The 226751-nt window shown below is 72.1% G+C and carries 204 protein-coding genes, 3 pseudogenes and 2 riboswitches (2 of these 209 running past the window's edge); of the genes and pseudogenes, 103 read left to right on the forward strand and 104 right to left on the reverse strand.

Annotation, left to right across the window (positions count from 1 at the left end; all coding sequences use genetic code 11):
• The 5 genes from ACLHRZ_RS13980 to ACLHRZ_RS14000 form a co-directional block, all read left to right on the forward strand.
• A protein-coding gene (locus tag ACLHRZ_RS13980; protein WP_490418711.1) for an ALF repeat-containing protein crosses the window boundary here: on the forward strand, window positions 1-1222 show its final stretch. It extends 2036 nt beyond the left edge of the window; the window shows 1222 of its 3258 coding nt (coding positions 2037-3258); its start codon lies beyond the left edge, outside the window; its stop codon occupies window positions 1220-1222.
• Between the two features lie 73 nt (window positions 1223-1295).
• On the forward strand, window positions 1296-1685 hold the full coding sequence (locus tag ACLHRZ_RS13985) for a hypothetical protein (RefSeq protein ID WP_490418712.1): 390 nt from the start codon (window positions 1296-1298) through the stop codon (window positions 1683-1685).
• Window positions 1686-1968: 283 nt separating this feature from the next.
• Entirely contained in the window at window positions 1969-2274 is a 306-nt protein-coding gene (locus ACLHRZ_RS13990; RefSeq protein ID WP_490418713.1) for a hypothetical protein, read from the forward strand.
• Window positions 2275-2326: 52 nt separating this feature from the next.
• Entirely contained in the window at window positions 2327-3592 is a 1266-nt protein-coding gene (locus ACLHRZ_RS13995) for a multidrug effflux MFS transporter (RefSeq protein WP_490418714.1), read from the forward strand.
• A gap of 10 nt (window positions 3593-3602) precedes the next feature.
• Complete coding sequence (locus ACLHRZ_RS14000; protein ID WP_490418715.1) at window positions 3603-4616, forward strand: small ribosomal subunit Rsm22 family protein; 1014 nt, start codon at window positions 3603-3605, stop codon at window positions 4614-4616.
• Here ACLHRZ_RS14000 and ddaH read toward each other — a convergent pair.
• On the reverse strand, window positions 4553-5434 hold the full coding sequence (ddaH, locus tag ACLHRZ_RS14005; RefSeq protein ID WP_490418716.1) for a dimethylargininase: 882 nt from the start codon (window positions 5432-5434) through the stop codon (window positions 4553-4555). The genes ACLHRZ_RS14000 and ddaH overlap by 64 nt on opposite strands.
• Before the next feature lie 179 nt (window positions 5435-5613).
• On the opposite strand from ddaH, the gene ACLHRZ_RS14010 reads away from it, so the two are divergent.
• Together ACLHRZ_RS14010 and ACLHRZ_RS14015 are read left to right on the forward strand one after the other, a co-directional pair.
• Window positions 5614-6207: a TetR/AcrR family transcriptional regulator gene (locus ACLHRZ_RS14010; RefSeq protein WP_490418717.1), complete on the forward strand. Its 594-nt coding sequence runs from the start codon at window positions 5614-5616 to the stop codon at window positions 6205-6207.
• Between the two features lie 121 nt (window positions 6208-6328).
• Window positions 6329-7051, forward strand: coding sequence for a bifunctional DNA primase/polymerase (locus ACLHRZ_RS14015; RefSeq protein WP_490418718.1), 723 nt, complete (start codon window positions 6329-6331; stop codon window positions 7049-7051).
• Between the two features lie 35 nt (window positions 7052-7086).
• On the opposite strand, the gene ACLHRZ_RS14020 is transcribed toward ACLHRZ_RS14015, so the two are convergent.
• From ACLHRZ_RS14020 to ACLHRZ_RS14050, 7 genes are all read right to left on the reverse strand, one after another.
• Window positions 7087-7980, reverse strand: coding sequence for an SCO2278 family lipoprotein (locus ACLHRZ_RS14020; protein WP_490418719.1), 894 nt, complete (start codon window positions 7978-7980; stop codon window positions 7087-7089).
• Entirely contained in the window at window positions 7931-8995 is a 1065-nt protein-coding gene (gene efeU / locus ACLHRZ_RS14025) for an iron uptake transporter permease EfeU (protein ID WP_490418720.1), read from the reverse strand. The genes ACLHRZ_RS14020 and efeU overlap by 50 nt, the downstream gene beginning before the upstream one ends.
• A 34-nt stretch (window positions 8996-9029) precedes the next feature.
• The gene (efeB, locus tag ACLHRZ_RS14030) at window positions 9030-10280 is read right to left on the reverse strand and encodes an iron uptake transporter deferrochelatase/peroxidase subunit (protein WP_490418721.1); all 1251 of its coding nucleotides are present in this window, start codon (window positions 10278-10280) and stop codon (window positions 9030-9032) included.
• Between the two features lie 12 nt (window positions 10281-10292).
• Window positions 10293-11423 (reverse strand): iron uptake system protein EfeO, encoded by a 1131-nt coding sequence (gene efeO / locus ACLHRZ_RS14035; RefSeq protein ID WP_490418722.1) that lies wholly within the window; start codon window positions 11421-11423, stop codon window positions 10293-10295.
• A gap of 109 nt (window positions 11424-11532) precedes the next feature.
• The gene (locus ACLHRZ_RS14040; protein WP_490418723.1) at window positions 11533-12315 is read right to left on the reverse strand and encodes a heme ABC transporter ATP-binding protein; all 783 of its coding nucleotides are present in this window, start codon (window positions 12313-12315) and stop codon (window positions 11533-11535) included.
• A gap of 206 nt (window positions 12316-12521) precedes the next feature.
• A complete protein-coding gene (locus ACLHRZ_RS14045) occupies window positions 12522-13544 on the reverse strand; it encodes a FecCD family ABC transporter permease (protein WP_490418724.1) in 1023 nt (340 codons plus the stop codon).
• 1 nt (window position 13545) lies between these two features.
• On the reverse strand, window positions 13546-14571 hold the full coding sequence (locus ACLHRZ_RS14050; RefSeq protein ID WP_490418725.1) for a heme/hemin ABC transporter substrate-binding protein: 1026 nt from the start codon (window positions 14569-14571) through the stop codon (window positions 13546-13548).
• A gap of 123 nt (window positions 14572-14694) precedes the next feature.
• Between ACLHRZ_RS14050 and ACLHRZ_RS14055 the strand changes: the two genes are divergently transcribed.
• The gene (locus ACLHRZ_RS14055; RefSeq protein WP_490418726.1) at window positions 14695-16026 is read left to right on the forward strand and encodes an HtaA domain-containing protein; all 1332 of its coding nucleotides are present in this window, start codon (window positions 14695-14697) and stop codon (window positions 16024-16026) included.
• A gap of 1 nt (window position 16027) precedes the next feature.
• Entirely contained in the window at window positions 16028-17527 is a 1500-nt protein-coding gene (locus ACLHRZ_RS14060) for an HtaA domain-containing protein (RefSeq protein ID WP_490418727.1), read from the forward strand.
• A 179-nt stretch (window positions 17528-17706) separates the two neighbouring features.
• Here the strand turns inward: ACLHRZ_RS14060 and ACLHRZ_RS14065 are convergent, their stop codons facing one another.
• Window positions 17707-18357 (reverse strand): biliverdin-producing heme oxygenase, encoded by a 651-nt coding sequence (locus ACLHRZ_RS14065; protein WP_490418728.1) that lies wholly within the window; start codon window positions 18355-18357, stop codon window positions 17707-17709.
• A gap of 122 nt (window positions 18358-18479) precedes the next feature.
• Window positions 18480-19337, reverse strand: coding sequence for a type I methionyl aminopeptidase (gene map, locus ACLHRZ_RS14070; RefSeq protein WP_490418729.1), 858 nt, complete (start codon window positions 19335-19337; stop codon window positions 18480-18482).
• A 37-nt stretch (window positions 19338-19374) separates the two neighbouring features.
• On the opposite strand from map, the gene ACLHRZ_RS14075 reads away from it, so the two are divergent.
• On the forward strand, window positions 19375-19587 hold the full coding sequence (locus ACLHRZ_RS14075; RefSeq protein ID WP_490418730.1) for a hypothetical protein: 213 nt from the start codon (window positions 19375-19377) through the stop codon (window positions 19585-19587).
• A 207-nt stretch (window positions 19588-19794) separates the two neighbouring features.
• Here ACLHRZ_RS14075 and ACLHRZ_RS14080 read toward each other — a convergent pair whose 3' ends face one another.
• Window positions 19795-21093, reverse strand: a complete 1299-nt coding sequence (locus ACLHRZ_RS14080) for an MFS transporter (RefSeq protein WP_490418731.1) — start codon at window positions 21091-21093, stop codon at window positions 19795-19797.
• 61 nt (window positions 21094-21154) lie between these two features.
• On the reverse strand, window positions 21155-21766 hold the full coding sequence (locus ACLHRZ_RS14085) for a hypothetical protein (protein WP_490418732.1): 612 nt from the start codon (window positions 21764-21766) through the stop codon (window positions 21155-21157).
• Between the two features lie 79 nt (window positions 21767-21845).
• On the opposite strand from ACLHRZ_RS14085, the gene npdG reads away from it, so the two are divergent.
• On the forward strand, window positions 21846-22580 hold the full coding sequence (gene npdG / locus ACLHRZ_RS14090; RefSeq protein ID WP_490418733.1) for an NADPH-dependent F420 reductase: 735 nt from the start codon (window positions 21846-21848) through the stop codon (window positions 22578-22580).
• A gap of 84 nt (window positions 22581-22664) precedes the next feature.
• Window positions 22665-22859 (forward strand): hypothetical protein, encoded by a 195-nt coding sequence (locus ACLHRZ_RS14095; RefSeq protein ID WP_490418734.1) that lies wholly within the window; start codon window positions 22665-22667, stop codon window positions 22857-22859.
• Between the two features lie 525 nt (window positions 22860-23384).
• Here the strand turns inward: ACLHRZ_RS14095 and ACLHRZ_RS14100 are convergent.
• Window positions 23385-24206 carry a site-2 protease family protein gene (locus ACLHRZ_RS14100; protein ID WP_490418735.1) on the reverse strand — a complete coding sequence of 274 codons (822 nt, stop codon included), beginning with the start codon at window positions 24204-24206 and terminating at the stop codon, window positions 23385-23387.
• Window positions 24207-24314: 108 nt separating this feature from the next.
• On the opposite strand from ACLHRZ_RS14100, the gene ACLHRZ_RS14105 reads away from it, so the two are divergent.
• A complete protein-coding gene (locus ACLHRZ_RS14105; RefSeq protein WP_490418736.1) occupies window positions 24315-27680 on the forward strand; it encodes an AfsR/SARP family transcriptional regulator in 3366 nt (1121 codons plus the stop codon).
• A 25-nt stretch (window positions 27681-27705) separates the two neighbouring features.
• Here ACLHRZ_RS14105 and ACLHRZ_RS14110 read toward each other — a convergent pair whose 3' ends face one another.
• The 4 genes and pseudogenes from ACLHRZ_RS14110 to panB all read right to left on the reverse strand — a co-directional run bounded on the left by ACLHRZ_RS14110 (window position 27706) and on the right by panB (window position 31254).
• Entirely contained in the window at window positions 27706-28530 is an 825-nt protein-coding gene (locus ACLHRZ_RS14110; RefSeq protein WP_490418737.1) for an ABC transporter permease, read from the reverse strand.
• Window positions 28527-29534: an ATP-binding cassette domain-containing protein gene (locus tag ACLHRZ_RS14115; RefSeq protein ID WP_490418738.1), complete on the reverse strand. Its 1008-nt coding sequence runs from the start codon at window positions 29532-29534 to the stop codon at window positions 28527-28529. The genes ACLHRZ_RS14110 and ACLHRZ_RS14115 overlap by 4 nt, the downstream gene beginning before the upstream one ends.
• 707 nt (window positions 29535-30241) lie before the next feature.
• Window positions 30242-30343: pseudogene (locus tag ACLHRZ_RS14120) on the reverse strand (IS5/IS1182 family transposase); the annotation flags it as partial.
• Between the two features lie 53 nt (window positions 30344-30396).
• Window positions 30397-31254, reverse strand: a complete 858-nt coding sequence (panB, locus tag ACLHRZ_RS14125) for a 3-methyl-2-oxobutanoate hydroxymethyltransferase (protein ID WP_490418739.1) — start codon at window positions 31252-31254, stop codon at window positions 30397-30399.
• A 172-nt stretch (window positions 31255-31426) separates the two neighbouring features.
• Here panB and ACLHRZ_RS14130 point away from each other — a divergent pair, with 172 nt between their 5' ends.
• The 4 genes from ACLHRZ_RS14130 (at window position 31427) to ACLHRZ_RS14145 (ending at window position 34970) form a co-directional block, all read left to right on the forward strand.
• Window positions 31427-33049 carry an MFS transporter gene (locus tag ACLHRZ_RS14130; RefSeq protein WP_490418740.1) on the forward strand — a complete coding sequence of 541 codons (1623 nt, stop codon included), beginning with the start codon at window positions 31427-31429 and terminating at the stop codon, window positions 33047-33049.
• Window positions 33046-33642, forward strand: a complete 597-nt coding sequence (locus ACLHRZ_RS14135) for a TetR/AcrR family transcriptional regulator (protein ID WP_490418741.1) — start codon at window positions 33046-33048, stop codon at window positions 33640-33642. The genes ACLHRZ_RS14130 and ACLHRZ_RS14135 overlap by 4 nt, the downstream gene beginning before the upstream one ends.
• Window positions 33643-33730: 88 nt before the next feature.
• Window positions 33731-34726, forward strand: coding sequence for an endonuclease/exonuclease/phosphatase family protein (locus ACLHRZ_RS14140; protein WP_490418742.1), 996 nt, complete (start codon window positions 33731-33733; stop codon window positions 34724-34726).
• 25 nt (window positions 34727-34751) lie between these two features.
• Window positions 34752-34970 (forward strand): DUF2277 domain-containing protein, encoded by a 219-nt coding sequence (locus ACLHRZ_RS14145; RefSeq protein ID WP_490418743.1) that lies wholly within the window; start codon window positions 34752-34754, stop codon window positions 34968-34970.
• An 81-nt stretch (window positions 34971-35051) separates the two neighbouring features.
• Here the strand turns inward: ACLHRZ_RS14145 and ACLHRZ_RS14150 are convergent, their stop codons facing one another.
• The gene (locus tag ACLHRZ_RS14150) at window positions 35052-36803 is read right to left on the reverse strand and encodes an NAD+ synthase (RefSeq protein ID WP_490418744.1); all 1752 of its coding nucleotides are present in this window, start codon (window positions 36801-36803) and stop codon (window positions 35052-35054) included.
• Between the two features lie 188 nt (window positions 36804-36991).
• Here ACLHRZ_RS14150 and ACLHRZ_RS14155 point away from each other — a divergent pair, with 188 nt between their 5' ends.
• Window positions 36992-37450 carry a DUF4234 domain-containing protein gene (locus tag ACLHRZ_RS14155; RefSeq protein ID WP_490418914.1) on the forward strand — a complete coding sequence of 153 codons (459 nt, stop codon included), beginning with the start codon at window positions 36992-36994 and terminating at the stop codon, window positions 37448-37450.
• 41 nt (window positions 37451-37491) lie between these two features.
• Here ACLHRZ_RS14155 and ACLHRZ_RS14160 read toward each other — a convergent pair whose 3' ends face one another.
• On the reverse strand, window positions 37492-39054 hold the full coding sequence (locus tag ACLHRZ_RS14160; RefSeq protein WP_490418745.1) for a multicopper oxidase family protein: 1563 nt from the start codon (window positions 39052-39054) through the stop codon (window positions 37492-37494).
• A gap of 62 nt (window positions 39055-39116) precedes the next feature.
• A complete protein-coding gene (locus tag ACLHRZ_RS14165) occupies window positions 39117-39515 on the reverse strand; it encodes a hypothetical protein (RefSeq protein ID WP_490418746.1) in 399 nt (132 codons plus the stop codon).
• Window positions 39516-39667: 152 nt separating this feature from the next.
• Between ACLHRZ_RS14165 and gadC the strand changes: the two genes are divergently transcribed.
• Window positions 39668-41128, forward strand: coding sequence for a glutamate/gamma-aminobutyrate antiporter GadC (gene gadC / locus ACLHRZ_RS14170; RefSeq protein ID WP_490418747.1), 1461 nt, complete (start codon window positions 39668-39670; stop codon window positions 41126-41128).
• A gap of 61 nt (window positions 41129-41189) precedes the next feature.
• Entirely contained in the window at window positions 41190-42062 is an 873-nt protein-coding gene (locus ACLHRZ_RS14175) for an alpha/beta fold hydrolase (protein WP_490418748.1), read from the forward strand.
• Window positions 42063-42099: 37 nt separating this feature from the next.
• Here ACLHRZ_RS14175 and bla read toward each other — a convergent pair whose 3' ends face one another.
• Window positions 42100-43035 (reverse strand): class A beta-lactamase, encoded by a 936-nt coding sequence (gene bla, locus ACLHRZ_RS14180; RefSeq protein WP_490418749.1) that lies wholly within the window; start codon window positions 43033-43035, stop codon window positions 42100-42102.
• A gap of 299 nt (window positions 43036-43334) precedes the next feature.
• Between bla and glnA (ACLHRZ_RS14185) the strand changes: the two genes are divergently transcribed.
• A complete protein-coding gene (gene glnA / locus ACLHRZ_RS14185; protein WP_490418750.1) occupies window positions 43335-44696 on the forward strand; it encodes a type I glutamate--ammonia ligase in 1362 nt (453 codons plus the stop codon).
• Window positions 44697-44810: 114 nt separating this feature from the next.
• Here glnA (ACLHRZ_RS14185) and ACLHRZ_RS14190 read toward each other — a convergent pair whose 3' ends face one another.
• Window positions 44811-46577, reverse strand: coding sequence for a hypothetical protein (locus ACLHRZ_RS14190; RefSeq protein WP_490418751.1), 1767 nt, complete (start codon window positions 46575-46577; stop codon window positions 44811-44813).
• A 146-nt stretch (window positions 46578-46723) separates the two neighbouring features.
• On the opposite strand from ACLHRZ_RS14190, the gene ACLHRZ_RS14195 reads away from it, so the two are divergent.
• A complete protein-coding gene (locus ACLHRZ_RS14195; RefSeq protein ID WP_490418752.1) occupies window positions 46724-47422 on the forward strand; it encodes a 3-keto-5-aminohexanoate cleavage protein in 699 nt (232 codons plus the stop codon).
• A 167-nt stretch (window positions 47423-47589) separates the two neighbouring features.
• Window positions 47590-50640, forward strand: coding sequence for a bifunctional [glutamine synthetase] adenylyltransferase/[glutamine synthetase]-adenylyl-L-tyrosine phosphorylase (locus ACLHRZ_RS14200; RefSeq protein ID WP_490418753.1), 3051 nt, complete (start codon window positions 47590-47592; stop codon window positions 50638-50640).
• Window positions 50641-50669: 29 nt separating this feature from the next.
• On the opposite strand, the gene ACLHRZ_RS14205 is transcribed toward ACLHRZ_RS14200, so the two are convergent.
• From ACLHRZ_RS14205 to ACLHRZ_RS14230, 6 genes are all read right to left on the reverse strand, one after another.
• A complete protein-coding gene (locus tag ACLHRZ_RS14205) occupies window positions 50670-51527 on the reverse strand; it encodes a phosphatase PAP2 family protein (RefSeq protein ID WP_490418754.1) in 858 nt (285 codons plus the stop codon).
• A gap of 36 nt (window positions 51528-51563) precedes the next feature.
• The gene (locus ACLHRZ_RS14210) at window positions 51564-52670 is read right to left on the reverse strand and encodes a LacI family DNA-binding transcriptional regulator (RefSeq protein WP_490418755.1); all 1107 of its coding nucleotides are present in this window, start codon (window positions 52668-52670) and stop codon (window positions 51564-51566) included.
• Between the two features lie 25 nt (window positions 52671-52695).
• Window positions 52696-54333: a glycoside hydrolase family 13 protein gene (locus tag ACLHRZ_RS14215; RefSeq protein WP_490418756.1), complete on the reverse strand. Its 1638-nt coding sequence runs from the start codon at window positions 54331-54333 to the stop codon at window positions 52696-52698.
• Window positions 54334-54436: 103 nt separating this feature from the next.
• Window positions 54437-55297 carry a sugar ABC transporter permease gene (locus ACLHRZ_RS14220; protein WP_490418757.1) on the reverse strand — a complete coding sequence of 287 codons (861 nt, stop codon included), beginning with the start codon at window positions 55295-55297 and terminating at the stop codon, window positions 54437-54439.
• Window positions 55294-56223 carry a carbohydrate ABC transporter permease gene (locus ACLHRZ_RS14225; RefSeq protein WP_490418758.1) on the reverse strand — a complete coding sequence of 310 codons (930 nt, stop codon included), beginning with the start codon at window positions 56221-56223 and terminating at the stop codon, window positions 55294-55296. Before ACLHRZ_RS14225 ends, ACLHRZ_RS14220 begins: the two co-directional genes overlap by 4 nt.
• The gene (locus tag ACLHRZ_RS14230; RefSeq protein WP_490418759.1) at window positions 56223-57524 is read right to left on the reverse strand and encodes an extracellular solute-binding protein; all 1302 of its coding nucleotides are present in this window, start codon (window positions 57522-57524) and stop codon (window positions 56223-56225) included. Before ACLHRZ_RS14230 ends, ACLHRZ_RS14225 begins: the two co-directional genes overlap by 1 nt.
• A 183-nt stretch (window positions 57525-57707) precedes the next feature.
• Between ACLHRZ_RS14230 and ACLHRZ_RS14235 the strand changes: the two genes are divergently transcribed.
• Both ACLHRZ_RS14235 and pulA read left to right on the forward strand, forming a co-directional pair.
• Entirely contained in the window at window positions 57708-59120 is a 1413-nt protein-coding gene (locus ACLHRZ_RS14235; protein ID WP_490418760.1) for an alpha-amylase, read from the forward strand.
• Complete coding sequence (pulA, locus tag ACLHRZ_RS14240) at window positions 59114-61750, forward strand: pullulanase-type alpha-1,6-glucosidase (RefSeq protein ID WP_490418761.1); 2637 nt, start codon at window positions 59114-59116, stop codon at window positions 61748-61750. The genes ACLHRZ_RS14235 and pulA overlap by 7 nt, the downstream gene beginning before the upstream one ends.
• On the opposite strand, the gene ACLHRZ_RS14245 is transcribed toward pulA, so the two are convergent.
• The 6 genes from ACLHRZ_RS14245 to sph all read right to left on the reverse strand — a co-directional run bounded on the left by ACLHRZ_RS14245 (window position 61744) and on the right by sph (window position 68251).
• Window positions 61744-63672: a hypothetical protein gene (locus ACLHRZ_RS14245; RefSeq protein WP_490418762.1), complete on the reverse strand. Its 1929-nt coding sequence runs from the start codon at window positions 63670-63672 to the stop codon at window positions 61744-61746. The two genes, pulA and ACLHRZ_RS14245, sit on opposite strands and share 7 nt — an antisense overlap.
• Window positions 63673-63810: 138 nt before the next feature.
• The gene (locus ACLHRZ_RS14250) at window positions 63811-64614 is read right to left on the reverse strand and encodes a tyrosine-protein phosphatase (RefSeq protein WP_490418763.1); all 804 of its coding nucleotides are present in this window, start codon (window positions 64612-64614) and stop codon (window positions 63811-63813) included.
• Window positions 64615-64818: 204 nt separating this feature from the next.
• The gene (locus ACLHRZ_RS14255; RefSeq protein ID WP_490418764.1) at window positions 64819-65271 is read right to left on the reverse strand and encodes a cupin domain-containing protein; all 453 of its coding nucleotides are present in this window, start codon (window positions 65269-65271) and stop codon (window positions 64819-64821) included.
• Window positions 65272-65316: 45 nt separating this feature from the next.
• Complete coding sequence (locus ACLHRZ_RS14260; RefSeq protein ID WP_490418765.1) at window positions 65317-65916, reverse strand: winged helix-turn-helix domain-containing protein; 600 nt, start codon at window positions 65914-65916, stop codon at window positions 65317-65319.
• A 338-nt stretch (window positions 65917-66254) separates the two neighbouring features.
• Entirely contained in the window at window positions 66255-67184 is a 930-nt protein-coding gene (locus ACLHRZ_RS14265; RefSeq protein ID WP_490418766.1) for a DUF6891 domain-containing protein, read from the reverse strand.
• A gap of 83 nt (window positions 67185-67267) precedes the next feature.
• Window positions 67268-68251, reverse strand: coding sequence for a sphingomyelin phosphodiesterase (gene sph, locus ACLHRZ_RS14270; protein WP_490418767.1), 984 nt, complete (start codon window positions 68249-68251; stop codon window positions 67268-67270).
• Window positions 68252-68424: 173 nt separating this feature from the next.
• Between sph and ACLHRZ_RS14275 the strand changes: the two genes are divergently transcribed.
• The gene (locus ACLHRZ_RS14275) at window positions 68425-69858 is read left to right on the forward strand and encodes an ATP-binding protein (RefSeq protein WP_490418768.1); all 1434 of its coding nucleotides are present in this window, start codon (window positions 68425-68427) and stop codon (window positions 69856-69858) included.
• A 281-nt stretch (window positions 69859-70139) separates the two neighbouring features.
• On the forward strand, window positions 70140-70634 hold the full coding sequence (locus tag ACLHRZ_RS14280) for a hypothetical protein (protein ID WP_490418769.1): 495 nt from the start codon (window positions 70140-70142) through the stop codon (window positions 70632-70634).
• A gap of 4 nt (window positions 70635-70638) precedes the next feature.
• On the opposite strand, the gene ACLHRZ_RS14285 is transcribed toward ACLHRZ_RS14280, so the two are convergent.
• Window positions 70639-72513 carry a glycoside hydrolase family 15 protein gene (locus tag ACLHRZ_RS14285; RefSeq protein WP_490418770.1) on the reverse strand — a complete coding sequence of 625 codons (1875 nt, stop codon included), beginning with the start codon at window positions 72511-72513 and terminating at the stop codon, window positions 70639-70641.
• Window positions 72514-72591: 78 nt separating this feature from the next.
• Entirely contained in the window at window positions 72592-72960 is a 369-nt protein-coding gene (locus tag ACLHRZ_RS14290) for an arsenate reductase family protein (protein WP_490418771.1), read from the reverse strand.
• Window positions 72961-73091: 131 nt separating this feature from the next.
• Here ACLHRZ_RS14290 and ACLHRZ_RS14295 point away from each other — a divergent pair, with 131 nt between their 5' ends.
• On the forward strand, window positions 73092-73346 hold the full coding sequence (locus tag ACLHRZ_RS14295; RefSeq protein ID WP_490418772.1) for a hypothetical protein: 255 nt from the start codon (window positions 73092-73094) through the stop codon (window positions 73344-73346).
• Window positions 73347-73393: 47 nt separating this feature from the next.
• Here the strand turns inward: ACLHRZ_RS14295 and ACLHRZ_RS14300 are convergent, their stop codons facing one another.
• Window positions 73394-74527, reverse strand: coding sequence for an acyltransferase family protein (locus ACLHRZ_RS14300; protein ID WP_490418773.1), 1134 nt, complete (start codon window positions 74525-74527; stop codon window positions 73394-73396).
• Window positions 74528-74819: 292 nt separating this feature from the next.
• Between ACLHRZ_RS14300 and ACLHRZ_RS14305 the strand changes: the two genes are divergently transcribed.
• A complete protein-coding gene (locus tag ACLHRZ_RS14305; RefSeq protein ID WP_490418774.1) occupies window positions 74820-75782 on the forward strand; it encodes a GNAT family N-acetyltransferase in 963 nt (320 codons plus the stop codon).
• Here ACLHRZ_RS14305 and ACLHRZ_RS14310 read toward each other — a convergent pair.
• From ACLHRZ_RS14310 to ACLHRZ_RS14335, 6 genes are all read right to left on the reverse strand, one after another.
• Window positions 75779-76594 carry a lipase family protein gene (locus ACLHRZ_RS14310; RefSeq protein WP_490418775.1) on the reverse strand — a complete coding sequence of 272 codons (816 nt, stop codon included), beginning with the start codon at window positions 76592-76594 and terminating at the stop codon, window positions 75779-75781. The genes ACLHRZ_RS14305 and ACLHRZ_RS14310 overlap by 4 nt on opposite strands.
• A gap of 144 nt (window positions 76595-76738) precedes the next feature.
• Window positions 76739-77590 carry a geranyl diphosphate 2-C-methyltransferase gene (locus ACLHRZ_RS14315; protein WP_490418776.1) on the reverse strand — a complete coding sequence of 284 codons (852 nt, stop codon included), beginning with the start codon at window positions 77588-77590 and terminating at the stop codon, window positions 76739-76741.
• A gap of 27 nt (window positions 77591-77617) precedes the next feature.
• The gene (locus ACLHRZ_RS14320) at window positions 77618-78763 is read right to left on the reverse strand and encodes a family 2 encapsulin nanocompartment cargo protein terpene cyclase (protein ID WP_490418777.1); all 1146 of its coding nucleotides are present in this window, start codon (window positions 78761-78763) and stop codon (window positions 77618-77620) included.
• An 18-nt stretch (window positions 78764-78781) separates the two neighbouring features.
• Window positions 78782-80185, reverse strand: a complete 1404-nt coding sequence (locus ACLHRZ_RS14325) for a family 2B encapsulin nanocompartment shell protein (protein WP_490418778.1) — start codon at window positions 80183-80185, stop codon at window positions 78782-78784.
• Window positions 80186-80533: 348 nt separating this feature from the next.
• A complete protein-coding gene (locus ACLHRZ_RS14330; RefSeq protein WP_490418779.1) occupies window positions 80534-81703 on the reverse strand; it encodes a TFIIB-type zinc ribbon-containing protein in 1170 nt (389 codons plus the stop codon).
• A gap of 25 nt (window positions 81704-81728) precedes the next feature.
• The gene (locus ACLHRZ_RS14335) at window positions 81729-82853 is read right to left on the reverse strand and encodes an SPFH domain-containing protein (RefSeq protein WP_490418780.1); all 1125 of its coding nucleotides are present in this window, start codon (window positions 82851-82853) and stop codon (window positions 81729-81731) included.
• A gap of 270 nt (window positions 82854-83123) precedes the next feature.
• Here ACLHRZ_RS14335 and ACLHRZ_RS14340 point away from each other — a divergent pair, with 270 nt between their 5' ends.
• The 3 genes and pseudogenes from ACLHRZ_RS14340 to ACLHRZ_RS14350 all read left to right on the forward strand — a co-directional run.
• Window positions 83124-83336, forward strand: a complete 213-nt coding sequence (locus ACLHRZ_RS14340) for a hypothetical protein (RefSeq protein WP_490418781.1) — start codon at window positions 83124-83126, stop codon at window positions 83334-83336.
• A 69-nt stretch (window positions 83337-83405) separates the two neighbouring features.
• On the forward strand, window positions 83406-84035 hold the full coding sequence (locus ACLHRZ_RS14345) for a hypothetical protein (RefSeq protein ID WP_490418782.1): 630 nt from the start codon (window positions 83406-83408) through the stop codon (window positions 84033-84035).
• Window positions 84036-84149: 114 nt separating this feature from the next.
• Window positions 84150-84485, forward strand: a pseudogene (locus ACLHRZ_RS14350) (ATP-binding protein); the annotation flags it as partial.
• Between the two features lie 266 nt (window positions 84486-84751).
• Here ACLHRZ_RS14350 and glnA (ACLHRZ_RS14355) read toward each other — a convergent pair.
• Window positions 84752-86161: a type I glutamate--ammonia ligase gene (gene glnA, locus ACLHRZ_RS14355; protein WP_490418783.1), complete on the reverse strand. Its 1410-nt coding sequence runs from the start codon at window positions 86159-86161 to the stop codon at window positions 84752-84754.
• 259 nt (window positions 86162-86420) lie between these two features.
• On the opposite strand from glnA (ACLHRZ_RS14355), the gene ACLHRZ_RS14360 reads away from it, so the two are divergent.
• Entirely contained in the window at window positions 86421-86888 is a 468-nt protein-coding gene (locus ACLHRZ_RS14360; RefSeq protein WP_490418784.1) for an RDD family protein, read from the forward strand.
• Window positions 86889-86966: 78 nt separating this feature from the next.
• Here the strand turns inward: ACLHRZ_RS14360 and ACLHRZ_RS14365 are convergent, their stop codons facing one another.
• From ACLHRZ_RS14365 to lipB, 4 genes are all read right to left on the reverse strand, one after another.
• Window positions 86967-87653, reverse strand: coding sequence for a DUF4191 domain-containing protein (locus ACLHRZ_RS14365; RefSeq protein ID WP_490418785.1), 687 nt, complete (start codon window positions 87651-87653; stop codon window positions 86967-86969).
• 10 nt (window positions 87654-87663) lie between these two features.
• Window positions 87664-87921: an SCO2195 family GlnR-regulated protein gene (locus ACLHRZ_RS14370; protein ID WP_490418786.1), complete on the reverse strand. Its 258-nt coding sequence runs from the start codon at window positions 87919-87921 to the stop codon at window positions 87664-87666.
• Window positions 87922-88101: 180 nt separating this feature from the next.
• Window positions 88102-89052 (reverse strand): lipoyl synthase, encoded by a 951-nt coding sequence (gene lipA, locus ACLHRZ_RS14375; protein ID WP_490418787.1) that lies wholly within the window; start codon window positions 89050-89052, stop codon window positions 88102-88104.
• Window positions 89053-89188: 136 nt separating this feature from the next.
• Complete coding sequence (gene lipB, locus ACLHRZ_RS14380) at window positions 89189-89992, reverse strand: lipoyl(octanoyl) transferase LipB (RefSeq protein WP_490418788.1); 804 nt, start codon at window positions 89990-89992, stop codon at window positions 89189-89191.
• 266 nt (window positions 89993-90258) lie between these two features.
• On the opposite strand from lipB, the gene ACLHRZ_RS14385 reads away from it, so the two are divergent.
• Window positions 90259-91725, forward strand: coding sequence for an NsdA family TPR-like regulatory protein (locus ACLHRZ_RS14385; protein WP_490418789.1), 1467 nt, complete (start codon window positions 90259-90261; stop codon window positions 91723-91725).
• Window positions 91726-91753: 28 nt separating this feature from the next.
• Here ACLHRZ_RS14385 and ACLHRZ_RS14390 read toward each other — a convergent pair whose 3' ends face one another.
• The 3 genes from ACLHRZ_RS14390 to ACLHRZ_RS14400 form a co-directional block, all read right to left on the reverse strand.
• On the reverse strand, window positions 91754-93064 hold the full coding sequence (locus ACLHRZ_RS14390) for an NAD(P)/FAD-dependent oxidoreductase (RefSeq protein ID WP_490418790.1): 1311 nt from the start codon (window positions 93062-93064) through the stop codon (window positions 91754-91756).
• 178 nt (window positions 93065-93242) lie between these two features.
• Window positions 93243-94139 (reverse strand): TIGR01777 family oxidoreductase, encoded by an 897-nt coding sequence (locus ACLHRZ_RS14395; RefSeq protein ID WP_490418791.1) that lies wholly within the window; start codon window positions 94137-94139, stop codon window positions 93243-93245.
• A 23-nt stretch (window positions 94140-94162) separates the two neighbouring features.
• The gene (locus ACLHRZ_RS14400) at window positions 94163-94681 is read right to left on the reverse strand and encodes a DUF4240 domain-containing protein (RefSeq protein WP_490418915.1); all 519 of its coding nucleotides are present in this window, start codon (window positions 94679-94681) and stop codon (window positions 94163-94165) included.
• Between the two features lie 138 nt (window positions 94682-94819).
• On the opposite strand from ACLHRZ_RS14400, the gene ACLHRZ_RS14405 reads away from it, so the two are divergent.
• Window positions 94820-95734 carry an SDR family oxidoreductase gene (locus ACLHRZ_RS14405; protein WP_490418792.1) on the forward strand — a complete coding sequence of 305 codons (915 nt, stop codon included), beginning with the start codon at window positions 94820-94822 and terminating at the stop codon, window positions 95732-95734.
• Here ACLHRZ_RS14405 and ACLHRZ_RS14410 read toward each other — a convergent pair.
• From ACLHRZ_RS14410 to ACLHRZ_RS14435, 6 genes are all read right to left on the reverse strand, one after another.
• Entirely contained in the window at window positions 95725-96690 is a 966-nt protein-coding gene (locus tag ACLHRZ_RS14410; protein WP_490418793.1) for a helix-turn-helix transcriptional regulator, read from the reverse strand. The genes ACLHRZ_RS14405 and ACLHRZ_RS14410 overlap by 10 nt on opposite strands.
• Before the next feature lie 229 nt (window positions 96691-96919).
• Complete coding sequence (locus ACLHRZ_RS14415) at window positions 96920-97543, reverse strand: GntR family transcriptional regulator (protein WP_490418794.1); 624 nt, start codon at window positions 97541-97543, stop codon at window positions 96920-96922.
• A gap of 125 nt (window positions 97544-97668) precedes the next feature.
• Window positions 97669-99435 carry a 2-oxoglutarate dehydrogenase, E2 component, dihydrolipoamide succinyltransferase gene (sucB, locus tag ACLHRZ_RS14420; RefSeq protein ID WP_490418795.1) on the reverse strand — a complete coding sequence of 589 codons (1767 nt, stop codon included), beginning with the start codon at window positions 99433-99435 and terminating at the stop codon, window positions 97669-97671.
• Between the two features lie 48 nt (window positions 99436-99483).
• Complete coding sequence (gene lpdA / locus ACLHRZ_RS14425; RefSeq protein ID WP_490418796.1) at window positions 99484-100872, reverse strand: dihydrolipoyl dehydrogenase; 1389 nt, start codon at window positions 100870-100872, stop codon at window positions 99484-99486.
• A 279-nt stretch (window positions 100873-101151) separates the two neighbouring features.
• The gene (locus tag ACLHRZ_RS14430; RefSeq protein ID WP_490418797.1) at window positions 101152-102678 is read right to left on the reverse strand and encodes a leucyl aminopeptidase; all 1527 of its coding nucleotides are present in this window, start codon (window positions 102676-102678) and stop codon (window positions 101152-101154) included.
• Between the two features lie 171 nt (window positions 102679-102849).
• Window positions 102850-103656, reverse strand: a complete 807-nt coding sequence (locus tag ACLHRZ_RS14435) for an adenosylcobinamide-GDP ribazoletransferase (protein ID WP_490418798.1) — start codon at window positions 103654-103656, stop codon at window positions 102850-102852.
• 68 nt (window positions 103657-103724) lie between these two features.
• Here ACLHRZ_RS14435 and ACLHRZ_RS14440 point away from each other — a divergent pair, with 68 nt between their 5' ends.
• Window positions 103725-104462, forward strand: coding sequence for a hypothetical protein (locus ACLHRZ_RS14440; RefSeq protein ID WP_490418799.1), 738 nt, complete (start codon window positions 103725-103727; stop codon window positions 104460-104462).
• On the opposite strand, the gene ACLHRZ_RS14445 is transcribed toward ACLHRZ_RS14440, so the two are convergent.
• The 4 genes from ACLHRZ_RS14445 to ACLHRZ_RS14460 all read right to left on the reverse strand — a co-directional run bounded on the left by ACLHRZ_RS14445 (window position 104429) and on the right by ACLHRZ_RS14460 (window position 109423).
• Window positions 104429-105145, reverse strand: a complete 717-nt coding sequence (locus tag ACLHRZ_RS14445) for a hypothetical protein (protein ID WP_490418916.1) — start codon at window positions 105143-105145, stop codon at window positions 104429-104431. The two genes, ACLHRZ_RS14440 and ACLHRZ_RS14445, sit on opposite strands and share 34 nt — an antisense overlap.
• A gap of 2 nt (window positions 105146-105147) precedes the next feature.
• Window positions 105148-106914 carry a phosphatidylglycerol lysyltransferase domain-containing protein gene (locus ACLHRZ_RS14450; RefSeq protein WP_490418800.1) on the reverse strand — a complete coding sequence of 589 codons (1767 nt, stop codon included), beginning with the start codon at window positions 106912-106914 and terminating at the stop codon, window positions 105148-105150.
• A gap of 48 nt (window positions 106915-106962) precedes the next feature.
• A complete protein-coding gene (locus ACLHRZ_RS14455) occupies window positions 106963-108009 on the reverse strand; it encodes a nicotinate-nucleotide--dimethylbenzimidazole phosphoribosyltransferase (RefSeq protein ID WP_490418801.1) in 1047 nt (348 codons plus the stop codon).
• A 211-nt stretch (window positions 108010-108220) separates the two neighbouring features.
• The gene (locus ACLHRZ_RS14460) at window positions 108221-109423 is read right to left on the reverse strand and encodes a bifunctional adenosylcobinamide kinase/adenosylcobinamide-phosphate guanylyltransferase (RefSeq protein WP_490418802.1); all 1203 of its coding nucleotides are present in this window, start codon (window positions 109421-109423) and stop codon (window positions 108221-108223) included.
• 127 nt (window positions 109424-109550) lie between these two features.
• Here ACLHRZ_RS14460 and ACLHRZ_RS14465 point away from each other — a divergent pair, with 127 nt between their 5' ends.
• Window positions 109551-109766: a hypothetical protein gene (locus ACLHRZ_RS14465; RefSeq protein WP_490418803.1), complete on the forward strand. Its 216-nt coding sequence runs from the start codon at window positions 109551-109553 to the stop codon at window positions 109764-109766.
• A 71-nt stretch (window positions 109767-109837) separates the two neighbouring features.
• Here ACLHRZ_RS14465 and ACLHRZ_RS14470 read toward each other — a convergent pair whose 3' ends face one another.
• The 3 genes from ACLHRZ_RS14470 to ACLHRZ_RS14480 form a co-directional block, all read right to left on the reverse strand.
• On the reverse strand, window positions 109838-110908 hold the full coding sequence (locus ACLHRZ_RS14470) for a S1C family serine protease (RefSeq protein WP_490418804.1): 1071 nt from the start codon (window positions 110906-110908) through the stop codon (window positions 109838-109840).
• A 26-nt stretch (window positions 110909-110934) separates the two neighbouring features.
• Window positions 110935-111669, reverse strand: coding sequence for a class I SAM-dependent methyltransferase (locus tag ACLHRZ_RS14475; protein WP_490418917.1), 735 nt, complete (start codon window positions 111667-111669; stop codon window positions 110935-110937).
• A 62-nt stretch (window positions 111670-111731) separates the two neighbouring features.
• Window positions 111732-112346, reverse strand: a complete 615-nt coding sequence (locus tag ACLHRZ_RS14480; RefSeq protein WP_490418805.1) for a DUF3043 domain-containing protein — start codon at window positions 112344-112346, stop codon at window positions 111732-111734.
• Window positions 112347-112607: 261 nt separating this feature from the next.
• On the opposite strand from ACLHRZ_RS14480, the gene ACLHRZ_RS14485 reads away from it, so the two are divergent.
• The 4 genes and pseudogenes from ACLHRZ_RS14485 to ACLHRZ_RS14500 all read left to right on the forward strand — a co-directional run bounded on the left by ACLHRZ_RS14485 (window position 112608) and on the right by ACLHRZ_RS14500 (window position 115818).
• The gene (locus ACLHRZ_RS14485) at window positions 112608-113402 is read left to right on the forward strand and encodes a PspA/IM30 family protein (RefSeq protein WP_490418806.1); all 795 of its coding nucleotides are present in this window, start codon (window positions 112608-112610) and stop codon (window positions 113400-113402) included.
• 10 nt (window positions 113403-113412) lie between these two features.
• Window positions 113413-113691: a PspA-associated protein PspAA gene (gene pspAA, locus ACLHRZ_RS14490; protein ID WP_490418807.1), complete on the forward strand. Its 279-nt coding sequence runs from the start codon at window positions 113413-113415 to the stop codon at window positions 113689-113691.
• A gap of 61 nt (window positions 113692-113752) precedes the next feature.
• Window positions 113753-115119, forward strand: a pseudogene (locus ACLHRZ_RS14495) (sensor histidine kinase).
• A gap of 9 nt (window positions 115120-115128) precedes the next feature.
• Window positions 115129-115818: a response regulator gene (locus ACLHRZ_RS14500; RefSeq protein ID WP_490418808.1), complete on the forward strand. Its 690-nt coding sequence runs from the start codon at window positions 115129-115131 to the stop codon at window positions 115816-115818.
• A gap of 195 nt (window positions 115819-116013) precedes the next feature.
• On the opposite strand, the gene nadA is transcribed toward ACLHRZ_RS14500, so the two are convergent.
• A complete protein-coding gene (nadA, locus tag ACLHRZ_RS14505; protein ID WP_490418809.1) occupies window positions 116014-117192 on the reverse strand; it encodes a quinolinate synthase NadA in 1179 nt (392 codons plus the stop codon).
• Between the two features lie 261 nt (window positions 117193-117453).
• On the opposite strand from nadA, the gene erpA reads away from it, so the two are divergent.
• The gene (gene erpA, locus ACLHRZ_RS14510; RefSeq protein ID WP_490418810.1) at window positions 117454-117810 is read left to right on the forward strand and encodes an iron-sulfur cluster insertion protein ErpA; all 357 of its coding nucleotides are present in this window, start codon (window positions 117454-117456) and stop codon (window positions 117808-117810) included.
• Between the two features lie 64 nt (window positions 117811-117874).
• Here the strand turns inward: erpA and ACLHRZ_RS14515 are convergent, their stop codons facing one another.
• Window positions 117875-119395 (reverse strand): hypothetical protein, encoded by a 1521-nt coding sequence (locus tag ACLHRZ_RS14515; RefSeq protein WP_490418811.1) that lies wholly within the window; start codon window positions 119393-119395, stop codon window positions 117875-117877.
• A 99-nt stretch (window positions 119396-119494) separates the two neighbouring features.
• A complete protein-coding gene (locus tag ACLHRZ_RS14520; protein ID WP_490418812.1) occupies window positions 119495-119716 on the reverse strand; it encodes a hypothetical protein in 222 nt (73 codons plus the stop codon).
• A gap of 174 nt (window positions 119717-119890) precedes the next feature.
• Between ACLHRZ_RS14520 and ACLHRZ_RS14525 the strand changes: the two genes are divergently transcribed.
• Complete coding sequence (locus ACLHRZ_RS14525) at window positions 119891-120865, forward strand: carbohydrate kinase family protein (protein WP_490418813.1); 975 nt, start codon at window positions 119891-119893, stop codon at window positions 120863-120865.
• Between the two features lie 14 nt (window positions 120866-120879).
• Here the strand turns inward: ACLHRZ_RS14525 and ACLHRZ_RS14530 are convergent, their stop codons facing one another.
• Window positions 120880-122262, reverse strand: a complete 1383-nt coding sequence (locus ACLHRZ_RS14530) for a cysteine desulfurase/sulfurtransferase TusA family protein (protein WP_490418814.1) — start codon at window positions 122260-122262, stop codon at window positions 120880-120882.
• Window positions 122263-122519: 257 nt separating this feature from the next.
• On the opposite strand from ACLHRZ_RS14530, the gene ctaC reads away from it, so the two are divergent.
• The 4 genes from ctaC to ACLHRZ_RS14550 all read left to right on the forward strand — a co-directional run bounded on the left by ctaC (window position 122520) and on the right by ACLHRZ_RS14550 (window position 126979).
• Window positions 122520-123485: an aa3-type cytochrome oxidase subunit II gene (gene ctaC / locus ACLHRZ_RS14535; protein WP_490418815.1), complete on the forward strand. Its 966-nt coding sequence runs from the start codon at window positions 122520-122522 to the stop codon at window positions 123483-123485.
• Window positions 123482-125203 (forward strand): aa3-type cytochrome oxidase subunit I, encoded by a 1722-nt coding sequence (gene ctaD, locus ACLHRZ_RS14540; RefSeq protein WP_490418816.1) that lies wholly within the window; start codon window positions 123482-123484, stop codon window positions 125201-125203. The genes ctaC and ctaD overlap by 4 nt, the downstream gene beginning before the upstream one ends.
• Window positions 125200-125598: a cytochrome c oxidase subunit 4 gene (locus ACLHRZ_RS14545; protein WP_490418817.1), complete on the forward strand. Its 399-nt coding sequence runs from the start codon at window positions 125200-125202 to the stop codon at window positions 125596-125598. Before ctaD ends, ACLHRZ_RS14545 begins: the two co-directional genes overlap by 4 nt.
• A gap of 136 nt (window positions 125599-125734) precedes the next feature.
• Window positions 125735-126979, forward strand: coding sequence for a L,D-transpeptidase (locus tag ACLHRZ_RS14550; protein ID WP_490418818.1), 1245 nt, complete (start codon window positions 125735-125737; stop codon window positions 126977-126979).
• Window positions 126980-127103: 124 nt separating this feature from the next.
• On the opposite strand, the gene ACLHRZ_RS14555 is transcribed toward ACLHRZ_RS14550, so the two are convergent.
• On the reverse strand, window positions 127104-127511 hold the full coding sequence (locus ACLHRZ_RS14555) for a hypothetical protein (protein WP_390777662.1): 408 nt from the start codon (window positions 127509-127511) through the stop codon (window positions 127104-127106).
• 238 nt (window positions 127512-127749) lie between these two features.
• Here ACLHRZ_RS14555 and ctaE point away from each other — a divergent pair, with 238 nt between their 5' ends.
• The 7 genes from ctaE (at window position 127750) to idi (ending at window position 135264) form a co-directional block, all read left to right on the forward strand.
• Entirely contained in the window at window positions 127750-128370 is a 621-nt protein-coding gene (ctaE, locus tag ACLHRZ_RS14560; RefSeq protein WP_336412624.1) for an aa3-type cytochrome oxidase subunit III, read from the forward strand.
• Window positions 128371-128437: 67 nt separating this feature from the next.
• Window positions 128438-129247 carry a cytochrome bc1 complex diheme cytochrome c subunit gene (qcrC, locus tag ACLHRZ_RS14565; protein ID WP_490418819.1) on the forward strand — a complete coding sequence of 270 codons (810 nt, stop codon included), beginning with the start codon at window positions 128438-128440 and terminating at the stop codon, window positions 129245-129247.
• Complete coding sequence (gene qcrA, locus ACLHRZ_RS14570; protein WP_490418820.1) at window positions 129244-130296, forward strand: cytochrome bc1 complex Rieske iron-sulfur subunit; 1053 nt, start codon at window positions 129244-129246, stop codon at window positions 130294-130296. The genes qcrC and qcrA overlap by 4 nt, the downstream gene beginning before the upstream one ends.
• Window positions 130293-131918 (forward strand): cytochrome bc1 complex cytochrome b subunit, encoded by a 1626-nt coding sequence (gene qcrB / locus ACLHRZ_RS14575; protein WP_490418821.1) that lies wholly within the window; start codon window positions 130293-130295, stop codon window positions 131916-131918. Before qcrA ends, qcrB begins: the two co-directional genes overlap by 4 nt.
• A 261-nt stretch (window positions 131919-132179) precedes the next feature.
• A complete protein-coding gene (locus tag ACLHRZ_RS14580) occupies window positions 132180-133361 on the forward strand; it encodes a cytochrome P450 (RefSeq protein WP_490418822.1) in 1182 nt (393 codons plus the stop codon).
• A 91-nt stretch (window positions 133362-133452) separates the two neighbouring features.
• Window positions 133453-134520, forward strand: a complete 1068-nt coding sequence (trpD, locus tag ACLHRZ_RS14585; RefSeq protein ID WP_490418823.1) for an anthranilate phosphoribosyltransferase — start codon at window positions 133453-133455, stop codon at window positions 134518-134520.
• A 186-nt stretch (window positions 134521-134706) separates the two neighbouring features.
• A complete protein-coding gene (gene idi, locus ACLHRZ_RS14590) occupies window positions 134707-135264 on the forward strand; it encodes an isopentenyl-diphosphate Delta-isomerase (protein ID WP_490418824.1) in 558 nt (185 codons plus the stop codon).
• A 78-nt stretch (window positions 135265-135342) separates the two neighbouring features.
• Here idi and ACLHRZ_RS14595 read toward each other — a convergent pair whose 3' ends face one another.
• The 7 genes from ACLHRZ_RS14595 to ACLHRZ_RS14625 form a co-directional block, all read right to left on the reverse strand.
• Window positions 135343-136320, reverse strand: a complete 978-nt coding sequence (locus tag ACLHRZ_RS14595) for an aminotransferase class I/II-fold pyridoxal phosphate-dependent enzyme (RefSeq protein WP_490418825.1) — start codon at window positions 136318-136320, stop codon at window positions 135343-135345.
• Window positions 136321-136421: 101 nt separating this feature from the next.
• Window positions 136422-136664 carry an acyl carrier protein gene (locus tag ACLHRZ_RS14600; RefSeq protein WP_490418826.1) on the reverse strand — a complete coding sequence of 81 codons (243 nt, stop codon included), beginning with the start codon at window positions 136662-136664 and terminating at the stop codon, window positions 136422-136424.
• Window positions 136665-136678: 14 nt separating this feature from the next.
• A complete protein-coding gene (locus tag ACLHRZ_RS14605; RefSeq protein ID WP_490418827.1) occupies window positions 136679-137692 on the reverse strand; it encodes a beta-ketoacyl-ACP synthase III in 1014 nt (337 codons plus the stop codon).
• The gene (locus ACLHRZ_RS14610; RefSeq protein ID WP_490418828.1) at window positions 137689-138693 is read right to left on the reverse strand and encodes a phytoene/squalene synthase family protein; all 1005 of its coding nucleotides are present in this window, start codon (window positions 138691-138693) and stop codon (window positions 137689-137691) included. The genes ACLHRZ_RS14605 and ACLHRZ_RS14610 overlap by 4 nt, the downstream gene beginning before the upstream one ends.
• Window positions 138694-138755: 62 nt before the next feature.
• On the reverse strand, window positions 138756-140537 hold the full coding sequence (locus tag ACLHRZ_RS14615; protein WP_490418829.1) for a thiamine pyrophosphate-binding protein: 1782 nt from the start codon (window positions 140535-140537) through the stop codon (window positions 138756-138758).
• A gap of 23 nt (window positions 140538-140560) precedes the next feature.
• Window positions 140561-141247: a hypothetical protein gene (locus ACLHRZ_RS14620; protein ID WP_490418830.1), complete on the reverse strand. Its 687-nt coding sequence runs from the start codon at window positions 141245-141247 to the stop codon at window positions 140561-140563.
• A 79-nt stretch (window positions 141248-141326) separates the two neighbouring features.
• Window positions 141327-142322, reverse strand: coding sequence for a 3-oxoacyl-ACP synthase III family protein (locus tag ACLHRZ_RS14625; protein ID WP_490418831.1), 996 nt, complete (start codon window positions 142320-142322; stop codon window positions 141327-141329).
• A gap of 420 nt (window positions 142323-142742) precedes the next feature.
• Window positions 142743-142860: riboswitch (SAM riboswitch) on the forward strand.
• 198 nt (window positions 142861-143058) lie between these two features.
• Between ACLHRZ_RS14625 and ACLHRZ_RS14630 the strand changes: the two genes are divergently transcribed.
• Window positions 143059-144366 (forward strand): aminotransferase class V-fold PLP-dependent enzyme, encoded by a 1308-nt coding sequence (locus ACLHRZ_RS14630; protein ID WP_490418832.1) that lies wholly within the window; start codon window positions 143059-143061, stop codon window positions 144364-144366.
• A 72-nt stretch (window positions 144367-144438) separates the two neighbouring features.
• Here the strand turns inward: ACLHRZ_RS14630 and ACLHRZ_RS14635 are convergent, their stop codons facing one another.
• Complete coding sequence (locus tag ACLHRZ_RS14635) at window positions 144439-144720, reverse strand: Lrp/AsnC family transcriptional regulator (RefSeq protein ID WP_171082927.1); 282 nt, start codon at window positions 144718-144720, stop codon at window positions 144439-144441.
• Window positions 144717-145457 (reverse strand): rhomboid family intramembrane serine protease, encoded by a 741-nt coding sequence (locus ACLHRZ_RS14640; RefSeq protein ID WP_490418833.1) that lies wholly within the window; start codon window positions 145455-145457, stop codon window positions 144717-144719. Before ACLHRZ_RS14640 ends, ACLHRZ_RS14635 begins: the two co-directional genes overlap by 4 nt.
• A 137-nt stretch (window positions 145458-145594) precedes the next feature.
• Between ACLHRZ_RS14640 and ACLHRZ_RS14645 the strand changes: the two genes are divergently transcribed.
• The 5 genes from ACLHRZ_RS14645 (at window position 145595) to ACLHRZ_RS14665 (ending at window position 151049) form a co-directional block, all read left to right on the forward strand.
• A complete protein-coding gene (locus ACLHRZ_RS14645) occupies window positions 145595-145834 on the forward strand; it encodes a hypothetical protein (protein ID WP_490418834.1) in 240 nt (79 codons plus the stop codon).
• 24 nt (window positions 145835-145858) lie between these two features.
• Window positions 145859-147232 carry an NYN domain-containing protein gene (locus ACLHRZ_RS14650; protein ID WP_490418918.1) on the forward strand — a complete coding sequence of 458 codons (1374 nt, stop codon included), beginning with the start codon at window positions 145859-145861 and terminating at the stop codon, window positions 147230-147232.
• 187 nt (window positions 147233-147419) lie between these two features.
• Window positions 147420-148478, forward strand: coding sequence for a C40 family peptidase (locus ACLHRZ_RS14655; RefSeq protein ID WP_490418835.1), 1059 nt, complete (start codon window positions 147420-147422; stop codon window positions 148476-148478).
• Between the two features lie 222 nt (window positions 148479-148700).
• A complete protein-coding gene (locus ACLHRZ_RS14660; protein ID WP_490418836.1) occupies window positions 148701-149765 on the forward strand; it encodes a C40 family peptidase in 1065 nt (354 codons plus the stop codon).
• 48 nt (window positions 149766-149813) lie between these two features.
• Window positions 149814-151049 carry a hypothetical protein gene (locus tag ACLHRZ_RS14665; RefSeq protein ID WP_490418837.1) on the forward strand — a complete coding sequence of 412 codons (1236 nt, stop codon included), beginning with the start codon at window positions 149814-149816 and terminating at the stop codon, window positions 151047-151049.
• A gap of 15 nt (window positions 151050-151064) precedes the next feature.
• Here ACLHRZ_RS14665 and ACLHRZ_RS14670 read toward each other — a convergent pair whose 3' ends face one another.
• Complete coding sequence (locus ACLHRZ_RS14670; RefSeq protein ID WP_490418838.1) at window positions 151065-152309, reverse strand: glycosyltransferase 87 family protein; 1245 nt, start codon at window positions 152307-152309, stop codon at window positions 151065-151067.
• Window positions 152310-152431: 122 nt separating this feature from the next.
• Here ACLHRZ_RS14670 and ACLHRZ_RS14675 point away from each other — a divergent pair, with 122 nt between their 5' ends.
• The gene (locus tag ACLHRZ_RS14675) at window positions 152432-153574 is read left to right on the forward strand and encodes a glycosyltransferase family 4 protein (protein ID WP_490418839.1); all 1143 of its coding nucleotides are present in this window, start codon (window positions 152432-152434) and stop codon (window positions 153572-153574) included.
• A 54-nt stretch (window positions 153575-153628) separates the two neighbouring features.
• On the opposite strand, the gene ACLHRZ_RS14680 is transcribed toward ACLHRZ_RS14675, so the two are convergent.
• Window positions 153629-155425 carry an AMP-dependent synthetase/ligase gene (locus tag ACLHRZ_RS14680; RefSeq protein ID WP_490418840.1) on the reverse strand — a complete coding sequence of 599 codons (1797 nt, stop codon included), beginning with the start codon at window positions 155423-155425 and terminating at the stop codon, window positions 153629-153631.
• 270 nt (window positions 155426-155695) lie between these two features.
• On the opposite strand from ACLHRZ_RS14680, the gene ACLHRZ_RS14685 reads away from it, so the two are divergent.
• The 6 genes from ACLHRZ_RS14685 to ACLHRZ_RS14710 all read left to right on the forward strand — a co-directional run bounded on the left by ACLHRZ_RS14685 (window position 155696) and on the right by ACLHRZ_RS14710 (window position 160661).
• Window positions 155696-156457, forward strand: coding sequence for a metallophosphoesterase family protein (locus tag ACLHRZ_RS14685; RefSeq protein ID WP_490418841.1), 762 nt, complete (start codon window positions 155696-155698; stop codon window positions 156455-156457).
• A 71-nt stretch (window positions 156458-156528) separates the two neighbouring features.
• On the forward strand, window positions 156529-156978 hold the full coding sequence (locus tag ACLHRZ_RS14690; RefSeq protein ID WP_490418842.1) for an SRPBCC family protein: 450 nt from the start codon (window positions 156529-156531) through the stop codon (window positions 156976-156978).
• A 35-nt stretch (window positions 156979-157013) separates the two neighbouring features.
• Window positions 157014-158426, forward strand: coding sequence for an ArsA family ATPase (locus ACLHRZ_RS14695; RefSeq protein WP_490418843.1), 1413 nt, complete (start codon window positions 157014-157016; stop codon window positions 158424-158426).
• A 56-nt stretch (window positions 158427-158482) separates the two neighbouring features.
• Complete coding sequence (locus ACLHRZ_RS14700; RefSeq protein ID WP_490418844.1) at window positions 158483-158899, forward strand: DUF5304 family protein; 417 nt, start codon at window positions 158483-158485, stop codon at window positions 158897-158899.
• Between the two features lie 56 nt (window positions 158900-158955).
• Window positions 158956-159897, forward strand: coding sequence for an ROK family glucokinase (locus tag ACLHRZ_RS14705; protein WP_490418845.1), 942 nt, complete (start codon window positions 158956-158958; stop codon window positions 159895-159897).
• Between the two features lie 8 nt (window positions 159898-159905).
• Complete coding sequence (locus ACLHRZ_RS14710; RefSeq protein WP_490418846.1) at window positions 159906-160661, forward strand: endonuclease/exonuclease/phosphatase family protein; 756 nt, start codon at window positions 159906-159908, stop codon at window positions 160659-160661.
• A gap of 82 nt (window positions 160662-160743) precedes the next feature.
• Here the strand turns inward: ACLHRZ_RS14710 and ACLHRZ_RS14715 are convergent, their stop codons facing one another.
• Both ACLHRZ_RS14715 and ACLHRZ_RS14720 read right to left on the reverse strand, forming a co-directional pair.
• Window positions 160744-161274 (reverse strand): hypothetical protein, encoded by a 531-nt coding sequence (locus tag ACLHRZ_RS14715; RefSeq protein WP_490418847.1) that lies wholly within the window; start codon window positions 161272-161274, stop codon window positions 160744-160746.
• Window positions 161267-162049: an alpha/beta hydrolase gene (locus ACLHRZ_RS14720; RefSeq protein WP_490418848.1), complete on the reverse strand. Its 783-nt coding sequence runs from the start codon at window positions 162047-162049 to the stop codon at window positions 161267-161269. Before ACLHRZ_RS14720 ends, ACLHRZ_RS14715 begins: the two co-directional genes overlap by 8 nt.
• A 134-nt stretch (window positions 162050-162183) precedes the next feature.
• Between ACLHRZ_RS14720 and ACLHRZ_RS14725 the strand changes: the two genes are divergently transcribed.
• Genes ACLHRZ_RS14725 through ACLHRZ_RS14740 form a run of 4 tightly spaced genes read left to right on the forward strand, consistent with a single transcriptional unit; the run spans window position 162184 to window position 165927 of the window.
• Window positions 162184-162933, forward strand: a complete 750-nt coding sequence (locus tag ACLHRZ_RS14725) for a 1-acyl-sn-glycerol-3-phosphate acyltransferase (RefSeq protein ID WP_336412596.1) — start codon at window positions 162184-162186, stop codon at window positions 162931-162933.
• Between the two features lie 21 nt (window positions 162934-162954).
• Window positions 162955-164178: a MacS family sensor histidine kinase gene (gene macS, locus ACLHRZ_RS14730; protein WP_490418849.1), complete on the forward strand. Its 1224-nt coding sequence runs from the start codon at window positions 162955-162957 to the stop codon at window positions 164176-164178.
• Entirely contained in the window at window positions 164175-164846 is a 672-nt protein-coding gene (locus tag ACLHRZ_RS14735; RefSeq protein ID WP_490418850.1) for a response regulator, read from the forward strand. The genes macS and ACLHRZ_RS14735 overlap by 4 nt, the downstream gene beginning before the upstream one ends.
• 49 nt (window positions 164847-164895) lie before the next feature.
• Window positions 164896-165927, forward strand: coding sequence for a 6-phosphofructokinase (locus ACLHRZ_RS14740; protein WP_490418851.1), 1032 nt, complete (start codon window positions 164896-164898; stop codon window positions 165925-165927).
• 50 nt (window positions 165928-165977) lie between these two features.
• Here the strand turns inward: ACLHRZ_RS14740 and ACLHRZ_RS14745 are convergent, their stop codons facing one another.
• Window positions 165978-167876 (reverse strand): anthranilate synthase family protein, encoded by a 1899-nt coding sequence (locus ACLHRZ_RS14745; protein WP_490418852.1) that lies wholly within the window; start codon window positions 167874-167876, stop codon window positions 165978-165980.
• A 297-nt stretch (window positions 167877-168173) separates the two neighbouring features.
• Here ACLHRZ_RS14745 and ACLHRZ_RS14750 point away from each other — a divergent pair, with 297 nt between their 5' ends.
• Both ACLHRZ_RS14750 and ACLHRZ_RS14755 read left to right on the forward strand, forming a co-directional pair.
• Window positions 168174-169523 carry a class II 3-deoxy-7-phosphoheptulonate synthase gene (locus ACLHRZ_RS14750; protein WP_490418853.1) on the forward strand — a complete coding sequence of 450 codons (1350 nt, stop codon included), beginning with the start codon at window positions 168174-168176 and terminating at the stop codon, window positions 169521-169523.
• 129 nt (window positions 169524-169652) lie between these two features.
• The gene (locus ACLHRZ_RS14755) at window positions 169653-169907 is read left to right on the forward strand and encodes a (2Fe-2S)-binding protein (protein ID WP_490418919.1); all 255 of its coding nucleotides are present in this window, start codon (window positions 169653-169655) and stop codon (window positions 169905-169907) included.
• Window positions 169908-169923: 16 nt separating this feature from the next.
• On the opposite strand, the gene bfr is transcribed toward ACLHRZ_RS14755, so the two are convergent.
• Window positions 169924-170412 carry a bacterioferritin gene (gene bfr, locus ACLHRZ_RS14760; RefSeq protein WP_490418854.1) on the reverse strand — a complete coding sequence of 163 codons (489 nt, stop codon included), beginning with the start codon at window positions 170410-170412 and terminating at the stop codon, window positions 169924-169926.
• 153 nt (window positions 170413-170565) lie between these two features.
• On the opposite strand from bfr, the gene ACLHRZ_RS14765 reads away from it, so the two are divergent.
• On the forward strand, window positions 170566-171186 hold the full coding sequence (locus ACLHRZ_RS14765; protein WP_490418855.1) for a sulfite oxidase-like oxidoreductase: 621 nt from the start codon (window positions 170566-170568) through the stop codon (window positions 171184-171186).
• Between the two features lie 88 nt (window positions 171187-171274).
• On the opposite strand, the gene ACLHRZ_RS14770 is transcribed toward ACLHRZ_RS14765, so the two are convergent.
• The 5 genes from ACLHRZ_RS14770 to thiO form a co-directional block, all read right to left on the reverse strand.
• Window positions 171275-172150 carry a deoxyribonuclease IV gene (locus ACLHRZ_RS14770; RefSeq protein WP_490418856.1) on the reverse strand — a complete coding sequence of 292 codons (876 nt, stop codon included), beginning with the start codon at window positions 172148-172150 and terminating at the stop codon, window positions 171275-171277.
• Between the two features lie 23 nt (window positions 172151-172173).
• Window positions 172174-174126 carry a Stk1 family PASTA domain-containing Ser/Thr kinase gene (gene pknB, locus ACLHRZ_RS14775; protein WP_490418857.1) on the reverse strand — a complete coding sequence of 651 codons (1953 nt, stop codon included), beginning with the start codon at window positions 174124-174126 and terminating at the stop codon, window positions 172174-172176.
• A 105-nt stretch (window positions 174127-174231) separates the two neighbouring features.
• Window positions 174232-175035 (reverse strand): thiazole synthase, encoded by an 804-nt coding sequence (locus ACLHRZ_RS14780; RefSeq protein WP_490418858.1) that lies wholly within the window; start codon window positions 175033-175035, stop codon window positions 174232-174234.
• A gap of 9 nt (window positions 175036-175044) precedes the next feature.
• Window positions 175045-175281, reverse strand: a complete 237-nt coding sequence (thiS, locus tag ACLHRZ_RS14785) for a sulfur carrier protein ThiS (RefSeq protein WP_490418859.1) — start codon at window positions 175279-175281, stop codon at window positions 175045-175047.
• Complete coding sequence (gene thiO, locus ACLHRZ_RS14790; protein WP_490418860.1) at window positions 175278-176474, reverse strand: glycine oxidase ThiO; 1197 nt, start codon at window positions 176472-176474, stop codon at window positions 175278-175280. Before thiO ends, thiS begins: the two co-directional genes overlap by 4 nt.
• A riboswitch (TPP riboswitch) is annotated at window positions 176466-176578 on the reverse strand. Its footprint overlaps the gene before it by 9 nt.
• Window positions 176579-176740: 162 nt before the next feature.
• On the opposite strand from thiO, the gene ACLHRZ_RS14795 reads away from it, so the two are divergent.
• From ACLHRZ_RS14795 to ACLHRZ_RS14815, 5 genes are all read left to right on the forward strand, one after another.
• On the forward strand, window positions 176741-177991 hold the full coding sequence (locus ACLHRZ_RS14795) for an NAD(P)/FAD-dependent oxidoreductase (RefSeq protein WP_490418861.1): 1251 nt from the start codon (window positions 176741-176743) through the stop codon (window positions 177989-177991).
• Between the two features lie 262 nt (window positions 177992-178253).
• Complete coding sequence (locus tag ACLHRZ_RS14800; protein ID WP_490418862.1) at window positions 178254-178619, forward strand: Rv2175c family DNA-binding protein; 366 nt, start codon at window positions 178254-178256, stop codon at window positions 178617-178619.
• An 86-nt stretch (window positions 178620-178705) separates the two neighbouring features.
• Window positions 178706-179359: a thiamine phosphate synthase gene (thiE, locus tag ACLHRZ_RS14805; protein WP_490418863.1), complete on the forward strand. Its 654-nt coding sequence runs from the start codon at window positions 178706-178708 to the stop codon at window positions 179357-179359.
• 106 nt (window positions 179360-179465) lie between these two features.
• Complete coding sequence (metF, locus tag ACLHRZ_RS14810) at window positions 179466-180383, forward strand: methylenetetrahydrofolate reductase [NAD(P)H] (RefSeq protein ID WP_490418864.1); 918 nt, start codon at window positions 179466-179468, stop codon at window positions 180381-180383.
• 38 nt (window positions 180384-180421) lie between these two features.
• Window positions 180422-181249 carry a hypothetical protein gene (locus ACLHRZ_RS14815; protein WP_490418865.1) on the forward strand — a complete coding sequence of 276 codons (828 nt, stop codon included), beginning with the start codon at window positions 180422-180424 and terminating at the stop codon, window positions 181247-181249.
• Between the two features lie 10 nt (window positions 181250-181259).
• Here the strand turns inward: ACLHRZ_RS14815 and ACLHRZ_RS14820 are convergent, their stop codons facing one another.
• The 5 genes from ACLHRZ_RS14820 to ACLHRZ_RS14840 form a co-directional block, all read right to left on the reverse strand.
• Window positions 181260-182753, reverse strand: a complete 1494-nt coding sequence (locus ACLHRZ_RS14820) for a phytoene desaturase family protein (protein ID WP_490418866.1) — start codon at window positions 182751-182753, stop codon at window positions 181260-181262.
• A 45-nt stretch (window positions 182754-182798) separates the two neighbouring features.
• The gene (locus tag ACLHRZ_RS14825; RefSeq protein WP_490418867.1) at window positions 182799-183443 is read right to left on the reverse strand and encodes a DUF4126 domain-containing protein; all 645 of its coding nucleotides are present in this window, start codon (window positions 183441-183443) and stop codon (window positions 182799-182801) included.
• A gap of 414 nt (window positions 183444-183857) precedes the next feature.
• Window positions 183858-184478 (reverse strand): TetR/AcrR family transcriptional regulator, encoded by a 621-nt coding sequence (locus ACLHRZ_RS14830; protein WP_490418868.1) that lies wholly within the window; start codon window positions 184476-184478, stop codon window positions 183858-183860.
• 35 nt (window positions 184479-184513) lie between these two features.
• Window positions 184514-186736, reverse strand: coding sequence for a YhgE/Pip family protein (locus ACLHRZ_RS14835; protein ID WP_490418869.1), 2223 nt, complete (start codon window positions 186734-186736; stop codon window positions 184514-184516).
• Complete coding sequence (locus ACLHRZ_RS14840; protein WP_490418870.1) at window positions 186708-187472, reverse strand: ATP-binding cassette domain-containing protein; 765 nt, start codon at window positions 187470-187472, stop codon at window positions 186708-186710. The genes ACLHRZ_RS14835 and ACLHRZ_RS14840 overlap by 29 nt, the downstream gene beginning before the upstream one ends.
• A gap of 210 nt (window positions 187473-187682) precedes the next feature.
• Here ACLHRZ_RS14840 and ACLHRZ_RS14845 point away from each other — a divergent pair, with 210 nt between their 5' ends.
• The 3 genes from ACLHRZ_RS14845 (at window position 187683) to ACLHRZ_RS14855 (ending at window position 189656) form a co-directional block, all read left to right on the forward strand.
• Window positions 187683-188231, forward strand: a complete 549-nt coding sequence (locus ACLHRZ_RS14845; RefSeq protein ID WP_490418871.1) for an SAV_6107 family HEPN domain-containing protein — start codon at window positions 187683-187685, stop codon at window positions 188229-188231.
• A 40-nt stretch (window positions 188232-188271) separates the two neighbouring features.
• A complete protein-coding gene (locus tag ACLHRZ_RS14850; protein ID WP_490418872.1) occupies window positions 188272-189027 on the forward strand; it encodes a methyltransferase domain-containing protein in 756 nt (251 codons plus the stop codon).
• 239 nt (window positions 189028-189266) lie between these two features.
• Window positions 189267-189656: an SCO2097 family morphological protein gene (locus ACLHRZ_RS14855; RefSeq protein ID WP_490418873.1), complete on the forward strand. Its 390-nt coding sequence runs from the start codon at window positions 189267-189269 to the stop codon at window positions 189654-189656.
• 115 nt (window positions 189657-189771) lie between these two features.
• Here ACLHRZ_RS14855 and ACLHRZ_RS14860 read toward each other — a convergent pair whose 3' ends face one another.
• The 4 genes from ACLHRZ_RS14860 to ACLHRZ_RS14875 all read right to left on the reverse strand — a co-directional run bounded on the left by ACLHRZ_RS14860 (window position 189772) and on the right by ACLHRZ_RS14875 (window position 195155).
• A complete protein-coding gene (locus tag ACLHRZ_RS14860) occupies window positions 189772-192114 on the reverse strand; it encodes a transglutaminase TgpA family protein (protein ID WP_490418874.1) in 2343 nt (780 codons plus the stop codon).
• Entirely contained in the window at window positions 192111-193427 is a 1317-nt protein-coding gene (locus ACLHRZ_RS14865) for a DUF58 domain-containing protein (protein ID WP_490418875.1), read from the reverse strand. Before ACLHRZ_RS14865 ends, ACLHRZ_RS14860 begins: the two co-directional genes overlap by 4 nt.
• Window positions 193427-194425: an AAA family ATPase gene (locus ACLHRZ_RS14870; protein WP_490418876.1), complete on the reverse strand. Its 999-nt coding sequence runs from the start codon at window positions 194423-194425 to the stop codon at window positions 193427-193429. Before ACLHRZ_RS14870 ends, ACLHRZ_RS14865 begins: the two co-directional genes overlap by 1 nt.
• A 169-nt stretch (window positions 194426-194594) precedes the next feature.
• Window positions 194595-195155: a beta-class carbonic anhydrase gene (locus ACLHRZ_RS14875; RefSeq protein WP_490418877.1), complete on the reverse strand. Its 561-nt coding sequence runs from the start codon at window positions 195153-195155 to the stop codon at window positions 194595-194597.
• 297 nt (window positions 195156-195452) lie between these two features.
• Here ACLHRZ_RS14875 and rsmH point away from each other — a divergent pair, with 297 nt between their 5' ends.
• From rsmH to ACLHRZ_RS14955, 16 genes are all read left to right on the forward strand, one after another.
• The gene (gene rsmH, locus ACLHRZ_RS14880) at window positions 195453-196412 is read left to right on the forward strand and encodes a 16S rRNA (cytosine(1402)-N(4))-methyltransferase RsmH (protein WP_490418878.1); all 960 of its coding nucleotides are present in this window, start codon (window positions 195453-195455) and stop codon (window positions 196410-196412) included.
• Entirely contained in the window at window positions 196409-196903 is a 495-nt protein-coding gene (gene ftsL / locus ACLHRZ_RS14885; protein ID WP_490418879.1) for a cell division protein FtsL, read from the forward strand. The genes rsmH and ftsL overlap by 4 nt, the downstream gene beginning before the upstream one ends.
• Before the next feature lie 8 nt (window positions 196904-196911).
• On the forward strand, window positions 196912-198831 hold the full coding sequence (locus tag ACLHRZ_RS14890) for a peptidoglycan D,D-transpeptidase FtsI family protein (RefSeq protein WP_490418880.1): 1920 nt from the start codon (window positions 196912-196914) through the stop codon (window positions 198829-198831).
• A 12-nt stretch (window positions 198832-198843) separates the two neighbouring features.
• A complete protein-coding gene (locus ACLHRZ_RS14895; RefSeq protein WP_490418881.1) occupies window positions 198844-200547 on the forward strand; it encodes a UDP-N-acetylmuramoyl-L-alanyl-D-glutamate--2,6-diaminopimelate ligase in 1704 nt (567 codons plus the stop codon).
• Between the two features lie 65 nt (window positions 200548-200612).
• Window positions 200613-202025 carry a UDP-N-acetylmuramoyl-tripeptide--D-alanyl-D-alanine ligase gene (locus ACLHRZ_RS14900; protein ID WP_490418882.1) on the forward strand — a complete coding sequence of 471 codons (1413 nt, stop codon included), beginning with the start codon at window positions 200613-200615 and terminating at the stop codon, window positions 202023-202025.
• Window positions 202025-203089, forward strand: a complete 1065-nt coding sequence (gene mraY, locus ACLHRZ_RS14905) for a phospho-N-acetylmuramoyl-pentapeptide-transferase (RefSeq protein ID WP_490418883.1) — start codon at window positions 202025-202027, stop codon at window positions 203087-203089. Before ACLHRZ_RS14900 ends, mraY begins: the two co-directional genes overlap by 1 nt.
• Complete coding sequence (gene murD / locus ACLHRZ_RS14910) at window positions 203071-204525, forward strand: UDP-N-acetylmuramoyl-L-alanine--D-glutamate ligase (RefSeq protein ID WP_490418884.1); 1455 nt, start codon at window positions 203071-203073, stop codon at window positions 204523-204525. Before mraY ends, murD begins: the two co-directional genes overlap by 19 nt.
• Window positions 204526-204627: 102 nt before the next feature.
• The gene (ftsW, locus tag ACLHRZ_RS14915; protein WP_490418920.1) at window positions 204628-205956 is read left to right on the forward strand and encodes a putative lipid II flippase FtsW; all 1329 of its coding nucleotides are present in this window, start codon (window positions 204628-204630) and stop codon (window positions 205954-205956) included.
• Window positions 205957-205962: 6 nt separating this feature from the next.
• A complete protein-coding gene (gene murG / locus ACLHRZ_RS14920; protein WP_490418885.1) occupies window positions 205963-207057 on the forward strand; it encodes an undecaprenyldiphospho-muramoylpentapeptide beta-N-acetylglucosaminyltransferase in 1095 nt (364 codons plus the stop codon).
• A 28-nt stretch (window positions 207058-207085) separates the two neighbouring features.
• On the forward strand, window positions 207086-207946 hold the full coding sequence (locus ACLHRZ_RS14925; protein WP_490418886.1) for a cell division protein FtsQ/DivIB: 861 nt from the start codon (window positions 207086-207088) through the stop codon (window positions 207944-207946).
• 240 nt (window positions 207947-208186) lie between these two features.
• Window positions 208187-209431, forward strand: coding sequence for a cell division protein FtsZ (gene ftsZ / locus ACLHRZ_RS14930; protein ID WP_490418887.1), 1245 nt, complete (start codon window positions 208187-208189; stop codon window positions 209429-209431).
• Between the two features lie 28 nt (window positions 209432-209459).
• Window positions 209460-210221: a peptidoglycan editing factor PgeF gene (gene pgeF / locus ACLHRZ_RS14935; protein ID WP_490418888.1), complete on the forward strand. Its 762-nt coding sequence runs from the start codon at window positions 209460-209462 to the stop codon at window positions 210219-210221.
• Window positions 210218-210937 (forward strand): YggS family pyridoxal phosphate-dependent enzyme, encoded by a 720-nt coding sequence (locus tag ACLHRZ_RS14940; protein ID WP_490418889.1) that lies wholly within the window; start codon window positions 210218-210220, stop codon window positions 210935-210937. Before pgeF ends, ACLHRZ_RS14940 begins: the two co-directional genes overlap by 4 nt.
• A 120-nt stretch (window positions 210938-211057) precedes the next feature.
• Window positions 211058-211666 (forward strand): cell division protein SepF, encoded by a 609-nt coding sequence (locus ACLHRZ_RS14945; RefSeq protein ID WP_336412554.1) that lies wholly within the window; start codon window positions 211058-211060, stop codon window positions 211664-211666.
• 72 nt (window positions 211667-211738) lie between these two features.
• Window positions 211739-212023: a YggT family protein gene (locus ACLHRZ_RS14950; protein ID WP_086567466.1), complete on the forward strand. Its 285-nt coding sequence runs from the start codon at window positions 211739-211741 to the stop codon at window positions 212021-212023.
• Between the two features lie 61 nt (window positions 212024-212084).
• On the forward strand, window positions 212085-213239 hold the full coding sequence (locus tag ACLHRZ_RS14955) for a DivIVA domain-containing protein (protein ID WP_490418890.1): 1155 nt from the start codon (window positions 212085-212087) through the stop codon (window positions 213237-213239).
• A gap of 131 nt (window positions 213240-213370) precedes the next feature.
• On the opposite strand, the gene ileS is transcribed toward ACLHRZ_RS14955, so the two are convergent.
• Window positions 213371-216505: an isoleucine--tRNA ligase gene (gene ileS / locus ACLHRZ_RS14960; RefSeq protein WP_490418891.1), complete on the reverse strand. Its 3135-nt coding sequence runs from the start codon at window positions 216503-216505 to the stop codon at window positions 213371-213373.
• A 468-nt stretch (window positions 216506-216973) separates the two neighbouring features.
• Between ileS and ACLHRZ_RS14965 the strand changes: the two genes are divergently transcribed.
• From ACLHRZ_RS14965 to ACLHRZ_RS14980, 4 genes are all read left to right on the forward strand, one after another.
• Complete coding sequence (locus ACLHRZ_RS14965; RefSeq protein WP_490418892.1) at window positions 216974-217978, forward strand: TraR/DksA family transcriptional regulator; 1005 nt, start codon at window positions 216974-216976, stop codon at window positions 217976-217978.
• 66 nt (window positions 217979-218044) lie between these two features.
• Window positions 218045-218602, forward strand: coding sequence for a signal peptidase II (gene lspA, locus ACLHRZ_RS14970; protein WP_490418893.1), 558 nt, complete (start codon window positions 218045-218047; stop codon window positions 218600-218602).
• 37 nt (window positions 218603-218639) lie between these two features.
• The gene (locus ACLHRZ_RS14975; protein WP_490418894.1) at window positions 218640-219581 is read left to right on the forward strand and encodes an RluA family pseudouridine synthase; all 942 of its coding nucleotides are present in this window, start codon (window positions 218640-218642) and stop codon (window positions 219579-219581) included.
• Between the two features lie 53 nt (window positions 219582-219634).
• Complete coding sequence (locus ACLHRZ_RS14980; RefSeq protein WP_490418895.1) at window positions 219635-221224, forward strand: Na+/H+ antiporter; 1590 nt, start codon at window positions 219635-219637, stop codon at window positions 221222-221224.
• A gap of 4 nt (window positions 221225-221228) precedes the next feature.
• Here the strand turns inward: ACLHRZ_RS14980 and ACLHRZ_RS14985 are convergent, their stop codons facing one another.
• On the reverse strand, window positions 221229-222335 hold the full coding sequence (locus ACLHRZ_RS14985) for a mechanosensitive ion channel family protein (protein ID WP_490418921.1): 1107 nt from the start codon (window positions 222333-222335) through the stop codon (window positions 221229-221231).
• Window positions 222336-222398: 63 nt separating this feature from the next.
• Between ACLHRZ_RS14985 and ACLHRZ_RS14990 the strand changes: the two genes are divergently transcribed.
• Window positions 222399-223022 carry a dienelactone hydrolase family protein gene (locus tag ACLHRZ_RS14990; RefSeq protein WP_490418896.1) on the forward strand — a complete coding sequence of 208 codons (624 nt, stop codon included), beginning with the start codon at window positions 222399-222401 and terminating at the stop codon, window positions 223020-223022.
• Window positions 223023-223062: 40 nt separating this feature from the next.
• Here ACLHRZ_RS14990 and ACLHRZ_RS14995 read toward each other — a convergent pair whose 3' ends face one another.
• The 4 genes from ACLHRZ_RS14995 to ACLHRZ_RS15010 all read right to left on the reverse strand — a co-directional run.
• Window positions 223063-224724, reverse strand: a complete 1662-nt coding sequence (locus tag ACLHRZ_RS14995) for an alkaline phosphatase D family protein (protein ID WP_490418897.1) — start codon at window positions 224722-224724, stop codon at window positions 223063-223065.
• Between the two features lie 52 nt (window positions 224725-224776).
• Window positions 224777-225628: a thioredoxin domain-containing protein gene (locus ACLHRZ_RS15000; RefSeq protein WP_490418898.1), complete on the reverse strand. Its 852-nt coding sequence runs from the start codon at window positions 225626-225628 to the stop codon at window positions 224777-224779.
• Window positions 225629-225684: 56 nt separating this feature from the next.
• Entirely contained in the window at window positions 225685-226335 is a 651-nt protein-coding gene (locus ACLHRZ_RS15005; RefSeq protein WP_490418899.1) for a hypothetical protein, read from the reverse strand.
• Window positions 226336-226423: 88 nt separating this feature from the next.
• On the reverse strand, window positions 226424-226751 hold the 3' end of the coding sequence (locus ACLHRZ_RS15010) for a thioredoxin domain-containing protein (RefSeq protein ID WP_490418900.1). It continues 521 nt past the right edge of the window; the window shows 328 of its 849 coding nt (coding positions 522-849); its start codon lies beyond the right edge, outside the window — the gene reads right to left on this strand; its stop codon occupies window positions 226424-226426.

Genomic DNA, 226751 nt, shown 5'->3' on the forward strand with positions numbered 1-226751 from the left:
GCTGATGAACGGCGCCGGTCCGGCTGTCAAGAAGGCGGCCGGCGCGGCCATGGACGACGGCAGCGTCAAGGCTCTCGCCACCTTCCTGGCCAATGGCTATCGCCAGGCTCAGCAGGAGGACGACCAGGTCGAGACGCTCCGGACCATGAACGGCGCGGGCGACAACGTGAAGGCCGCAGCCCAGGTGGCGATGAACGGGCCGGCGTGGATGCAGCACGACTTCGTCACCCGTGTCCGGTACAAGGCCGCCCGGCTGGACCAGGACACCGCCACACACATCGCCTCCGTCCAGGCGCTGATCGCCAATGCCGCCCGCGCCGCGGCCACCGCGAACCAGAACGCCTACGAGGCCTACGAGGTGGCCGCGCACGCCCGTGACAAGGCCACGGAGGCCGGCGAGTGGGCGGCCAAGGCCCGCGCCTCGGCCAAGGACGCCGGCGACTACGCCGCCCAGGCGAACGCCAAGGCCAAGGAGGCCGACGCCTCGGCTGCTGCCGCGGCCGATTCCGCCAGGAAGGCCAAGGACGCGGCAGCCACGGCCCAGACGGCCAGCCGCCAGGCCAATTACTCGGCCAATCAGGCCGCTTCCTCCGCGCAGGATGCCTCGGCATCGGCTGCCTCCGCCCAGGCCTCGGCCGCCAACGCCGCCCAGTCGGCCAGCGCCGCGGGCAAGGACGCCGCTGCGGCCTCCCAGGCTGCCAGCGAGGCCAACAGCATCGCCATCCAGAAGCGTCAGCAGGAGGAGGCGGCTGCTGCGGCCAAGGCCGCGGAGCAGGCTCGGCAGAACAAGCAGAACAACACCAACCCCGCCGACAACCCGGGCAATGACACCGTCAACGTTCCCGGCAAGGGCTCCGGCTCGGGCGGCGGCGGAGACGGCAAGGCCGGCGCCCGCGAGTGGGCCAAGAACCTGAGTACGGCATCCTCCTGGGTGGGCATCGTGGGAGCGGCATCGCTGGCCATTCCCGTGGTCGGTGAGTTCTCCGCACCCATCCTGGGAGGCATCTCGGTCGGCCTCGGCGTGATCAGCACCGGGCTGTACGCTTACGCGGACGGGTTCAGCAGCTCGGGCTTCATCTCCGGTGTCGCTTCGCTCGCGCTCGGCGGCATCGGTTCGGGCGTCAGCGCGGTGATCAAGTCGGCCGCATCGCGGACGGTCGTCACGACCGGCTCGCGGATCGCGCACGAAGCCATTTCCGGGATCGTGGGCCTCTTCAGCTAGCCGTGGGAACCGGCACAGAACGATGACCGTGGGGGCCCGCCGCGCGGGCTCCCACGGGGTGAAGGAAAACGACGTGCATGCTCCTGAAGTCCCCCTGTACGCCTGGTGGATCGTCTCCATCGCCGCCACGCTGGTCTACCTGGTCTTCTTCGTCTGGCTCATGCCGGTCCGGAAGTACAAGGTCCAGGTTTGCTTCGGGCCCGTGTTCATGGCGGTGTTCGGCGTGACATCGGCGCTGCTGAAGGGCCTGACGCTGGAGATGCTGCTGCCGATGTATTCCACTGCCGCCCTGGTCCTCCCCGCCGGGCTGGCGGGACATCACCGGGAACTGCGTCAGATGATCCTGGACCACGCGGAACACGGGGAGAGCGCGGAGCACAAGCCCTCCCGTGGAATGCTCGTCCAGTTGACCTTTGCGGTGATCGTCCTGGGTGCGCTCATGGCGTGGTTCACCTTCGTGTGACCTTTGCAGTCGGCGGATCCGGCGGAACCCGGTGAGGCCCTGCAGCCGACGCCGGCTTCAGGGCCTCACTGCCGGAAGGCGTCACCATCCGTCCGTGTATTTCAAGCCGCGGGTCGGCGCCTTGGGGTCGGGAACAAGGCCGACCCCACTGCTGCCGGGTCCGCTCAGGGCGGCCCAGCCGTCCGAGGAGAATGACGTGCATCCTCCGGATCTTCCCTTGTATGTCTGGTGGGTGACGGCCATCGCGGCAACGTTTACGTTTCTTGCCTTTTTCGTCCCTGGCATGCCGAATCGGCGCTACAAGGTGCAGCTCTCCCTCGCGCCTTTTGCCGCCGTGCTGCTCGTGGCGGTCAGCGCCGTAGTGAAGCACCACAATGCCGAGGTGTCCCTCCCGCTGTACGTGTCGGTGCTCCTCGGAGTCCCGCTCGGGCTCGCGGGGCGCCGGAAGGAACTCCGGGGCAAGGCACTGGACATCGCGGCGAACGGATACAACCGGGACAACGCGCTGTCCAAGGCGGCCCAGGTGCAGGCCTTCGTGGCGATCCTCATCGTGGGCGGGGCCGGCGCCTGGTTCTCGATGGCGGGGTAGCCGCCCGGTCCCGCGAACGGCGAAAGAACACGACCGCGGCATCATGGACCCCATGCCCACCGACGCCCCCACCACCCCGACCCCCGCCCGCCCCCGCATATCCACCCCCGGCCCCGCCCCCGCGGGGCTCGTCGTCACGCTTGTGCTCGGGGCGCTCACCGCGCTCCCGCCGCTGTCCATGGACATGTACCTCCCGGCCCTGCCGGAGGTCACCGGGGCCCTGCACAGTCCCGCCGCCACCGTGCAACTCACGCTCACCGCCTGCCTCATGGGGATGGCGCTCGGGCAGCTCGTCGTGGGGCCCATGAGTGACAAGTGGGGGCGGCGGCGGCCGTTGCTCGCCGGGATGGTGGTCTATGTGATCGCCACGGCCGCGTGTGCGCTCGCGCCCGGGGCCGGGGTGCTCATCGGGTGCCGGCTCGTGCAGGGACTGGCCGGGGCCGCCGGGATCGTCATCGCGCGGGCCGTCGTGCGCGATCTCTACGACGGCGTGGCCATGGCCCGGTTCTTCTCCACCCTGATGCTGATCTCCGGGGTGGCCCCCGTCGTCGCGCCGCTCATCGGCGGCCAGGTGCTGCGGCTGACGGACTGGCGCGGGGTGTTCGTCGTCCTCACGGTGGTCGGCGCGCTGCTCTGCCTGGTCGTCTGGCGGGGGATCCCGGAGACGCTGCCGCCGGAGCGGCGGCACGACGGCGGTGTGGTGCAGGCCCTGCAGACCATGCGCGGGCTGCTCGCCGACCGCGTGTTCACCGGCTACGTGCTCGCGGGCGGGTTCAGCTTCGCCGCGCTCTTCGCCTACATCTCCGCGTCGCCCTTCGTCATCCAGGACATCTACCACGCCTCCCCGCAGACCTTCAGTCTGCTCTTCGGGCTCAACTCCGTCGGGCTCGTGCTCGTCGGCCAGATCAACGGCAAGGTCCTGGCCGGGCGCTTCTCCCTCGACGTGGTCCTCGGCATCGGCCTCGCCGTGGTCACCCTCTCCGCCGTCGCGCTGCTGCTCATGACCTCGGGGGTGTTCGGCCGGCCCGGGCTCGTGCCCGTCGCCGCCGGACTGTTCGTCCTGATGTCCGCCATGGGGCTCGCCATGCCCAACACCAGCGCCCAGGCGCTGATGCGCTCCCGCAACGCCGCGGGCTCCGCCTCGGCGCTGCTCGGCACGTCCACCTTCCTGCTCGGCGCGGTCGCCTCGCCGCTGGTCGGCATCGCGGGCGAGCACACGGCCGTGCCGATGGCGGTGGTGCAGCTGGGCTGCGCGCTGGCGGCCGTCGCCTGTTTCGTGGGGCTGTGCCGGCCGTGGCAGCGCAGGGACGCCGCATAGAATGCGGCAAATGCACGCCCCCGCACATGCACCGACCGGCGAAACCCTGCGCACCGCCCTCGCCGGCCTCCTCGACGGGCTGCCGCCCAGGCAGGCCGCCCGGGCCGTCGAGCGGCTGATCACCAACTACCGGGGGCGCACCCCGACCCACGCCCCGGTGCTGCGCGACCGGTCCGACGTCGCCGCGTACGCGGCCTACCGGATGCCCGCCACCTTCGAGGCCGTGTGCTCGGCCCTGGAGGCGTTCCGGGACCGGCTGCCGGACTTCGTCCCCGCCTCGCACGTGGACGTCGGCGGCGGGACCGGCGCCGCCACCTGGGCCGTCGCGGCGGCCTGGCCCGAGGGCGCGCACCGCACCACGGTCCTGGACTGGGCCGAGCCGGCCCTGGCGCTGGGCGCCGAACTCGCGGGCGGCGCCGCCTCCGAGCCCCTGCGCACCGCGCAGTGGAAGCGGCAGGCGATCGACGCCTCGCTCGCCCTCCCCGACGCCGACCTGGTCACCGTCTCCTACGTCCTCGGCGAACTCACCGAGGACGGGCGGCGCGCGGTGACCGAGGAGGCGGCCCGGGCCGCCTCGGCCGTCGTCATGATCGAACCGGGCACCCCGGACGGCTACCTGCGGATCATCGAGGCCCGCGACCGGCTGATCGCCGCGGGCTTCCGCGTGGTCGCCCCCTGCCCGCACAGCGCGGCCTGCCCCATCGAGCGGGGCACCGACTGGTGCCACTTCTCCGCCCGCGTGAGCCGTTCCTCGCTGCACCGGCAGGTCAAGGGCGGTTCGCTGGCGTACGAGGACGAGAAGTTCTCGTACGTGGCCGCCGTGCGCACCGGCGAGCTGCCGGACGCCCCGGCCCGCGTGGTGCGCAAGCCGCAGATCCGCAAGGGCCAGGTCCTCCTGGAGCTGTGCACGCCGGAGGAGGGCCTGACCCGGGAGACCGTGACCAAGCGCCACGGTCCCCTCTACAGGGCTGCGCGCGACACCGGCTGGGGCGACAGCTGGCCTCCGGAGGAGGACGGGGCCTGACGCAGCTCCTGCGTGCAGCACTTCACACTGCCGCCGCCCTTGAGCAGCTCGCCCAGATCGATCCCGAGCGGTTCGTAGCCTCTCTCCCGCAGCGGCCCGAACAGGCCCACCGCCGCCTGCGGGAGCAGCACGTGGCGCCCGTCGGAGACGGCGTTCAGGCCGAGGGCCGCGGCGTCCTCCTCGGCGGCGATCAGCGCGTCGGGGAACAGCCGCCGCAGCACGGCTCTGCTGCCCGCCGAGAAGGCGCCGGGGTAGTACATGACCTCGTCGCCCGCCTCGTCGAGGACGCACAGCGCCGTGTCCAGGTGGTAGTAGCGGGGGTCGACGAGGTCGAGTCCGACGACGGGGCGGCCGAAGAACTCCTGGGCCTCGGCGTGCGAGAGCGGGCTGCTGCGGAAGCCCCGCCCGGCCAGCAGCCAGGAGGCGGTGACGGCGAAGTCGCCCTCGCCCTCGTTGATGTGCGCCGGTTCGTACACCTCGGTGTACCCGTGCGTGCGGAACCACTCCAGGTGCACCTCCGCCTCGGCCCAGCGCTCGGGGTGGGCGAAGCGGGCGCCCAGCACCCGGCCGTCGACGACCGTGGCGCCGTTGGCCGCGTAGACCATGTCGGGCAGGCCGGGGCGGGGGGCCAGCTCCTCGACGGTGTGGCCGAGGGCGCGGTAGCGGTCGCGGAGTTCTTCCCACTGGGCGAGCGCGAGCGGCAGATCGACCGGTTTGCCCGGGTCCATCCACGGGTTGATCGAGTACGTCACCCGGAAGTGCACCGGCGGGCACATCAAGTAGCGACGCGGGGTGAAAGCACGCTGGGTCGTACGCAAGTCGCGCTCCTCACAGTGGGGTTGGGCACGTGCGAGAGCTCGCACGTGCCCAAATGGTCCACGTTCGGCGACCTGCGCGCATGAACCGTACGGGTGGTTTACCGGTGGCTCTCCCGTGCCTTTTTCCACGCCCGGAAGGCGAAACGGTCCGTCTCACCGGCTCGGTACACTCGCACGTCATGACTGCCAAGACGCCCGACTCCACCCGCCGCAGCGAGCGTTCCCGCCGCGCGATCCTCGACGCCGCCCTCGAACTGGTCGGTGAGAGCGGATACCAGCGCCTCACCATCGAGGCCATCGCCGCCCGCGCGGGCGTCGGCAAGCAGACGATCTACCGCTGGTGGCCCTCCAAGGCCGCCGTCCTCTTCGAGGCGTGCCTGCCCGAGGGCACCGACGCCGAGAGCGTGGAACTGCCGGACACCGGCGACCTCGAGGCCGACCTCAGGACCGTCCTGCGGGCCACGGTGGACGAGCTCAACGACCCCCGCCTCGACGCCCCCACCCGCGCGCTGACCGCCGAGGCGCAGAACGACCTGCAGCTGGCCGGGGCGCTCACCGAGAAGGTCCTCGAACCCCAGCTCCAGGCCTACGTGCGCCGGTTCCGCACGGCCCAGGAGGCCGGGCAGATCGACGCCCGCGTCGACCCGCGCATCGCCGTCGAACTCCTGGTGGGCCCCCTCTACCACCGCTGGCAGACCCGCACCCTCCCGCTTACCCACGAGTACGCCGACGCCGTCGTCGACCTCGCACTCCGCGGCATCGCCCCCCGCTGAACCCGTCCCGGGACCCGTCCCGAGCGGCCGGTCTCACACCCCCCGGATGCGTCCGGCGGTCACACCGGGCGCAGGATGGTGGCAGCATTGACCGGAGACCGCGGTCGAAGTGAGGGGATAGATGGAACGCAAGAGCAGATTCTCCCAGTGGCTGCGCCGCCCCAGGAGCGGAGCGGGCGGCGATACGGGCACGGGGGCGGCGCCGGCCGCCCGCGAGGAGCTGCTCCTGGCCGCGGCCGCCGCGGGCTTCCCCCTGGCCCCGGCCGCGCACCCCTCGGGCTACGGCTGTTCCTGCGAGCGCATCGGCTGTCCCACGCCCGGCCGGCACCCCGTCTCCTTCGCCTGGTCCACCCTCGCCACCACGGACGCCGAGAAGGTGACCAAGTGGCTGCGCTCCCAGCCGGAGGCCAACTTCGTCACCGCGACGGGCATCGCCCACGACGTCCTCGACGTGCCCGCCGAGGCGGGCCGCCAGGCGCTGGACCGGCTCCTCGCGGCCGGCGTCGAGGTCGGCCCGGTGGCCACCGTCGACCCCGACCGCATGCTCTTCTTCACCGCGACCCGCGGCACCCCGGACGACGAGGACGAGTGGTGGCCCTGCGAGCTGGACTGCCACCCCGAGACGATGGACGAGCACCCCGGCCTGCGCTGGCACTGCCGCGGCAGCTACGTCCTGCTCCCGCCCTCGCAGCTGCCGGGTGACGGCCGCGTGCAGTGGCTGCACGGCGCCGAGCGCCCGCTGCCGGACCCGCTGACGCTGCTGGAGACCCTGACCGACGCCTGCGCCCAGTACGCGGACGGCCGTTCGGACCACGAGCACGCCCCCTGGCCCATCGGCCACTGAGGATCCGGGAACCCGGTGACCCGGGGATCCGCGGGCTACTCGCCCCTGGCGGCGGTCAGCGACTCGATCCGGTTGAGGAAGACGGCCCGGCCGCTCGCCGGCACCTGCACCGCCGACTCCGAGACCCGCGTGAACGTCACCGCGGTCCTCAGGTCGCCCGTCAGCAGCGCCTTCGTGCGCGCGTCGGAGATCGTGGGGGTCACGCCCTGCGCCATGGTGCGCTTCTCCCGGTGGTGCGCGGTGACGAACACCAGCGCGCCGCCGTCCTTGGTGCGCAGCGCCGGGGACGGGAAGCCGGGGGCCGCGTCGGGCGTGTCGATGAACTCGGTCCAGAAGTTGGGCGTACGGGCCAGCGGCGCGCGGTCCGCGCGCAGCCCCGAGGTGGCCGGGCCGTCGGCGAGGACCGCGCTCCTTCCGGTGCGCAGGTAGTCCGCGTACGCCTGGCTCAGTGCACCGGGGGCGGCGGCGAGCCCGTCCGCGTCGCGGGCCGGCACGGCCTGCGCGTACCCGTCGGCGTCCGTCGCGAAGGCCGGCACCTTGCCGTCGGCGAGCAGCGACAGGTACGCCGCCTTCCAGGGCTTGCCGGCGTGGGAGCGGGTGAAGACCACGAGCCAGCGGTTGCCGTCGCGGTTGCTGCGGGTGTCGGCGACGAAGAACTTCGGCCAGCCCGCCATCTTGGGAATCGTGAACCGGGCGTCGTCCAGCACGAGCGCCGGGTAGCCCGGGTTGCCGCCGGGCGTCGCCGCCCGCTGGACGGCCAGGTCGGCCCGGCCTATCTCGGCCAGCGCACCGGTCTCGACCCGGTCCACGAGGGCCGGGTCGAGCCTGCGGTACGCGTCGGTGTAGCCGTCGGTGAAGTGCTTGAGGGCCTCGGCGGCCTCAGCCTTGGACGCCGCCGGGATGACCGCCCGCTCGCCGTGCACCGTCATGCACCCGGTCGCTGTCGTCACGAGCACCGTCAGCGACAGCAGGGCTCCGAACACCCGACGTGGCGGCCGGCGTCTCATGGTGCGTGGACTCCTCGGTTGCGGCAGGGGACGGCTGCGCTACCTTACCGGCGTTGTCGGCGCCGTGACCGTCCGGGGAGCCCTCTTGGCCTGCAGTTCCGGCCGGGGGTCCGGGGGTCGCCCCCCGGGAGAATGCAGCAGCCCGGGGCGGTGCGAAGAACACCACGAGGGTCGGCACCAGGTACAGCGCCCACACCGCGACCTGCAGCCAGGTCGGGTCCGGCTGGAAGTTGAAGACGCCCTTCAGCAGCGTGCCGTACCAGCTGTCGGCGGGCACCTGCTCGCTGACGTCGAAGGCCTTGCTGCCCAGGCCCGGCAGGATGCCGGCCTCCTGCAGGTCGTGGAAGCCGTAGGCGAGCACGCCCGCGGCGACCACGACGAGCATGCCGCCGGTCCAGGTGAAGAACTTCGCCAGGTTGATCCTCAGCGCGCCGCGGTAGAACAACCAGCCCAGCACCACGGCCGTCAGCAGCCCCAACAGGGCGCCGACGAGCGGCCGTACACCGTCGTCCGTGGCCTGCACGGCCGTCCAGATGAACAGCGCCGTCTCCAGGCCCTCCCGGCCGACGGCGAGGAAGGCCGTGACGACGAGCGCGGTGGTGCCCATCGCCAGCGCCGCGTCCAGCTTGCCGTGCAGCTCCTTCTTCAGGTGCCGCGCGGTGCGCCGCATCCAGAAGACCATCCACGTCACCAGGCCGACCGCGATCACCGACAGCGAGCCGCCGAGCGCCTCCTGGGCCTCGAACGTCATGGTCCGCGAGCCGTACTGGAGCACCGCGCCGAAGCCCATGCTGAGCAGCACCGCGGCGGCGATGCCGGTCCAGACCGGCGGCAGGGCGTCCTTGCGCCCGGTCTTGACCAGGTAGGCGACGAGGATGCAGACGACCAGGCTGGCCTCCAGGCCCTCGCGCAGGCCGATCAGGTAGTTGCCGAACACGCGGCGTCCCCTTCCGTGCAGTTGCCGTCGTCGGTCACGCGAACAGGGCCCTGCCCCACCAGTCGTCCTCGTCCCGGACGCCCGGCGGGACGGCGAAGACCGCCGAACCCACGTGCTGGATGTACTCGTTGAGGGCGTCCTTCGCCGCGAGCCGGCGCTGCAGCGGGACGAACCCGTCCCGGACGTCGCGCTGGTACGCGATGAAGAACAGGCCCGCGTCCAGGCGGCCCAGGCCGTCCGTGCCGTCGGTGAAGGAGTAGCCGCGGCGCAGGATCGTCACGCCGCCGTTGCTGTCCGGGTGGGCCAGCCGCACGTGGGCGTCGGCCTTCATGGCCCTGAGGTCGGGCTCGTCGTGCTCGCGCTGCTTCCCCTGCGGGGCGCCCTCGCCCTTGGTGCGGCCGAAGGTGTCCTCCTGGTCCTTCAGCGAGGCGCGGTCCCAGGTCTCGACGTGCATCCGGATACGGCGCGCGACGAGGTAGGAGCCGCCGGACAGCCAGTCCGGGCCGTCCTTCCCGCTCACCCACACGTGCTTGTCGAGGCGCGCGGTCTCGGTGCCCGCGATGTTCCGGGTGCCGTCCTTGAACCCCATCATGTTGCGCGGGGTCTGGGCGTCCGGGGTCGTGGACGAGGTCTTGCCGAAGCCGAGTTGGGACCAGCGGATGGCGACGCGGCCCATGCCGATGCGGGCCAGGTTGCGGATCGCGTGCACCGCGACCTGCGGGTCGTCCGCGCAGGCCTGGACGCACAGGTCGCCGCCGCTGCGGGCCGCGTCGAGATTGTCGCCGGGGAAGGCGGGCAGGTCGATCAGGGCCTGCGGGCGGCGGGACTTGAGCCCGAAGCGGTCCTTGCCGTCCTTCTCGAACAGCCCCGGGCCCACGCCGAAGGTCAGCGTCAGCCGGGACGGCTTGAGGCCGAGGGCCTCGCCGGTGTCGTCCGGCGGCAGCTCCTCGTTGTCACTGATCGCTCCGTCGCCGACCTCGCGCCCGGCGGTCATCGCCGCGGCCGCGGCCGTCCACTCCTTCAACAGGGCGACGAGCGCGGCCCGGTCGGTGGTGGTCACGTCGAAGGCCGCGAAGTGCAGCCGGTCCTGGACGGGCGTGGCGATGCCGGCCTGGTGGGCGCCGTGGAAGGGCACGGCGTCACCGGCGGAGGCGGCGGGCTGCGAGCCGTCGCCCAGCCGCAGGGCGGCGGCGGTGCCGCCCGCGGCGGCCGCGCCGAGGGCGAGGCCGGCGCCGCCCCAGCCGAGCAGGGCGCGGCGGGAAGGAGAAGCGGTGCTGTCGGTCATGGTGCGCAGGCCCTACTTCGCGACGGCCGCGGCGAGCTTGGACAGCGGCTCGGAAAGCGCGTTGACCACGTCCGAGAGCTTCTTGCGGTCGTCCTGACCGACGGTGTCGTAGGACTTGAAGCCGTCACCCTCGCGGTAGTCGCCGAGGGCCTTCTTCACGGCCTCGAACTGCTTGTCCAACTCCTGCGTGAGCGCGGCGTCGTGCTTGGCGGCGACGGGCTTGAGGAGCCCGTAGGCCTTCTCGGCACCCTCCACGTTGGCCGCGAAGTCGTCGAGGTCGGTGTGGCTGTAGCGCTCCTCCTCGCCGGTGATCTTGTTGCGGTAGACCTCGTCGAGGAGCTCCTTGGCGCCGTTGGCCATGCCGGTCGGGGTGAGCTCGGCGGTGCCGACGCGCTTGCGCCAGTCCTCGAGGTCCTTCATCAGCTGGTCGGCGAGGGCCTTGTCCTCGTCAGTGATCTTCCCGTCCTGCCAGAGGGACTTCTCCAGCCGGTGCCAGCCGGTCCACTTCTGGTCCTTCTCCAGGCCGTCCTCGCGGACGTCGACCTTGGGGTCGATGTCGCCGAAGGACTCGGCGACGGGCTCGGTGCGCTCCCAGCCGGTGCGGGAGGGCGCGTAGGCCTTCTTCGCCGCGTCGAGGTCGCCGCTCTTGACGGCGTCGGCGAACTTCTGCGCCGCCGCGACGCTCTCGTCGGCCTGCTCCTGCACGTAACGGCGGTATTCGGCCACCGCCTTGTCCAGCTCCGGGTCGCTCTTCTGCTGCGCGCCGCCGCCGGTCACGGTGATCTTCTGGCGGATGCCGTCGCCCTTCATGCCGGGCTTGCAGGCGATCTCGTACGAACCGGCCTTGATCGTCGCGGTGATGTCGGCCTTGGTGCCCGGGCCTATGTTCTCGCGCTCGGTGACGATCCGGTCGTCCGGTGCGTAGACGTAGACCTCGGTGACCTTGGAGCCCTTGTTCTCGACGGTGAGCGTGACGTGCCCGGCCGGGAACGAGGTCTTCGAGACCTCGCACTTGTCGTCGGTGGCGGTGACCTTGACGGCCTCGGAGCCCTTGGCGTCCGACTTCTGGGCGCAGCCGGACACGGCGGTGAGGGCCGCGATGGCCGCGACGGCGGCGGCTGCGGAGGAGCGGAGGGCTCGCATGGGGAGGGACTCCAGGCGTGGTCGAAGGGGGCGGATCACCTTATTTAGGCGGCCCTAACTTATATGAGGCTTGCCTTTCTCTTTACCGCTGCATGGTGTGACGCTGGTCTCATATGGCCGGATTTCGCTGTGGGCGTTGCGGCACCACCAACGGGCCCGCGGCGCCCGGAAGATCGACGACGTCGACCGGCTGCCCGTAGACCCGGCCCAGGAGGCCGGGTTCGAAGACGTCGGCGGGCGGCCCGTCGGCCACGATCCGCCCGCCGTGCAGCACGGCCACGCGGTCGGCGTAGGCGCCCGCGAGGCCGAGGTCGTGCAGCACGACGGCCACGGCGTCCCCGGCCGCGGCGCGTTCGCGGCAGACGTGCAGGACGAGTTCCTGGTGCCGGAGGTCGAGCGCGGCGGTCGGTTCGTCGAGCAGCAGGAGCGGGGTGCGCTGCGCGAGCACGCGGGCCAGGGCGACGCGGGCCCGTTCACCGCCGGAGAGTGCGGTGAACGGGCGGGACGCGAACGCGGTGACCTCGGTGGCGGCCATGGCGGCCGCCACGGCCTCGTCGTCCTCGGCCGCCGCGGGGGTACGGGCCCAGGGGGCCCGGCCCATGCGGACGATGTCCCCGACGCCGAAGGGGAACGAGAGCGTGGTGTCCTGCGGCAACACGGCGCGGTGCCGGGCGAGTTCGCGAGGCGTCCACGCGCCGGCCGGGCGGCCGGCGATGCGGACCTCGCCGGAGGCGGCGGGCAGGTCGCCCGCGAGGGCGGCGAGCAGGGTGGACTTGCCGGCACCGTTGGGGCCGACGAGGGCGGTGACTTCGCCGGGGGTGAGGGTGAGGTCGACGGAGCGGAGGACGGGGCGTCCGCCGCGGTGGACGGTGAGACTGCGTGCTTCGAGCATGTGGGGTGGTCTCCTGTGCGTCGTCTGCGGGTTCGTCGTGGCTGGTCGCGCAGTTCCCCGCGCCCCTTCGGGGCACGATCACGCACCGTCCGGCGGATGCGCCCCGTCAGGGGCGCGGGGCTGTATCGATATGCGGCTCCGCCGCGTGGGCGCGACCAGCCACCGACGGCCTGCAGCCGAACGCACCACCCCCGGGGAGGGGCCCCTCACCCCCAACCCCCTTGCCTCCGTCGCGTCCTCCTCAACAGCCAGAAGAAGAACGGGCTCCCGAACAACGCCGTCAGCACCCCCAGCGGAAGTTCCGCCGGGGCGGCCGCCGTCCGGGCGGCCAGATCCGCCGCCACCAGCACAAGGGCACCGCCGAGCGCGCTGCCCGGGATCAGGAAGCGGTGGGACGGGCCCGCCGCCATGCGGAGCAGGTGCGGGACCAGCAGGCCCACGAACGTGACGATCCCCGCCACGGCCACCGCGGCCGCCGTCAGCAGGGCCACCACCAGGATCAGCACCAGCCGCAGCCGTTCCACGTCCACCCCGAGGTGCCGCGCCGGCCGCTCGCCGAGCGCGAGGAGGTCCAACTTCCGCGCGTACCACGGCGCGACGGCCAGCCCGGCCAGGGCACACGGCAGGACGGCCAGCACCTTCGGCCAGGTCGCCTGGGCGAGCGAGCCCAGCTGCCAGAAGGTGATCTGCGTGATCTGCGCGTTGTCCGCGGCGAAGACGCACAGCCCGATCAGCGCGCCCGCGAAGGCGTTCACCGCGATACCGGTCAGGATCAGCGTCACCACCTCGGTACGGCCGCCCGAGCGCGACAGCACGTACACCAGCAGCACGGTCCCCAGGCCGGCCGCGAAGGCGCAGCCGGTGACCGTCCAAGTCCCCAGGAACGACAGGCCCAGGGCGATCGAGGCGACCGCTCCGACGGCCGCCCCCGCCGAGATGCCGATGACGCCGGGCTCGGCGAGCGGGTTGCCGAACACGCCCTGCATCAGCGCGCCCGCGCACCCCAGCGACGCCCCCACGAGCACGGCGAGGACGACGCGCGGGAGCCGTACGTCCCACAGCACGCTCTCGCCGACGCGGTCGAGCGCGGCGCCGCCGAGCCCGGTGCGGTGCAGAAGCGAACCGGCGACGTCCCCGACGGGGATGTCGTAGGCGCCCAGCCCCGCGGACAGCAGGCACAGGGCGAGCAGCGCGACGCCCATGGCGGCGGCGATCACCGGCCGGGCCACGTCACTTCCCCTTTGCAGGCGCATGGATCTGCTCGATCAGCGAAGCGACCACGGCATCCGTGCGCGGGCCGAAGTTCAGCAGTACGCCGTCGTCGACCGAGGCGATGCGGCGGTCGAGGCCCGCGGGCGTCTGGCCGACGCCCGGGATCTTCAGCAGGCCGTCGACGCCGCCCACCGAGGCGAGGCCCTTGGTCATCACGAGGATGACGTCGGGCGCCGCCTTGGCGAGGGCCTCGCTGGTGAGGGGCGTGAAGTCCTTCGTCAGACCGGACGCCTTGCCCGCGTCCACGCCGCCCGCGGCCTCGACGAGCGAGTCCGCGCCCGAGCCCGGGCCGCCGAGGAGGTAGACGGACGCCGAGCCGCGCAGGTAGAGGAAGGCGACCCGCGGCCGGTCGGCACCCTCCGGGATGCGTCCGCGCGCCGCCTCGATGCGCTGTTCGGTTCGCTTCCGCAACTGCGCCCCGGCGTCGGCCACTCCGAGGGCTGCCGCCACCTTGTCGATCCGGGTGCCCACGTCCGCGAGCCGCTTCGCCGGGTCGAGGACGACGAGCGGGATCCCGGCGGCCCGGATCTGCTCGACGGCCTCCGCCGGGCCGGTCGTCGTCTCTGCCAGCACGAGCGTGGGCCTGAGGGAGAGCACGCTCTCCGCGGAGACGTCGTGCGCCCGCGTGACGACCGGCAGCCGACGGGCCTGCTCGAATGTGGCGGTGACGTCCCGGGCCACGACGTGCCCGCCGAGCCCGAGCGTGAAGACGATCTCGGAGAGGGAACCGGTCAGCGGCACGATCCGGTCCGTGCTGCGCACGGTGACGTCGCGGCCGTCGGCGGACCACACGGTTACGGGGAGTTGGGCGCGGGGCGGCGCGTCCGTGAGCGGCTCGACGCGGTCGGCTGTCGCCTGCCGGCGCGGCCCTTCGCCGGACGTGCCGCCCGCCGACGGGCCGCAGCCGGTGAGCACGGCCGCGAGGGCGGCCAGGGCCACGAGAGCGCCGAGGAAGCGTGGCACGTGCACCAACTGCACGCCCACAGGCCGACGTTGGGACACGTTCCCGCCTTCCGGTACGGATCCTTCCGGATGGGGGTTCCACCCGGCCGAGCTGTAGCTTAGGTTAGCCTTACCTAAATCGCCACCGCCGAGAGGGGTTCCCCGATGCTGCCGTCCAGACCTGCCCGCGCCCCGGTGGCGGTGCTGCTCGCGGCGCTGGTGACGGTCCTCGCCGGGCCTGCAGCCCGGGCGGAGGGGCCGGAGAGCCGTGAGGTGTCGGGGGGCAGGCTGGACTGGGGGATCAAATCCTCGTTCCAGAGCTACGTCACCGGACCGATCGCCCAGGGCGGTTGGGAACTGCAGGGCGGCGCGGCGACGGCCGGTGAGAACCGCTTCCGCTTCCACTCGGCCAAGGGCACGTACGCGCCGGACGACGGCGCCTTCGAGGCGGGCTTCTCCGGTGGAGTTCACTTCACCGGCCACCGCAAACCCGACGGCACCCACGAGCTCGACCTCACCGTCAGCCGCCCGGCCGTCCGCATCTCCGGCGCCGGAGGCACCCTCTATGCCGACGTGACGAGCAAGGCCGTCACGGCCACGCAGGTGCCGTTGGCCGCGCTCGACCTGTCCGGAACGCACCTGCGCGGCGGCGGCACGACCGTCAGCCTGACGGACGTTCCGGCCAAGCTGACGGCGGAGGGCGCGAAGGCGTTCGCGGGGTACTACGGGGAGGGCACGGCGCTCGACCCGGTGAGCCTCTCCGCCGGCATCGCGGAGAAGGGCGCGGAGAGGAGCGCCCCGTCACCGTCCCCCGCCCCCTCCGAAAAGCCCGCGGAAAAAGGCGAGTTCACCGGGGCCGCCGTCGACTGGGGCGTCCGCCGGACCTTCCGGGAGTACGTCACGGGACCGGTGGCCCAGGGCTCGTGGTCACTGGCCGACGGCGCTCGGGACGGCGGCGCGCTCTTCCGCTTCCCGCGCGGCAAGGGCACGTACGCCGCCGGGGGCACGGCCCTCGACGCCGCCTTCGCCGGCACCCTGCGCTTCACCGGCAAGGATCTCGACCTCGCGCTGCGCGCGGTCCGGGTCACGGTGAAGGACGGCAAGGGGACGCTGACGGCGGACGGCGTACCGCTGATCACGTTCGACGCCGCCGGCCTGAAGGAGAAGGACGGCCTCGCCGTCCTCACCGAGGCCCCGGCGAAACTCACTGCCGAAGGGGCCGGGGTGTTCGGCGGAATGTACCGGGAGGGGACGGACATGGACCCCGTCTCGCTCGCGGTGCCCCTGGTGGCGGGGGCGGCCCTGCCGCCGCTGCCGGACCTGGGGAACACGGAGTCCCCGCCCTCCGCCTCGCCCTCGGCTTCCGCTTTCCCTGTCATCCCCGTCGCCGCCGCGGGCGCGGGCGTCCTGGCCCTGGCGGCCGTGACGTTCGCGGTGCTCCGCAGGCGCAAGTCCACCACCGAGCAAACCGATCGAACCGATCAAGGAGACAACTGACATGACCGTCACCGCACTTCGCCGCCTCGCCTACGCGGCCGTCGTCTCGCTGGGCGCGATGACGCTGGCCGTTCCCGCGGCCCACGCGGGCGAGGGCGCCGCCCCGCAGGGGATGCCGCTGAAGGACGGCACCCTGGAGTGGGGCGTGAAGGAATCGTTCCGCCAGTACGTCACGGGTCCGATCGGCGGCGGCAGAGTCGAGGTCGCCGACGGTGCCCGACAGGCCGACGGCAGCGGCCCGTTCACCTTCACCGGCGGCACGGGCTCGTACGACATGTCGAAGCACGCCGTCGCCACCACCTTCAAGGGCAGTGTCCGCTTCCTGGGTCACCAGAAGGCCGACAAGTCCTGGGAGCTCGACATCAAGCTCGCCGACGTGAAGGTGACGACGCAGGGCAAGTCCGGCAGTATCACCGCCGACGTGACGACGGCGGGCGGTGCGACACAGGACGACGTCGCCATCGCCTCGCTCGACCTGTCCGCCGTCCGCCCGGGCGGCGGTTCGGGCGGCGCGATGACCTTCGCGAGGATACCGGCCAAGCTGACGGCGGACGGGGCGAAGGCGTTCAAGGGCTTCTACAAGGAGGGGCAGGATCTGGATGCGGCGACACTGTCGGTGACGGCCGGGGGCGGGGGCGGCGGGCAGAAGCCGCAGCCGCAGCCGCAGCCGAAGCCGGATTCTCCGGAGCCGAAGCCTCAGGAGCCGGCGCCGGAGCAGCCGAAGACGAAGCCGAGTGCCGAACCCTCGAAGGAGCCCGCGGCAGCACCCGAGCCCGCCGAGCCCGCCAAGCCTGCGAAGCCCGCCGGGGCCGCGGCCACCGGCACCATCGCCGACGGCCGTCTCGACTGGGGCGTGAAGAAGTCCTTCCGCGACTACGTCACGGGCCCGGTGGCGGGCGGCAAGGCCGAAGTCTCCGGCGGCGCCGGGCAGTCGGGCGACGGCTACCGCTTCCCGAAGGGCCACGGTTCGTACGACGCGGGCACGACCGCCCTCGACGCGGCCTTCGACGGCGCGGTCCGCTTCACGGGCCACGAAGGCCAGTTGGACCTGAAGCTCAGCGACCTCAAGGTGAAGGCGAACGGCACGTCCGGGACGCTGTACGCCGACGTCTCGGCGAAGGAGCGGTCGAGCGGGAAGGTCGTCGCCACGGACGACATGCCCCTCGCAAAGCTGAAGCTCCCGGCGGGCGCGCTCAAGGCCAAGGACGGTGTCGTGTCCGTGGCGGCCGTTCCCGCGACGCTGACGGCGCAGGGCGCGAAGGCCTTCGGCGACATGTACAAGGAGGGCCAGGACCTCGACCCGGTGAACGTGACGGTGTCGGTGGACAAGAGCGCTGCGCTGCCGGCGGGTTCGACGCTGGAGAGCGCCGGCGCCGGCGCCCTCGCCCAGACGGGCGCCGGCACCCCGACCGGCCCCCTGCTCGGCGCGGCCGGTGCGCTCGCCCTGGCGGGCGGCGCGGCGGTGTACGCGGTACGGCGACGGGGCGGCATGCAGGGCTGAGCTCTGGCGGGGGCGCCGCGGGGCGGTGCGGGCCGGTGGCCGGGGTTGTGCCCACCCGTTCCGCCCTGCGGAACGCCTGCCCACAACCCCGGGGCGCCCCGTAAGGGGCGCGGGGAAGTATCGATTTGCGGCTCCGCCGCGTGGGCGCGAGCAACTACAGCCGGCCCGCAGCCGAGCGACTACGCACTCAACGGGAACTCCCGCCCCAACTCCCGGAACACGCCAGTGTTCAGCGCGAAAGCGCGCCGGCACTCCTCCACCACCCGCTGCTTCTCCAGCTCGTCCACCGGCAGCGCGTCCAGCAGCTCGCGGTACTCCCGCTTGAACGCCGCCGGGTTGCCGATCCCGTCGAAGACGTAGAAGCGCACCCCGTCCCCCTTGCGCGCGAAGCCCCACGTCTTCTCCGCCGTGCCGCGGATGATCTGGCCGCCGGAGAGGTCGCCCAGGTAGCGCGTGTAGTGGTGGGCCACGTAGCCCGCGGGCCAGGTGCGGGCGCACTCCTCGATGCGGGCCGCGTACGCCGCCGTGGCGGGGAGCGGCTCCAGGGCCGTGCGCCAGCCGTCGCCGCCCAAGTGGGTCAGGTCGCGCTCCAGTTGCGCGGTGCGGGCGAGCTCCGGGCGGATGAACGGGCCGGCCACCGGGTCGGCCGCCAGGGGCGCGGCCGCGGACTCCAGGGCCCGGTAGACGAACCAGAGCTGCTCGGTGTACCGGCGATACGCCTCCACCCCCAGCCGGCCGCCGAGCATGTTGCTCATGAACGTGGAGTTCTCGGCCTCCGTGTGCTGCTCGTGGGAGGCGGTGCGGATGAGGGCGGAGAACGGCGTGTCCAAGACGGACCTCCGGTGACGGGGGGCGGGAAGGCCGATTCTTCCTACTTAGGCTTACCTAAGTCAATGTGTTCCCGACGTGCTGTCGGTAAAACTGTATCGGCCGCCCCGCCGCTCCGCAGGAGTTACGGCAGCGTCAGAATCTCCGCACCCGTCTCCGTGACCACCAGCGTGTGCTCGAACTGCGCCGTCCGCTTGCGGTCCTTGGTGACGACCGTCCAGCCGTCCTCCCACAGGTCGTAGTCGTACGTCCCCAGCGTCAGCATCGGCTCGATGGTGAACGTCATGCCCGGCTGGATGAGGGTGTCGTGGTGCGGGCTGTCGTAGTGCGGGACGATCAGGCCGGAGTGGAAGGACGAGTTGATGCCGTGACCGGTGAAGTCGCGGACGACCCCGTAGCCGAAGCGCTTGGCGTACGACTCGATGACGCGGCCGATGATGTTGATCCGTCGTCCGGGCTTGACCGCCTTGATCGCCCGGTTCAGCGCCTCGCGCGTGCGTTCGACCAGGAGGCGGGACTCCTCGTCCACGTCGCCGCACAGGTACGTGGCGTTGTTGTCGCCGTGCACGCCGCCGATGAAGGCCGTCACGTCGAGATTGACGATGTCGCCGTCGCGCAGCACGGTCGAGTCGGGGATGCCGTGACAGATCACTTCGTTGACCGACGCGCACAGCGACTTGGGGAAGCCGCGGTAGCCGAGCGTCGAGGGGTAGGCGCCGTGGTCGCACATGAACTCGTGCGCGACCCGGTCCAGCTCGTCCGTGGTCACGCCCGGGGCGATGTGCTTGGCCGCCTCCTCCATCGCCTGTGCGGCGATGCGGCCGGCGATGCGCATCCGCTCGATCGTCTCGGCGTCCTGCACCTCGGGGCCGGTGTACGGCGTCGGGGCGTCCTTGCCCACGTACTCGGGACGCGGGACCGAGGCGGGGACGGAGCGGGTGGGGGAGAGTCTCCCCGGAACAAGAAGCGACTGGCCAGACATGTCTGCGAGTGTAGAAGAGACGGAGAGGAGACCTTCGATGGCGCTGTTCAAGAGGCGTACGGCCGGGAAGCCGGGCGAGTACTACTACTGCCTGAAGCACGGCACGGTGGAGGAGGGCCCGGAGTGCCGCGCCGCCGACCGCTTCGGCCCGTACGGGTCACGGGAGGAGGCCGCCCACGCGATGGAGACGGCCCGCGAGCGGAACGAGGAGTGGCGGGAGGACCCCCGCTGGAAGGACGGCGAAGGCTGAGGCGGGGTCTTCGGCTGCAGGCTCGTCGTGGCCGGTCGCGCAGTTCCCCGCGCCCCTGACGGGGCCGTGCGCACCGCGCCCCGCAGGGGCGCGGGGCTGTTACTCCCCCAGCTACCGCTGGGAGGTGCCCCCAGCGGCTCCGCCGCGTGGGCGCGAGCAAGCACAGCGGACCCGCACCCGACGACGAACGGCCCGGCCCCGCCCAGGTCAGGCCGCCGTCGCCAGCTTCCCCTCGCGGGCCCGTACCGCATGCGGGTCCGTGCGCTGGTCGTAAGACAGCAGCTTGGGCAGCGACAGCGCCAGCAGCCCCACCCCCGCCACGCACGCCAGCCCGCCCGCCCACACCGACGTGCGGACGCCGGACAGCGCCGCCATGCCTCCGGCCCGCACCTGGCCCAGCTGCGGGCCCACCGAGTACGAGAGCAGCTCGATGCCGGCCAGGCGCCCCCGCAGCTCGTCCGGGATCGTCTGGTCCCACATCGCGGAGCGGAACAGGCCGCTGATCATGTCGCAGCCGCCCGCGACGGCCAGGAACAGCAGCACCAGCCAGACGTTGTGCATCCAGCCCGCCACCGCCATCGCGCCGCCCCAGCCGGCCGCCGCCAGGACCACCATGCGGCCGTGCCGGTGGATGCGCGAGGCCCAGCCGCTGGTCAGGCTGACCGCCAGCGAACCGACGGCGCCCGCGGCGTACATCATGCCCAGCGCCCAGGGGGCGTGCAGCTCGTCGGCCAGGAACGGGAAGACCGCCGTGGGGAAGGCGAAGAACATCGCCGTCAGGTCGATGGCGTACGTCCCCAGCAGCTCCTTGCGGCCCCACGCGTAGCGGCCGCCCTCCAGGATGCCGCGCAGCGACGGCTTCTCGGCGTCGTGCGAGGCGGGGGAGGGGGCGAGGGTCATGATCAGGACCGCGGAGATCACGTACGACAGCACGTCGAGCCCGTACGCCCACGGCAGTCCGGCGAAGGCGACGAGCACGCCCGCCAGCGACGGGCCGGCGATCGCGCCGACCTGCCAGCGCATGGAGTTGAGCGCGATGGCGGCGGGCAGCTGCTCGTGCGCGACGATGCGCGGCACGATGGCGTGCAGGGCCGGGCGCTGGAGCCCGGTCGCCGCGCTGGTCAGCGCGGCGACCACGTACAGCGGCCAGATCAGCGGGTGCGGCAGCAGGGTGTTGAGCAGCAGCAGCGCGCTCAGGGCGGTCACCCCGAGCTCGGTCCACAGGATCAGCTTGCGGCGGTCGAGGGCGTCGGCCAGCGCGCCGCCGTAGAGCCCGAAGACGATCAGGGGGACGAGCTCGACGGCGCCGACCGCGCCCACCGCGAGCGTCGAACCGGTCAGCTCCTTGAGCTGGAGCGGGACGGCCACGAAGGTCAGGAAGGTGCCGAAGACCGTCACCAGTCCCGCCATCCACATGCGGCGGAAGTCGCGGGAGGCGTGCCACGGCGTGAGGTCGGGCAGGAGCGCTCGCAGGCGCCCGGAATGAGGGGGATGGTCGTCGGTCACGAGGGACGATGTTCGGGGGTCGGGGCGAAGCGCCGCAATCGGTTTTCCGGGGCCGGTCCGCTCACCACCGGGTCGGCGGCGGGGCGGTCAGCTGCTCCGCGAGCCGGGAGAGCCGGTCCCGGAAGCGCCGGCCGTGGCCGGGGGGCGGGCTGTTCTCCCCGGCGGCGGCGCTGACCAGGTGCTGGACCATGTCCAGGTCCATGACCGAGGAGGCGGGCACGGACAGGGCGTCGTGGGCGAGGGAGTGCAGGTCGGCGTCCGTGCCCTCCTCGGCGTCGTCCAGCGCGAGGACGGTCGCCCCGCCGCGCCGGGCGTCGTGCACCCGCTCCAGCAGGCCCGTCCCGGTCCCGCCCTCGGCCACCACCAGCACCGTCTCCCCGCGCCGCGCGGCCTCCAGCCGGCCGAGGCCCACGGACAGATGGGCCGGGCTGCGCGGCGGGACCCGGTGCCGGACGAGCGTGGGGGACAGCCGGGACAGGCCGGACCAGGCCGCCTCGTCGTCCAGATGGGCCGCCAGGTGCCACGGCTCGTACTCCGCCGTGCCGACCAGCAGCAGGCCGCCGTCGTCGCGGGCGACCGAGGTGCGCAGCACCCCCGCGAAGCGGCGGGTGTCCTGCAGCCACTCGGTCCCGGCGAGCACTTCCCGCAGCAACGCGACCCGTACGGCGTCCATGGCCCGCATCCTGCCGCAACGGCCGTGCGCGGATGGCCGGTTGCGTGGGTCCTCACCCGATCGTGACAGTATCGCTGTCATGACTACTTCTGATGGTGCGAATGGTGTGAACGGTGCGAACACCACTGCGAAGAAGGCTCCCGCGAAGGCCCCCTGGGACCTCCCCGACGTCTCCGGCCTGGTGGTCGGCGTCCTCGGCGGCACCGGCGACCAGGGCCGCGGCCTGGCCTACCGGCTGGCCAAGGCCGGGCAGCAGGTGATCATCGGTTCCCGCGCCGCCGAGCGGGCGCAGACGGCCGCGGCCGAGCTGGGCCTGGGCGTCGAGGGTGCGGACAACGCGGAGTGCGCGCGCCGCAGCGACATCGTGATCGTCGCGGTGCCGTGGGACGGGCACGCCAAGACCCTGGAGGCGCTGCGCGAGGAGCTCGCCGGGAAGCTCGTCGTCGACTGCGTCAACCCGCTGGGCTTCGACAAGCAGGGCGCCTACGCGCTGAAGCCGGAGGAGGGCAGCGCCGCCGAGCAGGCCGCCGCGCTGCTGCCGGAGTCGCGGGTGACGGCCGCCTTCCACCACCTGTCCGCCGTGCTGCTCTCCGACCCGGAGATCGCGGAGATCGACACCGACGTGATGGTGCTGGGGGAGAAGCGCGCCGACACCGACATCGTGCAGGCGCTGGCCGGGCGCATCCCCGGCATGCGCGGCGTCTTCGCGGGCCGGCTGCGCAACGCCCACCAGGTGGAGTCGCTGGTCGCCAACCTGATCTCGGTGAACCGCCGCTACAAGGCCCACGCGGGGCTGCGGATCACGGACGTGTAGCGGGAACCGTGGCCACCCCCGACCCGCGGCCGGAGGCATGGGGGACAATGTCGGAGCACGTACCGCCCCGGACCAGGAGCCGATATGCCCCGCCTCGCCCTCTACGCCATGGCCGCCTGCGCGCTAGCGCTCGTCGCGGCTGTCGTCTCGTTCGTGGAGGGCAGCTGGCTCGGCATCATCTGGATCCTGCTCGTCGGCGTCTCGTCCAACATCGCCTGGTACTACATCCGCAAGGCGAAGAACGACCGCGCCGCCGAGCAGGCCGCCGCCGGGCGCTGAGCGACTCGCCCACCCGCTCATGAGTACGGATACTCATGAGCACTGTCAGTGCCCTGTTCGATACTGCCTCCCAGGCAACCGCTGAATAACGGGGACGGGCGCTGGGAGGGGCGGGGCGTCGTCATGTCGCGCTGGGACATCCAGCCGGAGACGGTTCGCACGGTGGTCGGGAACACGGCCGGGGCGGCGGGGCGGGTGCCCGTCCGGCCCTCGAAGAGATCGATGCCAATTACCGCCGCCTCACTGTGGATGACGGCGGACAAGCGCTTTCGGAAGCAACGGGCGCCCCGGTACCGCCTGTACGTCCCGCCAGGACCCGCTCCGGTGCCGGATACCAACGTCCTGAGTACCCATAGACGTTGGTATCCGGCACCGGAATGCACCCATGGTGCAGCCGCTGCTCCACGAGGCGTCATCGCCGCCGGTTCCACGCTCGCCCGGAGGAAAGTGCGCCGGGAGCACATTGCCGAGGCGCTCGCGGCCGCGCCGCACCGGTTCGGCAAGCGCCGTCGGGCTCGCGCCCGCTCAGGAGGCCAGCCCCGGGATTCCGGCCCCGCCGAGTGACGGGATGTCCGGGGTGCCCTGCCAGAAGCGGAACAGTTCCTGGCCCCAGTAGGTGTCCCACGGGGTGACGCCCAGGGCGCGCAGGATCGCGTCGATCATGTCGAAGAAGGCGTGGTTGACCTCGGGGATCCACAGGAAGCCGAAGACGGCGAGCAGGCCGAACGGGGCGAAGGGCTCGACCTGGCGCCGTACCTTGTGCGACAGCCACGGTTCGATCACGCCGTAGCCGTCCAGGCCGGGCACCGGCAGCATGTTCAGGATCGCCGCCGAGACCTGGAGCAGGGCCAGGAAGCCGAGCGCGTAGCGGAAGTGGTCCGGCACCCCGTCCATCGCGTTCAGCCAGAACGGGGCCGTGACGACGAGCGCGAAGACGACATTGGCCAGCGGGCCGGCCGCCGAGACCAGGCTGTGCTTCCAGCGGCCCTTGATGCGGTGCCGCTCGATGAAGACCGCGCCGCCGGGCAGGCCGATGCCGCCCATGATGACGAAGATCACCGGCAGCACGATGCTCAGCAGGGCGTGCGTGTACTTGAGCGGGTTGAGGGTGAGGTAGCCCTTGGCCCCGATGGAGATGTCCCCGCCGTGCAGGGCGGTGCGTGCGTGCGCGTACTCGTGCAGGCAGAGCGAGACGAGCCAGGCCGAGACGATGAACAGGAAGACGCCGAAGCCGGGGCTGGCCGCGTAATCGGTCCACACCGCCCATATGGAGACCGCCATGATGGCGACGAGGGCGAGGAAGACGGGGCTCACGCGTCCTTCGCCGCGGGTCGCGGGGGATGCCATGTTGTGTGCTCCTGGGATGGACGTACCGGTGCTTGTACCGGGAGACGGTACTTCGTCCCACGGGGAAAATGTCGCGGCCCCCGGTGCGGGCCGGGGGAGAATGGGCCCGTGCGTTACGGCATCCTCGGCACCACCCAGGCCCATACCGACGACGGCGGCCCCGTCGCCCTCGGCGGCGCCCGCCTGCGCGCGCTCCTGGCCGCGCTCGCGCTGCGGCCCGGGCGGACGGTGACCGTGGCGGCACTGGTCGACGACGTGTGGGACGGCGGTCCGCCCGCCGACGCGGCCGGGGCACTGCAGGCGCTGGTGGGGCGGTTGCGGCGGGTGCTGGGCCGGGAGGCGGTGGCCTCCGCGGCCGGCGGCTACCGGCTGTGCGCCGAGCCGGACGACGTCGACCTGTACCGCTTCGAGCGGCTCGCGGACGAGGGGGAGCGGGCGCTCGCCGACGGGGATCCGGCGAAGGCGGCCGTTCTGCTCGACGACGCGCTCGGCCTCTGGCGCGGGGCCGTCCTGGCGGACCTGCCCGGTGGCGGTGCCGGGACGGCGGCCCGGGCCGAGGCCCGGCATCACGAGGTGCGGCGTGCCCGGCTGGCGGCGTCCGTTGCGCTGGGCCACGTGGTACTGCCCGAGCTCTCCGAGCTCTGCGCGGCCCACCCTTTGGACGAGCCGCTCCAGGCCCTCCGGCTGCGGGCGCTGCGCGCGGCCGGGCGGTCGGCCGAGGCGCTCGCCGCCTACGAGGAGATACGGGTGGCCCTCGCCGAGCGGCTGGGGGCCGATCCGGGGCCCGAACTGCGTGCGCTGCATGCGGAGTTGCTCGCTCCGGTGTCCGGTGGCTGCGGGTCGTCCGTGGCTGATCGCGCCCACGCGGCGGAGCCGCTGGGGGTACCCCCAGCGGTAGCTGGGGGAGTAACGCCCCGCGCCCCTTACGGGGCGCCCAGGCCCCCCGGAAACCTCCCCGCCCGCCTCACCTCCTTCGTCGGACGGGAGGACGATCTCTCCCTCATCCGCGGCGACTTGGCCGCGCACCGGCTCGTCACCCTGCTCGGGCCCGGTGGCGCCGGGAAGACGCGGCTGTCGCAGGAGGCCGCGGAGACCGCCGCGCGCGTGGACGGGCGGTGGCCCGACGGGGTGTGGTTCGCCGAGCTCGCGCCCGTCGACGAGGGCGGGAGCGCCGAGGACGTCGTCGAGGCGGTGTTCACCGCGCTCGGGGCGCGCGAGACGGTGGTGCGCAGCGCAGCGGCCGAGGGGCTGCGGGCCGCCACGGACTCCGCGGTGCTCGACCCCGTCGAGCGGCTCGCCGAGGCCTGCGCGCGCCGCCGCATGCTGCTCGTCCTGGACAACTGCGAGCACGTCGTCGACGCCGCGGCCCGGCTCGCCGAGACCGTGCTCGCCCACTGCCCGGGCGTCACGGTGCTGGCCACCAGCCGCGAGCCCCTCGCCGTGCCCGGCGAGCTGGTGCGGCCCGTCGAGCCGCTGCCGGACCCCGTCGCCCTGCGGCTGCTCGCCGAGCGCGGTGCGGCCGCCCGCCCGGGGTTCCGGGTCGCGGACGACCCGGAGGCCTGCGCCGAGATCTGCCGCCGCCTGGACGGGCTGCCGCTCGCCATCGAACTGGCCGCCGCCCGGCTGCGGATGCTCACCCCGCGCGGCATCGCCGACCGTCTCGACGACCGGTTCCGCCTCCTCACCTCCGGCAGCCGCACCGTGCTGCCCCGCCAGCAGACCCTGCGCGCGGTCGTCGACTGGTCCTGGGACCTGCTCACGGAGCCCGAACGCGCCGTGCTGCGCCGCCTGTCGGTGTTCGCGGGCGGCTGCAGCCTGGAGGCCGCGGAGGAGGTGTGCGCGGAGACGGCGGACTCCGAAGACACAGCGGTGCACCTCGGTTCGCTCGTCGACAAATCCCTCGTCGTCGCCGCCCCCGCCGCCGACGGGCAGATGCGCTACCGGCTGCTGGAGACCGTGGGGGAGTACGCCTCCGAGCGGCTCGACGAGGCCGGCGAACACGCCTCCGCGATGCACCGGCACCTGGTCTTCCACCGTGAACTGGCCCGTACCGCCGACCCGTTGCTGCGCGGCCCACGGCAGCGTCACTGGCTGGAGCGCCTGGAGCTGGAGCACGACAACCTGCGCACCGCCCTGCGGTACGCGGTGGCCACGCGGGACGAGCAGGAGGCGCTGTGCCTGGTGCTCTCGCTGGGCTGGTTCTGGCAGCTGCGCGACCACCGCAGCGACGGCCGCCACTGGACGGAGGCCGTGGCCGCCCTGGGTCCGGACCCCTTCGCGGAGCCCGTCGCCCCGGCCCCGCCGCTGCTCGTCGGGTGCACGGACGAGCCGCCGCCCATGTCGCCGGAGCTGCTGGAGGAGGCGCGCCGCGGAGTGCGGCTGATCGGTCTGGGCTGCGCCGATTCCGACATGCGGGAGCTCGGCTCCCCCGGGACCCAGCGGTTCCTGCGCAACATCGTCACGGCGTACGGCACGGGGCAGCCGCAGAACTGCCGCACGCCCGGCTGGCTGTGGTTCTACGCGACGCTGCTGACCGGCTCCGCCGACGACCTCTACGGCGTCGTCGACTCGGCCGTGGACCGCTGCCGAGGCCTGGGCTACGCCTGGGAACTGGCCAACGCCCTCCAGATGCGGGCCAGGATGTTGAACGAGCACTTCGACCAGGCCGCACGGGACGCGGACGAGAGCCTGGAGATCTTCCGCCGGATCCAGGACTCCTGGGGCGTGGCCGAGGCCCTGTCGGGACGGGCCGAGGCGCGCGAGCGGCGCGGCGAGTTCGCGGCCGCGGCCGAGGACTACCGGGAGGCCATGGAGCACGTGCGGGCGCTCGGTGCGGAGGGGCAGGTGTGCGTGCTGCGGTCGCGGCTCACCGAGGTGCTGCTGGAGCTGGAGGAGATCGGCGCGGAGGAGGCCGAGGGGATCCTGCGCGAGCTGCTCACGGAGGCCGAGCGGTTCAACACCGACGCCACCGTCTTCATCCGGCTCCAGCTCGGCATCCTGCTCGGCCGCATGGGCCGCACCGGCGAGGCGGGGGAGCTGCTCACGGAGCTCTTCAGCGAGTTCGAGGGGCGGGCGGTGGCGCTCTTCGAGGGGCTGATGAGCGGGCTGTTCGCGTGGCTCGACACCCTGGAGGGCCGCCCGGCGGAGGCGCTGCCCAGGGTGCGTACGGCGCTGGGGAAGGCCGACGACCCGCTCGGCTCGCTGATCGCACCGCAGATGCGGGTGATCAACATGCTGCACGGCGCCCATGCCCATGCCGCGCTGGACGGCGACGAGCACGCGCTGACCGCCGCCCGCCTGCTGGGCGCGGCCGCGGCGCAGCGCCCGCCCGGCTTCTTCGTCGCCGCGCACGAGCGGGAGGTCCGGGACCGGACGAAGTCCCTGGCCCGCGCCTCCCTCGGCGACGAGGCCTACGAGCGCGCCTGTGCCGAGGGCGCCCGCCTCTCCCCTGCCGAGGCGGCCGCCCTCGTCTGACGCCGGCCCGGTGCGGCCTGCAACGTCACGTCTTCTTGCGGAACTTGGCGACCGCCAGCGGCGCCATGACGGCGGTGATGCCCGCGGACCACGCCAGTACCATCCACACCGAGTGGGCCACGGGGCCGCCGTTGATGAGGCCGCGGGCGGCGTCGGCGAGGTTGGCGAGCGGGTTGTAGTCGGCGAAGGCCTTCAGCCAGCCGGGCATGGTGCTGGTCGGTGCGAAGATCGAGCTGGCGAACTGCAGCGGCATCAGGACGATCATGGCGACCCCCTGGACGGCCTGCGCCGTCTTCATGGCCAGACCCAGCAGGATGAAGATCCACATCAGGGCGGCGCCGAAGACCATGCTCAGCACGACGGCGGCCAGCAGGTGCAGCACGGACGTCTTGAGCGTCAGCCCCAGGGCGAAGCCCATGCCCAGCTGGATGGCGGTGGCGACGATCATCCGGCCGACCTCGGTCACGATCTTCGCGACGAGCACGGAGGACCGGGCTATGGGCATCGTCCGGAACCGGTCCATCACGCCCTTGCGGAAGTCCTCGTTGATGCCCGTGCCGACGGCCATCGCGATGTTCATGCCGGTCATCGCCATCAGGCCGGGCACCAGGTAGTTGACGTACTCGCCCTGGTTGCCCTTGCCGGCGATGGCGCCGCCGAAGACGTAGACGAACATCAGGGTGAAGATGATCGGCATCATGACGACGTCGAACATCGACTCCGGATCCTGCTTGATCTGCAGAGCGTTGCGGCGCGCGAGCGCCGAGATGTGCCGCAGGTTGCCGCGCAGGCCGATCCGGGGCTCGCGGGCGGGCGCCGCTGCGGGCGCGGTGATCGTTGCCGCGCTCATGCGGCGGCCTCCTGGAGTGCGTCGGTACGGTCGTGCGGGGCGGGGGCGGCCGATGTCTTCTGGCCGGTGACGGCGAGGAAGACCTCGTCCAGGCTGGGCAGATGGGTGCTGATGCCGGAGATGACGAAGCCGCGCTCGGCCAGCATGCCTACGACGGCGGTCAGCTGTATGTCGCTGACGATCGGGACGTTCACCACGCCCTCGGCCTCGTCGGGCGTGGCGCCGGCGACGCCGTCGAGCCCGGCGCGGGCCACCGCCTCGGCCATGCGCGGCAGTTCGGCCGGGTCGGCCGGGCGGATCTGCAGGGTGCGGCCGCCGACCTTGGCCTTGAGCTCGTCGATCCGGCCGCCCGCGATCACGCGCCCGCGGTCGACGACGGTCAGCTCGTGGGCGAGCTGCTCGGCCTCCTCCATGTACTGCGTGGTGAGCAGCACGGTGCTGCCCTCGGCGACCATGCGCTGCACCTCGCTCCACACCTCGTTGCGGGTGCGCGGGTCGAGGCCGGTGGTGGGCTCGTCGAGGTAGAGCACGGCGGGTCGGCCGATCATGGAGGCGGCCAGGTCGAGCCGGCGGCGCATGCCGCCGGAGTACTGCCCGGCCGGCCGCCCGGCGGCGTCGGTGAGGGAGAAGCGCTCCAGCATCTCGTCCGCCCGGCGCCGGGCGTCCTTGCGGGAGAGGTCGAGCAACCGCCCGATCATGTAGAGGTTCTCGCGGCCGGAGAGCTTCTCGTCGACCGAGGCGTACTGCCCGGTCAGCCCGATGACCCGGCGCAGCGCGCGGGGCTGGGTCAGCACGTCGTACCCCGCGACGCGGGCGGTGCCCGCGTCGGGGCGTATCAGCGTGGACAGGACTCTGACCAGGGTGGTCTTGCCGGCACCATTGGGCCCGAGCACTCCGAGGACGGTGCCTTCGCGCACGTCCAGGTCGACCCCGTCCAGAGCCCTGGTGTCCCCGAAGTGCTTGACCAGGCCGCGGACTTCGACGGCGATGTCGTTCTGCGTCATGCCCACTACGGTGGCAGGGGCCACCGACAACGGACCGACAGGGCGCCGACAGGGGCGCGGGGAACTGCGCGAGCGACCACGACGCGCCCGCAGCCGACGTTCCCGGGGCTGCGCCCCGGACCCCTGGGGTGGTGCGTCGGCTGCAGGCCGTCGGTGGCTGATCGCGCAGTTCCCCGCGCCCCTTCGGGGCGCGCCCGCGCCTAGGCAGTGTCCGACGGGTCGACCGGGCGACGGCAACAGTCACGGTCCGCCGGTCGCCTCGTGCCGCCGAGCGGCCGTGGGCATCGCCTCCGAACAAGAAGCCGGAGGATCGATGCACCTGGCCCCGTACGAGGGAGATGACGAGTGCCGGATCGTCGGCATGGGCATCCACCGGCTAGCAACCATCGCCCATGAAAGGTGAGTTCATGCATCTCGCCCCCCTGGCCCTCCCGCTCGTGCACTTCATCGGCCTCTTGGTAGGCGCCATCCTCCTGTCCCTTTAGCCAGAGCCAAGGGCCCATCCGTGTGCACTGGACGCTCGCGTATGGAGCGGAGCGCCGTGGCCATGGTCCGCCTGACCGCACTGAGCTTGACTGAAGTCATGACTCGCAACGATGCAACGCACAGCGACAGCACAACGCTCGTCATCGGCGGCACCGGCAAGACCGGCCGCCGGGTCGGGGACCGGCTCGCAGTGCGCGGCCCGCCGTTGCCTGCGGCGCCGGCACCTTGCGATGGCACACCCACCGCCCGCCCCGCCCTGTGTTCCTCGGCAAGTGCGGCGCACGCCGGGCCAACTCCCGATCCGACAAATCACCTCGCCCCACGCCGGGCGGAACGACATCAGCGCGGCTCGGTCACGCGACCCGTCGGACAGGCCCTAGTGGAACGCGTGCTCTTCCGCGGGGTACGCCCCGTCGACCACGTCCTCCGCGAAAGCGCGCGCAGCGTCACCGAGCACCTCGCGCAGCCGCGCGTACTGCTTGACGAAGCGCGGCACACGGCCCCCGTTCAGCCCCGCCATGTCCGTCCAGACCAGGACCTGCGCATCGCACTCGGCCCCGGCCCCGATGCCGACCGTCGGGATGTGCAGGACGCGCGTGACCTCGGCGGCCAGCTCCGCCGGCACGACCTCCAGGACGACGGCGAACGCGCCCGCGTCCTGCACGGCCTTCGCGTCGCGCAGCAGTTGCGCGGCCGCCTCCTCGCCGCGGCCCTGGACGGGGTAGCCGCCGAAGGCGTTGACGGACTGCGGGGTGAGGCCGATGTGGGCCATGACCGGGATGCCGGACTCGACGAGCAGCTCGATCTGGTGGGCCGAGCGCTCGCCGCCCTCCAGCTTGACCGCGCCGACGCCCGCCTCCTTCACCAGCCGGGTGGCGCTGCGCAGCGCCTGTACGGCGCCTTCCTGGTACGAACCGAACGGCAGGTCGCCGACGACCAGGGCGCGCTTGGTGCCCCGTACGACGGCGGCCGAGAGCATGGTGATCTCGTCCAGGGTGACCGGCACCGTGGACTCGTAGCCGAGGTGGCAGTTGCCCATGGAGTCGCCCACCAGCAGGACGGGGATGCCGGCCTCGTCGAAGACGGAGGCGGTCATCGCGTCGTAGGCGGTGAGCATGGGCCATTTCTCGCCGCGCTGCTTGGCGGCGGCGATGTCGCGGACGGTGATGCGCCGGGATGCGGTTCCGCCGTACAGCGCCTTGCTGCTGTCGGGGGCTTTCACGGCATGCGTCATGGCGATCGGCTCCTGTGAAGTCGTCTCGAGGCGCCCTGACGGCGTCCCCGGATCACCTCCATGCTGACACGCCGCCCGGCGCCGGGGAACCCACCCGGGGAACAGTTGTTCACGTGTAAAGGTTTTCTAATACGAGACGGGGCCGTTTCGGAATGGGTCTAGGGTGGTGTACATGGCGATTCCCTCCGACGCAGCCCCCGCCCGCGGGGTCCCCGAGGCCGTCCACCGCAGGCGGTGGGCGATCCTCACGGTGCTCCTGTTCAGCCTGCTGGTGGTGGTGCTGGACAACTCGATCCTCAACGTGGCGATGAAGACCATCGCCTCGCCCGCCCCGACCGGGCTGGGGGCGACCCAGAGCGAGCTGGAGTGGGCGATCAACGCCTACACGCTCGTCTTCGCCGGGATACTGTTCACCGCCGGTCTGCTGGGCGACCGGCTGGGCCGCAAGAAGGTCCTGCTCTTCGGCATGGTCGTCTTCGGCATCGGCTCGGTGCTCTCCGCCGTCGCCGGCTCACCGGGCCAACTGATCGCGTTCCGCGCGGTGATGGGCTTCGGCGGCGCCTTCGTGATGCCCTCGACCCTCGCGATCATCATGAACGTCTTCGAGCGCGAGGAGCAGCCCAAGGCCATAGGGATATGGGCCGGCGCGGTCGGCCTGGCCATCGCCATCGGCCCGATCACCGGCGGCATCCTGCTCTCCCACTTCTGGTGGGGCTCGGTCTTCCTGGTCAACGTGCCCATCGTGATCGCCGGACTGATCGCGATGGTGGTGCTCGTCCCGGACTCCAAGGACCCCAAGCCCGGCAGACTCGACCCGCTCGGCGTGCTGCTCTCCGTCGTCGGCCTGGTGCTGCTGGTGTACGGCATCATCAAGGGCGGCCAGCTGGCCGACTTCACCGACCCCGAGGTCTACGGGACCGTCGGCGGCGGCCTGTTGACCCTCGTCCTCTTCGTGCTGCACGAGCGGCGCAGCGCGCATCCCGCCATCGACGTGCGGTACTTCCGCAACCCCGCCTTCTCCGCGTCCGTCTCCTCCATCGCGCTGGTCTTCTTCGCGCTGATGGGCACCACGTTCTTCATCGTCTTCTACACGCAGAGCGTGCGCGGTTACACCCCGCTGCAGAGCGGCATGCTGCTGCTGCCGCTGGCCGCCGCGCAGATGTTCTTCGCCCCGCGGGCCCGCCTCATGGTCGACAAGTTCGGCGCCCGGGCCGTGTGCGCCGTCGGCATGCTGCTGGTCGCCGCCACCACGGCGGGCTTCCTGCTGCTGGAGAAGGACACCCCGATCTGGGTCCTGGAGATCCTGTTCTTCACGCAGGGCACCGCGATGGCGCACATCATGCCGCCCGCCACCGTCTCGATCATGCAGTCGCTGCCGCGCGAGAAGGCCGGTTCGGGCTCCGCCGTGAACAACACCTTCCGGCAGATCGGCGGTGCGCTCGGCGTCGCCGTCCTGGGCTCGCTGCTCTCCACCACCTACCGCAACGGCATCTCCGACAAGCTCGCCGCCGTCCCCGGCCTGCCCGAGTCCGCGCGGCACGCGGCGGGCGAGTCCATCGAGGCCACCCTCGGCCTCGCCGAGCGGCTCGGCCCGGCCGGCAAGGCGCTCGTGGGACCGGCGGACGACGCGTTCATCCACGCCATGCACGTCACCGTCATCGGCTCCACGTCGGTCGCCCTGCTCGGCGCGCTCGTCGTCGCCCTCTTCCTGCCCGGCAAGCGGGCCGCGGGCGCGGGCGCGCCGGGAGCGGAACGCCCCGGCGCGCAGAAGGCGGAAGCGGGGGCCGAGCGGTGAGCACGCAGCCGTGCACGGACCGGCGCGGGCGGCCGCGCAGCGCCGCCGTCGACACCGCGGTGATCGAGACGGTGCTGCGGCTGCTGGAGGACGGCACCACCATCGGCGACCTGTCGATGGAGCGCGTCGCCCGCGAGGCGGGCGTCGGCAAGGCGACCCTCTACCGGCGCTGGGCCGGCAAGGAGGAGCTGATGCTGGACGTGCTGCGCTCCCTGGACGAGGCCCAGCCCGCCCTCCCGGGCCGCTCGGCCCGGGAGGACCTGGTGCTGCTGCTGGAGTACCTGCGGCGGCGGGGCCTGGCGAAGCGGTCGTCCGCGCTGCTGCGCACCGTCACCGCACAGGTGCAGGCGCACCCGAGGCTGTGGAAGGAGTACCACGAGACCGTGGTGCAGGCGCGGCGCGAGGCGTTCTTCGCCGTGCTGCGGCGGGGGATGGCGAACGGTGAGATCCGTTCGGACCTCGACGTCGAGCTGCTGACGGACCTGTTCGTGAGCCCGATGCTGTCACGGGCGATCATGCACGAGTGGAAGGAGCTCCCCGAGGGGCTGGCGGAACAGATCGTGGACACGGTGCTGGAGGGCGTGCGCCCTTAGCGCGATTGTGCCCGTTGTGTCACAGGCAGAACCCGTGCGACCTGCCCGTACGTCCTTCCCTACGAACACCGAGTAGTGAGGACACACGATGTCGCAGGCACAGACCCAGGACGCGGGCCGCGAAGGGTCCGCCCCCGTGCGGACCCCCCGCTGGCGCGGGCCCGGCATCTGGCGCCGGGGCGTGGTCGTGGCCGCCCTGGCGCTCGTGCTCGGCCTGATCATGCTGCTGCACGCCGAGCTCCCCAACCGCGTCGGCAACCTCGGCAGCCTCACCGAGACGTTCCTGCCCTGGCTCGGCCTGCTGGTCCCCGTCCTGCTCGTCGCGGCCCTGCTGCGCCGCTCGGCCACCGCCCTGATCGCGCTGCTGCTGCCCGCCGTCGCCTGGGTGAACCTCTTCGGCGGGCTGCTCACCGACAAGTCGGGCAAGGGCGGCAACTTCACGGTCGCCACGCACAACGTCAACGCCGAGAACCCGAACCCGACTTCGACGGCCAAGTCGGTCGCCGCCTCCGGTGCGGACGTCGTGGCGCTGGAGGAGCTCAAGCCCGAGGTCGCGCCGGTCTACGAGAAGGCGCTCGCGGACACGTACAAGTACCACTCGGTGCAGGGCACGGTCGGCGTGTGGAGCAAGTACCCGCTGAACGACGCCCGTCCCGTCGACATCAAGATGGGCTGGACGCGCGCCCTGCGCGCCACCGTCGAGACCCCGCGCGGCCCGGTGGCCGTCTACGTGGCCCATCTCCCGTCGGTGCGCGTGAAGTTCAACGCCGGCTTCACCGCCGGTCAGCGCGACAACAGCGCCGAGGCGCTGGGCGAGGCGATCTCCCGGGAGCCGGTGAAGAAGCTCGTCCTCCTCGGCGACCTCAACGGCACCATGAACGACCGCTCGCTGGCCCCGGTCACCTCCCAGCTCCGCTCCGCCCAGGGCGCCGCGGGCGACGGCTTCGGCTTCAGCTGGCCCGCGGACGCGCCGATGGCGCGGATCGACCAGATCATGGTGCGGGGCATGGACCCGGTCTCGGCCTGGACCCTCCCGGCGACGCAGAGCGACCACCTGCCGGTGGCGGCGCGGGTGAAGATCTGAGGGAGGCGCACGGCACACTGAAGACATGTGCCGCAGCATCAAAACGCTCAGGGCACCGGTCACCCCCGAGGTGACCGAGGCCGACATCCGGGCCGCCGCCCTCCAGTACGTGCGCAAGGTGTCCGGTTTCCGGGCACCGGCCGCGCACAACCGGGCCGTCTTCGACGAGGCCGTGGATGCCGTCGCGGCGGCGACGGCAAATCTGTTGGACGGCCTGGTCGTACGCGGGGCCGCGCCCCGATAGGGGCGCGGGGAACTGCGCGATCAGCCGAGAACGACCGGCAGTCGACCGACGGCACTTCCTGCTGAACGCCCCGCGCAGCGGTCAGGCCTCCCGCCACCGGTTGGTGATCGGCAGCCGGCGGTCCTTGCCGAACCCCTTCGCGGAGATCTTGGTGCCCGGCGGGTACTGGCGCCGCTTGTACTCCGCCGTGTCCACCAGCCGCAGCACGCGCGTGACCAGGTCCGCGTCGAAGCCCGCCGCGATGATCGCGTCGCGCCCCCGGTCGCCGTCGACGTACAGCTCCAGGAGCCGGTCCAGGACGTCGTAGTCCGGCAGGGAGTCCGTGTCCACCTGGCCCGGGCGCAGCTCGGCGCTCGGCGGCTTGGTGATGGAGTTCTCCGGGATCGGCGGGGTCTCGCCGCGCTCCGCCGCGGCCTGGTTGCGCCACTTGGCGAGGCGGAAGATGCCCGTCTTGTAGACGTCCTTGATCGGGCCGTAGGCGCCGACGGAGTCGCCGTAGAGCGTCGAATAGCCGCACGCCAGCTCGGACTTGTTGCCCGGCGCGAGGACGATGTGGCCCTCCTGGTTGGAGACGGCCATCAGCATGGTGCCGCGCAGCCGCGACTGGAGGTTCTCCTCGGCGAGGCCGGTGAGCTTCAGCGAGTCCATGTAGGCGTCGAACATCGGCGCGATCGGCACGATGCGGAAGTTCAGCCCGGTGCGCCGCGCGAGCTCCTCGGCGTCGGCGATCGAGTGCTCGGAGGAGTAGCGCGAGGGCATGGCCACGCCGTACACGTTCTCCGCGCCGACCGCGTCGCACGCGATGGCGGCGACGAGCGCGGAGTCGATGCCGCCGGACAGCCCGATGAGGACGCTGCGGAAGCCGTTCTTGCGGGCGTACGCGCGCAGGCCCTGCACGAGGGCGGTGTAGACCTCCTCGTCGTCGCCCAGGTGCGGCTGCGCCGCGGGCAGCGGCAGCGGCTCGTAGGCGGGCAGCGGGTCGGCGGAGAGCGTGACGTGCTCGATGCGCAGGCCGTCGTCGACCACGCCGGAGGGGGTCCGGGCGGGGGCCTCGGGCAGCTCCAGGTCGAGGACGACGCAGGTCTCCTCGAACTGCGGGGCGCGCACGATCACCTCGCCGTCGCGGTCGACGACGATCGAGTCGCCGTCGAAGACCAGCTCGTCCTGGCCGCCGATCATCGCCAGGTAGGCGGTGGTGCAGCCGGCCTCCTGGGCGCGCTTGCGGACCAGCTCCAGGCGGGTGTCGTCCTTCTCCCGCTCGTACGGGGAGGCGTTGACCGACAGCAGCAGCCCGGCCCCGGCGGCGCGCGCGGCCGGGACGCGGCCGCCCTCCTGCCAGAGGTCCTCGCAGATGGCGAGGGCGACGTCCACGCCGTGCACGCGCACCATCGGCAGGGTCTCGCCGGGCACGAAGTACCGGAACTCGTCGAAGACGCCGTAGTTGGGCAGGTGGTGCTTGGCGAAGGTGAGCACGGCCGTGCCGCGGTGCAGGACGGCGGCGGCGTTGCGCGGGGCGCCCGCGGGCCGGCCCAGGCGGGGGCGGGCCGCGTCGGTGCGGTCCAGGTAGCCCACGACGACCGGCAGCTCGCCGAGGCCCTCGTCCTGCAGCCGGGCGGCCAGCGCGTGCAGCGCCGCGCGGCTCGCCTCCACGAACGAGGAGCGCAGGGCGAGGTCCTCCACGGGATAGCCCGTGAGCGCCATCTCCGGGAAGGCGGCCAGGTGGGCGCCCTGCTCGGCGGAGTGCCGGGTCCAGCGGACGATGGCCTCCGCGTTTCCGGCGAGGTCGCCGACGGTGGAGTCGATCTGGTTCAGGGCGAGACGAAGTTGAGCCACGGACCCAGTGTATTCGTCTATGTGACGCAATGGGGGTGTGAGGGTGCCCACGCCCCTCCGGCTCTTCTGGCCACATGGCGTGATCTTGTGGCAGGCTGCGCGCCTGCCCGTGGCGCGTGAGGCCCACGGGCTCATTGATGCGTCGATTGATGCGTTGTCAGAGCTCACTTCCAGGAGATCCGTTGAGCATGCAGTACGGCTACCCGCAGCAGCCGCCGTTCGGGTACCCGGCCCCCGCCCCGGCCCATGCCGGCCTGGCGATGAAGCGCCGCAACATCGTGGGAGTGTGGCTCGGCCTGCCGCTGATCACGTTCGGCATCTACACGCTGGTCTGGTACTACAAGATCCACAAGGAGATGCTGCAGTTCGACAGCCGCCGCCGGATCAGCCCGGCGGGCAGCCTGTTCACGCTGTGGTTCGGCGGCATCCTGCTGATGATCCCGCCGCTGGTGTCGATCTACAACACGGGCCGGCGCATCGCCGACGCCCAGCGGGCGGCCGGTCTGCAGCCGACCTGCAGCGGCGGGCTGGGCTTGCTGTTCGTGCTCCTCTTCGGCGTGTGGCCGATGTACTACCAGGCCGAGCTGAACAAGGTCATCGACCACTACAACGCGCCCGAGGGCACGCAGGTGGCCCTGGCCTGTTGAGGCCGTGGGGTCCGGGAGCCGCGCTCCCGGACCCCCCTGTGCTAGCCCCGGTAGCCCAGGACCGTCATCATGCCGCTCTCCGAGTGGTAGACGTTGTGGCAGTGGATCATCCACAGCCCCGGGTTGTCGGCGTCGAAGTCGACGCCCACCCGCTTCCCCGGCAGCACCATCACCGTGTCCTTCCGCGGCCCCCCGCCCGCCAGGGCGAACGTGTGGCCGTGCAGGTGCATCGGGTGCCACATGGTCGTGTCGTTCACGAACTCCAGCCGCACCCGTTCCCCCGAGCGCACCGCGTGGCTCGGCTCGGGTGTGTACTTGCGCCCGTCGATGGCCCAGTCGTACTTCGCCATCGAGCCCGTCAGCCGGAGCGTGATCGTCCGGTCCGGCCGGCGGTCCGCCAGGGCCACGTCCCGCGCCGCCTTCAGCCGCTGTGCGCCCAGCGGGGCGGCGTCCAGTTCGCGGGGCCGCACGTCCGCGCCCGGCGCCTCGCCCCCGCCCGTGCGCAGCACGGCCAGCGCGGTGCGCTGCTTGCCCTCGGCCAGGGCGGTGAGCGGGAAGACGCCGTCCTTGACCTCGACCAGCACGTCGTACCGCTCGCCCATGCCCAGCAGCAGGGAATCGGTCTCCGTGTGCTCGACGGGCCAGCCGTCGGTGTGCGTGACGGTCATCCGGTGGCCGCCGAGCGCGACGCGGAAGGCCGTGTCGCCGCCCGCGTTGAGGAGCCGGATGCGGACGCGGTCGCCCGGCTCGGCGGTGAAGGTCTCGGGGTCGTCGGGGGTGCGCCCGTTGACGAGGTAGTGCGGGTAGGCGACGTCGCCCGCGTCGCCGCCGAGGTAGACGCTGGTGGCGCCCATCAGCATCCGGGAAGGGCCGCCGTCCCCGGCGGGCATGGTCGTCGACGCCATCGACATGTGTGACATGCCGGGCATGCCGTGCGAGCCGTGGTCCATCGAGCCGTGGTCCATGCCGCCCATGCCCCGGCCCAGTTCCGCCAGCACCGCGTCCGGGGTGCTGCCGTCCACGCCGTCGACCCAGTCGTCCAGGACGACGACCCACTCCTTGTCGTACTTCAGCGGCTCCTTCGGGTCGTCCACGATCAGCGGCGCGTACAGCCCCCGGTCCTGCTGGACGCCCGAGTGCGGGTGGAGCCAGTACGTGCCCGGGTGCGCCACGGTGAAGCGGTAGTCGAAGGACGCCCCCGCCTTGACCGGCTGCTGCGTGACGCCCGGGGCGCCGTCCATGTCGTTGCGCAGCGCCAGCCCGTGCCAGTGCACGGACGTGGGCTCGGGCAGGTGGTTGGCCAGGGTGAGGGCGAGGGTGTCGCCCGCGGTGACCCGGATCTCCCGGCCGGGCAGCCGGTCGCCGTACGTCCAGGTGGAGACGGTGCGTCCGGCGCCGAGGTCGAGCCGGGAGGGGGTGGCGGTGAGGACCGTCCTGCGGACGGGGCCGGTGCCGCGCCGGGCCTCGGCGGCGGCGACCTCCTTGCCGTCGGGGGAGACGTAACGCTCCTCGGCCTTGCTGTTCGTCGAGCAGGCGGCCAGCAGGCCGCTTCCGGCGACGGCGATTCCCGCGCCGAGCACGGCGCGGCGGGTGGGTGTGCGCATGGGGAAGGGCACCTCGTGGGTGTCGGTGGTGAATACGGGCAGCAGCGAGCGCGCGCTGCCGCCTATACGCGGAGCACCGACAACCGGGCGAGGGCCTTGTGCCGTGGCGGTGGCGGGATCGGCCACAGGGCGGGCGTGAACCACGCCCGCACGGCGGCGGCCGTCGTGGAGCGGCCGTGGAGGAAGGCGGTCAGGGAGAGGAGGAGGGCCGCCGCCCAGCCCGTGCCGAGGACGGCGAGGCAGACGGACAGGGGGTCCATGCCGCCGTGCACGGGATCGTGCGCGACCGGGCCCGTGGGGTGACCGGCATGATCGGTATGCGCCATGGCGACCGGAACCGGGTGCCCGCCGCCGTGTTCGCCCGGGTGCCCGAGTGTGTGCATCGTCACGATGCCCAGCAGCAGCGCCGCGAACAGCAGCAGCCGGCCGCACCACGCGGCGGCCTTGTGCTGTCCGTGCATCGGCGTCTCTCCACAGCTCTTCGATCTCCGCTGCACCTTACCCCCGCGGGGTATGACGCTCCAGGGCGGGGCCCGTACGGATGTGCGCAGAACGGTGGCAAGGTCCGATCATTGGGACGTACCGCCGACAACTGAAAGACGCTCCGCCTCCCATGACCCTCACGGAACAGGTCACCCACGACCGTCCCGTCTCCCGTCCCCCTGTCACCGCACAGACCCAGTTCATCTCGTGGGCGACCCTCGCGATGATGACCACGGCCTCGGTGGCGAACCTCCGGCCCGCACCGTCGATGGCGCTCTACGGACTGGCCGCCGTCTTCCTCTACCTCCTCCCGGCCCTGGTATTCCTCCTGCCGACCGCCCTGGTCTCGGCCGAGCTGGCCTCCGGCTGGCCGGGCGGCGTCCACCGGTGGGTGAGCGAGGGGCTGTCCAAGCCGCTGGGCTTCCTGGCCGTGTGGTGCCAGTTCGCGATGACGATCGCGTACTACCCCAGCCTGCTGGCGTACGTGGCGAGCACGTTCGCGTACGTCGTCGACCCGCGGCTCGCGGACAACGGCCTCTACATCGCCCTCGTCATCGTCGTCATCTACTGGGCGGGCGTGCTGATTTCGGCGCGCGGCACCAAGGCCGTGGCGGGGCTCGCCGGCATGGGCCTGGTGATCGGCACCCTGATCCCCGGCGTCGTCCTCGTCGTCCTCGGCCTGGTCTTCCTCGGCCAGGGCAACGCCTCCGCGGCGCCCATGGACAGTGGTCACCTGCTGCCGCCGTGGACCGGACTGGCCAGCCTGGTGCTGATCGTCAACAACTTCCTGTCCTACGCGGGCATGGAGATGAACGGCGTGCACGTCTCCTCGCTGCGCGAGCCCGGCAAGGAGTTCCCGCGCTCGGTCTTCCTCGCCACCGGCCTCGTCCTGCTGATCTTCGTCCTGCCGGCGCTGGCCATCAGCTGGGTCATGCCCGGCAAGGACCTCAGTCTGACCGCAGGCGTGATGCAGGCGTTCCAGGGCTTCTTCGACCACTTCCACGTGGGCTGGCTGACCAAGGTCGTCGGCGTCCTGCTGGTCGCCGCGGCGCTCGGCGGCATGCTCACGTGGATGGCCGGGCCGTCCAAGGGACTTCTGCTGGTCGCCCGGCAGGAGGGCTATCTGCCGCCCGTCCTGCAGCGGCTCAACAAGAACGGCGTGCAGCGGAACATCATGGTCGCGCAGGGCGTCCTGACCACCCTCATCGCGTTGCTCTACGCGGTCATCCCCGATGTCTCCAGCGCCTATTGGATCTTCTCCGTGGTCACCACGCAGATCTACCTCGTGGTCTACCTGCTGATGTTCGCGGCCGTGATCCGGCTGCGGGCCAAGCGGCCGGACCACGCACGCGGCTTCCGCGTCCCGGCCGTCCACCTGGTGGCCGGCGTCGGCTTCGCGGCCTCGCTGGCGGCCATGTGCATCGGCTTCGTCCCGCCGGAGCAGTTCGGCGGCGGCCCGGTGTGGCGCTACCTCGCCATCGTCGGCGGCGGTCTGCTGACGCTGGGCTTCCTCGCGCCGCTCGCCCTGCTGAAGTTCCGGAAACCGCACTGGGTTGCGGCGGAGCACCGGGATCCGGTAGCTCTCGATTAGTTTGGCCGTACCCGCCGGTACGCATCTGCGTCCCGGCGGAGCGGGAACGAAGGGGGAAGCGATGAGCGGTGCGGAACGGCCGCCGGGGCGGATGCTGCGGGTCGGCGGAGTGCCCCTGCACGTGCTGCGCGAGGGCAAGGGGCCGGTGTGCGTGCTCAGCGCGGGGCTCGGCATGGGCTGGTTCGACTGGGACCCGCTCGTGCCGCTGCTCACCCCGTACCGCACCGTCGTCCGCTTCGACCGCCCCGGCCTGGGGTTCAGCGCCCCGGCCACGGAGCCGCCCACAGCCTCCGGGGAGGCCGGGCGGATCGCGGGCGTGCTCGACGCGCTGGAGCTGGCGGGGCCGGTGACGGTCGTGGGCCACTCCCTCGCGGGCTTCCACGCCGAGGCGTTCGCCCGCCTGCATCCCGAGCGCACGGCGGGGCTCGTGCTCGTCGACGGCAGCGTCGAGGAGGACGCCCGCCCCGCGCCGGGACGTGAACTGCGCACCGCCGCCGCCCGCCTGCGCGGCCGGGCCCTCTCCGGCGCCGGGCTGCCCAGGGCCCTGGGTCCCGCCCTGCGCCACCTCTCGGTCCGTGCCGCCTCCGTCAAGCGCCAGGACCCGGCCCCCGCGGAGCTGGTGCGCCGCACCTACGGGACGGGCCGGGTGGCGCGCGCCGTCCTCATGGAGAACGCACGCTACCGCGATGTGGCCGCGGAACTGGAGGAGTTGCGCACCCGGCACTCCCTCCCGCCGGTCCCGGTCACCGTGCTGGCCGCGTCCCCCGGCTCGGGCTCCTGGCTGGAGCGCCGCTGGCTGCAGCGCCAGCGCGCTCTTGCCGAGCGCTTGGACGGCCGGTTCGAGGCGGTGGCGCCGGCCGGGCACCTGCTGATGTACGACCGGCCGCAGGCGATTGCGGCGGCGGTGCTGGCCACGCCGTTCATACGGGTGTAGCGCGTGCAGCGGTGCCCGGTGTTCGCCCTCGCGCCCCTTACGGGGCGACCGCCTTCGCCAGCAGCGCCGCCGTCTTGGCGATCAACGGGCGGTCCGTCTCGGCCTTGGGGTCGTCAGGGTGCGTCGACAGCACCGCCAGGACGACCGGGGTGCCGTCCGGGGTCCAGGCGATGCCCACGTCGTTGCCGGTGCCGTAGTCGCCGGCGCCGGTCTTGTCCGCGACCATCCAGTCCTTCGGGAGGCCGAGGCGGAACTGCTCGTCGCTGGTCGTGTTGCCCAGCAGCCAGCGGGTGAGGCGCTCCCGGTCCTGCGTGTCGAGCGCGGTGCCGAGGACGAGGTCCGCGTAGGTCTTCCCGATGGCGTACGGGCTGGTGGTGTCCGTACAGCGCGTCGGCTCCGCAGAGTTGAGCTCGGGCTCCCACCGGTCGAGCCGGGTGACCCGGTCCCCGAGGGACCGGCAGAAGCGGGTGACCGCGGTCGGGCCGCCGAGCTCGCGGAGCAGGAGGTTCGCGGCGGCGTTGTCGCTGTAGCGGATGGCGGCGTCGCAGAGTGCCTCGACGGTCATGCCGCCGGCGAGGTTCTCCGCCTTGCCCGTGACCGGGGCCCACTTCGCCTTGTCGGTGTCCTGCGCGGTGTACCGGATGCGCTTGTCCAGGAACGCGCCGTTCCGGTCGAGGTCCCTCAGGACCGCGGCGACGGCCACCGTCTTGAACGTCGAGCACATCGGGAAACGCTCGTCCGCCTTGTACCGCACCGTCGCGCCCGTGGCCATGTTGCGCGCGTACACGCCGAGCCGGGCGGAGTGCTCACGTTCCAGTGCGGCCAGTTGCCCGGACACCCCGCGCCGGTCCGCCGGGGCCGTTGCGAAGGCCGTTCCGCCACCGGACGCGACGGCTGCGGCGGCGGCCAGGGCCGTTCCGGCGCCGAGGGCAAGGACCGTACGACGGGTGGGGCGGTTCTCTCGCGGATTCAAGGGCGGATCCTCCTCTGTCGGGCGATCTGGTCTGAAGATCAAGACATTCCCGAAGAGTCGTTCGGTTCCTTCGGCTTTCGGATGCACCCGCCTGTCCGCAACCGCCCCCGGTTGCGGACGGTGATCGACCGCGCCGTTCCGTCCGTGCATCAGTACGATGCACCCAGAAGGCGGAACAGTGCGGCAGGCGTCCGGAAACCATCCGGTAACCCGCAGCCGTGATACTCAAGGTCCAGCATGTGCCCGCATGTGCCCGCGTCCGCTGAAACGAGCCGTCTGACCTGCAAGGATAGGTAGCTATGGATAAGCAGCAGGAGTTCGTGCTCCGCACGCTCGAAGAGCGCGACATCCGGTTCGTCCGGCTGTGGTTCACCGATGTGCTCGGCTACCTGAAGTCCGTCGCCGTCGCCCCCGCCGAACTGGAGCAGGCCTTCGACGAGGGCATCGGCTTCGACGGCTCCGCGATCGAGGGCTTCGCCCGCGTCTACGAGTCCGACATGATCGCCAAGCCGGACCCGGGCACCTTCCAGATCCTGCCCTGGCGCGCCGAGGCCCCGGGCACCGCCCGGATGTTCTGCGACATCCTGATGCCGGACGGCTCGCCGTCCTACGCCGACCCGCGCTACGTCCTCAAGCGCATCCTGGCCAGGACCTCCGACCTCGGGTTCACCTTCTACACCCACCCCGAGATCGAGTTCTTCCTGCTCAAGGACCACCCGGTCGACGGCTCCCGGCCGACCCCCGCCGACAACTCCGGCTACTTCGACCACACTCCGACCAACGTCGGCATGGACTTCCGCCGCCAGGCCATCACGATGCTCGAATCCATGGGCATCTCGGTCGAGTTCAGCCACCACGAGGGCGCCCCCGGCCAGCAGGAGATCGACCTGCGCTACGCCGACGCGCTCTCCACCGCCGACAACGTCATGACCTTCCGGATCGTCATGAAGCAGGTCGCCCTGGAGCAGGGCGTGCACGCCACGTTCATGCCCAAGCCCTTCTCCGAGTACCCCGGTTCCGGGATGCACACCCACCTGTCGTTGTTCGAGGGCGACCGCAACGCCTTCCACGAGTCCGGCGCCGAGTACCAGCTGTCCAAGGTCGGCCGCTCCTTCATCGCCGGTCTGCTGCGGCACGCGGCCGAGACGTCCGCGGTCACCAATCAGTGGGTCAACTCCTACAAGCGCATCTGGGGCGGCTCCCAGCGCACCGCGGGCGCCGGCGGCGAGGCCCCCTCGTACATCTGCTGGGGCCACAACAACCGTTCCGCCCTCATCCGGGTGCCCATGTACAAGCCCGGCAAGACGGGGTCGACGCGCGTCGAGGTCCGCTCCATCGACTCGGGCGCCAACCCCTACCTGACGTACGCGGTACTGCTGGCCGCAGGCCTCAAGGGCATCGAGGAGGGCTACGAACTCCCGGCCGGCGCCGACGACGACGTGTGGGCCCTCTCCGACGCCGAGCGCCGCGCCATGGGCATCGAGCCGCTGCCGCAGAACCTGGGCGAGGCGATCGAACTCATGGAGCGGAGCGAGCTCGTCGCCGAGACGCTCGGCGAGCACGTCTTCGACTTCTTCCTCCGCAACAAGAAGCAGGAGTGGGAGGAGTACCGCTCGGAGGTCACGGCGTTCGAGCTGCGGAAGATGCTGCCGGTGCTGTAGCGCCCGTCGTTGCCGGTGTGGCGGTCCCCGCGCCCCAAAGGGGCGCGGGGCTCTGCTGAATATGCGGCTCCGCCGCGTGGGCGCGACAAGCCACAACGGACCCGCAGTTGAGCCTCAGCCCAAGGCCTGCCGAGCCCGCTCGATATCCGGCCGAAGGCCATCCGCATCCGGCACCGGCGGCAGCATGTCGGCGTCCCGGAGCCGCTGGATCAGCTTGTCGAGGTACTCCTGCCGGTCCGCGCGGGAGTGGCTGGGCCCGTGCAGGGCCGCCTGCCAGGACTCCTCGGTCCAGCGGGAGATGTTCACCTCCTGCTTGATGAACTCCTCGTTGTACTGCTTCGCGCGCTCCACGAGCGCGTCCCGGATCGCTGCGTCGTACTGCTTGCGCAGCTTCGCCGGAAGCTCCTTGATCTGCTCGCGCGCCTTGCGCTCCGTGCTCCACTTGAGGAGCTTCTTGGCCTCGGCGGAGGCGCCGCCCTTGTCGATCTCGGCCATCTTCTCGGCGGCGTTGTGCAGGATCACCGCCTTCTCCGCGGCGAGTTGCTGCTCCTCCGCCTCGGCGGCCGACTTCACCAGCTTCTGCAGGCCGTCGGCCCGGAAGCCGTCGAGGGACTTCCGCCACGCCTCGTCGCGGGCCTGCTGGAACACCGTGATCGAGGGGATCTGCGCCTTCTTCCACTTGTCCGTGAAGTAACGGGCGCCGTGGAGCGTGATCCCGGCCGGCCACAGCGGCGTGACCAGCAGTGCATCGGCGCCGAAGCAGGCCGCGGTGTCGTCGGCGTCGAACGTGCCGTGGTCGGCGGCGGCCCCGGCCTGGGTGCCGCAGCCCACGAAGGGGACGATGGCCGTGATGGCGGCCGCCTTGTCCAGGCTGGTGGTGTCGTTGGCGAAGGCGTCGTGCACGCCCTTCGCCCACAGCACGCCACCGGCCACCAACAGGGCCCCCTTGGCCGTGCTCCCGGCCGACTTGAGATTCGCCCGGAGCTTCGCCTTCGCCTCGGGCGAGAGCTTGCTGTAGCCGCGGATCCGGGCGTGGATCTCGGAGGGCGCCAGCTGCTTGCCGTCGGGGGCGACGACCTTCAGCCCGTACTTCCCGGCGAGTTCGCCGAAGACCTGCTCGACCTGCCGCGCTTCGAGGTCCTCGAGCGAGGCCTCCTCACCCGTGGGCTTCCCCTTCTCACAGGCGACGACGGACCGCTTCGCCCGCCCCGACGAACTGCCGCCCCCGCACACGCCGTTGCCGTCGGGCCAGCCCTTGCCGGCGAGCCACTGGCCCATGCCGGGGTGCGAGGCGTCGTCCACGCCGACGATGAACAGATACTTCCGCGGTATGTCCCCCTTGAAGGCCCAGGCCCCATTGGTGGACTCGCCCCCGAGGGGCCCGCCGCCGCTGTCGCCCTTGAGCGTGCCGCTGAGGAAACGGCCGTCCTTCTTCAGGGCGTCCCACCGGATCTTGACCCTGATGGCGTCCCCGTTCTTCTCGATGGCGTTGCCGCCCTCGATGCCCTTCTTCGTGGAATCCCACATGAAGACGTGCTCGTGATGCCCGTTCTTCGCATACCCCGAACCGGCCCTGGCCAGCTCGGCGTCCACGTCCTTGCCCTCGGCGGCCCAACGGCTCTTCGCAGTCTGCAGCCCGTTCCTGTTCAAGGACTCGCGCAGCTCGTCGGTATTCGCTTCGCCCCGGGGCCGCTTGTCGACGACGATGTGCGTGTATTCGTCGGCGAGTTGCCGAGGAGCGGGGGCGGAAGCGCCGCTCTGCGGTTGGACGGGCGGTGCGGCCTGGGCGACGGTGGTACCGGTGACGGCGAGAACCACGGCCGTGACCATGACCGTTGTCGTGACGCGCCGGGCGGAGAGCCGCTGTCTGGAGTGGGGCATGGTGTTCCTCTGCAGGTGTCGTGCGGGGCGGGCCTCCACGCTTTCGTCATCCGGCGAAGTGTTCAATCGGCCGCATGGCTACGACGGTCATCCTGCGGAGGGGGCGGTTCCCCGCCGGTTGGCGGGGGTGTGCCACCATCGTGTGCATGTTGCAGGTATGCCTGAACGGCCCCCGGTTGCGGGAGCATTGCCCGACCCTTCCCGTCGCCCCGGCCGAGCTCGCCGAGGCGGCCCGTGCGGCAGTCGCCGCCGGAGCGCAGGACATTCATCTGCATCCCAAGCGGCCTGACGGCACCGACACACTCGATCCCGACGTCGTCGCCAAGGCCGTCGAGGCGGTACGCGCAGCCGTCCCCGGGATCCCGGTCGGTGTGACCACGGGAGCCTGGGCCGAGCCCGACGCCCGTCGGCGAGCCGCATCGGTACGGTCCTGGACCGTCACGCCCGACCATGCATCCGTCAACTGGCACGAGGACGGCGCCGACCTGGTCGCCGCTGCACTGTGCGACAAGGGCGTCGCCATCGAGGCCGGCATCTTCTCCGGTACGGACGCGCCGAGCCGGTTCCGCGCCTCGCCGTTCGCCCCTCGCGTGCTGCGCGTCCTCGCCGAGGTCATGGACACGGACCCGCGCTCTGCGCCGGAAACGGCGGAACGCCTCCTGCGGGAGCTCGATGTGCCGGCGCCTGTGCTGCTCCACGGCCAGGACGGCGGCGCCTGGCCCGTTCTGCGCATGGCGGTGCGCCGCGGGCTGGCCACCAGGATCGGCCTGGAGGACGTGCTGCACACCCCTGACGGGGCGCCGGCGCCCGACAACGCGGCGCTGGTACGGGCAGCGGCTCGCTGACAGACCGGTCCCGCACCGGAATCCCCGCCTCCGCCGACGCAAATCCTCACCCCCCGCCCCGTTTCACGAGGGTTTCCGCCACCGGAACAGCATCCTCCGCAACGCCCCGGCCCCCGCACCGCCCGATAGGCTGGGCCACCAGGACCGAATGGGCTGGAGGCGGCGCAATGACGGGGCCGGGGCGCAGGAGCAGCACCTTCACACGGTTGCTGCGGTACGGGTTCTCCGATGCCGCCGGTGCCGAGCGGCTGCTCGGGATGCCTGCGCTGGCCGGGGTGGAGTCCGATCCCGTGCTGCTCGACGCCCTCGGGGCCACCGCCGATCCCGACCTCGCGCTCGGTGCGCTCGTGCGGCTGGCGGAGGCTCTGCCGCACGCGGACCGGCAGGGGCTGCTCGGCACCCTCGTCGCCTCCAAGCCGTTGCGCGACCGGCTCCTCGGGGTGCTCGGGGCCTCCGAGGCGCTCGGTGACCATCTCGTGCGGCACCCCGGCGACTGGCACGCCCTGGTCACCTTCGAGGCCGCCGACCTGCACCCCGGTACCGCCGACTTCGAACGGGCCCTCGCCCCGCGGATCGAGGGGCTCTCGCCCGCCGACTCCCTCCGCGCCGCCTACCGGCGCTGTCTCCTCGCCATAGCGGCCCGCGACGTCAGCGGCAGCATCGACGTCGCCCAGACCGCCGCCGAACTCGCCGACCTCGCCACCGCCACCCTCCGCGTCGCCCTGCGGATCGCCTGCGAGGAGCATCCCGACGACGACGCGGCCTGCCGGCTCGCCGTCATCGGGATGGGCAAGTGCGGCGGGCACGAGCTCAATTACGTCTCCGACGTGGACGTCATCTTCGTCGCGGAAGCGGCGAACGGCATCGATGAGGCCGACGCCCTGCGGTCCGCCACCCGGCTCGCCTCCCGCATGATGCGGGTCTGTTCGGATGTGACCCCGGAGGGGACCATCTGGCCCGTCGACGCCAACCTCCGCCCCGAGGGGCGCAACGGGCCCCTCGTACGGACCCTCTCCTCGCATCTCGCCTACTACCAGCGGTGGGCCAAGACCTGGGAGTTCCAGGCCCTCCTCAAGGCCCGGCCCGTCGCCGGCGACCTCGACCTCGGGCAGGCCTACGTCGACGCCGTCTCGCCCCTCGTGTGGCAGGCCGCCGAGCGGGACAACTTCGTCACCGACGTCCAGCAGATGCGCCACCGCGTCGTCGCCTCCATCCCCGCCGGCCACGTCGACCGCGAGCTCAAGCTCGGACCGGGCGGGCTGCGCGACGTCGAATTCGCCGTGCAACTGCTGCAGTTGGTGCACGGGAGGAGCGATGCCACGCTCCGCGGCACCAGCACCCTCGGCGCCCTCTCCGCGCTCGCCGCAGGCGGGTACGTCGGGCGTTTCGACGCCGCCTCGCTCGACTCCGCCTACCGGTTCCTGCGCTCCCTGGAGCACCGCATCCAGCTGTACCGGCTGCGCCGCACCCACCTGATGCCCGAGGGCGAGGCTGACCTGCGCCGCCTCGGCCGGTCGCTCGGGCACCGCACCGAGCCCGTCGCCGAGCTCGGCAAGGAGTGGAAGCGGCACGCCCGCGAAGTACGGCGGCTGCACGAAAAGCTCTTCTACCGGCCTCTGCTGGACGCCGTCGCCCAGCTGGAGCCCGGCGAGATCCGGCTCAGCCCCAAGGCCGCCGGCCAGCGCCTGGAGGCCCTCGGCTACGCCGACCCGGCCGCTGCCCTGCGGCACTTGGAGGCCCTGGCCTCCGGCGTCTCCCGCAAGGCCGCCATCCAGCGCACCCTGCTGCCCGTGCTGCTCGGCTGGTTCGCCGACTCCGCCGATCCGGATGCAGGGCTGCTCAACTTCCACAAGGTGTCCGATGCTCTCGGGCGGACGCCCTGGTATCTGCGGCTGCTGCGCGACGAGGGTGCCGCCGCCGAGAACCTCGCCCGCGTGCTGTCCGCCGGGCGCCTCGCCCCCGACCTGCTGCTCCGCGCCCCCGAGGCCGTCGCCCTGCTCGGCGACCCGGGCGGGCTGCGGCCGCGCGGCCGGGAGGCGCTGGAGCAGGAGGCCCTCGCCGCGGTGGGCCGCGCCGAGTCCGCCGAGGCCGCGATCGTCGCCGCCCGCGGGGTGCGCCGCCGCGAGCTGTTCCGCACGGCCGCGGCCGACATCATCGGCGCCTACGGGCGGACCGGCAACGGCGCCCACGCCACCGGCGAGCACGGCACCGGCTCCCGCGGGCACGCCGAGACCGCCGGCAGCGACATCTCCGCCCGCGTCGACACCGTCGGCAACGCCGTCTCCGACCTCAACGCCGCCACCCTCGCCGGGGCCCTGCGCGCCGCCGTCCGCGCCGAGTGGGGCGACACCCTGCCCACCCGCTTCGCCGTCATCGGCATGGGCCGCTTCGGCGGCCGCGAACAGGGCTACGGCTCCGACGCGGACGTCCTGTTCGTCCACGAGCCGCGCGAGGGCGTCTCCGACGAGGAGGCCGCCAAGGCCGCGTTCGCGGTGGCCGGCGAGATGCGCCGGCTGCTCCAACTGCCCACCACCGACCCGCCGCTGCTCGTCGACGCCGGCCTGCGGCCCGAGGGCCGGTCGGGGCCCATCGTGCGCAGCCTCGCCTCCTACGCGGCCTACTACCGCCGCTGGTCGCTGGTGTGGGAGAGCCAGGCGCTGCTGCGCGCCGAAGTGGTCGCGGGCGATGCGGACCTGGGGCGGCGCTTCATCGAGCTCGTCGATCCGCTGCGCTATCCCGTCGAGGGGCTCGGCGAGGACGCGGTGCGCGAGATCCGGCGTCTGAAGGCCCGCATGGAGTCCGAGCGGCTGCCGCGCGGCGCCGACCCCACGACCCACACCAAGCTGGGCCGCGGCGGGCTGTCCGACGTCGAATGGACCGTGCAGCTGCTGCAGATGCAGCACGGCTGGGCCGAGCCCGGCCTGCGCACCCCCCGCACCCGCGAGGCGCTCGCCGCCGCGCAGGCGGCGGGGCTGGTCTCCACCGACCACGCGCGGATACTGGACGAGGCCTGGGTGCTGGCGACCAGCGTGCGCAACGCGGTGATGCTCGTGCGCGGGCGGGCCGGGGACACGTTTCCCGCGGATCCGCGGGAGGTTGCCGCCGTGGCGCGGTATCTGGGCTACGAGCCCGGGCATGTCGGGGACATGCTCGACGACTACCGCCGAACGACCCGGCGGGCCCGGGCCGTTGTGGAGGAGTTGTTCTACGGGGCGTAGGCGGTTCGTCGGGTGCGGGCGCGTCGTGGCTACTCGCGCGGCTCCCCGCGCCCCTTGCGGGGCGCCTGCCGCGCCAGCCGGCTCGGTACCGCCCCGTACCACGCGTACGACAGGCCGAAGCCGACGGACAGGCACACCAGGCCGCCGACCGCGTCCAGCCAGAAGTGGTTGGCGGTGGAGACGATGACCACGAGCGTCATCACCGGGTACAGCGCCCCCAGCACCTTCGCCCACAGCGGGCGCGCCAGCATGGCGATCGTGAGGCCGCACCACGTCGACCAGCCGATGTGCATCGACGGCATGGCCGCGTACTGGTTGGACATGTCGGCCAGGTTGCCCGAGGCCATCGAACCCCAGGTGTGGTGCACCACGACGGTGTCGACGAAGCCGAGGTCGCTCATCAGCCGTGGCGGGGCCAGCGGATACAGGTAGTAGCCGAGCAACGCCACGGCGGTGGTGGCGAAAAGGGCCAGCCGGGCGGCCGCGTAACGGCCGGGGTGCCAGCGGTAGAGCCACACCAGGACCCCGATGGTGAGGATGAAGTGCAGCGTGGCGTAGTAGTAGTTCATGCCCACGACCAGCCACGTCACCGAATTCACCGCGCGGTTGACCGTGTGCTCGACGGCGATGTGCAGCGTCTGTTCCGTCTGCCAGATCCAGTCGGCATTGCGCTCGGCGGCGGATCTCTGCTCGGGAACCGCGTTGCGTACGAGCGAGTACGTCCAGTAACTCACCGCGATCAGCAGCACCTCGAACCACAACCGCGGCCGTCGGGGCCTGCGCAGCCTGCGCAGCACGCTGTGGTCCGCCGGCGGCTGTATGCGCTCGCCGGTGGGTGACGGGGCGGCCGTCCGGCCTTCCAGGGTCCTCACTGTGGCTTCACCCATGGGAAAAGAGTCTGCCAGAAAGGATCCCGGCGCAGATCATCCCCGAGGAGCGGACTGCCCTGTTTCGGCCTGATTCGTGGCGAGCGCACGCGCCCCTGGACGATCGTCCGTGCGGGCATCCGTACGAACCCGCGGAGCGGATGCGGTGGAGCCGCGGACGACGAGTTCGGGCAGGAAGACGAACTCGCTGTGCGGTGCCGGGGTTCCCCCGATCTCCTCCAGCAGGGCCCGCACCGCGGCCTGGCCCATCGACTGCACGGGCTGCCGGATCGTGGTCAGCGGCGGGTCGGTGAAGGCGATGAGCGGGGAGTCGTCGAAGCCCACCACCGAGACGTCGCGCGGGACTTCGAGACCGTGCTGCCGCGCCGCGCGCACCACCCCGAGCGCCATCATGTCGCTCGCGCACACCACCGCCGTGCACCCCCGGTCGATGAGGGCGGAGGCCGCGGCCTGACCACCCTCAAGAGTGAACAGCGAATGCCGGATCAGCGTGCGGGTCTCCTCCGCGGCCGTCCCGAGCTGCTCCTGCATGCTCGCCAGGAAGCCTTCGATCTTGCGCTGCACCGGCACGTACCGCTGCGGCCCGAGCGCCAGCCCGATCCGCCGGTGGCCGAGTGCGGCCAAATGGGTGACGGCGAGGCGCACGGCAGCCCGGTCGTCCGGGGAGACGAACGGGGCCCGTACCTTCGACGAGAAGCCGTTGATCAGCACGAACGGCACGCCCTGGCCGCGCAGCCGCTCGTAGCGCTGCATGTCCGCCGAGGTGTCGGCGTGCAGTCCGGAGACGAAGATGATTCCGGAGACGCCGCGGTCGACCAGCATCTCCGTCAGCTCGTCCTCGGTCGAGCCGCCCGGCGTCTGCGTGGCCAGCACGGGCGTGTACCCCTGGCGCGTGAGGGCCTGCCCTATGACCTGGGCGAAGGCCGGGAATATGGGGTTCTCCAGCTCGGGGGTGATCAGTCCGACCAGCCCGGCGCTGCGCTGCCGCAGCCGCACGGGCCGTTCGTAGCCCAGCACGTCGAGCGCGGCCAGCACGGACTGGCGGGTGGAGGCGGCCACCCCCGGCTTGCCGTTGAGGACGCGGCTGACGGTTGCTTCGCTGACACCCGCCTGGGCTGCGATATCGGCCAGCCGTGCGGTCACAGGAGGTGACTGTACCGGTCTCATGTCAGACTGCCCACCACACACATGAGTCCGAAGGCAGGCGGACTGTCCCACCGGCGAATTCAAGGGCGGCCGAGGCCAGCACCGGGCGGCCCGGCACCGGCACCGCCGCCTCGCCGCGGCCCGTGTTGAGCGTGCACACGAACCCCGGCCGGGAGAAGGCCAGCACCCCCTCGGGCGCGTCCAGCCAGCGCATCCCGCCGTCCCCGAGCCCGGGCAGCTCCCGGCGCAGCGCCAGCGCCGAGCGGTACAGCTCCAGCACCGAGCGCGGGTCCCCGGCCTGGGCGGCCACGGACAGGCCCGCCCACGCGGCCGGCTGCGGCAGCCAGCTGCCGCCCGGGCCGAAGCCGTACGGGGCCTCCCCGCCCTCCCACGGGATCGGCACCCGGCAGCCGTCGCGGGTGCCGTCCTGCCCGTCCCCGCGGAAGAACGCCGGGTCCTGGCGCACCTCGTCCGGCAGGTCCGTCACCTCCGGCAGCCCCAGCTCCTCGCCCTGGTAGACGTACGCCGAGCCCGGCAGCGCCAGCATCAGCAGCGCCGCGGCCCGGGCCCGCCGCAGGCCGAGCTCCGCGTCGTCCCCGCCGTAGCGGGTGGTGTGCCGCACCACGTCGTGGTTGGACAGCACCCAGGTCGTCGGTGCCCCCACCGACTGCGTGGCCGCGAGCGACCGGTCGATGACGTCCCGCATCGCCTGCGCGTCCCACTCGCACGTCAGGAACTGGAAGTTGAAGGCCTGGTGCAGTTCGTCGGGACGGACGTACAGGGCGAGCCGCTCGGACGTCGGGGCCCACGCCTCCGCGACGCCGATGCGCTGCCCGTCGTAGGAGTCCAGCAGCTGCCGCCAGGCGCGGTGGATCTCGTGCACCCCGTCCTGGTCGAAGAACGGCAGCACCTGCGCCCCGATGAGTTTGGCCTGTTCCGTACGCCCGATGTCGGGCAGCCCGGGGGCCTTGACCATGCCGTGCGCGACGTCGATGCGGAAGCCGTCCACGCCCAGGTCCAGCCAGAACCGCAGGACGGACGCGAACTCCTCCCGCACTTCCGGGTTCTCCCAGTTGAGGTCCGGCTGCTCGGGCGCGAACAGGTGCAGGTACCAGTCGCCCGGCGTGCCGTCCGGCTCGCTGATCCGGGTCCAGGCGGGGCCGCCGAAGACGGACTCCCAGTCGTTCGGCGGCAGTTCGCCGCCGGCGCCCCGGCCCGGGCGGAAGTGGTAGCGCTCGCGGGCCGTCTTCTCCCGGCGGCCCGCGAGCGCGGCCCGGAACCAGGCGTGCCGGTCGGAGGTGTGGTTCGGCACGATGTCGACGATGATGCGCAGGCCCAGCCGGTGCGCCTCGCGCACCAGGTCGTCGGCGTCCGACAGCTGCCCGAACAGCGGGTCCACCGCCCGGTAGTCCGCCACGTCGTACCCGCCGTCCGCCTGCGGCGAGGCGTAGAACGGCGTCAGCCACACCGCGTCCACGCCCAGCCCGGCCAGGTACGGCAGCCGCTCGCGGATCCCGCGCAGGTCGCCGATGCCGTCGCCGTCGCTGTCGGCGAACGACCGCACGTACACCTGGTAGATGACGGCGCTGCGCCACCATCCCTCCGCCTGCGCGGCGGGGCGGACGGCCTGGCGTACGGAGGGCGCGAGGTCCTGGGTCATGTACGTCCTATCGGGTCGGGGTGTACGGGATGGACGGGTGCGGTGCAGCGGTGCAGCGGATGCACGGGTCAACGACGGGGGCGGAACAAGGTGAGTGCCTGTTTCAGCCCTTGGTACCGCCGGCCGTCAGCCCGGCGACGAGGTGCCGCTGGGCGAGGAAGAACACCAGCCCGGCCGGGACGGTGATGAGCACGGCCGCGGCCGTCATCAGCCCCCACTCGGCCTTCTGCTGGCCGACGAACGTCTGCAGGCCGACGGCGAGGGTGTAGTGCTCCTCGCTGCTCATGAACTGGCTGGCGAAGGCCACTTCGCCCCAGGCGGTGATGAAGGAGTAGAAGGCGGTGACGGCCAGTCCGGGCCGGGCCAGCGGCACGATCAGCCGCCAGAAGGTGCCGAAGGGGGTGAGCCCGTCGACGCGCCCGGCCTCGTCGATCTCGGCCGGTATGGAGTCGAAGTACCCCTTGAGCATCCAGGCGCAGAACGGTACCGACACCGAGCAGTAGGTGAGGATCAGGCCGGTGTAGGAGTCGAGCAGCTCCAGCTGTCCGAGGATGGTGTAGAGCGGCACGATCAGCACCGCCATCGGGAACATCTGGACGACCAGGAAGGTCCACATCAGCGGCCGGTGGCCGGGGAAGCGCATCCGCGAGACCGCGTAGCCGGCGCTCGCGGAGACGAGCACGCCGAGCACGGTCGCGCCGACCGCGACGATCACCGAATTGCCGAACCAGGTCAGGAACTTCGTCTGCCCGAGGATGTGGCTGTAGTTGGAGAGGCTCAGCCCGCCCGTGAGCCGCGTGGGCTCCTGCCAGCCGTCGCGGCCGCGCAGGGACACGTAGACGACGAACAGGACCGGGAAGAGCGAGACGAGGGATGCGGCGACGAGCGCCGCGTGCAGGCCCACGGAGGCGGCGCGGGAGCGCTCGCCGCGCAGGCGGACGGGCTCGGCGGTGCTGCTGCTCATCGCGCGGCCTCCTGACGGGCGAGCATCCGGCGGTAGAAGACGGCGAAGACCAGGAGCAGGGAGAGGATGAGGATGCCGTACGTCGCCGAGCCCGCGTAGTCGCGGATGCCCTGGAAGGCGAGCCGGTAGGAGTACGTCACCAGGATCTCGCTGTCCGAGCTCGCCCCTTGGCCGATCAGCAGGTAGATGACCTGGAACATGTTGAACGTCCAGATGGTGCCCAGCAGGATGACGGTCCCGCTGACGGGGCGGAGCCCCGGGAGCGTCACGTGCCGGAAGCGCTGCCAGGGCGAGGCGCCGTCCATCTCGGCGGCCTCGTGCAACTCGCCCGGTATCGCCTGCAGTCCGCCGAGGACGGCGACCATCATGAACGGCACCCCGAGCCAGACGTTCACGGCGACGGCCGAGATCTTCTGGAGCGTCGTGTCGCCGAGCCAGTCGACGGTGCCGAGGCCCAGCCGGTCGAGGACGGCGTTGAGGACGCCGTACTTCTCGTTGAAGATCAGCCGCCAGGAGAAGGTGGCGACGAACGCGGGCACCGCCCACGGCAGGATCAGCAGCACCCGGTAGAGCGCCCGGAACCGCACCTTGCGGTTGAGCAGCAGCGCGAGGCCGAGGCCGAGCGCGTAGTGCAGCAGGACGCAGGACGCGGTCCACACGACGGTCCAGGTGAGGCGCGAGTAGAAGTGTCCCTCCTGCCCGGAGAGCACCTTCCAGTAGTTGTCGAGCCCGACGAAGCGGTACGTCGCGGGGATGTGGTTGACGCCGATGGTGCGCGCGACGTTGGCCTCGTTCGCGTCGGTGAAGGACAGGTAGATGCCCCGGCCGAGCGGATAGCCGACGAGCACGGCCAGCACGAGGACCACGGGGAGGACCATGGCCCAGGCGTACCAGTGGGTGTCGAAGGAGCGGCGGATGCGGGTCATTACTTCTGGATCTCGTAGTCCTTCAGCAGCGCCGACTGCCAGGCCTTGGCAGTGGCGTCCAGCCCCTCCTTCGGCTCCTCCTTCAGCGTCAGGATCTTCGTGTAGTGCTGCAGCCAGTCCGTGAACAGGTCACCGCCCTGCGGGATCGCCGGCCGTGCATGAGCCTTGCCCAGCGCCTCGTAGTAGGCCTTGCGCACCGGGTCGGCCAGCACGTCCTTCGTGTAGGCGGACTTGCGGGTCGGCAGCACGCCGATCGCCGTGGACGCCGCCTCCTCCTGGGCCGTGTCCGTCATGAACCTCACGAAGAGGTACGACGCGTCGAAGTTCTTCGAACCGGCGTAGACGACGAGGTTGTGCCCGCCGACGGGCGCGCCCGCGGTCCCCGTGGACCCGGCCGGGACGGGGGAGATGCCCAGGTTGTCCTTGGACTGGAAGGCGTCGCCGCCGAAGATCTCCTTCGTCGCCCACGGCCCGTCGACCAGCATCGCCAGCTTGCCGTTCTTGAAGTCCGTCTTGAGCGCGTTGTACCCGTCGGTCCCGGCCGGCTTCGGTGCGGCACCGGACTTGACGAGGTCCACCGCGGTCTCGATGCCCTTCAGGGACGCCGCGTCGGCAATGGTGATCTTCTTGTGCGCGACGTCGAGCATGTCGCTGTTCTCGCCGTAGAGGAAGGGCAGCGAGTAGTAGCTGTCGGGGCTCAGGCCGATGCCGTCCGCACCCGTCTTGTCCTTGATCTTCCGGGCCGTGTCCTTCACCTCCTGCCAGTCGGCCGGCGGCTTGTCGATGCCGGCCTTCCGGAAGAGGTCCTTGTTGTAGAGGAACCCGAGGGTGTCGGTGACCTGCGGGACGCCGTACGTCCTGCCCTGGTACGCCGCGTTCTTCAGCGGCCCCTCCAGGAAGTCGTCCTGCTTGTCGAGCGCGGGCGTGCCGGTGAGGTCCTTGAGGTAGCCGAGCTGGGCGAAGCCCGGGGTCCAGCCGACGTCGGAACGCAGCACGTCGGGCGCGCCCTTGCCGGTGGAGGCGGCCGTCTTGAACTTCTGCTGCGCCTGGTCGAAAGGCACGTTGACGTAATCGACCTTGATCTTCGGGTACTTGGCCTCGAAGGCGGTGACCAGCTTCTTGAAGGCCGGTGCCTCGTTGGTCGCGTCGGACGTGTCCCACCAGGTGACGGTGCCGCTCACGCTGCCCGGGTCGCTCGCCGCCTTGGCGCCGTCGCTCCCGTCACCGCCGTCCCCGCCGCAGGCGGTTGCGGTCAGGGCCAGCACACCGACGACGGCGGCGACCGATATGCCTCTTCGCATATGGATCTCCTCTTCAAGGAGGCCGGCCTGGAGCAGGGCGGCCCGAGCTGAGGAGGAAGTTAACAGGCTGAAATCTCTTGCGAAAGACCTTGCAAGAACGGAAACACCCGCATACGGTCTCGGCGGCAGGCAATGGCGCCGTGCGGGCCGTGCCCTGCCTCCCCTCACCCCCCAGGAGGCCTCATGGCTCCCACCGCCATGCCCGGAATCCCCGGAATCGCCCGGAGAACCAAGGCCGTTGCCGTCGCCCTCGCGGCGGGAGCGGCCGTGACGGTGCCGCCGGCGCAGCCGCACGCGCAGGCTGCGGTCCCCGGTGAGAAGGACGTCACCGCCGTCCTCTTCGAGTGGAACTACGTATCCGTGGCGAAGGAGTGCAAGGACACCCTGGGCCCCGCGGGCTACGGCTACGTCCAGGTCTCGCCGCCCGAGGAACACATCCAGGGCCCCCAGTGGTGGACCTCGTACCAGCCCGTGAGCTACCGCATCGCCGGCCGGTTCGGCGACCGGAACGCCTTCGCCGCCATGACCGGTGCCTGCCACACCGCCGGGGTGAAGGTCGTCGTGGACGCCGTCCTCAACCACATGGCCGCCGGGGCGGGCACCGGGACCGGGGGGACCGTCCACACCAAGTACGGCTACCCGGGCACGTACCAGGACGCCGACTTCCACACCTGCCGCAAGCCCGTCAGCAACTACGCCGACCGCAACGACGTCCAGAACTGCGAACTCGTCGGCCTCGCCGACCTCGACACCGGCAGCGAGCACGTCCGCGACCGGGAGGCGCAGTATCTGAACGACCTGCTGTCGCTGGGCGCCGACGGCTTCCGCGTCGACGCGGCCAAGCACATGGCCGAGGGCGACCTCGCCGCCATCAAGAGCAGGCTGAGCAAGCCGGACGTCTACTGGAAGCAGGAGACCGTCTACGGCCAGGGCGAGGCCGTGCAGCCGGAGGAGTACCTGCGCACCGGCGACGTCCAGGAGTTCCGCTATGCGTGGGACCTCAAGCGGGTGTTCCAGCGCGAACGGCTCGCCTATCTGAAGAACTTCGGCGAGGGCTGGGCCTACATGCCGGGGGACAAGGCGTCGGTCTTCGTCGACAACCACGACACCGAGCGCGACGGCAACACGCTCACCTACAAGGACGGTGCGGACTACACGCTGGCGCACGTCTTCATGCTGGCGTGGCCGTACGGTTCGCCGGACGTCCACTCCGGCTACGAGTTCACGGACCGCGATGCGGGGCCGCCTGGCGGCGGGGCCGTGCACGCTTGTTGGCAGGACGGATGGAAGTGCCAGCACAAGTGGCCGGAGATCGAGTCGATGGTGGGCTTCCGCAATGCGGTGCGGGGCACGGCGGTTGGCGACTGGTGGGACAACGGGTACCAGGCGATCGCCTTCGGGCGGGGGGACAAGGGGTATGTGGTCGTCAACCATGAGGCGTTCGCGGTGAACAGGACGTTCAAGAGCTCGTTGCCGGGCGGGAGCTATTGCGATGTGCAGAGTGGGCGGAGTGTAGCGGTGCGTCCGGATGGGACGTTCACGGCATCGGTCGCACCGGGGACGGCACTGGGCCTGTATGCGGGGGCGAGATGCTAGGCCGGTTCTTCGGGCGCGGGCCGTCCGTGGCTGGTCGCGCAGTTCCCCGCGCCCCTTACGGGGCACTGGCCCTGGTGATCGTGCTGTCCTTACCGGGCGCCGTTCCCGCGCATGCCGCCCCCGCTGACGAGGGGGCGAGGGTCCAGTGGATCGACCGCACCACGGTCGCATGGCCAAAAGGGCTCGGGGATCCGAGCCGCCCGCACCACCTCGTCCACGACGGCGGCCGCTTCACCCTCACCCTCCGCCCCGGCGGGCTGGCCGAGTACCCGGGCTACGACGCCTACCAGGTCCACGCCCGCGAGGACGACGAGCGCACCGCGCTCAGAGGAAGTCTGACCGCCGAGTCGGACGACGGCGCCACCACCGGTGTCCAGATCGCCGGTGTCCTCGACGACCTCTACGCCGGCCCCGCGGCCGGCACCCGCCTCGGCCCCGTCTTCCGCGACGGCCGCCCCACCCTCTCCGTGTGGGCCCCCACGGCCCGTACCGTCGCCCTCGAACTCGACGGCGGGACCGTCCCCATGCGCCGCGACGCGGCAACCGGCGTCTGGAGTGCCACCGGCCCCCGCTCGTGGACCGGCAAGAGCTATCGCTACGCCGTCACCGTGTGGGTGCCCGCGCTCCGCGAAACCGTCACCAACCACGTCACCGACCCCTACTCCACCGCCCTCACCACCGACTCCGCGCGCAGTGTCGTCACCGACCTGGACGACCCGGGCCTCGCCCCGCCCGGCTGGCAGGCCCTGCACAAGCCGAAGGCCGTGCCGCTGCGGAACGCCCGGATCCAGGAGCTGCACGTCCGCGACTTCTCCATCGCGGACCGCACGTCGCGGCACCCCGGCCAGTACCTGGCCTTCACGGACACGTCCTCCGCAGGCATGCGGCACCTGCGGCAACTGGCCGCATCCGGCACGTCGTACGTGCACCTGCTCCCCGTCTTCGACTTCGCGAACGTCCCCGAGAGGCGGTCCGACCAGGCCACGCCTCCCTGCGATCTGAGTTCCTTCCCCGCCGACTCCGAGAAGCAGCAGGAGTGCGTGGGCAGGACGGCCGCCCGCGACGGCTACAACTGGGGCTACGACCCGCTGCACTACACCGTTCCCGAGGGCTCGTACGCCACCGACCCCGAAGGGCCGGGCCGGACACGGGAGTTCCGGCAGATGGTGCAGGGGCTGGCCGGTGCCGGGCTGCGGACCGTCATGGACGTCGTCTACAACCACACCGCGGCGTCGGGCCAGGACGAGAAGTCCGTCCTCGACCGGATCGTCCCCGGCTACTACCACCGCCTGCTCGACGACGGCACGGTGGCCACCTCCACCTGCTGCGCCAACACCGCGCCCGAACACGCCATGATGGGCAAGCTCGTCGTCGACTCCGTCGTCACCTGGGCGAAGCAGTACAAGGTCGACGGCTTCCGCTTCGACCTCATGGGCCACCACCCCAAGGCCAACATCCTCGCAGTGCGCAAGGCGCTCGACGCCCTGACCGTGACCAAGGACGGCGTGGACGGCAAGGCGGTCATCCTCTACGGGGAGGGCTGGAACTTCGGCGAGGTGGCGAACGACGCCCGGTTCGTCCAGGCCACGCAGAAGAACATGGCCGGCACCGGCATCGCCACCTTCTCCGACCGCGCCCGCGACGCGGTGCGCGGCGGCGGCCCCTTCGACGCGGACCCCAGGGCGCAGGGCTTCGGGTCCGGCCTGTTCACGGACCCCAACGGCGCGCCGGTCAACGGCAGTCCGCAGGAGCAGCGGGCCCGGCTGCTGCACGACCAGGACCTGATCAAGGTCGGCCTGACGGGCAACCTCGCGGACTTCCGCTTCACGGACTCGACGGGGCGCGAGGTGCGCGGCGCCGACGTCGACTACAACGGCCTGCCCGCGGGGTACGCGGCCGCGCCCGGCGATGCGCTCGCGTATGTGGATGCGCACGACAACGAGACGCTGTACGACGCGCTGGCGTACAAGCTCCCGCGGACGACGTCGCCCGCCGACCGGGCGCGGATGCAGGTCGTGGCGATGGCCACGGCGGCACTGTCCCGGGGCCCGGCGCTCTCGCAGGCCGGTACGGACCTGCTGCGGTCGAAGTCGCTGGACCGCAACAGCTACGACAGCGGAGACTGGTTCAACGCGATCCACTGGGACTGCCGCGACGGCCAGGGCAACGGCTTCGGCCACGGGCTGCCTCCGGCGGCGGGCAACGCGTCGAAGTGGCCTTACGCCCGGCCGCTGTTGGCGGACCCGTCCCTGCGCCCCGGCTGCGGTCCGCGGGAGGCGGCGTCCGCGGCCTACCGCGACCTGCTCCGGATCCGGACGACGGAGCGGGCCTTCGACCGGGGCACGATGTCGTTCCCGCTGTCGGGGCTCGGGGAGACGCCGGGGGTCGTCACCATGCGGGTGGGCGACCTGGTGGTCGTCTTCAACGCCACGCTGCACGCGCAGGCACAGCGGGTGCCTGCGCTGCGGGGGACGGGGTGGGCGGTGCACCCGGTGCAGGCCGCCGGCGCGGATGCGGTGGTGAAGTCGGCTTCGTACGAGCGGGGTTCGGGAACCTTCACGGTGCCGGGGAGGACGGTGGCGGTGTTCCGGGCGACTTCCGGCCCGTCCGGGGAAACGGCGCGTCACTGAAGCGGCTGCAGCGTGCCCCCACCTGTCAGCCGCGCAGCGAGCTTGGCCTGGGCCCCCTGCTGCGCCGGCACTGCCAGCAGCGGTCCCGCTGCGCTCCCGTGGACGCCCCCCGTCGCGGTGAGCGACGCCACGTCACCGCCTCCGGCCGCCCCCAGCGCGTACCAGTTGCCCCCGTGCGACTTCCACAGCACCCCGGCCAGCACCCGCGGCTCCCGCGCCCCGCAGGCCGGCGAGCCCTCCGCCCGGGCGACCACCGTCACGGGGGCGGACGGTGCGCGGAAGTCCGCCAGGACCCTGCTTCCCGTACCCCGCCACGTCTCCGCCCGGGTGCACGACCACTCCGCACTCCCGGCCCCGCCGGGCAGCGGCTGGGCCGCGAACTGCCACACGTTCACCGACCGCACCCCCTGCCCGCGCACCGTCGCCAGATGGCAGGCCGCGTGGGCCCACGCGCCGCGCGACTGAGCGCCGTCGACGTCGTGCGGCCCGGCCGAGGCGGCGGGGCTGCCCGTGGTCAGCCGGGCGGGGACGAGCTCGCCGAGATCGGTCACCGTGCGGCCGCCCAGCTGCAGCGCGGGCCAGCTCTGGCAGTCGTTCGGCGTCTCCTGCCCGGCGAGCGGGCTGCGCACCGCGTCGGTCACCCCGTCCCCGTCCCGGTGCAGCGGCTGCCCCGGGTCGTCCGGCTTCAGCAGATCGTTCAAGGACGCGTCGTCGCCGCCCAGCCAAGGAGCCGTCAGATAGCGGACGTTGCCGTCGGTGCGCCCGACCACCACCGCCGTCGCCGAGTCCTCGTCCGCCGCGTCCGTCCGCGCGAAGTCCAGTGCGGCGCCCCCGCCGTCCGCGCCCTTGGACTCCGCGTAGCGCACCACGCGCAGCCCGTCGTAGAGCAGCACGACCGTCGCCGCGTCGACGTCCCCCGCGAACAGCAGCTGCGGCGGCCCCGCCGCGGGCCCGGCCGCGGTGCCCGGGGTCGTCGTGACCTGCACCGAGCTGCCCGGCCGCGCCCATACGGCGAGGGCCCGGCGGAGCAGGGCCGTGTCGCCGGTGCGGTTGCCCCGGGCGGGCCAGGCCGCGAAGCCGGGGCGGTCGGCGTTCTTCCAGGCGGTGGGGGAGACCCGGGTCAGCCGGGCGGGGTCCAGGGCCTGCTCGGCGGCCGCGTTCTGCGCGTACGGCGGCGCCGCCGGGCCGTCCTCGCCCCAACCGCCCGACGGCAGGCCGATCAGCGTGCCGCACACGACGACCGCCGCTGCCGCCGCGAGGGCGGCCCGGGTGTGCTGGCGGCGGCGCATCAGGTCCGTGGGCCGGGCCTGCAGGGAGCAGGGGTCGAACTCCACGGACTCCAGCAGCGCCGCGTCCCGGCTGCCCGCCGGGATCCGCACCCCGTCGGCCTCGGCCAGCGCCGCGCCGGGCTCGGCCACCCCGGCGGCCGTCAGCAGCCGCCGCACCTCGTGGTCCGTGCGGGACTCCAGGGCGCGCAGCACGTACGCGGCCCGGCCGGGGCCGGAGAGCGCCGCGAGGGCCTGGTCGAGGGCGAGCTCGTCGGCGCCGCCCGAGCGCGGGAACAGCCGCAGCCCCCAGACCTGCGGCAGCAGCGGCGGCAGCTGGCCGGGGCGCGGCAGCTGCCAGCGCCCGCGCGGCCGCCCGGCGTCCAGCGCCGCCCGGAGGACCTGCTGCCGCACGTACCCGTACCCGGGGTCGTCGGCGACCGTGATCTCCGCTCCCCGGCTGCGCGGCAGGGCCCGCTGCACCAGGGCGTGCGCGGTGAGGACCCGCCGGTTGCGCCCCAGGGAGGGCGGGAGCACCAGGTACCCGAGCTTCACCAGCCGCGGATAGTGCTCGATGAGCGCGGCTTCGGCCTGCTCGACGTCGACGACAGCGTGCTGCTCCACGTAGGTGGAACGAGTGAATGGTCGGATGGTCACTTCATCGAACACCCGCGCGTTTCCGTGCACCGTCAGGGGCGCGGGGCTGTATCTGATATGCGGCTACGCCGCGTGGGCGCGAGCAACTGCAGACGACCCGCACCCGAAGAACCGGCCGCCCCCGTGGAGCGGCGCCGGCTACGCCCGGTACCGCGCCCGGATCCGGTCAACGGCGGCGTCGGAGACGCCCAGCCCGTCCCGCACGTACCGCTCCACGTCCCCGTACCGGCGGGTCATCTCCTCCAGCGCCGTCGCCAGGTACACCGGCCGGACGCCCAGGATCGCGTCCGCGATCTCCGGGTCGCCGCCCGCCGCCGTGAAGCGGTCGATGACGGGCGCGAAGGCGGCCTTCACGGCCGGGTTGACGGCGAGGTACTCGCGCTCGGCCGTCGCCTCGTCCGCGCCGAGCAGCAGCAGGATCACGGTGGCCGCCCAGCCCGTGCGGTCCTTGCCGGCCGTGCAGTGGAAGAGCAGCGGGCCGCAGTCCGGCTCGGCGAGCGCCGACAGCAGCGTGCCGTAGGCCCCGCAGGCGGAGCCGGCCGTCACGAACGCGCGATAGGCCTCGCCGAGCAGCTTCTCGGCCTTGCCGCCGCCCAGGTGCCGGTCGGCCACCGCCGGGTTGCCGAGGACGTCCTCCAGCCGGGCCGGCACCTGCTCGCCGCCGGTCACGGCCGTGGCGCCGTCCGCCATCACGTCGGCGACGATCAGCCGGGCCGCCTCCGGCAGCGCGTCGGGGCGCTCGGTCCGCTCGGTCTCGCTGCGCAGGTCGACGACCGTGTGGATGCCGAGGGCGGCGACGGCCGGGTCGGCCGCGGGGTCCAGCCGGTCCAGCTGGCCGGAGCGCAGGAGCAGGCCGGGGCGGACCGCGGAGTTGCCGGAGAGCGCGATACCTCCGAGATCGCGGAGGTTGATGATGGTGGAGGTATCGATCTGCTGCGGCATGGGGGGAGTCTCCCGTCTGGCTGTGCCTGGGTCTCCCCATTGTGAAGAACGTTTCCGCAGTCCGCGACGGCGGGGCCGCCGCGCCCCGAAGGGGCGCGGGGCTGTGCTGCATTATGCGGCTCCGCCGCGTGGGCGCGACCAGCCACATACGGCCCGCAGCCGCAGTACCGGCCCTCGCGGGCTGCGGGGCCGCGCCGCAAGGCGTCACGTCATGACGAAGTCCGCGTAGTCGAAGCCCGGCGCCACCACGCACGACACCAGCACCGGCTCGGTGCCCGCGGGCTCCGCCGCCTGCCACACGCCGCCCGGGATCAGCACCTGCGGCTGCTCCCCGCGCTCGACGCCGGGGCCGAGAACCGTCTCGGCGGCCCCGGCCTCGTCCGGTGCCCCGCCCGTGCCGCCGAGGCGCAGCCGCAGCGGGCCGCCGCGGTGCCACAGCCACATCTCGTCGGAGCGGACCTTGTGCCAGCGGGAGGTCTCGCCGGGATGGAGGAGGAAGTAGATGCCGGTCGCGAACGCCCGCGGCCCCTCGTACCCCTCGGGGTGCGCGGAGGCCGGGGTGCGCCACGTCTCCTTGAACCACCCGCCCTCGACGTGCGGTTGGAGGCCGAGGAGGGTGACGAGCCCGGAGGTTTTGTCGGTGCCCTTGTCCGTCATGTCCCCAGGCTCCCACCACCCGCCCCGGTCGGCGGCCCGAATCCGTCAGATGTGGGCCGGTGGTGCGTACTTGTAGCCCACGCGCCGGACGGTCACGATCGACGATCGGTACTCGGAGCCCATCTTGCGGCGCAGCCGGGCGACGTGGACGTCGACGGTGCGGCCGTCTCCCACGTGCCCGTAGCCCCACACGGTGGTCACCAACTGGTCGCGGGTGTGCACCCGGTGGGGGTGCGCCACGAGGTGGGCCAGCAGTTCGAACTCCAGGTAGGTGAGGTCCAGCAACCGGTCCGCGACGCGGACCGTGCGGTTCTCGGGGTCGATGCGCACCAGCGCGTCGCCCTCGGTGGCGGGCGCGGGTATGGCGGGGGCGGCGGGTGCGGCCGGCACGGGTGCGGCGCCGGGGAGGCCCGCCCGGTCGGCCGGGACCAGGACCAGGTAGCCGACCATCGGCGGCTGCCCCGGCAGGGCGGGCAGCGTGTGCTGCGGTGCGGGCAGCCAGGTGGCCCCCGCCTGCAGCAGGTCGGCGACGGCGGCCGGTGGCGGCACCTCGCCCGGGGCCACGGCCCGCAGCCGGTGGCGGGGGACGGTGACGGCGGCCGGGGCGGACGCGGGTGACGCGGTCAGGGTACGGAGGTTCGACATGGAGAGCTCAGCTCTTTCGCGCGAGGGACCGTCGAGAGGACGTGCACGTGCGCGGGCCGTTGGCCGGGTCCGGTCCCGGCGGCTGACTTCGACGAAGGGGTCAGCGGAAGGAGTGGGCCTGCGCGGAGGTCGCGCGACAACACACTCGGTCGAAGTCGTGATGCTGGCGGGAAGGCCAGAAGGGCTCGAGGTCGCTGCGACCCGTCGCGGTGTTCTGGAGGCTGGCCATGTCCCCTATTGAAACATGGCCGTCGCCTCTGCAGGAGCCCCTTTCCGGGCCTTTCCGCAGTTACCGCCGGACACCCCCGCCCGGCGGCCCGGAGCGGAATCCGGGCCGGTCAGAGCGGCTGCACCCGCTTGCGCCAGACCAGCGGGGCCACGCGTATCGCGCGGTCCGGGTCGCCGTCCCACTCGGCCGTCAGTCCGGCCTCCGTGAGCGCCGTCACGATCTCCCGCCCGACGGCGGCCGTCCTGTCGTCCTCCGCGCCGGCCTCGTAGGCGCCGTACAGCAGCCACAGGCCGTGGCCCTCGGCGGCGCGCTCGGTGTGCTGGTAGTGGAAGAAGACGAAGCCGCGGTCGCCCTCGGCCGCCTCGTCGCCGATCTCCTCCAGGCCGCACTTGCTGCAGCAGGTGAAGTGCATGCGGGCCGTGATGCCGGCGGTGCCGAGGGCGGCGAAGGCCGTCTCCAGCCGGTCCACGTCCGTCACCTCCGGCCAGCTCTTCTGCCCGTCCAGCTGCTCCTGCCACAGCCGCTCGACGATCCGCCGGGCGGCGGCCGGGGAGACGGGGGTGACGCCCTCGTCGTGGAAGTAGTCGGACACGTCCTCGGCGACCTCTCCGGGCGAGTCGAAGCCGCACCGGATCAGCAGCCGGGCCTGCTCCTCGGCCTCCTCCAGCAGCTCGGGGTCCAGGTCGTCGGCGCTCTCCCCGGGGGCGTCCTCCGACAGCTCCACCCGCTGCCACGCGTGGCCGTCCGCCCACCCCTCGGCCTGCCCGGCCCAGGCCACGAAGACGGCCGTGACCTCCTCGGCACTGGCCATCCGGGCCCCGAAGTGCCGCTCCGGCGAGCCGTCACGGTACTCCACCTCGTACGGCCCGTCCTCCTCGTGCCACGTCTGGATGTAGTGGTCGGCGCCGGCGCCGCTCCGCTCGGCCACCGCGAACCTGTCGCCCTCGCCGCCCAGCCGGCCGATCAGCCCGGCCAGCTGCTCGGCGGTGAGCGGCGAAAGCACCTCGCCGGGCTCGGTGTTGACGGTGATGGGCAGCATCGACGGGACCCCCTCGCTCGAAGGGCCGCCCCGCGATCAGCGACCCGTTGCGAGCATCCTGACACCACCCACTGACAACGGGGTCAGCTGGCCCCCGCTCCCGCGATCAGCGGGTAGTGGTCCGACAGGTCGGTGTACGTGTACTGCTTGCCCCAGCTGGAGACGGTCCACGGTGCGGACTGCTCCTTGACCACGGTGTTCCGCCAGTTCGCGGGCTTCGCGTGGCCCTTGAAGTGGAGGACGTAGTCGAGGTCCTCGCGGGCGTCGGTGGGGTAACGGTAGGAGGCGATGGAATTCTCCTTCGTGTCGAAGGAGTACGGGTGCCCGGTGCGGGCGTCCGCGGAGACGAGGCCCGCGTCGTTCAGCATCGAGGCGTACTCGGGGCTGTGGGAGTCCACGTTGAGGTCGCCGGCGAGCATCACCTGCTCGTCCGCCGGGATCTTCTTGGCGTCCAGGAAGGCGCCGATCTGCCGGAACTGCTTCGCCCGCAGGGCCGCCGGCTCGCCCGCCTTGCAGCCGTTGTCGGTGGACTGCGTGTGTGTGCCCACGACATGCACCTTGGTGCCGTTCACATTCAGCACCACGTAGGCGAATCCCTTGTTGGACCACCAGTCCGAGCCGCAGGCGTCGTTGTAGACGACCTGTTCCTTGCGGACGATCGGCCATTTGCTGAGCACCGCGACCCCGCCGTCCTCCGGGGTCGTGGAGGAGTAATTGCCGCCCGTCGCGTCCCAGCCGTCCTTGCCCCGGCCGACCACCGGGGTCTGATGCGGATACTGGTCCGCCGCACGGGACTTGAGGGTCTCCGAGGCGCTGTTGTCGAAGGCCTCCTGGAGGACGACGACGTCGTTCCCCCGGAAGAAGTCGGCGGCCGCTATCTCCTCGGCCCGGTGCTCCTGGCCCCAGTTGGGATAGAGATTGGCGGACATCAGGAAGGTGTTGTACGTGAGCACCTTCAGCTGCGGCACCGCGGCCGCCTGTGCCGCCGGGGCGGGAAGGGCCGTGGCGAGCGCGGCGGTGGCGGCGGCGAGCAGCGTGGCGGATCTGGCGGTCTTCGTGAACGGCACTGTCTCTCCTTGGGGAAAGCCTTGAGGAAGGCCTTGGGGAAGGGGCGGGTGCGTGGCACGGGGGCCGCCCCCATCAAATCACGCTGCTTTACCGAAAGATGACTAGCAGTTTGCCTCGGGGAGACGGAGGCCGGAACCCTGTTCAGCACGCCGGGGCAGCAGAATCGACCACTGTGCGAACCCGCGCGTTCTCCCAGAGCCTGCGCACCCGGCTCGTGATCGCCTTCCTGGCCGTCTCCGCCCTCAGCGCCCTGATCACCGCCGTCCTGACCTTCCGCGAGGCCCGCGAGGCGATCCTGCAGCGCACCCAGACCACCGCCGTGCACGACCTGCGCACCCAGATCGACTCCCTCGCCCCCGGCCTGCCCTTCCCGCCCAGGCCGCAGGACCTGCAGAACTTCGCCCTCCAGCTCGACCGCGCCGGCGGCTCCCGCAACTGGCGCACCTCCGCCGCGTACGGCAACGGTCCCGCCGTCCCCGAACGCCTGCCCGGCGATGCCGGCGTCGTCACCGGCGCCCTGCGCAGCGCGGTGCGCAGCCGCAATGAACCGCTCTACCAGCGCGTCGAGCGGAACGGCGGCCCCTGGCTGACCATGGGCATGCCGGTCACCTTCACCGGCAGTGGCCACAAGGCCTCCGGGCTCGACGTCTACGCGGAGTTCTCGCTGGCCGACGAGCGCGGCGACATCTCCTCCCTGGTCACCGCCGCCCAGGCCGGGGCCGTGCCCGCGCTGTCCCTGGCCGTCGTGCCCGCCCTGTTCGCCGCCCGCCGCGTGCTCCGGCCCGTACGGCAGCTGCGGCAGGCCGCCGAGAAGATCACCGGCGGTGCGCTCGACACCCGTCTGAAGGTGACCGGCACCGACGAACTCGCCGACCTCACCCGCACGTTCAACGCCATGGCCGCCGCCCTGGAGAAGGACGACGCCCGGCTGCGCCGCCTGGAGGCCAACTCCCGCCGCTTCGCCGCCGACGTCTCCCACGAGCTGCGCACCCCGCTCGCCGCCATGTCCGCCGTCACCGAAGTGCTCGACGAGGACGCCGCGCAGCTGCCGTCCGACACCGCCGACGCCGTCCGGCTGATCAGCGGCGAGACCCGTAAACTCACCCGGCTGACCGAGGACTTGATGGAGGTCTCCCGCTTCGACGCCGGAGCCGCCGCCCTCCACCGGGACGAGGTCGACGTCGCCCTCGCCCTCCGCAAGACCCTCCGGGCCCGCGGCTGGCAGGACCGGGTGACCGCGGACCTGCCCGAGGGGGTACGGGCCCGGTTCGACCCCCGGCGCATCGACGTCGTCGTCGCCAACCTCGTCGGCAACGCCCTGCGGCACGGCGGCCCGCCGGTGCGGCTGGCGGCGCGGGCGGCCGGCGGGCGCCTGCTGATCGAGGTGAGCGACAGCGGCCCCGGCATCGACCCCGAGGTCCTGCCGCACGTCTTCGACCGCTTCTACAAGGCCGACGCCGCCCGCGTCCGCTCCGAGGGCAGCGGGCTGGGCCTGGCCATCGCCATGGAGAACGTCCGGCTGCACGGCGGAACCCTGCGGGCGGCCAACAGGCCGGAGGGCGGCGCGGTGTTCACCGTCGACCTGCCGCTGACGGAGGAGCCGTGACCGGCCGCCGCGGCACGCTGCTAGGGCGCGTCCGATGGGTCGGCACAGGCCCCGCGACGCTCCCCCAGCTACCGCTGGGGGTACCCCCAGGCACGGCACCTCGCTGCGTTGTCGCATCACCCGAGTACGCCCAGTACGCGGATGATGCTCCGCCTTGCGATGCTCCCCCAGCTACCTCCCCCAGCTACCGCTGGGGGTGCCCCCAGAGGTGCCCCCAGCGCCGGACGCCGCGGGGCCCGCGCCGACCCATCGGACGCGCCCTGGCCCTGTGCCTGGGCGCCGTGTGCATCCTGCCGGGCTGCGGCATCGCCCCCACCGGCCTCGTCCGCGCCGGGGAGCCCGCGACCGGCATCCAGGAGCCCGGCGGCAGCTACACCACCGCCCGCATCTTCTTCCTCTCCCCGGTCGGCATCCAGGCCGTCTCCCGCCACGAGCGGACCGCGGCCGGCCCGCAGCGGGCCATGGACCTGCTGCTCGCGGGGCCCACCCCGGCGGAGCGGGCGCGCGGCCTGATCACCGAGGTCCCGGACACGATCGGCCCGGTGCACGCGACCGCGGCCACCGGCGCGGTGGACGTCGATCTGCCCGTCCCCGTCTCGGAGTTGCAGCCCGCCGCCGTCAGCCAGATCGCCTGCACCGCCGCGCACTCCTCGGTGCCGGGCGGCCGTCCCGCCACCGAGATCGACGTCCGGCTGCACGAGCAGGGCGGCCCGCCGTGGACGCTGCGCTGCAGCGACAGCGGCAACGCCTTCCCCGTGCTGTCCTCCGCCGGGTGACCGCTCAGCCCGTGTGCCACTGGCGGGCGGCGGGCCCGTGGTGGCTGCCGACGGCGCGGTCCAGGTTGGTGGCGGCGCTGATCAGCGCGAGGTGGGTGAACGCCTGGGGGAAGTTGCCGAGGGCCTCGCCCGCCGGCCCGATCTCCTCGGCGTAGAGCCCGAGGTGGTTGGCGTGCGTGATCATCTTCTCGAAGACGTAGCGCGCCTCGCCGACCCGCCCGGCGCGGGCCAGCGCCTCCACGTACCAGAACGAGCACAGGTTGAACGTGCCCTCCCCGCCGGTCAGTCCGTCGCTGCCGTCCGTCCGGTAGCGGTGCACCAGGCTGTCGCTGACGAGCTGCTCCTCGATGCCGCGCACCGTCGACAGGAAGCGCGGGTCCTTGGGCCCGGCGAACTTCACCAGCGGCATCACCAGCAGCGAGGCGTCCAGCGTGGCGCTCTCCGGGTACTGGCAGTAGGCGCCGAGCTCCGGCGTCCAGCACTGGTCCTGCACGAAGCGGTAGGCGGAGGCGGCTGTGTCGCGCCACTGCTCGACCGGCGCGGGCATGCCGCGGTGGCGGGCGATGCGGATGGCCCGCTCGAAGGCGACCCACGTCATCAGCGCGGAGTAGGTGAAGCGCTGCCGGCCGCCGCGGGTCTCCCAGATGCCGTCGTCCGGCTCCTCCCAGTGCTTCTCCAGCCATTCGAGCTGCCGGGCCAGCGCCTCCCACAACTCGTAGGAGATCGGCTCCCCGTGCTTGTTGTAGAGGTAGACGGAGTCCATCAGCTCGCCGTGGATGTCGAGTTGGAGCTGCTGGGCGGCGGCGTTGCCGATGCGGACGGGCCGGGCGCCCTGGTAGCCGCACAGGTGCTCCAGCACCGACTCGGGCAGCTCCGGGCGCCCGTCGATCCCGTAGAGCACCTGGAGGCCGGTGCCCGGGGGCGCCTGCACGCAGCGCTGGTGCAGCCAGTCGATGAAGGCGGCGGCCTCCTCGGTGAAGCCCAGGCGCATCAGGGCGTAGAGGGTGAAGGCGGCGTCGCGGATCCAGGTGTAGCGGTAGTCCCAGTTGCGGCCGCCGCCCGGGGACTCCGGCAGCGAGGTGGTCGCGGCGGCGACGAGGGCGCCGGTGGGCTGGTAGACGAGCAGCTTGAGCGCGAGGGCCGAGCGCTCGACCGTCTCGCGGTAGCGGCCCTGGTAGTTGGAGTGCCGCAGCCAGCTGTCCCAGTACTGCAGCGTCTTGTCCAGCAGCCGGGTGGCCTCGGGGCAGTCGATGGCGCGCATCGAGCCGTTGCCCGGCTCGCCCCACTGGGCGGCGAGCTCCAGCGACTGCCCGGGCTCCAGGGTCACCGTCGCGCGCACGGCGTCGCCGTCGGTCTGCAGCGGCACGGACGAGCGCAGCACCAGCGTCCCGGCGGAGCTGGTGAAGACCGCACCGGCGCCCTCCACCAGCCGCACCGCGTGCGGGGCGCGGGCGTAGTCGAAGGCGGGCCGGCAGCACACCTCGACCGTGGCCCGCCCGCGCAGCACCCGCACCTGGCGGACGATCTGCCGCGCACCGGAGGCCGGGCACGACGGGTGGTCGGGCACCATGAAGTCGTACAGCTCGGCGACCGCGCGCTGGGCCAGGAAGCGGGTCAGCAGCACGTTCGAGTCGGGCATGTACATCTGCTTGGTCCGCTCGACCTCGCGGACCTTCACGGAGAACGACCCGCCGATCCCGGCGTCGAGCAGCGAGCCGAAGACGGAGGGGGAGTCGAACCGCGGCAGACAGCACCAGTCGATCGTGCCGTCCACCCCCACGAGGGCCACCGTGTGCAGGTCACCGATGATCCCGTGGTCCTCGATCGGCAGGTAGCCCTGGGCGTCGCCGATGCGCTGTGCCTCGAGTGCGTGCTTCATGGGTGCCGCTCCCTCCCGCCTCGTCGCGGGACATGCCACACCACCCGTTATACCGCTGTACGGGCCGTACGGCCCCGGTCAGCCCTTAGCCCTGGCCAAAGCCTCCCGCACCGCCTCCTCGGTGCGGCCGACGACCGCGGAGCCGTCGTCCGCAGTGATGATCGGCCGCTGGATGAGTCTGGGGTGCGCGGAGAGGGCGGCGATCCAGCGGTCGCGCGCGCCTTCCTCCCGCGGCCAGTCCTTCAGCCCGAGCTCCTTGGCGTCGGCCTCCTGGGTGCGCGTGATGTCCCACGGCTCCAGCCCGAGGCGGCCGAGGACGGCGCGGATCTCGGCCTCCGAGGGCACGTCCTCCAGGTAGCGGCGGACGGTGTAGCCGGCGCCCTCGGCGTCGAGCAGCGAGAGCGCGCTGCGGCACTTCGAACAGGCGGGATTGATCCAGATCTCCATGCCGCACACGGTATCGCGGGGGTCCGACAAACAGTCTTCAAATGACGCCTGACCAGGGGCGTTTGTCAGTGCCCGGCAGTAAAATGGAGGGTGTTGAGAGAGGCTGTACGACCACTCACAGGGGGATACCGATGGGCGCAGCCACGACGTTTGACACCCTTCCCAAGCAGAGGATGCCCGCAGGCCGCCCGAGGGCCTGGTACGAGGCGCACAACCGGCAGCTGAAGGCGATGCGCCTGGCGATAGCGCTGCTGCACTCCGGGGTGTACCGGCCGGAGCAGGCGACCGACAGGAAGATCAGTGCGACGGCGGAGCGGATCGGGGTGCACCCGCCGTCGGACACGACGTGCCGCGTGGTGCGGGTGCTGATCCAGTTCGCGAACTGAACCGGGAAGGGGGGGGGGGGGGGGGGGGGGGCCCGGGCCCCCGCCCCTCACACCGCTGCCGGCCGGGCTTTCCGCCGCTTCCTGGTGAGCAGCTTCACGCCCGGCTTCTCCACGTACTCGTGGAGCACGACCGCTCCCGCCAGGGCGATGGCCATGACCAGCCCCGCCTGCACGGTCATGCTGAGGACGAGGTGGTGCTGTTTGAGGAGGTAGTTGGTGCTGTAGATGGCCATCTCGTGCACGAGATAGAAGGCGAAGGAGACCTCACCCAGATACACGAGCACCCGGTGCCGGAACGGGGACTCCTCCCCGCGCGCATCGGCCCGCGCGACCGCCGCGATGGTGAGCGTGTACGGGATCACCGTGGCCGCGCCCCAGCGGTACTCGTAGGGCAGCAGGTGCACCACGGCGAAGACCGCCGTCACGGACAGGGCGACGCTCACCACGACGCCCGGGCCGCGCCAGGCGCCGCTCTTCACCAGCAGCGCGAGGGCGATGCCGACGGCGAACTCGGGCAGCCGTGCGGCGGGCAGCATGTAGAGGAAGTACTTCGAGTTCCAGCCGGTGGCGTGCGCGATGTCGTTCATGAACATCGGGTAGCCCACGACGAACAGGTTCCCCAGGGCGACGACGGCCCACAGTCCGCGGGCCGACAGCCGCCGGATGGGGCGCACCAGGAAGGGGAACGTGAAGTAGAAGAGGAATTCGCAGCTCAGCGACCACGAGACGCCGTTGAAGCCGAACCACCAGTCGGACCGGTTCGGAACCCATGCCTGGGTCAGGGTCAGATTGCCCAGCGCGATGGCGGGATTCAGCGTCTGTCCCATCCACAGCAGCATCAGCGCCGCGACGCAGAAGGTCACCGCGTGGCTGGGGTAGATGCGGGCGAAGCGGCGCCGCCAGAAGCCGGTGACCGTGTCGTTCGGCCGTGCCGACCAGGCGAGGACGAACCCCGAGAGGACGAAGAAGAAGGAGACCGCCGAGGGCCCGGCGAAGGTGACGTCCCTCAGCCTGCCGAGGTGCTTGGGGGTGCCGACGGACTGGTCGTAGGCGAAGTGGTAGCAGAAGATCAGCAGCGCCGCGAACCACCGCAGCCCGGTGAGCGAGTCCAGCCGCGTCTGCGGTGCGGGGGCGCGGCCGACGGTTGTCTCCGGGGCGGCGGGCCGAGCTATGAGGCTCACTGCGGAACGCCCGCTGGGCGCGGATGTATGGCAGGCATGTGTCTTCCTTCAAGGGAGCCGCGGGCGGTCTGCTGTGCCGGGCGTGGCTGCTGCGGACAGCCGTTGCTGGCGATGACCTTTTCTATCAGCTGCCGCGGTTTTACCGACCCTTGAAGAAGGGGCGAGATGCGTGAGGATGGCAACACCGAGGGTGGCGATTGTGGCGACATGTGACAGTGCATGCGACCGTCGTGCGACACGGCACCCGAAAATCTCTTCGACGTATGCGTTGGCATCTCTGTACGGTTTGCCCATGGATGTCACGTTCCAGCCTCTCAAGACAGCGGACGCCCCGGCCCTCGCGGAGCTCCGGGCGGCGGTCGAACGGACCGACAGGACCGGCATGCACGCCGACGAGGCGGACGTCCTGGACGAACTCACCGATCCCAAGCTCGACTTGGCGAAGAACGCGGTGGGCGTGTGGCAGGCCGGGCATCTCGTGGCGTACGCGATGGTGTACGAGCCGGACCACGTCCGGGAGATCGCCCGCTACGCCGGCGCGGCCGCCGTCCACCCCGCCCGGCGCCGCCGCGGCATCGGCGCACAGCTGACCGCCTGGATGCGGACCCGCGCCCGGGCGATGCGGGCGGAGCGCCACGCGCGCGTACCGGGAGAACTGCTGATCGACGGGGTGGACACGAACGAGGGCCTGGCGGTGCTGGCAACCCGTGCCGGGTTCGCGCCCTGCCGCTACTGGTTCGGCATGGCGAACGACCTGCAGGACGGGCCCGTCACCGCCCCCCTACCGTCCGGTCTGTGCCTGGTGCCCTTCGACGAGACCTACGACGAAGCGACCCGCACCGCGCACAACGAGGCCTTCCGCGACCACTGGAACCACACCGGGATGGACCGCACCGACTGGGACACCTGGATCACGGGCGCCCGCTCGTTCCGCCCCGGCCTCTCCGCCCTGCTGCTCGACGCCGCGGGGGACGTGGCGGCGTACCTCCTCGCCGACGAGTACGTCGCCGACGGAGCGGCCACCGGCCGCCGCTCCTGCACCATCGGCCACCTGGGCACCCTCCCGGCCCACCGGGGCCGCGGCGCGGCGCACGCACTGCTGGCCCACACCCTGACCGAGGCCGCGCGCCACGGCTACACCAGGGCGGAACTCGTCGTCGACACGGCCAACCCGACCGGGGCGCTGGGACTCTACGAGCGGATGGGGTTCGCGGTGGAGCGGAAGTACGTGACGTACGCGCAGCCGCTGGACTAGGACAGGCCCTTCTCCAGCGCCGCGACATACTTCGCGACCCCGTGATCGCGGAAGGCGTCACCGACGTCCCAGATGTCCTTCGCGATGCGTTCCACGTGCTCGCCGAACCCGCCGAGCAGCGGCGCCGATTCGCGCACCGCGCCCGCGCCGTCGATGTGCCGCAGGGCCTGCGCATGCCAGTAGAGAGGCTCGGGCGGCAGGTGCGGCACGACGTCCTTGTCGTTGACGAACCGGTACATGCGCCCGGGGAACGCCTTGTCGTGCGCGTCGGCGAGCGCCCGGTCGCAGGTCCGCGGCTGCCCGAAGGTGTAGATCCCGTCCGCGGTGAGATGCGGCTCTTCGAAGTGCAGCCGGCACCCGGCCAGCATGGCGAGGGCCCCGCCGAGACTGTGCCCGGTCAGCCACACGGTCTGCTGTTTGTCGCGCAGCTCCGTGAGGGTGTTCCTGACGTCGTCGAGTATGGACTTGAGCGCCTCCCCGAACCCGTAATGGATGTACCCCATCCCGTCCGGCCCGGGCCAGGGCACCCCCTCGACGTCCGAGAGCCAGTCCCGCAGCTTCCGCGGCTCCGTCCCCCTGAAGGCCGTGACGATCATCCGGTCGCCGGCCATGGTGAACGCCTGGGTGTCCTCCAGGGGGAAGGGCGGGGTGAACCGCGTGGAGTGATGCCGCACGCGCCCGAACCCCCAGTCGGCAGCCTGCCGTTCGATGACCGCCTCGTCCTCGTAGGCGAGCTCCGAGGCCCGGGCCATCGCGTAGGCGAGGGGCAGGCTGTATGCGGTGGCGCTGTGGTCGAAGACAGGCGCGGACATGCGCGGCTCCTCGGGTGTCACCGTGGTCCCGTCCGGGACGATCCGCCCGGCAGTCTGGGACGCCTGCCGGACGCTGTCCAGGCAACGGCCGCCGGGGGCGCCGGATTCGGCCTCGGGGTCCGCAGCAGGTATCCCCGCGTCCGCTCAGATCCGGTCGGCGGCGATGAGGAGGTAGTGGAAGCTGCCTTCCTTGTAGGCGGTGAGGAAGGGGTCCTCGACGCCGGTGGCCAGGGAGGACTGGGCGCGCAGTTCCCAGTAGGGGATGGTCGCGGGCGTCAGGTCCACCACGTTCATGGGGACGAGGCCGTTGGCGGCCATGGCCTTGAAGTAGGCGCTGCGGGGGTGGATGTTGCAGGTGTAGTGCTCGTCGATGCGGCTGACGGCCTTGGAGCGGCCGCCGGTGACGTCGTTGTAGCAGCCGGTGATGACGACGTAGCGGCCGCCGAAGGCGAGCTGGCGGGCGTGTTCGGCGAAGAGCTGGAAGAGGTCCACGTACATCGTGGACTCGTTGTTCCAGATGCCCTGGAAGGCACCCGTCGGCAGGCCGGTGTCCAGCATGTTGCGGAAGTGGTAGCGGACCGTCTCGTCCACACCGCGCTTGCGGGCCTGGCCGTTGGCGAAGTCCACCTGGGCCTGGGAGATGGAGACGCCGTCGACCCGGCAGCCGAAGCGGGCATTGGCCATGATGCTGCTCCCGCCACGGCCGCAGCCGGCGTCCAGCAGGCGGTCGGTGGGCTGCACGTCGCCGAGGTGGTCGAGGAGGACGTCCGCCTGGGCGGACTCCAGGCGGTGCAGTTCGGCGATGATGCGCTCGTCGCGGGTGTCCTTGGGGCCGTCCAGGACGGACGGGTCGTAGTCGCCGAGGCCGTAGTGGTGGTGGTAGAGGCCGTCGACATCACCCAGGCGCAGGTTGACCGGGTCCTTCTCCTTGTTCCAGTAGTCGGCCACCGACTGCTGGTAGGCGGTGCGCAGGACGGGCTCGGGGGTGGTCGTCATGGTGGTGCTCCTTGCAGTGTGCGGGTGTCAGGAAGTCGGCGAGGTGTAGCGGGGGCTGCCGCTGTGCCAGGCGCGGTTGCCGCCGAGCCAGGCCCAGACCCCCGCGAGGAAGCGGCGCAGTTCGGGCGAGCCGGTGGCGGCCAGGGCCGCCGCCTCCGTCTCGAAGGTGTGCACCAGTTCGTCGTGGACGGCCACGCTGCGCTCGACCGCCTCGCGCGGTGAGCAGCGCTCCTCCGCTGCGATGACGGTCGGCAGGTTGAACTCCACGCTGTCCGAGTGGTGTTCCTTCGCCATCGAGTACAGGTCGTTGACGAGCGTGGCGGCCGTGGAGGCCATGGTCACGGCGCGGCGCACCCGCGGGTCGGCGTACTCGGCGGCGGAGAGGGTGTAGCCGCCCACCACGTCCGTCATCGCGACGCAGGGGATGAAGCTGTTGATCTGGCGGTGCGCCAGGTATTCCCACACGGCGGGCATCCGGCCCTGCATGCGCCAGGATCCCTCCTGCCCGTAGCCCACGAACAGCACGGCCACCTCGTGGTGCAGCCGGGCCAGTTGGGACGCGTCCGCGTACCGGGCCAGGTGCGCGAAGCCGGAGCGCAGGGCGGCCCGTACCGGGTCGTCCCGCATGGCCTGTTCCACGGAGGGGAGGTGACGGAGCGGAGGGTGGGCGGGGTCCATGGCCGCGTAGGCGACGCCGAGCTGTGCGCCGAGCAGGGCCGGCGCGGATCCCATGCTCTCGTCGTCGCAGTAGTAGTCGTCCGTGGCCCACTCCGCCAGCGCGCACTTGCCCGCCGCCAGCAGCCGGTCCGGGTCGTCGGTGTCGGGGTGGGCCAGCATCATCAGGCGCCCGAAGTCCGCCGCGCGGACACGGTCGAGCCGGCCCGCGTACAGGCCGATCTCCCCGGCCCAGGCCACCAGGCGGGCGTTGACCTCCTCGGCGAGCGCCGGGTCGTCGCGGAGCGCGGGCGGGCAGTAGAGATCGGGGACGCCGGTGCCGGCCGCCTTCCTGCCGGGCGTGATACGGGCGGCCGAAGTGCCCAGCCCCGTCGGCCCGGTGGGCAGGGCGAAGCTCTTCGGACGCGCGTCCTGGTGCGGAGCGGCGAGCAGGGTGGCCACGAGCCGCGCCACGTCGTGACGGGCCGCGGGCGCGGTCATACGGGTCAGCAGCGACACGGAGTTCTCTCCCCGGAACTAGGACGGCGTGCCGAAGACTTCGACGTTCTCCAGGACGCCGAGCGCATCGGGCACGAGAACGGCCGCCGAGTAGTAGGTGCTGACCAGGTAGGAGATGATCGCCTGCTCGTTGATGCCCATGAAGCGGACGTTCAGGCCCGGCTCGTACTCGTCGGGTATCCCGGTCTGGCGCAGGCCGACCACGCCCTGTCCCTCCTCGCCCAGCCGCATGGCGAGGATCGAGGACGTGCCCGCCTCCGTGACGGGGATCTTGCCGCACGGGAGGATGGGCACGCCCCGCCAGGCCGGCACCGGGTGGCCGTCGACCTCGGCGGTGTCGAACGCGAGCCCCCGCTTGTTGCATTCACGGCCGAAGGCGGCGATGGCCTTCGGGTGCGCGAAGAACGCCTTGGTGCCGCGCCGCATGGCGAGCAGCTCGTCCATGTCGTCCGGGGTGGGCGGGCCGGAGTGGGTGGAGATGCGCTGGCTGTAGTCGGCGTTGTGCAGCAGCCCGAACTCGGGGTTGTTGACCAGCTCCGACTCCTGGCGCTCGCGCAGGGCCTCGATGGTCAGGCGCAGCTGCTGCTCGACCTGGTCCATCGGCTCGTTGTAGAGGTCCGCGACCCGGCTGTGCACCCGCAGGATCGTCTGCGCGACGCTCAGCTCGTACTCGCGCGGCCGGAGTTCGTAGTCGACGAACGTGCCCGGCAGCACCGGCTCGCCGCTGTGGCCGGAGGCGAGGTCGATGGCCGCCTCGCCCTTGCGGTTCTGCGGCCGGTTCTTTTCGGCCTGGCGCAGCAGGACGTGGTCCCGCAGCCCCGCGTGGCGGGCGGCGATCTCCTGGTACGCGGCCCGGGTCAGCGTGAGCACCGTGCACGCCGTCATCGCACGTGCCGTGAACCCCCACGCGCCCGGCTCCTCGGCCACCGCCTCCGCGCCGAAGAACCCGCCGTCGGCCAGCACGCCACGCCGGGTCGCATCGCCGTACTGTCCGGCGATGAGCTTCTCGACCTTGCCGTGCGCAATCAGGTGGACGCGGTCGACGGGACCGCCCTGCTCGACGATCACCTCGCCGGGCCCGTACTCCCGCTGCTCGCAGCGCCAGGCCAGCTCCTGCAGCGTGCCGGCGTCGTCGAACCCGCGCAGCAGCGGCAGTTCGCCCAGCTCGGCGGGGACGACCTTGACGGAGGTCCCTTCCTGGACGAACGACACCCGCCCGTCGCCGACCTCGTGCACCAGCCGCCGGTTGACCCGGTACGTACCGCCCTTGACCTCCACCCAGGGCAGCATCCGCAGCAGCCACCGCGAGCTGAGGCCCTGCATCTGCGGAACGGTCTTGGTGGTGGTCGCCAGGTTCCGCGCGGCGGCGATCCCCAGACTGAGCTGTGCCCGGCCTGCCGTGTGCTGCTCCGGCTGCGACATCCCCGGTTTCCTTCCATCTGGGCGCATGCATCAAGAAGGAGCCCCCGGAACGGGCCGGTCCGGCCCGGAGGGAGCTCCGCCGCGCAAGTGAAGCAGCGTCAGATGATGTTGGTCGAGGTGGCTGGATGAGGACCGATGCATTTGCGTCAACGTGCGGGCGCTCGAGGGATCGTTGATGACGTCCGCTATGCGGCGATAGCCTGCGTTTTGGGCGGGCCGAGGTGTGCGATGTGACGGCCAGGGCGTTGATCGGTTCATGATCGAGGTGGCCGGTAATGTGCGTTGACGTGCTCCCCGGTCTTCGGGCCGGGGAGCACGTCGACCGCCGGTTCCCCGGCGGTGGTGCCCTTAGTGATGGTGATGTCGGCTCAGCACGACCGCGAGTGTCACCAGCACCACCGACAGGGTGACTGCGAACGCGATCTTCCAGGGGCTGTAGGGGCGGTCACCGGTGACCTCGCCCGTCTCGGCGTTCACCATGACCTCCCACTGCTTGCCGTTGTAGACGTACGATGCGAACCACACCGGCAACAGCATCAACTTGTACGTAACCGAACCGTAGTTGGTGTTGACCGAGTGCACCCGCTGCCGGTCACCGCCGATGTCCTTCTCGACGTCCTTCTTGATGACCTTGGCCATCTTCTCCTGGGCGCACTGGAAACCCGCCTCCGGCTCGACGTCGTACCGCTGGGTCCGGAATCCGGCCAGATACGCCTCCTGGTACGGCACCGCCCGGTTCAGCGACCAGGGCTCCAGCGCCTCCAGCCGGTCGGCCGGAAGGTCCCCGGCGCCGGGGACGAGGACGTCGCCGAAGAACCGCTGGACCGTGCCCTGGACCGAGTACCAGCGGACCCTGGTCTCCTTGTTCTCGCCGCTCCCGACGGTGTACTCCTCGCCGCGCTCGCCGCTGTACGAGGACGCGGTCGCGGCGTCGTACGTCCAGTGCGGCACGTACGTCCCGTGCAGGGACTCCGCCGAGTTCACCTTCTTCAGGCTGTTCGGCGCGAACCAGCGGGAGCGGGCCCACTTGCGCAGGTTGTCGTGCACATCCCGCTTGTCCACCTGGAACGGGACCAGGCCCTCGGGCGCGATCCGGTCGGCAGCGGCCGAGGCGACCATGGGGGTGGCGCAGAACTGGCAGAGCCCGGAGAGGGCGCCGGTCTCGGTGGACGCACCGCAGCCGGGGCACTGCAGAACCTGCACGCCGGCCGCCCGGGGCCTGACCGGCAGGGTCGCCAGTTCCTCCCAGGCATGCTTCCGCACCTCGCGATCGACGGGGGCGATGGGCTGCTCGAAGCGGCAGTGGGGGCAGCGGAGGGAGTTGGTGCCGGGGGCGTATTCGGCGGTGGAGCCGCAGGAGGGGCAGGCGTAGGACTGCTGGGGGGCGGGTCCCGGCTGGGGCTGCTGCGGTTGCGGCTGCGGCTGCTGCTGGTACGGCTGTTGATAGGGCTGCTGCTGGTAAGGGTTGTAAGGCTGCTGATAGGGCTGCTGATACGGCTGCTGTGGCTGGTAGTTCATGGGGTCACAGAATCCTGGCGGCCGGTCACGCCTGCGGCGGCAGCGGCGGTGGGGTGGCACGGAAGTACTGGGCGAGCTCGGGGACCTGCTCCACCGGCTGCCAGCCCGCCATGCCGTCCCGCCAGGTGAGCATGCCGGGCCGTACCGCTCCGGAGCCGATGTGTCCGGTGAACGTCGCGTGGTCGTAGGGACCTTGCTGCTGCCCGTCCACGGCCACGTACCACTGGTGCTGCTGCTGACCGGGCAGCGGCGGCGGAACGGCCGCACCGCCGGGCGCAGGGGCGGCGGGCGCATAGGGCTGCTGGGGCATGAACGCCTGCGCCATCTGCCGGCCGGCGGCCATGCCGAGCCCGAGGCCGACACCTTCCCCGGCGCCTCCGGGGTTGTTCGCCGCGTCCCGGACCGCGTCCGCCGCCTGCATGCGGGCGTAGTTGTCGAGGTTCCCGATGATGCCCATCCGGCTGCGGGCGTCGATGGCCTGCTCGACCTCGGGCGGCAGCGAGATGTTCTCGATGACGAACTTCGGTATCGAGATGCCGTGCGACGCCGCCAGTTCCTCGGTCAGCATCCTGCCGAGCCGGTCGCCCAGCTCGGTCTGGCGCGCGGCGAGGTCGAGCACGGGAATGCCCGAACTGCCCAGCAGCGTGCCGAGCCGCCCGACGATCAGCTGCCGCAGGTAGTCCTCGACCTCTTCGGTGCGGAACTGCGGGTCGGTGCCGGCGAGTTCGGTGAGCAGCCTGGCGGGATCGGTGACCCGCGCCGCATACCCGCCGAACGCCCTCAGCCGCACCATGCCGAACTCGGTGTCGCGCACCGTGACCGGGTTCTGCGTGCCCCACTTCATGTCCGTGAACTGCCGGGTGGTGACGAAATAGACCTCTGCCTTGAACGGCGCATGGAAGCCGTACTTCCAGCCCTGCAGAGTCGACAGGATCGGCAGATTCCCGGTCTGCAGCTCGTACATGCCCGGTACGAAGACGTCGGCGATCCGGCCCATGTTGACGAAGACGGCGACCTGCGACTCGCGCACGATGAGCTTGGCGCCCATCTTGATCTCGTTCTCGTAGCGCGGGTAGCGCCAGACGATCGTGTCCCGGCTGTCGTCGGTCCATTCGATGATGTCGATGAACTCGCCACGTAGACGGTCCATGAAGCTCATGAAATTCCCCCGTTGTGCCCGTTATAGTGCGATGCCGTCGTTGATACGTCCACGTCATCGTAGGGGTGGGCGGGGGCCGGGGGCCGGAGGGGTCTCTTTAACCCACATGGGTGTTGCGCCGACAAAGAGGGCGGTGGGGTGGCGCGTGCGGGTTACGTTCCGGGTATCGGGTTGCTTCGTCCGTATACGAGGCGACCCCTGTCTCGGCTGCAACCGACAACAGGGGTCTACACCCGAGAGGAGAAGGAAGCTCCCAAACAGATGTTGAAGCATGCTAGCGCGCCCGCAGGCCGCTATACCCAAGTACCGAACGAGATCATCCGCCATCCTCGCCTCGGTGAGGCGGCCATCCGTATCGCGCTGTGGTTGCTGTCGCTCCCGGAGGGGGCGGACGTGTCGCTGTCGGAGGCGGCGCGCAGGGCGGGCATCAAGCCGAGCGCTTTCCAGAACGCGAAGCGACAGCTGCGCGACTAGCGGTACTTTCACGAGTGGCGGGTGCAGGGCCGGGACGGACGGTGGACGACACGGCAGTTGATCTCCAACGTGCCGCTGACGCCCGAGAAGGCGCTGGCGGTACGGGACGGCGCGTCACCGACTCCCGTGAAACCGGCCGTCGGTGAGCCGGTCGGTCGGTCCGTCGGGCGTCACCAGGAAAAGACGGGGGAGAAGACTCACCTCCCGCCCTCCCAGCCCTCCCCGCTGCCGGAGCCGCACCCTCTCGCCGAACGAGGAGCCCAGGCCCTCGCCTCCATCTCCCACCGCGAACGCAGACTGCGCCTCACCGGCAGCGAAGTGACCCGACTCGCCCCGCTCGCAGCCGAGTGGCTGCTGCGCGGCGCCTCGATCACCGACCTGCGCGAGGCCCTGACCCACGGCCTGCCGGATCCGGTCCACTGCCCGGAGGCCTTCGTCCGCGACCGGCTCGTCCGCAAGATGCCGGACGTTCCTGCCATCCCACAGCAACGCACTGCCACCGAGCCTTCGTTGCCGCCGTCGCGCGTCAGCGCGATGGTGGAGTGCAGGGGTGAACACATCCAGCCGCGCCTGTTCCGCCCCGTGGCCGACGAGGTGCTCTGCGGTGACTGCCGCCGGGCGCATGCGCAGACCGCGCACGCCGAGACCACCGCACGCGGCGCGGCCGAGGCACGGGCGCTGCTGCGAGGGGCGGAATGAGGCGTGGCCGGTAGCAAGCCTGGAGGAGCTTGCCGCCGGTCGGTCTTCTGTCGTGCCCGTTCCGTGACTCGACCGGCACGGACTCATGGCTCGCACACCGCTAGCGTCGATCCCGTGATCGTATGGCTGAACGGCACCCATGGCGCAGGCAGGACGACGACCAGTCCCCTCGTGCAGCAGCTGATCCCGGATTCTCGGGTGTTCGATGCCGAGAAGGTCGGCGAGACGCACATGGACATCACGCCAGGGCTGCCCGTGACGGACAACTTCCAGCACTGGCCGCCGTGGCGGCCGCTGGTGGTGGAGACCGCCCGCCGCGTACTCGACTACACCGGCGGCACTCTGGTAGTGCCCATGACCGTCCTGGTCGAGCAGTACTGGCACGAGATCAGCACGGGCCTCGCCCACCATGCCATCCCGGTACGGCACTTCGTCCTCCACGCCGATCAGGTGCAGTAACTCTCGACGCGCAGGCCCCTGTTGGCGTGGGTACGGAGGTCAGGCCGGTGATGTATGCACTGCCAGGTGAGCCAGGCGGCGATCTCGGCGTGGTTCCCGTCCCCCACCGGCTTGACCCCGATCCGTCTCCTGATGAATTCAGCGTGCCGTAGAAGAGGCACACAGCACCGAGCCCCGCCACCCGCCGAAGCGGTGACGGGGCTCGGCCTCACTGCTGTCGCTGTCCAGCAGTCGTTTCGGGCGACTTGGATATCGACTTAGATGTCGAAGTACAGCTCGAACTCGTGCGGGTGCGGCCGCAGCTGCATCGGCGCGATTTCGTTCGTGCGCTTGTAGTCGATCCAGGTCTCGATCAGGTCGGACGTGAACACGCCGCCCGCCTGGAGGTACTCGTTGTCCGCCTCCAGGGCCTCCAGGACCGCCGGGAGGGAGGTCGGGACCTGGGGGACGTTGGCGTGCTCGTCGGGGGCGAGCTCGTAGAGGTCCTTGTCGATCGGCTCGGCGGGCTCGATCTTGTTCTTGACGCCGTCGAGGCCGGCCAGGAGGAGGGCCGAGAAGGCGAGGTAGGGGTTCGAGGACGGGTCCGGGGCGCGGAACTCGACGCGCTTGGCCTTGGGGTTGGAGCCCGTGATCGGGATGCGCATCGCGGCGGAGCGGTTGCGCTGCGAGTAGACCAGGTTGACCGGGGCCTCGAAGCCGGGGACCAGGCGGTGGTAGGAGTTCACCGTCGGGTTGGTGAAGGCCAGCAGCGACGGGGCGTGCTTGAGGATGCCGCCGATGTAGAAGCGGGCGGTGTCCGAGAGGCCCGCGTAGCCCTGCTCGTCGTAGAAGAGGGGATCGCCGCCGCTCCACAGGGACTGGTGGACGTGCATGCCGGAGCCGTTGTCGCCGAAGATCGGCTTGGGCATGAAGGTGGCGGTCTTGCCGTTGCGCCAGGCGACGTTCTTCACGATGTACTTGAAGAGCATCAGGTCGTCGGCCGCGGCGAGCAGCGTGTTGAACTTGTAGTTGATCTCCGCCTGGCCGGCCGTGCCGACCTCGTGGTGTTGGCGCTCGACCTTCAGGCCGGCCTTGTCCAGCTCCAGGGAGATCTCGGCGCGCAGGTCGGCGAAGTGGTCGACCGGCGGGGCCGGGAAGTAGCCGCCCTTGTAGCGGACCTTGTAGCCGCGGTTGTTGACCTCGGAGCCGGTGTTCCAGGCGCCGGCCTCGGAGTCGATCTCGTAGATCGAGCGGTTCGCGGTGGTCTCGAAGCGGACGTTGTCGAAGATGTAGAACTCGGCCTCGGGGCCGAAGAACGCGGTGTCCGCGATGCCCGTGGAGGCCAGGTAGGCCTCGGCCTTCTTCGCCACGTTGCGCGGGTCACGGCTGTACTGCTCGCCCGTGATCGGGTCGTGGATGAAGAAGTTGATGTTGAGGGTCTTGTCGCGGCGGAAGGGGTCCACCCGGGCCGTGGAGAGGTCGGCGCGCAGGGCCATGTCGGACTCGTGGATGGCCTGGAAGCCGCGGATCGACGAGCCGTCGAAGGCGAGCTCCTCAGCCGGGTCGAAGGCCTCCGCCGGAACCGTGAAGTGCTGCATCACACCCGGCAGGTCGCAGAAGCGGACGTCGACGAACTTGACGTCCTCGTCCTTGATGAACTTCGTGGCCTCGTCGGCGTTCTGGAACATCCAACTCCTCCTAGCCCGCCCGCCGCGGAGGGGACGGGGATTGCTTCGGTGGCGCGGTCCGAGCGGTCCTTCTCGCATCGGCGCGCTGGGGCCGACCCTAGAGAGACGGGATTTCCCGAGCATGACCCGTTTGTTTCGCCGAGGTTAACCGGCAGGCGGGGCGGAACTGCTGGTCACGCCGTGCGAAAGGGACCGTTGCCCGCGCCCCTGCCCCGACCCGGCTCCCGGGAAACATATGCCGTCGCAGTACCGTGGACGGGTGGACAAGAGGCAAGCAATCGGCTCATGGCTCTCCGGCCCCCGCGCGGCGGCCGAGGAGATGGGCGTCGCATTCGGATACCGCGGCGAGCGCCTGGGACTGCCGGAGAACGGGCCGGGGGCCATCGCCCCGCCGGGGCGGCGCATCGCCGCCCTTTTCATCGACTGGGCGCTGTGCATGCTGATCGCATACGGGCTCTTCGCCCACGGCGACTCCCAGCACGCCGGCAACTGGGCCCTGTTGATCTTCCTCGTGCTGAGCGTGCTCACCGTCGGAACGGTCGGCTGCACCCCGGGCAAGCGGCTGCTGGGCCTGCGCGTCATCGGCCTCGGCGGCGGGCGGCTCAGCGTGCCCCGGGTCGTGCTGCGCAGCGTCCTGCTCGCCCTCGTCCTCCCCGCGATCATCTGGGACCGCGACTCCCGCGGGATGCACGACCGGTTCGCGCAGGCCGTTCAGGTGCGGATCTGACATACGCGAGCAAACGAGGGGCGGGCCGGACCTTTTCGGTCCGGCCCGCCCCTTCGTCGTACGCCGTGCGTCGGTGCGTCAGCGTCCCTTCGGCATCCGCATGCCCTTGCCGGGCACCGGCCCCTTCGGGATCGGCATGTTGCTCATCAGGTCGCCCAGCGCCCGCAGCCGGTCGTTCACCGCCGTCACCTGAGCGCCCGGCAGCACCCGGGGGAGCTTCAGCAGGGTGGTGTGCAGCTTCTTCAGCGACACCTGGCCCTCGCCCTCGCCCACGACGATGTCGTGCACCGGCACGTCCGCCACGATGCGCGCCATGCGCTTCTTCTCGGCCGCCAGCAGGGCCTTGACCCGGTTGGGGTTGCCCTCGCCGACGAGCACGATGCCCGCCTTGCCGACGGCACGGTGCACCACGTCCTGGTTGCGGTTCATCGCGACCGCGGGGGTCGTGGTCCAGCCGCCGCGGCGGATGTTCTCCAGCACGGCGGCCGCCGCGCCCGGCTGGCCCTCCATCTGCCCGAAGGCAGCGCGCTCGGCGCGGCGCCCGAAGACGATCGCCATGCCGAGGAAGGCCAGCAGGAAGCCCAGGATGCCCAGGTAGACGGGGTGGCCGATCAAGAAGCCGATGGCGAGCAGGACACCGAAGGTGACAATTCCCACAGCCGCGACGACGAGACCGACCTTGGGGTCGACCTTCTTGGTCATCTTGTAGGTGAGGGCGATCTGCTTCAGCCGCCCGGGGTTCTCGGATGTTTCCTTCCTCGCCATACGGCGAAGTTTACGTCGCCCGGGGACCCGGGGCCGCCACGGCCTCCAGCAGGTGCTGCGCCTCCCTGCGGTCCCTCGCCCGGCGCCGGTCCTCCAGCACGGCCGTCCAGGCGTTGCGCCGGGCGGTGCGCTGGCCGCTGCGCATCAGCAGCTCCTCCAGGGCGCGCAGGGCCCCGGTGACGGACGGAGGGCGGACGGACAGCGTGGACGGCAGTGCGGAGGCGCGGGTGGCTGTCGCCGTGAGTGCGGTGCCGGGCGCGGCCTGCATGTGGAAGTCCCCTCGGATGCGGAAAACGGTGAGGCGTGGAGGGTGGCGTACTGCTGTGCGTGCTTCCATGGTTACCGACTGGTGTTACCAACGGATGACCTGTTGGTCAAACGCCTATGAAACGTTGACGCGGCCCGCACGCAAAGCAAGCGTGCGGGCCGCGTCAACGTTCCATGAGGCTCAGACGGCCTGGGCGGAGGGCTGGGCCGCCCGCTTCTCGATCGCCTGCTGGTACAGACGTCCTGCCCGGTACGAGGAACGGACCAGGGGGCCGGACATGACACCGGCGTAGCCGATCTCCTCCGCCTCCTCCTTCAGCTCCACGAACTCCTGGGGCTTCACCCAGCGCGAGACGGGGTGGTGCCGGGGCGACGGGCGCAGGTACTGGGTGATCGTGATCAGCTCGCAGCCCGCGTCGTACAGGTCCTGCAGCGCCTGGCTGATCTCCTCGCGCTCCTCGCCCATGCCGAGGATCAGGTTGGACTTGGTCACCAGGCCGGCCTCGCGGGCCTTGGTGATGACCTCCAGCGAACGCTCGTAACGGAAGCCGGGGCGGATGCGCTTGAAGATCCGGGGGACCGTCTCGACGTTGTGCGCGAGCACCTCGGGGCGGGAGGAGAAGACCTCGGCCAGCTGGTCCGGCTTGGCGTTGAAGTCCGGGATCAGCAGCTCGACGCCGGTGTCCGGCATCAGGGCGTGGATCTGGCGCACGGTCTCGGCGTAGAGCCAGGCGCCGCCGTCCTCGAGGTCGTCGCGGGCCACGCCGGTGATCGTCGCGTACTTCAGCTCCATGGACTGCACGGACTCCGCCACGCGGCGCGGCTCGTCGCGGTCCAGGGCCTGCGGCTTGCCGGTGTCGATCTGGCAGAAGTCACAGCGCCGGGTGCACTGGTCGCCGCCGATGAGGAACGTGGCCTCGCGGTCCTCCCAGCACTCGTAGATGTTGGGGCAGCCCGCCTCCTGGCACACCGTGTGCAGGCCCTCGCGCTTCACGAGGCCCTGGAGTTCGGTGTACTCGGGGCCCATCTTCGCCCGCGTCTTGATCCATTCGGGCTTGCGCTCGATGGGGGTCTGGGCGTTGCGGACCTCCAGGCGCAGCATCTTGCGTCCGTCGGGTGCGACTGCGGACACGTCCGGCTCCCTATGACTTCGATTCCTCGGCGGACACCAGGGTACGCCCGTTGTTTCCTACGTTCTTACGGCAGCCAGGGCAACCATGGGGCTGCCCGGCCCATTCCCGGGGGCGGTCCCGGGGGCCTGGGGCGGCCTAGCTCGCCCGTGCCTCGGTTTCGATCTCGCGCGGCTTCGGCTCCTCCGCCGTCAGGACCTCCTGCAGGTGCTTCTCCACCAGCGGGATCACCTCGGCCACCGGGACCCTGCGGCCCAGTTCGTTCGACAGCGAGGTCACCCCGGCGTCGCGGATGCCGCAGGGGACGATCCGGTCGAACCAGGTGTTGTCGGGATCACAGTTGATCGCGAAGCCGTGCATCGTCACGCCCTTGGCGATCCGGATGCCGATGGCCGCCAGCTTGCGGTCCTCGCGGCGCTGGCCGGCGTTGGACGGGGCGTACTCCGGGCCGTTGAGGCGAGGGTCGAACTCCTCGTCCGTCAGGCGCGGGTCGAAGTCCAGGTCCAGGCCGCCGAGTGCCGGGCGCCGGCCGACCGGGTCGCCCAGGACCCAGACGCCGCTGCGGCCCTCGATCCGGGTCGTCTCCAGGCCCAGTTCCGCGCAGGCGCGGATCAGCGCCTCCTCCAGGCGGCGCACGTGCGCGATCACGTCCACCGGGCGCGGCAGCTTGAGGATCGGGTAGCCGACGAGCTGGCCGGGGCCGTGCCAGGTGATCTTGCCGCCGCGGTCCACGTCGACGACCGGGGTGCCGTCCAGGGGGCGCTCGCTGTCCTCCGTGCGCCGGCCGGCCGTGTAGACCGCCGGGTGCTCCAGCAGCAGGCACGTGTCCGGAATCTCGTCCGCGAACCGGGCGGCGTGCACCCGGCGCTGCTCCTGCCACGCCTCCTGGTACTCGACGGAGTCCGCCCCGAAGCCCAGGTGGACAAAGCGCAGCTCACTCACGACAGCTCCTCGCGTGTATCGCACGATTGCGCGGGTCGCGCGGTCCTTCTCGCGCCCCTGCCACTGTACGGGCGCTCTCCGGCATTGCCGCAGGCGGTCGGCTGCGGGGGGCGGTTCCCGGGGGCGGCGGCGTCAGCAGGCCGCCATGTCTATTTGATCTGTCCTCACACGATCGGATGAATGCGGGGCGAAGGCGGCGATCAGGGCGTTAGGCGACCGCTAAGTTCGCGCCGTTCCAGGACTAGATCAGGGAGACCGGCAGGCTGATGACGGAACGACCCCCACAGCGCATTCCCAACCGTCAGCTCGCGGCCCTCATCGCGGAGGCCGGCTTCTCCAACGCGGGGCTCGCCCGCCGCGTCGACCAGCTCGGGCTCGAGCACGGGCTCGATCTGAGATACGACAAGACCTCCGTCACGCGGTGGCTGCGCGGGCAGCAGCCGCGGGGGACGACCCCCGCGCTGATCGCCGAGGTCTTCACGCGGCGGCTCGGGCGGCGGCTGTCCGCCCAGGACCTGGGGCTGGACGCGTGCGCCCCGGTGTACGCGGGGCTCGAGTTCGCCTCCTCCCCGGAGGAGGCCATCGACATCGTGAGCGGGCTCTGGCGCAAGGACTCCGGGAGCCACACCGAGCTGCGGAAGATCGCCTTCACCCCGGCCGGGCTGGTGGTGCCGAGCCGGGACTGGCTCATCGGGCGCGCGGACGAGCGGGTGGCGCGCGGTGCCGCGCCCGCGCCCTCCGGTGAGGGTGCGCGGCCTGCGGCGGCGGCGCGCGGGCAGGGGCTCACGCACGTACCGGCGCAGCGGCAGCGGCTCGCCGAGCGGGCGCCCGGGAGCCGGGTGTCCATGGGGGACATCGCCGCCCTGCGGTCCGTGGGGGAGCTGTTCCGGACCCTGGACCACGCCTACGGGGGCGGGCACGCCCGGCAGGCGCTCGTGCGGTACCTGGAGCACGAGGCCGAGCCGATGCTGCGGGGGACGTACGGGGAGACCACCGGGCGGCGGCTGTTCGCCGCCGCGGCCGATCTGACGCGGCTTGCCGGGTGGACCTCCTACGACATTGCCGCGCACGGGCTTGCGCAGCGGTACTACGTACAGGCGCTGCGGCTCGCTCAGGCCGCCGGGGACCGGGCCTACGGCAGCTATGTGCTCGTGACCATGAGCCGGCAGGCCGTCTATCTCGGGCATGGGCGCGAGGCCGTGCAGTTGGCGCGGGTCGCCCAGCAGGGGGTCGGGTCCAGCGTGCCTGCCGTGGTGCAGGCGTTGCTGCATGCCGTCGAGGCCCGGGGGCACGGGGTGCTGGGGGAGGTGCGGGCCTGTTCCGCCTCGCTGGCCCGGGCCGAGCGGGCCTTGGAGGGGGCTCGGCCCGGCGATGAAGTGCCCTACTGGGCGCGGTTCTTCGACGAGGCGCAGCTTGCCGACGAGTTTGCGCACTGTCATCGGGATCTGCAGCAGTACCGGGCTGCCGCGCAGCATGCCGAGCGGTCGCTGCAGTTGCGGAGTCCCGCTTATGCTCGGAGTCGGCTGTTCTGCCGGGTTGTTCTGGCTTCGGCCCGGTTGGGGCTCGGGGAGTTGGAGCAGGCGTGTGCGCTGGGGGCCGAGGCGGCTCAGGCTGCTGCCGAGATGCGGTCCGTTCGGGCACTGGAGTATGTGCGGGACTTCGAGCGGCGGCTTGAGCCTTATCGGGATGCGGCGGCCGTGCGGGGGTACCGGGAGCGGGTCGCTGCTCTGTGAGTTCACGGGCGGGTGCGGGGGCGGGTGCTCAGGCCGCCCGCAGGGTTGCCGTGCCCGCGCCCGGGTGGATGCCCAGGTCGCGCAGTACCGCCTGGGCCGCGCGGCGGCCCGAGAAGAGGGCGCCCTGGACCGTGCTGGTGTCGCGGTGGTCTCCGCAGACGTAGAGGCCCGACAGGAGGCGGACCGGGCGGCGTACGTCGTGCGGGGGCGGCATCGCCGGGATGGCGTCCGGGGTGTGGTGCGCTGCTACGAGTTGCCAGTTCGTGGTGGATGTGCGGTAGATCTCCGCCAGTTGAGCCCGGGCTGTCCGGTCCAGTTCTGCGGTGGGGGTGTTCGCCGGGTGGCCCAGGACCGTTGACGAGATCAGGGTTCGGCCTGCCGGGGCTCGCGCCGGGTCCACCTCGCTCGTCAGCGTGGTATGCGACACCGGGCCTCGGCAGGTGCCCGTGAGGATCAGCGAGGCGTCGCCGACGGGTGCTTCGTCGGTGGTGTGGTGCAGGACCGTCACCGGGTGGAAGTCCGGGCAGCGCAGGCCCGGGATCAGGTCCGCCGCGGCCCTGGCACCCGTGGCGACCACTACGGAGCGGCATGTGATCTCGCCGTGGCCTGCCGTGCCCACCGACGTGGTGCAGACCGTCTTGGTGCTGACGCCTGTGCGGATCGTTCCGGGGGGCAGAGCCGCTGCCAGGAGGGTGGGGAGGGTTTCCGCCCCTCCTGCAGGGAGGCACAGGCGTCCACGCGCGTAGCCCCGCAGGACCAGGTCGGCGCAGCGGCTCGACGTCGTGAGGTCCGGGTCCGAGAGCAGCGAGACCAGCAGGGGGCGCAGAAAGCCGTCGACCGTGCGGGCCGGCAGGCCGCGGCCGGCCAGGGTCGTGGCCGTGGGGCGGTCCGGCCGTGCCAGCATCCGGTCGATGGGCAGCGCGGCAAGGCGGGCCAGTGCCGCGCCGAGCCGCGCTTGATCCAGGCCCGCGCTGCGGGACGCCCGGGCTGCGGCGAAGGCGCGTGCCGTGGTGAACGCGCGCTTCGCGCCCCGGAGTTCACCGGTGCGGTGGTTGCGGCCGTCCAGGTGGACCAGCACGCCGGGGGTGAACGGGCGCAGGGTGAGACCGTCGAGACCGGGCGTGCGGAGCAGCTCCGGGAACGAGGTGTTGAGCAGCTGGTTCGTGCGGTCCAGACGGAAACCGTCGATCCGGTCGGTCCTCATCCTGCCGCCCGGCCGGTCGGAGGCCTCCAGGACGAGGACCTTCACCCCTGCGCCGGCCAGGTGGTGAGCCGCAGAGAGGCCGGCCAGTCCGGCCCCCACGATGACGACGTCGGCGTGGTCTGCGCTGCTGAGCACGTGCCCTCCCGGGGGTCGGTCCGCTCGCTCGGGGGCCTGATGCCCCCAACCGGCTGCGCCGATGCGTGAGTTCGCCTCGACCGTAGAGAGAAATCCGGTCAATCACAGTCGCGCACAGGGTGAGCACGGTCGCACAGCGGTCGCACAAACACGTCGGTGGGTGCGGGGGCCGTGGGCATCAGCCGGCCGCCAGCGCCGCGCGTACCGCGCTTTCGGGGTCGGGGAAGGAGAAGGTGAAGCCGGAGTCCAACAGCCGCCGGGGCACGACACGCTGGCTGGCCAGGACGTCCGTCGCCATCTCGCCGAGCGCCAGCCTGAGCGCCGGAGCGGGCGCGGTGAACAGCGTGGGGCGGTGCAGCACGCGGCCCATGGCGGCGGTGACTTCGCGGTTCGTCGCCGGGTCCGGGGCGGTCAGGTTCACCGGGCCGGAAAGGGCGGGTGTGGTGAGGAGGTGGCGGAGGGCTGCGATGTGGTCCTGCAGGGCGATGTAGCTCCAGTACTGGTCGCCGCTGCCCATCCGGCCGCCCAGGCCCGCCCTGAACAGCGGGAACAGCTTTCCCCAGGCGCCGCCGTGCCGGGCCACCACCAGCCCGGTGCGGGGGAGGACCGTGCGGATTCCCGCTTCCGCGGCCGGTGCCGCGGCCTGTTCCCATTCCGTGCAGACGTCGGCCAGAAATCCGCGGCCCGGCGGGGTGTCCTCGTCGACCGGGCGGTCGCCGGTGTCGCCGTAGATGCCGATGGCGCTGGCGCTGATGAGGACGCCGGGCGGGGTGTCGAGGGACGCCACGGCCTCGGCGACGGCGGCGGTGCCCAGGACGCGGCTGTCCCGGATCTCCTTCTTGTAGGCCGCGGTCCAGCGGTGGTCGCCCACGCCGGCGCCCGCGAGGTGCACCACGGCCTCGCAGCCCGCCAGGCCCGCCGTGTCCACCCACTGGCGCCGGGGATCCCACTGCACCTCGTTCCGCGCCCCCGGCGCGCGGCGCACGAGGCGGACGACCTGGTGGCCGTCCGCCTCCAGGGAACGGACCAGTGCGGAGCCGATGAGGCCGGTCGAGCCGGTGATCGCAATACGCATGTGCCCCATCCTGCCTCCGCGGGTCATTCCCTGAAGCGGTCCCACAGCTTCGGGAAGCGCTCCGGGAGCAGGGCGTCGTCCTCCACGTCGAACGCCGTGCCCAGCGGCTCCGCCGGCGGGTCCGGCAGGCCCAGGTCGGGCAGCTCACTGCCCGTCAGCTGCTCGTACGCCTCGTCCGCGGCGTAGCCGAGGTCCTCCCCGTCCCCGTCCACCTCGTCGTCGAAGTCCTCCAGCAGCTCGGCCAGGCTGTCCGGGGCGTGCACCGCCCCCTCGTAGAGCTCCCGGCCCTGGCCGATCAGCCAGCAGCGGAAGGAGTCGAAGGCGTCGTCGCTCGCCCCGTCCAGCAGTACGGACGCCGCACCCCACAGGTCCCAGAGGTAGGCGCGGTTGTACCGCGCCTCGAAATGCCGGGCGAAGTCCACCACGCTGTCGGGGTCGAGTTGCAGCAGCCGTTCGACCAGCACATCGGCCTGGTCCTCCGCATCGCCCTCGGCGGCGTCGCGGGCGCTGTCCACCAGGTCCCAGAACTCCGTCTCGTCCATCACGCCACAAGCATCGGCCCTGGCACCGGGCAACGCACCCGGAGCGGGCCGGATGCGGCCGTCTCGTAATACAGGACAGAAGATGTCTGGTTTCGCTGGGAGTGTCGGTGGTGATCGACGGATGACAGGGAGGCAGTGGTGAAGGGTTCGCTGGACGGGAAGGTCGCGCTGGTCGCCGGGGCCACCCGGGGTGCCGGGCGGGCGATGGCCGTGGAGCTGGGGGCCGCCGGGGCCGTCGTCTACGCGACCGGGCGCACGACGCGGGAGCGGCGGAGCGAGGTCGGGCGCCCGGAGACGATCGAGGAGACCGCGGAGCTGGTGACCGCGGCGGGCGGGACCGGGATCGCCGTCCCCACCGATCACTTGGAGCCGGAACAGGTACGGGCGCTCGTGGAGCGCATCGACCGCGGGCACGGGCGGCTCGACGTGCTCGTCAACGACGTGTGGGGCGGGGAGCGCCTGATCGAGTTCGGGAAGCGGGTGTGGGAGCTCGACCTGGACAAGGGGCTGCGGATGCTGCGGCTGTCCATCGAGACCCACGCCGTCACCAGCCACTTCGCGCTGCCGCTGCTGGTGCGGCGGCCCGGCGGGCTGGTCGTCGAGATCACCGACGGGACCGCGGAGTTCAACACCGCCCACTACCGCGAGAACCTGCTGTACGACCTCGCCAAGTACGGGCCGATCAGGATGGCCTGGGGGCTCGCCGAGGAGCTGCGGGAGTCCGGGGGCACGGCCGTCGCCCTGAGCCCCGGCTTCCTGCGGTCCGAGGAGATGCTCGACCACTTCGGGGTCACCGAGGCGAACTGGCGGGACGCGGTGGAGAAGGAGCCGTACTTCGCCATCGCCGAGTCCCCGGCCTTCGTCGGCCGGGCGGTCGTCGCACTCGCCGCCGATCCGGAGCGGGCGCGGTGGAGCGGGCAGTCGCTGTCCAGCGGGCAGCTGGCCGCCCATTACGGGTTCACCGATGCCGACGGGTCGCGGCCGGACGCCTTCGGGTACATCGAGGACGTCCGGTACGGGGGGAAGGAGGCCGCCGTGGAGGACTACCGGTAGAGCTCCGCGGCCCGCGACATCGCCTCCGCGAACCGCTCGCGCAGCTCCGGTGGTTCCACCACCTCCGCCTCCGGGCCGAGGGCCAGCAGCTGCTCGTAGGCCACCTCCAGCGACTCGACGGGCAGGGTGAGCGTGATGCGGCCCTGCCCGTCGGGGGCGTCCGCCTGCTCGACCGCCTCGCGGGCCGCCGTCGGGTCCGCCGCGTGGGGCAGGCGGCGGGTGCCCTCCGGGGTGAGGCGCAGGACGACGGTCTCGCGCAGGATCGAGCGGGCGAACTGCGCCGCGCGCTCCTCCCAGAAGGCCGCGAGGTCGAAGGACTCCGCGCGCCGGAAGCGCTCCTCCTGCAGCCGGACGTCCGTGAAGCGGTCCGCCCGGTAGATGCGGAAGTCCTTGCCCGCACGGGCCGCCATGTACCAGACGCCCGCCTTGAGGACGAGACCGTAGGGGTCCAGCTCGCGCTCCACCTCGGTGTCCTTGCGCCGGTAGCGGACCGCGATCCGGCGGTCGTCCCAGACCGCGTCCGCGAGGGCGGGCAGCAGGGGCGGCGGGGTGTGCGGGTGCCACCAGCCGGGGGCGTCCAGGTGGAAGCGCTGGGCCGCGCTGTCGGGGGCGTCGCCGAGCTCCGGCAGGAGGGCGGCGGAGACCTTGAGACGGGCCGCCGAGGCCGCGTCCGCCAGGCCCATCTCGCGCAGGGCGGCGGGCACTCCGGAGAGGAAGAGGGCTTCCGCCTCGGTGCGGCCGAGGCCCGTCAGCCTGGTGCGGTAGCCGCCGATCAGGCGGTAGCCGCCGGTGCGGCCGCGATGCGCGTAGACCGGGATCCCGGCCTCGGACAGGGCGAGGACGTCACGGGCGACCGTGCGCTCCGAGACCTCCAGGCGGCGCGCCAGCTCCGCGCCCGTCATCGTGGGGCGGGACTGGAGCAGGAGCACCATCTTGATCAGTCGTGCCGCGCGCATGCCTCCCATGATGACCGGGGGCACCGACACGGCGGGGTGCGACGTACAGGGCCCCGGCGCCGGCCAGGGCAACGGATGACGCTCGGGGACCTGCAGTCACGTCCGGGGCCGCCCCCCGTCACAGGACAGGGCGTGAGAGGCGCGGCTCCGCGGAGACCATACGCCTCTGATCGATGATCGATCAATCCCTGTGCCGGAAATCCCCGCCCGGAGCTGTTCTCGGACCTGCTCAGACCTGCGGCGCGCAGCTCAGCACGTGCGCCTTGATCAGCTCGCGGATGGCCGGATCGCGCCGCCGGAACGCCGCCACGAGCCGGGCGTGGTCCTCCGCGTGCGGCCGCGGCTCGGGGCTCAGCCAGCGGATCGACAGCGTCGTCCACACCTCGATGCCCAGCGACTCCCAGGTGTGCAGCAGCACGGAGTTGCCCGCCGCCTGCACGATCGCGCGGTGGAAGGCCACCGTGTGCCGGACCTGCGCCTCGCTGTCGCCGGCCGCGTCCGCCGCGTACAGCGCCGTCACCTCGCGCTCCAGCGCCGAGGGGTCCTCGGCCAGGGCGTCGGCGGCCAGTTCGGCGGCCACCTGCTCCAGGCCCGCGCGCACCGGGTAGCTCTCCTTGAGGTCGGCCGCGGTCAGTTCGCGCACGCGGACGCCCTTGTTGGGGGCCGACTCGATCAGCCGCAGCGACTCCAGCTCGCGCAGTGCCTCGCGCACCGGGGTCTGGCTCACCAGCAGTTCGGCCGCGATCCGGCGCTCCACGATCCGCTCGCCCGGCTGCCAGCGCCCGCCGACGATCCCCTCCAGGATGTGCTCGCGGATCTGCTCGCGCAGCGAGTGGACGACGGGTGGTGCCATGGGTGCTCCTCAGCCGGGGAATCGGACGTCATTATGGCCGCAAGCACGGCAAAGGGCGCGGCCCCGGTCGTATGGGATACGAACCGGGGACGCGCCCTGCTGGACCCCGAGGGGTGCCGGGGAGATTACAGACCGATCTCGGTCTCGAACTCCGCGGCCTCCAGGATCTGCTTGACCGCGGTCAGGTAGCGGGCCGCGTCGGCGCCGTCCACCAGACGGTGGTCGTAGGACAGCGTCACGTAGGTCATGTCGCGGACGCCGATGGTGGTGCCCTCGGCGGTCTCGATGACGACCGGACGCTTGACCGTCGCGCCGATGCCCAGGATCGCGACCTGGTTCGGGGGCACGATGACCGTGTCGAACAGCGCACCGCGCGAGCCGGTGTTGCTGATCGTGAAGGTCGCGCCGGACATCTCGTCCGGGCTGATCTTGCCCGTGCGGACCTTGCCGGCCAGCTCGGCGGTCTTCTTGGCGACGCCCGCGATGTTGAGGTCACCCGCACCCTTGATGACCGGGGTCATCAGGCCCTTCTCCGAGTCGACGGCGATGCCGACGTTCTCGGAGTCGAAGTAGGTGATGGTGCCCTCGTCCTCGTTGATCCGGGCGTTGATGACCGGGTGGGCCTTCAGCGCCTGGACGGCGGCCTTGACGAAGAACGGCATCGGGGACAGCTTGACGCCCTCGCGGGCGGCGAACGCGTCCTTGGCCTTGCCGCGCATCTTCATGATCTTGGTGATGTCCACCTCGACCACGGAGCTGAGCTGGGCCTGGCCGTGCAGCGCCTTCATCATGTTGTCGGCGATGACCTTGCGCATGCGCGGCATCTTGACGGTCTGACCGCGCAGCGGCGACACCTCGAGGGCCGGGGCCTTCGGGGTGGCGGCCGGAGCCGGGGCGGCAGAGGCGGCGGGAGCCGGAGCGGCCTTGGCCTCGGCGGCGGCGATGACGTCCTGCTTGCGGATGCGACCGCCGACGCCGGTGCCGGCGACGGTGGACAGGTCGACGCCGGACTCGGCGGCGAGCTTGCGCACCAGCGGGGTGACGTACGCGCCGTCGGCGGCCGGGGCGGCGGGAGCCACCGGGGCGGCCGGGGCCACCGGCGCGGGGGCGGCCGGAGCCGGGGCCGGAGCGGCCGGGGCGACGGGCACGACCGGGGCCGGAGCGGCCACGGGGGCGGCCGGCGCCGGGGCGGGGGCCGGGGCCTCCTGGACCGGAGCCGGAGCCGGAGCCGGAGCCGGAGCGGCCGGGGCGGGCGCGGCGGCCGGAGCGGCACCCGCGACACCGATCACGGCGAGCTTGGCGCCGACCTCGGCGGTCTCGTCCTCGCCGACCAGGATCTCCAGCAGGGTGCCGGAGGCGGGGGCGGGGATCTCGGTGTCGACCTTGTCGGTGGAGACCTCGAGCAGCGGCTCGTCGGCCTCGACCGTCTCGCCGACCTCCTTGAGCCAGCGGGTGACGGTGCCCTCGGTGACCGACTCGCCCAGCGCGGGCAGCACGACGTCGGTGCCGGAGGCGCCGCCCGCCGGGGCGGCAGCAGCGGGGGCCTCGGCGACGGGCGCCGGGGCGGCCGGAGCCTCGGCCACGGGGGCCGGGGCGGCGGAGGGGGCCTCGGCGGCAGCGGCCGCCGGAGCCGGGGCAGCGGCGGGGGCGCCGGTGCCGTCGTCGATGATGGCCAGCTCCGAGCCGACCTCGACCGTCTCGTCCTCGGCGACCTTGATGGACGCGAGGATGCCGGACGCCGGGGCGGGGATCTCGGTGTCGACCTTGTCGGTGGAGACCTCGAGCAGCGGCTCGTCGGCCTCCACGCGTTCACCCTCGGCCTTGAGCCAACGGGTGACGGTGCCCTCGGACACGCTCTCGCCGAGCGCCGGCAGGGTTACGGAAACCGCCATGGTGCGGTTGCTCCTTACGAGTAGTGCGGATGGTGGTGCGCTCGGGACTCAGTCGTGCGAGTGCAGCGGCTTGCCGGCCAGGGCCAGGTGAGCCTCGCCCAGAGCCTCGTTCTGCGTCGGGTGCGCGTGGATGAGCTGCGCGACCTCGGCGGGCAGCGCCTCCCAGTTGTAGATCAGCTGGGCTTCGCCGACCTGCTCGCCCATACGGTCACCGACCATGTGGACGCCGACGACGGCGCCGTCCTTGACCTGGACGAGCTTGATCTCGCCCGCGGTCTTGAGGATCTTGCTCTTGCCGTTGCCCGCGAGGTTGTACTTCAGGCTGACGACCTTGTCCGCGCCGTACAGCTCCTTGGCCTTCGCCTCGGTGATGCCGACGGAGGCGACCTCGGGGTGGCAGTACGTGACGCGCGGCACACCGTCGTAGTCGACCGGCACGGGGTTCAGACCGGCGAGCCGCTCCGCCACCAGGATGCCCTCGGCGAAGCCGACGTGCGCGAGCTGGAGGGTCGGGACGAGGTCGCCCACGGCCGAGATGGTCGGCACGTTGGTCTGCATGTACTCGTCGACGAGGACGTAGCCGCGGTCCATGGCGACCCCGGCCTCCTCGTAGCCCAGGCCCTGGGAGACCGGGCCGCGGCCGACGGCGACGAGCAGCAGCTCGGCCTCGAAGGTCTTGCCGTTCTCCAGCGAGACCTTCACGCCCGCCTCGGTGTACTCGACACCGGAGAAGCGGGAGCCGAGGGAGAAGTTGATGCCGCGCTTGCGGAAGGCGCGCTCCAGCAGCTTGGAGCTGTTCTCGTCCTCGACCGGGACGAGGTGCGGGAGCGCCTCGACGATCGTGACGTCCACGCCGAACGACTTCCACGCGGAGGCGAACTCGACGCCGATGACGCCGCCGCCCAGCACGATCGCGGACTTCGGCACGCGGTCCAGGACCAGCGCGTGGTCCGAGGAGATGACGCGGTTGCCGTCGATGGTCAGGCCCGGCAGCGACTTCGGCACGGAGCCGGTCGCCAGCAGGACGTGGCGGCCGGTGATGCGCTGGCCGTTGACGTCCACCGAGGTCGGGGAGGACAGGCGGCCCTCACCGGTGATGTAGGTGACCTTGCGGGAGGCGACCAGACCCTGCAGGCCCTTGTACAGGCCGGAGATCACGTCGTCCTTGTACTTGTGGACGCCCGCGATGTCGATGCCCTCCAGGGAGGCCTTGACACCGAACTGCTCGGCCTCGCGGGCCTGGTCCGCGATCTCGCCGGCGTGCAGCAGAGCCTTGGTGGGGATGCAGCCGCGGTGCAGGCAGGTGCCGCCCAGCTTGTCCTTCTCGATCAGGGCGACGTTGAGACCCAGCTGGGCTCCGCGCAGGGCGGCGGCGTAACCGCCGCTACCGCCTCCGAGGATCACTAGGTCGAAAACGGTGCTGGCGTCGTTCGCCACGTCACGTCCTCCATGCATGGGTACGCCGTTGCCGGTCGATGATGACCGGGCGGCGGCTGTCGTTCGGCCGCATTTCGTCGGCCCTGTGAATAAGGGGGCCCTGTCCTGCCGAGACAACATCTTCGCACTTGTTGACGGAGGGCGGGACGCCGGGCGGTGCTCAGCGGCGACTGATGCGTCACCTTTGCGGGTTACCAGTGCGTAGAAAAGTACGTTTTCGTTGAGAGCGAACGCGCCACGGCCCCGGGTGCATTCCCGGGGCCGCGGAGGTGCCGCGGGTCAGCCCAGGTCGCCGTCGGCGGTGCGCTCCGCCAGGCGTACCAGGGTGCGCACCGCGGAGCCGGTGCCGCCCTTCGGGGTGTAGCCGAACGGGACGGACTCGTGGAAGGCCGGGCCCGCGATGTCCAGGTGACCCCAGGCGATGCCCTCGCCCACGAACTCCTGCAGGAAGATGCCGGCGATCAGGCCGCCGCCCATGCGCTGACCCATGTTGGCGATGTCGGCGGTCGGGGAGTCCATGGTCTTGCGCAGCTCGGCCGGCATCGGCATCGGCCAGGCCTGCTCGCCGGCCTCCTCCGCCGTCTCGTACAGCGCGGTGCGGAAGGCGTCGTCGTTGGCCATCACACCGAAGGTGCGGTCGCCGAGGGCCATCACCATGGCGCCGGTCAGGGTGGCGACGTCCACGATCGCGTCCGGGTTCTCCTCCGAGGCGCGGGTGAGGGCGTCGGCCAGCACCAGGCGGCCCTCGGCGTCGGTGTTGAGCACCTCGACGGTCTTGCCGCTGTACATGGTGAGCACATCGCCCGGACGGGTGGCGGTGCCGGAGGGCATGTTCTCCGCGAGGGCCAGCCAGGCCGTCACGTTGACCTGCAGCCCGAGCTTGGCGGCGGCCACGACCGCGGCGAACACGGCGGCGGCACCGCTCATGTCGCACTTCATGGTCTCGTTGTGGCCGGCCGGCTTCAGGGAGATGCCGCCCGAGTCGTAGGTGATGCCCTTGCCGACGAGGGCGAGGGTCTTCTCCGCCTTGGGGTGGGTGTAGCCGAGGCGCACCAGGCGGGGCGGGTTCGCCGAGCCCTGGCCGACGCCCATGATGCCGCCGTAGCCGCCCTTGACCAGCGCCTTCTCGTCCAGCACCTCGATCTTGAGGCCGTGCTCCTTGGCCGCGGTCTGGGCGGCCTCGGCGAAGAGCTTGGGGGTGAGGGCGTTGGAGGGGGTGTTGATCAGGTCGCGGGCCCGGTTGACCTCCGCGGCCACGGCCGCGGCGCGCTCGGCGGCGGCCTTGAAGGCCTTGTCGCGCGGCTTGGCGCCGAGGATCGCGACCTCGCCCAGCGGGGCGCCCTTCTCGTCCTTCTTCTTGCCGTTGCCGTTGGAGCGGAAGGCGGTGAAGGAGTACGCGCCGAGCAGCGCGCCCTCACCGATCGCGGCGGCCGCCTCGGCGTCCTCGACGGGCAGCGCGAACGCGGCCTTCTTGGTGCCGGCCAGTGCGCGGGCCGCGGTGCCGGCGGCGCGGCGCAGGGCCTCCTCGCCGAAGGCCTCGTCCTCGGCGGGGAGTTCGCCGAGGCCGACCGCCAGCACGACCGGGGCCTTGAGGCCGGACGGCGCCGGGAGCTTGGTCACCTCGCCCTCGTCGCCGGAGGCGCCCAGGGTCTCCAGGACCGAGGCCAGCTTGCCGTCGAAGGCCTGGTCCACGACCTCGGCGCCGGGCGCGACGACGGGGCCCTTCGGGCCCTTGGCGACACCGACGACGACGGCGTCCGCGCGGAGCGTCGCCGCTGTGGAAGTGCTGAGAGTCAGAGCAGTCACGGTGGTGAAGTCTCTCTTCCGTTGAGTTCCTCGGCCGAGCGCATCCCGCGGGGCCCTTGCGCATCGTATGCGCCGTGTTTGTTCTGGCCTCGCCCGGCTGCGGGTCGTATGTGGCTTGTCGCGCAGTTCCCCGCGCCCCTGACGGGGCGCAGCCTTCGGGACAAAGGCGGCTCAGGCCAGTGTCATTGCGACGAGTGCTGCTGTCGATGCCGTTTCGGCGAGAGCGCCGAAGACGTCGCCCGTGATGCCGCCGAGGCGGGTGCGGCAGCGGCGGAGGAGGAGTTCGGCGGCGAGCAGGGCGAACAGCAGGGCGGCGGCCGTGTGCAGGGCCGCGTACGGGCCGAGCAGTGCGCCTGTCGCCGCCGCCGTGCAGAGCGCCAGGGCGGTGGCGGTCAGCGCCGCGGGCACCGGCACCACGCCCGCGACCGCCGCGCCGAGCCCGTCCGGGCGGGCGGCGGGCACCCCGCGGCGGGAGGCGAGCGTCAGGGCGCAGCGGGCGGCGAGCCCCGCCACGACGGCCGCGACGGCGCCGCGGACCGTACCGGATGCGTACAGCCCGGCCAGGGCGGCCACTTGGCCCAGCAGTACGAGCACCAGGGTGACCACGCCGAACGGGCCGATGTCCGACTGCTTCATGATGCGCAGCGCGTCCTCGGCGGGCTTGCCGCTGCCGAGCCCGTCGGCGACGTCCGCGAGCCCGTCCAGATGCAGTCCCCGGGTCAGCACGGCGGGCACCGCGACCGTGGCCACGGCGGCGAGCAGCGGGCCCGCGCCGAGCAGGGCCGACAGCAGGCCGACGGCCGCCGCGCAGCCGCCCACGGCCAGTCCGGCCAGGGGCGCCGCGAGCATCCCGCCGCGGGCCGCGGCGCGGTCCCAGCGGGTGAGCGGGACCGGCAGCACCGTCAGGGTGCCGAAGGCGAAGCGCAGGGCGTCCGCGAGGGTGGCGCGCGGCGCGGGATCGGGGGCGGGGGCATGCATCCGGGCAGGTTATCCGGCCGCTCAGGGCATAGTTCTCGGAGAAGGGCGCACTGCAGGAGCGGATTTCCATGAGTCACTGGCTGGCACGCAACATCGTCGAGCCCGGAAAGCTGCCGTTGCTGCTCGCGCTCACCGCGTTCGTGATGACGTTCCTGGTCACCCGGGTCATCACCCGTCTCATCCGGGCGGGCAGGGGCCCCTTCCGCAACATCAAGCCCGGTGGGCTGCACGTGCATCATGTGGTGCCGGGCATCGTGCTGATGGTGGTCGGCGGCTTCGGCGCGGTCGCCGAGAGTCGGCACGGCTTCGGGGCGGCGGTCTCGGCGGTGCTGTTCGGCAGCGGAGCGGGGCTGGTGCTGGACGAGTTCGCGCTGGTGCTGCACCTGGACGACGTCTACTGGACCGAACAGGGCCGCAAGAGCGTCGAGATCGTGGTGCTCACCGCCGCCCTGGTGGGGCTGGTGCTCTCCGGCTTCTCGCCGTTCGGGGTCAACGAGCTCACCCCTGACGAGCTGCAGAACCGCACCATCGTGGTGGCCAACACCCTCGTCAACTTCCTCGTCGCGCTGTTCGCCCTCGCCAAGGGCAAGCCCAGGATCGCCCTGATCGGGGCGGTCGTTCCGCTGGTGGCCCTGGTGGGCGCGATCCGGCTGGCCCGGCCGGGGTCGCCGTGGTACCGCCGCTTCTACCGCAACCGGCCGCGGGCCCGGCGCCGGGCGAGGGTGCGCGCCTACCGGCACGACGCGCGCTGGGCGGCCTTCCGGCGGCGCTTTCACGATCTGGTGGCGGGGGCCCCGGACCGCTGATTCCGCTGCCGGTGCAGGTCGCTGCGCGGCTTGCGGTGTCTTCGGGCCTCGTCCACCCCGCACACCACCAGCATCACGGTCACCGCGGCGATGTGCTCCTTGCCCGCCAGGTTGGGCTTGACCAGCACCTCGACCACCATGGCCAGCACCACGCCGACGCAGGTCAGCCAGGCGCGGTAGCGCCAGGACAGATACACCGCCAGGCCGACCACCGCCGCCGACGGGCCGGTGTCGATGATCTTCGCGGCCTCCGGCGGCAGCCCGAACGGCGAGTCCGGGCCGATGGCCACGGCCAGCCGTGCGTACATGGTGCCGGCGAGCGTGGCGGTGTAGGAGACCGCGAGCGTGCGCCACTTGCCGATGCAGGCCTCGGCGATGCCGAAGACGATCAGGATCTGGGCCAGCGCGCCCCACACCGGCAGGTCCAGTGCGGGGACGAACAGCGACAACGGGGTCCGCAGCAGCGCCAGCCACCAGGGCAGCTGCGCCTGGACGGAGCCGAGCCGCTGGACGGGCTCGAATCCCCAGTGCTGGTTCTGGACGATCTGGAAGAGCGAGGTGAGGACGACGGCGGTGAGTGTCATGGGGACGGCCCGCAACCGGTCGCGGACGAACGCCCCCCGGACCGCCTGGTACAGCGGACCCCACTCGGTGCGCGCGGCGCGACGCAGCGCCGCGCGCATCGTCACCGTCGGCTCTCCAGGTGTTTCCGGTTGAGCCACTTGGGCAGGCCGGGTGCTTCCAGGAACCCCTCGGCGCGGGCGCTGGCGATGCCGATCCGCAGCAGGTCACTGCTCTTCTCGAACAGCATGAAACGAGGCTCCCAGATGGGGCGGTATTTCGCATTTGCTCGGTAGAGGGACTCGATCTGCCACCAGCGTGAGAAGAAGCTGAGCAGCGACCGCCACATCCGCAGCACCGGGCCCGCGCCCAGCTTCGAACCGCGCTCGAAGACCGAGCGGAACATCGCGAAGTTCAGCGACACCTGGGTGATGCCCAACGACTTCGCCTGCTGCAGGAGTTCGATCACCATGAACTCCATCAGACCGTTCTCGGAGTCCCGGTCACGGCGCATCAGGTCCAGCGACAGACCCTTGGGGCCCCAGGGGACGAAGCTGAGCAGCGCGCGCAGCTCGCCCTCGCCGTCGTGGCACTCCAGCATCACGCAGCGCCCGTCGTCCGGATCGCCCAGCCGGCCCAGCGCCATGGAGAAGCCGCGCTCGGTCGCACCGTCGCGCCAGTCGTCGGCGCGGCGCAGCAGCCGGTCCATCTCCGGCTCGGGGATGTCCTCGTGGCGGCGGATGGTGACGGTGTATCCGGCGCGCTTGACGCGGTTGTACGCCTGGCGGACGGTGCGCATCGCGCGCCCGTCCAGGGTGAACTCCCCGGTGTCCACGATGGCTTCGTCGCCCAGCTCCAGGGCGTCCAGGCCGTGCCGCGAGTAGATCGTGCCGCCCTCCTCGCTGGCGCCCATCACGGCCGGGATCCAGCCGTGTTCGCGCGCCTGCGCCAGCCAGGGCTCGATGGCGCCGGGCCAGGCCTCGGGGTCGCCGATCGGGTCGCCCGAGGCGAGGGAGACCCCGCCGACGACGCGGTAGGTGACGGCGGCCTTGCCGGACGGGGACCAGATGACGCTCTTCTCGCGGCGCAGCGCGAAGTAGCCCAGCGAGTCGCGGTCGCCGTGCTTGTCCAGCAGGGCGCGCAGCGCGGTCTCGTCCTCGGCGGTGATCGGGTCGGTGATCCGGCGGGAGCGGAAGGCCGCGTAGACCACGAGGACCAGCAGGACCGTGCTCATCACGTTGATGACGACGTTGACCCAGCCCGGGGGCGCGATGCCCGCGTAGCGCGAGTTGTCGGCCGCGATGTAGGCCAGGCGCATCACGCCGTAGTGCCAGCGGTCCAGGAAGGTGGAGCGGTACTCGTCGTGCGCCTCGTTGGTGACGGTCACCAGCAGGGCGGCGATCAGCGAGGTGACCAGCAGGCCGACGGTGGCCACGGCGGCCGCCAGCTTGGGGTTGGAACGGTCGCCCTTGGCGTAGAACTCCTTGCGGCCCACCAGCAGGGCCGCCACGAACAGGGTCGTGACCACCAGCGAGAACCAGTTCAGGCCGTGCCTGCGGTACTCGGGGAAGGCCATCACCAGCACCAGGATCAGCAGCAGCAGGCCCGACAGGACCAGATTGAGGATCCAGGCCGCGCGCTTGCGGCGGCGCAGGGTGATCGCCATGAACAGTGACACCACCGTCGCCGAGAAACCGGCCGACAGCAGGTACGGGGTGAAGAACTCGTCGACGTTGTGCCGCCGGACGTCGGCACCGAAGGACACCCACAGCGCGCCCAGCAGGTTGACGAACGTGACGGCGCGCAGATACCACACGGCGAAGGCGGCGGCACGCCGCGGCCAGTTGCCGCCGCGGGTGCCCTCATCCGGAGTCAAGCGGACCTCTCCCATGAAAAGCGATCGTATGGGGCTTGGCGCGCGGCGTGCTCCGGTCCTGCCTCAGGAACGCTCGGGAAGCTCCGCCGCCAGGGCCGCAGCCGCCTGCACCAGGGGAAGGGCGAGCAGGGCCCCTGTCCCTTCGCCCACAGTGACGCCGTGGTCGAGCAGGGGGTTGAGCGCCATCCGGTCGAGCGCCTTCGCCTGCGCCGGATCGCCGCTCGCCTGGCCCGCCAGCCACCAGTCCGGCGCCCGGAAGGCGACGCGCTGGGCGACCAGGGCACAGGCCGCCGAGACGACTCCGTCGAGGATCACCGGGGTGCGGCGTACGGCGCTCTGCAGCAGGAAGCCGGTGGCCGCGGCGAGGTCGGCGCCGCCGACGGCGGCCAGCAGCTGCAGCTGGTCGCCGAGGACCGGGCGGGCGCGGCGCAGCGCGTCGCGGATCGCCGCGCACTTGCGCATCCAGGCCAGGTCGTCGATGCCGGCGCTGCCGCGGCCCGTGACCACGGAGGCGTCCGTGCCGCACAGGGCGCCGATCAGGGTGCCGGCGGCGGTGGTGCCGCCCACGCTCAGGTCGCCGAGGACGACGAGGTCGGTGCCGGAGTCGGCCTCCTCGTCGGCGATGGCCATGCCGGTGCGGAACGCCTGCTCCGCCTCCTCGGCCGTCAGCGCGTCCTCGACGTCGATGCGGCCCGAGCAGCGGCGCACGCGGTGCCGGGTGACGTCCTCGGGGAAGGTGTCCGGGTCGCAGTCGAGCGCCATGTCGACCACGCGCAGCCCGGCGCCGAAGCGGCGGGCCAGGATCGCGGCCGCGCTCTCCCCGGCCAGGGCGGCGCGCACCAGTTCCTGCGCGCCGGCCTCGGGGCCGCCGGAGACGCCGAGGCCGGCGATGCCGTGGTCGCCGGCGAAGAGCAGCACCCGGGGCCGCTCGACGGGCTTCACGGGCACGGAGCCCTGACCTGCGGCGAGCCACTCGCCCAGCTCGTCCAGCCGGCCCAGCGCCCCCGGGCGCGGGGCGAGGCGCTCCCGGCGCTCCTCGGCGTCCCGCCGGACGACTGCGTCGGGCCGCTCGATCAGGGAGGCGAAGTCATCAAGATTCAGACCGCTCATCCGCGACACCTTACCCCTGCGGGGGGCTCGGAACGCGGGTGCACGGTGCGGGGTTCGCACTGCGTGCGGGGGTTGCCGCAGACGGCGGTTCCTCGGGTGCGGGCCGTCTGTGGCTGGTCGCGCAGTTCCCCGCGCCCCTGACGGGGCGCCCCGTCAGGGGCGCGGGGAACTGCGCGACCAGCCACGACGAGCCCGCAGTCGACGCACTGCGCTACGCGCCGCGCAGCGGCACGGCCTGGCCTGCTACGACGAGGAGTACGTGCTCGCACTGGTCGGCGACGGCGGCGTTCAGCCGCCCGAGCTCGTCGCGGAAGCGGCGGCCCGAGGACGTGGCCGGTACGACGCCCGAGCCCACCTCGTTGCTCACGAGCACCACCACGCGCCGCGTGGCCCGTACCGCCGCCACCAGGGCCGCGGTGCGCGCGGTCAGCGCGTCGCGGCCGCCGTCGGCCCAGGTCGTGTCGTCCCACGCGCCGACGGAGTCCATCGCGTCCGTCAGCCACAGCGCCAGGCAGTCGACGAGCAGCGGCGGGCCCTCCTCGGTCAGCAGCGGCACCAGGTCGCACGTCTCGGCCGTCCGCCAGGACGCGGGGCGGCGTTCGCGGTGCAGCGCCACGCGCGCCGCCCAGTCGCGGTCGCCCTCGCGCGTGCCGCCCGTGGCCACGTACAGCACCTCGGGGAAGGACTCCAGGCGGCGCTCCGCCTCCACCGACTTGCCCGAGCGCGCGCCGCCCAGCACCAGCGTCCGCCGCGGCAGGTCCGGCACCTCGTGATAGTCGCCGACGACCAGCGTGGTGCCGTCGGGGACCGTCCGCGCGCCCGCGGCCGCCAGCCGCCGGTGCAGTTCGCGGCCGGGCGGCACGTCGTGGTCCAGGTGCACGGCGAGCACGTCCGTCGTCGGCCCGGCCGCCCCGGCCTCCCGCAGCCGGGCCAGCGCGTCGGGCCGGTCCAGGACGTCGAGCAGCACCATGTCGTACGGGCCGGGGACGCTGCCCAGCCCGGCCGGTGCCGCGCCCGGCGGCAGGTACAGCAGCCGCTCCCCGTCGGGGGAGGTCACCTCGTACCCCGTCCCGGGCGCATCCACGGCCAGGGCCCGCACCCGGTGCCCGCTGATCACCGACAGCTCGCGCCCGTCCGGCACCCGCACCGGCGCCGGCAGCCCGGCCGGGAGCTCGAGGGCCGGGCCGTCGTGCGGGTGCGAGAGCAGCACCTGGCGGACCCCCGCGATCGAGCGTCCCGCGCGGGCCGCGGCGAACGCCGGGCCGGGGGTGAGGTCGAGGAGGAGCGCGCCGTCGACGAGCAGCGCCGTGGCGGCGCGTGCCTCGTCGCCCGTGGCCACGGCGCAGGACGCGCAGGGGCAGCCGGGGCGCGGCAGCCCGTCGGGGGCTCCGGTGCCGAGGAGAGTCAGTTCCACGCCCTGATCGTCTCGCGTCCGCGGACGCCGGGCGCGCGGGGCTCACCCTTTCTCGTCCGCCACAGGCGGCTAGGCTGCCGCCCGGCAGGACTCAACACGTGGCGTACGTACGGCCCGGGAGGCTGACATGGCATGGACGTGGCGGTTCGAGAAGTCCGACGGCACGGAGGTGGACCCGGCCGTGGAGCCGGAGGAGTTCACCACCCAGGGCGACGCGGAGTCCTGGGTCGGGGAGGAGTGGCGGACCCTGCTGGAGGGCGGGGTGGAGCAGGTGCGGCTCTTCGAGGACGACGAAGAGGTCTATGAGGGGCCGATGAGTTTGAGGGCTGCTGCCGACAGTTGAGCCGTAGCGCTTCGCGGCGGGTGCGGGCCGTCTGTGGCTGGTCGCGCAGTTCCCCGCGCCCCTTCGGGGCGCTACATCTCGCCCAGCACCACCGTCGTCGTCTGCTCGTTGCCGTCCCGGACGTAGGCCACCTCCGTCCGGTCGCCCGGCTTGAGCCCCGCGAGCGCCTCGGCCAGCGACTGCATCGTGGTGACGGGGGCCTTGCCGACGCGCGTGACGATGTCGCCGGGCCGCAGTCCGGCCTTGTCGGCGGGGCCGCCCGGGGTGACGGCCACCAGGGCCACCCCGGCGGGTGCGAAGTCGGAGCCCACGATGGCCCGTCCGGTGATGCCGAGGGCCGCGCGCCCGGAGTCGGTGACCCGGCCGTTCTCGACGATCTGGCCGGCGATCCTGCCGACCGTCCCGGCCGGGATCGCGAAGCCGATGCCCGGCGCCGCCCCCTCGCCCAGCTCCGGGTCGACGGCGGCGAGTGTGGGGATGCCGATGACCTGCCCGGCGAGGTTCACCAGCGCGCCCCCGCTGTTGCCGGGGTTGATGGCGGCCGAGGTCTGCACCATGTTGGCGATGGTCGCCCCGGTGCCCCCGCCGCCGCGCCCCTCGCTGACGGTCCGGCCGACGGCCGAGACGATGCCCTGGGTCACGCTGCTGGACAGGCCCAGCGGATTGCCCATGGCCAGCACGATCTGGCCCACCTCGACCTTCGAGGAGTCCCCGAGCACGGCGGGCTTGAGCCCCTTCGGGACGTCGTCCAGCCGGACGACCGCGAGGTCCTGTTCGGGGTACGAGGCCACCAGCCGCGCGCCCAGGGCGTCGCCGCCGGTGGCGAGGGAGACCTTGAACGTCCGGGCGTCACCGACGACATGGGCATTGGTGACGACGTCGCCCTTGTCGTCGTAGACCACCCCGGAGCCGAGGCCCTGTCCCGTGGTGATCTGGACGACGGACGGGAGGACGTCCTTGACCACCTTCTGGTAGGCGGCCTGCAGATCGCCCGCCGGACCCGTGATGTGCACGGGTGCGGCGGGCGAGGAGGACGAGGCGCCCGACGGGCTCCCGGCGCTGCCGGAACATCCGGCGAGCAGGGCCAGGGCGCAGACGGACGGGACGGTCAGGACGGCGGAACGGAGGCGCGAGACGCTCATGCGGGGAGTGTTCCCCGCACCCGGTCTCAGCCCCGCACACCGCACAGATGCAGCAGTGCCGCCACCGCGCGGTACGGGTCCGTGCGGCCCGCCCGCTCCTCGGCCGTCAGCAGCCGGGCGAGCTCGGTGCCCTGCGGCGGGACCTGCCCGTCGGCGGCCTGGTCGGTGAAGACCCGTACGCCGTACCAGGCGTGGAGCGGGGCGCCGATGCCGGCGAGGGTCGCCGTCAGCGTCTCCCGCCGGTCGGCACGCACCTCCAGCCCGATGCGGTTGGTGTACGCGGGGGAGTCGAAGGCGGCCAGGGCGGTCTCCCAGTCACCGCTCAGGCCGGGCCGCATGGCCAGCGCGTCGGCGTTGCGGACGAGCAGCGAGAGCAGGCCGCCGGGGGCGAGCACCCGGGCCAGCCCCGCGAGCATGGGGTCGGGCTCCGGCACGTACATCAGCACGCCGTGGCAGAGCACGACGTCGAAGGAGCCCGGCAGGAAGTGCACGCCGGTGTCCCGCCCGTCGCCCTCGATGACCCGCATCCGCTCGCGGATGCCCTCGGGCTCGGCCGCCAGGGCCTCGCGCACGGTGGCCACCATCAGGGGGTCGGACTCCAGGCCGGTCACCTCGTGGCCGGCGCGGGCGAGGCGCAGCGCCTGGGTGCCCTGGCCGAGGCCGACGTCGAGGATCCGCAGCCGCCGGCCCACGGGGAAGCGGGCGGCTATCTGCTCGTCGACCTGGCGGGCGACGAGCTCCTGCCGGACGGTGTTCCGCAGCCCCGCGAGCTTGCCGAGCCACTCCTGCGCGCCGCTGCCGAAGGGCGCTGCCGGGGTGCCGGTCAGGGCTTCTCCCCGCGCGCGACCTTCGGCTTGGGCAGCCGCAGCCGGCGCATCTGCAGGGTGCGCATCAGGGCGTAGGCGACGGCGCCGCGGGTGTTCCCGTCGGGGAAGCGCTGCTTGAGGGCGCGCTTGAGGGCGATGCCGGTGACCGCGGAGTTGATGACGATCAGCAGGATGACGATCATCCACGCCAGCAGCACGTACGTCTGGAACGCACCGCGGTTGATCATGCTCAGGATCAGGATCAGCACGGCCAGCGGCAGGAAGAACTCCGCCACCGAGTAGCGCGCGTCCACGAAGTCGCGGGCGAAGCGGCGCACCGGGCCCTTGTCGCGGGCCGGCAGGAAGCGCTCGTCGCCGTTGGCCAGGGCCTCGCGCTGGCGGGCCATGTCGGCGCGGCGGGCCTCGCGGGCCCGCTTCGAGGCGTCCTTGCCCTTGGCCGGCGTGCTCGCCAGGCTGCGGCGCTGGGACTGGGCCTCGCTGCGCTTGGGGGTCGGGCGGCCCTTGGGCGCCTGCGGGTCACGGGCCTGCTTGGACTGCTCGGCGGCGGTCGGCTTGGCGGCCGCGGCCTGCTCGGCCTTGTCGGCCTTGGAAGTGGAACGGCTTCGGAACACGGGACCCAAGGGTACGGGTTCCGGGGCCCGGGCATCGGCCGGGTGGGGAACGATCCGGCAACGACGGACGTCTGTAGGGAAAGGCCGGACCTCTTCTCCTCCCCGCGCCGGAGGGCGGCGACCTTGTGATCGTCCTGGAGGATGAGCGCATCGGTGCCCGAGGAGTGCGGTAATGGAAGCAGGGCCCGTACTGTGGGTTCTGATAGGTGTGACGGAGCCGAAGCCCGATTCAAGTCGGTCAGAAGGGGGCGCGCGAGGCCCATGAGCGGTGTCATGAAGCGTATGGGGATGATCTTCCGCGCGAAGGCCAACAAGGCCCTGGACCGGGCCGAGGATCCGCGCGAGACCCTCGACTACTCGTACCAGAAGCAGCTAGAGCTGCTGCAGAAGGTGCGCCGCGGCGTCGCCGACGTGGCGACGTCCCGCAAGCGTCTGGAGCTCCAGCTCAACCAGCTGCAGAACCAGAGCACCAAGCTGGAGGAACAGGGCCGCAAGGCGCTGGCGCTGGGCCGCGAGGACCTGGCGCGCGAGGCGCTCACCCGCCGTTCCGCGCTCCAGCAGCAGGTCAGCGATCTGGAGACGCAGCACCAGACCCTCCAGGGCGAGGAGGAGAAGCTCACGCTCGCCTCCCAGCGCCTGCAGGCCAAGGTCGACGCCTTCCGGACGAAGAAGGAGACCATCAAGGCCACCTACACCGCGGCCCAGGCCCAGACCCGGATCGGCGAGGCCTTCTCCGGCATCTCCGAGGAGATGGGCGACGTCGGCCTGGCCATCCAGCGCGCCGAGGACAAGACGGCGCAGATGCAGGCCCGCGCCGGTGCCATCGACGAGCTGCTCGCCTCGGGCGCGCTCGACGACCCGACCGGCATGGCCAAGGACGACATCACCGCCGAGCTGGACCGGCTCTCGGGCGGTTCGGACGTGGAGCTGGAGCTCCAGCGGATGAAGGCCGAGCTGGCGGGCGGCAGCGCCCCCAAGCAGGCGATCGAGGGCGGCAACGCCGGCCAGAACCAGGCGGCGCAGCCGCAGGACGCTCCGCGTTTCGACAAGCACTGAGGGAGATCTCATGATCGTGCGGATCATGGGGGAGGGTCAGGTCAGGCTGGACGACAGCCACTTCGCCGAGCTCAACGCGCTGGACGACGAGCTGCTCGGCGAGATGGAGAGCGGCGACGAGGAGGGCTTCCGGCGCACGCTCGGGTCCCTGCTGGACGCCGTGCGCCGGCTGGGCACCGCCCTGCCCGACGACGCCCTGGAGCCCTCCGAGCTGATCCTGCCGTCGCCCGAGGCCTCCCTGGAGGAGGTCCGCGAGATGCTCGGCGACGAGGGCCTCATCCCGGGGTGACGCCCCGGCCGCCCGGCATCGCGCGCCCCCGCTCCCGCCAGGGACCGGGGGCGCGGCCGGCATGAGCACCCGCGGGGGCACAGGCCCTGCGCTGCCCGGCACGGCACCCCGCCGCGTCGTCGCCTCACTCAAGGACGCCCGGCCCCAGACACCACAGGGGGGCCCGCACCGGTCCGTCGGGCGCCCCCTCACCACCGCCCCGCACCGCTGGCTGCGGGCGCATCCGCGCGCCGCCGACCTGCTGCTGGCCGCCGTCGTGCTCGCGCTCGTGACGACCGGCTCCTACGGCACCCGGCAGCACCCGCCGGGGCCGGGCTTCGTCGCCCTGGCCGTCGTCGCCTGCGGCTGCCTGGCGTGGCGCCGCCGGGCGCCGCGTGCCGTGCTCGGCCTGACCTCGGTGCTGACGGTCACCGCCGCCGTCGCCGGGCGGGACGGGCCCCCGCGCACCCAGGTCGCGGTGGCCGCCGCCGTGGCGCTCTACACCGTGGCCGCCCGCACCGAGCGGTCCACGGCCTGGCGCATCGCCGCGCTGACCGTCGTCGCCATCACGGGCACCGTGATGCTCCTCGGCCCGGGGCCCTGGTACTCCCAGGAGAGCTTCGGGCTGCTGGCCTGGACCGCGCTGGCCGGTGCCGCGGGGGACGCGGTCCGCAGCCGGCGCGCCTTCGTCGCGGCCATCGAGGAGCGGGCCGAGCGGGCCGAGCGCACCCGCGAGGAGGAGGCCCGCCGCCGTGTCGCGGAGGAGCGGCTGCGCATCGCCCGCGAGCTGCACGACGTCGTCGCGCACCACATCGCGCTCGTCAACGTCCAGGCCGGGGTGGCCGCGCACATCATGGACAGCCGTCCCGAGCAGGCCAAACAGGCCCTCGCGCACGTCCGCGAGGCGGGCCGCTCGGCGCTGGAGGAGCTGCGCGCCACGGTCGGCCTGCTGCGCCAGCACGGGGACCCCGAGGCCCCCACCGAGCCCGCCCCCGGCCTCGGGCTGCTCGACCGGCTCGTCGACGGCTTCGGGCGGGTCGGGCTGCCGGTGGCCGTCGCGGCCGTCTCGACGCTGCCCGGCGGGCAGGGCGCGACGGACGAGGCCGCCGGGGCCGCCGCCGTCCTCGGCCCGCTGCCGGCCGCCGTGGACCTCACCGCGTACCGGCTGGTCCAGGAGGCGCTCACCAATGCGCACAAGCACGCGGGTCCCGGCGCCCGCGCCGAGGTGTCCCTGCTGCGCGGCACGGACACCCTGCAGCTGACCGTGCTGGACGACGGCGCCGGCCCCCCGGCCGACGGGACCGGGGGCGGTGGGCACGGCCTCGTCGGCATGCACGAGCGCGGGGGGGGGCGGCCGCCCTCGGCGGCCGCTGCGAGGCGGGCGCACGCGACGGGGGCGTCCCCGGCTTCCGGGTCCGCGCCAACCTGCCGCTGCAGGCGCCCGCCTAGGCTGACGCCATGACCGAGCCGATCAGCGTCCTTCTCGCCGATGACCAGGCCCTGTTGCGCAGCGCGTTCCGGCTGCTCGTGGAGTCCGAACCGGACATGCGGGTGGTGGGGGAGGCCGCGGACGGGGCGGAGGCCCTCGCCCTGGCCCGGGAGCACGTGCCCGACGTGGTCCTGATGGACATCCGGATGCCCGGGACGGACGGCCTCGCCGCGACCGGGGAGATCTGCGCGGACCCCGCGCTGGCGTCCGTGCGCGTGGTGATGCTGACGACCTTCGAGGTCGACGAGTACGTGGTGCAGTCGCTCCGCGCGGGCGCGTCGGGCTTCCTCGGCAAGGGCGCGGAGCCGGACGAACTGCTGGCGGCGATCAGGATCGCCGCGGCCGGGGAGGCGCTGCTGTCGCCCGCGGCGACGAAGGGCCTGATCGCGAAGTTCCTCGCCCAGGGCGATCCCCCCGCCCCCGGCGAGGCCCGGCACGACGCCGGGCGTCTGGCGACCCTCACGGGACGGGAGCGGGAGGTCCTGGTGCAGGTGGCGGGCGGCTTCTCGAACGACGAGATCGGCGAGCGGCTGGGCGTCAGCCCGCTGACGGTGAAGACGCACGTGAACCGCGCGATGGCGAAGCTGGAGGCCCGTGACCGGGCCCAACTGGTGGTCGTCGCTTACGAATCGGGCCTGGTGCGGCCGGCCCACGGCTGAGGCCGCCCCGTCAGGGGCGCGGGGAACTGCGCGAGCAACCACGATGCGCCCGCAGTCGAAGTTCCCCCAGCTACCGCTGGGAGGTACCCCCAGGGGCTGCGCCCCGGACCCCTGGGCCGGTGCGCCGACTGCAGGCCGGTGGGGGCTGATCGTGCAGTTCCCCGCGCCCCTGACGGGGCGCGGCCCCCGAAACGCCTACGGCAGCGCCAGCATCCGCTCCAGCGCCAGCTTCGAGAAGCCGGCGACCTCCGGATCCACCTCGATCCGGTTCACGACCTTGCCGTCCGCCAGGGACTCCAGCGCCCACACCAGGTGCGGCAGGTCGATGCGGTTCATCGTGGAGCAGAAGCACACGGTGCGGTCGAGGAAGACGATCTCCTTGCCCTCGCCCGCGAAGCGGTTCGCGAGCCGCCGGACCAGGTTCAGCTCGGTGCCGATGGCCCACTTGGAGCCCGCCGGGGCGGCCTCCAGCATCTTGATGATGTACTCCGTCGAACCGACGTAGTCGGCCGCGGACACCACCTCGTGGCGGCACTCGGGGTGCACCAGGACGTTGACGCCGGGGATGCGCTCGCGCACGTCGTCGACCGAGTCCAGCGAGAAGCGCCCGTGCACCGAGCAGTGGCCGCGCCACAGGATCATCTTCGCGTCGCGCAGCTCCTCGGCGGTCAGGCCGCCGTTCGGCCTGTGCGGGTTGTAGAGGACGCAGTCCGCCGGCGACATGCCCAGGTCGCGCACGGCGGTGTTGCGCCCGAGGTGCTGGTCCGGCAGGAAGAGGACCTTCTCCCCCTGCTCGAACGCCCAGTTCAGTGCGCGCTCCGCATTCGACGAGGTGCAGATCGTGCCGCCGTGCTTGCCGGTGAAGGCCTTGATGTCGGCGGAGGAGTTCATGTACGAGACGGGGACGGTGACGTCCGCGATGCCGGCCTCGGTCAGGACGTCCCAGCACTCGGCGACCTGCTCGGCGGTGGCCATGTCGGCCATCGAGCAGCCGGCGGCCAGGTCCGGCAGGACGACCTGCTGGCCGTCGTGGGTCAGGATGTCGGCCGACTCGGCCATGAAGTGCACACCGCAGAAGACGATGTACTCGGCGTCCGGCCGGGCGGCCGCCTCGCGCGCGAGCTTGAAGGAGTCGCCGGTGACGTCGGCGAACTCGATGACCTCGTCGCGCTGGTAGTGATGGCCGAGGACGAAGACCTTGTCCCCGAGCTTCGCCTTGGCTGCCCGGGCGCGCTCCACCAGGTCCGGGTCGGACGGTGCCGGCAGGTCGCCGGGGCACTCCACGCCCCGCTCGCTGCGCGGGTCGGCCTCGCGGCCGAGCAGCAGGAGCGCGAGCGGGGTGGGCTGGACATCCAAAGGCTGGGCGGTGGTCACGTCACGCACCCTTTCTGTTCTGCGGACGGCCGCTCTGCACTGTGCTGCAGTCGGCGTTGTCGTCAATTTGACGCTATCTATCATAACTGCTTCGCGTCACTTTGACGATGGTGATTGTGTCGATGTGACGCATTCCCGTTCGCGCGGCGGGTGTGCGAGCATGAAAGCCGGTGAAGTCACCGTCAGGACCCGGAATGAATCCGGGACGGCAGCGGTTGCAGGCGACGCAAGCATCCGCAGAAGAACCCGGGAGTGAAGCAGATGTCCGTTCAGGACGAGAAGACCACGGCGAGCGACGGCATCCTCCTGTCCGACGCCGCTGCGGCCAAGGTCAAGAGCCTGCTGGAGCAGGAAGGCCGTGACGACCTCGCGCTGCGCGTCGCCGTCCAGCCCGGCGGCTGCTCCGGTCTGCGCTACCAGCTCTTCTTCGACGAGCGCTCGCTCGACGGTGACGTCGTCAAGGACTTCGACGGCGTCAAGGTCGTCACCGACCGCATGAGCGCCCCGTACCTGGGCGGCGCCTCGATCGACTTCGTCGACACCATCGAGAAGCAGGGCTTCACCATCGACAACCCGAACGCCACCGGCTCCTGCGCCTGCGGCGACTCCTTCAGCTGACGCTGATCCTCACCGTACGAAGGCGGTGCCCCCACCCGGGGGCACCGCCTTCGCCCTTTCCGCGTTACGCCCCGCGCAGGGTCCCGCCCGTCGTCTCGTCGACGACCTTCCGGTCGCCCAGCGGCTTGTCCAGCGTCACCGGCAGGTCCCACTGCTTGAGCATCATCACGCAGGGCCGGCCCGGGTTCTTCTCCGTGCCGGTGACCTTCACCGACACCGCGGAATCGGACTCCTCGTCCGTCACCGCATAGGTGTTGCACACCCCGCCCCAGAAGTGCAGGACGAGCTTCTTCCCGTCGTCCCCGGACGCGCTGTACGAGTCGATGCGCATCGCCTGCGTCCGCGGCGTCCCGGTCGGAGCGGGCGTGCGGGACGGTGAGGGCGAGGCGATGAACTTCGGGTCCACCGCGGGCTGCGCGACGGTGATCGCCGCACCGCCGCCGCCCGGCAGCTGCACGCTGAACAGCCACGACGGCACCAGCGCCGGCCGCCCCGCCACGGACTGCGCCGACAGCCCGAACTCCGCACTGCGCACCGTCGCGGGCTCCGCCTTCGACGGCGTGCCGCCCGGGCACGGCGGAGTGCCGTCGGCGTCCGCGCCCTTGGGGAGCGGGGTCATCGTCCGGCAGCCGTCGAGCCCCGGACGGCCGGTCCCCGCGCCCTTGTTGAGCGCGTCGAGCGCCTGCTGGGCGCTGACGACGGGATAGCCGGCGCCCTTCTTCGGCAGCTCCAACTGTCCGCTGCCCCGTGCCACTTGCCCGTCCGAGCCCACCTGGAGCGTGGTCCGCCAGCCGTAGGAGGGCAGGGAGTTCAGTACGGGATCGGCGCCGACCGTCCGTATCGCGCCGAACGTCCGTTGCGCGTCCACCTTCGCGCCGTCCTGGCCCAGGGCCTTCAGCACGGGGGCCGCAGCGCTCTTCGCCTTGTCCTCCGGCACCGGGGTCGCGTCCGCCGGGCCGGGGGAGGGGGCCGCGCCGTCCCGGAAGGACGGGCACAGCACCGGGGGAGGAACGTCCTTGCCCTCCTGCTGCGGACCGGCGCCCGGCGGGTGCTCGCAGTGCGTGCCGCCCGGGGATCCGTACCGCGTGAACGACCAGTCGCCCGGTGCCTGTTGGTGCACCTGGAGCGTGGGGCCCGACGCGTCGGGGGCGCCCCCGACCGTCCAGACGCCGTTCGTCAGACGGGGCGTGCCCTGCACCTTGAGCGCCGTCGCCAGTGCCGTCACCTCGTCGCGCGTCACCTCGCGCCCGGGCAGATAGACGGGCGCGCTGTGCGGCCCGTCGGGCAGCTTGCCCGCCGCCCGGTAGTGGACGCCGTGCGGATCCGGCTCGCCCACGGCGATGCCCTGCTGCGGACCGCCGCCGGGCCGCCCGTAGCCGTCCAGGGCCAGCGGCGGAGGGGAAGAGCCGTCGCCGGACCCGTCGGCCCGGTCCGTGCCGCCGCCGTCCGCCGCGGTGGACGCCCAGTACGCGCCCCCTCCTCCGGCCAGCAGCACGGCGGCGGCCACCGATGCGACCGCCAGCGGCGAGTGCTTGCGCCGCGGTTTCTCGGGGGTGCTGCCGGGAGTGGCGCCCTCGGTGCTCACCACATCGCTCCTTCGCTCCGCTCAATGTGTGTACTGCCGTGTCCTCCGTGAGGGGGACGGCACTTGGACGGAGCGCAGGAGCGGGCGGTTCCACCCGGGTCAGTCGCCGTATTCCGACATTCCGTCGAGCAGCCGGGCCGAGGCCGCCGGGACGGAGATCCCGTGGATGGAGGAGAGCGGGGTGTGCCGCCGGGCGGGGGCGGGGCGGGGGGTCCGGGTGCCGGGCCAGTGCGGTGCCATGCGGGCGCAGTCCCTGCGCAACTCGTCGAGCGACTCGGGCTCGGTGGCGTGCTGCGTGACGTCCTTCACAGTCTTCGGCATATCCGCACCGTACGCACGTGATGGCGCTGCGAGAAAGAGCTACCAATGGGTAGATTTGCCCACTCAGTGGCGGGAATCGGACCCTCTTGTCCGGAGGCCTCCACCCGGTAACGTGGTGTGGCTCTTTCTGTTTTTCTCGTTATGTCACCTCGCCCCGCAGGGAGCAGACCCGTCGTGCGTATCGCTGTCACCGGCTCCATCGCCACCGACCATCTGATGACCTTCCCCGGCCGCTTCGCCGACCAGCTCGTGGCGGACCAACTGCACACGGTCTCTCTCTCCTTCCTCGTCGACGAGCTCGACGTCCGCCGCGGCGGCGTGGGCCCCAACATCTGCTTCGGCATGGGCGTCCTGGGCCTGCGCCCGATCCTGGTCGGCGCGGCCGGCGCGGACTTCGCCGACTACCGCGCCTGGCTGGACCGGCACGGCGTGGACACCGACTCCGTCCACATCTCCGAGGTCCTGCACACCGCGCGCTTCGTGTGCACCACGGACACCGACCACAACCAGATCGCGTCCTTCTACACCGGCGCGATGAGCGAGGCCCGGCAGATCGAGCTGCAGCCCGTCGCCGACCGCGTCGGCGGCCTGGACCTGGTGCTGATCGGCGCCGACGACCCCGAGGCGATGCTGCGCCACACCGAGGAGTGCCGCACCCGCGGCATCCCGTTCGCGGCCGACCCCTCGCAGCAGCTGGCCCGGATGGACGGCGACGACATCCGCCAGCTCGTCGAGGGCGCCACGTACCTGTTCACCAACGAGTACGAGAAGGCGCTCATCGAGTCCAAGACGGGCTGGACGGGCGACGAGATCCTCGCCAAGGTCGGCACCCGCGTCACCACCCTGGGCGCGCGCGGCGTGCGCATCGAGACCGCGGACGGCTCGACGGTGGAGGTCGGCTGTGCCCAGGAGGAGGCCAAGGTAGACCCGACCGGCGTGGGCGACGCGTTCCGCGCCGGCTTCCTCGCCGGCCTGACCTGGCAGCTCTCGCAGGAGCGGGCGGCGCAGCTGGGCTGCATGCTGGCGACGCTCGTCATCGAGACGCTGGGCACGCAGGAGTACGAGCTGCGGCGCGGGCACTTCATGGAGCGCTTCACGAAGGCGTACGGCGACACGGCGGCCGCCGAGGTGCGGGCCCACCTGGGCTGAGGCCGGGCGGAACGTCAGGCGCGGCGTCGCACCGTATAGGCGACGCCGCCTTCGACCGGCCGCTCGCCCACGTACTCCTGTCCCCGCATGTCGCACCATGCGGGGACGTCGAGGCGCGCGGCCTCGTCGTCGGAGAGCACGGTCACCAGTCCGCCGACGGGCACGTCGGCAAAGGCCTTGGCCAGCTCGATCACCGGGATCGGGCACCGTTTGCCCAGCGAGTCGACGACCAGTTCCCCTTCCCCGGAAGGGGAACCCGCATCGGCGGCCGGCGCGCCCAGCGCCCCCCGCACCTCCGCGACCACCCCCGGCAGCACCGCCAGGAATCGGTCGACATCCCCCGATGCCGACCCCCGCGGCAGCGACACCCGTACGTTCCCTTCGGTGAGCACCCCCATCGCCCGGAGCACATGACTCGGGGTCAGCGTGCTGGACGTACACGACGAACCGGACGAAACCGAGAAGCCCTCGCGGTCCAGCGCGTGCAGCAGCGCCTCCCCGTCCACGTACAGGCACGAGAACGTGACCAGGTGCGGCAGCCGCCGCGCCGGGTCGCCGACGACCTCCACGTCCGGCACGAGCTCCGGGACCCGGGCCCGGATCCGGTCCACCAATGCCCGCAGCCGTGCGGCCTCTTCGGCCGCCTCCTGGCGGACGGCCCGCAGCGACGCCGCCGCCGCGACGACCGCGGGCAGGTCGGGGAAGCCCGGCGCGCGCCCCGACTCCCGCTCGTCCGCGGGGTGCTGAGGGGCGTACCGCACTCCCTTGCGCGCGGCCAGCAGGCCGACCCCGGACGGGCCGCCCCACTTGTGCGCGCTCGCCGTCAGCAGCGACCAGCCGCCCTCGACCGGGCCCCAGCCCAGCGACTGCGCCGCGTCCACCAGCAGCGGCACCCCCGCCTCCCGGCATGCCTCGGCCGCCTCGGCCACCGGCTGCACCGTCCCCACCTCGTGGTTGGCGGACTGCAGCACCGCCAGCGCGGTGTCCGGCCGCAGCGCCGCCGCGTACGCACCCGCACCCACCCGGCCCGTTCGGTCGACCGCCACTTCGGTGACGGTCCCGCCCGCCGCCTCGTGCGCGGCGGCGGAGTGCAGGACGGCCGAGTGCTCCACGGCGGACACCACCAGGTGCCGCCCGGCCCGGCGCCGCCCGGCGAGGGCCCCGGCAATTCCGTCGTGCAGGGCCCGTGTCCCCGATGGAGTGAAGACCAGTTCGTCCGGGCGGCAGCCGACGGCCTCCGCGGCGGCCTCGCGCGCCGCGTCGAGGAGCAGCCGGGCCCGGCGGCCCTCCCGGTAGAGGCGGGCCGGATCGGCCCATCCCTCGTCGAGGGCGGCCAGCAGCGCCTGGCGTGCGACGGGGTGCAGGGGGGCGGCGGAAGCGGCGTCGAAGTACGGCACGGAGCACACGCTAGCGCGCAGGTCGGACGTTGTGCGGTGGGTGTCTGACGGTCCGCCGGACGAGCCCCGGATCAGCAGATTCCGCCTCTTCGGGGAGTGCCGCGGCGCGTTGGGTACCCTCCCCGCGCGGCCCCAAATAGCGTCCAGTAGGGTTTGGTCCGCATAAACATCCAAACCCCTGCCCGCAGTGGGCCGGCGACCGACCAGCGAGACGGCCGCAGCCGGCCGCACGGGCGAGACTCTCGGGAAGGCGCTACGTGAGTCCCAACGGCTCCGACCGCTCGTCGCGGCGCCCGGTGCGGCGGAAGCTGCTGCAGGCGCTGGCCGCGGGCGCTGTCCTGGCGACCGCCACCGGTTGCACATCAAAGGACTTCCCCCGCCTCGGAATGCCCACTCCCGTCACGGAAGAGGCGCCGCGGATCCTCTCCCTGTGGCAGGGCTCGTGGGCGGCTGCGCTCGCCACGGGCGTACTGGTGTGGGGCCTGATCCTGTGGAGCGTCGTTTTCCACCGGCGCAGCAGGACCAAGGTCGAGGTCCCCGCACAGACCCGGTACAACATGCCCATCGAGGCGCTGTACACCGTGGTCCCGATCATCATCGTGTCGGTGCTCTTCTACTTCACCGCGCGTGACGAGAACAAGCTTCTGACCAACCCCGAGAAGCCGAAGCACGTCATCAACGTGGTGGGCTTCCAGTGGAGCTGGGCGTTCAACTACATGGAGAACGTCGAAGGCCAGCCCGCCGGCCGGCCGCTGCGCGAGGTCAAGGAGCTGGACGCGATTCCGGACCGGTTCCTGAACAAGGCCCCGGCCAACGCGGGCGGTGTCTACGACATCGGCACTCCGGGCACGCGGAATCCGCAGAACAACAACCCCGGCCCCACGATGTGGCTGCCCAAGGGCGAGACGGTGGAGTTCGTTCTCACCTCGCGCGACGTCATCCACTCCTTCTGGGTCGTGCCGTTCCTGATGAAGCAGGACGTCATCCCGGGCCACACCAACAGCTTCACGGTGACCCCCAACCGGGAGGGCACCTTCATGGGCAAGTGCGCCGAGCTCTGCGGCCAGGACCACTCCCGGATGCTCTTCAACGTCAAGGTCGTCTCTCCTGAGCGTTACAGGGCGCACCTGAAGGAGCTCGCGGCCAAGGGCCAGACCGGTTACCAGCCGGCGGGCATCGCGCAGACGGATCACGCGAAGAACGCGGAGACCAAGAACAAGTGAGCATCCTCAACGAACCCCAGGGTGCCGCCGCCGCAACAGCCACGGCAGCACCGCCCGTACGCCAGAAGCAGCCCGGCAATCAGGTGATCAAGTGGCTCACCACCACTGACCACAAGACGATCGGCACGCTCTACCTGGTCACGTCGTTCGCGTTCTTCTGCATCGGCGGCCTGATGGCGCTCCTCATGCGCGCCGAGCTGGCCCGTCCCGGCACGCAGATCATGTCGAACGAGCAGTTCAACCAGGCGTTCACGATGCACGGCACGATCATGCTGCTGATGTTCGCGACGCCGCTGTTCGCCGGATTCGCGAACTGGATCATGCCGCTGCAGATCGGCGCGCCCGACGTGGCGTTCCCGCGGCTGAACATGTTCGCCTACTGGCTCTACCTCTTCGGCTCGCTGATCGCGGTGGCCGGCTTCCTCACCCCGCAGGGTGCGGCCGACTTCGGCTGGTTCGCCTACTCCCCGCTGTCGGACGCGGTCCGCTCGCCGGGCGTCGGCGCCGACATGTGGATCATGGGTCTGGCCTTCTCCGGCTTCGGCACCATCCTCGGCTCGGTCAACTTCATCACCACGATCATCTGCATGCGCGCCCCGGGCATGACGATGTTCCGCATGCCGATCTTCACCTGGAACGTCCTGCTGACCGGTGTCCTGGTCCTGCTGGCCTTCCCGGTGCTGGCCGCCGCGCTGTTCGCCCTGGAGGCGGACCGCAAGTTCGGTGCCCACGTCTTCGACGCGGCAAATGGCGGAGCTTTGCTCTGGCAGCACCTCTTCTGGTTCTTCGGCCATCCAGAGGTGTACATCATCGCCCTGCCGTTCTTCGGCATCATCTCCGAGGTCATCCCGGTCTTCTCGCGCAAGCCGATGTTCGGTTACATCGGCCTGATCGCGGCGACCATCTCGATCGCGGGTCTGTCGGTGACCGTGTGGGCGCACCACATGTACGTCACGGGCGGTGTGCTGCTGCCGTTCTTCTCCTTCATGACCTTCCTGATCGCGGTCCCGACCGGTGTGAAGTTCTTCAACTGGATCGGCACCATGTGGAAGGGCTCGCTGTCCTTCGAGACCCCGATGCTGTGGGCCGTCGGCTTCCTGATCACCTTCACCTTCGGTGGTCTGACCGGCGTCATCCTGGCCTCGCCGCCCATGGACTTCCACGTCTCGGACTCGTACTTCGTGGTGGCGCACTTCCACTACGTGATCTTCGGTACGGTCGTCTTCGCGATGTTCTCCGGCTTCCACTTCTGGTGGCCGAAGTTCACCGGCAAGATGCTGGACGAGCGCCTCGGCAAGATCACCTTCTGGACGCTGTTCGTCGGCTTCCACGGCACCTTCCTCGTGCAGCACTGGCTGGGCGTCGAGGGCATGCCGCGCCGTTACGCGGACTACCTGGCCGCCGACGGCTTCACCACGCTGAACACCATCTCGACCATCAGCTCCTTCCTGCTGGGCCTGTCGATCCTGCCGTTCATGTACAACGTCTGGAAGACCGCCAAGTACGGCAAGAAGGTCGAGGTCGACGACCCGTGGGGTTACGGCCGTTCGCTGGAGTGGGCGACCTCCTGCCCGCCGCCGCGGCACAACTTCCTCACCCTGCCGCGGATCCGTTCCGAATCCCCGGCGTTCGACCTGCACCACCCCGAGATCGCGGCTCTCGAGCTCGAGACCGTGGGTGCCGGGGCCATCGCGGGCGGAAAGGAGTCCGGCAAGTGAAGATCCAAGGCCGGATGTTCATCTGGCTCTCCGTCTTCATCCTCGCCATGGCGATCGTCTATGGCCTGTGGTCGAAGGAAGCCGCCGGTACCACCGCGCTCTTCATGGCCTTCGGCCTGAGCGTGATGATCGGCTACTACCTGGCGTTCACCGCACGCCGGGTGGACGCCGGTGCCCAGGACGACAAGAACGCCGATGTCGCGGACGACGCCGGTGAGCTGGGCTTCTTCGCCCCGCACAGCTGGCAGCCGCTGTCCCTGGCCATCGGTGGCGCGCTCGCCTTCCTGAGCATCTGCTTCGGCTGGTGGCTGATGTTCTTCTCGGCACCGATCATCTTCGTCGGCCTCTTCGGCTGGGTGTTCGAGTTCTACCGCGGCGAGAACCAGAACCAGTAGGTCCGCCGCACGCAGTACCCCCGGGCCCCGCACACCGCCAGGTGTGCGGGGCCCGATTGCGTCCCCGGAGGGGCGGCGCCACCCGTTTGCAGTCACCCCGCGGGCCGTACCCCCCGAATCTTCCTACGGTGTGACCATGAGTCACTCCTCTCGCAGCACGGCGGTTCTCTGCAGCCTCCTGGTGATCACCCTCGCCGCAGGGGGCACCGCGTGCGGCGGCTCGTCCAACCCGCTGGCGGACAAGCCCTACGACGCCACCGGACAGGTGTCCCTCGTCGGCGCCGACGACGGCCGCAAGGCCGACCCCAGCAAGCCGCTGGAGGTCAGGGCCGACGGCAGCGACCGGATCACGGACGTCACCGCGACGGACGCCGCCGGCCGCTACGTGAAGGGCGAACTCGACGCCGAGGGGCTCCACTGGCGCAGCACCGGCGCCCTCGCCGCCGGCGCCCACTACACCGTCAGGATCAGCACCGAGGACGAGGACGGGGCCCAGGGGCGGCGCACGATCGGCTTCGACACCAACCCCGCGGACAAGCTGCTGCGCGTCACGTTCGGCCCGCAGAGCGGCACCTACGGCGTCGGACAGCCCGTCACGGCCGAACTCAGCATGCCCGTCACGGACCCCGGCTCCCGCGCGGTCGTCGAGCGCACCCTGCGGGTCGACTCACAGCCCTCCGTCAAGGGCGCCTGGTACTGGGTGGACAACCGCACCCTGCACTACCGCCCGCAGGAGTACTGGCCCGCCCACGCGGTCGTGAACGTCTCCGCCATGCTCAACGGCATCAAGGTCGGCGGCGGGCTCTACGGCGGCCCCTCCAAGCCCGTGCGGCTCACCATCGGGGACCGGGTGGAGGCCGTCACCGACGCCAGTGCGCACTCCATGACCGTCCTGAAGAACGGCCAGGAGCTCGGCTCCGTCCCCGTGACCACCGGAAAGCCCGGCTACGACACCCGCAACGGGGTCAAGGTGGTCCTGGGCAAGGAATCCTTCGTACGGATGCGCGGCACCAGCATCGGCATCGCCGAGGGCAGCGCCGACTCCTACGACCTGCCCGTCCACTGGGCCACCCGGGTCACCTGGAGCGGCGAGTACGTGCACGCCGCCCCCTGGTCCGAGGGCTCGCAGGGCTGGGACAACGTCAGCCACGGCTGCACCGGCATGAGCACCGACAACGCCAAGTGGTTCTACGACACCGTCCGACTGGGCGACATCGTCAAGGTGGTCGGCAGCGCGGGCGCCACGATGACGCCCTTCGACAACGGCTTCGGCGACTGGAACATGCCGTGGCAGAAGTGGCGCCAGGGCAGCGCGCTGACGGCCGGCAAGCGCGAGGGCACCAGCCCCGCCGACGCGGCCCGGCTGCGGCCCCGCATGTGAGCCCGGGGGCGCCGGGGCTGCCCTGTGGGGCAGTGCGGTTCGGCAGCGCCCGAAGGGGCGCGGGGAACTGCGCGACCAGCCACGACGCACCCGCGGATGACGCACCGGACTTCCAGCGGAGCGCTCAGGCCCCCACGGCCGGCCTGTCGGCCGCGCGCAGCAGGCCCGCCAGGGCGGCGGAGAAGGCCACCGGGTCCACCGGGTGGGTCACCACCGCGTCCGCCCGGCTCCAGGTCGCCAGCCAGGCGTCCTGCGGGCGCCCGATGAGCAGCAGCACGGGCGGGCAGCGGAACACCTCGTCCTTCAGCTGCCGGCACACCCCCATGCCGCCCGCGGGCGCCGTCTCGCCGTCCAGGACGCACACGTCGACCCGGCGCTCCTCCAGCGTCCGCAGCACCGCGGGCAGCGTCGCGCACTCCAGGTACTCCACCTGCGGCACATCGGCCGCGGGGCGCCGCCCGGCGGCCAGCCGCACCTGCTCCCTGGTGCTCGCGTCGTCGCTGTAGACCAGCACCGTGGCAGTGGGCTGCATTCGTTCCTCCAGGCGTGTGAGAGCACAGCATGTGGACGTTCGCTGGGCCGGATGCTACTCCGCGCGAGAGGCCCGGGAGGAGGGTTCGGGCACGGCTGATGACGGTGCGTCGGGCCTGCCGGAAGGACCGCTTCCTCCCTTCGGGGGACCACGGAACTGGGCCGTACGAGCTGGGCATACGCCCTTGACACACCGAACGGCACCCCCCGGAGTGAGCGCGAGATAAGCGACCGACATAATGTCGGTCGTGGCGACAGCAACAGCAGTAGATACCGGGCACGCGCACCCCTCGGTCAACCGGCCGAACCTCACCAGCGTCGGAACCATCATCTGGCTGAGTTCCGAGCTGATGTTCTTCGCGGCCCTCTTCGCGATGTACTTCACCCTCCGATCGGTGACCGGAACCGACCACTGGAAGGAGATGGCGTCGCACCTGAACGTTCCGTTCTCGGCGACGAACACCACGATCCTGGTGCTCTCCTCCCTCACCTGCCAGCTCGGCGTCTTCGCTGCTGAACGCGGCGACGTGAAGAAGCTGCGCACGTGGTTCGCGATCACCTTCGTGATGGGTGCCATCTTCATCGGCGGCCAGATCTTCGAGTACACCGACCTGGTCAAGGAGGACGGCCTCTCGCTCTCCTCTGACCCGTACGGCTCGGTGTTCTACCTGACGACCGGCTTCCACGGCCTGCACGTGACGGGCGGTCTCATCGCCTTCCTGCTGGTCCTGGGCAGGACGTACGCGGCCAAGAGGTTCACCCACCACCAGGCGACGGCGGCGATCGTCGTGTCCTACTACTGGCACTTCGTCGACGTGGTCTGGATCGGCCTCTTCGCCACGATCTACTTGATCAAGTAATCGGTCCTGTCCTGCACCGGACCACAGTCCAGCAACGAAGCAGAAGATCCTGACACCGGGGTAATCCGTGAAAAAGCTCTCCGCACGACGACGCCATCCGCTGGCGGCGGTCGTCGTCCTACTCTTCGCGCTGGCGGTAACTGGGGGGCTGTACGCCGCGTTCGCGCCGGCGGACAAGGCCAAGGCCGATGACACCGCCCAGTCCCTCGCCATCGAGGAGGGCAAGAAGCTCTATTCCGTGGGCTGCGCAAGCTGCCACGGCACCGGCGGTCAGGGCACCACCGACGGGCCGAGCCTGGTCGGCGTGGGCTCCGCGGCCGTCGACTTCCAGGTCGCCACCGGCCGCATGCCGCTCCAGCAGCAGGGCGCCCAGGCGCCCCGCAAGAAGGCGATCTACTCGCAGGCCGAGATCGACCAGCTCGCCGCGTACATCGCCTCCCTCGGCGCGGGGCCGGTCGCCCCGACGAAGAGCCAGTACAGCCCTGACGGCGCCGACATCGCCAAGGGCGGGGAGCTCTTCCGTACGAACTGCGCCCAGTGCCACAACTTCACGGGCAAGGGCGGCGCACTGTCGAACGGCAAGTACGCCCCCAGCCTTGAGAACGTCAACCCGAAGCACATCTACGAGGCCATGCAGACCGGCCCGCAGAACATGCCTTCCTTCCCCGACACGACGATGTCGGAGCAGAACAAGAAGGACATCGTCGCGTACCTGGGCACGGTCAACAGCAGCAAGTCGGAGAGCCCCGGCGGCCTCGAACTGGGCGGGTTCGGCCCGGTCAGTGAGGGTCTGTTCGCGTGGGTCTTCGGTCTGGGCGCGCTGGTTGCCGTGGCCATCTGGGTCGCTGCCCGGACCGCAAAGGCCAAGAAGTCATGAGTAGCCAAGAGATTCCAGAAGAGAACCTGCCGAGCACGCAGGGCGAAGCGCACGCCGGTGCCGTAGCCACCGCCGACCCGTTCGCCGACCCGGGGCTGCCGCCGCACGAGCACCGCATCCAGGACATCGACGAGCGGGCCGCCAAGCGGTCCGAGCGCGTGGTCGCGATGCTGTTCGTGCTGTCCATGCTGGCCACGGTCGGCTTCATCGCCTCGTACGTCACCCTGCCGGTCGACAAGAACGTCTACGTCTTCCCGATCGGTCACATCAGCGCGCTGAACTTCGCGCTGGGCCTGACCCTGGGCGTGGCGCTGTTCTGCATCGGCGCGGGCGCGGTCCACTGGGCCCGCACCCTGATGTCCGACGTCGAGGTCGCCGACGACCGGCACCCGATCGAGGCCTCTCCCGAGGTCAAGGCCAAGGTCATGGCCGACTTCCGGGAGGGCGCGAAGGAGTCGGCGCTCGGCCGCCGCAAGCTGATCCGCAACACCATGTTCGGCGCGCTGGCGCTGTTCCCGCTCTCCGGCGTGGTGCTGCTCCGCGACCTCGGTCCGCTGCCGGGCACCAAGCTCCGCAAGACCGCCTGGTCGCAGGGCAAGATGCTGATCAACCAGAACACCATGCAGCCGCTGCGTCCCGAGGACATCCAGGTCGGCTCGCTCACCTTCGCCATGCCCGAGGGCATGAAGGAGGAGGACGAGGACTTCCAGAACGAGATCGCCAAGGCCGCCCTGATGATCGTCCGGCTCCGTCCGGAGAACATCAAGGACAAGCGTGAGCTCGACTGGTCGCACGAGGGCATCGTCGCGTTCTCCAAGATCTGCACGCACGTCGGCTGCCCGATCAGCCTCTACGAGCAGCAGACCCACCACGTGCTGTGCCCCTGCCACCAGTCCACGTTCGACCTCTCCGACGGCGGACGCGTGATCTTCGGCCCGGCCGGCCACGCCCTTCCGCAGCTGCGGATCAAGGTCAACGACAAGGGCTACCTGGAGGCCATGGGCGACTTCTCCGAGCCCGTCGGTCCTGCCTACTGGGAGCGCGGATGAGTACTGCAACGGACAACCGGCGCAAGGCGCCTGCCGGCGAGCGGGTCGCCGACTGGGCCGACGGCCGGCTGGGGATCTACTCCCTGGCCAAGGCCAACATGCGCAAGATCTTCCCGGACCACTGGTCCTTCATGCTGGGCGAGGTCTGCCTCTACAGCTTCCTGATCATCATCCTCACGGGTGTGTATCTGACGCTGTTCTTCCACCCGAGCATGAACGAGGTCGTCTACCACGGCTCGTACGTCCCCATGCAGGGCATGCGGATGTCCGAGGCGTACAAGTCGACGCTCGACATCAGCTTCGACGTCCGCGGCGGTCTGCTCCTCCGGCAGATCCACCACTGGGCGGCGCTGGTCTTCCTCGCGGCCATGATGCTGCACATGATGCGCGTCTTCTTCACGGGCGCGTTCCGCAAGCCGCGCGAGGTCAACTGGCTGTTCGGCTTCCTGCTGCTGGTGCTGGGCACCTTCACCGGCTTCACCGGCTACGGCCTGCCGGACGACCTGCTCTCGGGCACCGGTATCCGCATCGCGCAGGGTCTGATCCTGTCCATCCCGCTGGTCGGGACGTACATCTCGATGTTCCTGTTCGGCGGCGAGTTCCCCGGGCACGACTTCGTGGCCCGGTTCTACTCGATCCACATCCTGCTGCTGCCGGGCATCATGCTCGGTCTGGTCGTCGCCCACCTGATCCTGGTCGTCTACCACAAGCACACGCAGTACCCGGGTCCGGGCCGGACCGAGAAGAACGTCGTCGGCATGCCGCTGATGCCGGTCTACATGGCCAAGGCCGGAGGCTTCTTCTTCCTGGTCTTCGGTGTCATCGCGGCCATCGCCGCGATCGCCACCATCAACCCGGTCTGGGCGATGGGCCCGTACCGGCCCGACCAGGTCTCCACCAACGCCCAGCCCGACTGGTACCTGGGCATGTCCGAAGGCATCTTCCGGGCCATGCCCGGCTGGGAGATCAACATCGCGGGCCACACCCTGGTCCTGGGTGTGTTCATCCCGCTGCTGATCTTCGGCCTGGTGCTGACGGCCATGGCGGTCTACCCCTTCCTCGAGTCGTGGGTGACCGGTGACAAGCGCGAGCACCACCTGCTCGACCGGCCGCGCAACGCCCCGACGCGTACCGCGTTCGGCGTCGCCTGGCTGGTGATGTACGGCGTCGGGCTGGTCAACGGCGGCAACGACCTGTGGGCGACGCACTTCCACCTCTCGGTGAACAGCGTCACCTGGTTCGTCCGGATCACGTTCTTCACGGCTCCGATCGTCGCCTTCATCGTCACGCGCCGGATCTGCCTGGGTCTTCAGCGCCGCGACCGGGACAAGGTGCTGCACGGACGCGAGTCCGGCATCATCAAGCGCCTGCCGCACGGTGAGTTCGTCGAGGTCCACGAGCCGCTCTCGCAGGACCAGCTCTTCACGCTCACCTCGCACGAGCAGCCGAAGCCGCTGGAGCTGGAGCCGGAGGTCGACGAGAACGGTGTGACCCGCAAGGCGGGTGCCTCGCAGCGCCTGCGCGCGAAGCTCTCGAAGGGCTTCTACGGTGAGGGGACGCACATCCCCAAGGCCACTGCCGAGGAGTTCGAGGAGATCACCAGCGGCCACGGCCACCACTGATCCGCTGTACAGCTGACAACGCCACGACGAGGGGCCCGCGGGAATTTCCCGCGGGCCCCTCGTGCATGCGCAGGGACGAACTTCCCTGTCAAGCCGTGCGGTTGAACAGGAAAACCTTGATCCCCTCCCCGGGTGCAATTAGTGTGGCCGGTGCCACCAGCTCAATTGCTGAAGGGAAATCGGGGAATGCTGACCACGGACCGGAATGCTGAATTCCCATTCGATCCCACCGATCCGGCCTTTCGGGCCGATCCATATCCGGTGTACCGCGAACTGAGGGAAAACCACCCGGCGGTGCGGGGGCCGCTGGGCGCCTGGGCGGTGAGCCGTTACGAGGATTGCGATCTGCTGCTCCGCGACCGGCGCATGGGCAAGGACCTCGGGAATTCCGAATACTTCGCCCGAGTCGCCGGCGACACCGATGCGGAAGAGGCGCCGTTCCTCGGGCTCGGCATCGACGGCTGGGACGCGCAGCTCTTCAAGCTGCTGGACCCGCCGGACCACACCAGGCTGCGCGCCCTGGTCTCCCAGGCGTTCACGCCCGCGGTCATCGACGGCCTGAAGGACTCCACCGCGGCCATCGTGGACGAGCTCCTCGGCGAACTCCCGGACCGGTTCGACGTCATGCAGCGGCTCGGTGCGCCGCTGCCCATCCGGGTGCTCGGCGACATGCTGAGCATCCCGCGCGAGGACCACGAGATCTTCGTCCAGTGGTCCACCGAGATCGCCCACATCCTGGAGCTGGGCGCCGAGCCCTCCGAGGACGTGGCCATCCGCTGCCAGAAGGCCGTCGCGGAGTGCACCGCGTACTTCGTCGAGCTGCTGGAGAAGCGCGCCTCCGCCGACGGCGACGACCTGCTCTCCCAGCTGGCCCGCGCCCGCGACCTGGCCGACGGCGGGCTGACGCTGCACCAGATCGCCGCTGTCTGCGTGCTCCTGGTCGTCCCCGGCCTGGACACCTTCTCCAACCTGATAGGCAACGCCGCCGTGCTCTTCGCCCGGCACCCGGAGATCCTGCCGCAGCTGGCCGCCGAGCCGGAGTCGGCGGACGCGGTGCTCGACGAGATCCTGCGCCTGGAGCCGCCGACCCACGCCTCCTGGCGGGTCGCCCTGGAGCCCGTCGAGCTGCACGGGCAGACCATCGAGCCCGGTGACGTGGTCCTGCTGCTGATCGCCGCGGCCAACCGGGACGAGCGGGCCTTCGGCTCCCCGGAGGACTTCGCCCCCGGCGGGAACAGCCGCAAGCACCTGTCGTTCGGCCGCGGCATCCACTACTGCGCCGGAGACCTGCTGTCCCGGCTGATGGCCAAGGAGGCCTTCAAGGGCCTGGCCCAGCGCGTCTCCGCGCTGTCCCTCGTGGACGAGCAGGTCGACTACAAGCCGGGCATCTGGCTGCGCGGCCCGTCCCGGCTGCCGGTCGTCGTGGAGCACCGGGCCGGCTGACCGCCTCCGCAGGCCCCCCGGCCGTTCCCGGGGGGCCTGCGGACGCCGATAGGGTGGGGCCCAAGGCCCGTCGCACTCAGGAGCGTGGAGTATGAACACCGTTCCCCCCGCCGGCTCTCCCGCCGAAGGCATCTTGCAGAGCTGGCCGGACGTTCTGAGCGCGCTGCTGGCCGGGCAGGACCTGAGCACGGACACCACCGCGTGGGCCATGGACCGCATCATGCGCGGCGAGGCGACGAACGCGCAGATCGCGGGCTTCGCGGTGGCGCTGCGGGCCAAGGGCGAGACGGTCGGTGAGATCGCCGGCCTGGTGCGCACGATGTACGAGCACGCCAACCTGATCGAGGTGCCCGGGCCCACCGTCGACATCGTCGGCACCGGCGGCGACCGGGCGAAGACGGTCAACATCTCCACGATGTCGGCCATTGTCGTGGCCGGCACCGGCGCCCGCGTCGTCAAGCACGGCAACCGCGCCTCCTCCAGCGCCTCCGGTGCCTCGGACGTGCTGGAGAAGCTGGGCGTCAACCTCGAACTCAGCCCGCAGCGGGTGCAGGAGGTGGCCGCCGAGGCGGGCATCACCTTCTGCTTCGCCGTGAAGTTCCACCCGGCGCTGCGTTACGTGGCCGCCGCCCGCAAGGAGCTGGGCATCCCCACCTCCTTCAACTTCCTCGGCCCGCTGACCAACCCGGCCCGGGTCAGGGCCCAGGCCACCGGCGTCGCCGACGCCCGGATGGCGCCCATCATCGCCGGGGTGCTCGCCGAACGCGGCTCGTCCGCCCTGGTCTTCCGGGGGGACGACGGCCTGGACGAGCTGACCACCACGGGCACGTCCACGGTGTGGACCGTGCGCGACGGCGAGGTACGGCGCTCGTCCTTCGACCCGCGGGACGTGGGCATCGGACTGGTGCCGATCGAGGCGCTGAAGGGCGCGGACGCCTCGTACAACGCGGATGTGGCCCGTCGGCTGCTGAACGGCGAGCAGGGACCCGTGCGGGATGCCGTGCTGCTCAACTCGGCGGCGGCGCTGGCCGCGCTGGAGCCCTCGGACGCCCCGCTGGCCGAGCAGATCGCCGCCGGGATGGCCAAGGCCGCGAAGTCGATCGACTCGGGCGCGGCCAAGGCCGCCCTCGACCGCTGGGTGGCCGCCAGCACGTCCTGAACCGCGCCGTCCTTTTTCTCCGGGCCCGGTAAAGGGAATGGGCCCGGGGGAAACCGGTCACGGCCGTCGAATTGCTGTTACGATCACTTTGCTGTTTTGAGTTGTCGCGCACCATTCGGCGTCGTCGGTGCCCACCTCTAACGACGCCCGTACAACGCTGTATTCGGCCGACGCAAAGGTTCGACTGTGACACTTCCGGAAATCAGCCCCATTCTGCTGGAACTGGTCAATTCCGACGGGGAGACCATCGGTACCGAGGAAAAGCTGGCGGCGCATCAGGCCCCGGGAAAACTGCACCGGGCCTTCTCGGTCTTTCTCTTCGACGGTGAGGGCCGCATGCTGCTCCAGCAGCGGGCGCTCACGAAGTACCACTCGCCGGGCGTCTGGTCCAACACCTGCTGCGGCCACCCCTATCCGGGCGAGGCCCCCGAGGCGGCGGCCGCCCGGCGCACGCAGGAGGAGCTCGGGCTGACCGGGATCACCCTCGTCCCGGCCGGCACGGTGACCTACAACCACCCGGACGAGATCTCCGGCCTGGTGGAGCAGGAGTACAACCACCTGTTCGTCGGCACGGTCGCCCAGGCGTGCGAGCCCGACCCCGAGGAGGTGCACGACACCCGCTTCGTCACCCAGGACGAACTCAAGGCCCTGCAGGCCGAGAAGGCCTTCTCGGCCTGGTTCCCCACGGTGATGGACGCGGCGCTGCCGGGCATCCGGAAGATCGCCCCCTCCGGCGGCTGGTGAACCGGCCGCACCCACGCGCACGGACGGCCTCCGCCGGCCCGGGCCCCGTCGAGCGGGGTCCCGGCCGGACGGGGGCCGTCAGTGCGTGAGGGCCCCGAGCACGGCGTCGTTCGCGGCCCGGTCCCCGACGGTGATCCGTACGCCCTCGCCGGGGTAGCAGCGCGCGGCCACGCCCGCGGCCTCCAGCCGGGTGCGCACCGCGTCGACGCGCTCCGGCTCGTCGAGCCAGAAGAAGTTGGTGTGGCTCGGCAGCGCCCGCCAGCCCGTGGAGCGCACCCCGGTCAGCACCCGCTCCCGCTCCGAGACCAGGAACTCCACCCGCTCCCGCAGTTCGTCCTCCGCCTTCAGGGAGGCCTCCACGGCGGCCACGGACAGCGAGCTCATGGCGAACGGGAGCTGGAAGGCGTTGATGCGCTCGGCGAGTTCGGGGCTCGCCACCCCGTAGCCGACGCGCATGCCCGCCAGCCCGTAGGCCTTGGAGAAGGTGCGCAGCACCAGCAGGTTGGAGAACTCCCGGGTCCACTCCAGGGACGCGGGCCGCTCGTCGGGGCGGACGAACTCGATGTATGCCTCGTCCAGGACGACGACCGTGTCGGACGGGACCGACAGGAGGAGCTCCCTGAGCTCCTCGGGGTCGACCAGCCGGCCCGTGGGGTTGTGCGGGTTGCAGACGATGACGGCGCCGGTGTCGGCGGCGGCCGCCTTGGCGATGGCCGCGATGTCCTGGTGGCCGCCGGGCAGCAGCGGCACCTGGACGGGCCGGGCGCCCGTCATCCTGGCGAGCAGCGGGTAGGCGTCGAAGTTCCGCCAGCCGTAGACCAGTTGACGGCCGGGCCGCACGGCGGCCTGCAGCGCCTGGAGGGCCACTCCCACGGATCCGGATCCGACGGCGACCCACTCCTCGGGCAGGCCGAGCCATGTGGCTATCGCCGATTTCAGGTGTTCGGGGAAGAACTCGGGGTACCGGTTCACGCTGCCGACCTGCGCGTCGATCGCCTCGGCCACGGAGGCCAGCGGGGGCAGGGGGTGCTCGTTGAGCGTCAAGAGGTGCTGCATGTGTCCTCCCGGACGTGGACGTGCGCGACCCGCGCGAAGAGGAGCCGCCGGCAAGCGCGGTGCGTTGCCGGCGGCGGAGGGGCTGGGTGAACGTTTCCGCGTCAGGCGGAGGCGCCCTTGGACGTCAGGAGTTCCCGCGCGTCGTCCAGCGTCGACGTGCCGCTCAGCTCGTTGCCGTCGAGCATCGGCAGGTCGAAGTGGCGCTCCACGGTGACGATGAACTCGACCACGCCCATGGAGTCCACGCCCGCCTCCTGGAAGGTGGCGCCGCCCGCGAGTGCGGCGGCGGCCTGCGGGAAGCGCTCCTGGAGCAGGGCCTCGAGCCGGTTGTTCAGAGTCTCCATCGTTTTCCGATTCCTCACTGTTCCAGCAGTCCGATGTTGATGTCCGGCCAGGTCAGGGCCGCGGAACCCCAGGTGAGGCCGCCGCCGAAGCCCGTCAGCACGACCCGTTCGCCGGTCTTCAGCCGGCCGTCGGCCGCCGCGTCGGCGAGGGCCAGCGGGATGGACGCGGCCACGGTGTTGCCGACCCGGTCGATGTTCTTGACCACGCGCTCGACGGGGATGCCCAGTTCGCGCGCGCAGGTGTCGAGGATGCGGACGTTCGCCTGGTGCGGGACGACGGCGCCGACGTCCTCGGCCGTCCAGCCCACCCGCTCCAGCGTGCTGCGCACCGAGCCGGTCATGTGCCGGACGGCGCGGGTGAACACCTGCGGCCCGTCCATCCGGAAGTACGTGTCCGCCTCCGGCACCGCCGCCTCCCGGCTGCGCTGCTCCGACCCGCCCGCGCGGACGGTGATCAGGTCAGCGCCGCGGCCGTCGCTGCCCAGGTCGAAGCCGAGCAGCGCGCCCGGCTCCGCCGCGTCCCCGGCCCGCAGCACCACGGCACCGGCCCCGTCGCCGAAGATGACGCGGGTGGTGCGGTCCGCGGGGTCGAGGATCGTCGAGAAGGTGTCGGCCCCGACGACCAGCGCGCTGCCGGCCACCGACGTGGCGATCAGGCCCGCCGCCGTGGCCAGCGCGTACACGAAGCCCGTGCACACGGCGGCCACGTCGAAGGCGCCGGCTCCGGCCATGCCCAGCTCGGCGGCGACCACGGGGGCCGTCCCCGGGCAGGGGCGGTCGGGGGTGCTGGTGGCCAGCACCACCACGTCCACCCCCGCGACGCCCGCGGACGCCAGCGCCCGCCGGCCCGCCTCGACGGCGAGCCGGCTGGTGGGGACGCCGGGACCGGCGAGGTGCCGTCGGGCGATGCCGGTCCGGGTCCTGATCCACTCGTCGGAGGTGTCGAGCTCCGCCGCGAGCATGTCGTTGGTGACGACGTGCGGCGGAACCCAGGCCCCGAGGCCGCTGACGACGGCGGCTCGCGTCATGCCGACCACGGGCGGCGGATCCGGTAACCGGACTGCTCCGCCGCGCGGTTGATGCGTGCCGCGCGCGCGGCCGCCGCGGCCGTGCGCGGGGCGATCTTCGCCGAGTTGAAGCCGAGGCCCTTCTTCGGCCTGCCGAAGAACGCGTAGTCGTCCTTGACCAGTTCGACCGCCATCTGCCGGTGCGTCTCGATGTCGAGTTCGACGAACGTCCGCGAGGTCGGGTGCAGCGTCCGCCCCCAGGCGCGCCCGGCGTCCAGGTGCCCGACGGCCCGGTCGATCTCGAACTTCATCAGCTCGCGGACGGCCTCGCTCACGTGCCCGCTGCCCACCTCACGGGCCAGCGACGTGCGGTCCAGGCCGAACTTGGCCAGGTCCTCCAGCGGCAGGTAGAGCCGGCCGAGCTCCAGGTCCTCCTCCACGTCCCAGGCGAAGTCCAGGAGCTGGAAGGCCGTGATGGTGTGCCGGCACAGCTCCTCGGCGTCCTCGCTCTGCGGCTCGAAGAGCCCGTTGATCCAGACGGCCGGGAGCAGGGTGACGCCCTGGATGAAGGGGTCCATCTCCTCGTACGTCGCGTACGCGTACGTGGTGAGGGCCTCGCGCTGCGCCTGGACGAACTGCGGGACGTCCCGGTGGGGCAGGTCCCAGGTGCGCATCATGTGCACCAGGGCCCGGGAGAGGGCGGCGTCGGCCACGTGGTCGCCGGACGGCGGGCCGTCGGTCTCGATCTCCCGGCCGTCACAGGCCGCCAGGTAGGCGCGCTCGAACTCGTCGAGGCGCTGCTTGCGCACCTCCAGGCTGCGGTTGACGTCGTCGACCAGGTCGTCGACGTAGCAGACGAAGGAGAAGAAGGTGTCGAAGTAGGGCCGCTTGGCAGCGGGGAACATGTAGCGGCCGAGGAAGCGTCCGCGGCCGATGTCACGGAACAGCCGGGAGCTCTTGAGGTAGTCGGCGCGCAGCCCGGAGTCCGTTATCCCCGCGAGATCGAGCTCATGCACAGTCATAGTGGCTCTTCCTGTGTGCTGAATGCTGAGTGCTGGATGGTGTGGTGGGGGGGTGTCGGGCCCTAGGCCGGGGTCATCGTCCCGGCGCTGCGGAGCGAGGCGGGGATCCGCCACGACGTCTTGGCCGGCATCGTGGGCTCGTCCGCCGGGAGGAAGTTGGCGAACGGCGGCACTTCCTCGGTCGTCAGGCGGAGTTCGAGGACGCCGGTCGGGCACGTGCTCCGCCGGAACTCCTCCAGCTGCCCGGTCAGTTCGGGCGCCGTTCCCGCGCTGCCGGTCCACAGCCGGCCGGGGGAGCCCAGCCCCCGGGCCACGGCCGGCACGTCGACCGGGGTGTAGTCCACGGCCGTGATGCGGGAGTCGAAGAAGGTCTGCTGACGCGAGGCGCACATGCCGTGCATGCCGTTGTTGAAGACGACGTACAGGATGGGCAGGCCGAGTTCGACGGCGGTGTGGATCTCCAGACCGCTCATCAGGAACGCGCCGTCGCCGCAGAAGACCATCGTGCGCGTCCCGCGGCCGGTGCCGAGCTGGGCGCCGATCGCGGCCGCGATGCTGTAGCCCATGCCGCCGCTGCCGAGCGCGATGGTGGAGGACGAGCCGCGCGGCACGGAGGCGTAGTGCATGGACGCGACGGCGCAGTTGCCGGCGTCGTAGAGCAGGTGTCCGTCCTGGGGCAGGTGCTCCTCCAGGATGGCGACGGCCTCGCTCTGCAGCAGCACGTCGGGGTCGGCCTCCCGGCCCGGGATGGGCTCGGCCAGCCGCGGGACGAAGCGGGTGATCTCGTAGCCGACGGCCGGCGGCGCGCTGAACGGGTCGGCGTCCAGCAGCCCGAGCAACTGCCCGAAGACCGCGCCCGCGTCGCCCTCGACGACGGTGTCCGCGAGCGAGGACCGCCGGATCTCGCCGGGGTCGATGTTGACCGCCACGGCCTTGGCCGGGTCCCAGCCGCGCAGCGCGCTGCGGGTCATCGCGGCCAGGCCGGTGCCCGCGAGGACCACGCAGTCGGCGGTGTCCGTGAGGTAGGCGGCGGCGGAGGGGTTGCCCCCGGCGCCGACCACGCCGAAGTGCAGCGGGTCGTCGTTGGGGAACTCGCCGCGGGCGCCCATGGTCGTCATCACCGGGATCCCGGCCTGCTGCGCGAAGCGCACCACGGCGCCGGGGTCGGTGGACCGGCGCACTCCGTGGCCGATCAGCAGCACGGGGGCGGTGGCCTCCCGCAGTCGGCGGAAGAGCGCGGCCACGTCATCCGTGTCCACCGGCTGCTGCCGGACGAAGCCCGCGAGGTCCTGCGGCCAGTCGGCGGGCACGGGGCCCACCTCCAGCTCGTAGGAGTCCCGCGGGACGAGCAGGGCCACCGGGCCCATCCGCCCGCTGAGGGCGGTCTCGATCGCGTCCCTCAACTGCGCCCAGAACAGGGCGGGATCGGTCAGCCGCAGGGTCTTCTTGGTGACCGCGGACAGCAGCGGGAGGGCGTCGACGGTCCGGCCGATGCCGGAGGAGTCCTGGAACGAGCCGCGGCCGTCCAGGGCGGCCGGCGGCTGGCCCACCAGGGCCAGCACGGGCACGGACTCGGCGTGCGACTCGGCGAGGCCGGCGACGAGATTCATCATGCCGCCGCCGGAGGTCGAGCAGCAGACGCCCAGGGTCCGGTGGACCCGGGCGCGCGCGTCGGCCATGAAGGCGGCGCCGTCCTCGCGCTTGGTGAGGACCGCGGACAGCCGCCCGCGGCCCAGCCGTTCGACGGCGTCGTGGAAGTGCTCGACGTTCGCCCCGCTGACGCCGAAGACGTAGCGGGTGTCGAGGTCGCGCAGTGTCGTGACTAATGCGTCGGCTATCCGCATGGTGTACCCCCGTTGACGGTCGACTAGCCCTGGGCCGTGGTGCCGAAGCGGTGCTCCAGGATCTTCTTCATGTTGTTGATCTCGAGGGTGTGGCCGGCGTGGAACAGCGGCCAGATGTCACCGACCCAGACCCGGTCGGTGCGGGCGCGGCCCTCGGCGATGTAGTCCGGCACGTCCGTGGTGTTGCGGTCGTAGTACGGGTGCTTGCAGTTGGTCCACAGCACCACGGTGCCCGGCTTGTTGAAGACCTTGGCCGAGTCGATGATGGTCAGGTAGTAGCGCATCCACAGCTCGCGGCCCTGGTCCCAGGCGCACGGGTAGACGACCGTGCCCATGTCGGGGCCCTTCTGGGCGTCGGTGCGGATGTAGATCTCGGTGTTCGGCTGGATCATCTCGTCGGCGCGGTAGAGACCGCCGCCGAGGTGCTTCATGTTCCGGATGCTGTACGTCCATTCCGCCAGCGCGCGGGAGTTGGCGGCGTATTCGAAGACGATGTCGTACGGAACGTCGATGTGCGTGGAGAGCGGGCAGTACTGACCGTAGATCTCGTCGTGCGTGTACGACTCCTTGGTCATGCCCTGCATGAGCTTCATCATGTCCTCGCCGCTGGTGGTCTCGCTCCAGGTGAGACCGAGACCGGCCAGGTCGGAACTGTCGAGCCGGTAGTTCTGGATGAGACCGGACTCGTCGGGGACGCGCTCGTACGACATGATTGCTCCTGAATAAGGGGTGCAAAAAGAGACGTGCAGAAAAGGGAAAGGAATTCTGGAGGCGGGACCCGGACGGGAATCAGTCGGTCCAGCGCCAGACCATGGACGACACCTGCTCGCCGCCGTGCGTGAAAGTGGCGAAGGCGATCACGTCGCCGGTGGAGATCTTCTTCTTTTCCAGTGCGTCGGCGAAGGTGACGGGCAGGGAGCTCTGGAACATGTTGCCGTAGACGGAGAGCGTGTCGTGGGCCCGCGAGGGGTCGATGCCGATGCGCTTGCGCCATTCGGCGATGTAGCTCTCGTTGGGCTGGTGGGTGATCAGGCAGGAGACGTCGGCCGCCGTCAGCCCGGCCTTGTCCAGCGCGGCCCCGGCCGCCTCCGGCAGGCACTCCATCGTCACGGCCCACAGCCGGGCCAGCATCTTCGGGCTGAACTTCACCGTGAGCGGGCCGGTGCCGCGCTCCCAGTGCGGCAGCTCCTGCTCGCCGACGGCCTCCGGCTCGACGCGCAGGGCACCCCAGTTCTGGCCGAACGCCTGCTCATGGAGGGACAGGATGGTCGGCGATCCGGAGGCGACCAGGGTCGCGGACGCGCCGTCGCCGAGCACCCAGGACTCCGGCGACTTCTGGAACTCCGTCAGCCGCGAGATGAAGTTGGTGACGGTGACGATGGCGATCCGGCGGTAGTGGCCCGAGTCGATGAAGGCGCGCGCGGTGTTGAGCGCGGAGATCCAGGAGCAGCAGCCGTTCTCGATGTGCAGGACGGCGGCCGACGTCGCGCCGACCGCGTGCTGGACGGCGGTGCCGATGCCGGGGGAGAAGGCGTCGTTGAACTGGGCCGCGCAGATGATCAGGTCCAGGTCCTCGGCGCGCACGCCGTTGCGGTCCAGCAGCTTTCTGAGGGCGGCGGTGCCGAGTTCGGCCGAGGTGTAATCCGGCGAGGCGAATCGCCGCTCGTTCACGCCTGCAAAGAACTTGTGCTCGCTCAGGTCGTGACCGTCGTGGGTGAGCTCACCGTTGCGGACCACTCGTTCCGGCATGAAGTTGACGACGTCAACGACGCGTGTGGAGCTCACTGGCAATTCCCCGTCTTTATCTCGGTGGAGACAGAAAGGGGGGCGCGGCAGGCCTGGGCAAAGGCATGCGAATGAAGCTGGACGAACACGACCGCCCCCCAGGTCACTTGCTTGTTCGTTCGGCGTTCCAGATGCGAGCGACTCTATGATCGCGTCGATAACGGTTGCATCTCGCCCGGATAACGTATTGATTTCGACTGTACCGGAATTCATGATTCCGCGATCCGGGATGATGTGTTCGCGATTGGATGGAACGCCGACTGTGCGGGCGAACGATCGATTAATCACGATCGTGCGCGGCCCTTTATGTCTGGAGTTCGCTCCGTTCAACTGTCCGGAACTCGCTCTGTTCAACAAAACGGTGTCCACGACCCGGACGCCGGTGTCCGCGGCGCGGTGCCTGTGCCATACTCCTGGCCAGGTCACGAGTGACAGCGACACAGGCCCCGGCCCGCTGTCCGGCAACCCTCCGTCCGTGGCGGGGTGCCCCGGGTGATGACCGGGCCGCAGACCACCGGGTCTGCGGCAAGCGCGGATCCCTCGCCAGGGATCCTGGTCGTCGAGGGAGTTCCTTCCGTGATTCAGCGAATGCGCTAGGGCCTACGGCCCGTTCCCGTGGTCCTGTGCGTGCCTCCGGCCGCGCGGGCCGTCCTTCGCACACCGTGCTGCGCCCTGCGCCGCGGGTGCGTCGTCCACGTCGTCACGCCATCCGCCTGCCCTGCCGGGAGAGTTCGCCATGTCCGCATGCCCTGCCGCCCCTGCCGCCCCTGCACTTGCCGCCGAGCCGTCCGCCGACGGCCCCCTGCCCGTCCTCGGGTGTGACGTGCGCGTGCCGCTCGTCAACGGGGGCGAAGTGCCGTACGCCGCCCTCGACTACGCCGCCAGCGCGCCCGCGCTGCAGCGCGTGTGGGACGACGTCGCCGCCTACGCGCCTTACTACGGCAGCGTGCACCGCGGCGCCGGACACCTCTCGCAGCTGTCGACCGACCTGTTCGAGACCAGCCGGGCCGACGTGGCCCGCTTCCTCGGCTGCCGCCCCGGCGACCAGGTCGTCTTCACCCGCTCCACCACCGACTCGCTCAACCTCCTCGCGTCCGTACTGCCCGCGGACTGCCGGGTGTTCGTCTTCGAGACCGAGCACCACGCCGCGCTGCTGCCGTGGCGCGGCGCGCAGGTCACCTGCCTCGACGCGCCGCGCACGCCGGAGCGCGCCGTCGAGATCCTGGAGCGGGCGCTGGCCGACCGCGCGCCCTACGGGCCGGCCCTGGTCTGTGTGACGGGCGCGTCCAACGTGACCGGTGAGCTGTGGCCCGTGCGCGAACTCGCCGCCGCCGCCCATGCGCACGGCGCACGGATCGTGCTGGACGCCGCCCAACTGGCCCCGCACCACCCCGTGGACATCGCCGCACTGGACGTGGACTGGGTCGCCTTCTCCGGGCACAAGCTCTACGCCCCCTTCGGCGCGGGCGTCCTGGCCGGCCGCGCCGACTGGCTCCGGGACGCCGATCCCTACCTGGCCGGCGGCGGGGCGAGCCGCTCCGTCGCCCGGCGGCCCGACGGCACGCTGGACGTCGAGTGGCACACCACCGCCGCGCGCCACGAGGCCGGTTCGCCCAATGTGATCGGTGCCTACGCCCTCGCCTCCGCCTGCAGGGCGCTCGCCGAGGCGGGCTTCGAGACGCTCGTCGCCCGGGAGCAGCGGCTCCTCGCCGCGGTGCGCGCGGGACTGGCCGAGGTGCCGGAGGTGCGGGTGCTCTCGCTGTTCGGGGCGGACGCGCCGAGGGTGGGCGTGCTGTCCTTCGTCGTCGAGGGGTGGGACAGCTCGGACTTCGCCGTCGCCCTCTCGGGGGAGTACGGGATCGGGGTGCGGGACGGGCTCTTCTGCGCGCACCCGTTGGTACGGATACTCCTGGGCGGGTCGCCTGCGGCGGGCGAGTGCGGGGGCGGCGCCTCCGCGGTTCGGGTCAGCTTTGGTGTCGGGACGCCCGACGAGCACATTGAGCGGTTTCTGCGGGCCGTGCGGGAACTCGTGGCGAGGCCGTGAGGGTGCGGGTCGTTGTGGCTTGTCGCGCAGTCCCCCGCGCCCCTTACGGGGCGGGGTCTACGGAGCGGGCTCCTACGAGTCCAAGCCGATCGCGAACGCCGCCTCCAGGTCGTGCTGGGAGTAGGTGCGGAAGGCGATGTGGGTCTCGGTGGACGCCACCCCCGGGACCTTGCTGATCCGGCCCGGGATGGTGTCCGCCAGGTCGTCGTGGCGGGCCACTCGCACCAGGGCGATCAGGTCCTGTGCGCCGGTCACGGAGTAGACCTCGCTGACCCCGTCCAGGGCGGCGATCGTCTCGGCGATCTCCGGGATCCGGTCCACGTCGGTCTTGATGAGCACGATCGCAGTGATCACGGTTCGGTATCTCCTTCAGTGGACCTGGCTGCGCTCTTCACTCTAACCCCACGTCTCCTGCGTACCCAGGCGTAGCCGAACCCGGCCGAGAAGCCCACCACGTGTGCGAGATAGGCGACGCCAGGGCGGCCGTCGGAGTGCTGTCCCGCTGCCAGCCACTGCAGCGCGAACCAGAAGGGCAGCACGACCCAGGCGGGGAAGCGCAGCGGAAGGAAGAACAGGAACGGGAAGAGACTGGTGACGCGGGCCCGGGGGAAGAGACAGAGGAACGCGCCGAGCACACCCGAGATGGCGCCGGACGCCCCGACGAGCGTCTGGGTGGAGCCGGCGTGCACGGCGGCGTAGCCGAGCAGGGCCAGGATGCCGGTGGCGAGGTAGAAGAGCGCGAAGGGGGTGCGGCCCATCCGCTGTTCCGTCATGGCGCCGAAGACGTGGAGGAAGAGCATGTTCCCCAGCAGATGCAGCCAGTTGCCGTGGACGAACAGCGCGGTGAGCAGGGTCGCGGGCGCGCCCGGGGAGCCGTGCCACAGCTGTGCGGGGACGACGCCCCAGCGCGCGAAGTAGGCCGTCTGCGCGGAGAGGAGGTCCGGCCCGGTGCCGTAGGCGGTGTTGAGCCCCGAGGCGGGGCCGAGGAGGAAGACCGCGCAGCAGACGGCCAGGACCGCATGGGTGACCACGGGGGTCCCGGCCCGGCCCGCCCACTGGGCGGCCGACCGCTGCACAGCCCTTACGATCATGACCAGATCATGGCGTACCGGCCGCAACCGGCACAGAGTGCCTCGCCGGGCGGCGGCCGGGGCCGGTGCCCCGCCTGTCGTGACCAGCGGGCCGCGTAGGGTTACGGGGACACCACACGACGAGGACGGACGACATCATGGGCGTTCCCCTGCCGACGGCCACCACCCGGTGGCGGTGCACGCTGTGCGGCAATCTCACGCGGTTCGATGTGACCCGCACGGTCAGGGCCGTTGAATACGTGCACCTCGACCTGGCGGGCGAGCCGAAGGTGGAGGAGCGTGAGGTGGTCAGTGAGACGATCGAGGCCGTGCGTTGCCGCTGGTGCAACGCGGTCGACCAGATCGAGCTGGTGGACCGGCCGGGCGCAGATGTCTGAGGAAGAACGGGAGCGGTAACGGTGGTGGAGCACACGGACGACGGTGCGGAGGCGGCCGGTGATGCCGGCGGCGCCGCCGACGGCGTCACCGAGGTGCTCGACCGTCCGCTCCCCGAGGGGATCCGGCGGAAGGTCGTCGCGCTCGTCGCGGAGGCGTTCGGCGGCCTGACGGTGGCCGAACTTCCGCCCCAGTTGCGGCAGTACGCCCGGTTCACCCCGAGTCGTCGGGCCAAGTTCGCGGGCAACGCCATGGCCGCCGCCGTGGAGGGCGACCCCGCCTTCCGGCAGCGCATCTCGGCCCGGCTGCGTGAGACGGGCTCCGAGCTCGCCGAGGCGCTGGACGCCGGTGCGCCGCCCGCGGCCGCCGACCCGGAGGACGTCGCGGCGATGGCCTTCGTGCTGCGCCCGCCCGGCTGGGTCAAGCTGGTCACCGCCGCCGGCGAGGAGGCGCAGCGCGCGAGCGCCGAGCGCGCGGGCGAGGAGGCCCAGCGCGAGCTGCACCGGCTGCGCGAGGAACTGGCCGCGGCCCGCGCCGAGTCGCGCGCCGAGGCCGAGCGGATCCGCGCCGAGCTGGACGCCTCGCGCAAGGAGGCCGAATCCCTTCAGCGCAAGCTGCGCAGCGCCGTCAGCGACGTGCGCCGCGGCGAGGCCGCCCTGCGCAAGGCGCAGGCCGAGCTGGAGTCCGTCCGGGACGGGGCCGCGGCGGAGCGGGCCGCGGCCGCGGGCGAGACCCGGCGCATCAAGGCGCGGCTCGCGGAGGCCGAGGCGGCGCTGGAGTCGAGCCGCCGGGCGGTGCGCGAGGGCCGCAGCGTGGAGGACATGCGGCTGCGGCTGCTGCTGGACACGGTGCTGGACGCGGCCCAGGGGCTGCGCCGCGAACTGGCCCTGCCGCCCGCCTCCGTACACCCCGCGGACACGGTGGACGCCGTGCAGCCGGGCACGATGACGCCCCGGGACATCGCCGCGCGCGCCCTGTCGGAGACCGACCCGGCGCTGCTGGACCAGCTGCTGGCGCTGCCTCAGGTGCACGTGGTGGTCGACGGCTACAACGTCACCAAGACCGGCTACCCCACGATGCCGCTGGACAAGCAGCGGCTGCGGCTGCTGGGCGGCCTCGCCATGCTCGCCGCGCAGACCGGTGCCGAGGTGACCTGTGTCTTCGACGGCGCGGAACTGGCCGCGCCGGTGCTGCTGGCGCCGCCGCGCGGGGTGCGGGTGCTGTTCAGCAAGCCGGGGGTGACGGCGGACGAGCTCATCCGCCAGATCGTGCGGGCCGAGCCGCCCGGGCGGCCGGTCGTGGTGGTCTCCACGGACCGCGAGGTGGCCGACGGGGTCGCCAAGGCGGGCGCGCGGCCGGTCTCATCGGCCTTGCTCCTCAAGCGACTTGCCCGTACCTGAGCGTCAAGCACCCGTCACACCCTGTGCCCCATGGGGTAAAGGATGCCCCACTGACGAGATTTTTCCGCAGGAGAATTTGAAAGGATCATATTCCGCTCACTAGGGTCGGGCCTCGAACCTTCGCGCGGTGATCATCCATTCGGGATGGCGGTGAAGGTGACCGAGTAGCCGAGAAGGAGCTCGCCCCGTGGGTTCCCACCGTCGTCCCAAGTCGCCGAGCCGGGCCCGGATCACCGTGCTGACCGCCACGGCCGCCGCGGCCGTCGCGCTCACCTCCCAGGCCGCGCACGCCGATCCGCAGATGTCCAAGGCGGACGCCAAGGCCAAGGTCGACAAGCTCTACGAGGAGGCCGAGCAGGCCACCGAGAAGTACAACGGGGCGAAGGAGCAGCACGACAAGCTCCAGAAGGAGGTCAACGACCTCCAGGACAAGGTCGCGCGCGGCCAGGACGAGCTCAACAAGCTCCGCGACAGCCTGGGTCTGATGGCCACCGCCCAGTACCGCACCGGCTCCGTCGACCCCACCCTCCAGCTGCTGCTCTCCTCCGACCCGGACACCTTCCTGGAGAAGGCCTCCACGCTCGACCAGCTGACGGCCAAGCAGGCCGACACCCTCCGGGTGATCGCCGCCAAGCAGCGCACGCTCAAGCAGCAGCGCGAGGAGGCCGCGTCCAAGCTCGCGGACCTGGAGTCCACGCGCAAGGCGCTGTCGGACAAGAAGGACGAGGTCCAGGGCAAGCTGGCCGACGCGCAGAAGGTGCTCGACGGCTTCAGCGAGAAGGACCGCGCCGAGATCACGGGCGCCGACAAGAACGGCGACAGCGGCAGCGGCAAGAGCGGTGGCAAGAGCGGCGGCGGCTCGTCGTCGGGCAGCGTGAACATACCCGCGGGCTCCGGCCGGGGCGGTGCCGCGCTGGCGGCGGCGCAGAGCCAGCTGGGCAAGCCGTACTCCTACGGCGCCACGGGCATGTCCTCCTGGGACTGCTCCGGACTCACCCAGTGGGCCTACGGCCAGGCGGGCGTCTCCCTCCCGCGCACCTCGCAGGAGCAGGCCGGCGCGGGCACCCAGATCTACGACCAGAGCCAGCTGCAGGTCGGCGACCTGGTCATCTTCTACGGCGACCAGCACCACGTGGGCCTCTACGCGGGCAACGGCCAGGTGCTGCACGCGCCCCGCACCGGTGCGAACGTGCGCTACGAGGCCATGGGCAACATGCCCTTCCAGTTCGGCGTCCGCGTCGGCTGAAACGCCTCACCACGCCCTCCGTTCGGGCGAATTCACGCGCCCCGCGACTGACTCCGCGCCCCGCCGGTGACCTGCGTCTCCGGCGGGGCGCCGGTTTTCCCGCCCGCCAGGGTCTTTGAACCCCGGGTGATCGCGCCGCTACCCTCTGGCGCGCGGTGCCCGGCAGTCGTCCGCCCTTCCGGCGGCAGGGTCCGCCCTCAGAGGAAGGGAGTGCGGCCGCCCGTGGCGTTCCATCGCCGTGCTGCGCATTCCGGTCTCCAGCGGACCGTCCGCGTCACCGTCCTGTCCGCCGCCATGGCCACCGCCGCAGCCGCTCTCTCGACGGCCCCGGCGAGTGCCCGGCCCGGGGACCCGGCCGCCGACGGCCGGACCCCGGGGGCGGTGAAGGAACAGCTCGACCGGCTCTACGAGCAGGCCGAGCGGGCCACCGAGAAGTTCAACGCCGCCGGGGAGCGCGCCGCGGCCCTGCGGCAGCGGGCCGAGCAGGCCTCCGACCGGGTGGCCCGCGGCCAGGAGAAGGTCAACAGGATGCGCAGCACCCTCGGCATGATCGCCGCAGCCCAGTACCGCCACGGCGCCGTGGACCCGGCCCTCGAACTCCTGCTGTCCTCCGACCCCGACGGCTACCTCGACCGCGCCGCCACCCTCGAACGCCTCACCGGCCGTCAGGCCGAGCAGCTGGACACCCTGATCAAGGCCCAGCGCGTGCTGCGCCAGGAGCGCGCGGACGCCGCCCGCACCCTGGCCGAGCTGGAGGACAGCCGCAGGGCCGTCGAGCAGCACAAGCGCGAGGTCGAGGGCAGGCTCTCCGCGGCCCGGCGGCTGCTCAACGCGCTGCCGCAGCACGACCGTGAGGCCTACACCCGCTCCTCGCGCGGCCGGGAACGCCCGTCGGGCCCGCTCGGCGGGCTGCTCGGCCCGTCCGCCGGCGGCGTGGTCTCCGGGCGGGGCGCCGCCGCGGCCATGGCGGTCCGCGAGGCGATCGGCTCCCCCTACGCCTGGGGGGCGACCGGGCCGGGCTCCTTCGACTGCTCGGGGCTGATGCAGTGGGCGTACGGGCGGGCCGGGGTGGGCCTGCCGCGCACCTCCCAGGCCCAGCGCAACGCCGGCCGCCACGTGTCGCTCGCCGACGCCCGGCCGGGGGACCTGGTGATCTACCGGGACGACGCCAGCCACGTGGGGATGTACGTGGGAAACGGGCAGGTCGTGCACGCCCCCTACCCCGGTGCCCGGGTGCGCTACGACCGGGCCGACATGATGCCGATTTCCTCCGTCACCCGGCCATGAGCGCGCCCTGACCCCTGCCCGGGCCCGCCCGGCTCGTACGATGCGGGCGTGACGGGCAGGCGGAGGAGCGGACGGCGGGCGGTGTGCGCCCTGGCCGCGGGCCTGCTCACCCTGCAGGGCCTGACGGGCTGCGGCTCGCCCGACACGGCGGAGCGGACGGACGGCGACACCCGGTCCGTGCAGCAGGTGCTGGACCGGTGGTCGGCCGCGGTGCGGAAGCACGACGAGAAGGCCTACCTGGCCGCCGTGGACCCGCAGGCGCGGGACTACCGGGCCGAGCGGCAGCGGGTGTTCGACCGGCTCGCCGCCGTGCCGCTGGCCTCCTGGGAGTACCGCCTCGTCCGCACCGGCGGCTTCACCCCCGCCCCCGGACCGGGCCGCCGGATCGCGGCCGAGGCCGAACTGCGCTACCGGCTCGACGGGTACGACTCCGCGCCCGTCGTCGTGCCCGTACGGCTGACGCTCGCCGGGCGGGACGGGCGCTGGTACGTGGCCGCCGGGGACTCGGCGGGGCAGCAGCTGTGGGAACAGGGCGACGTCACCGCGGTGCGGGGCGAGCACAGCCTGGTGCTCGGGGCCGGGCAGGACCGCGCCCGCCTCCAGGCCCTCGCGGACCTGGCCGACCGGGCCGTGCCGGCCGTGGACACGGCCTGGCGGGGCGCCTGGGCGAAGCGCGTCGTGATCGAGATGCCGGCATCGCTGGACCGGATGGCGGCGCTGCTCGGGGCGCCGCCCGCCAACTACCGCGGCATCGCCGCGGTCACCACCGGCGAGGTGGGCGGCACGGCCGCCGCCCCCGCCGACCGGATCGTGGTCAACCCCGAGGCGTACGGGGTGCTGGGGGAGTTCGGGCGGCGGATCGTGCTCACGCACGAGACGGCGCACGTCGCCACGCGGGCGGCGACGTCCCCCTCGACCCCGCTGTGGCTCTCGGAGGGCTTCGCGGACTGGGCCGCGTACCGGGGCACGGGCCGCACGGCCCGCCAGGCGGCACCCGAACTCGCCGACGCGGTGGCCGCGGGACGGGCCCCGCAGCAGCTGCCGGCGGACGGGGACTTCGGCTTCACCGGGGAGGCGGGGCGCCTGGCGCGGGCCTACGAGGGGGGCTGGCTGGCGTGCCGGATGATCGCGGAGAAGTGGAGCGAGGCCAAACTCGTCGACGTCTACCGGGCGTTCGGGAAGAAGCGGCCGGCGAAGGAGGTGCTGAGGAAGGTGCTGGGGGTGAGCCCGGAGGAGTTCACGGCACGGTGGCGGGCGTACGTGGCGGGGCAGTTCGGGCGGTGACGGGACGAGCGCCGGTCACCCCGGCACCAGCGCCGACTCCCGCTCCGTGGGCGGATCCGATTCCCCCGTGACCGCCCGCCGCGCGGGCACCGTCTCGCGCCACAGGCGCGAGCACGCGATCCATGTCGCCACCACCAGCAGCCCGTTGCGCAGCGACAGCGTGGCGACCCCCAGCTTGTCGCTCGCCACCACGTGCGAGAACCAGATCGGGAACTCCAGCTGCGTCAGCGGTGCGGCCAGCATCACCAGTATCACCGGCAGTCCCTGCCGCGGCGTCCCCATCACCACGCACACCGCCGCCAGGCCGACCAGCCACACCATGTACTGCGGGCTGATCACCCGGCTCGTCGTGGTGAACAGCAGCACCGACGCGAAGGCCGCGTCGTACAGCGTCGTCCTCGTGAAGCGGCGGGCCCGCAGGCGCCACAGCAGCAGCCAGGCGAAGGCCAGCACGCTCAGGCCCAGCGCCAGGGCGCTCACCGCGTGGACGTGGCGGCCGAGGAACTCCACCGAGCCGTAGTTGAGGCGCGCCTTGCCGTGCCAGCCGAGGTGCCGGCCGAGGTGGAAGACGAGCGACCCGAGGGATTCGACCTCCGTGCCCCGGTCGCGCTGGAACGTCAGGAAGGCCAGCGCCCCCGGCATCGCCGCCGCGAAGAACATCGTCAGCAGCATCGCCGTGACCACGGCGGCGCTCCACGTGGAGCGGGTGCGCGGGCCGCGCGGCGTCCCGGTGAGCAGCAGCATCGGCCAGACCTTCAGCAGGGCGCCGAAGCCGACCAGCGCCCCCGACAGCCGGGTGCGGCGCCCGGCCGTCAGCAGGGCCGCGACGGCGACGGCGGTGACCATCACGTCGTAGCGCGCGTAGACGATCGGGCCCAGCAGCGGCACCCCGGCGACCCAGACCCACACCCCCATCGGGTTGCGCCCCTTGCGGCGCACCGCGCGCAGCAGCATCGCGTAGATCGCCGCGTCGGCGAGGAAGGCGAGGACGAAGAAGGCGTGGGGGTAGGTGAGGAACGGCAGCAGGCCCGGTGCGAGGACGGCCAGGGCGGCGGCGGGCGGGTACTGCCAGGTGACGTCGTCGTACGGGAAGATGCCGGTGTGCAGGACGCCGTACCAGCCCTGGTAGATCACGTCGATGTCGACGGAGACGTCGGAGCCGGGCAGCACCCACACCCGGAACACGCACAACAGCAGAACGGCCCTGGTGACGGCCCACACCACGCTCGGGAGCCGCAGACCACTGCCCGCCACCATCATCCACCAGTCCTCTCGGGGTCCGTCCCTGCAACGCATGATGCCGGTCGAGCTCGCCCGTGCGCGATGACGTGGCGGGTGGCGTCTTGGTTGCCGCCCGATCGCACCCGGTACTGTCGGGCGCGATGCACAAGACCCTCATCGTCACCAATGACTTCCCGCCGCGGCCCGGTGGCATCCAGGCGTTCCTGCACAACATGGCGCTCCGCCTGGACCCCTCGGGCATCGTGGTCTACGCCTCCACGTGGAAGCACGGGCGCGAAGGGGCCGAGGCCACGGCCCGGTTCGACGCCGAGCAGCCCTTCGCGGTGGTCCGGGACCGGACGACCATGCTGCTGCCCACGCCCAGGGTCACCCGGCGCGCGGCCACGCTGCTGAAGGCCCACGGCTGCACGTCCGTCTGGTTCGGGGCCGCGGCCCCGCTGGGGCTGATGGCCCCGGCGCTGCGCCGGGCCGGTGCCCGCACCCTGGTCGCCACCACGCACGGGCACGAGGCCGGCTGGGCCCAACTGCCCGCGGCCCGGCAGCTGCTGCGCAGTATCGGCGAGGGCACCGACACGATCACCTATCTGGGGGAGTACACCCGGAAGCGGATCGCCTCCGCCCTGACGGAGGAGGCGGCGGCGCGCATGGTGCAACTGCCGCCCGGCGTGGACGAGAAGACCTTCCACCCGGCCTCCGGCGGCGACGAGGTCCGGGCCCGGCTCGGCCTCGCGGACCGGCCCGTCGTCGTGTGCGTCTCCCGGCTCGTCCCGCGCAAGGGGCAGGACACCCTGATCCTGGCCATGCCGCGGATCCTGGCGGCCGTCCCGGACGCGGTGCTGCTGATCGTGGGCGGCGGGCCGTACGGCAAGGAGCTGCGGAAGCTGGCCGAGGAGACGGGCGTTGCGCACGCGGTGCGGTTCACCGGGCCCGTCCCGTGGGAGGAACTGCCCGCTCACTACGGGGCCGGTGACGTCTTCGCGATGCCGTGCCGCACGCGCCGCGGCGGGCTGGACGTGGAGGGGCTCGGCATCGTCTACCTGGAGGCGTCCGCGACGGGCCTGCCGGTGGTGGCGGGCGACTCGGGCGGTGCGCCGGACGCCGTGCTCGACGGTGAGACGGGCTATGTCGTGCGGGGCGGTTCCGCGGAGGAGTCGGCGGACCGCATCGTGACACTGCTGCAGGACCCCGCGCTGCGGCGGCGGATGGGCGAGCGCGGCCGCGAGTGGGTCGAGGAGCGCTGGCGCTGGGACCTGCTGGCGGAACGTCTGAAGGCACTGCTGTAACGGGTAAGGGGCTCGCGCCATGGCGCGAGCCCCTTACCCGTCGAGCGATGTCTTTCAGCCGGTGTAGATGGCCTCGATCTCGTCGGCGAAGTCCTTCGCCACGACGTTGCGCTTGAGCTTCAGCGACGGCGTCACATGGCCGGACGCCTCCGTGAACTGGCCCGGCAGGATGCGGAACTTGCGCACCGACTCCGCCTTGGAGACGGCCGCGTTGCCGTCGTCCACCGCCTTCTGCACGTCCGCCAGCAGCTCGGGGTCCGCGGCCAGTTCGGCCGGCGTCGTCCCGGCCGGCCTGCCGTGCGAGGACAGCCAGCGCGGCAGGAAGTCCTCGTCCAGGGTGATCAGCGCGCCGACGAACGGCCGCCCGTCGCCGACGACCATGCACTCCGCGATCAGCGCGTGGGCCCGGATGCGGTCCTCGATCACCGCCGGGGCGACGTTCTTGCCGCCCGCGGTGACGATGATCTCCTTCTTCCGGCCGGTGATCGTGAGGAACCCGTCCTCGTCGAGCGTGCCCAGGTCGCCGGTGTGGAACCAGCCGTCGGCGAGGGCGTCCGCGGTGGCCGTCTCGTTGTTCCAGTAGCCGGTGAAGAGGTGCTCGCCGTGCAGCAGCACCTCGCCGTCGTCCGCGATGCGCACCACGGAGCCGGGCAGCGGCTGGCCGACGGTGCCGATGCGCGGCTTGTCCCACGGGTTGAAGGCGGTCGCCGCGCAGGACTCGGTCAGGCCGTAGCCCTCCAGGACCGTGAAGCCGATGCCGCGGTAGAAGTGGCCGAGGCGCTCGCCCAGCGGGGCGCCGCCGGAGATCGCGTGGGTGGCCCGGCCGCCCAGCACCGCGCGCAGCTTGGCGTAGACGAGCCGGTCGAAGACCTTGTGCTTGATCCGCAGGCCGAAGGACGGGCCCTGCGGGGTGTCCTGGGCGCGGCTGTAGGCGATCGCGGTCTCCGCCGCCTTGTCGAAGATCTTGCCCTTGCCGTCCGCCTGGGCCTTGGCGCGGGCCCCGTTGTAGACCTTCTCGAAGACCCGGGGGACGCCCAGCATCAGCGTCGGCCGGAAGCCCGCCAGGTCGTCGGTGAGGTTCTTGATGTCGCTGACCATGCCCAGCTTGATGGGGGCCAGGACCGCGGCGATCTCGACGAGGCGGCCGAAGACGTGGGCCGCGGGCAGGAAGAGGAGGACGGAGGCGTCGTCCGCGGTGAACAGCGGCTTGAGCCGCTCCACCGCGTTGCCGCACTCGGCGAAGAAGCTGCGGTGGGTGAGCACACAGCCCTTGGGGCGGCCGGTGGTGCCCGAGGTGTAGACGATGGTCGCGGCGGAGTCCGCGGTGGCCAGCGCCGAGCGCTCGTCCACCTCCTCGTCGGTCAGCCCCTGCCCGGCGGCGCGCAGCCGCTCGACGCCGTCGTGCTCGAGCTGCCAGACGTGGGCGAGGTCCGGCAGCCGGTCCCGCACGGACTCGACGGACGCCTCGTGCGCCGGGGTCTCCACGATGCAGGCGACCGCACCGGAGTCGCCGAGGATCCACTGGATCTGCTCCGGCGAGCTGGTCTCGTAGACCGGCACCGTGACGGCGCCCGCGCTCCAGATGGCGAAGTCCAGCAGCGCCCACTCGTAGCGGGTGCGCGAGAGCAGGCCGACCCGGTCGCCCGGCTGCACGCCCGAGGCCATCAGGCCCTTGGCCGCCGCGCGGACCTCCGCCAGGAAGGCGGTGGCCGTCACGTCCTCCCAGCGCCCGTCGGCCTTGCGCCCTATGACGGCGGCGTCCGGGTGCTGCGCGGCGTTCCGGCGGATGAGATCCGTCAGGTTGCCGTCCGCGGGGACCTCGTACAGGGCCGGAAGGCTGAACTCGCGCAAGACTGCTGCTCCTCGTCGGGCGCCGGCGCCGCCGCGTCGTCGAGGGGCGCGTCGTCGGCTGCGGTCCATGATCAGGCAGATGGGGGGTAGTGGACTGCCCGGACGTTACCCACCAGTACAGCTTTCGAATAGGGGGTCGTGCTCAGATGTTCTCTGCGTCACATGCCGCGGGACTGCGGGCAAAACCCTAGCTCCTCCCTTGGGTGACCGGGAAGTAACCGCAGGTCGGGGCCCTTCCGGGACGGGCCCTGCGGACTTAGGGTGATCGTCATGCGAGTCCACGTGGTCAGCGATGTGCACGGCAACGCCGAGGGCCTGGCCCGGGCCGGCGACGGTGCCGACGCCCTGGTCTGCCTGGGCGACCTCGTCCTCTTCCTCGATTACGCCGATCACTCGCGCGGCATCTTCCCCGACCTCTTCGGGGTCGAGAACGCCGACCGGATCGTCGAGCTGCGCACCCAGCGCCGCTTCGCGGAGGCCCGGGAGCTGGGCCGGCGGCTGTGGGACGGGCTGGACCGCGAGGCCGCGATCGAGTCCGCGGTGCGCAAGCAGTACGCCGAGCTCTTCGCCGCCTTCCCCGCGCCGACCTACGCGACCTTCGGCAACGTCGACATCCCCCGCCTGTGGCCCGAGTACGCCGGCCCGGGCACCCGGATCCTCGACGGCGAGCGGGTCGAGATCGGCGGCCTGGTCTTCGGCTTCGTCGGCGGCGGCCTGCAGTCGCCCATGCGCACCCCCTACGAGATCGACGACGAGACCTACGCGGCCAAGCTCGCCGCCCTCGGCGACGTCGACGTGCTCTGCTCGCACATCCCGCCCGACGTGCCCGAGCTCTGCTACGACACCGTGGCCCGCCGCTTCGAGCGCGGCAGCGCGGCCCTGCTGGAGACAATCCGCGCCGTGCGCCCCCGGTATGCCCTTTTCGGCCATGTTCACCAGCCGCTGGCGCGCCGGATGCGCATCGGCGCAACCGAGTGCGTCAACGTCGGACACTTCGCCTCGACCGGAACACCCTGGGTGCTGGAATGGTGACGCGGCGCGGGATGTAGCCTTCAGCGGCAGACAATTCGAGGCGGCGGACCGGTACCGGAGGAGCCAGGCAGATGGCGGAGAACACCAAGTCGAGCATCACGATCGAAGCGGCCCCGGAGCGGGTCATGGCGGTGATCTCCGACTTCGACCGCTACCCGGAGTGGACCGGCGAGGTCAAGCTGGCCGAGGTGCTGGAGAAGGACGAGCAGGGCCGCGCCTCGCAGCTGCGCCTGGTCCTGGACGCGGGCGCGATCAAGGACGACCACGTGCTGGCCTACAGCTGGCCCGCGGCGAACGTGGTCAAGTGGTCGCTGGTGAAGTCCCAGATGCTGCGCCAGCTCGACGGCTCGTACAGCCTGAAGCCGGTCGCCGGCGGCACGGCCACCGAGGTGACCTACGAGCTCACCGTCGACGTCAAGATCCCGATGCTCGGGATGATCAAGCGCAAGGCCGAGAAGGTCATCATCGACCGCGCGCTGGACGGTCTGAAGAAGCGCGTCGAGAGCAACGCGGCCGCCTGACGCGGCCCCCTGAACCAGGCCCCCGGAGGCACTTCTTGCGCACGGTCCTCGTCACCGGTCCCGGCGGCGCGGGCCGCACCACCGCGGCCGCGGCCGCCGCGCTCGCCGCGGCCCGGCAGGGGCGGCGCGTACTGCTGCTCAGCTGCGACCGGGGCCCCGCCCCCGGCGCGGTGCTCGGCAGGGCGCTGCCCGCGGACGGCGGGGCCGCCGGCCCCTGGACGCCGCCCGTCGAGGCGGCCCCCGGGATGTGGGCCGCCCGCGTCGCCGCCGACGGGCACTTCCGCGCCGTCGCCCGCGACCTCCAGGACCGCGGCGCCTCCCTCTTCGACCTGCTGGGCGCCGCCCCGCTGGACGCCGACGAACTCACCGAGGTGCCCGGCGCCGAGCCGCTCGCGATCCTCGCCGCCCTGCGCGCCGCCCACGCCGACGGCCGCTGGGACCTCGTCGTCGCCGACATGCCGCCCGTGCAGGACACCGTGCGGCTGCTCGCCCTGCCCGAGCAGCTGCGGCGCTACCTGCGCCGCCTGCTGCCCCCCGAACGCCAGGCGGCCCGCGCCCTGCGCCCCATGCTGGCCCAGCTCGCCGGGGTGCCCATGCCGGCCGCCCGGCTGTACGAGACGGCCGAGCGGTGGCAGCGGGAACTCGCCGCCGTCCAGGACGTGTTCGAGTCCGCCGCCACGACCGTCCGCCTCGTCGCCGAGCCGCTGCCGACCACCGTCGAGACCCTCCGCACGGCCCGTGCCGGCCTCGCCCTCCAGGGCTGCCGCATCGACGCCCTGATCCTCAACCGCCTGCTCCCGGACGACTCCGCCGACCCCTGGCTGGCGGGCCTCGCCGCCGAGCAGCGCCTTGCGGGCAAGGCGCTGCGGGAGGACTTCACGGCCGACGCCGTGCCCGTCTGCGAACTGCCCCACCTGGGGCGCAGCCCGCGGGGCACGGAGGATCTGACGGAACTGGCCCTGCGGGCCGAGGAGGCCGCTGCGCGGGACGGTGCGGACGGGTCCGGCGCCGGCGCGGCGTGGGCCGGGGCCGGTGCGGGCCCCGGCGTCGGCTACGGCGACTGCGCGGCAGCGCCCGATGCCGGAGGCGATGCACCTGCCGGGCGCAGCAGCGACTCCGCCGGCGCCGGACTCCTCCTCGGCCTCGACGCGGTCGGCCCGGCAGCCGGCCCCGCAGGGGAGCGGCGTCCCGATCCCTGGTCCGTCGAGGACCGACTGAAGGGCGACGGCATGCTCGTCTGGCGGCTCCCCCTGCCCGGTGCGGAGCGCGACGCGCTCGGGCTGGTGCGGCGCGGGGACGAACTCGTCGTCGCCGTGGGGCCGTTCCGGCGGGTGCTGCCGCTGCCGTCCGCGCTGCGCCGGTGCAGCGTCGCGGGGGCGGGGCTGCAGGACGGGGCGCTGTGCGTGCGCTTCATACCCGACCCGGACCTGTGGCCCAGGACTTCGTAACGGCGCTACCCCGTTCGGGTAACGTCGGAGGAAATACCGGCCGCAGGAGTTCCGACATGAGCGATGCCACCCAGCGCCCCGGCGAGGCGCCCGACCCCGACGCCTGGGAGCGGGCCTGCGCGGAGGATCTCGCCGCCGAGAACGCCCGCCGCCGCGGGCAGGAGCCCGGCACCGCGGCCGAGGAGCTGCGCAAGCTCATGGACGCCGTCGCCGACAAGGTCTCCGAGATCCGGCTGCCCGCCGTGCAGCACGTCGTCGAGGCCGCCCGGGCGGCCGTCGAGCCCGTCGTCGAGCGCAACCCCGAGGTCTTCGACCACCTGGCCGCCGCCGGCTCCGAACTGCTGGCCGCCTACCGTGCCGCCGTCGCCGGCCAGGAGCGCCGCTGGACCCGCGACGAACCGGCCTCCCGGCCGCCCGGGCCGGGCCCGGACGGGGCCGCCGGGGGCGGAAGCGAACGCATCGACCTGGACTGACCAGGGCTCCGGTACGGTTGGTCGCGGCGGGGTTGGAGCTACTGACTGAGGGACACATGGGACTCACCATCGGCGTCGACATCGGCGGCACGAAGATCGCGGCCGGCGTGGTCGATGCAGAGGGCACGATCCTCGCCACATGCAAGGTGCCGACCCCCCCGACCCCGGAAGGCGTCATCGACGCCATCGCCGATGCGGTGCGCACCGTCAGCGAGGGCTTCGAGGTCGAGGCCGTCGGCATCGGTGCCGCGGGCTACGTGGACGACAAGCGCGCCACGGTGCTCTTCGCCCCGAACATCAACTGGCGCCACGAGGCGCTCAAGGACAAGGTCGAGCAGCGCGTCGGCCTCCCGGTCGTCGTCGAGAACGACGCCAACGCCGCCGCCTGGGGCGAGTACCGCTTCGGCGCGGGCCAGGGCCACGACGACGTCATCTGCATCACGCTGGGCACCGGCCTCGGCGGCGGCATCATCATCGGCAACAAGCTGCGCCGCGGCCGCTTCGGCGTGGCCGCCGAGTTCGGCCACATCCGGGTCGTCCCGGACGGCCTGCTGTGCGGCTGCGGCAGCCAGGGCTGCTGGGAGCAGTACGCCTCCGGCCGCGCCCTCGTCCGCTACGCCAAGCAGCGCGCCCAGGCCACCCCGGGCAACGCGGAGATCCTCCTCGGCCTGGGCGACGGCACCCCCGAGGGCATCGAGGGCAAGCACATCAGCGAGGCCGCCCGGCAGGGCGACCCGGTGGCCGTCGACTCCTTCCGCGAGCTGGCCCGCTGGGTCGGCGGCGGGCTCGCCGACCTGGCCTCGCTCTTCGACCCCTCGGCGTTCATCGTCGGCGGCGGGCTCTCGGACGAGGGCGACCTCGTCCTCGACCCGATCCGCAAGTCCTTCCGCCGCTGGCTGGTGGGCGGCCAGTGGCGCCCGCACGCCCAGGTGCTCGCCGCCCAGCTCGGCGGCAGGGCAGGCCTCGTCGGCGCCGCCGACCTGGCCCGGCAGGGCTGACACCGCGGATGCTCGCGGACCTGCCGGCCTCGACGTCCGCCCCGGACGCATCGGTCGTCCGCGTGCTCAGCTACAACGTCCGCTCGATGCGCGACGACGTGGCGGCACTGGCCCGGGTCATCCGGGCCTGCGCCGCCGACGTCGTCTGCATCCAGGAGGCCCCGCGCTTCTTCCGCTGGCGCAAGGCGGCGGCCCGGCTCGCCCGCGAGTCCGGCCTGGTGTACGTCACCGGGGGCGCCACCGCCTCGGGGCCGATGATCCTGTCCTCGCTGCGCGCCCACGTCGAGCACACGGAGGACGTGCTGCTGCCGCGCACCCCCGGCCTGCACCAACGGGGCTTCGCCACGGCGGTGCTGCGCTTCGGGCGGGCGCGGCTGGGCGTGCTCAGCTGCCACCTGAGCATCAACGAGCGCGAGCGGTACGTCCAAGGGGGCCTGCTGCTGGAGCAGTTGGGCGCGCTGGGCGTGCCGTACGCCGTCGCGGCGGGCGATCTGAACGACCGCCCGGACGGCAGGACCTTCAGCCGGCTGTCCGCGGTCCTGCAGGACGGCTGGGCCACGGCGCCGTGGGGGCGGGAGCACACGACGCGGCTCGGTGATCCGCTCCAGCGGATCGACGCGGTGTTCGCCACCGAGGGTGTGCGCGTGCTGGGTTGCGGGGTGCCGATGGGGTTGCCGGGGGTGGCGGAGGGGGATTTGCGCTCCGCCACGGATCACCTGCCGGTGCTGGCCGCCGTGCGGGTGCCGGTGGCCCCGGCCCGGTAGGGGGCGCGGGGCTGTGCGTGATCATGCGGCTCCGCCGCGTGGGCGCGACCAGCCACAGACGGCCCGCAGCTGCAGAACCGCCTTAGACCACGGCCCCCCGGCCGGGGTCGTCGTCATCGTCCCCGTCACTGTCCCGCATGCGCAGCACCAGCGTGGCGAAGCCGCCCAGGAAACCCCCCACCCCCAGCGTGGTGATCCACCACGTCAACTCCTGCCGCAGCAGCACCATCACGAGCAGCAGCAGCGGGCCGCCCAGTACCGCGATCCACGCGAACCGCGACGTCACGTCGCCGGTCGGCAGCGGCGGGGGCTCCGGCGGGACGAAGTGGCCCTCGTCCTCCTGCTCGGCGGCCGCCGCGGCGGGCGGGGTCGTCCAGTCGCGCGGGCCGACCCCGGGCGCGTAGACGATGAAACTCCCCGGCCGCTCGGGCTCGGCCGGCTCCGGCGCCTTCTCCGGGGCGGCGTCCTCGCCGCCCGTGGCGGGCCAGCGGCCCTTCTCCGGATCGGGCTGTTCACCGTAGGAGGCGACGAGTTGCTGCCACGCCGCCTCCTCGTCCAGCGGGTCGCGGCTCTCGTCGCGGTCGCGGTCGCGGTCCGCGTCACGCTCAGCCACGGCCGGCCGCCCCCTCCCCGGCGACGGCCGCGCCGGTGAGCCGGCCGATGAACGCGTACGACTCGTCGAAGATCGTCGCGGCGTCGTGGTCCAGCGTGGCCACGTGGTAGCTGCGCTCCAGCAGCCGCTCGGTGACGTCGCGGGAGGAGACCCGGGAGAGGATGCGCGCCGAGTCGGCGGGCGGCACCACGTGGTCCTCGGGGCTGTGCATCAGCAGCAACGGCTGGGTGACCTGCGGCAGTTCGGAGTCCAGGCGCTGCAGGAAGCGGCGGAAGGAGTGCGCGGCGTGCAGCGGCACCCGGTCGTAGCCGGTCTCCGTGGCGCCGTCCTTGGCGATGTCGCTCGCGATGCCCTTGGTCGTCCGCACCAGGTGCCGCACGACGGGCAGGGCCTTGGCCGCCAGGCCGTGCACCTTGTTCGCCGGGTTGACGACGCACACGCCGGAGACCGCGTCCCCGTGGTGGGCGGCCAGCCGCAGCGCCAGCGCGCCGCCCATGGACAGGCCGAAGACGAAGACCTGCGCGCAGCGCTCGCGCAGCCGCCACAGCTCGCGGTCGACCTCCGCGTACCAGTCCTGCCAGCCCGTGATCTGCATGTCCTGCCAGCGGGTGCCGTGCCCCGGCAGCAGCGGAAGCGCGACGCTCAGGCCCCGTTCGGCGAGATAATCGGCCCAGGGGCGGACGGACTGCGGGGAGCCGGTGAAGCCGTGACACACAAGGACGCCGACCTCTCCGCCGTCATGGCGGAAGGGCTCGGCCCCGGGGAGGAGCAGCACCGGATTCTCCGATCGCAGATGGCATGGAAGGCGCGGGGAAACCCAAGGAAAGGGGTCGGTCCTCAGCGTACGCGGAGCGTCGCATGCCGGGTAGGCAGGTTAAGGTCTCCTCGTCACACACAGGAGGTTCTCGGTTGTTCTACGGCGCAATGAAGCTGTCCATCGGCGGGTCGCTGAAGCTTGCCTTCCGGCCGTGGGTGGAGGGGCTGGAGAACGTACCGGCCGAGGGGCCCGCGATCCTGGCGAGCAACCACCTGTCCTTCTCGGACTCCTTCTTCCTGCCCGCGGTCCTCGACCGCAAGATCACGTTCATCGCGAAGCAGGAGTACTTCACCTCTCCCGGAGTCAAGGGAAAGCTGACGGCCGCCTTCTTCAAGGGCGTCGGCCAGCTCCCGGTCGACCGCTCGGGCGCCCGCGGCGCCGGCGAGGCCGCGATCAAGAGCGGTATCGAGGTGCTGGAGCGCGGTGAGCTCTTCGGCATCTACCCGGAGGGCACCCGTTCCCCGGACGGCCGTCTCTACCGCGGCAAGCCGGGCGGCCTCGCCCGGGTCGCGCTGGCCACCGGGGCCCCGGTGATCCCGGTCGCGATGATCGACACGGAGAAGATCCAGCCGCCCGGCAAGGTCGTGCCGAAGCTGATGCGGCCCGGCATCCGGATCGGCAAACCGCTGGACTTCAGCCGCTACCACGGCATGGACGGCGACCGCTTCATCCTCCGCTCGGTGACCGACGAGGTCATGTACGAGATCATGAAGCTCTCCGGCCAGGAGTACGTCGACATCTACGCGACCGCCGCCAAGCGGCAGATCGCGGACGAGGCGAAGCGCAAGGCCGAGGAGGAGAAGGCGGCCAAGGCCGCCGGCCTGGAGAAGACGGACGAGTAGCACGAGCATCGGGGGCGGGGGATGGCGCAGCGCAGCGGGCGGCCGCGCGCGGTGCGGATGTCGGTCGAGCTCCCGCTGTGGCGGGCGCTCACGGGCTACCGCATCCTCACCCTCGGCTACGCCCTCGGCCTCTTCTGGCTGAGCCACCGCCACTACGCGCACCCGCTCGGCGCCGCCGCCTACATGGCGGTGCTCACCCTCTGGATGCTGCTGACCTGGAACAGGGTCACCGCACCCGAGCGCTGCACCCGGTCCTTCCTGATCGCCGACCTGGGCGTCGCCCTCGCGGGCATCCTGCTCACCTCCGTCGTCGACTCCCCGGCCCGGATCGACGGCGGCGCGGCTACGCTCCCGACGGTCTGGGCGGGCGGCGCGGTGCTGGGGCTGGCCATCAAGGGCGGCTGGCGCTGGGCCGCCGTCGGCTCCACGCTGGTGGCCGCCGCCAACCTCGCCGAGCGCGGCTACCTCGCCCGCGACACCGTCCACAACGTGCTGCTGGTGTGGATCTCCAGCATCGCCGTCGGCTACATCGTCGAGGTCGCCCGCGCCAGTGAACGCACCCTCGCCCGCGCCCTGCGGATAGAGGCGGCCACCCGCGAACGCGAGCGGCTGGCCCGGGACATCCACGACAGCGTGCTGCAGGTGCTGGCCATGGTGCAGCGCCGCGGCGCCGCCCTCGGCGGCGAGGCCGCGGAACTGGGCCGGATGGCCGGCGAGCAGGAGATCGCCCTGCGCACCCTGGTGGCCGGCGGCCTGCTGCCGCCGCAGCGCTCGGCCGAGCAACTGGCCGACGACGCCGAGCTCGTCCGGACCGTCCCCGAGGTCCCGGCCGGCCCCTGCGACCTGCGGGCGCTGCTGGCCCCGTACGCCGGGTCCGCCGTCTCCGTCGCGGCGCCCGGCACGCCCGTGCTGCTGGAGGCGGCCGCGGCGGCGGAGCTGGCGGCCGCCGTCGGTGCCGCCCTGGACAATGTCGCCCGGCATGCGGGGCCGGACGCGCGGGCCTGGATCCTGCTGGAGGACGAACCGGACGAAATCATCGTCACCGTACGGGACGACGGCCCGGGCATCGCCGAGGGACGGCTGGCGGACGCGGAGCGCGAGGGGCGCATGGGCGTCGCCCTCTCCATCCGCGGCCGGCTGCGCGACCTGGGCGGCGGCGCCGTGGTGGAGTCCGTGCCCGGCCAGGGCACCGAGGTCGAGCTGAGAGTTCCGCGGAGCTCACGGGGGAGTGGAGTCGCAGGATGAGCACGGCAGCAGCGGTCAAGGTCATGGTGGTCGACGACCACCCCATGTGGCGCGACGCGGTCGCGCGCGACCTGGCGGCCGCCGGGTACGAGATCGTCGCCACCGCGGGCGACGGCCCGCAGGCGGTGCGCCGGGCGAAGGCCGCGGCCCCCGACGTCCTGGTCCTCGACCTCAACCTGCCGGGCCTGCCCGGGGTCGCCGTCTGCAAGGAGCTCGTCGGCGAGAACCCCGCCCTGCGGGTCCTCGTCCTGTCCGCCAGCGGCGAGCACGCCGACGTCCTGGAGGCCGTGAAGTCCGGGGCCACCGGCTATCTGCTGAAGTCCGCCAGCACCGGGGAACTGCTGGACGCCGTGCGCCGCACGGCCGCGGGCGACGCGGTCTTCACCCCGGGCCTGGCCGGCCTGGTGCTCGGCGAGTACCGCAGGCTGGCCGCCGGCCCCGCCCCCGCCGCGCCCGACGAGCCCGCGGTCCCGAGCCTCACCGACCGTGAGACCGAGATCCTGCGCCTCGTCGCCAAGGGGCTCTCGTACAAGCAGATCGCCGAGCGGCTGGTTATTTCCCACCGCACGGTGCAGAACCATGTTCAGAACACCTTGGGCAAGCTCCAGTTGCACAACCGTGTGGAGCTCGTCCGCTACGCGATCGAGCGAGGTCTCGACGACGCCTGACGCCGCCTGCGGCCGGGCGTCACCCGGCACTCGGCGAAGGGAAGGTGTCATGCGGGTCGGAGTACTGACCGGCGGCGGGGACTGCCCCGGGCTCAACGCGGTCATCCGCGCCGTCGTCCGCAAGGGCGTCCAGCGCTACCACTACGACTTCACCGGCTTCAAGGACGGCTGGCGCGGACCGCTCACGGGAGCGGTCACGCGCCTCGACATCCCCGCGGTACGGGGCATCCTGCCGCGCGGCGGCACCGTGCTCGGCTCCTCGCGGACCAACCCCCTCCGGGAGCCGGACGGGGTCCGCCGCATCAAGGAGAACCTGGCCAAGCAGGAGGTGGACGCCCTCATCGTCATCGGCGGCGAGGACACCCTGGGCGTGGCCTGCCGCCTCTCGGACGAACACGGCATCCCCTGCGTCGGGGTGCCCAAGACCATCGACAACGACCTCTCCGCCACCGACTACACCTTCGGCTTCGACACCGCCGTCAACATCGCCACCGAGGCCATCGACCGGCTGCACACCACGGCCGAGTCGCACATGCGCGTCCTCGTCGTCGAGGTCATGGGCCGGCACGCGGGCTGGATCGCGCTGCACTCCGGCCTGGCGGGCGGCGCCAACGTCATCCTCGTCCCCGAGCAGCGGTTCGACCTCGACGAGGTCTGCGGATGGGTCACCTCGCGCTTCCGCGCGAGCTACGCGCCGATCGTGGTGGTGGCGGAGGGGGCCATGCCGCGCGACGGCGACCTGGTGCTCAAGGACGCCCCGGCGCACGACTCCTTCGGGCACGTCCGGCTGTCCGGCGTGGGGGAGTGGCTGGCCAAGCAGATCGAGGCCCGCACGGGCAAGGAGGCCCGGACCACGGTGCTGGGCCACGTCCAGCGCGGCGGCACGCCGAGTGCGTTCGACCGGTGGCTGGCGACGCGCTTCGGGCTGCACGCCATCGACGCCGTCCGGGACGGGGCGTTCGGGCAGATGGTGGCGCTGCGGGGGACGGACGTCGTCCGTGTCCCCCTGGCCGAGGCGACGGCGAAGCTGAAGACGGTGCCGCCCGAGCAGTACGAGGAGGCGCGCGTCTTCTTCGGCTGACGTCACCCCCGGTTGCCGGACGGGCCGGAAGACCCGTCCGGCAACCGACTTCAGACGAGCACTGCCGCCAGCAGCTCCGTGACGATCGACGCACCGTTCAGCGTCAGCACCGACTCCGGGTGGAACTGGACTCCCGCGAAGCCGCGCCCCCGCAGGGCGTGTACGTCACCCGTCACCGGATCCCTGCTGAGCTCGACCCCGTCGAGACCGGCACCGCCCCGCGCGGTGAACGTGTTGTAGAAGCCCACGACCTCCTCCCGCCCGAAGAAGTCGATCTTCTCCTGCGCCCCCTGGAAGGGCACCTCCTTCCGTACGATCTCCACCCCCAGCTCCGCCGCGATCAGTTCGTGCCCCAGGCACACCCCCAGCAGCCCGTGCCGGTGTTCGCGCAGCAGGTCCGCGGCCAGCCCGCGCAGCAGCCGCATCTTCGGGTCGGCCGCGTCCGAGGGGTTGCCGGGACCGGGGCCCAGCACCACGGGGCCCGCGTGGGTCAGCGCGGCGTCCCGCAGACCGGGCTCGTCGTAGCGCCGCACCGTCACCTTCAGCCCCGAGGTGCGCAGGAGGTGGGCGAGCATCGCCGTGAAGGTGTCCTCGCCGTCGACGACCAGGGCGTGCCCGGTCAGCGCTCCGGTGGACCCGGGCGTCTGCATCCGCAGCCAGAACGGGGCCAGGTCCGCGCGCCGGGCATCCAGCGCCTCCCGTACCCGCGGGTCGTCCCCGAGCCGTACGGGCGGGGCGGCCGACGGGCGTACGGGGCCGCGGCGCACGCCCAGGGCGGCCAGCACGCCGGCCGCCTTGGCGTGGGTCTCGGCGACCTCGCCGTGCGGGTCGGAGCGGCGCACGAGCGTGGCACCGACCCCGACCCGCAGCCGGCCGCGCCGGTCGATGTCCGCGGTGCGGATGAGGATCGGGGAGTCGAGGATCTGCGCACCGCCCGCGTCGCGGCCGATCAGCGCGAGCGCCCCCGCGTAGTAGCCGCGGCCGTGGGGTTCGTACCGCTCGATGACGCGGCAGGCGTTCTGCACGGGCGAGCCGGTGACGGTCGCCGCGAACATCGTCTCCCGCAGCACCTCGCGCACGTCCAGCGAGGAGCGCCCGCGCAGTTCGTACTCGGTGTGCGCGAGGTGGGCCATCTCACGGAGCCGCGGGCCGACGACCACGCCGCCCCGGTCGCCGACGGTGCACATCATCTTCAGCTCCTCGTCGACGACCATGGACAGCTCCTCCACCTCCTTGCGGTCGTGCAGGAAGGCCAGCAGCCCGTCCTCCGAGGCGCCTCCGGCCGGATAGCGGTAGGTGCCGCTGATGGGATTCATCACGACCGTCCCGCCGGACATCCGCACGTGGACCTCCGGGCTGGCGCCCACCAGCGTGCGGTCGCCGGTGTGGACGACGTACGTCCAGTAGGCGCCGCGCTCGCCGGACAGCAGCCGCCGGAAGAGGGCCAGGGCGTCGGCGGGCCCGAAGCCGTGGACCTCGCCCTCGAAGGTGCGCCGGATCACGAAGTTGGCGCCCTCGCCGGTGCCGATCTCGTCCTCGATCACGCGCTCGACGATGCGTGCGTAGGCGTCGTCGTCCACGTCGAAGGTGCCGCCCTCGACCCGGACCTTGTGGGCGGGCAGGGCGTCGAGGACGGCGTCGAGCGGCAGTTCGTGGGTCTCCTCCGGGCACAGCACCAGCAGCGGGGTGCCGTCGTCGCGGACGTCGAAGCCGCGCTCGCGGATCTGCCGGAAGGGGACGAGGGCCAGGGCGTCGTGCACCGGCGCGCCGCCTGCGGGCGGGCCGGAGGGGAGCGGGACGTCGGCCAGCCGCCCGGCCTCGGAGACCGGGCCGAGGAGGAGTTCGACCGTGCCCTCGGGATGACCGGGGGTGCGGCGGTGCAGCAGGGCGAAGGGCGGGCAGCCGTGCGCGGTCAGCCGGGCGAGCAGGGCGGCAGAGGTTGCGGCCATGGGAGAGGTTCCTTCCTGATGGGGGGAGGAACGGCCTGCCGGATGCGCCCCGCGGACGCGGAAGGCCGCCCCTCGGGGCGGCCTTGGCGATGCGATCGGTGTACGCGCGATCAGTGGGCCGCCGGAGGAGCGGTCCACCACCAGTACTGGTTACGGGTGCTGGGCACGTACATGCGGGGCAGGCTACCCGACGCCTCCCACATCTGTCGCGGGATTATCCGGAGCCTCGTCTCACGGTTCGTCTCATACTCCGGTCCGGCCCCGGAACGGCCCCCGCGACCCCGTAATGTTGGGTGCGTGACCGTGAACGCTGAAATCCACGCCGGTGGCAACACCTGGCGCTCCCTGACCGCGGCGCAGCAGCCTGACTGGCCGGACCAAGAGGCTCTGCGCGATGTGATCGCCGAGCTCGAGTCCTATCCGCCCCTCGTCTTCGCCGGCGAGTGCGACCAGCTGCGTCAGCGTCTGGGAGCCGTCGCGCGCGGCGAGGCGTTCCTGCTCCAGGGCGGTGACTGCGCGGAGGCCTTCGACGCCGTCGGCGCCGACCAGATCCGCAACAAGCTCAAGACCCTGCTCCAGATGGGCGCGGTGCTCACCTACGCCGGGTCGGTGCCCGTCGTCAAGGTCGGCCGGATCGCCGGCCAGTACAGCAAGCCGCGCTCGAAGCCGACCGAGACCCGCGACGGCGTGACCCTGCCGACCTACCGCGGCGACTCCGTCAACGGCTTCGCCTTCACGCCCGAGGCCCGCATGCCGGACCCGCAGCGGCTGAAGCGCATGTATCAGGCCTCGGCCTCCACGCTGAACCTGGTGCGCGCCTTCACCACCGGCGGCTACGCGGACCTGCGCCAGGTGCACGCCTGGAACCAGGACTTCGTGAAGTCCTCGCCCTCCGGCCAGCGCTACGAGCAGCTGGCCCGGGAGATCGACCGGGCGATGAGCTTCATGAACGCCTGCGGCGTGGACCCGGAGGCGCTGAAGGCGGTCGAGTTCTACGCGTCCCACGAGGCGCTGGTCCTCGACTACGAGTCCGCGCTGACCCGTGTCGACTCGCGCACCGGCCACCTCTACGACGTCTCGGGCCACATGGTCTGGATCGGCGAGCGCACCCGGCAGCTGGACGGCGCGCACATCGAGTTCGCGTCGAAGATCCGCAACCCGATCGGGGTGAAGCTCGGCCCGACCACCACGGTCGACGAGGCGCTGACCCTGGTCGACCGGCTGGACCCGGAGCGCGAGCCCGGCCGGCTGACCTTCATCACCCGGATGGGCGCGGGCAAGATCCGCGAGAAGCTCCCCGAGCTGGTCGAGAAGGTCACCGCGTCCGGTGCCGTGGTGGCCTGGATCAGCGACCCGATGCACGGCAACACCTTCGAGGCGGCCTCGGGCCACAAGACCCGCCGCTTCGACGACGTGCTGGACGAGGTCAAGGGCTTCTTCGAGGTCCACAAGGCCCTGGGCACCCACCCGGGCGGCATCCACGTGGAGCTCACCGGCGACGACGTCACCGAGTGCGTGGGCGGCGGCGACGAGATCTTCGTCGACGACCTGCACCAGCGCTACGAGACGGCCTGCGACCCGCGGCTGAACCGCAGCCAGTCGCTGGACCTGGCGTTCCTGGTGGCGGAGATGTACCGCGACCAGTGAGTCGCATGTGACGCATGAACGATGGGGTGCGGATCCTGTGATCCGCACCCCATCGCGTTGTGCGCTTCCCACCGGGCCAGGTAAGGTAAGGGTTACCTTATTGATCATTCTGGTGAGGCGGTGACCCGCGTGTACGTCTGCTCGTGCTTCGGCATCACGGAGCAGCAGGTGCGCGAGCACGCGGACCGGGGGGCGTGCACCCCCCGGCAGATCGCCGGGGCCTGCAAGGCGGGCACCGATTGCGGCAGCTGTGTGCGCCGCATCCAGGCGCTGCTCGGCCGCGGCGCATGCCCGCGCCGGGAGCTGGTCGACCAGGGGTCGGCCGATGCGCTGGGCGCCGAGGTCGTGCTGATGTCCGCCGTCTCCGGGGTGCGGGCCGCGTAGCCGGTACGGCCGGGGTCTACTTGCTGCTGCCGTTCTCCTGCTCGATGAACTGGGCGAGGTACAGCGGCTCGCCCAGCTTCTCGATCAGTTCGAGCTGGGTGTCGAGGTAGTCGATGTGGTCTTCCTCGTCCGCGAGGATCGACTCGAAGATGTTGGCCGAGGTGATGTCGCCCTTGGCCCGCATGACCTCCACCCCGCGCCGGAGCCGGTCGATGGCCTCGACCTCCACCTGCCGGTCGGCCTGGAACATCTCGACGATCGTCTGGCCGACCCGGACGTGGAACAGCCGCTGGTAATTGGGCAGCGCCTCCAGGAAGATGATCCGGTCCGTCAGGACCTCCGCGTGCCGCATCTCGTCGAACGACTCGGCCCGGGTGTGTGAGGCGATCTTCGTCCAGCCCTTGTGCTCCTGCAGCTTGGCGTGCAGGAAGTACTGGTTGATGGCGGTCAGCTCCGCCGTCAGCTGTTCGTTGAGGAACTCGATGACCTCGGGGTCGCCCTGCATTGCGCAGTCCTTCCAAGCGGATGTCCGGCAGATTGCGCCGCATCCTTGCATCGCCCCGGGGAGTCGTCCAGTAAGTGCACACTTAGCGCGACTTGTCCGTATCGGGGCGACCCATGGTCATGAGCACCTCCCGGGGTCTGACACCATGGACCCATGGGTCAGTCGGAAAGCCGCAAAGGGGAACTCCAGCTCCCCCCGGGGCAGCGGCTCCAGCGCGGATGGCCGGTGACGCACTACGGGCCGGTGCCCAAGTTCAGGCCGGAGCGCTGGGAGTTCCGCGTCTTCGGCGCGACGGCCGACGGCGACAAGCACTGCTGGACGCACGAGGAGTTCGCCGCCCTCCCGTACACGACGGTCGTGGCGGACCTGCACTGCGTCACGAAATACAGCATGCTGGGCGCCGAATGGGGCGGCGTGTCGGCCCGCACGGTGCTCGAACTGGCTCCGCCGGCGCCGGAGGTCACCCATGTGATGGTGTGGGCCGAGTACGGCTACAGCTCGAACCTGCGGCTCGCGGACTTCACGGCCGAGCAGACGATCTTCGCCACGCACAAGGACGGCGAACTCCTCACCGCGGAGCACGGCTTTCCGGTGCGGCTCGTCGTGCCGCACCTGTACGCGTGGAAGGGGCCCAAGTGGGTCCGCGGCGTGGAGTACATGACGGCCGACCGCCGGGGCTTCTGGGAGGAGCGGGGCTACCACAACGTGGGTGACCCGTGGCGGGAGCAGCGGTACTCCTATCAGGAGGAGCCGGGCGAGGGGCCTGAGCTGTAGCGCGGTATTTCGACTGCGGGTCGTTTGTGGTTGCTCGCGCCCACGCGGCGGAGCCGCATATGTAACTGCCCCGCGCCCCTTCGGGGCGCTACCGCAGCTGCGCCGCGCGCAGTTCCTTCAGGCGGGTCACGTCTGCCGCGTGGCCCTCCGGGCCGCCCGGGGTTTCGATCGTCAGCGGCACGCCCTCCGTCGCCGGGTGGGCGAACAGCTCACCGAAGGCGTCGGCGCCGATCCGCCCCGCACCGATGTTCTCGTGCCGGTCCAGGTGCGACCCCGCCCCCGCCTTCGAGTCGTTCGCGTGGATGAGGCGCAGCCGTCCCTCGCCCATGACCCCGACGAGCTCGTCCAGCACCTGCTTCACGCCGCCCGGCGCGGCCAGGTCGTGCCCGGCGGCGAAGACGTGGCAGGTGTCCAGGCAGACGCCCAGCCGGGGATGCCGGTCCAGCGCCTCCGCGTACGGGCCGAGGTCCTCCACCAGTGAGCAGAGCGAGGCGCCCTGACCCGCCGTCGGCTCCAGCAGCAGCCACGGGTCGTCGTCGTGCGTGAGCTCGTCCAGCAGCGGCAGCATCCGCTCGCGCACCTGGGCCAGCGCCTCCGTACGCGGCCGGCCGGCCGTCGCGGAGCCCGTGTGCACCACGACGCCCTGCGCGCCGATCTCCCGGCCGCGCCGCAGCGAGTGCCGCAGCGACTCCACGGACCGGTCCACCGTCGCGGCGCTGTGCGAGCCGAAGTTGATCAGATAGGGGGCGTGGACGAAGACGGGGAGCCCGCCCTCCTCGCACCCGGCACGGAACTCCTCGTCCTGGCGCGGGTTCCCCGGCGGGGTCGCCCAGCCGCGCGGGTTGGCGACGAAGACCTGGACGGCCTCGGCGCCCATCGCGCGTGCGTAGGGCAGACCGGTCTTCGCCAGGCCGCCCGCCACGGGGATATGTCCGCCGACGGGATTGCGTGTCACTGCGTTCAACGTCCTCAGAATCCTCGGAACCCTCAGAAACCGCTCTTCAGGCGGATGATGATCGTGTCGCCCCGGGCCGCCTGGTCGCCGCCGCGGACCGACTGGGAGTCGACCGAGTCCTGCGGGAAGAAGAACGGCCGGTCGACCTTCACCTGGAAGCCCGCGTCCGCCAGAGCCTTCTTGGCGTCGGCCTCGTTCTTTCCGGTGACGTCCGGGACCGTGATCATCTCCTTGCCCTTGGAGAGGGTCACCGTGACCGTGTCGCCCTCGGCGCCCTTCTCGCCCCTGCCCGGTGACTGCTGGGCCACCGTGCCCTTGTCCTTGGGCGAGTAGACCTGGGTGTCCGCGACCTTGATCTGCAGCCCGGCGTCGCGCAGCGCCGCCGTGGCGTCGGCCACCGTCATGCCGGTCACGTCGGGCACGTTCAGCTGTCGGCCCTTGCTGACGACGAGCGCCACCGCGGAGTCCGGCCGCAGCTCCTGGCCCGGCCGGGGGTCGGTGCCGAGCACGGAGCCCTTCGGGGTCTCGTCGCTGAACTGCTGCGAGACGTCGCCGACCGTCAGGCCCTTGTCCTGCAGCTGCTTCCTCGCGTCGTCCAGCGTCATGCCGACGACATTGGGGACCTGCACCTTCTGCGGACCCCGCGAGACGGTGACCGTCACCTTGCCGTTGTTGCGGATGCGCTCGCCCGGCTTGGGGTCGGTCGCGATGACGTGCCCGCGCTCGACGGTGTCGCTGAAGTCCTGGCGGACCTGCACTCCGAGCCCGGCCTTGTCCAGCTCCTGCTGCGCCTTGGGCTGGGTCATGTCCAGGACGGCCGGCACGGAGGTGAACTGACCCGCGCTGACGTACCAGACGCCCGCCCCGCCGCCCAGCAGCGCGACCAGCAGCCCGATCACCACGGCCAGCCGGTTGACGCGCCGGCGCGGCCCGGACGGCCGGTGCTGCGGCGCGGGGCCCGGCGGGGCCGGGGGAGCGGGCGGGTGCTCGAACCGGGCGGTGCGGTTGAGCAGCTCCTCCGCGGGCGGCGGCAGCGGCTGCGCCGCGGGCTGCCGCGGTATCACGCTCGTACGGTCCTCGGAACCGGCCGGGAGCGGGCTCTGCCGGGCGCCCGGCGGCACCGCGTCCAGCTGCGCGTCCGTCAGGGCCGCACGGGCGGCGCGGGTGAGCTCCAGCAGCCGCACGGCGTCGGCCGGGCGCAGTTGCGGGTCGCGGGCGGTGGCCTTGACCACCAGGCCGTCCAGCTCGGGGGCCAGGTCGGGGACCGCCTCGGACGGCAGCGGCACGTCCTCGTGCAGGTGCTGGTAGAGCACCTGGGCGGGGGTGCCGCCGGAGTGCGGCTTGGCGCCCGTGAGCATCTCGTAGAGCACCACGCCGCACGCGTAGACGTCGGCGCGCGGGTCGGCGGTGCCGTGCTCGATCTGCTCGGGGGCCAGGTACGAGACCGTGCCCAGCACCGAGCCGGTGCTCGTGCTGGTGTGCGTGTCGACGGCCCGGACCAGGCCGAAGTCCGCGACCTTGACCCGGCCGTCGTCGCCGATCAGCACGTTCTCGGGCTTCATGTCGCGGTGCACCAGCCCCGCGAGGTGGGCCGCGCCCAGCGCGGCCAGCACGGACTCGGCGACGTCCAGCGCGGCCCGCGGCTGCAGGGCCCCGCGCTCGCGCAGCACGTCGCGCAGCGTGCACCCGGCGACGTACTCCATCGCCAGGAAGACGTAGCCGCCGTCGGTGCCCTGGTCGAAGACGGCGACCACGTTGCGGTGGTCCAGGCGCGCCACGGTCTTGGCCTCGCGGATGAAACGGTCCACGAAGGCCGCGTCGGCGGCCAGCGAGGGGTGCATCACCTTGAGGGCGACCACGCGGTCGAGCCGGGTGTCCAGTGCCCGGTAGACCGTGGCCATGCCGCCCACGGCGATCCGCGCCTCGACGCGATAGCGGCCGTCGAGCAACTGATCGACGAGGGGGTCCGGCAGGGTCGTATCCACGACACACGAGTCTACGAGCCCCGGCGCCCCTCCAGCCCGCGCCCCGTCAGGGGCGCGGGGAACGGGGCGCCCCGAACCCGGGCGCCCCTTCGGGGCGCGATACCGCTAGGCCGCCCCGAACGCCGGCCGTTCCGGATCCAGTACCGCCACCCCGGCCATCGGCGACGATGCCGTCGCGAAGTGCCGCCGCGGAATCCGCCCGGCCCGGTGGGCGAGCCGCCCCGCCTCCACCGCGTGCCGCATGGCCTCCGCCATGAGCACCGGCTCCTGCGCCCGCGTCACGGCCGACGCGAGCATCACCGCCGAGCAGCCCAGCTCCATGGCCAGCGCCGCGTCCGACGCCGTGCCCGCGCCCGCGTCCAGGATCACCGGGACGGCCGCCCGCTCGGTGATCAGCTGGAAGTTGTGCGGGTTGCGGATGCCCAGGCCGGAGCCGATGGGCGAGCCCAGCGGCATGATCGCGGCGCAGCCGACGTCCTCCAGCCTGCGGGCCAGCACGGGGTCGTCGTTGGTGTACGGCAGCACGGTGAAGCCGTCGTCCACCAGGATCTCGGCCGCGTCCAGCAGTTCGATGGGGTCGGGCAGCAGGGTGCGCTCGTCGGCGATCACCTCCAGCTTGACCCAGTCCGTGCCCAGCGCCTCCCGGGCCAGCCGGGCGGTCAGGACGGCCTCGCCCGCGGTGAAGCAGCCCGCCGTGTTCGGCAGCACCCGGATGTCGTGCCGCTCCAGGAGGGACAGCACCGAGCCCTGCACGGACGCGTCCAGCCGCCGCATGGCGACCGTGGTCAGCTCGGTGCCGGAGGCCAGCAGGGCGCGCTCCAGCACGTCCAGGCTGGGCGCGCCTCCCGTGCCCATGATCAGGCGGGAGTTGAAGGGTGTGTCGGCGATGGTGAGCAGATCGTCTGCCATCGGTGCTGATCAGCCTCCCTGCACTGCGGTGAGGACCTCGACCCGGTCGCCGTCGGCGAGCGGGGTGGCCGGCCACTGGCCGCGCGGGACGACGGCCTCGTTGACGGCGGCGGCGACGCCGCCGGGGGCGGTGGTGAGGGTGGCCACCAGCCCGTCCAGCGCGGTGCCCGCGGGCAGTTCGCGGTGCTCTCCGTTGACGCTGACCCGGACGGTGGCGGTGCGGGTGTTCCCGCCGGTGGTGGTCATGCGGACTGCTCCTGGAGTGCGGGGGCGAAGCGCCGGGGGGAGAAGGGGACGGCCTCGTCGGGCAGCCGTCCGGTGGTCAGCGCCTCGGCCATCACGTCGCCGGTGAGCGGCGTGAGCAGCACGCCGTTGCGGTGGTGGCCGGTGGCCGCGAGCAGGCCCGGCAGCACGGTGGGCCCGAGCATCGGGGCGTTGTCGGGGGAGCCGGGGCGCAGGGCGGCGCGGGTCTCCACGAGCGGCAGCTCCGTGATGCCCGGTACGAGTTCGTGGGCGTCGCGCAGCAGTTCGTAGACGCCGCCCGCGGTGACGGTGGTGTCCCAGCCGAGCTCCTCCGACGTGGCGCCGAGGACCAGTTCGCCGTTCTCGCGCGGCACCAGGTACACGTGCCCGCCGCGCACGACGGCCCGCACCGTGCGGGAGAGGAAGGGCGCGTACGCGTCCGGCACCCGCAGCCGCAGGATCTGGCCCTTGACCGGCCGCACCGGCGGCAGCGCCCCCTCCGGCAGGCCCGCGAGCCGGCCGCTGCCGCTGCCCGCGGCCAGCACGGTCTGCCCGGCGGAGATCCGGGTGCCGTCGGCGAGTTCGGCGCCGGCCGCCCGGTCCCCGGCGAGCAGCGCGCGGACGGCCTCGGCGCGGTGGAAGACCACCCCGGCGCGCTCACAGGCCGTCAGCAGCGCCCCGGCCAGCCGCCGCGGATCGGTCTGGTGGTCGCCGTCGACCCGCAGCCCGCCCTGCACGCCCGGCGCCAGCATGGGCTCCAGGCGGCGGCACTCGCGCCCCGACAGCCACTGCGAGTCCAGTCCGGACCGCTGCTGCAGGGCGTGCAGTTCGCGCAGGTGCGCCCGGTCGTCCGCGTCGAGCGCGACCGCGAGCGTGCCGCAGGCGCGGTAGCCGGTGTCCTGGCCGACGGCGTCCTCCAGCTCGGCCGTGAAGGCCGGATAGCGGCGCGCGGAGGCCAGGTTGAGGGCGAGCAGCGCCTGCTCGCCGTAGTGCAGCTCGGTCACCGCGGCCAGCATCCCGGCCGCGACGGCGGTCGCCCCCGCGCCGCCGGGCGCGGGGTCGGCGACCGCCGTGCGCAGCCCGCGCTGGGCGGCCCGCCAGGCGGTGACCAGACCGATGAGACCGCCGCCTATGACGAGGACGTCGTACGTCTCCGACAGCCTCGGGGGCGCGGTGGAGGACACATGCATGGGCATCCAGCCCCTCCCTTCGCCGGCATGACCCGGATCAGGTTCGTACGGTCGGAGGCCGTCCAGCCTCCCTCTCAGCCCGGTCCGTCCGGGCTCCCGCGAGTGCTTTGCGAACCCACCCTAGTACGCCTCGCCGAGCCCCCGGAAGGGCGGCCGGGGCCAGGAGGTGCCTGACGGGGCGCCCCTCGCGGGCGGCACCGCCGTGACGCTGTGTCAGAGGTCTCGTCACCGGGTGCTCCGGAAGACGCCGTCCGCCGACCTACAGTGATCTGGTGAGCGAGCAGACGAAGACCGCAAGCGGCGGGCGCACCGTCGTCATCGCCGGCGCCGGCATGGCCGGGGTACAGACCGCCGTCGCGCTGCGCGAGCAGGGCTGGGACGGGACGATCCGGCTGCTGGGCGCCGAGCCCCACGAGCCCTACGACCGGCCGCCGCTGTCCAAGGCCGTCCTGCTCGGCAAGGCCGAGGGGTCGGCCTTCGCGGTGGACTTCGGCTCCCTGGCCATCGACCTGCGCCTCGGCGTCGGGGCCACCGGGCTGCGGGCGGACGAGCACCTGCTGGAGACCACCGCGGGCCCGCTGCCCTACGACGTCCTGGTGATCGCCACCGGCGCCGACCCCGTCTCCCTCCCCGGCAGCGCCGGCCTGCCCGACGTGCACGTGCTGCGCACCCTGGACGACGCGGAGCGGCTGCGCCCGGTGCTGGCCGGTCGGCACGACGTCGTCGCCGTCGGGGCCGGCTGGATCGGTGCGGAGTTCGCCACGGCGGCCCGCGAGGCCGGCTGCCGGGTCACCGTGGTGGAGGCCGCGGACCGGCCACTGGCGGGCGCGATGCCCGCCGAGGTCGCCGCCCACATGACCGAGTGGTACGCCCAGGCCGGCGCCCGGCTGCTCACCGGCACCGGCGTGGCCGCCGTGGAGCCCGGCGCCGTGGTGCTCACCGACGGCACCCGGCTGCCGGCCGACGCCGTGGTCGTCGGCATCGGCGCCCGCCCGGCGACCGGCTGGCTCGCCGGCTCGGGCGTCGAGATCGCGGAGGACGGCTCCGTCGTCACCGACGACCGGCTGCACACCTCGCTGCCGGACGTCTACGCGGTCGGCGACTGCTCCTCCTTCCCCTCCGCCCGGTACGGGCAGCGGCTGCTGGTGCACCACTGGGACAACGCCCTCCAGGGGCCGCGGACCGTCGCGGAGAACATCGTCCACGGCCCGGACGAGGCGCCGGTCTACGACCCGGTGCCGTACTTCTGGTCCGAGCAGTTCGGGCGGTTCGTCCAGTACGCGGGGCACCACGCCGCCGCCGACGAGACGATCTGGCGCGGCGACCCCGACGGGGCCGCCTGGACGGTGTGCTGGCTGCGCTCGGGCACCCTGGTCGCCCTGCTCGCCGTGGGGCGCCCGCGCGACCTGGCACAGGGGCGCCGGCTCATCGAGCAGGGCGCCGTCCTGGACCGGGAGAAGGCGGCGGACGCGTCGGTGCCGCTGAAGGGGGCGGTGCGGGCTGCCCTTCCGGCGGAGTCGTAGCCCCGTCAGGGGCGCGGGGAACTGCGCGACCAGCCCCCACCGGCCCGCAGTCGGCGCACCACCCCAGGGGTCCTGGGCGCAGCCCCTGGGGGTACCTCCTGGGGGCACCCCCAGCGGTAGCTGGGGGAGGTAGCCGGGGGACCTCGGCTGAGGGTGTCGCGGCTGATCGCGCAGTTCCCCGCGCCCCTTACGGGGCGACGCGGGGACCAAGTCGGGTCAACCCGGCTTCCGGCTGTCGGTCCCGGATGGCAGGCTTGTCCCTGTGACCGAGATTGACGAAAAGATTGATGCTCTCGTCCCCGCGTGGCTCAACCTCCCCGACATCGCCGAAAAGTTCGGCATCGAGGTGACGCGCGTGCGGCAGCTGGTCAAGGAGGGCCAGCTGATCGCCGTGCGCCGTGGTGAGAACCGAGTGCTCATGGTGCCCGCCGCCTTCATCGGCGAGGACAAGGTGGTCAAGGGCCTCGCCGGGACCCTGACCCTGCTCCGGGACGACGGCTTCAGCGACGAGGAAATGCTGGAGTGGCTCTTCACTCCGGACGAGACCCTGCCCGGCACCCCCGCGCAGGCCCTGCGCGAGAATCGCGGCACGGAGGTGAAGCGCCGCGCCCAGGCGCTCGCCGTCTGACCGACCTCACACACCGTCCGGCGTACGGGCGCGGGCCGCTGTGGCTCGCGCCCGTACGGCGCAAGAATCCCGGGGGAGACACCCGAATGCCCGTCACCGCGCGCGAGCGGCTCGCCGACGCCCGGCTGTACCTGTGCACCGACGCGCGCAGGCGCCAGGGCGACCTGCCCGAGTTCCTGGACGCCGTGCTGGCGGCCGGGGTGGACGTCGTCCAGCTGCGCGACAAGGGCATGGAGGCCGGCGAGGAGCTGGAGCACCTCGCGGTGTTCGCCGACGCCGCCCGCCGCCACGGTCGGCTCCTCGCGGTGAACGACCGCGCGGACGTCGCGCACGCCTCCCGCTCCGACGTGCTGCACCTGGGCCAGGGCGACCTGCCGGTGCCCGCGGCGCGGGCGATCCTCGGCGAGGACGTGCTCGTCGGACGCTCCACCCACGCGGAGGCGGAGGTCGACGCCGCCGTCGCCGAGCCCGGCGTGGACTACTTCTGCACCGGCCCCTGCTGGCCGACCCCCACCAAGCCGGGCCGGCACGCCCCGGGGCTCTCCCTGGTGCGCTACGCGGCCTCGCTGGCGCCCGCCCGTCCCTGGTTCGCGATCGGCGGGATCGACGCGGGCAACCTGGACGAGGTGCTGGACGCGGGGGCCCGGCGGGTCGTGGTGGTACGGGCGATCACCGAGGCGGACGATCCGGGAGCCGCGGCGGCGGAGCTCGCGCGCCGGGTCCGGGAACGCGACGTGTGACCCCGGTGTCCACGGTGTGGACACTCGGCGGATGCTTCGCGGGGCGAAGCGGGCATATCGCAAATAGGGGTTTGGGGACCGTGCCGCCGCTGGTTAACTTGCCGGTATGGCCCTTGGCACTGCTTCCACCAGGACAGACCACGCACGGACCGTCCGCGAACTGCTCGCCTCCGGTGAGCGGTCGTACTCGTTCGAATTTGCTGCACCGAAGAGCGAGAAGGGGGAGCGGACGCTGTGGAACGCCATCCGGCGCATCGAAGCCGTCGCCCCCACCTTCGTCTCCGTGACCTACGGCGCCGGCGGCTCCTCCCGTGAGGGCACCGTCCGGGCCACCGAGCGGATCGCCACCGACACCACGCTCACCCCGGTCGCCCATCTGACGGCCGTCAACCACTCCGTCGCCGAACTGCGCAACATCATCGGCCAGTACGCCGACGTCGGCATCCGCAACATGCTCGCGCTGCGCGGCGATCCGCCCGGCGACCCCATGGGCGAGTGGGTGCACCACCCCGACGGCGTGCGCCACGCGGCCGACCTGGTGCGGCTCATCAAGGAGTCCGGCGACTTCTGCGTGGGCGTCGCGGCCTTCCCGGAGATGCACCCCCGCTCCACGGACTGGGACACCGATGTCCGGTACTTCGTGGACAAATGCCGTGCGGGCGCCGACTTCGCCATCACCCAGATGTTCTTCTATCCGGAGGACTATCTGCGCCTCCGTGACCGGGTCGCCGCCGCGGGCTGTGACACTCCGATCATCCCGGAGGTCATGCCGGTCACAAATGTGCGGCAGATCGAACGATTTGCTCAGCTCAGCAACGCCGCCTTCCCTCCGGTCCTGGCGGAGCGGATCCTCGCGGTGCAGGACGATCCGGCCGCTGTACGCTCGATCGGTATCGAGTACGCGACGGAGTTGTGTGCCCGGTTGATGGCCGAGGAGATTCCCGGGCTGCATTTCATTACCCTGAATCACTCCACGGCCACGTTGGAAATCTACGAGAATCTGGGGCTGCACCAGCGGTCCTGACGGCGGCCGGTGAACGGCGGCCGGTGAGAGGGGCGTTAATGGGCTGGACGGTCCTCTACATCGCGTTCGGTGTCGTCGCGCTGTGGCTGCTCGGCGAAGTGCTGCTGCAGTACAAGGCGCGGCTGCGCTGGCGGCTGCTCGCGTTCGCCGGATTCCTCGGCGTGGTCGCGGGCGTGGTCGTCCCGTCGGTGGCGGTCATCGTCGTCGGCGCGCTGGCGTTCGCCGTGGGACAGACGTACGTGACGCTCTCGTTCCGGCGCGGCTTCGACAAGGGCTGGGCGGTCCGGCGGCGTTCGGCCCCCGCGAAGGGCAGGAAGGGCGGGCGCCGCAGGGGCAAGGGCGAACGCCCGGCCGCCCCCGAACCGGCTCCGGCCGCCCCCGCTCCCGACGCCGCCCTGGCCGCGGAGGAGACCCAGGCGTTCCCGGCGGCCGCCATGGACGACGCCACGGCGGTGCTGATGCCCGACGTGCCGCTGCAGGCACCGGCACAGGCCATGGATGCCGATGCGACGGCGGTGTACCCGGCGTACGGCGACCCCGCGCAGCAACAACAACAGCAGCAACAGCCGTATGCCTACGGGCACGAGCACGGGCAGGAACAGCAGTACGCCGCGTACTCCGACCCGTACATCGGCAACCGGCAGCAGACCTACGGGGCCTACGAGTCGTACGAGACGCAGCAGGCGCACTACGGGCAGCAACAGCAGTACGCGGCCGACGCCTACGCCCCGCAGCACTACGACATGGACACCCCGCCGGGCGGCGTGTGGGTGCCGCAGCAGCGCGACACGGAGACGCCTCCGACGGACGGACACCTGCCTCCGACGGGCGAACAGGGGTACGGCGGGCAGCAGTACCGCTACTGACCGGCGGACCTCACTGCGAGCCGCGCCAGTCCGCCCCCTCGACGACCAGCCCCGCCACCATGGCGCCCGACATCCCGGCGTGCGCCAGCCCGCCTCCCGGGTGCGCAAAGCCCCCCGCCAGGTAGAGCCCCGGCAGGGACGTCGCGTTGGCGGGCCGCAGGAACCGCCCGTCCAGGCCCGCCAGGGCGGGCGCCGGCACCCCGCCGCCCGCCGCCCCGGTCGCCGCCTCCGTGTCCGCAGGGGTGCGCACCGCGCGCCACGACTCCCGCTCCCGCAGCCCCGGCACGGCCGCCTCCGCGGCCCGCACCATGCGGTCCGCGACATCGGCCGCCGTCCGCTCGTCCGACCAGTCCACGCGGCCGCCGTGCGGCGCCACGGTCGCCGTGAGCGTCACGGCCTCGTGCTCCCCGTCCGGCCGCGTCGCCGGATCGTCGGGCCGCAGCACGGTCACCGTCGGCCGGTAACCCGCCACGGGGCCCGCGCCGAAGACGGCCTCCAGCTCCGCGGCCCGGTCGTCGCCGTGCACCACCGTGCGGTGCACCACGCCCTCCGGCCGCGCCCCGCCGAGCGCCAGGAAGACGCTGAACCGCCCGGGCGCCACGGCCCCGGGTGCCACCGGCGGCATCCCTTCCAGCCGCCCCGGGGCGACCCCGCACACCACCGTGTCCGCCTCGGCGACGCTGCCGTCGGCCAGCCGCACCCCGGCCGCGCGCCCGTCCTTCTCCACCAGCGCGACGACCTCCGCGCCGAAGAAGAACTCCACCCGGCGCGCCACGCACCGCGCGTGGAGCGCCCGGGCGAGCCCGTGCATGCCCCCGCTCACGTACCAGCTGCCGAAGGTCTGTTCCATGTAGGGCAGCACCGCCGCGCTCGCCGGGGCGCTGCGCGGGTCGAGGCCGTGGGCCAGGGCGTGGCTCTCCAGAAGCGCGGCCGGCCGCGGGTCCTGCAACTCCCGCTCGGCGACGGCCGCCAGCGTGAGCGGCCCGCTCCGGCGCCGCCACCACCCCCGCCGGGGCGGCGCCGGATACGGATCCCGGCCCAGCGCCGGGACGCGCTCCGCGTGCAGCGGCTCCTCCAGCAGGGGACGCCGCGTGGCGTCCCAGACCTCGCGCGCCCGGTTGACCAGATCGCTCCAGCGCTCTCCCGCGCCGGGACCGATCGCCCCGTCCAGCTCCTGGACGACGCCCGCCCGCGAGGCGTTGGGCAGCGAGACGTCCGTGCCGTCGGCGAAGAGGTGCCGGCTCGACGGGTCCACCTGGGACATGGCGACGCACTGCTCCAGCGGCTCCTTGCCCGTCTTGACGAACAAGTCCCGGTAGACAGCGGGCAGATGCAGCAGCCCGGGGCCGGTGTCGAAGACGAACCCGTCCCGCTCGAACCGTCCCACCGCGCCGCCGGGGGTCTCCGCGCGCTCGTACACCGCCACCCGGTGGCCCGCGACGGCCAGCCGGGCAGCGGCCGCCATCGCGCCCATCCCGGCGCCGATCACCGCAATCCGTGCCATGGGAGCGACCTTATCCGCCCCCACCGACAGCTCGGTTCCGGGCGGTTACGAGCCCGTCCGCTCGCCCTGCCACGCCGCGCCCACGTGCACCGGGGGCAGCCCCCGCAGCCGCTTCTCGTCCCGCCGCTCGCGCCGGCGCTGCAGGAAGCGGCGCACCCGCTTCCACAGGACGACGATCAGCGCGAGGCCCAGTGCGAGCAGCGTGCCCGCGATGCAGGCCGCGACGAGCGGGTGGAACAGCGCGAAGACCACGAGCCCGGCGACCGCCAGGTCCTCCAGCAGGCTCACCACGATGTTGCTGGCGGGCTCCGGCGAGGCGTTGACGGCCATCCTGGTGCCCGCCTTGACCAGATGGCTCAGCAGCGCGGCCGAGCCGCCCACCGCTCCGGCCGCCAGGTGCGTGAGCGAGCCGTCCTGGCCCGCCAGCAGCGCGCCGACCACCGCACCGGCGACCGGCCGGATCACGGTGTGCACGGCGTCCCACACCGTGTCGACGTAGGGGATCTTGTCGGCGACGGCCTCGCAGAGGAACAGCACGCCTGCCGCGATCAGCACGTCGGGCCGCTGAAGGGCCTCCGGTACCTGATCGCTGACACCGGTGGAGCCGAGAAGGCCGAGCAGCAGGACCACGGCATAGGCGTTGATCCCGCTCGCCCAGCCGCTGGTGAAAACCAAGGGGAGCACTGACACGCGCCGCATCGTAGCCCCGGCCGGGCCGGATGCTCACCTCGTGAGTATGCGTACTCAGACGCCGGGATGAGTATCCGTGCGGATGGGGCCGGGCCCGCCCGGACGGCAGAGTGGGAACGCGGAGGGGACGCGGCCGCCGGCACCGCCGACACGGGGTGGCGGAACGGCGGGGCGGCCCGGACGCGTCCGGGGGGCACGGGAGCTTCCCTTGGGGGCTCGGGGGAACACGGGGGAACGCCGCTGCCGGCGCGGACCGAGGGGCACGGTCCGTACCGGCAGCGGCGGCCGTTGCGTGATGCTTTTCAGCGGACTCGGCGAAGTCCGGTGCGGTACCGCGCCCCGAAGGGGCGCGGGGAACTGCGCGACCGGCCGAGGACGGCCCGCAGCCGTCGGACCGCATTTCCAGCGGAGCGCTCAGCGCTTGGGGCTGTCGCCGCCGACGCGGCCCTGCAGCAGCCGCGACAGCGCCGAGTGCACCTCGTCGACCGACCGCTCCGGCTGGAACGACTGCCAGTCCAGCGCCGCCACGAGCACCATCCCGAACAGCGCGGACGCCGTCAGCGGAACGTCGATCTCCTCGCTCAGCTCGCCTGCGGAGATCGCCTTCCGCAGCACGTTCTCGATGACCGCGACGGCCTGCTGCCGCACCTGCATCAGCGTCGACTGCCACGCCCTATTGGTGCGCCACAGCTCGGCCACGTACAGCTGCGTCAGCGCCGGGTAGGCGGAGATGAACTCCAGACCGGCCCGGATCATCGCGTCCAGCGCATCGACGTTGCTGCCGCCGCGGGCGGCCGTCCCGTCGGCGGCCCGCTGCAGCGAGTCCGTCAGCAGCTCGATGCCGTGCCGCAGCAGCTCCTCGAAGAGCACGGTCTTGCTCGCGAAGTTGTAGTAGACCGTGCCCTTGGCCACTCCGGCCCGCTCGGCGATCTCGTCCACCGTCGTCGAGGAGAACCCCTGCTCGGCGATCAGGGTGACCGCCGCTTCGAAGAGCTTCCGCCGGGTGTTCGTGCGGCGCGTACTGCTGCTGTCCATGACGGTGATTCTCCCTGTACGGACGGTGTCCTCGCTCACAGACTCAGCTCCGGGTGCAGCCGGTCCAGCGACCAGACCTGCTTGCCGCGCGCTGCCCAGGCGGTCAGCGCGAGCGCGCCCACGGTGAACGCGGCCAGTACGCCGCACGCCTGCCAGACGGGACCGAGCCCGCCGCCGCTGATGAGGCGGCGCAGCCCCTCGATGACGTAACTCATCGGCAGGTAGGGGTGGATGGCGTTGAAGAAGCCCGGACTGGTCTGCACGGGATACGTGCCGCCCGCGGACGTCAGCTGGAGCATCAGAAGCGCCAGGACGAGGATGCGTCCCGCCGGTCCGAAGCGTGCGTTGAGCCACTGCACGATGGATGCGAAGCACGCGGTGACCAGTACGAGGAAGCCGACGGTCCCCGCGGCGCGTTCCATCTGCAGGCCCAGCGCCCAGTGCAGCACCGACAGCAGGGCGGCCACCTGCAGCGCGCCGATCGCCACGACCGGCAGCCAGCCCGCCAGCGCGATCCGCCAGGCCGGGGCGCCTGCGGCGAGCGCACGGCGGTTGAGCGGCTGCATCAGCATGTAGGCGACCATCGCGCCCACCCAGAGGGAGAGCGGGATGAAGTACGGCGCGAACCCGGTGCCGTAGTTGGGCGCCTTGTGCAGCGCCTGCGAGGCCAGCTTGACCGGATCGGCCATCACCTCGGTGCGGGCGTCGCGGTCGCTCTTGCCGTAGTCCGGAATCTTCGACACACCGTCGTGCAGCCCGCCGGCGAGCTTGGAGGACCCGTCGGACAGCTTGAACATGCCGCCCTCCAGCGAGTCCGCGCCACTGCGCAGCTTCCCGATCCCGTCGTCGAGACCTGCGACGCCGTCCTTGGCGTCGCCCAGACCGGTGTGGAGCCGGCCGGCGCCGGTGTGGAGCTGGCCTGCGCCGTCGTGCAGCCTTCCGGCCCCGCTGTCCAGCTTCGCCGCACCGGCGGCGACCTTCTGTGCGCCGTCGTTGAGGGCGTTGACGTTGCGGACGGCGTCGTCGATGTCCTTGGCGAGCGTGGGGGCCTTGTCGTGCAGTTTCTGGGCTGCGGACTGGAGGGCGTCCAGTTGAGACGGCAGCTTGTCGAGTTCGCCGTTCTTGTTGTTGACCAAGTCGTCGAGCTTCTTGGCGCCCTTCGCCGACTCGTCGGCCGCGAAGACGGCCTTCTTGAGCTTCGGGCATGAGTTGCTCGGCTGCGTGGCGTTCTCGCAAAGGTCTGCGTACACGTCCTGCACGCCCTTGAGAGCGAGGCCGCTGGCCGCGACCATGTCGGCCGTCGCCTTCGGGGACGGCAGGTCTGCCAGGTGCTGCCGCAGGTTTCCCGCATCGTCGGCGACGTCACCGGCAATCCTGCCGATGTCCGCGGCGTTGTTCCTCAGGTACGTCGCGTCCTTGCTCGACACGGCGTCGTTCACCTTGCCGGCCAGCTGCGCGGTGCCGTCCGCCACCCGACGCGCACCGTCCGTCAACTGGCTCGCCCCGTCGGCCACCTGCCCGGCACCGTCGGCCAGTTCCCCGGACTTGGCGTCCAGCGTCCCCGCACCGGAGTGCAGCTTGTCCACCCCGTCCTCGAGCTTGCCGCTCCCCTCCTTGGCCTGGCTGAGGCCGTTCTTGAGGTCGCCGGCGCCCTTCTCGGCCTTGCCTATGCCGTCGCCCAGCTGGTCGGCGCCGTCGGCCGCCTGCTTGGTCTTGTTGTGCAGGTCGGAGAAGGAGACGAAGATCTTGTCGTAGAAGGAGCGCGACGCGTTGCGCGACGCCGCCGCGCGGACCTCGGCGAAGACCGTGCGGGAGATCGAGCCGACGATGTAGTTGTTGGCGTCGTTCGTACGGACCTGGAGTGCGCCGGTCTCCGGGGAGTTGCCCGAGCTGGAGGCGACCCGCTTGCTGAAGTCCGTGGGGATGGTCAGCGACAGGTAGTACTTGCCGCTCTCCAGGCCCTTGCGCGCGTCGGCGGCGCTGGTCTCCTCCCACTTGAAGGACGACTTGCTGCCGTGCAGGCCCTCGGTGATCGAGTCGCCGGCGGTGAGCTTCTTGCCGTCCACCGTGGCGCCCCGGTCGTCGTTGACCAGCGCCACCGGCACCTTGTCGAGCCGGCCGTAGGGGTCCCAGAAGGACCACAGGTACAGCGCGCCGTACAGCAGCGGCAGCAGCAGGAGCGCGACGAGCGCGGCGCGGGGCAGCTTGCCCCTGCCGAACCGCTTGAGCTCAAGCGCGGCCAGTTTCGGCGAACGCATGCGCCGCTCCCTTCGTCTCGTTCCCGCCGTCGGTCCTGACGACGAGCGCCCCCTCGGGCGCCTCGCTGCACACTGCCAGCACGGTTGTGCCGGCGTCCGCCACCGACCGCAGCAGCGCCCACGCCTGTGCGCGCTCCGCGTCGGAGAGCTTGAGGTCGGTGTCGTCCACGGCGATCAGCCGCGGGGTGCCGATGAGCGCCAGGGCCAGCGACAGCCGCAGGGCGGCGAGCCGTTCCAGCTCCCGTACGGCCGTCCGGCCGCCCTTCGGCAGGGCGGCGACGTCCAGCCCGGCCGCAGTCACGGCCGCGTCGATGCGCGCCCTGGTCCGCGCCGCCCGCTCGGTGCGGGACCGCAGCAGGGTCAACGGCGAGCCGCCGAAGCGGAGTTGCAGCAGGGCGCGCTCGTGCAGGTGCTCGTCGACGGTCAGGGACGCGTCGAGCTCGGCGACGCCGGGAACGTGGGCCAGCGCGCTGATGCGCCGCACCGCGGCCATCTGCTTCGGCAGCGGCAGTCCGCCCACCTCGGCGCTCCCCGCGCCCGTCCGCATGCGGCCGGTGAGGGCGAGCAGCAGACAGGTGCGTCCCGAGCCGGACGGGCCCTCGACGGCGACGAGCGAACCGGGGAGCGCATCGATGTCCACCCCGCGGAAGGCCCAGCCTCGCGGTCCCTTGACGCCGAGTCCCCGGGCTCTGATCGCGGCCCCCTGGCCGGGCGGGGCGCCCGTGGTGCTGTGCACGTCTACCTCCCTGCGATCCCTGTGCGGCGATCTTGAACTGACCAGTCAGTCTAAAAACTGTAGCGCGCACCGCGCCCGGCTCGCCCGACGGGGGTGTCCGTTCGGCGTTTGTGCAGGCCGGGGCGATTGTCAGTGGGGTGCCCCACGATGAGCAGCAGACGGCGGCCCCGCCCCGCGTGCGGATCGCCGCCCCGACGAAGGAGGTTCGTCATGGCCGGCTTCGCGAACGACGTCCACCCCGTGCTCCGCCGCGCCGTCGCTCCCCCCGCGGCCCTCGACCTGCTCGCCCAGGCCCGTGCGGGCCTGCGGGAGGCCACCGCCCTCGACGCCCCCCACGAGCGGTACGCCACCGCCCATCTCGCGGCGCTGCGCACGGCCGCCGCCGTGCTGGCCGTGCGCGCCCGCCCCGAGGTGCCCACGCGCCGCCGGCGCATCCGCAGCGCCTGGGAGGTGCTCCCGGAGGTCGCTCCCGAACTCACCGAGTGGAGCGCCCTGTTCGCCTCCGGCGCGGCCCGCCGGGCCCGGGCGGAGGCGGGCATACGCTCCGCGGCGAGCGCGCGTGACGCGGATGATCTGGTGCGGGATGCGGGGATGTTCCTGCGGATCGTGGAGCGGTCGCTTCTTGGTCGCGGGCCGTCCGTGGCCGGTCGCGCCCACGCGGCGGAGCCGCATCGTGCAGCACAGTCCCGCGCCCTTTACGGGGCGCCCCCCGTGCAGGGCGGGGACTGCGATCGATCCGCCGGACAGGCAATAGGCTGAGCCTTACCGACGTCAGTCATCCGCCGAGGAGCCACCCGCCGTGTCAGACCAGCTCCGCCCCCGGGCATCCCTGCGTACCGCCGTGGTCTGGGAGGTCCTGCGGGACGCCCTGGACCGCCGCGCCAAGGCCGCCGGCCGGGACGCCCTGGAGGTCCTCGACACCGGCGGCGGCTCCGGCAAGTTCGCCGTGCAGGCCGCCCGGCTCGGCCACCGCGTCACCGTCGTCGACCCGAACCCCAACGCACTGTTCGCGCTGGAGCGCCGGGCCACCGAGGCGGGCGTCGCCGATCTGGTGCGCGGGGTGCAGGGCGACGCCCTCGGTCTCTTCGAGGTGGTCGAGCGCGGCGCCTACGACGCGGTGCTGTGCCACGGCGTTCTGGAGTACGTGGACGACCCCGCCGAGTGCGTCCGCAACGTGGTCGCCGCGCTGCGCCCGGTCGGCACGCTCAGCCTGCTCGCCGCGGGCCTCGGCGGTGCCGTGCTCGCCCGTGCCCTCGCTGGCCACTTCGACGAGGCCCACCGGGCCCTGACCGACCCCACGGGCCACTGGGGCCCCGGCGACCCGGTCGTCCGCCGCTTCACCGCCGACCAGCTCTCGGCGCTGGCCGCCGAGGCGGGCCTGGAGGTCGCCTCGGTGCACGGCGTGCGCGTCTTCGCCGACCTGGTGCCCGGAGTGCTGGTCGACGCCGAGCCCGGTGCCCTGGACGCCCTGTTCCGTCTCGAGGCCGCCGCGGCCGAGCTGCCCGCCTTCCACTCGGTGGCCACTCAGCTGCACGTCCTGGCCGAGCGCGGCTGATCGCGCAGGGCCGGGCACAGGCCACCCGATCAGCCCGTTCGCCCCGTATGATCGGGGGCACGGTCCGGCATGGCCGATGGCCGGACAGGGAATGTACGTCCCGACGCCGCCGGTCCCCCGACCGGGAACGGGCAGGCGAATTGGCGCAGAGGGGCGGGTTTCACGGGGGCGATTCCCTGCCTATCCTGAAAGGGTCGCACCCCGGTCGCACCCCCGCGACCGACGAGTAGGAGGACTCCGTGCCGCTCTCGGAGCACGAGCAGCGCATGCTCGAGCAGATGGAGCGAGCGCTGTACGCCGAAGATCCCAAGTTCGCGACAGCGCTCGAGGGCAGCGGCCTGCGTACGTACACCCGGCGACGGGTCTACCAGGCGGTCGCGGGTTTTCTGGTGGGCATCGGGCTCCTGATGGCCGGAATGGTCGCCCAGCGGATCTGGATCAGCGTGGCGGGCTTCCTCGTCATGCTGGCGTGCGCCGTGCTCGCGGTCACGGGCTGGCGCAAGGCGCCCCGGCCCGGTGCGCAGCAGGGCCCGGGGGGAACGGTGCGGCGTCCGGCCGGCCGGCGCCGGAGCATGATGGACAGGATCGAGGCGCGCTGGCAGCGGCGCCGCGACGAGCAGGGGCGTTAGCCGAGCGCCTGCCGGCGGCAACGGGCCGGACCGGCAGGGGATTTTGCCGAAGGCCGGGGCGTGATGCCCCGGCCTTCAGGCGTGTTCGGAGGCCGGAGCCCCCGGACGCTGCGCGTCAACCGCGGGTTCGTCGAGGCCGGTCGCGCAGTTCCCCGCGCCCCTTCGGGGCACGAGTCACCCTCGCGCGCCACGCCGCGAACCCCCACAGCAGCCGGGCCGCGGAGCGCGGCGCCAGGAGTGCCCGGAGGCGGACGCTGCGCGGGGCCGTGGCGTGGAGGCCGGAACGTACCTGTTCGGCGTCGGCCGCCGGGTCCCCGGCGGGCCGTGGATCCGGTGCGTACAGGGTCTGCTCGACCGCCGTGGCCAGCCGGGCCGCCGCCTCGGCCGCCGGGGCGGCGAGCCCTGCGGTGCGGACGATGCGGGCCGCCGTGTTCCGCGGGGTCTGCGACTCGTCGGGCGGGATGCCGTAGTCCCAGGCGGAGTCGGTCATCTCGCGCCACGCACCGAGGGTGCCCCGGCCGAGCCGGCGGGCCCGTACCCGGCGCCGCCACAGCGGGGGCACGACGGGCAGGACCAGTGCGGCCAGTGCGGCGGCCACCACGACCGCGGTGGTGAGCCCCGGCGGACCGCCGCCCGTGTCGTCGGCGCCTGCCTGCAGCACCCGGCCCCGGCACTCGCCCGGGCGCCGATCCTGCGGAGGGCAGCCGTCGTCGGCCGAGGGGGCCGCCGAGGGCGCCCCGGCGCGGCTCGGCAGCGGTGCGGGGGCACCGGGGTCGGTGGCCGTGGGGGACCGGTCGACCGAGTAGTCGGGCTGGGTGCCCCGGGTCGGCGTGGGCTCGAAGCGGGTCCAGCCCGCGCCCTCGAAGTACAGCTCCGGCCAGGCGTGCGCGTCCTTGGAGCCGACGGACACCGAGCCGTCCGGCTGCGGGGTGCCCGGGGTGAAGCCGACCGCCACCCGTGCGGGGATGCCCAGGGTGCGGGCCATCGCCGCCATCGAGAAGGCGAAGTGGACGCAGAAACCCTGTTTGTCCTCCAGGAACTTGACGATGGCGTTGCTGCCGCCGCCGGTCTGCACCTGCGTGTCGTAGCGGAAGCCGCCGCGGGCCGCGAACCAGTCCTGGAGCCTGACCGCCTGTTCGTACGCGTTCGTCGCGCCCGCGGTCACCTTCCGCGCCGTCTCGGCGACCACGCCGGGCAGCGAGGCGGGCACGCGCGCGTACTCGCGCAGCAGTTGCTCCGGGGGAGCGGGCGCGGCGGCGAGCTGTGCGGCGGTCGGTTCCACGAGCAGGCTGGAGACCTGGTAGCGCTGGCCGCGGGTGGTCTGCCCGTGGTCGCCGACGAGCGCCCGCCCCTCCGGCTCGTAGCGCCACTGGCCGCCGGCGAGCACCCGCTCGGCCGGGTACGGCATCGGGAGGTAGGTCTGGCCGTACGTTCCGGCCGCCGCGACCGAGGTGTTGACGGGGTCGGTGCGCACCGCGGGCGACAGCCCGGCGGGCGTCGGCAGCGGGTCGGGCACGTCCGTGACGCGGCGCTCGGAGGCCCGCCACGACGAGCCGTCGAACCAGTCGAGCGCCACGATGCGCAGGTAGAGGTCCTGGGTGTTCTCGCTGGAGGTGCGGTAGCGCAGGACCTCGCGGTTCTCCGGCTGGTTGAGGCTGTTCTGCAGCGAGACCAGCGGATTGACGGCGGAGATGGTGCCGCCGTCGGCGCCGGGGCCGTCGCCGGGGCCGTGCGCCTGCAGCAGCCCCTCGTCGATCGACGGCAGCACCGCCGGCACGGCCAGGGCGATGCCCAGCGCGACCGCGCCGATGCGGCGGCCCGTGCGGACGGCGGCCGGCGGGCGGCCGGCGCCGCCGGGCGGGCCGCCGCCGAAGACCCGGCCCCAGCGCGTGAGCCGCTCCCGGCCCTCGGCCAGGAGCAGCAGCAGGTACCCGGCGGCCGCCGCGAGGAACCACAGCCAGTGCCCGCCGCCCCGGCCCAGCCCGGCGCCGATGGAGTAGAGCGCCAGCAGCGGCAGTCCGGCGGGCGCGGCGCTGCGGAAGGTGACCGCCAGCGCATCGACCGCCAGGCCCACCGCCAGCACGCCGCCGACCAGCAGCAGCCTGAGGGACCGGGTCGCCGGTGCGGGGATGGCGTACCGCCCGACGTCGTCGGCGCCCTCCCGGAGCAGCTGTCCGAACTCGCGGAGGACGTCCGGCCCGGGCAGCAGCCCGCCGAGGGCCTGCAGCTGCGCGAAGACGAGCGTGAGCAGCAGCAGCGCCGTGAGCGCCTGCAGGGCCACCGTGAGCCCCCGGCGGAGCGGCACGCGGCGGGCGAGGGCGCCCACCGCCGTCTGGATCGAGAGCAGCAGTGCGGCCTGCACGATCCAGACGGGCCGGTCGACGAGCGGCAGCAGCGCGCAGGCCGCCGCGAGCGTGGCCACCACGCCGCACACCGCGAGCCGCGCCTGTCCGCTCATGACGCCCGCTCCGGGACCGGCCCGGGGGAGCCCGCCACGTGCCACAGCCCGGGCAGCGAGGCCCCCGGGGCGACCGGCAGTGCCGTCCAGCCCGCGTCGCGCAGCAGCCGCAGCGACCGCTCCGGGGCGGCCGCCGCACCCGTCCACACCGCGGGGTCGAGCACGAAGGCGACGGCCGTGCTGCTGCGTTGCCGCATCCGGGCCGCCACCTCCGCCTGGTGCTCGTCGAGTTCGCCGAAGAAGGCCACCAGCAGCCCGGCGGTGCCTGGGGGTCCCCCCAGCGGTAGCTGGGGGAGCAGGGCATCGTAGGCGGCTTCGAGGCCGGTGGCTGCGGAGTGGTCCACGACGGCGAGGACGTCGAGCAACAGCCCGGCGGCGTCGGCCGAGTCGTGGACGGAACCCCCTGCGGTCCCGGGCACCGTGCTGCCGGTGTCGGTCAGCAGCCGTACGGAGAAGCCCCGTTCGAGCAGGTGCACCGCGGCCGAGGCGGCGCCGGAGACCGCCCATTCGAAGGCCGCCTCGGGGCCCACGCCCTCGTAGGCGGTGCCCCGGGTGTCCAGCAGCACGGTGGCGTGGGCGCGTCGGGGCTGTTCCTCGCGGCGCACCATCAGCTCACCGTGGCGCGCGGTGGAGCGCCAGTGGACCCGGCGCAGGTCGTCGCCGTGCCGGTAGCCGCGGGGCAGGACGTCGTCCTCGCCGGCCAGGGCGAGGGAGCGCAGCCGCCCGTCCCCGTGCCCGGTGGCCTCGCCGCCGAGGCGCACCGGGGGGAGCGGGTCGACGCGCGGGACGACGGTGAGCGTGTCGTACGTGCCGAAGCCGCGGGTCAGTTCGCACATGCCGAACGGGTCGGACAGGCGCAGCTGGAGGGGGCCCATCGGATAGCGGCCGCGCAGCTCCGCGCGGACGCGGTAGGACACCTCGCGCCGGCCGCCCGCCTCGATGCGGTCCAGCACGAAGCGGGGGCGCGGGCCGAGGACGTAGGGGACGCGGTCCTGCAGCATCAGCACGCCGGTGGGCAGCCGGGAGACGTTGTCGATGCGCAGCCGCACCCGGGCCTCCTGTGCGGCGCTCACCCGGGCCGGGGACAGCGCGCGGCTGCCGGTGACCCGGTGCCGGGTGCGGTGCAGGGCGACCACGCACACCAGGGGCAGGACGGCCAGCAGCAGCCCGACCCGCAACAGGTCGGCCTGGCCGAGGACATAGGCGCACCCGGCGGCGGCGATCCCCGCGGCCAGGAAGGAGCGGCCCCGGGTGGTGAGCCCGTCGAGCGCCGCCCGCAGGCCGCTGCGATCCTGTGGACCACCGGACGGCATCACAGCCTCCGGGCGCCCGGAGGCTGCCGGCCGAACGGGTCGGGAACCGGGGTGCGCTGGAGGATGTCGAGCACGACCTGCTCGGCCGTGCGCCGGTTCAACTGGGCCTGGGCGCTGGGCAGCAGCCGGTGCGCGAGCACCGCCGCGGCCAGCGACTGCACGTCGTCGGGCAGCGCGAACTCCCGGCCCGCCAGGGCCGCGGCGGCCTTGGCCGCCCGCAGCAGGTGCAGCGTCGCGCGCGGCGACGCGCCGAGTCTGAGCTCCGGGTGCTGCCGGGTGGCGGCGACCAGGTCCACCGCGTACCGCCGGACCGGCTCGGCCACGTGGACCGCGCGGACGGCCTCGGTCAGCTTGACGATCTCGTGGGCGTGCGCGACGGGTTGCAGGTCGTCCAGCGGGGAGGGCCCGCCGTGCACGTCCAGCATCCGCAGCTCGGCCTCGGGGCTGGGGTAGCCCATGGACACCCGGGCCATGAAGCGGTCGCGCTGGGCCTCGGGCAGCGGGTAGGTGCCCTCCATCTCCACGGGGTTCTGCGTGGCCACCACCATGAAGGGGGCGGGCAGTTCGTAGGTGTGCCCGTCGACGGTGACCTGGTGCTCCTCCATCGACTCCAGCAGCGCGGACTGGGTCTTGGGCGAGGCGCGGTTGATCTCGTCGCCGATGACGATCTGGGCGAACACCGCGCCGGGCTTGAACTCGAAGTCCTGCCGCTGCTGGTCGTAGACGCTCACGCCGGTGATGTCCGAGGGCAGCAGGTCGGGCGTGAACTGGATGCGCCGCACCGAGCAGTCGACCGACCGCGCCAGCGCCTTGGCCAGCATCGTCTTGCCGACGCCCGGCACGTCCTCGATGAGCAGGTGCCCCTCGGCGAGCAGGACGGTCAGCGAGAGCCGCACGACCTCCGGTTTGCCCTCGATCACCGTCTCGACCGACCGGCGGATCCGCTCCGCCGTCGCGCTCAGCTCCCCCAGGCCCGCTCGTTCGTCATAGGTCGTCACCCGGCCCTCCTCGGCCCGTCGCCGGGGCCGTCGTCCTCGGTACGGACCGGCCCTCCCCGGAACACGGACACCGCACCCGCGGCTGCGGGGGCGGCGCCGTACACGCATTGTGTCCGTCCGTGCGCCGTCGCGTCAGCGCGTGTGGACAACCGGTCCGACAACCGGTCCATCAAGGGCGCGGGTCGATCTCGCGGAGCAGGCCCGTCGTCACGTCGAAGACGAAGCCGCGCACGTCGTCGCGGTGGGGCAGGAAGGGGGAGGTGCGCACGCGCTGCATGGACTGGCGGACGTCCTGGTCGAGGTCCTTGAACGCCTCGACCGCCCAGGCGGGCCGCTGGCCGACCTCGGCCTCGATCTCGTGGCGGAAATCCTCGGTCAGGTCGAGCAGGCCGCAATTGGTGTGGTGGATGAGGACGACGGAACGGGTGCCGAGCGCGCGCTGGCTGATGGTCAGGGAACGGATGATGTCGTCGGTGACGACGCCTCCGGCGTTGCGGATGGTGTGGCAGTCGCCGAGCTCCAGGCCCAGGGCGGCGTGCAGGTCGATGCGGGCGTCCATGCAGGCGACGACGGCGACCTTGAGGACGGGACGGGCGTCCATTCCGGGGTCCGTGAACGCGGCGGCGTACTTCGCATTGGCCTGAACCAGACGGTCCGTGACCGTGGGTTCCGTGTCGGCGGGGCCGGAGCCCGGGGTCTGCGGGTGGGGCGCGGATATCGGCATAGCCATGAAGGTAGTCGGCGACCGGCCACGACGCACGCGAGAGGTGACGCGCTCGCCGGTTGGTTGACCGAAGGGACGAGTGGACTAAAGTGGCGCGAAGTGGGAGGCGTGACGCTCCCCGTGGAACCGAATGAAGAACCCGCACGTGCGCTCCATTCGCGCGTACCGCTCGGCCTCCTCCCGCTCCCCGGTCGCCCTGGTGCCCCTTCCCCGGTGTCAGAACGGCCGTTTCCCCTTTGAGCGGGCGGGGACCTGGTGGTGCGCGGCGGACCGCGCGCCGGCCCAGGACTCTCAGAAGGGCGCATGAGCAGCAACGCGCGACACGTCCCCGTCATGCTCCAGCGCTGCCTGGACATGCTCGCACCCGCTCTCGCCGCACCCGGCGCGGTCGTCGTCGACTGCACGCTGGGCGCCGGCGGGCACAGCGAGGCGCTGCTCAAGGCGTTCCCCGACGTCCGGCTCGTCGCCCTCGACCGCGACCCCACCGCCCTCGCGCTGGCCGGCGAGCGGCTGGCCCCCTTCGGTGAGCGCGCCACGCTGGTGCGCGCCGTCTACCACGAGCTCCCCGAGGTGCTGGAGCGGCTCGGCGTCCCCAAGGTGCAGGGCGTCCTGTTCGACCTCGGCGTGTCCTCCATGCAGCTGGACGAGGCCGGCCGCGGCTTCGCCTACGCCCAGGACGCGCCGCTGGACATGCGCATGGACCAGACGGCGGGCATCAGCGCGGCCGAGGTCCTCAACACCTACCCGCCCGGCGAGCTGGTCCGCATCCTGCGTGCCTACGGCGAGGAGAAGCAGGCCAAGCGCATCGTGTCGGCCATCGTCCGCGAGCGCGAGAAGGAGCCCTTCAGCAACAGCGCCCGGCTCGTCGACCTGATCCGCGAGGCGCTGCCGCAGGCCGCCAAGCGCACCGGCGGCAACCCCGCCAAGCGCACCTTCCAGGCGCTGCGCATCGAGGTCAACGCCGAGCTGGCCAGCGTCGAGCAGGCCGTCCCGGCCGCCGTCGCCGCGCTCGCCGTCGGCGGCCGGGTCGCCGTGCTGTCGTACCAGTCCCTGGAGGACCGCATCGTCAAGCAGGTCTTCGCCGCGGGCGCGGCCAGCACCGCGCCGCCCGGGCTGCCCGTCGTCCCCGAGCGCTACCAGCCCCGGCTGAAGCTGCTCACGCGCGGCGCCGAGCTGCCCACCGAGGAGGAGATCGCCGAGAACCGGCGTGCCGCCCCCGCCCGGCTGCGCGGCGCCGAGCGCATCCGTGAGGACGTGCCGTGAGCCCCGCGGGGCGCAGCCGGGGCGCCCGGCTGATGCGGCTGCTGCCGGTGGGACGGCTGGGGACCAAGCGGACCCCGTTCGTCCTGCTGACCGTGGTGATGCTCGGCTCCGGGCTGATCTCGCTGCTGCTCCTCAACTCCTCGCTCAACCAGGGCTCCTTCGAGCTCACCAAGCTCCAGCGCCGGACGACCGAGATGACCGACCAGCAGCAGGCCCTGCAGCAGGAGGTCGACCAGCTCGCCGCCCCCGACGCGCTCGCCCGCCGCGCCCGCGAGCTGGGCATGATCCCCGGCGGCAGCCCCGTCTTCCTCCGGCCCGACGGCACCGTCATCGGCAACCCCGCCCCGGCCGGCACGGGCGCCGCCGACAACGCCTCGTACACCGGGCCGGGAGCCCCGCCCCCGGCCGTCGTGCCCCCGCCCCCCGGCGCCCCCCGCCCGGCGGTGCCGGGGCAGCAGCCCGGACCCGTCCTTCCCGCGCAGGTCAGGTAGGTGATGTCGTGACGGCGCCCAGGCAGCCCCGCCGCCCGGTCCCGGGTCCCGCACGGCCCGCTGCACGCCCCGCTGCGCGCCCCCCGCGCCCCGGCACGGGCAACCGGCCGCTCCGGCTGGGCAGCCCGCGCCCCCGGCTGCGGCTGATCGGCGCCGGGCTCACCGTGGTGATGCTGGTCTTCACCGGGCGGCTGCTGCAGGTGCAGGCCCTCGACGCCAACACCTACGCGGCCCGGGCCAACGCCCACCGCTACATGCCCGTCACGCTGGCCGCCGAGCGCGGCTCCATCACCGACCGCAACGGCGTGAACCTGGCGACCACCGTCGACGCCTACGACATCACCGCCGACCCCGACCTGCTCACCCCCGAGCGGACCAAGGTGCAGGGCGCGGCCCGGCAGGCCGCCGAGCTGCTCGCGCCCGTCCTCGACGACGACGCGGACGACATCGAGGCCAGGCTCACGGCCAACCCCAAGTCCAAGTACGTCGTCCTCGCCCGCCGGCAGCCCCCGCAGGTCTGGAACAAGATCAAGGCTCTGAAGCAGCAGCAGGCCGAGCGCGCCCGGCACAAGCAGGGGCCGAACGTGCTGGCCGGCGTGGGCCGCGAGGCCCAGGGCAAGCGCGTCTACCCCAACGGGGACCTCGCCGCCGGGACCCTGGGCTTCGTCAACGCGCAGGGCCAGGGCGCCGGAGGCATCGAGGGCCAGCTCAACGAGCTCCTGGCGGGCAAGGACGGCAAGCGCGTCTACACCCAGACCTCCGGCCGCCAGGTGATCGACGGCAGCCCCTCGGAACAGGCCGCCGTGTCCGGCTCCGACGTCCAGCTGACCATCGACCGGGACATCCAGTGGGCCGCCCAGGACGCCATCACCCGCCAGGTGGAGAAGTCCGGGGCGGACCGCGGCTACGTCGTCGTCCAGGACACCCGCACCGGCGAGATCCTGGGCATGGCCAACGCCCCCGGCTACAACCCCAACGACCTCGGCCACGCCGACCGGGCCGCCCTGGGCAACGCGGCCCTCCAGGACGCCTACGAGCCCGGCAGCGTCAGCAAGGTCATGACGATGGCCGCCGTCCTGGAGGAGGGCGTCGCCCGGCCGGACACCCACGTCGAGGTGCCCAACCGGCTGCCGCGCGCCGACCGCTCCTTCGCCGACGACGTCGACCACCCCACCTGGCACCTCACCCTCAACGGCGTGCTCGCCAAGTCCAGCAACATCGGCACCATCCTCGCCAGCGAACAGCTCGGCAAGACCCGCGAGCAGGCCAACGACGTCCTCTACGGCTACCTGCGCAAGTTCGGCATCGGCCGGCCCACCGGCCTGGGCTTCCCCGGCGAGACCCCGGGCCTGCTGGCCAAGCCGGGGGACTGGAAGTCCTCCCGGGCCTACACCATCCCCTTCGGCCAGGGCCTGTCCCTCAACGCCGTGCAGGCCGCGTCCGTGTACTCCACGATCGCGGCCGGCGGCGAGCGCATCCAGCCGACCCTGGTGCGCGGCTCCAAGGGGCCCGACGGCCGCTTCACGCCCTCGCCGGGGGCCTCCCGGATGCGGGTGGTCAGCGAGAAGACCGCCCACGAGCTCACCGAGATGCTGGAGTCGGTCGTGGACGACCGCGAGGGCACCGGCACCAAGGCGGCCATCCCCGGCTACCGCGTCGCGGGCAAGACCGGCACCTCCAACCGGGTGGATCCGCGTACCGGCCGCTACCACGGCTACACCGCCTCCTTCGCCGGCTTCGCCCCCGCCGATCAGCCCAGGGTCACCGTCTACTGCGCCATCCAGAACCCCACCCAGGGCAGCTACTTCGGCGGGCAGATCTGCGGGCCGGTCTTCAAGCAGGTCATGGAGTTCGCCCTGAAGTCCCTCCAGGTGCCGCCGTCGGGCTCGCAGGCCCCCCGGCTGCCGGTGAGCTACGACGGCCAGTGAGCCGGGTCCGCCGTGACGACGATCACGCCCACCCCCGGGAACCGCGCCCCGGCACGCCCCTCGCTTCGCGGCGGAGCGGGTGCGCCCGGTACGCTCACCGCCGTGCCCCACGCTGATCAGTACCGCAACACCACCCCCGAGCAGGCCGCCCCGGCCCACCCGGGAGCGCCCCGCCCCACCCAGGTCCGTCCCGTGCCGCTCACGGAGCTCGCCGGTCAGCTGGGCATCACCGCTCCCCGGGACGCCGCCGCGACGGCCGTCACGGGCATCACCCACGACTCGCGGGCCGTGCGCCCCGGCGACGTCTACGCCGCCCTGCCCGGCGCCCGCTTCCACGGCGCCGACTTCGCCGCCCAGGCCGCCGGCCTCGGCGCCGCGGCGGTCCTGACCGACCCGGCCGGCGCCGAGCGCGCCGCCGCCACCGGCCTGCCGGTGCTCGCCGTGGAGAACCCGCGCGGCCGGATGGGCGCCCTCGCGGCGACGATCTACGGCGAGCCGGGCCGCGACCTGCTGCAGATCGGCATCACCGGGACCTCCGGCAAGACCACCACCGCCTACCTCATCGAGGGCGGCCTGCGCACCGCCGGCGGGCTGACGGGCCTGATCGGCACCGTCGAGTCCCGCATCGGCGACGAGCGCCTGAAATCGGAGCGCACCACCCCCGAGGCCACGGACCTGCAGGCGCTCTTCGCGGTCATGCGCGAGCGCGGCGTCCGCTCGGTCGCCATGGAGGTCTCCAGCCACGCCCTGCGGCTCGGCCGCGTCGACGGCTGCGTCTTCGACGTGGCGGTCTTCAACAACCTCAGCCCGGAGCACATGGAGTTCCACACGGGCATGGAGGACTACTTCGCCGCCAAGGCCGAGCTGTTCACCAAGGAGCGCAGCCGCCTCGGCGTGGTCAACCTCGACGACGAGTACGGGCGCCGCCTCGCCGGGGGCGAGTCCGAGGTGCCGGTCGTCACCTTCTCCGCCGAGGGCCGCCCCGAGGCCGACTGGCGCGCCGTCGACGTCGAGATCGGCCCGTTCGACTCGGCCTTCACCGTGCAGGGCCCCGACGGCGTGACCGTCCGCGCGAAGTCCCCGCTGGCCGGCCCGTTCAACGTCGCCAACGCGCTCGCCGCGATCGTCGCGCTCGTCGCCGCCGGCCTGGAGCCGCAGGCCGCCGCCGACGGCGTCGCCGCCGTGCCCGGCGTCCCGGGCCGCCTGGAGCGCGTCGACGCGGGCCAGCCGTACCTGGCGGTCGTCGACTACGCGCACAAGACGGACGCCGTCGAATCGGTTCTCCGCGCCCTGCGCACGCCCGGCGTCGGCCGCATCCACGCCGTCCTGGGCTGCGGCGGCGACCGGGACCGCACCAAGCGCGCCCCCATGGGCGCGGCGGTGGCCCGCTACGCCGACACGGCCGTGCTGACCTCCGACAACCCCCGCTCCGAGGATCCCCTCGCGATCCTCGCCACCATGCTCGCGGGCGCCGCCGGGGTGCCGGCCGCCGAGCGCGGCACCGTCCTCGTCCTGGAGGACCGCGCCGCCGCCGTCGCCGCCGCCGTCGCCCGAGCCGAACCCGGCGACATCGTCCTGGTCCTGGGCAAGGGCCACGAACAGGGCCAGGACATCGCAGGAGTGGTACGCCCCTTCGACGACCGCCGGGTGCTGCGCGAGGCCATTGAGGCCGAGCGGCCGTGCACGGCGGACAAGCACCGGAACGACCAGGGATGACAGACCGCCATGTGCGCACACACCTCCCCCCGGAAGCCCTCCAGAACGGCTGGAGGTGAGGACCGGTGATCGATCTGTCCCTCGCCGAGATCGCCGCCGTCACGGGCGGACAGCAGTACGACATACCGGACCCGGCCCTCGCCGTCACCGGCCCCGTCGTCATCGACTCCCGTGAGGTGCGGCCCGGCAGCCTGTTCGCCGCGCTGCCCGGGGACCACGTCGACGGCCACGACTTCGCCGAACGCGCCGCAGCCGCGGGCGCGGTGGCCGTGCTGGCCTCCCGCCCCGTCGGCGTGCCGGCCGTCGTGGTCGACGACGTCGTGGCCGCCCTCGGCGCCCTGGCCCGCGCCGTGGTGGCGAAGCTGGGCACCACCGTGGTGGGCCTGACCGGCTCGGCCGGCAAGACCAGCACCAAGGACCTGATCGCCCAGCTGCTGCAGGGCCTCGGTCCGACCGTGTGGACGCCGGGCTCGCTGAACAACGAGATCGGCCTGCCGCTGACCGCGCTGCGCGCCGACGCGGGCACCAGGCACCTCGTCCTGGAGATGGGCGCCCGCGGCATCGGGCACATCCGCTACCTCGCGGAGCTCACCCCGCCGCGCATCGGCGTCGTCCTCAACGTCGGCACCGCCCACGTCGGCGAGTTCGGCGGCCGCGAGCAGATCGCCGTGGCCAAGGGCGAGCTGGTGGAGGCGCTGCCGGAGGACGGCATCGCCGTGCTCAACGCCGACGACCCGCTCGTCCGCGCGATGAGCAGCCGTACGAAGGCCCGCACCGTCCTGTTCGGCGAGGCCGCCGACGCGGACGTCCGTGCGGAGAACGTCCGTCTCGATGCAACGGGACGGCCCGCGTTCACGCTTCACACACCCACCGGGTGCGGCGAAGTGACCATGCAGCTGTACGGTGAGCACCACGTGTCGAACGCGCTCGCCGCGGCCGCCGTCGCCCATGAGCTGGGCATGCCCGCGCAGGACATCGCCACCGCGCTCTCCGGTGCGGGCCAGCTCTCGCGCTGGCGCATGGAGGTCACCGAGCGGGCGGACGGCGTGACGGTCGTCAATGACGCCTACAACGCGAACCCCGAGTCCATGAGAGCCGCACTGCGCGCGCTCGCCGCCATGGGCGAGGCCTCACGGGCACAGGGGGGACGGACGTGGGCGGTGCTCGGCCGGATGGCCGAGCTCGGCGAGGAGTCACTCGCCGAGCACGACGCGGTCGGGCGGCTCGCCGTCCGGCTCAACGTCAGCAAGCTCGTGGCAGTCGGGGACCGGGAAGCGGCCTGGCTGCGGATGGGCGCCTACAACGAGGGTTCGTGGGGTGAGGAGTCGGTGCACGTGTCCGACGCGCAGGCGGCGGTCGACCTGTTGCGCAGCGAGCTGCGCCCGGGAGACGTCGTACTGGTGAAGGCGTCCCGGTCGGTGGGGCTGGAGCGGGTGGCGGAGCAGCTGCTCGCGGTCGACGGTGAGGTCGCCGGCTGATGAACCAGATCCTCTTCGCGGGTGTCATCGGTCTGATCCTGACCCTCATCGGCACCCCGCTGCTGATCAAGTTCCTGGCCCGCAAGGGCTACGGCCAGTTCATCCGTGACGACGGCCCGCGCGGCCACGCCGGGAAGAAGGGCACGCCCACCATGGGTGGCATCGCCTTCATCCTGGCCACGCTGATCGCCTATGCGATCACCAAGGTGGTCACCAGCCATTCGCCGACCACCTCGGGTCTGCTGGTGCTCTTCCTGACGGCCGGCATGGGCCTGGTCGGCTTCCTCGACGACTACATCAAGATCGTCAAGCAGCGGAGCCTGGGCCTGCGGGCCAAGGCGAAGATGGCCGGCCAGCTGATCGTCGGTATCACCTTCGCCGTCCTCGCGCTGCAGTTCGCCGACGTCCGGGGCCAGACCCCGGCCTCCACCCGGCTCTCCTTCGCCACCGACTTCGGCTGGTCGATCGGGCCCGTGCTGTTCGTGGTGTGGGCGCTGTTCATGATCCTGGCGATGTCGAACGGCGTGAACCTCACCGACGGCCTCGACGGCCTCGCCACCGGCGCCTCGGTGATGGTCTTCGGCGCGTACGTGTTCATCGGCACCTGGCAGTACGGCCAGTGGTGCGGCAACCCGCTGACCGCCGGAGCCGCCTGCTACGAGGTGCGCGACCCGCTGGATCTCGCGGTCGTCGCCTCCGCCCTGATGGGCTCCTGCTTCGGCTTCCTGTGGTGGAACACCTCGCCCGCCAAGATCTTCATGGGCGACACCGGCTCGCTCGCCCTCGGCGGCGCGCTCGCGGGCCTGGCGATCTGCTCCCGCACCGAGCTGCTGCTCGCCCTGCTCGGCGGCCTGTTCGTGCTGATCACCATGTCCGTGATCATCCAGGTCGGCTCCTTCCGGATGACCGGGAAGCGCGTCTTCCGGATGGCCCCGCTCCAGCACCACTTCGAACTCAAGGGGTGGAGCGAGGTCCTGGTGGTGGTCCGGTTCTGGATCATCCAGGGCCTGTGCGTGGCCGTCGGCCTCGGGGTCTTCTACGCGGGATGGCTGGCCATCAAGTGACCTCTGCATGGAGCGGTAAGCACATCACCGTCGCCGGCCTCGGCGTGAGCGGCATCAGCGCCGCCCGCGCCCTGGCCGGTCTCGGCGCCCGGGTCACCGTCGTCGACGGCGGCGACAACGAGGTGCTGCGCGACCGGGCCGCCTCCCTGGCGGCCGGGGACATCACCGTCCGCCTGGGCGATGCGACGACCCTGCCCGAGGGCACCGACCTGGTCGTCACCTCGCCCGGCTGGAAGCCCGGCAGCCCGCTCTTCGCGGCCGCCGCGGAGGCGGGCGTCGACGTGGTGGGCGACGTCGAGATCGCCTGGCAGCTGCGCGGCGAGGGCGCCGCCCCCTGGCTCGCCGTCACCGGCACCAACGGCAAGACCACCACCGTCCAGATGCTCGCCTCCATCCTGGAGGCCGCCGGGCTGCGCACCGCAGCCGTCGGCAACATCGGCACCCCGATCATCGACGTCGTGCTCTCCCAGGAGCCGTACGACGTGCTGGCCGTCGAGCTCTCCAGCTACCAGCTGCACTGGGCGCCCTCGCTGCGCGCCCACTCGGCCGCCGTGCTCAACCTGGCGCCCGACCACCTCGACTGGCACGGCTCGATGACCGCCTACGCCGCCGACAAGGGCCGCATCTACGAGGGCAACAAGGTCGCCTGCGTCTACAACGCCGCCGACCCCGCCACCGAGCGCCTGGTCCGGCAGGCCGACGTCGAGGAGGGCTGCCGCGCCATCGGCTTCACCCTAGGCCCGCCCGGCCTCTCCGAGCTGGGCGTCGTCGACGGCATCCTGGTGGACCGCGCCTTCGTGGCCGACCGGCGCACCAGCGCCCAGGAGCTGGCCGAGGTCGCCGACATCGCGCCGGCCACCGGGCAGCCCGCCGCCCCGCACAACATCGCCAACGCCCTCGCGGCCGCCGCCCTCGCCCGCGCCTTCGGCGTGGAGCCCGCGGCGGTACGGGACGGGCTGCGCGCCTTCCGGCCGGACGCCCACCGCATCGCCCACGTCGCCGACGTGGACGGCGTGGCCTACGTGGACGACTCCAAGGCCACCAACACCCACGCCGCCGAGGCCTCGCTGGCCGCGTACGGCTCGATCGTGTGGATCGCGGGCGGCCTCGCCAAGGGCGCCACCTTCGACGAGCTCGTGGCCGGGTCGGCGAAGCGGCTGCGCGGAGTGGTCCTGATCGGGGCCGACCGCGGTCTGATCGGGGAAGCCCTGGCGCGACACGCCCCGGATGTGCCGGTGACCGACCTCGACCGGACCGACACTGGGGCGATGGCCGCGGCGGTCCGCGAGGCGGCACGCCTCGCCCGGCCGGGGGACACCGTCCTCCTGGCCCCGGCGTGTGCCTCGATGGACATGTTCGCCAACTACAACAAGCGCGGCGACGCCTTCGCCGAGGCCGTCCTGGCCCTGGCCGCCGGCCGCGAAGCGGACGCGTAGCCTCCCGGTCCCGCGGCGCGGGCCGGCGGTGCGGGACACTGCGGAGGGGAAACCCGGATGCATGACGACTTCGTGCGGCCCGGCGGCGCCCTCGGCGGGCCGATGGCACTGCGCGGGCCCTCCGCGGGCTCCCGGCCGGCCCGTCCGCCCCGCGTACGGGCGACGGCCCGCTCGCCGCGGCCCCCGCGCCGCGGCACCACCGGGCCGCGCGGGCTCTACCTGCGCGCCAGGAAGGCCTGGGACCGGCCGCTGACCGCCTACTACCTGATCCTCGGCGGCAGCCTGCTGATCCTCGTGCTCGGCCTGGTGATGGTCTACTCCGCCTCCCAGATCAAGGCGCTGCAGTCCGGCCTGGCGCCCTCCTACTTCTTCCGCAAACAGCTGCTCGCGGCCGCCATCGGCTCCGTGCTGCTGCTCGCGGCCGCCCGCACCCCCGTGCGGCTGCTGCGCGCCCTGGCGTACCCGCTGCTGGCCGGCTCGGTCTTCCTGCTCTGCCTGGTGCAGGTGCCCGGCATCGGCGAGACCATCAACGGCAACACCAACTGGATCTCGCTGGGCGGGCCCTTCCAGCTCCAGCCGAGCGAGTTCGCCAAGCTCGCGCTGGTCCTGTGGGGCGCGGACCTGCTGGCCCGCAAGCAGGTCAAGCGGCTGCTCCTGCAGTGGAAGCACCTGCTGGTCCCGCTGGTGCCCGTCACCTTCCTGCTGCTCGGCCTGATCATGCTGGGCGGCGACATGGGGACCACGGTCGTGCTCACCGCGGTCCTGCTGGGCATGCTGTGGGTGGCCGGGGCGCCGACCAAGCTGTTCACCGCCGTCTTCGGCGTCACCGCCGCGCTGGCCATACTGTTCATCAAGACCAGCGCCAACCGGATGTCCCGGCTCGCCTGTATCGGTGCCACCGATCCGGGTACGAACGACCAGTGCTGGCAGGCCGTGCACGGCATCTACGCGCTGGCCAACGGCGGCTGGTTCGGCGCCGGGCTCGGGGCAAGTGTGGAGAAATGGGGCGAACTCCCCGAACCTCACACCGACTTCATCTTCGCCATCACCGGCGAGGAACTGGGCCTGGCGGGGACGCTGTCGGTACTCGCCCTGTTCGCGGCTCTAGGCTATGCGGGTATCCGCGTGGCCGGACGCACGGAGGACCCCTTCGTGAGGTATGCCGCGGGAGGTGTGACCACCTGGATCATGGCGCAGGCCACGGTCAACATCGGTGCGGTGCTCGGCCTGCTGCCGATCGCCGGTGTCCCGCTCCCGCTGTTCTCCTACGGAGGGTCCGCCCTGCTGCCGACCATGTTCGCCGTCGGGCTGCTGATCGCCTTCGCGCGCGACGAGCCCGGTGCACGGGCGGCACTGGCCATGCGGCAGCCTGGGGTGAGATGGAAGACGATGAGACGGCGCGTCAAGAAGCGACCGTCCGGAGAGCGGTGAATTTCGGTGCATGTCGTACTCGCCGGCGGGGGGACCGCCGGCCACATCGAGCCCGCGCTCGCCCTCGCGGACGCCCTGCGCAGGCAGGACCCGACCGTGGGGATCACGGCGCTCGGCACGGAGCGGGGCCTGGAGACCCGGCTGGTGCCCGAGCGGGGCTACGAGCTGGGGCTGATCCCCGCCGTGCCGCTGCCCCGCAAGCCCACGCCCGAGCTGATCACCGTCCCCGGGCGGCTGCGCGGCACGATCAAGGCCGCCGAGCAGATCCTGGAGCGCACCAAGGCGGACTGCGTGGTCGGCTTCGGCGGCTACGTGGCGCTGCCGGGCTATCTGGCCGCCAAGCGGCGCGGCGTGCCCATCATCGTCCACGAGGCCAACGCCCGCCCCGGCCTGGCCAACAAGATCGGCTCGCGCTACGCCGCCTCGGTGGCGGTGAGCACCCCGGACAGCAAGCTGCGCAACGCCCGCTACGTCGGCATCCCGCTGCGCCGCTCCATCGCCACGCTGGACCGGGCGGCCCTGCGCTTCGAGGCGCGGGCGGCCTTCGGGCTCGACCCCAACCTGCCGACGCTGCTGGTCTCCGGCGGCTCGCAGGGCGCCCGCCGGCTGAACGAGGTCGTCCAGGCGGCCGTGCCGTTCCTCCAGCGTTCCGGCATTCAGGTGCTGCACGCGGTCGGCCCGAAGAATGAGATGCCGCATGTGGACAACATGCCTGGAATGCCCCCCTATGTCCCGGTACCGTATCTGGACCGGATGGATCTCGCGTACGCCGCGGCCGACATGATGCTCTGCCGCGCGGGCGCGATGACCGTCGCCGAGCTGTCGGCCGTCGGCCTTCCCGCGGCCTACGTCCCGCTGCCCATCGGCAACGGCGAGCAGCGGCTCAACGCCCAGCCGGTGGTCAAGGCCGGCGGCGGTCTGCTGGTCGACGACGCGGAACTGACCCCCGAGTGGGTGCAGAGCCAGGTGCTCCCGGTGCTCGGCGACCCGCACCGGCTGTACGAGATGTCCCGCGCCGCCGCCGAGTTCGGCCGCCGGGACGCCGACGAGCTGCTGGTCGGCATGGTGTACGAGGCGATTGCCGCACACAGAGCGGGCTGACGGCCCGTAGAGGCAGGAGGCTGGGAGCGTGGCCGGACCGACGACCGCCCGGCGCGGTGGCGAGAAGAGCAACAAGCAGAAGTCTTCGAAGTCAGCGCGGAAACCGGGGTCGTCCGGCCCGCCCCGGCCCGGCGGCAAGCCCCGCAAGGGGCGCCCCCGCATCCCCCGGCCCCGTCCCTCCCGGCTGTCCCGGCGCCGCCGGATCGTCGTCTGGGCGGCGGGCGCGGTGCTGGCGGGAGCCGCCTCCGTCTGGGCGCTGTACGGGGCCGCCTGGCTGCGCGTCAGCCAGGTGGAGGTCGAGGGCACGCAGGCGCTGACGGCCGACGAGGTCCGGGCCGCCGCCCGGGTGCCGCTCGGCGAGCCGCTGGTCTCGGTGGACACCGACGCCATCGCCGACCGGCTGCGCGAGGGGCTGCCCAGGATCCGGACGGTCGACGTCGAACGGTCCTGGCCGCACGCAATCAGTCTCAAAGTGACCGAGCGGCAACCCCAAGTGGTGCTCGAAAAGGGCGGCAAGTTCATTGAAATCGACTCCATGGGCGTGCGGTTCGCCACAGTCGATCAGGCCCCGCAGGGCGCCACGCGGCTGCTGATGGACGCCCAGGACACGCCGGGCGCCCGCGGGTTCGGCGCCGACCGGCTCGAGCGCGAGGCCGTGGAGGTCATGGGCGACCTGCCCCCCGAGGTCCGCAAGGCCACCGCCGCCGTCCGCGTACGCTCGTACGACTCCATCACCCTGGAGCTGACGGGCGGGCGGACGGTGGTCTGGGGCAGCAGCGAGCAGGGCGAGGCGAAAGCCCGTACGCTCACGGCATTGCTCAGGGCCGCAAGGGGCGCGAACCACTTCGATGTGAGCGCTCCGAGCGCCCCTGCGGTGTCCGGGAGTTGACGCCGCGTACGTCCGGCCAGCACCCTGGCTGGCTACGGCTATGGGTGATCACATAGGGTGAAAAGAAAAACGGGAGGTTCGGCGTGTTCGTTGAACGCGCGCGCCTTGTCGACTTAGTGTCCTGCTTCAGAGAACCCAGGGAACAGTGACACCGGTAACCCTAAACTTCAACGTTAGGGTTCGGGTCGGCATTGAGAACCGCCCCCAGGCATACGTAACTCGAGGCGAGAGGCCTTCGACGTGGCAGCACCGCAGAACTACCTCGCAGTCATCAAGGTCGTCGGCATCGGCGGCGGTGGCGTGAACGCCATCAACCGGATGATCGAGGTCGGTCTCAAGGGCGTCGAGTTCATCGCGATCAACACCGATGCACAGGCCCTGCTGATGAGCGACGCCGACGTGAAGCTCGATGTCGGCCGTGAGCTCACCCGCGGCCTCGGCGCCGGCGCCAACCCCGATGTCGGCCGCAAGGCCGCCGAGGACCACCGCGAGGAGATCGAGGAGGTCCTCAAGGGGGCCGACATGGTCTTCGTCACCGCGGGCGAGGGCGGCGGCACCGGCACCGGTGGCGCACCCGTCGTCGCCAACATCGCCCGCTCGCTGGGCGCCCTGACGATCGGTGTGGTCACCCGGCCGTTCACCTTCGAGGGCCGCCGCCGCGCCAACCAGGCGGAGGACGGCATCGCGGGACTGCGCGACGAGGTCGACACCCTCATCGTCATCCCCAACGACCGGCTGCTGTCCATCTCGGACCGCCAGGTCAGCGTGCTGGACGCGTTCAAGTCCGCGGACCAGGTGCTGCTGTCGGGCGTCCAGGGCATCACCGACCTGATCACCACCCCGGGTCTGATCAACCTCGACTTCGCCGACGTCAAGTCCGTGATGTCCGAGGCCGGCTCGGCCCTCATGGGCATCGGCTCGGCCCGCGGCGACGACCGCGCGGTGGCCGCGGCCGAGATGGCGATCTCCTCGCCGCTGCTGGAGGCGTCCATCGACGGCGCCCGCGGCGTCCTGCTCTCCATCTCCGGCGGCTCGGACCTCGGTCTCTTCGAGATCAACGAGGCCGCGCAGCTGGTCAGCGAGGCCGCCCACCCCGAGGCCAACATCATCTTCGGTGCCGTCATCGACGACGCGCTGGGCGACGAGGTCCGGGTCACGGTCATCGCCGCCGGCTTCGACGGCGGACAGCCGCCGGCCAAGGGCAGCCGCGACAAGGTGCTCGGCTCCACCTACGGTTCCGGCCGCGAGGAGAGCACCACCTCCTCCACCCAGGCCCCCGGCCGCCCGGCCTCCGCACCGGAGACGCCGGCCCGCTCGTCCTTCGGCGGACTCGGCGGCGTGACCCCGCGCACCGAGGAGCCCGGCCCCGTGGACCCGACGCCGGTCGCCGAGGTGCCCCCGCCGCCCGCGCCGCCCATCCCGCCGGCCCGTCCGTACCAGGACTCGACGGCCGAGGAACTGGACGTTCCGGACTTCCTCAAGTAAGCGACCAGGAACGGGTGAACGGGCACACGTGATAGGGCAGCAGCACACAGTGCCCCTCGCAGCACATACGGCACATGCACGCGGCGCGCACTTTGCCTTCACCGACAGGTGGGGCGGAGTGAGCGCCGCTCCGTATGCGGAGCTCAACCTCGGCGGCGCGGTCGGCGACGACCCCGAGGCCGTACGGACCAACCGGGCCCGCGCGGCCGGGGCCATCGGCCTCGACCCGGCGGCGGTCGTCTGGATGAACCAGGTGCACGGCCGCGACGTCGCCGTGGTGGACGGGCCCTGGCGGACCGGGGAGATCCCGGCCGTCGACGCGGTGGTGACGGCCCGTCGGGGCCTGGCCCTCGCGGTGCTGACCGCCGACTGCACCCCGGTGCTGCTGGCGGACCCGGTCGCCGGGGTCGCGGGCGCGGCCCACGCCGGCCGGCCGGGGCTGGTCGCCGGGGTCGTGCCGGCCGCGGTCGAGGCCATGACCCGGCTCGGCGCCGAGCCGGCCCGGATCGTCGCCCACCTCGGGCCCTCGGTCTGCGGCCGCTGCTACGAGGTGCCCGCGGCCATGCGCGACGAGGTCGCCGCGGTGGTGCCGGAGGCCCGGGCCACCACCCGGCAGGGCACCCCGGCCGTGGACGTGGCACAGGGCGTCACCGCCCAACTGGCCCGGCTGGGCGTCACGGTCGGCGGAAAGTCCGACGTCTGCACGCTGGAGTCCGCGGACCACTTCTCCTACCGACGCGAGCGCACGACGGGGCGACTCGCCAGTTATGTCTGGCTGGAAGAGCAGTGACGGACCGCAGAACCCAACTGGCCGACAACCTGGCCCGGGTGGAGGAACGTATCGCCGCCGCCTGCGCCGCGGCCGGCCGTGCACGGGACGAGGTGACGCTCATCGTGGTCACCAAGACCTACCCGGCGAGTGACGTCCGCCTCCTCGCGGAGCTGGGGGTCTGTCATGTCGCGGAGAACCGCGACCAGGACGCCGCTCCCAAGGCGGCGGAGTGTTCGGATCTGCCCCTGACTTGGCATTTTGTTGGTCAATTGCAGACAAACAAGGTGCGCTCGGTGGTCCGGTACGCCGATGTGGTGCACTCCGTCGACCGAACCCGACTGGTCGCGGCGCTCTCGACGGCGGCGCGGAACGCGGGCCGGGAGCTCGACTGCCTGATCCAGGTGGCACTTGACGCGGAGTCCGGCGGACAGGGATCGCGCGGCGGGATCGCCCCCGACGGGGTGCTCGAACTGGCCGGAGCGCTCGACTCGGCCGAAGGGCTGCGACCCGCCGGACTGATGACGGTTGCTCCACTTGCCGGGCCGTTCGCGGGACGGCCGCGGGCGGCTTTCGAGCGGCTGATGGAAATCGCAACGGACCTGCGCGCGGCCCATCCTGCTGCGAACATGGTGTCAGCAGGGATGAGCGCGGACCTCGAAGAGGCCGTTGCGGCCGGTGCGACACATGTACGTGTCGGCTCGGCGGTACTCGGAGTCCGACCCCGGCTCGGGTAACGTCGCCAAGAAGTCGGACCACAGCAGAAAATATGGTCATTCCCGTCAGGAGGCGGGCGGACCACGTGGATCCGGGCCCGTTGACGGAGCCGATCCACCACAGAGCGGAGGACGCAGAGAATGGCCGGCGCGATGCGCAAGATGGCGGTCTACCTCGGCCTCGTGGAGGACGATGGGTACGACGGCCCGGGGTTCGACCCCGACGACGAGTTCGAGCCCGAGCCGGAGCCCGACCGGCGTCGGCAGCACCAGCCCCACCAAACCCAACAGGCGCAATCGGACGAACCGGTTCGAGTCGCCCAGCCGCCCGCCCAGCGCGAACCGGCTCCGCTCGTAGCGGAAACGGGACGACCCGCCCGAATCGCCCCCGTGTCGTCCATCACACCCGAACGCCACTCTCTGGAGAAGAACGCACCGGTGATCATGCCCAAGGTTGTGTCCGAGCGGGAGCCCTACCGCATCACGACATTGCACCCCCGGACCTACAACGAGGCCCGTACCATCGGGGAACACTTCCGCGAAGGTACTCCGGTGATCATGAATCTCACGGAGATGGACGACACCGACGCGAAGCGACTTGTCGACTTTGCGGCTGGTCTGGTCTTCGGACTGCACGGCAGCATCGAGCGGGTGACGCAGAAGGTGTTCCTGCTGTCTCCTGCTAACGTCGATGTCACGGCGGAGGACAAGGCCCGCATCGCAGAGGGTGGGTTCTTCAACCAGAGCTGAGACGCAACACCGGGCAATCCGGGCAAACGGCCAGTCAGGCCGAGTACGAGCAAGGGGAGAGGGACGCGCGAGATGGGAATCGCACAGCAGGTGATCTACATCGCGCTGTACTGCTTCCTGATCGTGCTGATCTTCCGGCTGGTGATGGACTACGTCTTCCAGTTCGCCCGCTCATGGCAACCCGGTAAGGCGATGGTGGTCCTCCTGGAGGCCACCTACACTGTCACCGATCCGCCACTCAAGCTTCTGCGGCGGGTCATCCCGCCGCTGCGTCTCGGGGGCGTGGCGCTCGACCTGTCCTTCTTCGTACTGATGATCATCGTCTACATCCTGATCACCGTCGTGAGCCGGCTGTGAACGCGGCTGTGAACGATACGGTCTTGCCGATTGCCGACGACTACGTTGAGGTGAAGAAGAGATGCCGCTGAGCCCCGAGGACGTGCGGAACAAGCAGTTCACGACCGTCCGTCTCCGAGAAGGCTATGACGAAGACGAGGTCGACGCCTTTCTCGACGAGGTCGAGGCCGAGCTGACCCGTCTGCTCCGGGAGAACGAGGACCTGCGCGCCAAGCTGGCCGCTGCCACGCGGGCCGCCGCGCAGAACCAGCAGCAGAATATGCGCAAGCCCGAGCCCCAGGATCAACGGTCCGGGGCTCCGGTGCCCGCTGCCATATCCGGCCCGCAGCCGGTGCCGCCGAACCAGCAGCAGATGGGCGGCCCGCCGCAGCTTCCGGGCGGTGCCCCGCAGCTGCCGGCAGGCCCCGGCGGACACGGCCACGGCCCGCAGGGTCCCCACGGTCCCGGCCCGATGGGCCAGAACGGACCGATGGGCGGCCCGATGGGCGGACCCATGGGACAGAACGGACCCATGGGTCAGAACGGCCCGATGGGCCAGAACCCCATGGGCCAGGGCGGCCCCATGGGCGGTCCTCAGCTGCCGCAGCCGGGCCAGGGTCCGGGTGGCGACAGCGCGGCCCGCGTCCTCTCGCTCGCGCAGCAGACCGCCGACCAGGCGATCGCGGAGGCCCGTTCCGAGGCCAACAAGATCGTCGGCGAGGCGCGCAGCCGTGCCGAGGGTCTGGAGCGGGACGCCCGTGCCAAGGCGGACGCCCTGGAGCGGGACGCGCAGGAGAAGCACCGTGTGGCGATGGGCTCGTTGGAGTCCGCCCGCGCCACGCTGGAGCGCAAGGTCGAGGACCTGCGCGGCTTCGAGCGCGAGTACCGGACCCGGCTGAAGTCCTACCTGGAGAGCCAGCTGCGTCAGCTGGAGAACCAGGCGGACGACTCGCTGGCCCCGCCGCGCACCCCGGCAGCCGCGTCGCTGCCGCCGGCCCCCTCGATGAGCGGGTCGATGGCCTCGGCCGGTGCGGGCATGGGCGGTCACTCCATGGGCGGCAACCAGTCCATGGGCGGCCACGGCGGTCCGTCGACGGGTGCCCCGTCGTACGGCGGTCAGCAGCAGATGTCGCCGGCGATGACCCAGCCGATGGCACCGGTGCGGCCGCAGGGCCCGCAGCCGATGCAGGCGCCCTCGCCGATGCGCGGGTTCCTCATCGATGAGGACGACAACTGACGGCAGTCAGCCGACATATGGGCCGGGGCCCCTGGGATTTCCCAGGGGCCCCGGCCCATGTTCATGCGTGCTCGCCCTCGGGGTGAGCGAACGCCCCCGGCGCCGCAGCGCCGGGGGCGTCAGCTTTCGGGCTACGCCTTACGGAGGCGGAACGTCAGTCCGAGGCTCTCGTCAGAGAACGGCGCACCGTAGGAATCGTCGGCCTCGCCGGAGGCGAAGTCGGTTGCCAGGACCTCGTCCGCGATGAGCGTCGCGTGGTCGCCGAGGGCGGTCACGACGTCCTCGCCGGTGGCGGTCCACCGCAGGGCGATCCGGTCCGCCACGTCCAGGCCGCTGTTCTTGCGCGCCTCCTGGATCAGCCGGATCGCGTCGCGCGCGAGGCCCGCGCGCTTCAGCTCCGGGGTGATCTCCAGGTCGAGCGCCACGGTCGCACCCGAGTCGGAGGCCACCGACCAGCCCTCGCGCGGGGTCTCGGTGATGATGACCTCGTCGGGGGAGAGCGTCACGGTCTCGCCGTCGACCTCGACCGAGGCCGTTCCCTCGCGCAGCGCGAGGGACAGCGCGGCCGCGTCCGCGGCGGCGACGGCCTTGGCCACGGCCTGCACGCCCTTGCCGAACCGCTTGCCCAGCGCACGGAAGTTGGCCTTGGCCGTGGTGTCGACCAGCGAGCCGCCCACTTCGGAGAGCGAGGCCAGCGAGGAGACGTTCAGCTCCTCCGCGATCTGGGTGCGCAGTTCGGCACCCAGCGTCTCGAAGCCGGCCGCCGCGACCAGCGCGCGGGACAGCGGCTGACGGGTCTTGACGCCGGACTCGGCACGCGTCGCGCGGCCCAGCTCGACCAGGCGGCGGACCAGCAGCATCTGCCGGGACAGCTCCGGGTCGACCAGCGCGGCGTCGGCCTTCGGCCAGCCGGCCAGGTGCACCGAAGCCGGGGCCTGCGGGTCGACCGGCACGACCAGGTCCTGCCAGACCCGCTCGGTGATGAACGGGACCAGAGGGGCCATCAGCCGGGTGACCGTCTCGACGACCTCGTGGAGCGTGCGCAGCGCGGCCGCGTCGCCCTGCCAGAAGCGGCGGCGGCAGCGGCGCACGTACCAGTTGGACAGGTCGTCCACGAAGGACGACAGCAGCTTGCCCGCGCGCTGGGTGTCGTAGCTCTCCAGGGCCTGGGTGACCTGGTCGGTCAGCGTGTTGAGCTCGCCGAGCAGCCAGCGGTCGATCAGCGGGCGGTCCGCCGGGGCCGGGTCCGCGGCGCTCGGGGCCCAGCCGGAGGTCCGGGCGTACAGGGCCTGGAAGGCGACCGTGTTCCAGTAGGTGAGGAGCGTCTTGCGGACGACCTCCTGGATCGTGCCGTGGCCCACGCGGCGCGCGGACCAGGGGGAGCCGCCCGCGGCCATGAACCAGCGGACCGCGTCGGCGCCGTGCTGGTCCATCAACGGGATCGGCTGGAGGATGTTGCCCAGGTGCTTGGACATCTTCCGGCCGTCCTCGGCCAGGATGTGACCGAGGCAGACCACGTTCTCGTACGACGACTTGTCGAAGACGAGCGTGCCGACGGCCATCAGGGTGTAGAACCAGCCGCGCGTCTGGTCGATGGCCTCGGAGATGAACTGGGCCGGGTAGCGGCTCTCGAACAGCTCCTTGTTCCGGTACGGGTAGCCCCATTGCGCGAACGGCATCGAACCCGAGTCGTACCAGGCGTCGATGACCTCGGGCACCCGGACGGCCGTGTGCGAGCAGCCCTCGGCGGTGCAGCCGAAGGTGACGTCGTCGATGTACGGGCGGTGCGGGTCCAGGCCGCTCTGGTCGGTACCGGTGAGCTCGGTGAGCTCGGCCAGCGAGCCGACGCAGGTGAGGTGGCCCTCCTCGCAGCGCCAGATGGGCAGCGGGGTGCCCCAGTAGCGGTTGCGGGAGAGCGCCCAGTCGATGTTGTTGTTCAGCCAGTCGCCGAAGCGGCCGTGCTTGACGGACTCCGGGAACCAGTTGGTCTTCTCGTTCTCCTCGAGCAGCCGGTCCTTGACGGCCGTCGTGCGGATGTACCAGGACGGCTGGGCGTAGTAGAGGAGCGCGGTGTGGCAGCGCCAGCAGTGCGGGTAGCTGTGCTCGTAGGCCACGTGCTTGAAGAGCAGGCCGCGGGCGTCCAGGTCGGCGACGAGCGTTTCGTCGGCCTTCTTGAAGAAGATGCCGCCGACGAGCCCGAGGCCCTCCTCGAAGGTGCCGTCGGGGCGGACCGGGTTGACGACCGGGAGGCCGTAGGCGCGGCAGGTCTTGAGGTCGTCCTCACCGAAGGCCGGGGCCTGGTGGACCAGACCGGTGCCGTCCTCGGTCGTGACGTACTCGGCGTTGACGACGAAGTTGGCGTCCTCCAGCTCGACCAGGTCGAACGGGCGGCGGTACGCCCAGCGCTCCATCTCGCGGCCGGTGAAGGACTGCCCCGTCGCCGTCCAGCCCTCGCCGAGGGCCTTCTCCAGCAGCGGCTCGGCGACGACGAGCTTCTCCGTGCCGTCCGTGGCCACCACATAGGTGACGTCCGGGTGCGCGGCGGCGGCCGTGTTCGAGACGAGGGTCCACGGGGTGGTCGTCCACACCAGCAGCGCGGCCTCGCCGGCCAGCGGGCCGGAGGTCAGCGGGAAGCGGACGAAGACGGACGGGTCGACGACCGTCTCGTAGCCCTGGGCCAGCTCGTGGTCCGACAGGCCGGTGCCGCAGCGGGGGCACCAGGGGGCCACCCGGTGGTCCTGGACCAGCAGGCCCTTGTCGAAGATCTCCTTCAGCGACCACCAGACGGACTCGATGTACTCCGGGTTCATCGTCCGGTAGGCGCCGTCCAGGTCCGTCCAGTAGCCCATGCGGGTGGTGAGCTCGGCGAACGCGTCCGTGTGGCGCGTCACGGACTCGCGGCACCTGGCGTTGAACTCGGCGATGCCGTACTTCTCGATGTCCTGCTTGCCGCTGAAGCCCAGCTCCTTCTCCACGGCGAGCTCGACCGGCAGGCCGTGGCAGTCCCAGCCGGCCTTGCGGGCCACGTGGTAGCCCTGCATGGTGCGGAAGCGGGGGAAGACGTCCTTGAAGACGCGGGCCTCGATGTGGTGCGCGCCGGGCATGCCGTTGGCGGTGGGCGGGCCCTCGTAGAACACCCACTCGGGGCGGCCCTCGGACTGGGCGAGGGTACGGTCGAAGATCTTCTGCTCGCGCCAGAACTCGAGCACGGCGTGCTCCAGGGCGGGCAGGTCGACCTGAGCGGGTACCTGGCGGTACTGCGTCATCGGCTTCCTCCGGCGGGACGGTTGTGCGCTGTCCGTCGGAGGGACGAGAGACGCTGCGCTCCCGCGGTACCACCCTCCTTGGCCGTGGACCCGTGGCCCCCGGCCCCCTCATTGGGGTCGCGATGCCGGCTCTACTGACCCGTACGGGCGTTCTTCCGGCGGCTCCGGGCTGATCTTCGCTCCGCGCACGCCTCCGGGCTCGCACCGTCCCCGGATCGCTGGTGGCTGCGTGCGGCGCTACTGGTCCCTTCCACGCCTTTCGCTGCGCCCAGTGTACGGGGCGCAGCGCACCGCGGCCGACCGGTTTTACCGGCCCCCGGTCGGCCCCCGGCCGGCGTCCGGTTACAGGGCCGGGGGCGGGGCACAACGGAGGAGACCGGCGTGCCCCGTTGCCGCGCGGACTGAGCCGATTTATCGTTCCCGCACGATTCGCGCGCAAGATCATAAAATGTGAAGGGATCGGCGGCCATGGTGGCGGACAAGGGTGCCAGGGCGGCTGCGCCGCAGGCCAGGAAGGCGATGGCGAAGAAGTCCGCGGCCCCGGCCGGGAAGAGCACCGCCACGGCGGCGAGTGCCAAGAAGTCCGCCGCCACGGTGAAAAAGGCCGAAAAGGCTGCGCCGGCCAAGAAGACGGCCGCTGCCGCCAAGAAGGCCGCCGGCACGGCGAAGGAGTCCGCTGCCGGGGTGAAGAAGGCTGCTCCGCCGGTGAAGAAACCGGTGAAGAAGGCCGCTTCGGCCGGCGAGACGGCTGCGCCGGTCAAGAAGGCCGCTCCGGCGAAGAAGGCCGTCGGCACGGCGAAGAAGACCACTGCATCGACTGCATCGGTCAAGAAGGCCGCTCCGGTCAAGAAGGCCGCTTCCGGCAAGGCCGCCCCCGTCGCGCCGGCGGCGCCGGTGAAGAAGACCGCCGCGGCGAAGAAGTCCGCGGCGGCCAAGAGTGCGGTTTCGGAGAAGAAGGCCGTACCCGCCGCGAAGGCCGAACACACTGGTGCACCTGCCGAGGAGACGGGAGCCGGGACGGTGACGGGTAAGAAGAGCACGGACGTTGCGCGGAAGGTGCCGGGAGCCCGTGCGGCGGAGGGGGCGCTCGCCGTGCGGCCGGGGGAGGATCCGTGGACTCCCGCCGAGGTCGCCGAGGCGCGCAGCGAGCTGCAGAGCGAGGTGCTGCGGCTGCGCGGCGAGATCGCGGCGGCGGGCGAGGCGATCACGGGCCTGATGCGGGACTCGGGCGACGGCGCGGGCGACGACCAGGCGGACACCGGGACCAAGAACATCGCCCGTGAGCACGAGCTCGCCCTGGCGGCCAACGCCCGCGAGATGCTGGAGCAGACCGAGCACGCGCTGGAGCGGCTGGACGCGGGGACGTACGGCCTCTGCGAGAGCTGCGGCAATCCCATCGGAAAGGCCAGGATGCAGGCATTTCCCCGGGCGACCCTGTGCGTCGACTGCAAGCAGCGGCAGGAACGTCGCTGACCTGCCCGCCGGTGTGTGCCGTACCCTCGTCCTCAAGCCAGGCAGGGACGACGTCGAGGGACTCACGTGACAGAGGCGGAACAGGCCGGACGGCCCACCACCGGTGCGACGGCGGCCGGCGGGAACGGCGGGGCCAGGGGCAGGCGGCGCATCGCGGTGCTGCTCGGCGTCGCGACCTTCGCCTACCTCCTCGACCTGGTCAGCAAGCTGCTCGTGGTGGCCAGGCTGGAGCACCACGACCCGGTCCAGGTCGTCGGCACCCTCCTGCAGCTCGAAGTGATCCGCAACCGTGGCGCGGCCTTCGGCATCGGCGAGGCCATGACGATCGTCTTCACCGTCATCGCGGCGGCCGTCATCGTCGCGATCGCCCGGATCGCCCGCAAGCTCTACAGCGTGCCGTGGGCCATCGCGCTGGGCCTGCTGCTGGGCGGCGCGTTCGGCAACCTCACCGACCGGCTGTTCCGTTCGCCCGGCGGCTTCCAGGGCGGCGTGGTCGACTTCATCGCCCCCGAGGGCTTCGCGGTCTTCAACCTCGCGGACTCCGCGATCGTCTGCGGAGGCTTCCTGATCGTGATCCTCTCCTTTCGCGGGCTCGACCCCGACGGAACCGTCCACAAGGACTGACGTACGGGCTTCCGCGCCCGTCCGTCATACTCGACGGGTGAGCACGATTCCCGAGACCCGCGCCCTGCACGTTCCCGACGGCCTGGAGGGCGAGCGCGTCGACGCCGCGATCGCCCGTATGTTCGGCTTTTCCCGCACCAAGGCGGCCGAGCTGGCGGCAGCGGGCAAGGTCCAGCTCGACGGGGCCGAGGCCGGGAAGTCCGACCGGGTGACCGGCGGGGCCTGGCTGGAGGTCGAGATGCCGGCGGCGCCCGCGCCGGTGCAGATCGTCGCCGAGCCCGTCGAGGGCATGGAGATCGTCCACGAGGACGACGACATCGTGGTCATCGTCAAGCCGGTGGGCGTCGCCGCCCACCCCAGCCCGGGCTGGACCGGGCCCACCGTGATCGGCGGCCTCGCAGCCGCCGGCTACCGCATCTCCACCTCCGGCGCCGCCGAGCGCCAGGGCATCGTGCACCGCCTGGACGTGGGCACCTCGGGCCTGATGGTCGTCGCCAAGTCCGAGCGCGCCTACTCCCACATGAAGGCCCAGTTCCGGGAGCGCATCACCGACAAGCGCTACCACGCGCTGGTCCAGGGCCACCCGGACCCGATGAGCGGCACCATCGACGCCCCGATCGGCCGGCACCCGAACCACGACTACAAGTGGGCCGTCACGGCCGACGGCAAGCCCTCGGTCACCCACTACGACCTCATCGAGGCGTTCCGCGCCGCCAGCCTGCTGGACATCAAGCTGGAGACCGGCCGTACGCACCAGATCCGTGTGCACATGTCCGCGCACCGCCACCCCTGCGCCGGCGACCTGACCTACGGCGCCGACCCCACGCTCGCCAAGCGGCTGAAGCTCACCCGCCAGTGGCTGCACGCCGTGCGGCTGGGCTTCGAGCACCCGGCGGACGGCCAGTGGGTGGAGTTCGAGAGCGCCTACCCGGCCGACCTGCAGTACGCGCTGGACAAGGTGCGGGCCGACAGCGCCTGACGGCGCACCGGCCCGCCGGGCGGGCCGGGGGCGGGTGAGGCAGGCTGGAGGTCGTGGACCAGCTCGCCCTGCTGTTCGTGCTCCTTCTCGGGGCGCTCGTCACGGTGCCGCTGGGGGACCGGCTGGGGCTGCCGTCGCCGGTGCTGATGACGCTGGGCGGGATCGTCCTCGCCCTGCTGCCGTTCGTGCCGAACGTCGCCATCCCGCCGGAGTTCATCCTCCCGCTGGTGCTGCCGCCGCTGCTCTACGCGTCCGCCCAGCGCACCTCCTGGCGGCAGTTCGCGGCCAACCGGCGGCCGATCTTCCTGCTGGCGGTGGCGCTCGTCTTCGTCACCACCGCCGCGGTCGCCGCCGTCGCCAACGCGATCGTGCCGGGCATCTCGATCGCCGCGGCCGTGGCGCTGGGCGCGCTCGTCGCCCCGCCCGACCCCGTCGCCGCGACGGCCGTCGCGGGTTCCCTGGGACTGCCGCGCCGCCTGGTCTCCATCCTGGAGGGCGAGGGGCTCTTCAACGACGTCACCGCCATCGTGCTCTACCACGTGGCCATCGCGGCGGCCGTCAGCGGCAGCTTCTCGCTGCCGAGGGCGGCCGGCGAGCTGGTGTTCTCGGCCGTGATCGCCGTCGTGGTCGGCCTGCTGCTCGGCTGGGTGACCAAGCGGCTGATGGACGTCCTCGGCGATGCGACCCTGCAGATCGGCCTCACCCTGCTGGTGCCGTTCGTCTCCTACGTGCTCGCCGAGGAGTTCAAGGGCTCCGGCGTGCTCGCGGTGCTGACCACCGCGCTCTACCTGGCCGAGTTCGCCAGTGACGCCGACGACGTCCTGGGGCGGCTGGCCGGGCACACCTTCTGGGAGATCGTCGACACCCTCGTCACCGGCGTCGCCTTCGGCCTCGTCGGCCTCGAACTGCACAATGCGCTCGGCACGGCGGCGGGCCGCTGGGGCGAGATGCTCGGCATCGGCGGCATCGTCGTCGCCGTCGTGGTCGGCGTGCGCCTGATGTGGCTGCTGCCCGCCGCCTGGCTGGCCAAGCGGCTGCACAAGGGCCGGGACGTCGACGAGGAGATCCTGACGAACTGGCGGGAGACGCTGGTGATGTGGTGGTCCGGGATGCGCGGCGTGGCCTCCGTGGCGCTCGCCCTGGCCATCCCGCTGACCAAGGACGACAAGTCGCCCTTTCCGGCCCGGGACGAGATCCTCTTCATCGCCTTCGCCGTCATCATCTCCACGCTCGTCGTCCAGGGCCTGACCCTGCCCCGGCTGGTCAGACGGCTCGGCGTGCGCGCCGACGCCGACTGGACCCGGGAGCTGGAGCGGCAGCTGGCCATCCGCGCCGCCAAGGCGGCCAAGCACCGGCTGCTGGAGATCGAGCGGCAGGAGGAGCTCCCCGACGACCTGGTGGAGATGCTGCACCGGCGTGCCTACGACATCGGCGCCCGCATCAGCCCCGAGATGGTCGACGACGAGCGGCGCGAGGCCCACGTCCAGCGCGTCCACCGGCTGCGCACGATCCAGCGGATCCAGAGCGATCTGCTCTCGGCCGCACGGCACGCGGTGCTCGACGCGCGCAGCGAGCCGTGGATGGACCCGGAGGTCGTGGACCGGGTGCTGCGCCACCTGGACGTGCGGAGCCTGCGGGGGTGAAACGTCACGCCGTGCCGGGGCCGGGGCCGATGTCCTCCGAGGCCGGCGGGGTCTGCCGCCGGTCGGGCGCCTGGGCGAGGCCCGGCGCGGGCGCGGTGTTGATGCGCGGGAGCGCGTACGGATGCTCGCGCCGCAGCCAGCCGACCAGTTCCTCGCGCACCACGCAGCGCAGCGTCCAGATGTCGGACGGGTCCTTGGCCGTGACCAGCGCCCGGACCTGGACGGTGGTCGGGGTGGTGTCGGTGACCACGAGGCTCCAGGCCCGGCCGTCCCATTCCGGGCAGCCCACGAGCACCTCGTGCAGGTGTTCGCGTATCAGGTCGACGGGCGCCGCGTGGTCGAGGTGCAGATAGACCGAGCCCGTCATCTGCGGGTTGCCGCGCGACCAGTTCTCGAACGGCCTGCTGGTGAAGTACGAGACCGGCATGGTGATGCGCCGCTCGTCCCAGGTGGTCACCACGATGTAGGTGAGGGTGATCTCCTCGACCTTGCCCCACTCCTTCTCCACCACGACCGTGTCCCCGATGCGGACCATGTCGCCGAAGGCGATCTGCAGCCCGGCGAAGAGGTTGCCCAGCGTCGGCTGGGCGGCGACACCGGCGACCACGCCGATCAGGCCGGCCGAGGCCAGCAGGGAGGTGCCGACCGTCTTCATGTCGGGGAAGGTCAGCAGCATCGACGCGCCCGCCACCACGACGACGGCCGCGGTGACGACCCGCTGGATCAGCGTGAGCTGCGTACGCACCCGGCGCACCCGGGCCTCGTCCGCGGAACCGGCCGCGTAGCGCGCGTAGAAGGACTCGACCACGGCCGCGGCGACCCGCACGGCCAGCCAGCCGCAGGCGCCGATCAGCACCAGGGTCAGCGCCTGGGCGACGACGAAGCCGGCCTCCCCCGCGACGACCCGCGCATACCCGTAACCGCCGCGCAGCAGCGCCGTGCACAGCACCAGCGCGAGCGGGCGGCGGCAGCGGCGCAGCAGGGTCCACAGCGGGGTCTCGGGGTGCCGCTCACCGATCCGGCGCAGCATCAGGTCGGCGATCCGGACGACGACCAGGGTGACGGCCACCGCTCCGCCGACGACCGTCACGGGGCGCAGCAGGTCCTCCATGGACACCTTCGGCTCACTCCTCCCGGGTTACCGGCGGGCGCCCCTTCCGAACGTACTGGCACGATGGGTGGCACGCGATCCAGCTGTAAGGAAGTGACCCCAGTGGCGTCCCCTACCACGATTCTGCTTTTCCATTCGGCCTATGGCCTGCGGCCTGCCGTGCACGCCGCCGCGGACCGGCTGCGCGCCGCGGGGCACGAGGTGCACGTGCCGGACCTCTACGACGGCCGGACGGCCGACACCGTCGAGGACGGAATGGCGATCAAGGACGAGATCGGCAGGGAGGAGCTGCTGCGCCGCGCGATCACGGCGGCGGCGCCGCTGTCGGGGCGGGGGCTGGTGTACGCGGGGTTCTCGCTGGGCGGGTCGATCGCCCAGAACCTGGCGCTCGGCGACGAGAAGGCGCGCGGGCTGCTGCTTCTGCACGGCACGTCCGACCTGCCGGAGGACGCGAGCGTGGACGAGCTGCCGGTGCAGTTGCACGTGGCCGATCCGGATCCGTTCGAGCCGCATGACTGGCTGAACGCGTGGTACTTGCGGATGCAGCGGGCGGGGGCGGATGTGGAGGTGCACCGGTATGCGGGTGCGGGGCATTTGTTCACGGATCCGGAACTCGCCGACTTCGACGGCGAGGCGGCGGACATGGCGTGGAAGGTGGTGCTGGGGTTCCTGGACGAGATTTCTTGAAACGCCGGACGGGCTGGAAACAGCCCGTCCGGTGTCCGTGTCAGCGCACCGGCGCCGTCACTCGTTCCACCCGCTGCGTTCCCGACTTCGTGCGGTACGAACGGGCCCACGACGCCCGCGCGTTGCGGTCCGTCTTGTCCGAGAGGACGTAGTAGTCCATCTGCGTCCGCTCCCGCGTCACGTCCAGCACGCCGTACCCGTGCGAGTCCATGTCCACCCACTTCACATGGCGGTTGGCCGCCCGCACCGCAGCCCCCGCGGCGGCGGAGACCGTGTGCGGGCGGACGCGGAGGGTGTCGTCCAGGTTGTCCGCCGTCACCGAGGTGACCACGAACTCCGTGGCCACCGACGGTGACAGCGGGTACGTCGCCGCCCGCTTCGGTACGTCGTTGGCCCATGCCATGTGGATGTCGCCGGTGAGGAAGACCGTGTTGCCGATGCCCCGGTCCGTGAGGTGGGTCAGCAGTTCGCGGCGGTCGTCCGTGTAGCCGTCCCACTGGTCGGTGTTGACCGTCACGCCTCCGGCCGGGAGGCCCAGCAGCCTGGTCAGCGGTTCCAGTACGTGGGCGGGCAGGGCGCCGAAGGCGACCGGGGACATCATCACCGGGTTGCCGACGAGGCGCCAGGCCGTGTCGGAGGACGCCAGGCCCGACTTGAGCCAGTCGAGCTGGGCGCGGCCGGTGATCGTGCGGTCCGGGTCGTCGACCTTGCCGCTGCCGGTCTTCGCCTGCTGGGTGCGGAAGGAGCGCAGGTCCAGCAGGTGCAGGTCCGCCAGGGTGCCGAAGCGCAGCTTCCGGTAGGTGGTGCCGGCGACCGAGGGCCGTACCGGCATCCACTCGAAGTACGCCTGCTTCGCCGCCGCCATGCGGGCCGTCCAGTCGCCCTCGGCGCCGGGGGTGTGGTTCTCGGCGCCGCCGGACCAGGCGTTGTCGGCGAACTCGTGGTCGTCCCAGATGGCGATCAGCGGGTGCGTGTGGTGCAGCGCCTGCAGGTCGGGGTCGGTCTTGTAACGGCCGTGCCGGGTGCGGTAGTCGGCGAGGGTGACGATCTCGTGCTCCGGCTCGTGCTTGCGCACGACGTACTTCGCCGCGGGGTATTCGCCGGACTTGTACTCGTAGATGTAGTCGCCGAGGTGGAGCACGGCGTCCAGGTCGCGGCGGGCCGCGAGGTGGCGGTACGCGGAGAACCAGCCCGACTCCCAGTTGGCGCAGGAGACCACGCCGAAGCGGATGCCCTCGGCTGCCGTGTCGTGCGCGGGGGCGGTGCGGGTGCGGGCGACGGGGGAGACGGCGGTGCCGGCGGTGAAGCGGTAGAAGTAGCCGGTGGCCGGGCGCAGTCCGCGGACGTCGGCCTTGACGGTGTGGTCGCCCGCCGCCGCCGCGGTGACGGTGCCCCGGGCCACGACGTGGCGGAAGGCCTCGTCCTCGGCCACCTCCCAGGCCACCTCGACGGCGGGCCCGCGCCCGGAGCCGGGGACGGCGTCCGGGGCGGGGGTGACGCGGGTCCACAGCAGGACGCCGTCGGGGAGCGGGTCGCCGGAGGCGACGCCGTGCAGGAAGGCGGGCGCGGGGTCCGCGGCCGAGGCGGCGGCGGTCGGCAGGAACGCGGCGGCGGCCGCGCCGGCGGCCACCGCCGTGACGGCAGTACGGCGGGATATATCGGGAGATGTCACGGGCCAGCACCCTACCGGCTGGTAAAGCATAGGTAATGACCCTAAGGGCCGGTAATGGCCGGCAATGGCCTTATGGCGACGGCTACTTCTTCAGCTGCGGTTCCACCAGTGCGTTGAACTGCTCCGGCGTGATGTGCGAACCGCCCACGCTCAGCACCTTGCCGTTGAGCTTGAAGCCCGGGGTGCCTTGGATGTCCTTGTTCGGGCCGACGAGCTTGTCGAAGGCGTCGGACATCGCCAGCGCCCACTTGTCGTAGGTGCCGTCCTTGACGTTCTTCTCGAACTGCGCGTTGCCCTTGAGTTCCTTGACCTGCTGCGCGATGTCGATGAGCTTCGTGTTGTCGGAGAACGCGTCGTCCGTCTCCTCCGGGTGGTTCTTCGCGGAGAACAGCGCCTCCTTGTAGTGCAGGAAGGCGTCCGGACCGATGTTGAGCGCCGCACCGAGCGCGCTCAGCGCGTTCTTCGAACCCGAGCCCTTGATCTGGGGGTTGCGGTCCAGGAACGTCCCGATGTGGTACTGCGCCTTGTACTTGCCGTCCTTGATGTCCTTCGCGACGGCGGCGCCCGCGCCCTGCTCGAACTCCGAGCACATCGGGCAGCGCATGTCCTCGAAGACGTCGAGGGTGTTCTTCGCGTCCTTGTTGCCGAGGACGACCTCGGTGCCCTTGTCACCGGTGGTGTTGGCGGGCTGGGTGAACGTCGTCTTCTTGGCGGACGCCTCCCAGTCCTCGCTGCTCACCTTGGTGTTCTTGCTGCCGTTGGTGGCGTTGGTGACGGCCCAGCCGATGCCGCCCGCCGCGGCGAGGACGGCGACGATCGCGCCGCCGACGATCAACTGCCGCCTGGTCTTCGCCTTCTTGGCGTCGCGCTCGCGCTGCGCGCGCAGCCGTTCGCGGGCCGCCTGCTTGTTCTGGGGGTTGTTGCGGTTGCTCATGATGTCTTCTCCGCGTGACGAAGGGAGGCGTGCGGGACCGTGCGTGGTGCGTGTGCTCAGGCGAAGACAGGGCACACGGGCGGTCCGCGCCGCACGACGGAGTGGACGAGCAGGGGCAGGGCGGTGGCCGGCAGGGTGTCGCGCACCGGCCGCAGGGGCACCCGTGCGGGGCGGTCCGCCGGGCACAGTGCCAGGACGGCCGGCAGCAGTGGCCGGAAGACGACGGCGACGACGGCCCGCAGTATCCGGGACACCGCCACCTCGCCCCGGCGCAGCCAGGCGGCGGCCGCCAGCCCGACCGCGACGTGCGCGGCGAGCAGCAGCCAGGGGGCGGCGCCGGGGCTCGACGGTGCGGTCAGCGGGGTGCCCACCGGGCCGCCCCCGCAGACCAGATCGATGCCCAGGGCGTGCAGCGGCCCGGCCACCGGGCCGCCCGCCTGGCCGTAACAGGCGTTCTGCCCGGTGGTGAAGACGGTGTCCGCCGCCAGCTCCAGCGGCACCAGCAGGGCGGCGATGGCCGCGAAGCCGCGCTCCCGGCCGGCCAGCGCCCAGGCGACCGTGAAGTACCCGGCCGACAGGGCGGAGACCGTGGAGAGCGGCAGCGGCATCCGCGAGAGCAGGACGTGTCCGCCGGCCGACAGGGTCACGCAGAGCGCGGTGAACACCGCCGCCCGCAGCGCCCTGAGCCGAACTCCCGTCCCCTTCATGAGGCCGAAGTGTGCCACGCGCACCTGTGGGTGTCGCGTCAAGATTCGGCATCAGTACGGGGACGGGGCAACCGTCCCGTTCCGCCCGTTACTTGAGCCGTGCGTCGACCGCCGAGGTGAACTGATCCGGGGTCATCGGGACGCCCTTGCCGTTGGGGGTGTCCACGTCCAGCTTCTTGCCGTCGAGCTTGACGGTGGGGGTGCCGGTGACGTCCTTGTGGCTGTCGAACTCGTCGGACATCTGCAGAGCCCACTTGTCGAAGGTGTGCTCCTTGAGGTTCTTCTCGAAGTCCGCGTTGCCCTTGAGCGCCGGGACCTGCTGGGCGATCTTCAGCAGGGCGTCGTCCTTGGAGTAGTCGTCCTTGGTCTCTTCGGGGTGGTTGGACTTCGAGTACAGCGCCTTGTTGTAGGCCTGG

The sequence above is a fragment of the Streptomyces sp. AM25 genome, assembly GCF_058146165.1.

Bases quoted from the DNA above. Each gene is read 5' to 3' on its own strand.
- ACLHRZ_RS14115 (WP_490418738.1), bottom strand. From the start codon at position 29,534: ATGACGCAGAACGACATCGCCGTCGAAGTCCGCGGCCTGGTCAAGCAC.
- pspAA (WP_490418807.1), top strand. From the start codon at position 113,413: ATGATCGTGCGGATCATGGGGGAGGGTCAGGTCAGGCTGGACGACAGC.
- ACLHRZ_RS14200 (WP_490418753.1), top strand. From the start codon at position 47,590: ATGACGGGGCCGGGGCGCAGGAGCAGCACCTTCACACGGTTGCTGCGG.
- ACLHRZ_RS13990 (WP_490418713.1), top strand. From the start codon at position 1,969: ATGCCGAATCGGCGCTACAAGGTGCAGCTCTCCCTCGCGCCTTTTGCC.
- ACLHRZ_RS15005 (WP_490418899.1), bottom strand. From the start codon at position 226,335: ATGAAGGGGACGGGAGTTCGGCTCAGGGCGCTGCGGGCGGCGGTGTTC.
- ACLHRZ_RS14435 (WP_490418798.1), bottom strand. From the start codon at position 103,656: ATGCATGCCCCCGCCCCCGATCCCGCGCCGCGCGCCACCCTCGCGGAC.
- ACLHRZ_RS14835 (WP_490418869.1), bottom strand. From the start codon at position 186,736: ATGCGTTCGCCGAAACTGGCCGCGCTTGAGCTCAAGCGGTTCGGCAGG.
- ACLHRZ_RS14325 (WP_490418778.1), bottom strand. From the start codon at position 80,185: ATGTCGCAGCCGGAGCAGCACACGGCAGGCCGGGCACAGCTCAGTCTG.
- ACLHRZ_RS14195 (WP_490418752.1), top strand. From the start codon at position 46,724: ATGTTGCAGGTATGCCTGAACGGCCCCCGGTTGCGGGAGCATTGCCCG.
- ACLHRZ_RS14700 (WP_490418844.1), top strand. From the start codon at position 158,483: ATGAGCGATGCCACCCAGCGCCCCGGCGAGGCGCCCGACCCCGACGCC.
- ACLHRZ_RS14130 (WP_490418740.1), top strand. From the start codon at position 31,427: ATGGCGATTCCCTCCGACGCAGCCCCCGCCCGCGGGGTCCCCGAGGCC.
- ACLHRZ_RS14615 (WP_490418829.1), bottom strand. From the start codon at position 140,537: ATGCGGATAGCCGACGCATTAGTCACGACACTGCGCGACCTCGACACC.
- npdG (WP_490418733.1), top strand. From the start codon at position 21,846: ATGACTACTTCTGATGGTGCGAATGGTGTGAACGGTGCGAACACCACT.
- panB (WP_490418739.1), bottom strand. From the start codon at position 31,254: ATGACGCATGCCGTGAAAGCCCCCGACAGCAGCAAGGCGCTGTACGGC.
- qcrA (WP_490418820.1), top strand. From the start codon at position 129,244: ATGAGTAGCCAAGAGATTCCAGAAGAGAACCTGCCGAGCACGCAGGGC.
- ACLHRZ_RS14640 (WP_490418833.1), bottom strand. From the start codon at position 145,457: ATGATCGTAAGGGCTGTGCAGCGGTCGGCCGCCCAGTGGGCGGGCCGG.
- ACLHRZ_RS15000 (WP_490418898.1), bottom strand. From the start codon at position 225,628: ATGAGCAACCGCAACAACCCCCAGAACAAGCAGGCGGCCCGCGAACGG.
- ftsW (WP_490418920.1), top strand. From the start codon at position 204,628: ATGGCACTGCGCGGGCCCTCCGCGGGCTCCCGGCCGGCCCGTCCGCCC.
- ACLHRZ_RS14395 (WP_490418791.1), bottom strand. From the start codon at position 94,139: ATGCGTATTGCGATCACCGGCTCGACCGGCCTCATCGGCTCCGCACTG.
- ACLHRZ_RS14740 (WP_490418851.1), top strand. From the start codon at position 164,896: ATGCGGGTCGGAGTACTGACCGGCGGCGGGGACTGCCCCGGGCTCAAC.
- sucB (WP_490418795.1), bottom strand. From the start codon at position 99,435: ATGGCGGTTTCCGTAACCCTGCCGGCGCTCGGCGAGAGCGTGTCCGAG.
- ACLHRZ_RS14385 (WP_490418789.1), top strand. From the start codon at position 90,259: ATGACGGAACGACCCCCACAGCGCATTCCCAACCGTCAGCTCGCGGCC.
- ACLHRZ_RS14400 (WP_490418915.1), bottom strand. From the start codon at position 94,681: ATGGACGAGACGGAGTTCTGGGACCTGGTGGACAGCGCCCGCGACGCC.
- ACLHRZ_RS14675 (WP_490418839.1), top strand. From the start codon at position 152,432: ATGCACAAGACCCTCATCGTCACCAATGACTTCCCGCCGCGGCCCGGT.
- ACLHRZ_RS14595 (WP_490418825.1), bottom strand. From the start codon at position 136,320: ATGCAGCACCTCTTGACGCTCAACGAGCACCCCCTGCCCCCGCTGGCC.
- ACLHRZ_RS14710 (WP_490418846.1), top strand. From the start codon at position 159,906: ATGCTCGCGGACCTGCCGGCCTCGACGTCCGCCCCGGACGCATCGGTC.
- ACLHRZ_RS14440 (WP_490418799.1), top strand. From the start codon at position 103,725: ATGAGTCACTGGCTGGCACGCAACATCGTCGAGCCCGGAAAGCTGCCG.
- ACLHRZ_RS14205 (WP_490418754.1), bottom strand. From the start codon at position 51,527: ATGGGTGAAGCCACAGTGAGGACCCTGGAAGGCCGGACGGCCGCCCCG.
- ACLHRZ_RS14690 (WP_490418842.1), top strand. From the start codon at position 156,529: ATGGCGGAGAACACCAAGTCGAGCATCACGATCGAAGCGGCCCCGGAG.
- ACLHRZ_RS14520 (WP_490418812.1), bottom strand. From the start codon at position 119,716: ATGCCGAAGACTGTGAAGGACGTCACGCAGCACGCCACCGAGCCCGAG.
- trpD (WP_490418823.1), top strand. From the start codon at position 133,453: ATGAACACCGTTCCCCCCGCCGGCTCTCCCGCCGAAGGCATCTTGCAG.
- ACLHRZ_RS14645 (WP_490418834.1), top strand. From the start codon at position 145,595: ATGGGCGTTCCCCTGCCGACGGCCACCACCCGGTGGCGGTGCACGCTG.
- ACLHRZ_RS14075 (WP_490418730.1), top strand. From the start codon at position 19,375: ATGGCGCTGTTCAAGAGGCGTACGGCCGGGAAGCCGGGCGAGTACTAC.
- ACLHRZ_RS14995 (WP_490418897.1), bottom strand. From the start codon at position 224,724: ATGCTTTACCAGCCGGTAGGGTGCTGGCCCGTGACATCTCCCGATATA.
- ACLHRZ_RS14100 (WP_490418735.1), bottom strand. From the start codon at position 24,206: ATGGCATCCCCCGCGACCCGCGGCGAAGGACGCGTGAGCCCCGTCTTC.
- bfr (WP_490418854.1), bottom strand. From the start codon at position 170,412: ATGCAGGGCGACCCCGAGGTCATCGAGTTCCTCAACGAACAGCTGACG.
- ACLHRZ_RS14225 (WP_490418758.1), bottom strand. From the start codon at position 56,223: ATGACCCGCATCCGCCGCTCCTTCGACACCCACTGGTACGCCTGGGCC.
- ACLHRZ_RS14550 (WP_490418818.1), top strand. From the start codon at position 125,735: ATGAGTCACTCCTCTCGCAGCACGGCGGTTCTCTGCAGCCTCCTGGTG.
- ACLHRZ_RS14140 (WP_490418742.1), top strand. From the start codon at position 33,731: ATGTCGCAGGCACAGACCCAGGACGCGGGCCGCGAAGGGTCCGCCCCC.
- ACLHRZ_RS14235 (WP_490418760.1), top strand. From the start codon at position 57,708: ATGGCTCCCACCGCCATGCCCGGAATCCCCGGAATCGCCCGGAGAACC.
- ACLHRZ_RS14310 (WP_490418775.1), bottom strand. From the start codon at position 76,594: ATGTCCGCGCCTGTCTTCGACCACAGCGCCACCGCATACAGCCTGCCC.
- ACLHRZ_RS14630 (WP_490418832.1), top strand. From the start codon at position 143,059: ATGTCCGCATGCCCTGCCGCCCCTGCCGCCCCTGCACTTGCCGCCGAG.
- thiS (WP_490418859.1), bottom strand. From the start codon at position 175,281: ATGACCACCACCGGCGGGAACACCCGCACCGCCACCGTCCGGGTCAGC.
- glnA (WP_490418750.1), top strand. From the start codon at position 43,335: ATGGATAAGCAGCAGGAGTTCGTGCTCCGCACGCTCGAAGAGCGCGAC.
- ACLHRZ_RS14000 (WP_490418715.1), top strand. From the start codon at position 3,603: ATGCACGCCCCCGCACATGCACCGACCGGCGAAACCCTGCGCACCGCC.
- ACLHRZ_RS14110 (WP_490418737.1), bottom strand. From the start codon at position 28,530: ATGAGCGCGGCAACGATCACCGCGCCCGCAGCGGCGCCCGCCCGCGAG.
- metF (WP_490418864.1), top strand. From the start codon at position 179,466: ATGGCCCTTGGCACTGCTTCCACCAGGACAGACCACGCACGGACCGTC.
- ACLHRZ_RS14950 (WP_086567466.1), top strand. From the start codon at position 211,739: ATGGGAATCGCACAGCAGGTGATCTACATCGCGCTGTACTGCTTCCTG.
- ACLHRZ_RS14160 (WP_490418745.1), bottom strand. From the start codon at position 39,054: ATGCGCACACCCACCCGCCGCGCCGTGCTCGGCGCGGGAATCGCCGTC.
- ACLHRZ_RS14250 (WP_490418763.1), bottom strand. From the start codon at position 64,614: ATGCCGCAGCAGATCGATACCTCCACCATCATCAACCTCCGCGATCTC.
- rsmH (WP_490418878.1), top strand. From the start codon at position 195,453: ATGAGCAGCAACGCGCGACACGTCCCCGTCATGCTCCAGCGCTGCCTG.
- ACLHRZ_RS14670 (WP_490418838.1), bottom strand. From the start codon at position 152,309: ATGATGGTGGCGGGCAGTGGTCTGCGGCTCCCGAGCGTGGTGTGGGCC.
- ACLHRZ_RS14365 (WP_490418785.1), bottom strand. From the start codon at position 87,653: ATGGCGAGGAAGGAAACATCCGAGAACCCCGGGCGGCTGAAGCAGATC.
- qcrB (WP_490418821.1), top strand. From the start codon at position 130,293: ATGAGTACTGCAACGGACAACCGGCGCAAGGCGCCTGCCGGCGAGCGG.
- ACLHRZ_RS14620 (WP_490418830.1), bottom strand. From the start codon at position 141,247: ATGTCGTACGAGCGCGTCCCCGACGAGTCCGGTCTCATCCAGAACTAC.
- ACLHRZ_RS14095 (WP_490418734.1), top strand. From the start codon at position 22,665: ATGCCCCGCCTCGCCCTCTACGCCATGGCCGCCTGCGCGCTAGCGCTC.
- ACLHRZ_RS14705 (WP_490418845.1), top strand. From the start codon at position 158,956: ATGGGACTCACCATCGGCGTCGACATCGGCGGCACGAAGATCGCGGCC.
- ACLHRZ_RS14335 (WP_490418780.1), bottom strand. From the start codon at position 82,853: ATGGACCGTCTACGTGGCGAGTTCATCGACATCATCGAATGGACCGAC.
- thiE (WP_490418863.1), top strand. From the start codon at position 178,706: ATGCCCGTCACCGCGCGCGAGCGGCTCGCCGACGCCCGGCTGTACCTG.
- ACLHRZ_RS14260 (WP_490418765.1), bottom strand. From the start codon at position 65,916: ATGTCGAACCTCCGTACCCTGACCGCGTCACCCGCGTCCGCCCCGGCC.
- ACLHRZ_RS14945 (WP_336412554.1), top strand. From the start codon at position 211,058: ATGGCCGGCGCGATGCGCAAGATGGCGGTCTACCTCGGCCTCGTGGAG.
- ACLHRZ_RS14145 (WP_490418743.1), top strand. From the start codon at position 34,752: ATGTGCCGCAGCATCAAAACGCTCAGGGCACCGGTCACCCCCGAGGTG.
- ACLHRZ_RS14290 (WP_490418771.1), bottom strand. From the start codon at position 72,960: ATGGAGATCTGGATCAATCCCGCCTGTTCGAAGTGCCGCAGCGCGCTC.
- ACLHRZ_RS14875 (WP_490418877.1), bottom strand. From the start codon at position 195,155: ATGGCTATGCCGATATCCGCGCCCCACCCGCAGACCCCGGGCTCCGGC.
- map (WP_490418729.1), bottom strand. From the start codon at position 19,337: ATGTCTGGCCAGTCGCTTCTTGTTCCGGGGAGACTCTCCCCCACCCGC.
- ACLHRZ_RS14485 (WP_490418806.1), top strand. From the start codon at position 112,608: ATGAGCGGTGTCATGAAGCGTATGGGGATGATCTTCCGCGCGAAGGCC.
- ACLHRZ_RS14830 (WP_490418868.1), bottom strand. From the start codon at position 184,478: ATGGACAGCAGCAGTACGCGCCGCACGAACACCCGGCGGAAGCTCTTC.
- erpA (WP_490418810.1), top strand. From the start codon at position 117,454: ATGTCCGTTCAGGACGAGAAGACCACGGCGAGCGACGGCATCCTCCTG.
- pulA (WP_490418761.1), top strand. From the start codon at position 59,114: ATGCTAGGCCGGTTCTTCGGGCGCGGGCCGTCCGTGGCTGGTCGCGCA.
- ACLHRZ_RS14190 (WP_490418751.1), bottom strand. From the start codon at position 46,577: ATGCCCCACTCCAGACAGCGGCTCTCCGCCCGGCGCGTCACGACAACG.
- ACLHRZ_RS14455 (WP_490418801.1), bottom strand. From the start codon at position 108,009: ATGAGCGGTCTGAATCTTGATGACTTCGCCTCCCTGATCGAGCGGCCC.
- ACLHRZ_RS14305 (WP_490418774.1), top strand. From the start codon at position 74,820: ATGGATGTCACGTTCCAGCCTCTCAAGACAGCGGACGCCCCGGCCCTC.
- ACLHRZ_RS14370 (WP_490418786.1), bottom strand. From the start codon at position 87,921: ATGCAGGCCGCGCCCGGCACCGCACTCACGGCGACAGCCACCCGCGCC.
- efeB (WP_490418721.1), bottom strand. From the start codon at position 10,280: ATGACCGACAGCACCGCTTCTCCTTCCCGCCGCGCCCTGCTCGGCTGG.
- ileS (WP_490418891.1), bottom strand. From the start codon at position 216,505: ATGACGCAGTACCGCCAGGTACCCGCTCAGGTCGACCTGCCCGCCCTG.
- ACLHRZ_RS14055 (WP_490418726.1), top strand. From the start codon at position 14,695: ATGCTGCCGTCCAGACCTGCCCGCGCCCCGGTGGCGGTGCTGCTCGCG.
- efeO (WP_490418722.1), bottom strand. From the start codon at position 11,423: ATGCGAGCCCTCCGCTCCTCCGCAGCCGCCGCCGTCGCGGCCATCGCG.
- ACLHRZ_RS14470 (WP_490418804.1), bottom strand. From the start codon at position 110,908: ATGAGCGTCTCGCGCCTCCGTTCCGCCGTCCTGACCGTCCCGTCCGTC.
- ACLHRZ_RS14285 (WP_490418770.1), bottom strand. From the start codon at position 72,513: ATGAAGCACGCACTCGAGGCACAGCGCATCGGCGACGCCCAGGGCTAC.
- ACLHRZ_RS14735 (WP_490418850.1), top strand. From the start codon at position 164,175: ATGAGCACGGCAGCAGCGGTCAAGGTCATGGTGGTCGACGACCACCCC.
- ACLHRZ_RS14410 (WP_490418793.1), bottom strand. From the start codon at position 96,690: ATGCGCGCGGCACGACTGATCAAGATGGTGCTCCTGCTCCAGTCCCGC.
- ACLHRZ_RS14155 (WP_490418914.1), top strand. From the start codon at position 36,992: ATGCAGTACGGCTACCCGCAGCAGCCGCCGTTCGGGTACCCGGCCCCC.
- ACLHRZ_RS14265 (WP_490418766.1), bottom strand. From the start codon at position 67,184: ATGCTGCCCATCACCGTCAACACCGAGCCCGGCGAGGTGCTTTCGCCG.
- ACLHRZ_RS14965 (WP_490418892.1), top strand. From the start codon at position 216,974: ATGGTGGCGGACAAGGGTGCCAGGGCGGCTGCGCCGCAGGCCAGGAAG.
- ACLHRZ_RS14845 (WP_490418871.1), top strand. From the start codon at position 187,683: ATGGCCGGCTTCGCGAACGACGTCCACCCCGTGCTCCGCCGCGCCGTC.
- ACLHRZ_RS14985 (WP_490418921.1), bottom strand. From the start codon at position 222,335: ATGGAGGACCTGCTGCGCCCCGTGACGGTCGTCGGCGGAGCGGTGGCC.
- ACLHRZ_RS14040 (WP_490418723.1), bottom strand. From the start codon at position 12,315: ATGCTCGAAGCACGCAGTCTCACCGTCCACCGCGGCGGACGCCCCGTC.
- ACLHRZ_RS14765 (WP_490418855.1), top strand. From the start codon at position 170,566: ATGGGTCAGTCGGAAAGCCGCAAAGGGGAACTCCAGCTCCCCCCGGGG.
- ACLHRZ_RS14165 (WP_490418746.1), bottom strand. From the start codon at position 39,515: ATGCACGGACAGCACAAGGCCGCCGCGTGGTGCGGCCGGCTGCTGCTG.
- ACLHRZ_RS14465 (WP_490418803.1), top strand. From the start codon at position 109,551: ATGGCATGGACGTGGCGGTTCGAGAAGTCCGACGGCACGGAGGTGGAC.
- ACLHRZ_RS14860 (WP_490418874.1), bottom strand. From the start codon at position 192,114: ATGAGCGGACAGGCGCGGCTCGCGGTGTGCGGCGTGGTGGCCACGCTC.
- mraY (WP_490418883.1), top strand. From the start codon at position 202,025: ATGAACCAGATCCTCTTCGCGGGTGTCATCGGTCTGATCCTGACCCTC.
- ACLHRZ_RS14685 (WP_490418841.1), top strand. From the start codon at position 155,696: ATGCGAGTCCACGTGGTCAGCGATGTGCACGGCAACGCCGAGGGCCTG.
- ACLHRZ_RS14255 (WP_490418764.1), bottom strand. From the start codon at position 65,271: ATGACGGACAAGGGCACCGACAAAACCTCCGGGCTCGTCACCCTCCTC.
- ACLHRZ_RS14600 (WP_490418826.1), bottom strand. From the start codon at position 136,664: ATGGAGACTCTGAACAACCGGCTCGAGGCCCTGCTCCAGGAGCGCTTC.
- ACLHRZ_RS14450 (WP_490418800.1), bottom strand. From the start codon at position 106,914: ATGGGAGAGGTCCGCTTGACTCCGGATGAGGGCACCCGCGGCGGCAAC.
- thiO (WP_490418860.1), bottom strand. From the start codon at position 176,474: ATGCCCATGCATGTGTCCTCCACCGCGCCCCCGAGGCTGTCGGAGACG.
- ACLHRZ_RS14865 (WP_490418875.1), bottom strand. From the start codon at position 193,427: ATGCCGTCCGGTGGTCCACAGGATCGCAGCGGCCTGCGGGCGGCGCTC.
- ACLHRZ_RS14500 (WP_490418808.1), top strand. From the start codon at position 115,129: ATGACCGAGCCGATCAGCGTCCTTCTCGCCGATGACCAGGCCCTGTTG.
- ACLHRZ_RS14215 (WP_490418756.1), bottom strand. From the start codon at position 54,333: ATGACCCAGGACCTCGCGCCCTCCGTACGCCAGGCCGTCCGCCCCGCC.
- ACLHRZ_RS14220 (WP_490418757.1), bottom strand. From the start codon at position 55,297: ATGAGCAGCAGCACCGCCGAGCCCGTCCGCCTGCGCGGCGAGCGCTCC.
- ACLHRZ_RS14815 (WP_490418865.1), top strand. From the start codon at position 180,422: ATGGGCTGGACGGTCCTCTACATCGCGTTCGGTGTCGTCGCGCTGTGG.
- macS (WP_490418849.1), top strand. From the start codon at position 162,955: ATGGCGCAGCGCAGCGGGCGGCCGCGCGCGGTGCGGATGTCGGTCGAG.
- ACLHRZ_RS14445 (WP_490418916.1), bottom strand. From the start codon at position 105,145: ATGCGCGCGGCGCTGCGTCGCGCCGCGCGCACCGAGTGGGGTCCGCTG.
- ACLHRZ_RS14415 (WP_490418794.1), bottom strand. From the start codon at position 97,543: ATGGCACCACCCGTCGTCCACTCGCTGCGCGAGCAGATCCGCGAGCAC.
- ACLHRZ_RS14015 (WP_490418718.1), top strand. From the start codon at position 6,329: ATGGAACGCAAGAGCAGATTCTCCCAGTGGCTGCGCCGCCCCAGGAGC.
- ACLHRZ_RS14990 (WP_490418896.1), top strand. From the start codon at position 222,399: ATGGGTGGCACGCGATCCAGCTGTAAGGAAGTGACCCCAGTGGCGTCC.
- ACLHRZ_RS14175 (WP_490418748.1), top strand. From the start codon at position 41,190: ATGAGCGGTGCGGAACGGCCGCCGGGGCGGATGCTGCGGGTCGGCGGA.
- ACLHRZ_RS14330 (WP_490418779.1), bottom strand. From the start codon at position 81,703: ATGAACTACCAGCCACAGCAGCCGTATCAGCAGCCCTATCAGCAGCCT.
- ACLHRZ_RS14315 (WP_490418776.1), bottom strand. From the start codon at position 77,590: ATGACGACCACCCCCGAGCCCGTCCTGCGCACCGCCTACCAGCAGTCG.
- ACLHRZ_RS14955 (WP_490418890.1), top strand. From the start codon at position 212,085: ATGCCGCTGAGCCCCGAGGACGTGCGGAACAAGCAGTTCACGACCGTC.
- ACLHRZ_RS14745 (WP_490418852.1), bottom strand. From the start codon at position 167,876: ATGGCCGCAACCTCTGCCGCCCTGCTCGCCCGGCTGACCGCGCACGGC.
- ACLHRZ_RS14230 (WP_490418759.1), bottom strand. From the start codon at position 57,524: ATGCGAAGAGGCATATCGGTCGCCGCCGTCGTCGGTGTGCTGGCCCTG.
- ACLHRZ_RS14780 (WP_490418858.1), bottom strand. From the start codon at position 175,035: ATGGCAGACGATCTGCTCACCATCGCCGACACACCCTTCAACTCCCGC.
- glnA (WP_490418783.1), bottom strand. From the start codon at position 86,161: ATGTTCCAGAACGCCGACGAGGCCACGAAGTTCATCAAGGACGAGGAC.
- murD (WP_490418884.1), top strand. From the start codon at position 203,071: ATGGCTGGCCATCAAGTGACCTCTGCATGGAGCGGTAAGCACATCACC.
- gadC (WP_490418747.1), top strand. From the start codon at position 39,668: ATGACCCTCACGGAACAGGTCACCCACGACCGTCCCGTCTCCCGTCCC.
- ACLHRZ_RS14085 (WP_490418732.1), bottom strand. From the start codon at position 21,766: ATGGACGCCGTACGGGTCGCGTTGCTGCGGGAAGTGCTCGCCGGGACC.
- ACLHRZ_RS14340 (WP_490418781.1), top strand. From the start codon at position 83,124: ATGTTGAAGCATGCTAGCGCGCCCGCAGGCCGCTATACCCAAGTACCG.
- ACLHRZ_RS14605 (WP_490418827.1), bottom strand. From the start codon at position 137,692: ATGACGCGAGCCGCCGTCGTCAGCGGCCTCGGGGCCTGGGTTCCGCCG.
- ACLHRZ_RS14610 (WP_490418828.1), bottom strand. From the start codon at position 138,693: ATGACTGTGCATGAGCTCGATCTCGCGGGGATAACGGACTCCGGGCTG.
- ctaE (WP_336412624.1), top strand. From the start codon at position 127,750: ATGTCGGTCGTGGCGACAGCAACAGCAGTAGATACCGGGCACGCGCAC.
- ACLHRZ_RS14555 (WP_390777662.1), bottom strand. From the start codon at position 127,511: ATGCAGCCCACTGCCACGGTGCTGGTCTACAGCGACGACGCGAGCACC.
- ACLHRZ_RS14010 (WP_490418717.1), top strand. From the start codon at position 5,614: ATGACTGCCAAGACGCCCGACTCCACCCGCCGCAGCGAGCGTTCCCGC.
- ACLHRZ_RS14060 (WP_490418727.1), top strand. From the start codon at position 16,028: ATGACCGTCACCGCACTTCGCCGCCTCGCCTACGCGGCCGTCGTCTCG.
- ACLHRZ_RS14820 (WP_490418866.1), bottom strand. From the start codon at position 182,753: ATGGCACGGATTGCGGTGATCGGCGCCGGGATGGGCGCGATGGCGGCC.
- ACLHRZ_RS13995 (WP_490418714.1), top strand. From the start codon at position 2,327: ATGCCCACCGACGCCCCCACCACCCCGACCCCCGCCCGCCCCCGCATA.
- ACLHRZ_RS14295 (WP_490418772.1), top strand. From the start codon at position 73,092: ATGGGCGCAGCCACGACGTTTGACACCCTTCCCAAGCAGAGGATGCCC.
- ACLHRZ_RS14020 (WP_490418719.1), bottom strand. From the start codon at position 7,980: ATGACGGTGCACGGCGAGCGGGCGGTCATCCCGGCGGCGTCCAAGGCT.